This window comes from Ignavibacterium sp., from assembly GCA_032027145.1.
Classification (GTDB): Bacteria; Bacteroidota; Ignavibacteria; order Ignavibacteriales; family Ignavibacteriaceae; genus IGN3.
The window spans coordinates 2800843-3031528 of the sequence record JAVSMP010000001.1; the positions used below are offsets into that span (position 1 = coordinate 2800843).

Annotated in this window: 191 protein-coding genes, 5 tRNA genes and 3 CRISPR repeat arrays (2 of these 199 running past the window's edge); of the genes, 51 read left to right on the forward strand and 145 right to left on the reverse strand. The window is 32.9% G+C overall.

The features are described 5' to 3' along the window. The 6 genes from ROY99_11805 to wecB all read left to right on the forward strand — a co-directional run. Nucleotides 1-111, forward strand: partial view of a polysaccharide deacetylase family protein gene (locus tag ROY99_11805; protein ID MDT3697060.1) — the 3' end only. Its footprint begins 1101 nt before the window's first position; 111 of the gene's 1212 nt are visible here — the last part of the coding sequence; the start codon falls outside the window, past its left edge; the stop codon is at nt 109-111. After that, nucleotides 108-1181 carry a glycosyltransferase gene (locus ROY99_11810; GenBank protein ID MDT3697061.1) on the forward strand — a complete coding sequence of 358 codons (1074 nt, stop codon included), beginning with the start codon at nt 108-110 and terminating at the stop codon, nt 1179-1181. The genes ROY99_11805 and ROY99_11810 overlap by 4 nt, the downstream gene beginning before the upstream one ends. Further along, nucleotides 1165-2256 (forward strand): glycosyltransferase family 4 protein, encoded by a 1092-nt coding sequence (locus ROY99_11815; protein ID MDT3697062.1) that lies wholly within the window; start codon nt 1165-1167, stop codon nt 2254-2256. Before ROY99_11810 ends, ROY99_11815 begins: the two co-directional genes overlap by 17 nt. A gap of 8 nt (nt 2257-2264) precedes the next feature. After that, nucleotides 2265-4295, forward strand: coding sequence for a hypothetical protein (locus ROY99_11820; protein MDT3697063.1), 2031 nt, complete (start codon nt 2265-2267; stop codon nt 4293-4295). A 154-nt stretch (nt 4296-4449) separates the two neighbouring features. Further along, the gene (locus ROY99_11825) at nt 4450-4890 is read left to right on the forward strand and encodes a hypothetical protein (GenBank protein ID MDT3697064.1); all 441 of its coding nucleotides are present in this window, start codon (nt 4450-4452) and stop codon (nt 4888-4890) included. A gap of 28 nt (nt 4891-4918) precedes the next feature. Then, nucleotides 4919-6076, forward strand: a complete 1158-nt coding sequence (gene wecB / locus ROY99_11830; protein ID MDT3697065.1) for a UDP-N-acetylglucosamine 2-epimerase (non-hydrolyzing) — start codon at nt 4919-4921, stop codon at nt 6074-6076. A gap of 178 nt (nt 6077-6254) precedes the next feature. Here the strand turns inward: wecB and ROY99_11835 are convergent, their stop codons facing one another. Both ROY99_11835 and ROY99_11840 read right to left on the reverse strand, forming a co-directional pair. Next, on the reverse strand, nt 6255-7472 hold the full coding sequence (locus ROY99_11835) for an O-antigen ligase family protein (protein MDT3697066.1): 1218 nt from the start codon (nt 7470-7472) through the stop codon (nt 6255-6257). Nucleotides 7473-7652: 180 nt separating this feature from the next. Next, nucleotides 7653-8585, reverse strand: coding sequence for a UDP-glucuronic acid decarboxylase family protein (locus ROY99_11840; protein MDT3697067.1), 933 nt, complete (start codon nt 8583-8585; stop codon nt 7653-7655). Between the two features lie 1125 nt (nt 8586-9710). Between ROY99_11840 and ROY99_11845 the strand changes: the two genes are divergently transcribed. Then, complete coding sequence (locus ROY99_11845) at nt 9711-9914, forward strand: hypothetical protein (protein MDT3697068.1); 204 nt, start codon at nt 9711-9713, stop codon at nt 9912-9914. Then, nucleotides 9859-10323 (forward strand): nucleotidyltransferase, encoded by a 465-nt coding sequence (locus ROY99_11850; protein MDT3697069.1) that lies wholly within the window; start codon nt 9859-9861, stop codon nt 10321-10323. The genes ROY99_11845 and ROY99_11850 overlap by 56 nt, the downstream gene beginning before the upstream one ends. Nucleotides 10324-10718: 395 nt before the next feature. Here the strand turns inward: ROY99_11850 and ROY99_11855 are convergent, their stop codons facing one another. Together ROY99_11855 and ROY99_11860 are read right to left on the reverse strand one after the other, a co-directional pair. Beyond that, entirely contained in the window at nt 10719-13436 is a 2718-nt protein-coding gene (locus tag ROY99_11855; protein ID MDT3697070.1) for a C-terminal helicase domain-containing protein, read from the reverse strand. 8 nt (nt 13437-13444) lie between these two features. Continuing rightward, complete coding sequence (locus ROY99_11860; GenBank protein ID MDT3697071.1) at nt 13445-13978, reverse strand: hypothetical protein; 534 nt, start codon at nt 13976-13978, stop codon at nt 13445-13447. A 590-nt stretch (nt 13979-14568) separates the two neighbouring features. Here ROY99_11860 and ROY99_11865 point away from each other — a divergent pair. The 4 genes from ROY99_11865 (at nt 14569) to ROY99_11880 (ending at nt 18110) form a co-directional block, all read left to right on the forward strand. Next, nucleotides 14569-14790: a ferrous iron transport protein A gene (locus ROY99_11865; GenBank protein MDT3697072.1), complete on the forward strand. Its 222-nt coding sequence runs from the start codon at nt 14569-14571 to the stop codon at nt 14788-14790. Between the two features lie 7 nt (nt 14791-14797). Next, a complete protein-coding gene (gene feoB, locus ROY99_11870; protein ID MDT3697073.1) occupies nt 14798-16852 on the forward strand; it encodes a ferrous iron transport protein B in 2055 nt (684 codons plus the stop codon). Nucleotides 16853-16920: 68 nt separating this feature from the next. Then, nucleotides 16921-17370, forward strand: coding sequence for a transcriptional repressor (locus ROY99_11875; protein MDT3697074.1), 450 nt, complete (start codon nt 16921-16923; stop codon nt 17368-17370). 26 nt (nt 17371-17396) lie between these two features. Then, the gene (locus ROY99_11880; GenBank protein MDT3697075.1) at nt 17397-18110 is read left to right on the forward strand and encodes an MBL fold metallo-hydrolase; all 714 of its coding nucleotides are present in this window, start codon (nt 17397-17399) and stop codon (nt 18108-18110) included. Nucleotides 18111-18726: 616 nt separating this feature from the next. Here ROY99_11880 and ROY99_11885 read toward each other — a convergent pair. After that, nucleotides 18727-19362 carry a hypothetical protein gene (locus ROY99_11885; protein MDT3697076.1) on the reverse strand — a complete coding sequence of 212 codons (636 nt, stop codon included), beginning with the start codon at nt 19360-19362 and terminating at the stop codon, nt 18727-18729. A gap of 197 nt (nt 19363-19559) precedes the next feature. Here ROY99_11885 and ROY99_11890 point away from each other — a divergent pair, with 197 nt between their 5' ends. Both ROY99_11890 and ROY99_11895 read left to right on the forward strand, forming a co-directional pair. After that, entirely contained in the window at nt 19560-20051 is a 492-nt protein-coding gene (locus ROY99_11890) for a low molecular weight protein-tyrosine-phosphatase (GenBank protein MDT3697077.1), read from the forward strand. Next, a complete protein-coding gene (locus tag ROY99_11895) occupies nt 20029-20895 on the forward strand; it encodes a fructosamine kinase family protein (GenBank protein MDT3697078.1) in 867 nt (288 codons plus the stop codon). Before ROY99_11890 ends, ROY99_11895 begins: the two co-directional genes overlap by 23 nt. A gap of 226 nt (nt 20896-21121) precedes the next feature. Here ROY99_11895 and ROY99_11900 read toward each other — a convergent pair whose 3' ends face one another. Beyond that, nucleotides 21122-21964 carry an FKBP-type peptidyl-prolyl cis-trans isomerase gene (locus ROY99_11900; GenBank protein ID MDT3697079.1) on the reverse strand — a complete coding sequence of 281 codons (843 nt, stop codon included), beginning with the start codon at nt 21962-21964 and terminating at the stop codon, nt 21122-21124. 67 nt (nt 21965-22031) lie between these two features. Here ROY99_11900 and ROY99_11905 point away from each other — a divergent pair, with 67 nt between their 5' ends. After that, a complete protein-coding gene (locus tag ROY99_11905; GenBank protein MDT3697080.1) occupies nt 22032-22658 on the forward strand; it encodes a M15 family metallopeptidase in 627 nt (208 codons plus the stop codon). Here ROY99_11905 and ROY99_11910 read toward each other — a convergent pair. Then, the gene (locus ROY99_11910; GenBank protein MDT3697081.1) at nt 22655-23785 is read right to left on the reverse strand and encodes an alpha/beta hydrolase-fold protein; all 1131 of its coding nucleotides are present in this window, start codon (nt 23783-23785) and stop codon (nt 22655-22657) included. The two genes, ROY99_11905 and ROY99_11910, sit on opposite strands and share 4 nt — an antisense overlap. Before the next feature lie 61 nt (nt 23786-23846). Here ROY99_11910 and ROY99_11915 point away from each other — a divergent pair, with 61 nt between their 5' ends. Genes ROY99_11915 through ROY99_11930 form a run of 4 tightly spaced genes read left to right on the forward strand, consistent with a single transcriptional unit; the run spans nt 23847 to nt 27508 of the window. Beyond that, the gene (locus ROY99_11915; GenBank protein ID MDT3697082.1) at nt 23847-24803 is read left to right on the forward strand and encodes a hypothetical protein; all 957 of its coding nucleotides are present in this window, start codon (nt 23847-23849) and stop codon (nt 24801-24803) included. Continuing rightward, entirely contained in the window at nt 24803-25339 is a 537-nt protein-coding gene (locus ROY99_11920; GenBank protein MDT3697083.1) for a GNAT family protein, read from the forward strand. Before ROY99_11915 ends, ROY99_11920 begins: the two co-directional genes overlap by 1 nt. Continuing rightward, nucleotides 25329-26789: an RNase adapter RapZ gene (locus ROY99_11925; protein MDT3697084.1), complete on the forward strand. Its 1461-nt coding sequence runs from the start codon at nt 25329-25331 to the stop codon at nt 26787-26789. Before ROY99_11920 ends, ROY99_11925 begins: the two co-directional genes overlap by 11 nt. Continuing rightward, complete coding sequence (locus tag ROY99_11930) at nt 26789-27508, forward strand: nucleotidyltransferase family protein (GenBank protein ID MDT3697085.1); 720 nt, start codon at nt 26789-26791, stop codon at nt 27506-27508. The genes ROY99_11925 and ROY99_11930 overlap by 1 nt, the downstream gene beginning before the upstream one ends. A gap of 17 nt (nt 27509-27525) precedes the next feature. Here the strand turns inward: ROY99_11930 and lptB are convergent, their stop codons facing one another. Genes lptB through kdsA form a run of 5 tightly spaced genes read right to left on the reverse strand, consistent with a single transcriptional unit; the run spans nt 27526 to nt 31994 of the window. Continuing rightward, nucleotides 27526-28263 carry an LPS export ABC transporter ATP-binding protein gene (gene lptB, locus ROY99_11935; protein MDT3697086.1) on the reverse strand — a complete coding sequence of 246 codons (738 nt, stop codon included), beginning with the start codon at nt 28261-28263 and terminating at the stop codon, nt 27526-27528. Between the two features lie 5 nt (nt 28264-28268). Further along, nucleotides 28269-29654 carry an OstA-like protein gene (locus tag ROY99_11940; protein MDT3697087.1) on the reverse strand — a complete coding sequence of 462 codons (1386 nt, stop codon included), beginning with the start codon at nt 29652-29654 and terminating at the stop codon, nt 28269-28271. After that, nucleotides 29651-30190: an LPS export ABC transporter periplasmic protein LptC gene (gene lptC / locus ROY99_11945; GenBank protein ID MDT3697088.1), complete on the reverse strand. Its 540-nt coding sequence runs from the start codon at nt 30188-30190 to the stop codon at nt 29651-29653. The genes ROY99_11940 and lptC overlap by 4 nt, the downstream gene beginning before the upstream one ends. Next, entirely contained in the window at nt 30187-31158 is a 972-nt protein-coding gene (locus tag ROY99_11950) for a KpsF/GutQ family sugar-phosphate isomerase (protein MDT3697089.1), read from the reverse strand. Before ROY99_11950 ends, lptC begins: the two co-directional genes overlap by 4 nt. A 20-nt stretch (nt 31159-31178) precedes the next feature. After that, nucleotides 31179-31994, reverse strand: coding sequence for a 3-deoxy-8-phosphooctulonate synthase (kdsA, locus tag ROY99_11955; GenBank protein ID MDT3697090.1), 816 nt, complete (start codon nt 31992-31994; stop codon nt 31179-31181). Nucleotides 31995-32558: 564 nt separating this feature from the next. Between kdsA and ROY99_11960 the strand changes: the two genes are divergently transcribed. The 10 genes from ROY99_11960 to ROY99_12005 all read left to right on the forward strand — a co-directional run bounded on the left by ROY99_11960 (nt 32559) and on the right by ROY99_12005 (nt 50585). Further along, nucleotides 32559-35027 (forward strand): PIG-L family deacetylase, encoded by a 2469-nt coding sequence (locus ROY99_11960; GenBank protein MDT3697091.1) that lies wholly within the window; start codon nt 32559-32561, stop codon nt 35025-35027. Further along, the gene (locus ROY99_11965) at nt 35027-35161 is read left to right on the forward strand and encodes a hypothetical protein (GenBank protein MDT3697092.1); all 135 of its coding nucleotides are present in this window, start codon (nt 35027-35029) and stop codon (nt 35159-35161) included. Before ROY99_11960 ends, ROY99_11965 begins: the two co-directional genes overlap by 1 nt. Beyond that, nucleotides 35158-36852, forward strand: coding sequence for a sodium:solute symporter (locus ROY99_11970; GenBank protein ID MDT3697093.1), 1695 nt, complete (start codon nt 35158-35160; stop codon nt 36850-36852). Before ROY99_11965 ends, ROY99_11970 begins: the two co-directional genes overlap by 4 nt. A gap of 55 nt (nt 36853-36907) precedes the next feature. Further along, entirely contained in the window at nt 36908-37492 is a 585-nt protein-coding gene (locus tag ROY99_11975; GenBank protein MDT3697094.1) for a TetR/AcrR family transcriptional regulator, read from the forward strand. 69 nt (nt 37493-37561) lie between these two features. Then, complete coding sequence (locus tag ROY99_11980; protein MDT3697095.1) at nt 37562-37774, forward strand: hypothetical protein; 213 nt, start codon at nt 37562-37564, stop codon at nt 37772-37774. Nucleotides 37775-37893: 119 nt separating this feature from the next. Beyond that, a complete protein-coding gene (locus ROY99_11985; protein MDT3697096.1) occupies nt 37894-38106 on the forward strand; it encodes a hypothetical protein in 213 nt (70 codons plus the stop codon). Nucleotides 38107-38145: 39 nt separating this feature from the next. Further along, nucleotides 38146-40242 carry a sodium:solute symporter family protein gene (locus ROY99_11990; GenBank protein ID MDT3697097.1) on the forward strand — a complete coding sequence of 699 codons (2097 nt, stop codon included), beginning with the start codon at nt 38146-38148 and terminating at the stop codon, nt 40240-40242. Nucleotides 40243-40873: 631 nt separating this feature from the next. Next, nucleotides 40874-42163 carry a hemolysin family protein gene (locus tag ROY99_11995; protein ID MDT3697098.1) on the forward strand — a complete coding sequence of 430 codons (1290 nt, stop codon included), beginning with the start codon at nt 40874-40876 and terminating at the stop codon, nt 42161-42163. 272 nt (nt 42164-42435) lie between these two features. Further along, nucleotides 42436-48276 (forward strand): PAS domain S-box protein, encoded by a 5841-nt coding sequence (locus ROY99_12000; protein MDT3697099.1) that lies wholly within the window; start codon nt 42436-42438, stop codon nt 48274-48276. Nucleotides 48277-48482: 206 nt separating this feature from the next. Next, complete coding sequence (locus ROY99_12005) at nt 48483-50585, forward strand: glycoside hydrolase family 97 protein (protein MDT3697100.1); 2103 nt, start codon at nt 48483-48485, stop codon at nt 50583-50585. 155 nt (nt 50586-50740) lie between these two features. On the opposite strand, the gene ROY99_12010 is transcribed toward ROY99_12005, so the two are convergent. The 19 genes from ROY99_12010 to ROY99_12100 all read right to left on the reverse strand — a co-directional run bounded on the left by ROY99_12010 (nt 50741) and on the right by ROY99_12100 (nt 64893). Continuing rightward, complete coding sequence (locus ROY99_12010) at nt 50741-53557, reverse strand: S8 family serine peptidase (GenBank protein MDT3697101.1); 2817 nt, start codon at nt 53555-53557, stop codon at nt 50741-50743. A gap of 12 nt (nt 53558-53569) precedes the next feature. Next, entirely contained in the window at nt 53570-53944 is a 375-nt protein-coding gene (locus ROY99_12015) for a hypothetical protein (protein MDT3697102.1), read from the reverse strand. A 247-nt stretch (nt 53945-54191) separates the two neighbouring features. Then, nucleotides 54192-54560: a hypothetical protein gene (locus tag ROY99_12020; GenBank protein ID MDT3697103.1), complete on the reverse strand. Its 369-nt coding sequence runs from the start codon at nt 54558-54560 to the stop codon at nt 54192-54194. Nucleotides 54561-55002: 442 nt separating this feature from the next. Further along, nucleotides 55003-55131: a hypothetical protein gene (locus tag ROY99_12025; protein ID MDT3697104.1), complete on the reverse strand. Its 129-nt coding sequence runs from the start codon at nt 55129-55131 to the stop codon at nt 55003-55005. Between the two features lie 382 nt (nt 55132-55513). After that, a tRNA-Pro gene (locus tag ROY99_12030) sits at nt 55514-55587 on the reverse strand. Nucleotides 55588-55590: 3 nt separating this feature from the next. After that, on the reverse strand, nt 55591-55989 hold the full coding sequence (locus ROY99_12035) for a MerR family transcriptional regulator (protein MDT3697105.1): 399 nt from the start codon (nt 55987-55989) through the stop codon (nt 55591-55593). A 133-nt stretch (nt 55990-56122) separates the two neighbouring features. Then, the gene (locus ROY99_12040; protein ID MDT3697106.1) at nt 56123-56551 is read right to left on the reverse strand and encodes a type II 3-dehydroquinate dehydratase; all 429 of its coding nucleotides are present in this window, start codon (nt 56549-56551) and stop codon (nt 56123-56125) included. Then, nucleotides 56548-56820, reverse strand: a complete 273-nt coding sequence (locus ROY99_12045) for a hypothetical protein (protein ID MDT3697107.1) — start codon at nt 56818-56820, stop codon at nt 56548-56550. The genes ROY99_12040 and ROY99_12045 overlap by 4 nt, the downstream gene beginning before the upstream one ends. Nucleotides 56821-56838: 18 nt before the next feature. Further along, nucleotides 56839-57354 carry a hypothetical protein gene (locus ROY99_12050; GenBank protein ID MDT3697108.1) on the reverse strand — a complete coding sequence of 172 codons (516 nt, stop codon included), beginning with the start codon at nt 57352-57354 and terminating at the stop codon, nt 56839-56841. Nucleotides 57355-57433: 79 nt separating this feature from the next. Next, nucleotides 57434-58177 carry a hypothetical protein gene (locus ROY99_12055; protein ID MDT3697109.1) on the reverse strand — a complete coding sequence of 248 codons (744 nt, stop codon included), beginning with the start codon at nt 58175-58177 and terminating at the stop codon, nt 57434-57436. Further along, entirely contained in the window at nt 58158-58643 is a 486-nt protein-coding gene (locus ROY99_12060; protein MDT3697110.1) for a DUF5683 domain-containing protein, read from the reverse strand. The genes ROY99_12055 and ROY99_12060 overlap by 20 nt, the downstream gene beginning before the upstream one ends. Continuing rightward, entirely contained in the window at nt 58624-59562 is a 939-nt protein-coding gene (locus tag ROY99_12065) for a ParB/RepB/Spo0J family partition protein (protein ID MDT3697111.1), read from the reverse strand. The genes ROY99_12060 and ROY99_12065 overlap by 20 nt, the downstream gene beginning before the upstream one ends. A 12-nt stretch (nt 59563-59574) precedes the next feature. After that, nucleotides 59575-60348, reverse strand: coding sequence for an AAA family ATPase (locus ROY99_12070; GenBank protein ID MDT3697112.1), 774 nt, complete (start codon nt 60346-60348; stop codon nt 59575-59577). A gap of 60 nt (nt 60349-60408) precedes the next feature. Beyond that, entirely contained in the window at nt 60409-61086 is a 678-nt protein-coding gene (locus ROY99_12075) for a metal-dependent hydrolase (protein ID MDT3697113.1), read from the reverse strand. 17 nt (nt 61087-61103) lie between these two features. Then, nucleotides 61104-61784 carry a glycosyltransferase family 2 protein gene (locus ROY99_12080; GenBank protein MDT3697114.1) on the reverse strand — a complete coding sequence of 227 codons (681 nt, stop codon included), beginning with the start codon at nt 61782-61784 and terminating at the stop codon, nt 61104-61106. Further along, the gene (gene cdaA / locus ROY99_12085) at nt 61759-62577 is read right to left on the reverse strand and encodes a diadenylate cyclase CdaA (protein MDT3697115.1); all 819 of its coding nucleotides are present in this window, start codon (nt 62575-62577) and stop codon (nt 61759-61761) included. The genes ROY99_12080 and cdaA overlap by 26 nt, the downstream gene beginning before the upstream one ends. 6 nt (nt 62578-62583) lie before the next feature. After that, a complete protein-coding gene (gene folP / locus ROY99_12090) occupies nt 62584-63417 on the reverse strand; it encodes a dihydropteroate synthase (GenBank protein ID MDT3697116.1) in 834 nt (277 codons plus the stop codon). Nucleotides 63418-63471: 54 nt separating this feature from the next. Beyond that, nucleotides 63472-64125: a ribulose-phosphate 3-epimerase gene (gene rpe, locus ROY99_12095; protein ID MDT3697117.1), complete on the reverse strand. Its 654-nt coding sequence runs from the start codon at nt 64123-64125 to the stop codon at nt 63472-63474. After that, nucleotides 64126-64893 (reverse strand): PASTA domain-containing protein, encoded by a 768-nt coding sequence (locus tag ROY99_12100; GenBank protein ID MDT3697118.1) that lies wholly within the window; start codon nt 64891-64893, stop codon nt 64126-64128. 249 nt (nt 64894-65142) lie between these two features. Here ROY99_12100 and ROY99_12105 point away from each other — a divergent pair, with 249 nt between their 5' ends. Continuing rightward, nucleotides 65143-66753, forward strand: a complete 1611-nt coding sequence (locus tag ROY99_12105; GenBank protein ID MDT3697119.1) for an NFACT RNA binding domain-containing protein — start codon at nt 65143-65145, stop codon at nt 66751-66753. A 131-nt stretch (nt 66754-66884) separates the two neighbouring features. After that, nucleotides 66885-68456, forward strand: coding sequence for an OmpA family protein (locus tag ROY99_12110; protein MDT3697120.1), 1572 nt, complete (start codon nt 66885-66887; stop codon nt 68454-68456). A 404-nt stretch (nt 68457-68860) separates the two neighbouring features. On the opposite strand, the gene ROY99_12115 is transcribed toward ROY99_12110, so the two are convergent. The 3 genes from ROY99_12115 to ROY99_12125 form a co-directional block, all read right to left on the reverse strand. After that, a complete protein-coding gene (locus ROY99_12115) occupies nt 68861-70957 on the reverse strand; it encodes a heavy metal translocating P-type ATPase (GenBank protein MDT3697121.1) in 2097 nt (698 codons plus the stop codon). A 463-nt stretch (nt 70958-71420) separates the two neighbouring features. Beyond that, entirely contained in the window at nt 71421-72365 is a 945-nt protein-coding gene (locus tag ROY99_12120) for a hypothetical protein (protein ID MDT3697122.1), read from the reverse strand. Beyond that, nucleotides 72325-73278, reverse strand: a complete 954-nt coding sequence (locus ROY99_12125; protein ID MDT3697123.1) for a DUF6569 family protein — start codon at nt 73276-73278, stop codon at nt 72325-72327. The genes ROY99_12120 and ROY99_12125 overlap by 41 nt, the downstream gene beginning before the upstream one ends. A 142-nt stretch (nt 73279-73420) precedes the next feature. On the opposite strand from ROY99_12125, the gene ROY99_12130 reads away from it, so the two are divergent. Continuing rightward, nucleotides 73421-74278, forward strand: coding sequence for a WYL domain-containing protein (locus ROY99_12130; protein ID MDT3697124.1), 858 nt, complete (start codon nt 73421-73423; stop codon nt 74276-74278). 1084 nt (nt 74279-75362) lie between these two features. Here the strand turns inward: ROY99_12130 and ugpC are convergent. Genes ugpC through ROY99_12185 form a run of 11 tightly spaced genes read right to left on the reverse strand, consistent with a single transcriptional unit; the run spans nt 75363 to nt 88575 of the window. Continuing rightward, on the reverse strand, nt 75363-76463 hold the full coding sequence (ugpC, locus tag ROY99_12135; GenBank protein MDT3697125.1) for a sn-glycerol-3-phosphate ABC transporter ATP-binding protein UgpC: 1101 nt from the start codon (nt 76461-76463) through the stop codon (nt 75363-75365). Nucleotides 76464-76506: 43 nt separating this feature from the next. Then, nucleotides 76507-77490 (reverse strand): ADP-ribosylglycohydrolase family protein, encoded by a 984-nt coding sequence (locus ROY99_12140; GenBank protein MDT3697126.1) that lies wholly within the window; start codon nt 77488-77490, stop codon nt 76507-76509. Nucleotides 77491-77506: 16 nt separating this feature from the next. Next, nucleotides 77507-78841, reverse strand: a complete 1335-nt coding sequence (locus tag ROY99_12145) for an ADP-ribosylglycohydrolase family protein (GenBank protein MDT3697127.1) — start codon at nt 78839-78841, stop codon at nt 77507-77509. Nucleotide 78842: 1 nt separating this feature from the next. Continuing rightward, complete coding sequence (locus tag ROY99_12150; protein MDT3697128.1) at nt 78843-79889, reverse strand: ADP-ribosylglycohydrolase family protein; 1047 nt, start codon at nt 79887-79889, stop codon at nt 78843-78845. After that, a complete protein-coding gene (locus ROY99_12155) occupies nt 79882-80877 on the reverse strand; it encodes an ADP-ribosylglycohydrolase family protein (protein ID MDT3697129.1) in 996 nt (331 codons plus the stop codon). Before ROY99_12155 ends, ROY99_12150 begins: the two co-directional genes overlap by 8 nt. Next, nucleotides 80871-82190, reverse strand: a complete 1320-nt coding sequence (locus ROY99_12160; GenBank protein MDT3697130.1) for a sugar ABC transporter substrate-binding protein — start codon at nt 82188-82190, stop codon at nt 80871-80873. Before ROY99_12160 ends, ROY99_12155 begins: the two co-directional genes overlap by 7 nt. Further along, entirely contained in the window at nt 82190-83026 is an 837-nt protein-coding gene (locus tag ROY99_12165; GenBank protein ID MDT3697131.1) for a carbohydrate ABC transporter permease, read from the reverse strand. Before ROY99_12165 ends, ROY99_12160 begins: the two co-directional genes overlap by 1 nt. Continuing rightward, nucleotides 83023-83928, reverse strand: a complete 906-nt coding sequence (locus ROY99_12170) for a sugar ABC transporter permease (protein MDT3697132.1) — start codon at nt 83926-83928, stop codon at nt 83023-83025. Before ROY99_12170 ends, ROY99_12165 begins: the two co-directional genes overlap by 4 nt. A 17-nt stretch (nt 83929-83945) precedes the next feature. Continuing rightward, on the reverse strand, nt 83946-86369 hold the full coding sequence (locus tag ROY99_12175; protein MDT3697133.1) for a serine hydrolase domain-containing protein: 2424 nt from the start codon (nt 86367-86369) through the stop codon (nt 83946-83948). An 18-nt stretch (nt 86370-86387) separates the two neighbouring features. Further along, nucleotides 86388-88088, reverse strand: coding sequence for a hypothetical protein (locus ROY99_12180; GenBank protein ID MDT3697134.1), 1701 nt, complete (start codon nt 88086-88088; stop codon nt 86388-86390). 10 nt (nt 88089-88098) lie between these two features. Then, nucleotides 88099-88575: a T9SS type A sorting domain-containing protein gene (locus ROY99_12185; protein MDT3697135.1), complete on the reverse strand. Its 477-nt coding sequence runs from the start codon at nt 88573-88575 to the stop codon at nt 88099-88101. Nucleotides 88576-88811: 236 nt separating this feature from the next. Here ROY99_12185 and ROY99_12190 point away from each other — a divergent pair, with 236 nt between their 5' ends. After that, nucleotides 88812-89135 (forward strand): hypothetical protein, encoded by a 324-nt coding sequence (locus tag ROY99_12190; protein ID MDT3697136.1) that lies wholly within the window; start codon nt 88812-88814, stop codon nt 89133-89135. 38 nt (nt 89136-89173) lie between these two features. Beyond that, the gene (locus ROY99_12195) at nt 89174-89506 is read left to right on the forward strand and encodes a DUF1670 domain-containing protein (protein ID MDT3697137.1); all 333 of its coding nucleotides are present in this window, start codon (nt 89174-89176) and stop codon (nt 89504-89506) included. 56 nt (nt 89507-89562) lie between these two features. Here ROY99_12195 and ROY99_12200 read toward each other — a convergent pair whose 3' ends face one another. From ROY99_12200 to ROY99_12230, 7 genes are all read right to left on the reverse strand, one after another. Further along, nucleotides 89563-91302: a T9SS type A sorting domain-containing protein gene (locus ROY99_12200; protein MDT3697138.1), complete on the reverse strand. Its 1740-nt coding sequence runs from the start codon at nt 91300-91302 to the stop codon at nt 89563-89565. Nucleotides 91303-91453: 151 nt separating this feature from the next. Then, nucleotides 91454-93643 carry a T9SS type A sorting domain-containing protein gene (locus ROY99_12205; protein MDT3697139.1) on the reverse strand — a complete coding sequence of 730 codons (2190 nt, stop codon included), beginning with the start codon at nt 93641-93643 and terminating at the stop codon, nt 91454-91456. 35 nt (nt 93644-93678) lie between these two features. Next, nucleotides 93679-94626 carry a ribokinase gene (rbsK, locus tag ROY99_12210; GenBank protein ID MDT3697140.1) on the reverse strand — a complete coding sequence of 316 codons (948 nt, stop codon included), beginning with the start codon at nt 94624-94626 and terminating at the stop codon, nt 93679-93681. A gap of 68 nt (nt 94627-94694) precedes the next feature. Further along, nucleotides 94695-95708, reverse strand: coding sequence for a PorV/PorQ family protein (locus ROY99_12215; protein MDT3697141.1), 1014 nt, complete (start codon nt 95706-95708; stop codon nt 94695-94697). A 13-nt stretch (nt 95709-95721) separates the two neighbouring features. Next, nucleotides 95722-97635, reverse strand: coding sequence for a hypothetical protein (locus tag ROY99_12220; GenBank protein ID MDT3697142.1), 1914 nt, complete (start codon nt 97633-97635; stop codon nt 95722-95724). A gap of 19 nt (nt 97636-97654) precedes the next feature. After that, nucleotides 97655-100591 carry a TonB-dependent receptor gene (locus ROY99_12225; protein ID MDT3697143.1) on the reverse strand — a complete coding sequence of 979 codons (2937 nt, stop codon included), beginning with the start codon at nt 100589-100591 and terminating at the stop codon, nt 97655-97657. Nucleotides 100592-100606: 15 nt separating this feature from the next. Beyond that, nucleotides 100607-101671 (reverse strand): LacI family DNA-binding transcriptional regulator, encoded by a 1065-nt coding sequence (locus ROY99_12230; GenBank protein MDT3697144.1) that lies wholly within the window; start codon nt 101669-101671, stop codon nt 100607-100609. A 947-nt stretch (nt 101672-102618) separates the two neighbouring features. Between ROY99_12230 and ROY99_12235 the strand changes: the two genes are divergently transcribed. Further along, nucleotides 102619-102692 (forward strand) — tRNA-Arg (locus ROY99_12235). A 48-nt stretch (nt 102693-102740) separates the two neighbouring features. On the opposite strand, the gene ROY99_12240 is transcribed toward ROY99_12235, so the two are convergent. From ROY99_12240 to dnaK, 6 genes are all read right to left on the reverse strand, one after another. Next, nucleotides 102741-104090 carry a T9SS type A sorting domain-containing protein gene (locus tag ROY99_12240; GenBank protein ID MDT3697145.1) on the reverse strand — a complete coding sequence of 450 codons (1350 nt, stop codon included), beginning with the start codon at nt 104088-104090 and terminating at the stop codon, nt 102741-102743. Nucleotides 104091-104155: 65 nt separating this feature from the next. Beyond that, nucleotides 104156-105340, reverse strand: a complete 1185-nt coding sequence (locus ROY99_12245; protein MDT3697146.1) for a class I SAM-dependent RNA methyltransferase — start codon at nt 105338-105340, stop codon at nt 104156-104158. 228 nt (nt 105341-105568) lie between these two features. Then, entirely contained in the window at nt 105569-107446 is a 1878-nt protein-coding gene (locus tag ROY99_12250; protein ID MDT3697147.1) for a M1 family metallopeptidase, read from the reverse strand. Nucleotides 107447-107461: 15 nt separating this feature from the next. Continuing rightward, the gene (gene ruvB, locus ROY99_12255; GenBank protein MDT3697148.1) at nt 107462-108484 is read right to left on the reverse strand and encodes a Holliday junction branch migration DNA helicase RuvB; all 1023 of its coding nucleotides are present in this window, start codon (nt 108482-108484) and stop codon (nt 107462-107464) included. Nucleotide 108485: 1 nt separating this feature from the next. Next, nucleotides 108486-109583 (reverse strand): heparan-alpha-glucosaminide N-acetyltransferase domain-containing protein, encoded by a 1098-nt coding sequence (locus tag ROY99_12260; protein ID MDT3697149.1) that lies wholly within the window; start codon nt 109581-109583, stop codon nt 108486-108488. A gap of 106 nt (nt 109584-109689) precedes the next feature. Further along, entirely contained in the window at nt 109690-111603 is a 1914-nt protein-coding gene (gene dnaK / locus ROY99_12265) for a molecular chaperone DnaK (protein MDT3697150.1), read from the reverse strand. Nucleotides 111604-111854: 251 nt separating this feature from the next. Between dnaK and ROY99_12270 the strand changes: the two genes are divergently transcribed. After that, on the forward strand, nt 111855-112628 hold the full coding sequence (locus ROY99_12270; protein MDT3697151.1) for a biotin--[acetyl-CoA-carboxylase] ligase: 774 nt from the start codon (nt 111855-111857) through the stop codon (nt 112626-112628). A gap of 20 nt (nt 112629-112648) precedes the next feature. On the opposite strand, the gene accD is transcribed toward ROY99_12270, so the two are convergent. From accD to hpnC, 10 genes are all read right to left on the reverse strand, one after another. Beyond that, nucleotides 112649-113488 (reverse strand): acetyl-CoA carboxylase, carboxyltransferase subunit beta, encoded by an 840-nt coding sequence (gene accD, locus ROY99_12275; GenBank protein ID MDT3697152.1) that lies wholly within the window; start codon nt 113486-113488, stop codon nt 112649-112651. Between the two features lie 2 nt (nt 113489-113490). Continuing rightward, nucleotides 113491-114207 carry a DUF1573 domain-containing protein gene (locus ROY99_12280; GenBank protein ID MDT3697153.1) on the reverse strand — a complete coding sequence of 239 codons (717 nt, stop codon included), beginning with the start codon at nt 114205-114207 and terminating at the stop codon, nt 113491-113493. After that, nucleotides 114204-114875 (reverse strand): tRNA (adenosine(37)-N6)-threonylcarbamoyltransferase complex dimerization subunit type 1 TsaB, encoded by a 672-nt coding sequence (gene tsaB / locus ROY99_12285; protein MDT3697154.1) that lies wholly within the window; start codon nt 114873-114875, stop codon nt 114204-114206. The genes ROY99_12280 and tsaB overlap by 4 nt, the downstream gene beginning before the upstream one ends. Further along, nucleotides 114872-115297 carry a tRNA (adenosine(37)-N6)-threonylcarbamoyltransferase complex ATPase subunit type 1 TsaE gene (gene tsaE, locus ROY99_12290; GenBank protein MDT3697155.1) on the reverse strand — a complete coding sequence of 142 codons (426 nt, stop codon included), beginning with the start codon at nt 115295-115297 and terminating at the stop codon, nt 114872-114874. The genes tsaB and tsaE overlap by 4 nt, the downstream gene beginning before the upstream one ends. Next, complete coding sequence (locus tag ROY99_12295) at nt 115297-116868, reverse strand: bifunctional response regulator/alkaline phosphatase family protein (protein ID MDT3697156.1); 1572 nt, start codon at nt 116866-116868, stop codon at nt 115297-115299. The genes tsaE and ROY99_12295 overlap by 1 nt, the downstream gene beginning before the upstream one ends. Nucleotides 116869-116915: 47 nt before the next feature. After that, the gene (gene sprA / locus ROY99_12300) at nt 116916-123836 is read right to left on the reverse strand and encodes a cell surface protein SprA (GenBank protein ID MDT3697157.1); all 6921 of its coding nucleotides are present in this window, start codon (nt 123834-123836) and stop codon (nt 116916-116918) included. Nucleotides 123837-124081: 245 nt separating this feature from the next. Then, nucleotides 124082-124576: a cupin domain-containing protein gene (locus ROY99_12305; protein ID MDT3697158.1), complete on the reverse strand. Its 495-nt coding sequence runs from the start codon at nt 124574-124576 to the stop codon at nt 124082-124084. A gap of 5 nt (nt 124577-124581) precedes the next feature. Beyond that, nucleotides 124582-125868: a hydroxysqualene dehydroxylase HpnE gene (gene hpnE, locus ROY99_12310; GenBank protein ID MDT3697159.1), complete on the reverse strand. Its 1287-nt coding sequence runs from the start codon at nt 125866-125868 to the stop codon at nt 124582-124584. Then, nucleotides 125869-126711, reverse strand: a complete 843-nt coding sequence (gene hpnD / locus ROY99_12315) for a presqualene diphosphate synthase HpnD (GenBank protein ID MDT3697160.1) — start codon at nt 126709-126711, stop codon at nt 125869-125871. It abuts the gene before it with no gap. Then, nucleotides 126704-127552, reverse strand: a complete 849-nt coding sequence (gene hpnC / locus ROY99_12320) for a squalene synthase HpnC (GenBank protein ID MDT3697161.1) — start codon at nt 127550-127552, stop codon at nt 126704-126706. The genes hpnD and hpnC overlap by 8 nt, the downstream gene beginning before the upstream one ends. A gap of 226 nt (nt 127553-127778) precedes the next feature. Between hpnC and ROY99_12325 the strand changes: the two genes are divergently transcribed. After that, nucleotides 127779-128186 carry an STAS domain-containing protein gene (locus ROY99_12325; GenBank protein ID MDT3697162.1) on the forward strand — a complete coding sequence of 136 codons (408 nt, stop codon included), beginning with the start codon at nt 127779-127781 and terminating at the stop codon, nt 128184-128186. A 118-nt stretch (nt 128187-128304) separates the two neighbouring features. Here ROY99_12325 and ROY99_12330 read toward each other — a convergent pair whose 3' ends face one another. The 3 genes from ROY99_12330 to ROY99_12340 all read right to left on the reverse strand — a co-directional run bounded on the left by ROY99_12330 (nt 128305) and on the right by ROY99_12340 (nt 131325). Continuing rightward, on the reverse strand, nt 128305-129096 hold the full coding sequence (locus ROY99_12330; protein ID MDT3697163.1) for an SDR family oxidoreductase: 792 nt from the start codon (nt 129094-129096) through the stop codon (nt 128305-128307). Nucleotides 129097-129166: 70 nt separating this feature from the next. After that, on the reverse strand, nt 129167-130363 hold the full coding sequence (locus tag ROY99_12335; protein MDT3697164.1) for an acetate kinase: 1197 nt from the start codon (nt 130361-130363) through the stop codon (nt 129167-129169). A gap of 23 nt (nt 130364-130386) precedes the next feature. After that, a complete protein-coding gene (locus tag ROY99_12340) occupies nt 130387-131325 on the reverse strand; it encodes a 3-hydroxyacyl-CoA dehydrogenase NAD-binding domain-containing protein (protein MDT3697165.1) in 939 nt (312 codons plus the stop codon). A 576-nt stretch (nt 131326-131901) separates the two neighbouring features. Here ROY99_12340 and ROY99_12345 point away from each other — a divergent pair. Further along, the gene (locus ROY99_12345; GenBank protein ID MDT3697166.1) at nt 131902-134493 is read left to right on the forward strand and encodes a RecQ family ATP-dependent DNA helicase; all 2592 of its coding nucleotides are present in this window, start codon (nt 131902-131904) and stop codon (nt 134491-134493) included. On the opposite strand, the gene ROY99_12350 is transcribed toward ROY99_12345, so the two are convergent. The 10 genes from ROY99_12350 to ndhC form a co-directional block, all read right to left on the reverse strand. Beyond that, nucleotides 134429-134794 (reverse strand): DUF4296 domain-containing protein, encoded by a 366-nt coding sequence (locus ROY99_12350; GenBank protein ID MDT3697167.1) that lies wholly within the window; start codon nt 134792-134794, stop codon nt 134429-134431. The two genes, ROY99_12345 and ROY99_12350, sit on opposite strands and share 65 nt — an antisense overlap. Beyond that, nucleotides 134791-135609 carry a rhomboid family intramembrane serine protease gene (locus tag ROY99_12355; GenBank protein ID MDT3697168.1) on the reverse strand — a complete coding sequence of 273 codons (819 nt, stop codon included), beginning with the start codon at nt 135607-135609 and terminating at the stop codon, nt 134791-134793. The genes ROY99_12350 and ROY99_12355 overlap by 4 nt, the downstream gene beginning before the upstream one ends. A gap of 121 nt (nt 135610-135730) precedes the next feature. Next, nucleotides 135731-136930 (reverse strand): phosphoglycerate kinase, encoded by a 1200-nt coding sequence (locus ROY99_12360; GenBank protein ID MDT3697169.1) that lies wholly within the window; start codon nt 136928-136930, stop codon nt 135731-135733. Between the two features lie 64 nt (nt 136931-136994). After that, nucleotides 136995-137984, reverse strand: a complete 990-nt coding sequence (gene gap, locus ROY99_12365; protein MDT3697170.1) for a type I glyceraldehyde-3-phosphate dehydrogenase — start codon at nt 137982-137984, stop codon at nt 136995-136997. 683 nt (nt 137985-138667) lie between these two features. Further along, complete coding sequence (gene nuoF / locus ROY99_12370; GenBank protein ID MDT3697171.1) at nt 138668-139990, reverse strand: NADH-quinone oxidoreductase subunit NuoF; 1323 nt, start codon at nt 139988-139990, stop codon at nt 138668-138670. A 9-nt stretch (nt 139991-139999) separates the two neighbouring features. Then, nucleotides 140000-140473 carry an NAD(P)H-dependent oxidoreductase subunit E gene (locus ROY99_12375; GenBank protein MDT3697172.1) on the reverse strand — a complete coding sequence of 158 codons (474 nt, stop codon included), beginning with the start codon at nt 140471-140473 and terminating at the stop codon, nt 140000-140002. Between the two features lie 2 nt (nt 140474-140475). Further along, complete coding sequence (gene nuoD, locus ROY99_12380; protein MDT3697173.1) at nt 140476-141726, reverse strand: NADH dehydrogenase (quinone) subunit D; 1251 nt, start codon at nt 141724-141726, stop codon at nt 140476-140478. Nucleotides 141727-141731: 5 nt separating this feature from the next. After that, nucleotides 141732-142220: an NADH-quinone oxidoreductase subunit C gene (locus ROY99_12385; GenBank protein ID MDT3697174.1), complete on the reverse strand. Its 489-nt coding sequence runs from the start codon at nt 142218-142220 to the stop codon at nt 141732-141734. A 2-nt stretch (nt 142221-142222) separates the two neighbouring features. Then, the gene (gene nuoB / locus ROY99_12390; GenBank protein ID MDT3697175.1) at nt 142223-142744 is read right to left on the reverse strand and encodes an NADH-quinone oxidoreductase subunit NuoB; all 522 of its coding nucleotides are present in this window, start codon (nt 142742-142744) and stop codon (nt 142223-142225) included. Continuing rightward, nucleotides 142735-143103 carry an NADH-quinone oxidoreductase subunit A gene (gene ndhC, locus ROY99_12395; GenBank protein ID MDT3697176.1) on the reverse strand — a complete coding sequence of 123 codons (369 nt, stop codon included), beginning with the start codon at nt 143101-143103 and terminating at the stop codon, nt 142735-142737. Before ndhC ends, nuoB begins: the two co-directional genes overlap by 10 nt. Nucleotides 143104-143283: 180 nt before the next feature. Here ndhC and ROY99_12400 point away from each other — a divergent pair, with 180 nt between their 5' ends. From ROY99_12400 to mdh, 3 genes are all read left to right on the forward strand, one after another. Further along, nucleotides 143284-145221 carry a hypothetical protein gene (locus ROY99_12400; protein MDT3697177.1) on the forward strand — a complete coding sequence of 646 codons (1938 nt, stop codon included), beginning with the start codon at nt 143284-143286 and terminating at the stop codon, nt 145219-145221. A gap of 49 nt (nt 145222-145270) precedes the next feature. Then, entirely contained in the window at nt 145271-145681 is a 411-nt protein-coding gene (locus ROY99_12405) for an ATP-binding protein (GenBank protein MDT3697178.1), read from the forward strand. Between the two features lie 200 nt (nt 145682-145881). Further along, on the forward strand, nt 145882-146847 hold the full coding sequence (gene mdh, locus ROY99_12410; GenBank protein ID MDT3697179.1) for a malate dehydrogenase: 966 nt from the start codon (nt 145882-145884) through the stop codon (nt 146845-146847). Between the two features lie 109 nt (nt 146848-146956). Here the strand turns inward: mdh and ROY99_12415 are convergent. The 24 genes from ROY99_12415 to ROY99_12530 form a co-directional block, all read right to left on the reverse strand. Further along, a tRNA-Leu gene (locus ROY99_12415) sits at nt 146957-147040 on the reverse strand. 137 nt (nt 147041-147177) lie between these two features. After that, nucleotides 147178-147486, reverse strand: a complete 309-nt coding sequence (yajC, locus tag ROY99_12420; protein MDT3697180.1) for a preprotein translocase subunit YajC — start codon at nt 147484-147486, stop codon at nt 147178-147180. 18 nt (nt 147487-147504) lie between these two features. Beyond that, complete coding sequence (gene tgt, locus ROY99_12425; GenBank protein MDT3697181.1) at nt 147505-148638, reverse strand: tRNA guanosine(34) transglycosylase Tgt; 1134 nt, start codon at nt 148636-148638, stop codon at nt 147505-147507. 224 nt (nt 148639-148862) lie between these two features. Further along, complete coding sequence (locus ROY99_12430) at nt 148863-149267, reverse strand: thiol-disulfide oxidoreductase DCC family protein (protein MDT3697182.1); 405 nt, start codon at nt 149265-149267, stop codon at nt 148863-148865. A 9-nt stretch (nt 149268-149276) separates the two neighbouring features. Continuing rightward, the gene (locus ROY99_12435) at nt 149277-149729 is read right to left on the reverse strand and encodes a hypothetical protein (protein MDT3697183.1); all 453 of its coding nucleotides are present in this window, start codon (nt 149727-149729) and stop codon (nt 149277-149279) included. Nucleotides 149730-149732: 3 nt separating this feature from the next. Then, nucleotides 149733-150611: a decaprenyl-phosphate phosphoribosyltransferase gene (locus ROY99_12440; protein MDT3697184.1), complete on the reverse strand. Its 879-nt coding sequence runs from the start codon at nt 150609-150611 to the stop codon at nt 149733-149735. Then, on the reverse strand, nt 150611-152266 hold the full coding sequence (locus ROY99_12445; GenBank protein MDT3697185.1) for a methylmalonyl-CoA mutase family protein: 1656 nt from the start codon (nt 152264-152266) through the stop codon (nt 150611-150613). The genes ROY99_12440 and ROY99_12445 overlap by 1 nt, the downstream gene beginning before the upstream one ends. A 41-nt stretch (nt 152267-152307) precedes the next feature. Continuing rightward, nucleotides 152308-154158: a DNA mismatch repair endonuclease MutL gene (gene mutL / locus ROY99_12450; GenBank protein MDT3697186.1), complete on the reverse strand. Its 1851-nt coding sequence runs from the start codon at nt 154156-154158 to the stop codon at nt 152308-152310. Then, nucleotides 154158-154640, reverse strand: coding sequence for a dihydrofolate reductase (locus ROY99_12455; protein MDT3697187.1), 483 nt, complete (start codon nt 154638-154640; stop codon nt 154158-154160). Before ROY99_12455 ends, mutL begins: the two co-directional genes overlap by 1 nt. Beyond that, nucleotides 154637-155524 carry a thymidylate synthase gene (gene thyA / locus ROY99_12460; protein MDT3697188.1) on the reverse strand — a complete coding sequence of 296 codons (888 nt, stop codon included), beginning with the start codon at nt 155522-155524 and terminating at the stop codon, nt 154637-154639. Before thyA ends, ROY99_12455 begins: the two co-directional genes overlap by 4 nt. A 73-nt stretch (nt 155525-155597) precedes the next feature. Further along, on the reverse strand, nt 155598-156728 hold the full coding sequence (locus tag ROY99_12465) for a glycerate kinase (GenBank protein ID MDT3697189.1): 1131 nt from the start codon (nt 156726-156728) through the stop codon (nt 155598-155600). Then, nucleotides 156725-157750, reverse strand: coding sequence for a glycosyltransferase family 9 protein (locus ROY99_12470; GenBank protein MDT3697190.1), 1026 nt, complete (start codon nt 157748-157750; stop codon nt 156725-156727). Before ROY99_12470 ends, ROY99_12465 begins: the two co-directional genes overlap by 4 nt. Nucleotides 157751-157757: 7 nt before the next feature. Beyond that, the gene (locus ROY99_12475) at nt 157758-158510 is read right to left on the reverse strand and encodes a glycosyltransferase family 2 protein (protein ID MDT3697191.1); all 753 of its coding nucleotides are present in this window, start codon (nt 158508-158510) and stop codon (nt 157758-157760) included. Nucleotides 158511-158725: 215 nt separating this feature from the next. Further along, nucleotides 158726-159802 (reverse strand): glycosyltransferase, encoded by a 1077-nt coding sequence (locus tag ROY99_12480; protein ID MDT3697192.1) that lies wholly within the window; start codon nt 159800-159802, stop codon nt 158726-158728. A gap of 149 nt (nt 159803-159951) precedes the next feature. Then, nucleotides 159952-160923, reverse strand: coding sequence for a GNAT family N-acetyltransferase (locus ROY99_12485; GenBank protein MDT3697193.1), 972 nt, complete (start codon nt 160921-160923; stop codon nt 159952-159954). A gap of 119 nt (nt 160924-161042) precedes the next feature. Further along, nucleotides 161043-161939, reverse strand: a complete 897-nt coding sequence (locus ROY99_12490) for a PorV/PorQ family protein (GenBank protein MDT3697194.1) — start codon at nt 161937-161939, stop codon at nt 161043-161045. 144 nt (nt 161940-162083) lie between these two features. Further along, nucleotides 162084-163088 (reverse strand): hypothetical protein, encoded by a 1005-nt coding sequence (locus tag ROY99_12495; GenBank protein ID MDT3697195.1) that lies wholly within the window; start codon nt 163086-163088, stop codon nt 162084-162086. After that, the gene (locus tag ROY99_12500; GenBank protein MDT3697196.1) at nt 163085-164644 is read right to left on the reverse strand and encodes a hypothetical protein; all 1560 of its coding nucleotides are present in this window, start codon (nt 164642-164644) and stop codon (nt 163085-163087) included. The genes ROY99_12495 and ROY99_12500 overlap by 4 nt, the downstream gene beginning before the upstream one ends. Continuing rightward, nucleotides 164641-165447, reverse strand: a complete 807-nt coding sequence (locus ROY99_12505; GenBank protein MDT3697197.1) for a hypothetical protein — start codon at nt 165445-165447, stop codon at nt 164641-164643. Before ROY99_12505 ends, ROY99_12500 begins: the two co-directional genes overlap by 4 nt. A 56-nt stretch (nt 165448-165503) precedes the next feature. Further along, a complete protein-coding gene (locus ROY99_12510) occupies nt 165504-166484 on the reverse strand; it encodes a site-2 protease family protein (protein ID MDT3697198.1) in 981 nt (326 codons plus the stop codon). A gap of 32 nt (nt 166485-166516) precedes the next feature. Beyond that, nucleotides 166517-167350, reverse strand: coding sequence for a DUF1207 domain-containing protein (locus tag ROY99_12515; protein MDT3697199.1), 834 nt, complete (start codon nt 167348-167350; stop codon nt 166517-166519). Next, nucleotides 167347-168333, reverse strand: coding sequence for a radical SAM protein (locus tag ROY99_12520; protein MDT3697200.1), 987 nt, complete (start codon nt 168331-168333; stop codon nt 167347-167349). Before ROY99_12520 ends, ROY99_12515 begins: the two co-directional genes overlap by 4 nt. Further along, the gene (locus ROY99_12525) at nt 168333-169424 is read right to left on the reverse strand and encodes a glycosyltransferase (GenBank protein MDT3697201.1); all 1092 of its coding nucleotides are present in this window, start codon (nt 169422-169424) and stop codon (nt 168333-168335) included. The genes ROY99_12520 and ROY99_12525 overlap by 1 nt, the downstream gene beginning before the upstream one ends. After that, the gene (locus tag ROY99_12530) at nt 169412-170047 is read right to left on the reverse strand and encodes a polysaccharide deacetylase family protein (GenBank protein MDT3697202.1); all 636 of its coding nucleotides are present in this window, start codon (nt 170045-170047) and stop codon (nt 169412-169414) included. The genes ROY99_12525 and ROY99_12530 overlap by 13 nt, the downstream gene beginning before the upstream one ends. A gap of 85 nt (nt 170048-170132) precedes the next feature. On the opposite strand from ROY99_12530, the gene ROY99_12535 reads away from it, so the two are divergent. Next, nucleotides 170133-170993, forward strand: a complete 861-nt coding sequence (locus ROY99_12535; protein ID MDT3697203.1) for a DMT family transporter — start codon at nt 170133-170135, stop codon at nt 170991-170993. Between the two features lie 41 nt (nt 170994-171034). Here ROY99_12535 and pdxH read toward each other — a convergent pair whose 3' ends face one another. Continuing rightward, complete coding sequence (gene pdxH, locus ROY99_12540) at nt 171035-171679, reverse strand: pyridoxamine 5'-phosphate oxidase (GenBank protein MDT3697204.1); 645 nt, start codon at nt 171677-171679, stop codon at nt 171035-171037. Nucleotides 171680-171814: 135 nt separating this feature from the next. Here pdxH and ROY99_12545 point away from each other — a divergent pair, with 135 nt between their 5' ends. The 4 genes from ROY99_12545 (at nt 171815) to ROY99_12560 (ending at nt 176285) form a co-directional block, all read left to right on the forward strand. Further along, a complete protein-coding gene (locus ROY99_12545) occupies nt 171815-175438 on the forward strand; it encodes a multifunctional oxoglutarate decarboxylase/oxoglutarate dehydrogenase thiamine pyrophosphate-binding subunit/dihydrolipoyllysine-residue succinyltransferase subunit (protein ID MDT3697205.1) in 3624 nt (1207 codons plus the stop codon). Between the two features lie 160 nt (nt 175439-175598). Continuing rightward, a complete protein-coding gene (locus tag ROY99_12550) occupies nt 175599-176000 on the forward strand; it encodes an STAS domain-containing protein (GenBank protein ID MDT3697206.1) in 402 nt (133 codons plus the stop codon). Nucleotides 176001-176060: 60 nt separating this feature from the next. Next, nucleotides 176061-176133: transfer RNA gene (locus ROY99_12555), tRNA-Gly, on the forward strand. 77 nt (nt 176134-176210) lie between these two features. Continuing rightward, nucleotides 176211-176285: transfer RNA gene (locus ROY99_12560), tRNA-Val, on the forward strand. Between the two features lie 831 nt (nt 176286-177116). Here ROY99_12560 and ROY99_12565 read toward each other — a convergent pair. Then, nucleotides 177117-178238: a serine hydrolase domain-containing protein gene (locus ROY99_12565; protein MDT3697207.1), complete on the reverse strand. Its 1122-nt coding sequence runs from the start codon at nt 178236-178238 to the stop codon at nt 177117-177119. A gap of 594 nt (nt 178239-178832) precedes the next feature. Between ROY99_12565 and ROY99_12570 the strand changes: the two genes are divergently transcribed. After that, the gene (locus tag ROY99_12570; GenBank protein MDT3697208.1) at nt 178833-179336 is read left to right on the forward strand and encodes a hypothetical protein; all 504 of its coding nucleotides are present in this window, start codon (nt 178833-178835) and stop codon (nt 179334-179336) included. 50 nt (nt 179337-179386) lie between these two features. Here the strand turns inward: ROY99_12570 and aroE are convergent, their stop codons facing one another. From aroE to pruA, 4 genes are all read right to left on the reverse strand, one after another. Then, nucleotides 179387-180259, reverse strand: coding sequence for a shikimate dehydrogenase (gene aroE, locus ROY99_12575; protein ID MDT3697209.1), 873 nt, complete (start codon nt 180257-180259; stop codon nt 179387-179389). 21 nt (nt 180260-180280) lie between these two features. Continuing rightward, a complete protein-coding gene (locus tag ROY99_12580) occupies nt 180281-181696 on the reverse strand; it encodes a tetratricopeptide repeat protein (GenBank protein MDT3697210.1) in 1416 nt (471 codons plus the stop codon). Between the two features lie 168 nt (nt 181697-181864). Next, nucleotides 181865-183082, reverse strand: coding sequence for an ADP-forming succinate--CoA ligase subunit beta (gene sucC / locus ROY99_12585; GenBank protein MDT3697211.1), 1218 nt, complete (start codon nt 183080-183082; stop codon nt 181865-181867). 658 nt (nt 183083-183740) lie between these two features. Beyond that, complete coding sequence (pruA, locus tag ROY99_12590; protein MDT3697212.1) at nt 183741-185372, reverse strand: L-glutamate gamma-semialdehyde dehydrogenase; 1632 nt, start codon at nt 185370-185372, stop codon at nt 183741-183743. Between the two features lie 540 nt (nt 185373-185912). Between pruA and ROY99_12595 the strand changes: the two genes are divergently transcribed. Then, nucleotides 185913-187751, forward strand: coding sequence for a long-chain fatty acid--CoA ligase (locus ROY99_12595; GenBank protein MDT3697213.1), 1839 nt, complete (start codon nt 185913-185915; stop codon nt 187749-187751). Nucleotides 187752-187839: 88 nt separating this feature from the next. Here ROY99_12595 and ROY99_12600 read toward each other — a convergent pair whose 3' ends face one another. From ROY99_12600 to cas6, 22 genes are all read right to left on the reverse strand, one after another. After that, nucleotides 187840-188604, reverse strand: a complete 765-nt coding sequence (locus ROY99_12600) for an inositol monophosphatase family protein (protein MDT3697214.1) — start codon at nt 188602-188604, stop codon at nt 187840-187842. Nucleotides 188605-188608: 4 nt separating this feature from the next. Continuing rightward, nucleotides 188609-191869 (reverse strand): choice-of-anchor D domain-containing protein, encoded by a 3261-nt coding sequence (locus ROY99_12605; GenBank protein MDT3697215.1) that lies wholly within the window; start codon nt 191867-191869, stop codon nt 188609-188611. A 45-nt stretch (nt 191870-191914) separates the two neighbouring features. Next, the gene (locus tag ROY99_12610; GenBank protein MDT3697216.1) at nt 191915-192325 is read right to left on the reverse strand and encodes a cobalamin B12-binding domain-containing protein; all 411 of its coding nucleotides are present in this window, start codon (nt 192323-192325) and stop codon (nt 191915-191917) included. After that, the gene (locus tag ROY99_12615; GenBank protein ID MDT3697217.1) at nt 192318-192749 is read right to left on the reverse strand and encodes an HIT family protein; all 432 of its coding nucleotides are present in this window, start codon (nt 192747-192749) and stop codon (nt 192318-192320) included. The genes ROY99_12610 and ROY99_12615 overlap by 8 nt, the downstream gene beginning before the upstream one ends. A 101-nt stretch (nt 192750-192850) precedes the next feature. Then, nucleotides 192851-193819, reverse strand: coding sequence for a pyridoxal-phosphate dependent enzyme (locus ROY99_12620; GenBank protein ID MDT3697218.1), 969 nt, complete (start codon nt 193817-193819; stop codon nt 192851-192853). Next, nucleotides 193816-194619 carry a 3-deoxy-manno-octulosonate cytidylyltransferase gene (gene kdsB / locus ROY99_12625; protein ID MDT3697219.1) on the reverse strand — a complete coding sequence of 268 codons (804 nt, stop codon included), beginning with the start codon at nt 194617-194619 and terminating at the stop codon, nt 193816-193818. The genes ROY99_12620 and kdsB overlap by 4 nt, the downstream gene beginning before the upstream one ends. Next, nucleotides 194619-194912, reverse strand: coding sequence for an Asp-tRNA(Asn)/Glu-tRNA(Gln) amidotransferase subunit GatC (gene gatC / locus ROY99_12630; GenBank protein ID MDT3697220.1), 294 nt, complete (start codon nt 194910-194912; stop codon nt 194619-194621). Before gatC ends, kdsB begins: the two co-directional genes overlap by 1 nt. Further along, nucleotides 194912-195622 (reverse strand): lysophospholipid acyltransferase family protein, encoded by a 711-nt coding sequence (locus tag ROY99_12635; GenBank protein ID MDT3697221.1) that lies wholly within the window; start codon nt 195620-195622, stop codon nt 194912-194914. Before ROY99_12635 ends, gatC begins: the two co-directional genes overlap by 1 nt. Beyond that, nucleotides 195619-196761, reverse strand: coding sequence for a M48 family metallopeptidase (locus ROY99_12640; GenBank protein MDT3697222.1), 1143 nt, complete (start codon nt 196759-196761; stop codon nt 195619-195621). Before ROY99_12640 ends, ROY99_12635 begins: the two co-directional genes overlap by 4 nt. A 656-nt stretch (nt 196762-197417) precedes the next feature. Further along, nucleotides 197418-198258: direct repeats of the CRISPR family, unit length 16 nt; unit sequence GTCTCAATTCCATTAT. A gap of 250 nt (nt 198259-198508) precedes the next feature. Continuing rightward, nucleotides 198509-199177: direct repeats of the CRISPR family, unit length 16 nt; unit sequence GTCTCAATTCCATTAT. A 130-nt stretch (nt 199178-199307) separates the two neighbouring features. Continuing rightward, nucleotides 199308-199539: a CRISPR direct-repeat array (repeat unit 30 nt; unit sequence GTCTCAATTCCATTATGGTTCGATTAAAAG). A gap of 339 nt (nt 199540-199878) precedes the next feature. Then, nucleotides 199879-201573, reverse strand: a complete 1695-nt coding sequence (locus ROY99_12645; protein ID MDT3697223.1) for a hypothetical protein — start codon at nt 201571-201573, stop codon at nt 199879-199881. Nucleotides 201574-201590: 17 nt separating this feature from the next. Next, a complete protein-coding gene (cas2, locus tag ROY99_12650; GenBank protein ID MDT3697224.1) occupies nt 201591-201884 on the reverse strand; it encodes a CRISPR-associated endonuclease Cas2 in 294 nt (97 codons plus the stop codon). Next, nucleotides 201862-202938: a type I-B CRISPR-associated endonuclease Cas1b gene (gene cas1b, locus ROY99_12655; protein MDT3697225.1), complete on the reverse strand. Its 1077-nt coding sequence runs from the start codon at nt 202936-202938 to the stop codon at nt 201862-201864. The genes cas2 and cas1b overlap by 23 nt, the downstream gene beginning before the upstream one ends. A gap of 212 nt (nt 202939-203150) precedes the next feature. Beyond that, nucleotides 203151-203474 carry a hypothetical protein gene (locus ROY99_12660; GenBank protein ID MDT3697226.1) on the reverse strand — a complete coding sequence of 108 codons (324 nt, stop codon included), beginning with the start codon at nt 203472-203474 and terminating at the stop codon, nt 203151-203153. 165 nt (nt 203475-203639) lie between these two features. Beyond that, complete coding sequence (gene csm6, locus ROY99_12665; protein ID MDT3697227.1) at nt 203640-204725, reverse strand: CRISPR-associated ring nuclease Csm6; 1086 nt, start codon at nt 204723-204725, stop codon at nt 203640-203642. Beyond that, nucleotides 204722-205759, reverse strand: coding sequence for a DUF1887 family CARF protein (locus ROY99_12670; GenBank protein MDT3697228.1), 1038 nt, complete (start codon nt 205757-205759; stop codon nt 204722-204724). The genes csm6 and ROY99_12670 overlap by 4 nt, the downstream gene beginning before the upstream one ends. Continuing rightward, nucleotides 205756-206988 carry a TIGR02710 family CRISPR-associated CARF protein gene (locus ROY99_12675; GenBank protein MDT3697229.1) on the reverse strand — a complete coding sequence of 411 codons (1233 nt, stop codon included), beginning with the start codon at nt 206986-206988 and terminating at the stop codon, nt 205756-205758. Before ROY99_12675 ends, ROY99_12670 begins: the two co-directional genes overlap by 4 nt. Before the next feature lie 92 nt (nt 206989-207080). After that, entirely contained in the window at nt 207081-208607 is a 1527-nt protein-coding gene (gene csm5, locus ROY99_12680; GenBank protein MDT3697230.1) for a type III-A CRISPR-associated RAMP protein Csm5, read from the reverse strand. Then, a complete protein-coding gene (gene csm4 / locus ROY99_12685; GenBank protein MDT3697231.1) occupies nt 208604-209665 on the reverse strand; it encodes a type III-A CRISPR-associated RAMP protein Csm4 in 1062 nt (353 codons plus the stop codon). The genes csm5 and csm4 overlap by 4 nt, the downstream gene beginning before the upstream one ends. 1 nt (nt 209666) lies before the next feature. After that, the gene (gene csm3 / locus ROY99_12690; GenBank protein ID MDT3697232.1) at nt 209667-210446 is read right to left on the reverse strand and encodes a type III-A CRISPR-associated RAMP protein Csm3; all 780 of its coding nucleotides are present in this window, start codon (nt 210444-210446) and stop codon (nt 209667-209669) included. 11 nt (nt 210447-210457) lie between these two features. After that, on the reverse strand, nt 210458-210841 hold the full coding sequence (gene csm2, locus ROY99_12695; GenBank protein MDT3697233.1) for a type III-A CRISPR-associated protein Csm2: 384 nt from the start codon (nt 210839-210841) through the stop codon (nt 210458-210460). A gap of 2 nt (nt 210842-210843) precedes the next feature. Further along, nucleotides 210844-213186 (reverse strand): type III-A CRISPR-associated protein Cas10/Csm1, encoded by a 2343-nt coding sequence (gene cas10, locus ROY99_12700; GenBank protein ID MDT3697234.1) that lies wholly within the window; start codon nt 213184-213186, stop codon nt 210844-210846. 167 nt (nt 213187-213353) lie between these two features. Beyond that, complete coding sequence (cas6, locus tag ROY99_12705) at nt 213354-214145, reverse strand: CRISPR-associated endoribonuclease Cas6 (GenBank protein MDT3697235.1); 792 nt, start codon at nt 214143-214145, stop codon at nt 213354-213356. Nucleotides 214146-214663: 518 nt separating this feature from the next. On the opposite strand from cas6, the gene ROY99_12710 reads away from it, so the two are divergent. Continuing rightward, complete coding sequence (locus tag ROY99_12710) at nt 214664-215413, forward strand: outer membrane beta-barrel protein (GenBank protein MDT3697236.1); 750 nt, start codon at nt 214664-214666, stop codon at nt 215411-215413. Between the two features lie 73 nt (nt 215414-215486). On the opposite strand, the gene ROY99_12715 is transcribed toward ROY99_12710, so the two are convergent. From ROY99_12715 to ROY99_12765, 11 genes are all read right to left on the reverse strand, one after another. Further along, nucleotides 215487-216227 (reverse strand): TerC family protein, encoded by a 741-nt coding sequence (locus ROY99_12715; GenBank protein ID MDT3697237.1) that lies wholly within the window; start codon nt 216225-216227, stop codon nt 215487-215489. A 520-nt stretch (nt 216228-216747) separates the two neighbouring features. Continuing rightward, nucleotides 216748-217428 (reverse strand): tetratricopeptide repeat protein, encoded by a 681-nt coding sequence (locus tag ROY99_12720; protein ID MDT3697238.1) that lies wholly within the window; start codon nt 217426-217428, stop codon nt 216748-216750. A gap of 74 nt (nt 217429-217502) precedes the next feature. After that, a complete protein-coding gene (locus tag ROY99_12725) occupies nt 217503-219302 on the reverse strand; it encodes a BatD family protein (protein ID MDT3697239.1) in 1800 nt (599 codons plus the stop codon). After that, a complete protein-coding gene (locus tag ROY99_12730) occupies nt 219302-220060 on the reverse strand; it encodes a tetratricopeptide repeat protein (GenBank protein MDT3697240.1) in 759 nt (252 codons plus the stop codon). The genes ROY99_12725 and ROY99_12730 overlap by 1 nt, the downstream gene beginning before the upstream one ends. Continuing rightward, nucleotides 220060-221100: a VWA domain-containing protein gene (locus tag ROY99_12735; GenBank protein MDT3697241.1), complete on the reverse strand. Its 1041-nt coding sequence runs from the start codon at nt 221098-221100 to the stop codon at nt 220060-220062. The genes ROY99_12730 and ROY99_12735 overlap by 1 nt, the downstream gene beginning before the upstream one ends. After that, nucleotides 221100-222095, reverse strand: coding sequence for a VWA domain-containing protein (locus ROY99_12740; GenBank protein MDT3697242.1), 996 nt, complete (start codon nt 222093-222095; stop codon nt 221100-221102). Before ROY99_12740 ends, ROY99_12735 begins: the two co-directional genes overlap by 1 nt. Continuing rightward, nucleotides 222085-223032, reverse strand: coding sequence for a hypothetical protein (locus tag ROY99_12745; protein ID MDT3697243.1), 948 nt, complete (start codon nt 223030-223032; stop codon nt 222085-222087). Before ROY99_12745 ends, ROY99_12740 begins: the two co-directional genes overlap by 11 nt. Then, entirely contained in the window at nt 223026-223901 is an 876-nt protein-coding gene (locus ROY99_12750) for a DUF58 domain-containing protein (protein ID MDT3697244.1), read from the reverse strand. The genes ROY99_12745 and ROY99_12750 overlap by 7 nt, the downstream gene beginning before the upstream one ends. Nucleotides 223902-223986: 85 nt before the next feature. After that, complete coding sequence (locus tag ROY99_12755; protein MDT3697245.1) at nt 223987-224970, reverse strand: AAA family ATPase; 984 nt, start codon at nt 224968-224970, stop codon at nt 223987-223989. A 162-nt stretch (nt 224971-225132) separates the two neighbouring features. Next, complete coding sequence (locus ROY99_12760) at nt 225133-226962, reverse strand: T9SS type A sorting domain-containing protein (protein MDT3697246.1); 1830 nt, start codon at nt 226960-226962, stop codon at nt 225133-225135. Nucleotides 226963-227092: 130 nt separating this feature from the next. Further along, nucleotides 227093-227290, reverse strand: coding sequence for a hypothetical protein (locus ROY99_12765; protein MDT3697247.1), 198 nt, complete (start codon nt 227288-227290; stop codon nt 227093-227095). A gap of 144 nt (nt 227291-227434) precedes the next feature. Between ROY99_12765 and ROY99_12770 the strand changes: the two genes are divergently transcribed. After that, entirely contained in the window at nt 227435-229273 is a 1839-nt protein-coding gene (locus ROY99_12770) for a PQQ-binding-like beta-propeller repeat protein (GenBank protein ID MDT3697248.1), read from the forward strand. 1 nt (nt 229274) lies between these two features. Further along, nucleotides 229275-229919, forward strand: coding sequence for an HAD family hydrolase (locus ROY99_12775; protein ID MDT3697249.1), 645 nt, complete (start codon nt 229275-229277; stop codon nt 229917-229919). A gap of 37 nt (nt 229920-229956) precedes the next feature. Here ROY99_12775 and ROY99_12780 read toward each other — a convergent pair whose 3' ends face one another. After that, a protein-coding gene (locus ROY99_12780; protein ID MDT3697250.1) for a hypothetical protein crosses the window boundary here: on the reverse strand, nt 229957-230686 show its 3' portion. The gene runs 614 nt beyond the window's last position; the window shows 730 of its 1344 coding nt (coding positions 615-1344); its start codon lies beyond the right edge, outside the window; the stop codon is at nt 229957-229959.

A 230686-nucleotide genomic window follows, 5' to 3' on the forward strand; every position in this document is an offset into this window, starting at 1 on the left:
GGGATGAAAATTAAATCTTTTGAAAATAATTTCATTAAATCTTTTATGTGGAAATCACTTTTTTATCTATTTGCATTCATTTCAAAACTTAATAACAAACTAATTAAATGAATATTGCAGTAATTAGTAATACGCTTTTAAAAGGTGGTGCAGAAAAGCAAAGTCTATTATTAGTTAATAATCTAAAGGATAGATATAATATTTTTCTAATAGTGTTATACGGTGATCAAGTTGAGAAAGAATACTTAGATTTTATAAAATTTAATAATATTAACCTTATCCTTATCAAAGGAAATTTATTAAAAAAGATAATTGCATTATTTAGAATATTTAGAGACAATGAAATTGATATGGTTTTTTCTTATCTGCTTAAAGGTAATTTAATAAGTGGTATTTGCGGTCGGTTAGCAGGTATTGAATTCATTTATGGGGGTATAAGAAGCGCCAGATTGCCTTTAATAAAATTATTTGTCCAGAAAATATTGCACCTATTTCTTCATACTAAAACCATTACGAATAGTTATGCAGCGAAAAATTACTTAGTTAACAATGGTTTTAGTTATTCAAAAATTGTAGTTATTCCAAATAGCGTTGAACCTATACCAGAATCAATAAATCACACAGATGATAAAGCGATCAGAATATTGACTGTTGCGCGATTTGATAAATCAAAGGATTATTTTACTTCACTTTTAATTATTAAGTCAATTAGCGAAAAAATTCCTAGATCAATAAAATTAGAATATTATATAGTTGGATATGGTAAATTGAAAAAACAGATTCTGAAAAAAATTAAATTATTGTCATTGCAAGAAATAGTTAAGGTTATTGAAAATCCAACAAATGTTAGCTTATATTATCGTACAAGCAATGTATATCTTAGCACGTCATTATTTGAAGGTATGTCGAATTCTATACTCGAAGCGATGTCATATTCTCTTCCGATAATTGCAACAGATGTTGGAGATAATAACCAAATAGTTGTTGATGGTGAAAATGGATTTTTATTACCGATAAAAAACTTAAGTTCTATCGCTGAAAAACTATTATTACTTTGTTCTAACTCTGATATGCGTACATCAATGGGAAAGAAAAGTTATGAGTTTATCAGTAAGAATTTTTCATCTGAAATATTCAGAAAACGATATATCAATCTAATTGAAAATGAATTCAAAGCCTAAAATAGCCGTAATAGGTCTAAAAGGTTTACCTGCCTTTGGTGGTGCAGCCTCAGTCGGTGAAAACATTATTACGCAATTAAAAGATCAATTTGAATTTACAGTTCTTAGTACTCAACCATACACAGATCTTAAAACAGGTAATTATAATGGTATAAATCAAATTGTCTTCAAAGGGCGCAAGAAAAATGCTTTAACTACATTTGCTTATTATTTAAAATCATTGCTTTATTGTTTATTTGTAAATAAATTTGATTTAATTCACCTTCATCATTCAGAGAGTGGGTTTATTACTCCATTCTTAAGAATAAAAAATAAAGTTATTACCACATTTCACGGTGTCTTCTTTAATAAAACTGATCCAAAATTCAATCGCTTTATTAATTCATTCTTCCGGTTATCTGAGAAATTGAATATGAAATATTCTAATTTAATTATCTCTGTATCATCCATCGATGCTCAAGATCTTAAAAATAAATATCACAAAGATGTTATTTATATTCCAAATGGCATTACATTACTAGAAAATAAGGTGAAGCCTCAAGATGATTATTTATTTTTTGCGGCAGCAAGAATATATGAGATTAAGGGTTTGGATATTTTATTAGATGCAGTAAAATTGATTAATGTACCAATTAAAATAAAGATTGCAGGCGATCTAGATCAGATAAAATCTTACAGGTCAAAAATATTATTGAGCGCAAAAAATTTAGATATTGAATTTCTTGGTCTGATAAAAGACAAGAAAGAATTGTTAAAATATATAAATAATGCAAAATTATTTATTTTTCCATCTCTCTTTGAGGCAATGTCTATGATGCTTCTTGAAGCGGCATCGTGTAAAACCCCTATTATCGCAAGCGATATCGCTTCAAATAAAGCCATATTTAATGAGAGTGAAGTTTTATTTTTTAGAAATAAGGACCACCAAGATCTCGCAAATAAGATACACTGGGCTTTAGAAAATTATTCAACAATGGAAACAAAATCAGTGAAAGCATTTGAAAAGTTAAAAAATGAATATCGTTTGGATATCATAGCACATAGATATAAGAAATTGTACAATTCAATTAAATAGAAACTTATATGTGCGGAATATTTGGTTTAATAGCAAAAGAAGATAGTTACAATAAAAAGACTTTAGTAAAGATACTTGAAGATTTAGCTAAGCTATCACAAGTTAGAGGTAAAGATTCATCCGGATTAGCCTACAGATTTGAATCTACAAAAAGTATAGAAGTACTACGCGGTCCTGTATCAATTGATAACTTACTACAAACCAATGATTATAAAAACTTTAGACAAAAAATAATTTATGAGAATAACAATAACTCAAATAAGATATTTGCGGCACTAGGTCATGCAAGATTGGTAACAAACGGTACCCAATTAGAAGATGATAATAATCAACCGGTAGTTAAAAATAGAATTGTAGGGGTACATAATGGTATTATTGTTAATGAATCTGAATTGTGGAGTAAATATCCTGAATTAAAGAAGAAATATAATATTGATACTGAAGTTATTTATTCACTGTTCAGCTATCATTTAACTAACCTCAATAATAGTATTACGGCTATCAGACATACAAATAGTGAACTTTTCGGTACTGTTTCAACCGGGTTTATGATTGCTGATAGAAATGAATTTGTAGTATATACTAACAACGGCTCTTTATATGTTTTAACAAATCAGAAAGACATATTTATTTATGCATCTGAAAAAAATATATTAAACCGGCTTGTCAATAAAAATAATAAGCTTACTAACAACGATCTTACGATAGAACAGGTTTCTGCTAATAATGGATTTATAGTCAGCTATAATGAATTTAAAATCCATGGTTTTGATTTAGCGCAGGATACAGAACTTAAGCTTCCTGAAAATAGTAATGAAATATTTGATATAAAGATATCTAACTATCACCCTCATAAACATCAACTTCATGCAGTTTTAGATTCTGGAAAATTTACCAACAGTATTCAAGCAAACTCAGAGAAAAAACTCCTCGAATATAATATTAGCAGTATCTCAAAACTTAAACGATGCACAAAGTGTATCCTGCCGGAAACATTTCCTTTTATAGAGTTTGATAAAAACGGTGTATGTAATATTTGCAATAACTATGTAAAGAAAAATCAGCCAAAGCCGATTGAAGAACTAAAAGAACTGGTAGAACCATATAGAAATAAAAATGGAAAACCAGATTGTCTTGTCCCTTTCAGCGGAGGAAGAGACAGTACTTATACACTTCACATAGTCAAAAACATTTTAAAAATGAATCCCATTGCATTTACATACGATTGGGGAATGGTAACTGATTTGGCTAGAAGAAATATCGCACGTGTAACCGGTAAAATGGGCGTAGAAAATATCATTGTCTCAGCTGATATTAGATCGAAGCGAAAAAATATTAGAAAGAATATAGTAGCATGGTTAAAAAAACCAGAACTTGGTATGATACCACTATTTATGGCTGGAGATAAGTATTTTTTTTACTACACTGAAAAGATTAAGAAACAAAACAATGTTGACTTAAATTTTTGGGGTATTAATCCATTAGAGAATACAGACTTTAAAGTTGGTTTTTGCAATGTTCCACCCTGCTTTAATAAAAAAACCATCTACTCTTTATCAGTTAAAAATCAGATAAGATTATTTAGCTATGTCGGAAAAAATTTGCTTACAAATCCGTCTTATATTAATGGATCTATGATAGATACTTTTGGTTCGTTTTTATCAAGGTATTTGGTAAAAAAAGGACATTATTATCATATGTTTGATTATTACAGATGGGATGAAAATGAGGTTGAAGATCTTATAATTAATGAGTATAAATGGGAAAAGTCAATTGATACAAACACAACCTGGCGTATTGGTGATGGCACAGCAGCTTTTTATAATTACAATTATTATACTGTTGCCGGTTTCAGTGAATTTGATACTTTCAGGAGTAATCAAATAAGAGAAGGTATGCTTGACCGAGCTACTGCCCTTAACCTAGTTAATGAAGAAAATAAAACTAGATATGAGAGTATAAAATGGTATTTAGAAATTATTGGATTGGATTTTGAGAGTACAATAAAAAGAATTAATCAAATAGAAAAATTATACTAGTTTTTATCAGCATTACTAAAATAGAGTGTTAAGATTTTTTATTATAAATTTATTTTTTTTACTATCAGTTACTGAGCTTCATTCTCAGACTGAATTTGAATCTCTATCTGATTCCGCTAACAAATGGTTTATTAGTGCCAGTGTCGGTGCTCAGATGTCAGGTATAAAGGATGAAGATTTTGTTAGTTCCAATTATTCACCTTTAATTAATATCACCTTTGGGAGACGAATATCTCCGCTTCTTGCATTTCATATTGGTATCAAGGGGTTTTATTTTAATTATATAGCTGATGAGTCGAAACATAACTATAGTTTTGTCTATCTCGGCTCTTCAATTAATCTTATAAATCTAGCTGTTAATTCGAGGAATAATAAAGATTGGAATCTTCTGATACATACAAGCCTGGGCATCTTCAATAATATTTTACTGAATAAGTTACAAGGTTGTATAAACATTGGAATACAAAACAATTATTCTATTTCAGAATCCATTGAAGTATCTTTAGATATTGCGTCAATAATTGGCTGGAAGATTTATCAGGGTGATGAAGATATTTTGCCAGGTGTTTCTTTCGGTATTATTTATACTTTCTGACTAATTGATAATTTAACTTTAAACATATATGAAAATAATAAGTGTAGTAGGTGCACGACCAAATTTTATGAAAGTTGCACCGTTCATTTTTGAAATCAACCGGTATAATCTGGAATCGTTAAAAACTAACCGTGAACAGATTTTTCATCTGCTGGTTCATACAGGTCAGCATTATGATGATCTTATGTCTCAAAAATTTTTTAATGATTTGAACATTCCTGAAGCTGATATAAATCTTGGTATAGGATCAGGTTCACATGCTGAGCAGGTCGGCAATTCAATGATTGAATTAGAAAAAGTTTTTCAGAAGGAAAAACCGGATTGGGTAATTATTTATGGTGATGTTAACGCAACTTTAGCAGCCTCGATTACAGCTAAAAAATTACTTATTAAAGTTTGTCATATTGAAGCAGGTTTACGCAGCGGTGATCTGAAAATGCCCGAAGAGATTAACAGACTTGTAACCGACAGGCTTGCTGATTTACTATTAACTCCTGATTTATTATCAGTCGAGAATCTTAAGAAAGAAGGGATTCCTGATTCATCAATTCGCTTTGTTGGAAATATTATGATAGACACACTGGAGAATAACCGGGCAAAATCTGATGAACTTGATGTAAAGCAGATTGTTAAATCCAATATTATTTCCAACCTGAAAGAAGTATCTATTACTCAGGATAACTATGCAGTTATCACTTTGCACAGACCATCGAATGTTGATGATAAAGAAATATTAACTTCTTTAGTCGGTTTTATCTCAAAAGAGATTTCAGATGTTCTGCCTGTTATCTGGGCAATTCATCCAAGGACAGAAAAACAACTTAAATTATTTAATTTATGGAATAAGCTTATTCAGGTGCCGGATATATTTTTAGTAAATCCCTTAGGTTATCACGATATGCTTAAACTTAATAAGCACGCTAAAATAATGCTTACAGACAGCGGCGGTTTACAGGAAGAATGCACAGTTCTTGGTACACCCTGCTTAACATTAAGGTGGAACACTGAAAGACCTGTTACATTACGTGAGTACGGCGGAGCGAGTGTTTTAGTTGGTAACGATATAGATCGTATCAGAGAAGAGTTTTTCCGAACACTTAAAGAATCCAGAAGACCTGAGAGACCTGCATTATGGGATGGTCGAACCGCCGGCAGATGTTTAGAAGAAATATTAAAGTATTGTTAGTGAGAGGTAAGAGGCTAGAAGCTAGAACTCAGAACTAAGGAGTCAGAACTCAGAAGTAAGTAGTTTTACGATTGAATGACTATCAATAACCCAATGACTCAATGACTTTATCCTTTGCCCTGTCCTTTTTTTTGTAAGAGAGGTTAGGTGCGTTCAAATACTTTGCAATTAATCTTTGTCACAAAAAAATCAAAAACAGCCATAAAAAACTCTGAGTACTGATATCTTTCGAAAACATCGCCATAAAAAGTGAAAAGAGAAAAGTAATAACCAGGAATATTCTGATTGATAGACTTTGATTGAAAATTAAATATTTGTTGTTGAATAAATTTTTCAAAATTAAAAAGCACACAAACATAAATAGCAGCAAACCTACGGCACCTGTTTCTGATAGAAGTTCCAGAACAATATTATGCGGATATTTCTGCAATGTAGTCCAATGAAGATTATTAAATCCATTAAATGATCCAAGTCCCCATCCAAGGATTGGTTTATCTTTTATCATCTGCAAGCTTAAAGTATAAGTTTGAATTCTGCTTAAGATTGCGCCATCACCTCCAAATTCACCGTCATCAATCCTTAACAAATTCTGAAGACGCTGCCCTGTTTCAAACTGTTCAGGTGCAATATATACAAGTGCTATTAAAAATATTATCATCAGAATAACACTATATAAATGATTGATAGTAATCCTTTTCCTTAAAAGTTGCCATAAAAAACCAAAAGCTGAAAAGATAATTATTCCGATGATAGCAGATCGTAAACCAGTGAGATAAGTAATCGAAAATCCAATAATAAATATCAGGTAGTAGAATAATATTTTTTTTATTTCTTTTGCTGTCAGCAAAATCAGAAAAACTATCAATGTTAAAAATGAAATCGTTCTCGCAATAAAAACGTGGCTCCATCTTAACGGCGAAAACTGATATACAGTTGAATGATCAAATGGCTGAAGAATTATAATGCTTAAAAGTGTGAATAAAAATCCCGCTATAATTATGTGTAAAAAGTATGACAAATACTCCCTGCTTCTGCTTGTAATGAGATAATATGTTACCAGCATATTTGGGATAATACTTACAAGTATGTTAATCACTTTGTGTGTACCGTATTTTGGATTTAAAGAGTATAGTATTGTAACTATAAGATAAAATACAATAACCAAAAGAATTTTACTTAGACGCTTAATATTTTTTGATTTTAAAAAGACCAGTAACGATTCATTATTTTGTCTGATGTGAATAAAAAAGACCGCCAATAAAATTGAAGAGGATAATATTTTAAGTATCAAAGCAGATACTGTGGAATTTGATATCCCTGCAACAGAGAAATTAAGCAGCAATAGTGTCAGTAAAAGATAGGATGCAATATTTTTTGCAGTTAGTAATTTTTGCATTTACAAGATCGAATATAAGAATTAATAATTGTCAGGTGCAAAATGCAGGTAGATATACAAAATAAAAAATTAAAAGTGATCAATATTCTGTGGAAATTTCAGTTTGAGCAATTGATAAAGATTGATATAACTAATGCAGCTAATTTGAATGAGTAAATGAATTTAATACCTATCATCACTTCACTTGAAACTTTTAAAATACTCATAGGTTAGCTGAAGACCTTTTTGCAAAGAAATTACTGGCTGCCAATTCAATAAAGCTTTTGCGCGGGATATATCTGGTTGTCTAACACGCGGATCATCAACCGGTAGATCTTTGAAAACCAATTCACTTGATGAATTTGTAAGGTTGATAATCTCCTTTGCCATTTTTTTAACACTAATTTCTTCAGGGTTACCGATATTAACCGGCTCGGTTACATCAGACATTAACAACTTTATAATACCTTCCACCTGATCTTCAATATAAATAAAACTGCGGGTCTGGCTGCCGTCACCAAAGATTGTAACAGGCTGATTGTTAATTGCCTGTATAAAAAAAGCAGGAATTGCTCTTCCATCATTAACCCGCATTCGTGGACCGTAAGTATTAAATATTCGTGCAATACAAGTGCTTATGTTATGAGTGCGGTTATAAGCCATTGTAAGAGCTTCTGCAAATCGCTTTGCTTCGTCATATACTCCGCGTGGACCAATTGGATTTACATTTCCCCAGTAATCTTCTTTCTGTGGATGAGAAAGAGGGTCACCATAAACTTCAGAAGTAGAAGCGAGCAGAAAACGCGCACCTTTTTTCTTTGCAAGTCCAAGCGCATTTAGTGTACCCATTGAACCGACTTTAAGAGTTTCTATAGGAAGCTGCTGATAATCAAGCGGGCTTGCAGGAGAAGCGAAGTGAAGGATATAATCAACATCAACAGTTATGTGAATATAATTTGTTACATCGTGATTGATAAAAGTGAACTTAGAGCTACTATAAAGATGCTCTATGTTACCAATACTACCTGTAAGCAGATTATCAATACAGATAACTGAAAATCCTTCTTTAATTAATCTATCACATAAATGCGAGCCAAGAAATCCTGAACCGCCTGTTACTACTGCAGTAGGCATTGTTTTTATGATCCTGAAAATTGTGTGTGGCAATTTACGATTTAGAATTCAGAAATTACAATGTAATAGAAAAACAATTAGGGCAAGTAATTGATAAGCGAGAAGCTATAAGTAAAAACAATAAATGACCACCAATGACCTAATGACTTTTTCCTTTGCTCTGTCCTTTTTTTTTGTAAGAGAGGTTAGGTGAGTTCAAATGATTAGAAGCAATAAGTAAAAATAATAAATGACTACAAATGACCTAATGACTTTTCCTTTGCTCTGTCATTTTTTGTAAGAGAGGTTAGGTGAGTTCAAATGATTAGAAGCAAGAAATAAAAAACAATAAATGACCACTAATGACCTAATGACTTTTCTTTTTGTTCTATCCCTCTCTTTTCAAAAGAGGTTAGGTGAGTTCAAATGGTTAGAAGCAAGAAGTAAAAACAATAAATGACCACCAATGACCTAATGACTTTTTCCTTTGCTCTGTCCTTTTTTTTTGTAAGAGAGGTTAGGTGAGTTCAAATGATTAGAAGCAAGAAGAAAAACAATAAATGACCACCAATGACCTAATGACTTTTTCCTTTGCTCTGTCCTTTTTTTGTAAGAGAGGTTAGGTGAGTTCAAATGGTTAGAAGCAAGAAGTAAAACAATAAATGACCACCAATGACCTAATGACTTGTATTTGTCCTGTCCCTCTCTTTGCAAGAGAGGTTAGGTGAGTTCAAATGATTAGAAGCAAGAAGTAAAACAATAAATGACCACCAATGACCTAATGACTTTCTCCTTTGCTCTGTCCTTTTTTTGTAAGAGAGGTTAGGTGAGTTCAAATGATTAGAAGCAAGAAGTAAAACAATAAATGACCACCAATGACCTACCGACTTGTGTTTGCCCTATCCCTCTCTTTTCAAGAGAGGTTAGGTGAGTTTATAGGGCTTGAGGCGAGAGGCTTGAGGAAAGAAGTCAGAAGTAAGAAGTTTTACGATTAAATGACTACAAATGACCCAATAACCTTAACTCTATTCCAACGTATGACTTATTTCATATCTTAATTATTAAAATAGTCCGCTCTAGCCTGCAATAACTATTAGCTGTTAACTATTTAAATAAAAGTTTATTTTTGTATAAAAGAGCATTAAAATGGTTAAAGAAGCAAAAATAATATATAGAAGCGAAGCAGAAACAGAAGAAATAAAATTCTGGAATAACAAATCTTACGCTGAAAAATTATCGATTATTCAAATACTGAGAGAACAATATATTACATTATACAACAAAGAGGAAGAGTATGCTGAAAGCAGAAAAAGACTTCGAAGAGTTTATAGAATTATTAAACAAGTTTAATGTTGAATATATGATTATAGGTGCTTATGCTCTTGCATTATATGCCCGTCCAAGAAACACTGGTGATATTGATATATTTATAAATAATACCCTTAATAATGCAAAACTGCTTATAAAAGTTATCAGTGAATTTGGATTTGAAAGCACAGGTATTAAAGAAAATGATTTCACTACAAAAGGCAGGATGATTCAACTCGGTGTATCACCTGTTAGAATTGATATAATTAATGAAATTGATGGAGTTGATTTTTTGAGCGCATTTAAAAACAAAGAAACATTTCAATTTGGAAAAGTTTTTGCAAATTTTATTTCTAAATCTGATTTGATAAAGAACAAAAAGGCAAGTAATCGAAAAAAAGATATCGCCGATCTGGATGAATTAGAGAAATTCAGCAATAATTCTGACTAAAGAATAACAATTATTTACTGATCTGTTAAATCTGTTTTATCTATTTGCTGTGAGTTAAATATAGAGTAAAGACCGGAACAAGGATAATCAATGACTAAAAATGACCTAATGACTTTTTCCTTCTGCCCTATCCCTCTCTTTTCAAGAGAGGTTAGGTGAGTTCAAATAGTTAGAAGCAATAAGTAAAAAAACAATAAATGACCACCAATGACCTAATGACTTTTTCCTTCTGCGCTATACCTCTCTTTTCAAGAGAGGTTAGGTGAGTTTACAGGGCTTGAGGTGAGAGGAAAGAAGTCAGAAGTAAGAAGTTTTACGATTAAATGACCACAAATGACCCAATGACTTAATTACTTTAAAGCCATCTCCAATCTCCCCTATCCCCTTTTGATCAGCTACCCGGCTTTTTTTCTTGTAAGTTGTGCTTTAAGATCCAGAGTTATAATTAAATTTGCAAGCTCTCTGCCGTCAATATACATTGTGCCGTTAGTGATACGTTCGTTAAATTCTCCGTTAGTAATGATAAATTTCCTTTTAATCTCATTTGCTGCTGGTTTAAAATGGACTACTTCTTCATAGTCTTCTTTTCTAACATTGGTTGTAAGCAGACATTTACAATGCAGATTAACCGGTGTAGATCCTTTACGTGCTTTACCGATAATATAAAACATAGGTTCATCATCAATATCCATAATTGTAATATCGCGGTAGCCGAGGAAACTGAAAAAATACTTCATTATTGCTTTGTATCCGCTAAGATCAATTGATTGTAGTTTATTAAGCACTTTATTACGATCATTGTTAAGTGACTTTTTGTAACCATCATTCATACCGAAAATAGTAAGCCAGTCATCAGGCGTAATTAATTCTGATAATGTTTCACTTTTTATATTATCAAAAAGATATCTGTTTGAAAAACCTTTTTCTTCAAGTACATAAAGCAGATCTTCTTCAAATGTTTGACGGATGTTATAATTGTACATTACCACTGAAGATGCAGCTGGATCATTTATACCAATTTCATCATCATTTTGCCATACAGTAACAGGATTCCACCACAGATCAAAATTAAATATATATGATACTTTGGAAAGATTAAGTTTTAATCGAGATGGTTTCAGATTTGTCAGCAGAACGGTTACATCGCTTCTGTCGTAAAAATTATCGAGTGAGTTTTTAAGGTCCTCTGCAGACATACCATTACGTCCGACAACAAATCTTACATTATTCGCATCAAAAACCTTCTCTAATTTTTTCATTCCATTCTCATCGTACTGAGTAAACACAACAGCTTTTTTCTTGTTGCTATGAACAGCATTTAGTTGTTCAGTTAACAGATTGGCTTTTGGACTTATATTCCGGAATGAGGAGAAATTGAGTATCTGTTTTAGTTTGTGAATGATTGTAAATATATTACTCTGAAACCTGATTGGATTCGGGCTGTCAAACAGAGTATTAAGTTCTTCCTTCGCTTGAGTTATTGCTTCATTGTATTCAAATAACTGCATTTCATCTGGTGATAACCAAATATCTTTTATTAAAGCAGTATGTTTTCCTTTCCTTAGATCTTTAATCGTATTACCAAAAAAAGCTAATTCTATTTTTTGTGTGAAAGGTAATTCCTCAAGATGTTTTTTAAGCGCTTTCTGATTATTAATTGCAGATAAAAACCAAATATAAGTTGGTTCAATATGGGTAATAATCTGATCTATCTGCTGAGATGCATAACGATAATTGATTAGTTCATCAAATAAAACCAGATCAATTTTATCAAAATCCTTTAGCTCTGATCTACCAAGATCATCAATATCTGCAAACCAGATAACAGATGCCCCTTTAACTTTTCTTGTTGTACCGGGTTCATATTTTTTTATCTTTAATTCTCGTGTAAACTGTTTAAATGAATATGACCAGAATTCTTTAAATCTGTTCTTCTCACTTATAAGAAGAATAGATTTAATACTGCCCTTCTTGAATAAGTATGAAAGCGAAGCAGCAACAGAATTAAATTTTTCGCAGCCCAGTTCATCACACAATACTGCAAAGGGATTGGATGTTAGAAATTCACCCTGACTTATATCATAAGGATCAAGTTGATTAAGTGAAGATGAAAAATCTGTCCAGCTTAATTCCCGATAAGAAGATAGAAGACTGTTAATAATATTTTTTGTACCCTCTGTAATCCGCTCATCATTAAGGGCATCAATAATTACAGGATCAAAATTCTTTTGTTTGACTACAACTTTTTTGACTATTGTTCTGGGTAAATCTATTCGCACTTTAAATACCGGATGAGGTATATCGAAAGACGGCGAATAAAACTGCACATCTGCAGGAATCAGATAATCAAACGGAATAAAATGTGAAACTGCTGTACTGTTAATAATATCATCAATACCGGGCACTTTAATTTGTGCGACATCGGGCAACGATATATATGAATTATTCAGATCATCAGATATAGAAAGCGACTCTTCAAATTGTTCGACACTAAGCAGATCAATATTAAAAACTTCTGGAATCAGATCAGCCAGATAATCTTTAACCTCCGGTAGTGAAATCAAATATGGAACTTCCTTTATTGGTTTCTCTTCAATTTCGAAATCGGGATTTGAATGCGGGACAGACTGTAAAATAAATGTGTCTGACTTATCACTTGTCTCTGATTTACTTACAATAAACAAAGGTGATTGATCCAATACTTTTGTCTGCTCACCTATAAATAAAGAAGACTGATCAACTACCTTAGGAATCTGAGGAAGTTGAGAGTTGAGACTGTAAATCTTTACTTCATCAAGCAATCTTTCTTTAAGAGTAAACAATTGAGGTTTTGTAAGACCAAAAAATATCAGATAAGCTCTTGGATGTTCCAGTAGATATTTTTGTTTTAAAGCAGGTATATCAAGGATATCAAGCTTGAATTTTAATTTAAGTGAGTTAGGTAATTTAAGCTGTTCAACTTCAAAGCCATCCAGCACTTCAGAATAGTAAAGAGCTTTTACCTCATGGTTTTTAATACGCGGAGGTCTAAGCCATTTTGCAAAATGGAAATCATCTGTAAGATCTATCTTAGCAACTTTAGACGCTATTTTAGATCGTGCTGTCCGGATCATATTGATACTTAATCGTTAGTGCGCTGTAGCTGTACCTGTTCGCAAGCAGCTTTAAGCCTTTCGAATGGTTCAGATAAGTTGCGTGATTCTGATATTTTTTCCAGACTTGCTTTAATACCCTTTAGTTCTTCAGCAAACTTTTTTGAAGTTTCGATAAAACCTTTTGCTGCTCCGTTCATAGGAGTATTGAGTGCCTCAAGTGCAGTATTACTGATTGATTTCTGTTTTTCATCAGAAAGAAGACGAATAACTCTTATTCCCTGTTTCTGGTTAGCACCGAGAAATAGCGGATCTTTCACAATTATCAGATCTATTTGTTCATTAACAGCATTTAGCAAAGGTACAGATATTAATTCAACCAAAATATGTTCTAATAAAACATCACCGTATAATGTTTTCTGAAAGCTGGTAGGCTTTATTGGTGCTGTAACCCTGAATTCCAGCGGTTTTGTTTCTGCATCAGTTACAAGAATGGCTCCCATCACTCCGCCATTATCATTAAGTGTATAGGTTTCAAGAAAAGCTAATTTTGCAATTTCCATCATTATTCTCCGACTAACAAATTATTGATAAATTTTCTATCAAAGATTTTCAATATTAGTGCCATGATTTAGACAGAAATAAGCTTAGTTGATAATTTGAATTTAGAAGTAAAATATACAGGTGAAATAATTATAGGGTGTCAAAAGTGACGCATAAAACCTTGTTTAACAAATAAAAAAGAAGAAAACTTATTTTCAACAAAATTATTTTCTGTTAATATACTTTTTGCATGAATATTCTACCTGATACAATCAATGGTTAATTGGTATGTAAAAAATTATTTCAGGTAATTTATTTTACATAAGAAGAAATTTTTGTCTGAATGTGGAAAAATCAAATATTAAAAAAAGATATTTAAATTGAGATTTAACTTAAATATATGATTGCAATTGAGTAATCATTATATAATGTGTAGTTAGTCAAATGACAAATAATAACCATTTATAAATAATTAATGTTCATAAGCTGCTGATCAATCTCCAACCTGCATTAACCTAATTCCTAGATCAGCAACTTCACATCTACTTGACAGTGAGAAAAGTATTATCTATCTTTATATAGACTTAATCTAAATAATTTGCAAGAACTTATGAAAACAGCTTCAAAATTAAATTTCGGTGAAAAAGGGATTATATCTGATATAGATAATACACATCCGTCATTTAGAAGAATATTAGAAATCGGTTTTACTCCAGGTCAGGAAATACAATTAATAAACTCATCTGCATTTAATGATCCATTAGCCTTTTCTTTAAGAGGAACTTTAATTGCAATAAGGAAACAAGAAGCTGATTGTATAATTTTATCCTGAGAGTGTGATGAATAATGACTCAGCAGTTAAGCTGCAGTTAATAACATTAGTAGGTCCGCCAAACTCCGGTAAAACAACTCTTTTTAATTTACTAAGTGGAAAAAATTTAAAGACAGTAAACTATCCCGGCTCTACAGTTGAATATTCAATTGGTAAAATACAAAGTAGATTTGATATAAATGCAGATATACTTGATTCACCTGGCATAATTAGTTTAAATCCAAATTCTCCTGACGAAGAAATTTCTGTAAACTCTCTTTACCATCATCCAATTTATGGTTCACCGAATTTGGTAATAACTACTGTTGATGCAAGTCAGATATCACGGCATTTATTATTATCTATGCAGCTTATTTCATCTGGTTTTGATGTAATAGTTGTGCTAACAATGAACGACATTATGGAAAAAAGAGGGTTTAAGGTTGATGAGAAAAAACTTTCAGAAGAACTTGGATGCAATGTAATTAAAGTAAATGGTAGAACAGGTGCCGGAATAGATGAATTAGTGAATCAGTTGAAACATAAAACTGGTGATAATGGTTCTGCATCAAAATCGAATAATCAGACTATAGAAAAAGTACCGAAAAAGATTTTTGAAAATGCTGGAAAAGAGCAGTTGTTAAAGCTATATTCTGATATTGAGGAAATTGAAAAAAAGGTAATAACTCCCCTGCCGGCTTTATCAGAAAAGAATTTGCTGAATGCTAACAAAAGTCTTAAGATATTAAACCCAACATTAAGATCGGGGAATAATCAGCCTGATGAATTAACATTGAAGATAGATAAATATCTGCTTGATAAACGCTTGGGATTAATATTTTTCTTTCTAATTATGTCATTGATGTTTACATCTATTTTTTGGGCTGCTGATCCATTTATGAATTGGATAGATGGGTTTTTTGGATGGCTCTCTTCAATTACTGCAGAGTATTTTGGTGACACATGGTACGGTGATTTAATTGCTGATGGAATTATAAGCGGCACAGGTTCAGTGTTAGTATTTTTGCCGCAGATTTTAATATTATTCTTAATACTTGGTTTATTAGAGGATACAGGATATTTAGCTCGTGGTGCAATGTTAATTGATAAACCTTTATCAAAAATTGGATTGAATGGTAAATCATTTGTTCCAATGCTATCAGGATTCGCTTGTGCAATCCCAGCAATACTTTCTGCACGTACAATTTCTAACCGGAGAGAAAGGCTGCTTACTATTTTCATAATACCATTAATGAGCTGCAGCGCCCGTTTGCCTATATATGCATTATTAATTGCATTCTTAACACCGTCAGATAAATTATGGATAGGTGGTATCGTATTAGCAATTATATATATTGCCAGCACGATTGCTTCGTTGATAATTGCAGCAATTATAAATAAATTCAATAAAAGATTAATTAAAGCAGAAGATAATTCTTCCTTTATATTAGAGCTACCTGCTTATAGAATGCCAAAAGCAAGAGTCGTAATCAGAAATTCTTATGATAACGCAAAGCAGTATATCCTAAGAGCTGGCCCTGTAATAATGGTTTTATCAATGATGATTTGGTTTCTTACTTATTTCCCGAATCATAGCCCGGTTATAGACGAAGCAGGATTAAATAATGAAGAAATTGAACAGATGATAAAATCAGAAAGACTTGCAACATCCTACGCTGCAGATATGGGTAAATTTATCCAGCCGGTTATGACTCCTTTAGGAATGGACTGGAGAGTTGGTGTTGCATTGATTTCAGCATTTGCAGCTAGGGAAGTATTTGTTAGTTCCTTAGTATTAATCTTCAAAGTAACAGACAGTGGTGATATTCGGGCATCAATGATTTCAGCAATGAGAAATGCAAAAATTGAAGAGACAGGTGAGCAGTTATTTACTCCGGCTACTACTTTGGGGTTAATTGTTTTTTTTATGTTTGCATTGCAGTGTTTGTCAACGGTTGCTGTTTCAAGAAAAGAAACAGGCGGATGGAGAATTCCCATTTTACAGATTGTGATATTTACTTCAACCGCGTACATACTTACATTTTTTACTGTTAATGTATTAAGATATGCAGGTATTGCTTAGGTAAATAATATGTCTGATATTAAAGCAGCATTAAAGTATTCTTTTATGATAATAATTGAGTTAAAAAAGTGAGAAACGAAAAAGCAGCAGAGGTATTCAGGGAATTTTTAAAAAAAGGTAAAAACCGGATAACACCTGAAAGATTTGAAGTCCTTGATGAAGCACTTGAACATGAAGGACATTTTGGAGCTGATGATCTTTTTATTAAACTAAAGACATCAAAATCCAAGGTGTCTCGAGCAACAGTTTACAACACCTTGGAACTTTTAGCACATTGTGATCTTTTAAGTAAGCGTAATTTTGGTGACAATATTACAAGATATGAAAGCAATTACAAACGCCAAACCCACGATCATCTGATTTGTGTTGACTGCGGAAAGATAGTTGAGTTTTCGGATCCAAGATTAAACATAATGCCTAAAGAGATCAGCGAGAAACTGGGTTATGAATTGGATAGCTATTCCTTTAATATTTTTGCCAGATGTAAGAATAAAAAAGACTGCCGCACGAAGAAATAATCTTATAAACAAACACACCTTAGACTATGAAAAAAATTAAATATCCAATAAGCTGGAGCAAAGATAATTTTTCAATAAAGATTTTCTGTTCGATACCGAATATTGCAACAGGAATACTTGTTAAAGCATCTGAAACCTTTTTTATAGTTGATCCGGGTGATGGTATATTAAGAGACCTTAATAAAGAACTAAAGCCAAATCAGATATTACAAGTATCAGACATTTTTATTACACACGGACATCACGATCATGTTGGAGGTGTTTGGTCTTTATTGACATATCTGCGTGTTATGAATAAAACATCTCTGCTTACGATTCATTTTCCCAAAGGATGTATTGAGATTTTACATATACACAATGCATTTAAAAAAGTGTATGGAGATGATCTGCCTTACAAAATAAAACTAAATGAGATTGATAAAAGCAAGCCTTTTGTCACAAACAAAGTGAAAGTGACCCCATTCCCGGTAGTCCATAAAGAGTATTTATTTGATAAGAAAACAACAAGACAGGTACCTTCACTTGGTTTTAAATTTACTTTTGAAAAAAAGAATATCTGTTATGGTGGCGATACTGCATATTGTCTCGAACTTGTAAAACAAGCAAAAGGAGCAGACCTGGCAATTATTGAGGCAGGACACGATGAAGATACTCCTGATGGAATACACATGACATTGAATGAAGCAAAATCAATCGGCGAGACAGCAAAAGAGTATTTCTTAGTGCACGTACCTGAATAATTATATAAAACCTTTTAGAGATTTTTAAGCTAACAGTAAGAATTATATTTTGTTATTTTTTTTATGACAGTTGTGAATTCAAAAAGGAATAAATTTAAAACCTCATAAATGTGGATTCCATTTAATTGCAGATCAAACTCTTTTGTCTTACCGAAATAAAAAAATAAAGCCAGTCTTAATAATTTATAATTGGATATACATTTGCCTTGTTGTAAATAAACTAAACTGATGATTACGATACAAGAGTTAATGTGGATATTTTCATTTTTGAATTTGCAGCTAATAAAATAATTATACTAATAACTTGGTAGGAAGTAACCATATTCTTCACACTTCAAGACCTCAATTTTGAGAACTCAATAACAATTTCTATAACTAACAGAAGATTAAAACTTGTTGCCTGCTGTATATATATTTATCTGAGCACAGAGATTACAGCTGAAGTAGAAAGATCTGAAAAGCAATATCACAGAACGAAACAGTTTAGACAATCAGCCGAAAAAGGATTGAGACAGGTTTGAAAACAGAGGATAATTGTAATAAAACAAACCCACTGACTTTTAACTGAGTTATCTTTATAAATACCAAAAAGAATTGTTAAGACTGCTGAAGATTACTAATAAAAAAATCTTATACCAATTCTACTCATAAATCCACTCATATTATATGATCTTTCCAAAACAGTAGCTGGAAAATCAAATCTGTCATCTTTGTAAGTCCAACTTGGATGCGATCTATGATAAGTTATTTCACCAAACAACTCCGAGCGGGGACTAATGGCAACCGCTGCACCAATTGTTACACGCCAGTTAAAGTCAAACGCTGCTTCAAATTCATCATCCATTGGATCTTGAAAATTTCGATAATTAATAATTAACAATTCAGCACCCATAAAACCAGCGGCATAAAATTGTGAATGATTAGATGTTGGAAAGCGTGCTGTTAAACCGAACATTAAAGGAAAATCATGAATATTAGTTGAAGCCCTTAATTCATTAACCTCACCGAGTGCGCCGGGATAATAGTAATTTAATTCAGTCACAAGTTTTTTATCAACATAATTTCTGCTAAACCAATCAAGGCTCCAGTTCCAGCTAAAGAATTTGTCAACATGTTTGCCGCCTTCAATCCCTAATATAAAACCGCCATCTGATGCCGATGGATTGAAGTAACCGAGTTTTACCGCGCCTGTATTCCATTGCCCAAATACAGATAGATTAATAAATACAAGTAATAATGATAAGCGTTTCATAAATCACCATTTGATTTATTTTGAGCTAAACCAATCTTAGTGCCATAATATTCTTTGATGTTCTTAAAGAAATTTCATTGTTTATCAGGTGTATGTATTCAGAATCAAACAAATAGGTGTAGAAAAAATAGAACGATATTAAATGTTTTTTTAATTTGCGATATTGAAAAATCAATAAATAGAAAAGGAGGATTTAATTGATAAAAGTTTTATTTGTTTGCACTGGTAATATATGCCGTTCCCCTGCTGCAGAAGGAATTATGAAAAAGAAATTAATTGATTCAGGATTAGACAAATATGTTGAAGTTGATTCGGCAGGAACAATCGGATACCATACCAATGAACTACCAGACGAAAGGATGCAAATGCATGCTTTAAATAGAGGCTACACACTTGACCATCTTGCCAGAATATTCGATCCGAATATTGATGGAGATAAATTCAATTATATTCTAATAATGGATGATTATAATTACGATGCTTTGACCAGAATGGATACAAGTAATAAGTTCAAGAAAAAAATATTAAGAACAACAGACTTTTCTTCACACAAAGAAATTCGTGAAGTGCCTGATCCTTATTGTGGGACAAGCGAAGAATTCGAAAATGTGTTAGACATTCTTGAAGACAGTATAGATAATTTTATAAAATTTATCCGCAAAGAAATTGAAAAGAGAAGTATTAAATAAGATAGAAAATTTTCTTTCTGATAATATTAAAGATTGCAAATCCGTTGCAGGCGGCTGCATAAATGATTCACAGATACTAACTACAGAAAGGAGAAAAAAATACTTTTTAAAATTCAATTTGTTTTCTAACAAGGATATGTTTCAAAAAGAAGCTAATGGCTTAATTGAACTAAAGAAACCAAGTGTAATCAGAGTTCCAGATGTAATATCAATTGATAATGACTATCTATTATTGGAGATGATAGAACAAGGTAATAAAGGAAAAACCTTTTGGGAAGATTTTGGCAGAAACTTTGCAAAACTGCATAAATATTCTGGCGAGTCCTATGGTTTTTGGGAAGATAATTATATTGGCTCAACTCCACAATTGAATTTACCAGAAGAAAATGAAAAAACTGATTGGTGCGAATTTTATTTTAATAAAAGATTATTGTTTCAATTCAGGTTAGCCGAAAAAAACGGTTATGCTGATTCAATATTAAAATCAGCATTTGGAAAACTTGAAAAGAATATTTTTAAAATACTTGGGAATGAACTTTTCACTCCTTCCCTGCTACATGGTGACCTTTGGAGTGGAAATTTTATTATTGATATAAATGGTAATGTGTGTTTAATTGATCCGGCTGTTTATTATGGCAACCGCGAAGCTGATCTGGCTATGACAAAATTATTTGGTGGATTTGATCAGGTATTTTACGGTGCTTACAACGAAGTATTCCCTTTTGATGATGGTTATCTATACAGAGAAAACATTTATAAACTTTATCACGTTCTCAATCATCTGAATTTATTCGGAGGCGGATACTATGGACAAGCTCTTAACCTGATGAAATATTATTCTTAATTCTTTGATTTAACAAGAAGCAACTTCTTTGTTTAGATTATAACAGATTTGGATTAACTCTGATAATTAAGAATATGAATCTAAATTATTTAGTAGGGTAAATAAATTCAATCGAATATTAGCAGGATTAATTTATGTCACCCATAGCAAGCTTAGGGTGACATAAAAATAATTTTAATAAAATCGTAATTACACTTCTGATAATTTTATCATCTGCAAATAGACTTTATTGCTGATCTTGTGCAGGAACTATATCTACCATTTCAACATCAAAGATCAAAGTTGAATTTGGCGGTATCTTCCCCATATCACGCTGACCATAAGCTAGATTAGCAGGTATAACAAATCTTGCTTTACTGCCTTTTTTCAGAAGCAGCAAACCTTCGTCCCAGCCGGGAATTACCTGGCCAACCCCTGCAACAAAAGTTATTGGCTCATCGCGTTCAACACTGGAATCAAATTTAGTTCCATCAAGTAAAAATCCGCTGTAGTGAACAACAACAGTTTGAGCAGGCTTAACATTTTCACCGGTACCTTCCTGAAGTATAAAATATTTTAATCCGCTTGGAGTTGTCTTTAATGAAGTTGAATCAACATCCCACATATTAACAGCAGGAACTTCTTTTGCCAATAATAATTCTATAACAACTTTAATGTCTGTGTTGGGAGGAATCGGTCCCATTCCTTCTTTTCCATAAGCTAGATTTGATGGAATAATGATCGTTCTTTTACCGCCTGGTTTCATCCCTACCATTCCTTCTTCAGAACCTTTAATAAAGGAATCAGATCCGAGAACAAACTTTATCGGTTGATTCATCATATAAGAATTAGCAATCAAATCATTATTTTTTGTAGTATCAACTACCCAATCACCAAACAAATTTGCAGAATCTTTAATAATCCATCCCCTATAATTTATTTCGATAAGATCACCATTTTTTGCACTATAACCTTCGCCTTGTTTATCGTCAAAATATTTCAAACCGGATTTAAGTGTTATAAAATCAGGGTCGCCAGAACAGCCATAAATTAAAACAGCACTAAGAAGAACAATGAGAATACTTTTCATAAAATTTCCTTTAAATTGAGGTGTGAATATATCTATTTATGTAAATAAAACATAGATAATTAAAAGTATGAAAATCCTGTTTAGCATAATTAGCACCGTGCTGTTTGTATTATATAGTTTAAATACTGAAGCACAAACTTTTAATCATGATGAAGAAGTAATAGTTGACTGCAATTATTCACTTGAGGAAGCCTTATCAGGAATAGATATACCTAAAGCTATTAAAAAAAATCTTGTGCTGCTGAACGTCGAATATTATTCCTTTGATAATAAACTGCATAGAGGACAAATTGTATTGCACAAAAGGGCTGCAAAAGATATTATTGAAATTTTTGAGATTATAATAGTAGTCAAATTTCCTATAAGTAAAGTAATACCTATTGCTAAATATAAATGGTCAGATGAGGATTCAATGAATGATAATAATACCTCGGCATTTAATTATAGAAAAGTGAAAGGACAAAAAACATTATCTGCTCATTCATATGGCTTGGCAGTAGATATAAACCCAGTACAAAATCCACATATAAAGCGAAATATTGTACAGCCCGTAAACGGGAAGTATGATATTAACTCTGCAGGAACAATATTAAAAAATTCCAGAATTGTTCAGGAATTTAGAAAACGAGGCTGGCAATGGGGCGGAACCTGGAGAAGTTCACAAGATTATCAACACTTTGAAAAGAAAAATTAATCATCTGCAGGGAATAGAAATTTTAACATTTCAGGCACTCTTTTAGCCCAGGCTGATTCAGAATGATCCGCATTTTTATCTTCAACATATAAAATATCTTTACCGGTTACATATCCACGATTTAATAAAGCTTCAAGCATTTCATTAATACCAGGCTGTAATCTTTCATCAACTCCTTTTCCACCATTATAGAAATAGAGTTTAATATCTTTCCTTGCTCCCGAATAATTTTCAACTGAGGTAACATAATCAAATTGATCAATTTTAAAAGCCGGTGAAAAACAAGCAGCTTTTGAGAAAACATAATCATATTCCCAAACAAGTATAAAAGAAATTAGTCCGCCGAGAGAAGAGCCGCATATAGTTGTATTTTCTCTATTATCTAAAGTTCTATAAGTTACATCAATAAATGGTTTAAGCTGATTTACAATAAAATTCATATAAGCATTACCTAAAGGAGTATTACTATATTCTGAATTTCTTTTATCCGAGTTATAAATTCCAACAATAATCATTTCATTTATCGAATGGTTTTTAATTAAACTATCTGCTGCTTCATCAATCTGCCAATCAATACCAAATGCAGAAGTCAGCGGATCAACAATATTCTGTCCATCGTTCATATATAAAACCGGATATCTTTTATTTTTCAACGAATCATAAGATGGCGGGAGCCAGACTATAATATCTCGGGCGGGAATATTTATTCCGATAAAATTTTTATGATAACGTACACTCCCGGTTATTTTCCCTTTAAAGTCATTATGCTCTTTACCCCAATTATTAAATTTAAAAACCAGTGTAGTGTCATTTGTAATATTCATTTGAAAGTTAGGAAACTTTTTCCCAGCTGAATCTAAAGCTTCCATATCCCAACTGCCCAATGTAAATTTAAACTCAAGCTTTTGATGTTTTTCAAAAACAAATTCACGGCTCCAGGTAGAATCATTAATTTTAAGAAGCTGAACTAAAGATGGATTCCACTCGCCAAGTAGTTTATGATTCCCGGTTATACATATAACCGAGTTTTCATCTGACAATTTAGAATTAACAATAAACTTACATTTTACCTGAGGTTGAAGTTCAAAAAAGGAAAGAAGAAACAATGAAAGTAAAAACTTTTTCATATAAAATTGGTGTAAATTTGTTAAGCTAAATATAGTAAATTAGTAAAGCTTTTTACTGACTATGAAAAAAATATTATTAATTTTAGTTTTTTATTTACTAATTGCCATAGGTTGTTCTGATCGGGAACAATACACAGGTATTAACGATCCTGATATAACTGGTTTATTTACAGAAATCAAAGGTAGTATCTCGGGTGAATTGAATTTTTCCGATTCACCTTTTTTAGCAACCGAAGATCTCATTGTTGATTCAGGTAAAACGCTAATCGTTAATCCCGGAGTAGATATTTTTTTCGAGGAAGGAATAAGATTGATAATCAAAGGTGAACTTATAATTTCGGGAACAAGAACAAGAACTATATTATTTGCTTCGTATGATAAAAATAAAAAGTGGGCAGGTATTAAAATATTAAATGCTGATAAAAAAGCTGTCATTGATTTTCTATACATTAAAGATATCCATGAAGAATCAGATACTTTTAACTCAAGTATTTCAATATTTGATTCAGAAACCGATATTTTTCATAGTTTTATTTATCAAAATTCTGCATTAAGCGGAGGCGGTTTAGGTATTTCCAATTCAAATGTGCAGATTGTTAATAATGTTTTCAGAGATAATTTTGCAGATAATTATGGGGGAGCTGTTTATGCAGAACAATCTGATATAAAAGTAATCAATAATACTTTTTATAAAAACACAGGTTATAATAGCTGCGGCGGCATTTTGATATATCAACCGGTTAAAACAGAAATACAAAACAATATCTTTTTTAAGAATACGAATCGAATGGGTATAGATCATTACTTTTATTCATCACAAGACAGTTCAACTTTACTGGAACAATACAATTACTTTGCTTTTGGAAATATGGATCCATTATTTTTTGATAATGATTATCTGACACTTTATTATTTGTCGCCTTGTAAAGATGCTGGCAATCCTGATTCAGTATTTAATGATTACAACGGCAGCAGGAATGATCAGGGTGCTTATGGAGGACCTAAAGGAAACTGGTAATGATAGAATTACATTTTGACAATTATCTTATTAGATCATATAAGGAAACAGATGCTGAATCACTTTCTTACAATGCAAATCATCCCGATATTACTAAGTATCTCGGAGAAGGTTTTCCATTTCCATATACTATTGAAAACGCTAGGCAATGGATAAGGTTTGCTCTGGAAAAAGATACAAATTTATTTTTTGCTATCGTAAGTGAAGATAAGGTAATCGGTGGAATAAGTGCAACGCCTTATTCTGATGTTCATAGATTCACTGCTGAAGTAGGTTTTTGGCTCGGTAAAGAATTCTGGAACAAAGGAATTACATCCGGAGCACTTAAGACCTTTTGTAATTTTCTTTTTACAAAATTCAATTTTAACAGATTAACAGCCAAAGTATTTGAAGGAAATGATGCTTCAAAAAAAGTACTTTTAAAATGCGGATTTTCACTTGAGGGTATTCATCCTGAGAGCGTTTTCAAAAATGATAAATTTGAGGCCCATTATACTTATGGATTATTAAAGAAAGATTTTAAATATGATCGCTAATCATCTTAAACTCGATTTGATCAGAGAAACTTTTAAAACTTGGTACGGTAAAAAAGCTGATTTTATCCTCAAGCTTCCTCAAACTGCTTCTTACAGAGAATATTACAGAGTCTCTTATAACAACCACACAGTTATAGGAGTGATAAACGAAGACAGAAAAGAAAACGAAGCATTTTTATCATTTACAAAAGCATTTAATAAACTGAACCTTAATGTTCCCAAGGTATTATATGAAGACCTAAATAAAGATATTTATCTGTTAAATGATCTGGGAGATACTACTCTCTATTCTGTTATTCACGCAAATAAACACGATTATAATTCTGCTCCGCAGCTAATAGAACTTTATAAAAAAACATTAGAACAATTATTAAAATTCCAGATTACCGCTGATAAATCTATAGATTATAACTTTTGTTATCCGCGTGCAAAATTTGACCGGCAATCTATTGTGTGGGATTTAAATTATTTTAAGTATGATTTTTTAAAACTTGGTAGAATTCCATTTGACGAACAATTACTTGAAAATGATTTTAAGACATTTGCAGATTTTGTGTCTTCGATTAAAACTGACTATTTCCTTTACAGGGATTTTCAATCCAGAAACGTAATGATAAAGGATGAACAATTATTTTTTATTGACTATCAAGGCGGAAGAAAAGGGGCATTGCAATATGATGTTGCTTCTCTTCTGTATGATGCAAAAGCAGAAATACCACAATATCTTAGAGAAGAATTGTTAAATCATTATCTCGATAAACTCGAATCTGATTATGGTCTGAGCAGAGATGAATTTATGAAGTCATTTTATGCATTTGTTCTTTTAAGAATTATGCAGGCTATGGGGGCTTATGGTTTCAGAGGATTATTTGAGAAAAAAGTCCATCTTATAAAAAGTATTCTGCCTGCCAGAAAGAATCTCAAGTATCTGCTTGAAACCGGAAAACTTGATTTTGATATTCCCCATCTTCATCAAGTTTTTAGAAATATTATCTCATCTGATGAATTTAATATTTATGAAGAAAGATTCCTGCCTAATGAAAAACTATCAGTAACTATAACAAGTTTTTCTTATAAGCGGGAGATACCGATTGATCTGGCTGACAACGGCGGAGGATTTGTATTTGATTGCCGCGGATTGAATAATCCCGGAAGACATCTTGAATATAAACTATTAAATGGAAGAGACTCTGATGTGATCAGGTTTTTAGTAAATAATTCTAATGTTGCTGAGTTTATGGATAGTGTATATAAATTAGTTGATTCTACAATAGAGAAATATTTAGAACTTGGTTTTAAAAATTTAATGGTTAATTTTGGATGCACTGGCGGACAGCATAGATCTGTTTATTGTGCAGATAAACTTTATGAGTATCTTAAAAATAAGTATGATATTAATGTTTTTCTTTCACATATTGAACAAGGAATTAAAGAAGAGGTGGTAAGATAATGCAGGCAATGATCTTGGCAGCGGGATTAGGGACAAGGTTGAAACCTTTAACAGATGATACTCCAAAAGCACTTATCAAAGTTTACGGGAGAACATTACTTGAAACTGCGATAAGAAACCTGATTGAATATGGCTTTAATAAGATTGTTATTAATGTTCATCACCATGCGGACAAAATAAAACATTTTATTGAAGCAAATACTTTTGCCGCAGATATTTTTATTTCAGATGAAACTGATCTATTATTAGATACCGGCGGAGGAATTAAAAACGCATTACGTTTTTTTGATAATCTCCCTGTTCTGATTCATAATGTTGATATAATTTCAAACCTGAACTTGAGCGAGTTTTATAATTATCATCTCTCTGACGATTCACTCGCATCACTTGTTGTAAGTAAAAGACTGAGCAGCCGTTATTTACTGTTCAACAAAGATAATATCTTATGCGGGTGGGAAGATATTAGAAAAAATGAAAGAATAGTTGTAAGAGAAGAGCCGGATTATCAGCAATTAGCTTTTAACGGAATACATCTTATTAATCCAGAACTGATAAAAAAATTTCCTGAGGAGAAAGTATTTAATGTAATCAAAGCATATTTAACTGCAGCAAAAACTGAAGAAATCAATGCTTACGTCTGTAATGATATAAAATGGATTGATGTTGGTAAAATAGATTCATTGCAAAGAGCCGAAGAACTTGTAAAAAAGATTTTCTGATAGTGCCCTGCTTTTATTTACTCATATCTATCCAGTTTAAACTTCTCACCAAGATATAGTTTTCTTACTTCTTCGTCATTTGCTAACGCATCGGCACTTCCCTGCTTAAAAATAACTCCATTGATTAAAATGTAAGCCTTATCAACGATGCTTAATGTTTCATGCACATTATGATCAGTAACCAAAACTCCTATTCCCCTGTTTTTAAGATTAGAAACAATGTTCATAATATCTTCAACTGCAATCGGGTCAACACCGGCAAAAGGTTCATCCAGTAAAATAAAACTCGGATCAGTAGCAAGCGCTCGTGCAATTTCAGTTCTTCTTCTTTCACCGCCGCTAAGTTGAAATCCGATGCTTTTTCTAATATGAGTTATTGAGAGCTCTTCAAGAAGTTTTTCACATTTTTCCTTTCGTGCCTTGGCGTCCAGCTTAGTCATTTCAAGGACAGCCAGTAAATTATTTTCTACAGATAAGGTTCTGAAGATAGATGCTTCCTGGGGTAAATATCCGATACCCATTCTTGCTCTTTTATACATTGGTATTTTTGTAATATCTGTTTCATCCAGAAATACTTTGCCTGATTCTGGTTTTATCATTCCTGTAATCATATAAAAGGTTGTGGTTTTACCAGCGCCGTTAGGACCCAGCAAACCCACAATCTCCCCTTTTGATACTTTAACAGATGCTTTGTTTACAACTGCTCTTTTTTTATAAATCTTAACAAGGTCTTCGCTTCTTAAAGTAGTACTCATATTTTTTATTTAAATTTATTCAGAAGATTATACATTTCAGTTTTAACTGGCTTATTTTTATGAACAACAAATCTTGGCAGCAGATAGTCCTTTTCATTTCCCGCAACTTGTTTTTCTGGATAGAATTCGCTGGCAGGATCTTTATATAATTTAACTTCAGTTACTTCGTTATTCTCAAAAATAACAGTTGTGGAAGCAGAATTTGATTTAGTCAATCCATTAGCTGTTTCACCATCATACATATAATAGATAGAAAACACATTACCATAAAACTCTGCACGAAAGATTTTGCCTTGATTAAAAAAAAGTTTTATCTGTGCGCTTGAAGTTTGATCATATCGTTTAAGATAATTCTCATTTTGTGAGAGCATAAAAGAACTGCCGTCAACATCAAGTTGTTTTATCTTATTTTCTACAAGATAGATCGTGATTGAATCTCCTGTTAACTGAGAGTTTTCGTTCCATAAAACCGGTTGTGCTGATTCAGAATTTATTTTGCTTGTTACAATTCTTTCATCATTACGATAAAATATAGTCAGGTCATTAATTGAAGCAAAATTTTCTTTTAATATTTTTACTGAATCAATCGCAAAAAATCTTTCGGCTGAATCCCGGTATGCTTCCATTATCCTGGATTTAATAAATAAAGTATCAAGCTGAATCGTTTCTGTTCCGTCTTCATTTTGTGTAAATGTTGTATCAACCTGAATAAATAAAGGATCACGATCTACTAATGAATATCCTTTCTGCCTATAGTCTTCAAGATGTTGCCCAAAGATCTCTGAATTATTTTTCAGATTAACTAATCTTACATTACTAAAAGCAAAAGTAATTTTTGTATTTCTGAAATGTTCAAGAGTATCAGCATAAATCTGGTTTTCACCATCGAAGATAAGAACATCCCCCACTGCAATTGCTCTGTTCTGCTGCTGGTAATAAGTCAGTTGATTTGAGGTTAAGGTTGTTGTTGTATCATACAGCTTAACTTTGGATTGAAAAAATGCACGGTCTTCATTAAAATAATATTCTCCACTGTCAGCAGTAAGGATAACCTTTTTATCATCAAGATAAACACCGGAAGTGCTTTTTGTTTTTTCAAGATTACCAAAGTAATAGCCGTGCGGGGTTTTAATTGTTAATGTATCTTTAGTTGCAATAACATTTCCGATAAGTTCAGCTTCGTTACGCGAAATATATTGAATAGCTTTATTACAGGTAATCCTTACTTTACCCTGAGTTAAGACTACATTCCCGTAAACCTCCCTTGTAGATTCTCCGTTTACCATTCGCCCTACAAGTGAATCACCAATTACAGTAATAAGTTTACTATGCTGTGCAATGGATATAACTGACAGAAGAAAAACACAAATCAATGTTAGCTTTACTTTCATTGAACAGTATCCGCTCTTGTAACATAGGTTATATTATAGATAACATAATTTTTCAGATTCTGATCGGATTCAAATCCATAACCTTCAATTTTTTCCTGAGGAGAAATAACAGTAACAAATTTATCAGAAACAATTTTCCTGTCTTTGTTTCTCCACATCATCTCTTCAGTGCGTATTGTTACACTATCACTGTAAACAACAACACTGTCAATTGCAAATAAATTATTTGTGGTTTCATCAACTCTTCCATTTTTGGAAGTAAGTGTTGATGTTTTTAACTCATCATTATTATAAAAATCAACTTTGATGTTTTGATCCAAAAAAGTCTCTCGTTTATCATCAAATTTTTTCAGATGCCCTGCCCAAAGTATTGCTTTTGTTTTTCCGGAATCAGAAAAAGTAACAACAGAGTTCCAGCTTTCCTGTGACGGCAATTCCTGAGTGTTCAGATTAACATCAACTGCAGGTTTAACCCGTTTTGAAGAGCAACACTGGAAAAGAGCAAGAAATGAGATGAAGACTAAAATATACTTCATCTGTTTTGCAGCCCGAGATTTATAAGATCATGAAGATGAATAATGCCGATTGGGTGTTCGTGATCATCAACAATAACAAGACTCGTAATTTTAAAGTTTTCCATCTGCTGAAGTGCAAAAGAAGCCAGATATTCTTCCTTCAACACTTTTGGATTTTTTGTCATTACATCTTTTGCTAACAGTCCGCTGATATTAAGTGTCTTTTCCAAAAGTCTTCTTAAATCACCGTCAGTAATTATACCACTTAGTTTGCCGGATGAATCAACAACACAAGTTGTACCTAATCGTTTACTTGTAATTTCAAAAATCACATCTTTAATTGATGCGTCTTGTTTTACAATCGGAATATTAACTCCAGTTATCATAACTTCTTTAATCTTCAACGAAAGCCGTTTACCAAGACTGCCGCCGGGATGAAGGAAAGCAAAATCTTTTGGAGTAAAATTTCTTTTTTTAAGCAGTGATACTGCAAGTGCATCACCAAGGACAAGAGTTGCAGTTGTTGATGCCGTTGGTGCAAGGTCATAAGGGCAGGCTTCTTCTTTTACTGCTATGCTTAAAAATATATCACACTCACGCGCAAGTTTTGATTCTCTGTTACCGCTCATCGCAATAAGTTTAACATTTAATCTCTTAAGCATTGGGAGCAGATTAGCTATTTCTTCAGTGTTTCCGCTTTTTGAAATCAAAATAACAACATCTTCACTTCTTACCATTCCAAGATCACCGTGCAAAGCATCAGTCGGATGTAGAAAAATTGCGGCAGTTCCTGTTGAGTTAAGTGTTGCAACTATTTTCCTTGCAATCAGACCGGATTTACCCATACCGGTAAAAACAACTCTGCCTGTTGAATTAATTATTGTTTCAACGGCATCTACAAAATCTCCATTGATGCTATTTTCAAGATCAGTAATGGCTGAAGCTTCGATCCTGATTACTTCTTTTCCGTGTTTTATAATATCATTCAAGTCTATTTTCCTAAGTGTGATTAATAATTTTTAATTAACCGGTCAATCTTTAATAAATCAATCAGCAAAGGTTTTAATTCATTTAAAGGAAGCTGACTAGCGGCGTCACTAAGTGCATTTTGAGGATCAGGGTGAACCTCCAGAAAGATTGCATCAATACCAACTGCTGCTGCTGCACGGGCAAGCGGTTTAATAAATTTTGGCTGTCCGCCACTTACCAAATCTTTACTCGGCAATTGAACTGAATGAGTTGCATCCATTACAACCGGATAACCAAGCTCTCTCATTATAACCAGCGACCGCATATCAACAATAAGATTATGATATCCAAAAGTGGTTCCCCGTTCAGTGAGTAATATTTTATTATTTCCCGTTGATGCAACTTTTTCGGCTGCGTGTTTCATATCCTCGGGTGCAAGAAATTGTCCTTTTTTAATATTAACAACTTTACCGGATTTTCCAGCAGCTATTAACAAATCAGTCTGCCTTGAAAGAAAAGCGGGTATTTGAATTATGTCGGCTGCATCATCAAGCATCTCAATATCAGATTCTTTGTGAATATCTGTTACAATTGAAAGCCCGAGCTTTTGTTTTACTTTTTTCAGAATTTGGATTGACTCTTTATCGCCCAGCCCTGTAAAAGATTTTAGATTTGTTCTGTTTGCCTTTTTAAAACTCGATTTGAAAAGGAAAGGAATGTTAAGCTCATTAGTAATTTTACTAATAGCTTCAGCAGTTTCTAATATCATCTTTTCGTTTTCAACAACACAAGGTCCCGCAATTAATACAAAAGGATTGTTATCACCTATCTTTATCCGGTTGATATTTATTTTCATAAGATTTTTCTGTTATTCATTGGTGAAAATAAAAAAAATATCGCTCTTAATGAATAAGCAAAACTGAATTATAGGTGAAATAAAATGATAAGGTATTGTTGCATTGAGCGAAGTCCAAACGTGACGGAAACAAAGGTCAGTCTTCGACTCCGCTCAGACTGACAGGAACAAATAGTCATCCTTTAACTGGCTCAGGATGGCAGGCAGAAAGCTAAGGATGACGAAGGTTAAAATTGTCACACTGAATTTATAGAAGTGTGAGTCTATCTAAATGTGTGTTATAAAGAAAAAGTAAAACCATACGTCACTTTGAGCGAAGTCCAAACGTGACGGAAACAAAGGTCAGTCTTCGACTCCGCTCAGACTGACAGGAACAAATAGTCATCCTTCGACTAGCTCTGGATGACAGACAGAAAGCTAAGGATGACAAATGATGAATCCATGATGAAAGACTATGCTGCATTAAAATTTTATAAAAATACTTGTGATTTTTTATCTTGGATTATTCTATCAATTAAATTATAATCGGTTTAAAATTTTATCTATTTAATAACTTCTGAATTTATGAAATTAAAACTGACTGCTATTTTTTGTATGACTGCATTAATATCAATTTACTCGCAACCTTTTCCAAACTTAAATTCATCAGAAATAAAACTTGGTCTGAAAAAATTAAATATTCTTGGCAGTGTATTATATGTAGGAGCTCATCCTGATGACGAAAACACAGCTGTAATATCTTATCTGGCAAAGGGTAAATTATTAAGAACAGCTTATCTTTCAATTACCCGCGGCGATGGAGGACAAAATCTAATCGGGACAGAGCAATCCGAACAGCTTGGAGTTATAAGAACTCAGGAATTACTTGAAGCAAGAAAGATTGATGGTGGTAAACAGTTTTTTACCCGCGCACTTGACTTTGGTTATTCCAAATCTCCGGAAGAAACATTTAAAATCTGGGATAAGAACACAATACTAAGCGATGTTGTCTGGATAATCAGAAAATTTAAACCAGATGTGATTATTGCAAGGTTTCCTGAAACCGGCGAAGGCGGACACGGACATCATACTGCTTCTGCAATTCTTGCTTCTGAGGCTTTTGATCTAGCAAACGATCCGAACGCTTTTCCTGAACAACTTAAATATGTTACTACATGGCAGCCAAAAAGAATTTTCTGGAATGCCTGGGCTAAAACATTGGAAAATAAAAATATTGATACAGCAGATCTTCCCACAGTGAATGTTGGCGAGTATAATCCACTGCTCGGTAAATCCTATACAGAAATTTCTGCTCTAAGCAGATCAATGCACAAAAGTCAGGGTTTTGGTTCATCGGCTACAAGAAATAATCTGCTTAACTATTTTGTACTGCTTAAAGGTGAATCAGTTAAAAAAGATTTGTTTGAAGAAATTGATTTTTCCTGGAACAGAATTGAAGGCGGTGAAGAAATACAAAAATTAATTGATAAAGCCATCGCGGAATTTGATGATGAAAATCCTTCTGCAATAATTTCCTATTTAGTACCGATATATTCCAAGATAAAAAATCTTAAAGATGAATATTGGAAAGAAGTAAAGCTTACAGAGGTAAAAGAATTAATCCGCTCATGTGCCGGTATTTGGATTGAAGGGATTGGCAGTGATGAATATGCTGCTGTTGGCAATCAAATAAAAATCCAAACTTCGATTGTTAACAGAAGTTCTGAGAATTTTATTCTCAGAGATATCTCTGTAAATAATGAAACCCGGAAAATCGAAAATGGTATTTTGAAAAAAGGTGAAATGTTTACCAGCGATTTTGTTATTCCAATTGCTGATGATGCAACAATCACTAATCCTTATTGGTTAGTAAAAGAACAACGCATCGGAAGTTTTGTTGTGGATGATCAAAGAATGATTGGACTGCCTGAATCAGCTGCTCCATTTAACTGCATTTTTACAGTTGAGATGTACGGTGAAACGATAGATTTTTCAGTACCGTTATATAAACGAATAACTGATCCGGTTGATGGCGAACTATACACCCAAGTTAAGATTGCGCCGCCGGCAGTAATCAACATCGAAAAAGATCTTTATTTCTTTAACGGCTCATCATCAAAAGAAATAAAAGTAACCATACAATCCTTCAAGGATAATTTATCTGGAAAAGTAAGTTTTGATATTAATAACGGATGGAAAATAGAACCTGCAGTATTTGATTTTTCTGAAATGAAAATAAATCAAAAAAAAGATTTCTTTATAAAAGTTACTCCGGGTCAATCAACTGATAAATCTGAGATCACTGCAAAAATATTAATCGACGGCAGAGAATACACAAAAAAGATTATCCGCAAACAATACAAACATATAATGCCTCAGACAATTTTTCAGGATTCTAAAGCATTACTTCAATCGTACGATCTTACTAAAACTAAATTAAAGAAAATTGGATACATATCCGGTTCAGGTGATTTAATTCCAAATTTCTTAAGCGATCTCGGATTTGATGTTGTTATTTTCGATGATAAACAATTCAGTCAGAATCAATTAGATCAGTACGATGCAATAATAACAGGTATCAGAGCATACAATACCAGAAATGAACTTGCAGCATTCCAAAAAGAGCTATTCAAGTATGTTGAAAATGGAGGAACTCTGATTTCTCAATATAACACTACAGCCCAATTGATCTTGAATCCCGGGATATTTCCAATGAAAATATCACACGATAGAGTTACTGATGAAAACAGTACTGTTAAAATTTTGAACAAGGAACATAAAATATTTAACTATCCTTATAAAATATCAGAAAATAATTTCAAAGGATGGATACAGGAAAGAGGATTATATTTTCCAAACGAATGGGATGAAAAATATGAAACCCTTTTATCTATGAATGATAATGGCGAAAGTGAAAAACTCAGTTCAATACTATATGCTAAGTATGGCAAAGGAGTTTTTATTTACACAGGTTTATCTTTTTTCAGAGAAATTCCGGCAGGAGTTGAAGGTGCAATTAAATTATTTATAAACATTCTTCACTCGGGTATTTAATGCCTGATACGAAAAATAAAACAGAAGATGCACCTCCATTATTTGGTTCCTGGAAAATAATTTATTCGTTTGTAATAATTGAGTTAATAATTCTTATCACACTTTTCTTTATTCTTACTAAGGTATTTAGTTGAGCGCAATTGATTGGATTGTACTTTGCGGATTTACAGGTTTTATTGTTTTCTTTGGAATTTGGAAAACTCATAAAACAAAAGATACTAATGAATACTTACGAGCAGGCAAAACCAGTTCGTGGTGGGTTGTAGCATTATCAATAATGGCTACACAAGCTAGTGCAATTACATTCTTATCAACTCCCGGGCAAGCATATGTAGATGGAATGAGATTCGTTCAGTTCTATATCGGATTGCCAATAGCGATGATTATTTTATCTATAACTGCAGTTCCTGTTTACAGTAAACTTAATGTTTTTACTGCTTATGAATATCTTGAGATTAGATTTGATCTTAAGAATAGAATATTAGGAAGTGTTTTATTTTTAACACAAAGAGGGCTCGCAGCAGGTTTTACAATATATGCACCAGCTTTAATTCTATCAGTAATACTCGGATGGAATATTCATACAACAATTATTCTGATGGGTCTGCTTGTAATTCTTTACACAACGATTGGCGGAAGCAGTGCTGTTAACAGAACACATATACTTCAAATGGTAATTATAACTGCTGGTATGTTCACTGCTTTCTTTATGATTATTTCATTTCTATCGAAAGATATTTCATTTATTGATGCAGCACATATTGCTGGTAAAATGGGTAAACTAAATGTAATAGACTTTTCATTTAACCTGAGCGACCGCTATACTTTCTGGTCTGGTTTAATTGGCGGAACTTTTTTAATGCTAAGTTATTTCGGCACTGATCAATCGCAGGTTGCAAGATATCTTGCTGCAAGAAATATTACACAAAGCAGAATGGGTTTACTTGTAAATGGATTAGTAAAAGTACCGATGCAGTTTATTATCTTATTTATTGGTGCAATGGTTTTTGTGTTTTTTCAATTTGTTACTCCCCCGCTCTTTTTTAATCCTGTTGAAACTCAAAATGTTAAAAGCGGAAAATATTCTGAGCAATACACTAACCTCGAACAGGAATTTGGGATGGTTCATCTTGAAAAGAAAAGCATTATTTCGGAAATGGTAAACAAAAATTCTGGTTCAGGAATTAATTATCATAAAAAACTTTTAGAGCTTGAACAAAAAGGAAATCAAATCAGAGACGAAGCTAAATTATTGATCAAACAGAATAATCCTTCTGCTGACTTAAATGATACAAATTATATTTTTATAACATACATTGTCAATTATCTTCCTTTAGGTTTAATTGGTTTACTGTTAGCGGCTATACTTGCAGCATCAATGTCTTCAACATCAGCTGAGTTAAATTCACTTTCGTCAACAACGATGGTGGATATTTATAAGCGGCTGATTTATAAAAATGGAACTGATGAGCATTATCTTAAATTTTCCAAATTTGCTACTGTTGGCTGGGGCTTTTATGCTATAGTTTTTGCTTTGTTTGCAAACGAACTCGGTTCACTTATCGAGGCAGTAAATATTCTCGGCTCACTTGTATATGGAACAATACTGGGGATTTTTCTGACAGCTTTTTACACAAATAAAATTACCGGGCATTCAGTTTTTTTTGCTGCAATAATTTCGGAGCTGGTAGTTTTATATTCTTACTTTTTCACAGATATCCCATTTTTATGGTATAATGTTATCGGATGCTTACTTGTATTTTTAATCAGTAGTTTGATTAATCCGATCATTATAACAAGATCAAAAAACAAAACAATCGGTTAAAACCTTACTTGTTTGAGCGGGAATTATTATTTTTGCTTTGCACAAATACATAATTATGCCAAACGAAAGAAAATCACAGATAATAAAATCTGCTGCAAAAAGATTTGCCAGACATGGTTTAACCAAAACAACTCTCGATGAAATCGCACGGGATATTCGAATCGGTAAAGCTACTATTTACCATTATTTTGTTTCTAAAGATGAACTTTATTTTGCAACATTAAAATGGGAATGTGAAAATTTTATTGAAACAGTAAAATCTGTTTTAACTGCCGCTAACGAGCAGTTGATTTCTAAGCTGGATAATTATATATCACTTAAAATATCTGTCTCTGAGACAAATAAACTAATACATGAAAGTTTCTTAAATTTTCTAAATGACAAATCTTTTGAACAGGAAAAAGAAATTATCGGCTGGCTTTTAACAAAGGAAACCGAACTTTTAAAACAATTTTTAACAAATCATTATTCACAGAGAATTAAAAAGATAAGCTCTGCATTTCCAACTTTTATTGTACTTAATAGCTGGGGAATGTTTTTTTCCTCCAATCTCAGAACACTGATTGAAAAAGACAGAACAGCAGAAACGAAAAAAATATTTATTGAATCTTTAGAGATTCTTCTTAACCAGGAAATTTAGTTGAAATTTAATTATGTAATTTTTTTTTATGAAACTATATTTAACCGTTAAAATTCTAAAGGAATTGTGATGTCAACATTTTATGATATATGGCTGCCATACATCTATCTTTACGGAGTTGGAGGGGTGTTTTTTTTCAGCGGTATGTATTTAATTACTAAAACAAAAGCTCTTAATACGGAAAAAAAACAGCATAGATTCTGGTTAAGAGCCCTGTACGGCGGGTTTTTCTTTTTTATGATCATACACGGTTTCATGATCATTTCAGCTTTATATTTTTAACTGAATGCCCAAAAATCAACAAGGCAATCAATAAAACTTTTTTGATATTTATGAACAATTGTGTTGCACCGTATCTGATTTGCAATCTAAATTAACTATAAAATTATTCAGGATTTTGTATGCCTTCATTTGAAAATACTTGGCTGCCGTTTATTTATCTGTACGGTGTTGGCGGAATATTTTTTTTAAGTGGTTTAGTGATAATTAAAAAATCCAAAACCGTTAACTTTGAAAAAAAACGACACAGATACTGGTGGAAAATAACTCTTTTTGGATTCTTCTATTATATGGCAATTCATGCTTTGCTGATACTTGCCGCTTTATACCTATGATATTATTAAAAATTTCTCAAATAATCTCAAATATACAATATGAACGTACATCATAGTTTAGGAACTTCAACCGATTGGATTGTAATGATTGTTTATTTTATAGCAATCATGCTTTTTGGTTCATACTTCAGTAAATATAACAGAACAACAACAGATTTCTTTTTTGGAGGAAGACGATTTAAATGGTGGCTAATTGCAATGAGTATTGTTGCTACCGGTGTTGGAAGCCATAGCTTTATCAAATATTCTGCAAAAGGATTTGAAGCTGGCTTTTCATCTACAATGACATATATGAACGACTGGTTTTTCGTACCGTTTTTCATTTTTGGATGGCTGCCGATAATTGTTTATACAAAGATTCGTTCAATCCCCGAATATTTTGAAAAAAGATTTTCACCATCAACAAGATTCCTCTCAACTATTTTACTTTTGCTTTATATGATCGGATATGTTGGTATAGGATTTTTAACGATGGGTAAAGCAATTTTACCATTGCTGCCTCCCGAGTTTTCAATTTTTGGATTTCAAATTAATATTACGTTAATGGGTTTGGTAATTGTCATTGCACTGATCGTAGGTATTTACATTACCTATGGCGGACAAACTGCTGTTATTTTTACTGATCTCTTACAAGGCTTTATTTTAATCTTTGCAGGATTGCTGGTATTCTTTCTTGGCTTAGATTACATTGGCGGATTCGGTTTGTTCTGGAATGCACTGCCAACTAGCTGGAAATTACCCTTAGCTCATTTTAATAATCCACCCGGTTTTAATTTTGTGGGAATATTCTGGCAGGATGGCATTGCTGGTTCTGTTGGATTTTTATTTATGAACATGGGTTTAATCATGCGGTTTATGGCTACAAAGAGCGTTGATGAAGGACGTAAAGCCGCAACATTTAATATTCTTTTTATGCTGCCTATAAGTGCTATTGTAGTTGGAAATGCCGGATGGATAGGAAAAGCCATTTCGGTATTGCATCCAGATATTGTCCCACCTAATTCGGATCCTGATTCAATATTTGTTGTTGTAGCAAATATAATTTCTCTGCCCGGTGTTTTTGGTTTTGTAATGGCAGCTTTAACTGCGGCTTTAATGTCAACTGTAGATACACTGCTGAATGCAATTGCCGCAATTTATATTAATGATGTTCACAGACCTGCAAAAAAATGGCTGAGCAAAAAAGTTCAAAGCTGGAAAGAAAATGACAGACAGGAATTAAACGCAGCAAGAATTGCTACAGTAATCTTTACTATAATGGGAGTATTGGCGGTTATTCCATTTGAATCTTTCCCTACGGTTTACGAAGCACACGGTTATTTCCATTCAACATTAACTCCGCCGCTTGTTGTTGCTATTTTTCTTGGAGTATTCTGGAAAAAATTTACTAACGCTGCGGTAATTGCTACTTTTATTGTAGGTGTTGCATTGATGATACTTGGAATGTATTACCCAAGACCGTTAATAGAAGTATTTGCACACGGCACAGATTACGATCCAAAGCATCCTTACACTTATATCGGAGCTTTATATAATTTGTTTGTTTGTGTTTTTGTAGGTGTATTAACAACTGTAACAAGAAATCAACAAAAGAAAATTGTGGACTGGATTAAAACCACACCTAATCATAAATCAATGATGAGCGGAATTACTTTTGTATCAGGCGGTATTTTTGTAATAATACTTTTTAATCTTGCTTCGTTACCTGTTTTATTATTACTGACTGCAATTATGTTGGTGTTCGTTGTTATTTCATCCAACTATTATTCTAAATATTCTGAAAGAACTCATACTGAAGGATTAACTGTATGGAGTATAGCCAAAGCAAAAGAATTGTTTAAAGGCAGTAAGGTTAACGATCGCGAGGGTGAAATTATTAAAGTTAACTGGAAGATTAAAGAATCAACTGATGATTTGATGTATTTTTCTAAAAATGATATGGCAAAGATGGCTGCTGATCCGGGCGATCTTATTTATTTGTGTGATGCAAGAAGATATCTGGGAGGATTAAAATCCGTTCATAGCACTTATGGTGAACCGCACAATGAAGATGGAACTGTATATATAACACAGGATCATTTAGATCAGGGGCAGTTTGTAAAAGGCAAAATACTTACTGCTGAAAAAGAGATGTAATTATTTTATGTATAGTTGATTATGCAAGGCTGTGCATTTTATGTGCAGCCTTTTTTTTAATAACAAAATAAAATTTCCACAAAATCCAGATTGAGTAATAGCCCGATTGTTAATTCGTTTGCACAAAGTAACTGAGTAATCTTACACCTCAGAATTTTTAGCTTCTCATTATTACTTGCTAATCGTTACTTGAGCTTTAGTATTTTTTTGCCTTAGTTTGCAATAGATTATATACACAATAAAACTGAGACAGTTTTTGTTTGAAGATAGCCAGTAAATTAATTTTTAACATAATAACAAAATATATCAAACCGCTAAACCCATTACGTAATAAGTCAAGAGCTTTAATAAATGTAATTTAAAATACTAACTGCAAAATTATTCTGATTGATATTCTTGTTCGTTGTATTTGAGGTTTTAATTTTGATATCTGATACTTATTCTAACATAGGTACTGAGATAAATTCAAAATGAGCTTTGGTCAGTCTGGAATAACTACAAAAACCATTATTTAGAAATTCTACTTATAAATAGCAGCTAACACCTTAAAACTCCAAATCAACCCCACAGGTTATTAACAAATTTCTAACCTTTTCATTAAATTAAGCCAGCTAAAAACAATAAGCTTTGTATGGAATATTTAATAATTCTGGGTCTTTTTATCCTTAATGGATTGTTTGCAATGAGTGAAATTGCGCTTGTTTCATCCAAACGTGCACGACTTGAAGAAAAAGCAAAAAAAGGCAGCAATGGTGCTAAAATTGCTCTTGAGCTTTTAGATGAGCCTGAGAAATTTTTATCTACAGTGCAGATTGGTATAACTTTGATAGGAATTATTGCCGGTGCATTTGGCGGATTAGCTTTTGCAGATGATCTTGTTCCTGTTTTACAAAGTATCAGTTGGCTTGCACCGCATGCAGATAAGGCTGCAATAGCAATTGTAGTTACTATAATTACTTATCTTTCGCTGGTAATTGGTGAACTTGTACCTAAAACAATTGCATTCAATAACCCTGAGGGTATAACTGTTACACTTGCACCGGTTATGAAACTCCTTTCCTGGATTACAACTCCTGTTGTTTCTTTTCTTAGTTTTTCTACAAAAATCTTTTTAAAAATTCTGATGATCAAAAAGAAGGAAAGAACTCCGGTTACTGAAGAAGAATTAAAAATTCTTATAGAAAAAGGAACGCAGTTTGGAACGCTTGAGCATATTGAATCAGAACTCTTAAAAAGGATTTTCAGATTCGGCGACAGAAAAGCTTATGAAATAATGACAAACAGACAGGATGTAATAGTAATCAATATTAAAGATCCTCTTGATAAAATTAAACAACAGGTTTATGAAAATCCATTTTCGCGCTACCCTGTTTATGACGAAACTCCTGACAATATTTTCGGAATCTTTACAATAAAAGATTTTTTTCACAGCTTGAGCAATAAACCTGATTTTAGATTAAAAGATATTTTAACCCAACCGCTCTTTATTCCCGATAACTTAACCGGTATTAAAGTTTTTGAAAAGTTTCAACAGACAAAAACTTATGTTGCAATAGTTATTGATGAATACGGTTCTTTTGAAGGAATAATAACTTTACACGATCTTATTGAAAACATTTTTGGTGATCTGCCAGATAAGCACGAAGAGGAAGAAATTGCAATTGTAAAACGCGATGATGGTTCTTTATTAATTGATGGAAGTATTTTAATAGATGAACTTAAAGAACATCTTAATCTTATATTTGAAGATGAGGAAAACTATTCCACACTTGGCGGTTTTATGATGTATAAATTAAACCGGATTCCAAAAGCTGCTGATAGATTTGAATATAAATCCTGCATATTTGAAATAGTTGATATGGATGGAAAGAGAGTTGATAAAGTTTTGGTAACCAGAATTGAGAATAGTGAACCCGAATAAATTATTATTGGCGGCATTTAAGATGCGGTTAAGTTTAAATAAGCATTGATTTAATATTTAATCAATTGATTATTTTACCAATGTATTTTTTATTTCGAACCATTTTTACAGCTTATTTTTTGAAAGATTTTCCAAAAAAATCATCTTTAAGCCAAATCTTTCAATTAGGATTAATAAATATGACCTGATAATTAATTTGCATAATACTTGCTGTTAATTGTTATAAGAAATATCAAAAAAGAATTATTGGTTTTACTAACAGAATATATAATATGAGTAATAGATCAGGAAAAACTAATTCCAGAGGAAAGAATAAAAAAACACTGTTTAATTTAGAAGAAAACAATTTTTCAATTCTGTCAAATGAAGCACTTCTTAATCAGCTTAATGATGCAATTTTAATAGTTGATAAAAAATTAACTGTTACTTTAGTTAACAGCAAAGCTGAGAATATTTTCGGGAGGAAGAAATCATTTCTATTGAACAAAAATATAAGCAGTCTTATAGAAGTTACCGGGAATTCAAAAAATCAGAGTATAACAAATACTTTAAAAAATATTTTTGCATCAGAAAGAAAATCTAAAGACTTTAGGTTTAAAGATTGTAAAATCACATTACCAAAAAGCAAATTTCAATCTGTTAACTGTTCAATAACTGCCATCAACAATTATTCTGGTAAAGTAGAACATGCAGCGTTGATTCTATCCATAGAAGAAGAAACAGGTTTAGATAAGAATAAATCCTCAGACTTTAATTTCGAGATACCGGGATTTATTTATAGATGTGCTAATGATAAAAACTGGACAATGAAATTTATCACTGATGGCTGTACCAGTATAACAGGTTATAAACCAACAGAACTTATTGAAAATAAGAAAATTGCATTTAACAATATCATACATCCGGATTATCAAAAGATTGTAGCAGACAAATGGAAAAAAGCAATAAAAGAAAAAAAGCATTTTGAATTTGAGTACCCAATCATAACCAAAAAGAAGGAAACCAAATGGATTTGGGAACGTGGTAAAGGTATTTTTTCTGAAGAAGGTAAAGTACTATATCTTGAAGGATTTTTAACTGATATAACAGATAGAAAAAATAATGAAGCAAAACTCTTATTACAGAATATTGTTTTCGAATCGGCTATTTCTGCAAATTGTATTTTAGATACTAAAGAACAGATAACAAATGTAAACACATCTTTCCTTAAGCTCTGGGGTTATAACTCCAAATCTGAAATCACTAACAGACACTTATCAAACTTCTTTACTAATAAGAAAACTGCTAATGATATTCTTAAAAAATTAAATAAAGATGGACGGTGGGATGGTGAATTTAATGCGCTAAAAAAAGATGGTTCGTCTTTTCTGGCGTATGGAATGGCAACTATTATTCATGATTCTAACGGTAAAAAAATTGGGTTTCAATCATCCATGTTAGATATTTCTGAAAAGAAAGAAATTGAATACGAAGCTGAGAAGAATCGTGATAAAATGCAGCTTCTTGTAGAAGGCACTCCGCATCTGTTTTTTTATGTTCAGGATAAAAATGGATACATTGAATACATTTCACCTTCAGTAGAAAACATTACTGGCTATAAAGTATCTGAATGGCTAAATAAACGAAACTGGTTTGCAACTGAATCAGTTTTAAATATTACAGCAAAAGCAAGAACTCATAAACACCTATCGGGCAAAATTGATACTTCACCGGTTTATGTAGAAATCAAACATGCTAATAACGATATAGTTACATTAGAAGTTTACGAACGTCCGATAATTAGGAATGGAAAAGTTATCGGTTTGCGCGGTGTTGCTCACGATATAACTCAAAAAATAAAGTATGAAGAAAGATTAAGACTAAGCGAGTCAAGCTATCGAAGTATAATTGATAGTATTACCGAATCAATTTACATTCAGGATGAAAACGGTGTATTCCTTGATGTTAATGAGGGCGCCGTTGCGATGTATGGTTATGATAAACAAACACTGATTGGCAAAACACCAGAATTTGTCAGTGCACCAAATCGCAATAATTTTGATGTAATTAAAATTGCAGTTAATAAAGCATTTACTGGGCAGAAGCAGCAAGTTGAATTCTGGGGCAAGAGAAAGAATGGCGAGGAGTTTTTAAAAGATGTTCGATTATATCCCGGTACCTATTTTAATAAAAAAGTAGTAATAGCTGTTGCTTCTGATATAACCGAAAAGAAAAAATCTGAAAAACTATTGCAGGATAGCGAGGAGAAATACCGAACTCTTGTTGAAAACATCAATGATATATTGTATTTCATAAATAAAGATGGAATAATAGAATATATAAGTGGAACTATTCAGCGGGTTTTAGGTTATAAACCTGAGGAAGTAATAGGAACTGAATTTAAATCTTATATTCTTCAAGATGACTATCATAAACTGCAATATAAAATAAAAAAGATAGTTAGAGGAACTACAGAAGCTTTAGAATACAGAATGATTAACAAACGGGGTAATACATATTGGGTAAGAAGTTCAGGAAAAGCAATATATGATAACGAAAAAATTGCAGGTTTTTTGGGTGTAATGATTGATATAAATAAAGAAAAGATTTTTGAACAAAGGTTAAAACTTTCTGAAGAACGCTATAGAGCAATCTCAAATCTTACCAGTGATTATTTATTCTCAACCCAGGTAAATGAAGATGGAAATCATGAAATAGAATGGGTTGCCGGCTCTTTTGAAAAGATAACCGGTTATACAATGGATGAATACCGTAAAGCCGGAGGTTGGAGAGCAACCTTACTGCCAGACGAGCTTGAAAAAGATGATCTTGATATTGAACGGCTAAAACAAAGACTAAAAGTAGATCGTGAAGTTAAGACATATCATAAAGACGGCTCGGTTGTTTGGGTCAGAACTTATGCACAGCCTCTGTGGGATGAAAAAACAAATACTTTAAAAGGAGTTTATGGAGCAGTTCAGGATATTACTGAACAAAAGAAAAGTGAAGAATCTATCCGGATGATGGCACAAATGCTTGATATTGCTCCTAACGCAATAAGCGTATATAGCTTCGATGGTAAATGTCTTTATGCTAATCAGAATGCAGCTAAGATGCATGGATACACAGTAGAAGAATATAAACGGTTAAACTTCAGTGAAATTGATACTCCTGAAAATTCAACCATGTTAACTGCGCAAATAAATCAGATAAATACTATTGGTGAAGCGCGCTTTGAAGTTACTCATTATAGAAAAGATAAAACTGAAATTCCTCTGGAAATATATGCAAAGAAAGTAGAATGGGCTGGTATCCCCGCATTACTTAGTATTGGTACGGATATAACAGAAAGAATAAAAGCAATAAATGAATTAAAAGCAGAGAGAGATCTTTTCTCTTCAGGACCTGTAAGCACAATAATCTGGAGTCCTTCAGAAGATTGGCCGGTCAAATATGTATCGTCTAATATTGTTGAGATATTAGGATATACGAGTGAATTTCTGACCGATCCTAAATTTAATTATACTTCAATCCTGCATCCGGATGATTTGGAAAACTTCCAAAACGAGATTAACTATTACTTGGAAAATTCAATTGATACTTATGAACAATCGTACAGATTAAGACACAAAGACGGCTACTATTTATGGATATATGATTATACAAAATTTGTAAGGGATAGAAACGGAAATATATCAGAAATAAAGGGCTATCTCTTCGATCAAACCAATTTGAAAAATGCCCAGAATGAAATTGAAAATCAAAAGCAGAGACTATCAAATATTATTGCTGGAACAAATGTTGGTACTTGGGAATGGAATATTCAAACTGGTGAAGCAGTGTTTAATGAAAGATGGGCTGAGATAGGCGGTTATACACTGGAGGAGCTGAAACCGCTTTCTATTAAGACCTGGTTAAATCTTATTCACCCCGATGATCTGATCAAAAGTGAAGACTTGTTAAAAAAACACTTTAAAGGAAAATCCGAATATTTTGAGTGTGAAATAAGAATCAAACACAGAGAAGGACATTGGGTATGGACGTTAGACAAAGGTAAAGTAGTTTCAAGAACTGCTGATAACAAAGCCCTGATGATGTTTGGAACACAACAAGATATCACCGAAAGAAAAAGAGCAGAAGTTTTACAACATATTCAATATAGAGTTGCCGATGCAGCAGTGTCATCAATAAAGTTAACCGATCTGTTTGATTCAATCAGATTTGAACTTTCAACAATTATGAATGTAAATAATTTCTTTATTGCTCTTTATGACGAAAAGACCGGCATGCTTCAATCGGATGTTAATAAGGATGAAAAAGAAGAAATCCCTTATTGGGCTGCAAAGGGATCAATGACCGGCTACGTTATTGAACAAAAAAAATCAATACTGGTAAATAAAAAGCAAATAAATCAGTTGATTGAGAATGGCATTGCCGGAATGATTGGAACAATACCTGAAATATGGCTTGGGGTTCCTTTTAGAATTAGCGGTAAAGTAATTGGCGTTTTGGTAGTTCAAAGCTATGATAATCCAAATGCTTACGACCAAAACAGTGTGGAAATTTTGGAAATAGTTGCACACGAGTTAAGTATCTTCATTCAACACAAACGCGTTGAGGAAGAATCACAAAAACTGACAAAAGCTATTATTCAAAGTCCTGCTAGTATTCTGATAGCTGATCCGCACGGAATAATAGAATATGTAAATCCAAAGTTTACTGAGACATCAGGTTATTCACTCGAGGAAGTTAAAGGCAAAACCCCAAATATCTTGCAGTCAAATGAACACGGTAAAGAATTTTTTGATCACTTATGGAAAACAATTTCATCTGGAAATGACTGGCACGGAGAAATTAAAAATAGAAAAAAGAACGGTGATACTTATTGGGAAACTTCTATTATCTCACCCATTCTTAACGATGAAGGAAAAATAATCAATTATCTTGCAATCAATGAAGATATCACAGAAAAGAAAAAAATGATTGAAGAACTGATTATTGCAAAAGAAAAAGCTGAGGAAATGAACAGGGTTAAATCAAACTTCTTTGCAAATATGAGCCATGAACTTAGAACACCAATGGTAGGAATATTGGGATTTTCTGAGATGTTGATGAATGAATTAAAGGATAACCCCGATTATTTTGCAATGACCAAGTCAATCAATACATCGGGACATAGGCTGCTCGAAACACTGAATATGATCCTTAATATTTCAAAGCTTGAAGCTGCAAAAGTTGAACCTGTTTTTTCGAACACTAACATAATCCCGATTATACAGGAAAGTTTTCAATTTTTTGAAAGTGCTGCTTTAAAGAAAAATCTTACATACAAATTAAACTACTCGGAAGATGAAATAATATGTAGTATTGATTCATTCTTGTTTTTAAGCATAATGAATAACCTTATAAATAATGCAATAAAATTTACTTCCTCCGGATCAATAAATGTAACCGTTGCTATCTTAAATAAAGTTGTCTCTATCAGCGTAAGCGATAGCGGTGTTGGAATCTCGCGTGAAAAATTAAATCTGATCTGGGAAGAATTTAGACAAGCAAGCGAAGGCTATAATAGGAGTTTTGAAGGAACCGGACTTGGTTTAACGATTTCTAAACGATATACAGAACTAATGAACGGTAAAATTTATGTTGAAAGTATTATCGACAAAGGGACTACCTTTATTATTTCATTCCCTTTGATTGAGGGAATTGCTGATAAAACATCAACAGTTGTTGCTACTGATATAGTTCCCGATCTTCAGAAAGTGCCAGATGATCTTCCAAAGATACTTTATGTTGAGGACGATGAGGTATCAGTAAAGCTCGTTAGAACTTTTACAAAAGGACTTTATCAGGTTGATGTAGCAAAAGATTCTGATGAAGCCTTATCGTTAATTAATAAAGAATATAAATTAATTCTGATGGATATAAATCTTCATAAAGGAATAGATGGAATTGAGCTTACTCAGCTTTTAAGAAAAAATATAGATTACAAAGATGTTCCTATTGTAGCATTAACTGCTTTTGCAATGGGTCACGAAAGAAGTGAGTTCTTATCCAAAGGTATGTCGTATTATCTATCAAAACCTTTTAGCAGAATGCAGCTGATTGATATTATAAAAGAAGCTATCAAGTAAAAAGTATCTTAGATAACCGTTATAAATCGTCATTCTTCAACTTCGATAAGAATAACAAATCAGTTGTTACGTTGAAAGAAGTCGAAATGTAACTTTAAGATAAGAAAATTTAGCATCAGCTTTCGACTATACACTCAGCCTTACAAAAGAGTTCACACTGAATCTATCAAAGTGTTACTTAACCAAATTTTTTGAAATGTAGAACAATGAAATATTTTATTTTAATTTTATTAGCAATTAACATTCTTACATTAAATGCCCAGCAGATATCTTCTCCTGATAATAATCTTAAACTTGTATTTAAGCTTGTTGATGGAAGACCTGTTTATTGGCTGAACTTTAAGCAAAAACCTATAATCAAAGAAAGCACACTTGGGATTGTTTTGACAAATCAGCCTGATTTTATAGATGGATTTACTGTTGAAAATATTGATACTTTAACTTTTCTTGAAAACTGGGAGCCTGTTTGGGGTGAACAAAGTATTATAAAAAACAATTACAAAGAACTTAAGGTAACTTTAAGTCAAATGATTCCTGATAAAAGAATTTTGATAATTACATTTCGTTTATTCAATGACGGACTTGGATTTAGATACGAATTTCCTCAGCAAAACAATCTGAACTATTTTGTAATTAAAGAAGAATACACCACATTTGCTTTAACTGGTGATCATAAAGCTTTTTGGATACCTGGTGATTACGATAGTCAGGAATACACTTATACTACTTCCCTGCTCTCACAGATTGATGCTGGAAAAGGACTCGGTTTTGACGAAATAAATACAAAGAATATTCCCGGAACAGATTATATTCAAACACCTTTGATGCTTAAGAGCTCTGATGGAATTTACATCAACATCCACGAAGCGGCTTTATTAGGATATCCGGTAATGTATGTTAAAGTAGATAAAAAAAATTTCTCTTTACAATCACATCTTTGTCCTGATGCAGTTGGAAACAAAGCATACATCCAAACCCCATTTACAACTCCATGGAGAACAATTATTGTTAGTGATAAAGCAGAAAAAATTCTTGAATCAAAACTAATCCTTAACCTGAACGAGCCAACTAAGTTTAAAGATGTTAGCTGGATAAAACCCCAAAAATATATTGGTATCTGGTGGGGTATGCATGTTGGCACTATGAGCTGGAATTATGGAAACCTGGATAACGTACATCTAAATACTATTGATTGGGATAGTGTTAAATCAACTGGCAAACACGGTGCTACAACAGAAAACACTAAAGGCTATATTGACTTTGCTGCAAAATATGGTTTTGATGCCGTGCTTATTGAAGGATGGAATATTGGGTGGGAAGATTGGTTTGGTAAATGGAAGGAAGAAGTTTTTGATTTCGTAACTCCGTATCCTGATTTTGATATCAATTTTTTGTCAGATTATGCAAAACAAAAAGATGTAAAGTTGATTATGCACCACGAAACCTCTTCATCAGTAACTAACTATGAGCGAAGATTGGATGATGCTTTTTCTTTTATGAAGAAATATGGTTATGATGCGGTAAAAACTGGTTATGTAGGTCCAATCATACCACGCGGCGAACACCATGATGGACAGTGGATGGTTAATCATTTTAATCGAGTTGTTCAGAAAGCTCAAGCGTACAAGATAATGGTTGATTCTCATGAATCTATTCGCCCAACAGGAATGCATCGTACTTATCCAAACTGGCTGACTGCCGAAGCTTCAAGAGGAAATGAGTTCAATGCCTGGAGCAACGGTAATCCACCGGAACATGAGACTATTTTGCCTTTTACAAGAATTATAGGAGGTCCTTTGGATTATACTCCCGGAATTTTTCAAATTAAACTTAACTATTACAATCCCGATAGTAAATTTCAGGTACACACAACACTTGCAAAACAATTGGCATTATATGTTACCATTTACAGCCCGCTTCAGATGGCTGCTGACCTGCCGGAAAATTATGAAAAGTTTCCTGATGCATTTCAATTTATTGTTGATGTGCCGGTAGATTGGAGTGAGACTAAAGTTTTAAAAGCTGAACCGGGAGATTTTGTTATCATCGCACGAAAAGATAAAAAATCTGACAACTGGTTTATCGGTGCCATTACTGACGAAGAAGCTAGAGAATTTGCAATCCCATTGGATTTTTTAAGCGATGATAAATATAAAATGACAATATATAAAGACGCTGCTGACACTGATTGGGAAGCTAATCCTATGAAATATGAAATTGAAAATAAAATGGTTAGGCGGAATGAAATATTAAAACTAAAACTTGCTCCTGGCGGCGGATGTGCAATTATGCTTGAACCATTTAAATAGTTTTCACCTGCATCCATTTATAGATATAAGTTAAGGAAGTCTTTTTATCAAAGGGGTAATCATTTAATAAAATATGCTATCCTGCTGATAGATTTTGCAGGATAGCATTTGTTATAAACAATAATACCAATAATATTTTGAAATATTATTTTGCACTATTTCATTAGAATCATTTTTTTAGCACTTAAAAATTCCCCTGACTTAAGCTGATATATATAAATTCCTGAAGCCAGGTTATCAGCATTAAATTTAAAGTTGTAAACTCCTGCGGGCTTAAATTCATCCACAAGTGTTGCTACTTCCCTTCCGAGTAAATCGTAAACCTTTAGTGTTTGATGACCACTAACCGGAACCTGCCAGCTAATTATTGTAGTAGGATTAAAAGGATTAGGATAATTCTGGCTTAGCGAATAATCAGTAACAACTGTATTATTGTTATCATCAACACCAGTTGTTGTATATCCCATTAGCTTAACTCCATCTATTCCAGCTAAATCGCCATCAATACCAACATACTGCCAGGCAAGTTTAAGATTTTGTTTATTAGAATAAGAAGACAAATCAATCACCTTGTTTCTCCAAATCCAACCCTGACCGTCATTGTCAGCAGTCCATAACTGTGTCCAATTTGAACCCCCATCGGTTGATATATGAAGTTTTAACGTAGCACCTGTGAGCCAATTGGTACTATAACCAGCATAAAACTCAATTGATGCACTTCCGTTACCTAAATTAAATGCTGGTGTAATTAACCACTCGTTTTGATTTTGATTAGCATCCCAAGGTACTAAAGCTGAGTATTGACTGTTGGGATCAATTTGATTGAAGTTATTGTTTTGTGGATTAGATTGAATCCAGGTATTATTAGTATTCTGAGTTTGTTTAGTCCATCCTGATGGCAGAAAGGTACCATCAAAACCTTCTTGAATAATTACAGTTTGCGTGCCGCCGCCTCCACCAGAGGTATTTAAAAAAGCATTGTAAGCATCAAGTTTTCCATATCCATAAGTATTGTTTGGAGTTGTTCCGGTAAAACCATCTTTCTTGGTTGTGTTTTTAAGAATTGCAACTGTTTGATCATAATCTAAAGAAGGATTCTTTTCCAAAAGCAAAGCTACAACTCCTGTTACGTGCGGAGTTGCCATACTAGTTCCTTGCATCTTTTGATGTAACCCGCCTTGCAGAATGCTTGATGCTGGCGTTTGAGTTAGAAAAGAAGAATAAGCCGCAACAATAACTTCACCTGGTGCACAGATATCCGGTTTTGTTCTTCCATCTCTTGATGGACCGATACTGCTGAAACTGGAAATTTGACCCAATACAGGATTACCAGGCTGATTTTGAGTTACACCGTTAATATCTATCCATTGTGTTTTAGTTACATAAGATCCAACACAAATTAGTTTACTTGCTGTTGAAGGCATACCAATAGTTCGGAGATTGTCAGCAGGTTTTATATAACTTTGAGGAGCAAATGTTGAAAACTGTCCTCCTGTAAAAGCCCATGCATCAAAGGTACCTGAACCACACGTATAAACAGACCAAAAAACATTACCAATATTTACCTGCCCACTATGGCTATCAACAATTATTAGTACTTGATTAGCACCATTATTTGGATTATTAGTACCAGTAGCATCAATAGTTACATAACCATATGTAGTACTATTGACAGTGAAAGCTAAATCTTCAATTTTTTGACCAGGTGCTATCGGATTAGTATAGCCAATCAGATTTAAGCTATTATCATAAGCAGCAAGACCAACAGAAATATTCCCAGGACTATACCACATACTTGCACCAAATAATGTAGCGTTATTATTGAGTTCAACAAATGTTTCGTATGAATCATTGTATGAAGATCCCGCAGTAGTATAACTTAAATGAATTGTTCTACCACCTTCATTACCTGCTGCAGCAACGATAATTTTACCATTTCCTGTTAAATTACTTAACGCTTGTTCGTAAAGACTTGTTCCATCATGTGGACCAAAATGACCGCCGAGACTCAGATTAATTACTGCAGGTTTACTCAACTGTTGTGCTCTTTGAAAAATATAATTGCAGCCATTTACAACATCAACATCAGCAAAACCAGGTCCGGTTCTAAAGCCTTTAACAAAAATTATATCCGATTCAGGTGCCATACCCACATAATTTGAAAGTGCGCCTCCGTTACCTGCTGCAGTACCAGCAACGTGTGTTCCATGTCCACCACCATCATCACCGTCAATCTCCGCACATTGATTCGCATCAAGCTGAGCTTTAGTATATTCAGTTCCGTAGTTATATCCGGATGGTGCATTACCTGAACCGGACATATCCCATAAGTATTGAATCCTGTTACCAGAGGAATTTTTGAAATCCAGATGTTTCCAATCAATTCCGGAATCTAACACACCTACAACTACACCATTCCCTTTATAAGGTCTTGAAATCCCAGTGCCGTTGTGAAGCTGATCAACCTTCACTTCAATTCTGCTGACATTTATCTTCACTTCAGAAATGTTACTATGTTCAATGTAAATAATTTCAGGAGACAGAGAAAGTTCTTTTACAGATGAGATTGGCAGATCTGCAACTATAATATTACCAATTACAGATTGAGTCTTTCCACCAAATGAAGATATCCTGCTTTCAGAAACCGGAACAGATGATGTCTGCACAAAAACAGGCAGTAGAATTTCTTTCATTTCATTTTCCTGAAAGAATACTAAGTCTTTTAATCCACTCATTGATTCCGGAACACGAACATATACACCTTTGTTTGTTGAGACACTATCCAGAAACAGATTTAATAACGGACTGATTTTTCTGCTATATTGATCAGCATATTTAATCTCTGCATTAATAATCTTTCCCTTATTATCAACATTTCTTTTTTGCATGCTGATTTCAGGAATTTTTATCTGTGAAAAACTATTAGCGGATAATAGTATCGCAGCGAAGAAAAATAATAACGTTCTTTTCATATATGTACTTCCTTATTTTGATTTTAGATCCATTTGTTTTGCTGATTCAAGAAAAACAACAAATTCCAGAAGGGTTGTTTTCTTAATACTTTCTACACTGCCCGAAGCAGTGAAAATATCCCCGATAACACTTTCAATTGAAATTCCTGTTTCTAATAATTTTGATTTCATCTCTTCATTTATACTGCTGTTTGTTTTTCCCTTAAATTGTATTGCTGCTAAAGAATTATCTTTTTCAAATTTTCTGATTTCTTGTTGTAAAGCAGTCTCTAACTTTTCCGATATATACTTTGATGAAGAGCAGCTAAAATTCAATAAAAATGAAGTTGCTATTAGAACAAACGAATACACAGAAGAGATTAATAATGAGCTTGAAATATTTTTCATTTAATGAACTCCAGATTAGTTAATAGCTATTAGGCAATAGTTAATATAAAAACATTTTTGCTTTAAATAAAAATTTATTAGGACTTTACTTCATTTTTCTTTTTCATTCTTTTTATAATTCAGCTGAAAAAATAAAGTTCCTATTTGATTACGGACATCTTCTTAATGAAAGTTTTGTTGTCCGCCTGCACTTATAGAAATAAATTCCACTTGCAATACTTAGTGCATTAAATTTAACTTCATATATTCAAGCTTCTTTTCGTTCATCAACAGGAGTTGCAACTTTATTTCTCAGTATATCATAAATCATTAAACTTATATTACTGCTTTTCGGTAACTCATATCTAATTATTGTTGATGGATTAAAAGGATTTGGATAATTTTGAGCCAGCGCTAACTCTTTAGGTAAATTGAACTCATTCTTGGTTTCTATATCAGTAGGATTACCGCACACAATTCCGCTTCCCAAAAGTTGACCATTGCCTGTTAATGAGTCAGCACAGACATCTGCACCAGCACCAATCTCTAAAGTAGCACCGGTACCTATCGTAATGAGGCTTTGTGCATTAAGATATACTGCACTTAATATCATAAACAGAATTACATTTATTTTCATAAAATCCTCACCACTTATTCTTATTCTTATTCTTATTCTTATTTTTATTATTTAGTAATTTAGTTGGGTATATTGAATCTGAGTTCATCTAAAGATTACTTTTGCATAATCAACATAGTTTTGAAGCTCTATAACTACATTTTATATCTGCATTTTTGTAAACTTTTGGATACATTATATCACCTCCATAACTATTTGATCCGCAAAAAAAAGTAAAATGGCTTATCACGATTCTCTGCACATGTATAGGTAACAGAAATAGATAAATCAAATCAATCAAAGAAAAACTTATTTCTGACATTATTACAAGAGCAGGGACAAAGAAACAAATTATCTTCTCCATTCTATCACTTAAGTTGTATCTTGAACAATTCTTGATAAAATATATTGTGCTTCATAAATCTATTATTGTCGTAAAAACTAAATACTGGAGAAAATCTCCTTAAATATCCTGAGCTAAAATGAATATCAATGTGCTTATTATAATTATTGCCAAAACAACAAGCAGAAAAAGTATCCTGCTTGATGCTTTTTCTTTTCTCTTTAATTCTTCATAAGAATTCTTAGTCATTAAAAAAAATATCCATTTGTTGTCATATATGTTTATAATAATCAAATAAATGCCGCAGAGTAACTAAACTCTGCAGCATTGCACACAAGGAGATTATAACCGATGCTTCCCAATCTTTGTAAAATTTTATTTTACTAAGAATAAATTTCGATTACACACGCAAAAATAATTTATAAAAATAGATAAGAATGGCGATTTTGTTTCAACATTTAGCGATATTGTTGCAAATTTCACAAAAATTCAAATTATTAAATTTTACTATGCTAAGTATTGATTATATAGATAAATTTTAATCAAAGGTTATGAAGATATGATTTTTGAGAGGAGTTGGCTACTCTTTGATTACTAAAGGGTTGATTCTAATCAGAATTAGAATAACTTGTCGGAACGGCGGGATTTGAACCCGCGACCCCTTGAACCCCATTCAAGTACGCTACCGGACTGCGCCACGTTCCGAGTTTATAACTTTGATACTAATATTTCTAAAATGTTTTTTATTTCTTCAAGGTCCTTCTGTATAGTGTTTTTTTCTTTCTTTACTTCAATATTTTCTGAAGTTTCAGATTCTGTTACTGGTTTCACCAGTTCAGCTGGTTGCAGAATCTTTTCAGGAGAATAGTTCTCCATAATTTTTTTTGCACCTTCTATGGTGTATTTACGCTCCCTTAGCAATGTTTTTATATGAAGGATTAATTGAATGTCTTTATTCGTATATATTCTATTACCTGCTCTGTTTTTTTGCGGCTTTAATTGCACAAATTCAGTTTCCCAATACCTAAGAACATATTGTTCTATATTTGTAATTTTACTTACTTCACTAATAGAATAATAAAGTTTTTTAATAGACAAATCCTTCATAGGCTTCTTAAATTTGTTTAATCGAAAATAACTAATCTATTTAATATTATCAACTTTATAGGGTTAGTTAAATAAAAAATGAGGGAATATTTTCAACCAAAGTTTGATCAAACAAATATTTGGTTAAGATAAACTACTTTTTTAAAATCTTTTTTAAAAGATACATCGCTGCAAGATAACTGTTTTCTTTAAACCCTGAGATATAACCATCAGTTTTTCTGGCAGTTAATAATGTCTGCCTGTAATCCTCTCTTTTTGACAGATGAGATAAATGCACTTCAATTTTTGGAATCTTACACAATTCGAGTGCATCCATTATTGCAACTGAAGTATGTGCATAGCCACCTGGATTTATAATTATACCATCAAAGTTTTCGTCTGCTTTTTGTAATGCCTCAACAATTTCCCCTTCTATATTAGATTGAAAAGAAGTAATTGAGAATTCAGGAAATTCTTTTTGCATTAAATCTCTTATTTCTTCAATTGAAAGATTAGAATAAATATCTGAATTCCTTTTATCTAATACATTTAGATTAGCTCCATTTATCATAAGAATATTCATTTATGATCTCCCATCTCTTCAATCAATTCCCGAAGCTTGGGATTTATATAAATATCATCCACACCTAGTTCTTTTAATGCTGCGGATAATATCATTGCTTTCTTTTGGAGGTTGGCATTTTTATTAATAACAATTACTTTATCATCATTCAATAAACAATACCCTCCGCTAAAATCCCCTTTTTCAAATCTTACCGTTGCACCTAATTGTGAGGCAACTGACCTAAGTTCTTGTATAATCTCTTCAAATTCTTTTTCTTTAATCTTCATAGATAATTCAGTTTTATATTATTCTTTTTTTACAAGTGGCTTGAAAACAATAAAATAATAAAATGAAATAAATGTAAGAATGGCAACTATAGGGAAACTGCTCAAGTCCTTAATCCTATCTCTTAATAAAGCAATAACCTGATTTGTATCAAATGATCCGCTAACTAAAAGAACGATTACTTTATAATCAATCAACATTAAATATGCCTCAAATGGAATAACTATAATTGTTGCGATTAAGATAATAAACAACCATCCATTCAATCTTAATTTAAGCTTAGAAGTTATTATAAATAAAAAGAATGAGATGATGAAGATAATAAATACTGTAAAATGTACTACGATTGACGGAAGCAGTGCAGTTAATACTCCAGAAAGATTATTCTCATTCAAATAACTTCTGATAATTAAATCAGGACCTTCAAATATTTGATAAATAAGAAATTGCCTTGTTAAATAAGCACCAATCCATATAGATATTGAAGCTAAGGCAATAACTGCAAATACTTTGGATAATGTTGATAGTTCTTTCATAATTTTAAAGATGATTTGTGCTAAGATAATAAAAATGCATTGATATGTTTAGTGCAAAAATTGTTAAAAATTTTTAAGATTAAAGAGTAAAAATAACTTTTGAAGAAATGAACTGGACTAAAGACCACATTACGAAAACAATAAGTGCAGAAACAAAACAATATACTTTACTGATTCCGGCAAATTGAATGCTGAAATAATATAGTAAGAACGACCAGACAACCATTACTATTTCAAAAAATATCAATATGTATGTAATAACAGGTTTTATCTGAAAAGAAAATGGGTTATTTGAAAATAAATCACCTCCCAGAACTATCATTTCAACAGGGAAAATCAAAACCAGACTGAATATCAAAGGAATTTGTGAATAAGAATTTAATGCCATTACATCAATTGCTCTGAGCTTAATATTCAATTTTTGAAATATTTTTGACTGGATAAAAGAGATAATAAAGATAAAACTAATCGTTATTAAAACGGATAATAAAAACAAAAAAACTAAAGAAGTTGTTACACCTTCTTTACCAAGTTCAGGGATTGAAATGAATCTTGCAATAATCAAATTCTTAATAGAAATAAAAACCAATAAAAAGAAAATAAAGTTTTTATGTTCGGCATATACAATAGTTCTAAAAGCTTCAAAAGGGCTCTCTATCAACTTCTGAATCGTTACCCATAAATCGATATTAACAATTTTTTCTCTGAGATATGCTTTGCAGTTTTCGCAAATGCTTTGATAAGGTGTATTATCGTACTGACATTTACTACATTTTGTAAATTCAAATAAAGTTGATCTGGTCTTAAAAGTGGAATCTGACATTTAGCATTTTGGTATTAGTTAAATAATTTTCATCAACACTAAAATCAAATAAATGAGCATCAACATAAGCATCAACCAGGTTCAGGAAATATGTTAACACTATATAAATTGCAAATTGATCCCTTTGATCTCTATAAAAGTCCCTGTAATCATGATCTAATGTCTCATTAGTTTGTATGTATGAATTTCTATAATCAATGTACTTATTATTATTATCAATCCAGTTATAAACAAACCAGCCCATTATTCCCCAAACAACCGGTGCTTTCCAATATGATTCATTATATATTTGTCCCCAGCCGGGAATAATAGCACTTCTGACAACAGCACCCCAAGGTGATTTTTGCATCTCAAAGGTTTGATTTTCATTTGTTGTATCAGCAACAATAAGCGTATCCTGAAAACCATTTAATTTTGCATTCAGAATCAACAATACAGCAAAACACTTAACTATATTTTTGATCAATGATTTCAAATAGTTCAAACAATCTTTCTAATTCATCATTTGAATAAAATTCAATTATTATTTCTCCCCTGCCGTCCTTGTTTTGTTTGCACTGGACTTTTGTACCAAAAACCTTTCTTAATTTATCTTCAAGATCAATGAGGTTGGAATCTGTAGTTCTGGCGTGTTTGATAGTTATATTTTTTTTATCTGTAACACCAACTTTGATTAGCTTTTTAACCAGTGCTTCAACTTTTCTTACAGAAAGGTTTTCCTGCAATATCTTTTCCAGTGCAAAAAGCTGAAGTTCTTCAGAAGGCAGATTGATCAGTGTACGTGCGTGCCCAGCCGAAATTGATTCATCAATTATACAATTTTGGATCTTTTCAGGTAACTTTAATAACCTAATAGAGTTTGCAACTGTAGTACGATTCTTTCCAATTCGCTCAGCAATTTGTTCTTGTGTCAAATTACACTCATCCATTAATCTTTTGTAAGCTCTGCTAACTTCAATTGGATTTAAAGTTTCTCTTTGGATATTTTCGATTAATGCAAGTGCCAGCATTATCTCATCTGAATCAACCTGAATTATATATGCTGGAATCTCTTTATATCCGATGTCTGAATAAACACGTAAACGTCTTTCACCTGAGACTAACTGATAACGGTTTCCAGTTATTCTTCTAACTGTAATTGGCTGAATGAGTCCATTTGCAATGATAGATTTTTTTAATTCTTCCAGAGCTTCGGGAGCAAAATTGGTTCTTGGTTGAAAAGGATTTGGTGAAATTAAATCAACAGCAATTTTTACAAGAACATCTACCATTTTACCGTCATCATCTTTAATGTTTTTGTAATCAGAACCTTTTTGTTCTTCCGTTTCGGTAAATTTATTCGGATTGATCAGAGCGTCTAATCCTCTGCCTAAACTTGATTTCATTTTATTCATTTTTTAGTTCTTACTCAATTCTGAATTTTTTTCCAGTAATTCTGATGCAAGTGCCATATAATTCTGAGCACCACTGGAAATAGCATCGTATAAAATAATTGGTTTTCCATAACTCGGTGCTTCGGATATCCTAACATTTCTGTTGATTACAGTATTAAATACTTTGTCTCCAAAATATTTTCTAACTTCTTCAGCTACCTGATGAGATAGTCTTAATCTGGTATCAAACATAGTCAGTAAAACACCTTCAATTGCAAGATCTTTATTAAAATGTTTTTTGACAATATTAATTGTATTAAGTAATTGTCCAAGTCCTTCGAGAGCAAAATATTCACATTGAACCGGTATAAGAACGGAATCTGCTGCAGTTAATGCATTAAGAGTAAGCAATCCAAGTGAAGGCGGACAATCAATCAGAATATAATCATAATCGGAACTAATCTTGTTTAATGCACTCTTTAAAAGAGTTTCACGGTTTTCAATATCAACCATCTCTATTTCGGCACCAACTAGATTAATATTTGAAGGAAGCATATCTAAAAAAGGCATAAATGTATTTATTATAACTTCTTTAATATCTTTTGTTCCTACAAGAACTTCGTATACAGACGGGCTATGATTGGTAACACTTAATCCTGATGAGGAATTTGCCTGTGGATCAATATCAACTAATAATGTTCTCTTTTCTGCTGCAGCAAGTAATGCTGACAAATTAATAGTTGTAGTTGTTTTACCAACACCGCCTTTTTGGTTAGCGATAGAAATAATTTTAGCCATTTAATCTAGATCACAAAAAATTGAGTTTAAAGATAACTGATTATCAACTTTATATAAAATTTATAAAACAATCTCATCACCAAATTGCATAACAATACATTTCTTTGATTTTGCTTCAACAAGCTGTTTAAACTTTAGCGGATCAGAGGCAATAACCGGAAAAGTATTATAATGCATTGGTATTGCTGCTTTTGGATTTGTTAATTCAACAGCTTTTACAGCATCATCAATGCCCATCGTAAAATTATCACCTATTGGTAAAAGCATATAATCAACCGGAGTCATCTCTCCAATTAATTTCATATCATAAAACAAACCTGTATCACCTGTATGATAGATTGTTTTTCCACCTATTGTTAAGAGAACACCTGAAGCTTCACCGCCATATTGATTATCCGGTGTAAGTGAACCATGATGAGCTATAGTAAATTTTACTCTGCCAAATTCAAAATTATGTGATCCACCGATATGCATATTATGAGCCTTAAGTCCTTTTGATTTAACCCATTCAGCAAGTTCATTTACACAAATGAATAGTGAATTACATCGCTTGCCGATTTTTAATCCATCTCCAACATGATCACCATGCCCATGAGTTAAAACAATAAATTCTGCATCCACTTCCGAAGACTTCGTTTTGCTTACCGGATTATCATCCAGGTAAGGGTCTATTAGAATCCTTATATCAGAATCGGTAGTAATTTGAAATGCAGAATGACCAAAATATTTAAGTTTCATATTCTCATCTCCTTTTTTTAATTACTAAAATTCTTTAAATAAACTTTAATAAAACCACTGATAGCGTTAAGATTATTTATTTTACTAGTTTCATCACCATATATAGTTGGGATATCTACAAAACATATTGAAAACTTTTCTTTTGCTGCTAATAGTATCACTTCACTTTCAGCTTCATATCCACTAAAACTGGTTTTAATTTTTTTTAACACGTTTGTTTTATAAGCTCTATAACCGCATTGACTATCTAAAATAATTTTACCGGTTCTTAAAGAAAGTAAAAATGATGTAATTTTATTGCTGATAATCCTTTGAATTGGCATACTTCTCAGATTCTTAAGTCGATTGCCAATCACAATATCATATTTCTTTATGCCCTCTATAAAAGCAGGAATAAAATCAGGATCATGCTGATTATCACCATCAAGAGTTATAACAATCTTATATTCATATTTTACTGCTTCATTAAATCCTGCCTGCAATGCATAACCTTTGCCATAATTTCTATCTAACGAAATTATGTTGACATTTTCAATATCTGAAATATCAAAAGCAGAGCCATCGTTTGATCCATCATCAACAGCAAATATTTTATCAACATATTTTAATGTTTTGTTTATTACTGATTTTAAGTATTTTTTTTCATTAAAAAATGGAATAACAGCGCAACAATTATTTCCTTGATTTAAGCTGCTCAATAAAACCTTTCCAACCTTTTTTCTCTGGTCCTTTCAAAGCTAAATTTATTCTTCTCTTTAATGTCTCCTTTGATAAGCCTTTTGTCAATTCACCATTTTCTGCAATAGAAATACTACCGGTTTCCTCTGATACAATTACACTTAATACATCAGCCTGTTCGGAGATACCAAGACCAGCTCTGTGCCTCATACCAAGAGATTCTCCCTTAACAGATGTTTGCTGTGAAAGCGGTAGAGTACATCGGGCAGCTTCAACAAAATTTTTATTAATAATTACAGCACCATCGTGCAAAGGAGACCGCGGAAAGAAAATCGAAGTTAGTAATGGTACACTTATTCTTGCGTTTAATAATTCTCCTGTTTCAGCAAAACCTCTGATACCGGAAGATTTAATCAATACCATCAATGCACCGTGCTGATGCTGCGAAAGTTGAAATGCGGCATCCACAATAACATCAGCTATTTCATAAGATTCAGATTTGGCAAATACCTTAAAAAACGGATTTCTCGCCAGAAGTACCAGTAATCGCCGTATCTCCGGTTGAAATAAAATAACAAATGCTATTACCCAGATATCTGTTATTAATCTTAGAAGCCAGGTAACAGCTCTAAAATTAAGAACCTGAGCTACAAAAGAAACCAAAATAATAATTAGTAAACCAACAAATATCTGTGCGGCTACTGTTCCGCGTAGTGTAATATATAATCTAAAAAAAATGAATGATACTATTGCAATATCAATTACATCTGAAAGAGTAATTGTTAAGAAACCTATCTTAAATAAATCTAACATCAAACCTTAAATAATATTATTTGCTAATTTAACTAATTGACTGCAATATTCTACATTGTGTGTACGGATTATTCTTGCAGATTTCATAACAGCCAGACTCTCCATTATTACAGTAGCGACTTCAACATTATTGATATCCAGTTCTAATGTTTTTCTTAAAAAAAATTTTCTTGAAACTCCAATCATTATAGGAAATCCAAGCGACTCAAACTCTGGAAGTTGTTTAATAATTTGAAAATTATCTATAATTCGTTTGCCAAATCCAATACCGGGATCAATAATAATTTTAGACAAACCAGCTGATTCAGCTTTCTTTATCTGATTGCTTAAATACTCTTTTATCTCTTTAATAACATCTTCATAAAATGGATTATCCTGCATTGTTTTAGGATTACCTTTTATATGCATTATCACAATTGTTGGATCATAATCTTTTATGGCATTTAACATATTTTCATCAAAAGTAAAACCACTTATATCATTAACTATTTCGGCTCCATTATCTAATGCTATGGAAGCAACCTGAGATTTCGTAGTATCTATCGAAATAATAATTTCTTTCCTTATTTTTTTTAATTCTTTAATAACCGGAATAGTTCTTTTTATTTCATCCTGAACAGAAACAGGTTCTGAACCAGGTCTGGTTGATTCACCGCCAATATCAATAAACGTTGCTCCTTGATCAATTAGTTTAAGTGCGTGGTCAACAGCAGTTTTTGTAGAAAAGTATTTACCACCGTCAGAGAAAGAGTCAGGGGTAACATTAACAATACCCATTATGGAAGGTAAACTAAAATCTACTTCAGAAGAAGAAAATTTATATTTAGATGTGTTTAACATTTTTTTGTTAAGAGTTGAAAAAGAAAACAGAGTGTTTTATTCAATTACTAAATCTCAAGTAATCAATTTCTTTAGTTCTGCTGCTGCTACTGAAACATCTTTAGCTTTAAATATGGAAGACCCAGCGACAAAAACATCACAACCGGCATTTTTAATTTTTGTAATATTATGTTTATTAACACCACCATCAACTTCAATTAAGAAATCAGCTTTAAGATCTGCTCTTAATTTAACAGCTTCAGATATTCTACGCTCTGAATTTGAGATAAAACTCTGACCGCCAAAACCCGGATTAACTGTCATAATTAATAATAGGTCAATATATTCAGCAATATCTTTTACAATTGAAACCGGTGTTGATGGATTTATTACAACTCCTGCTTTAGCACCAAGTTCTTTTATTTTACTTATTGTTCTGTTAAGATGAATAACCTCTTCATAGTGAACAGAAATAATATCTGCACCGGCATTTTTAAAATCTTCAAGAAAATTATCCGGATTTTTTATCATTAAGTGAACATCAAGCGGTAAATCAGTTGATCTTCTTGCAGCTTCAACCAATACTGGTCCAAAAGTTATATTAGGAACAAAATGTCCATCCATTATATCACAATGAATCCAGTCAGCACCATTTTTTTCGACTAACTTAATCTGTTGAGATAGATTTGAAATATCAGCAGATAAAATTGATGGAGCAAGTAATTTCATTTAGTTTTCCTCCGGAACTTCTTTTCTCTCATCCACAGATCCTTCCTTTGTGATAAACAAATCCACACTGTTGCTGGAGTTCAATCTATTACCCGGAGCAGGATATTGATCTAACACTGTATTTGGGAGCAGTGTGCTGGAAATCTGAAAATTAATTTTACCCACACTTAAGGAACTATCACTTAAAATTCTTCTGGCTTCGGTTAAAGATTTACCAATTAAGTCAGGCACAACAATATCACCGCCACCCTTACCAATGCTGACAGTAACTCCAACACTCTGCCCTTTTCTTAATCTTGTTCCTTCTGCAAATTGCTGGTCAAAGATCATATCTTTAGGTTGAATAGATGCTGCTTCGTCAATCTTCCCGATTTTTAGCCCTACTCTTGCTAAAGCTAATCTGGCATCCGTAATATTTTTTCCTATCAACGATGGAACTGTAATAACCTGATCACCACCGCTAATAAACAAATATATTTTTCTGCCTTCCTTTACAATCTTATCTGCCTCTGGTTTTTGAAGAAATATTCTTCCCACTGGTAAGGAAACGCCGTAAGATGTATCTGAAATTACAGGTTCAAATCCTCCGTCTTCCAGTGTTTTAAACGCTTCAATTTCAGACATACCAATTACATTTGGAACGCTTACTTCAGGTTCATTAACATAAAGTGGAATCAGTACGAAATCCAGAATAAGAATTATAAGTATTAAAATCCCAAATACAATTAAAGATTTCTTTACAAAAGTGTTTTCAAGTAGTTTTTTCATTTATTTAATTTTATCTGTGTTGTAAATTATTAAAAAGTTACGCATTTAATCAACTAATCAGGCTTATGAAAAAATATTTAATAATAAAATAGTGGAGAATGCTTTCCTGAGCGGTGTCGAAGGATTTCAATTCAGAATCAAATTATTTTGAATCTGATATAAGTCCGGAATATATTAACAACAATTTTTCAGATATCTCTAATCATTAAAATGATAATTGTTAAATTTGTTTGACTTAAAAGATTATATATGTATAAAAACTATTTTTTCTTAAACAGAATTGCTCTGGAATTAAACAATAGACTATCCGGCTGTTTTATTAAGAGTATCTTTTCACAGGAAAAAGATAAGCTAATATTGCAATTTGAAAAACCTTTTGACAATGTTATTGAGTTTTCTGTAAATCATTCTGAGCCTTACCTTACCAGCAGAAAAAAGTACATAAGAGCCAAAAGAAACACAATAGATATCTTTCCCGAATTATTTAATAAAAAGCTTTTATCAGTTTCAATTGCTGAAGATGATAGAGTTCTAAAATTTGAAATAGAACATATCTATTTATTTTTTGCAATAAGAGGTAAATTCACAAATATATTTCTTATTAAGGATAATATAATTCAATCTTTCAAAGAAGAAAATGAAGAATCTTTATTACAAATCAAGAATGAATTTGCAGAAAAGAGATTTATAAAATCGTTTAATGATATTGATCCAATACTGATAACTGGTCTTTCAGTAAAAGCAATCAGGGAGAAATTTAAGTTTATCGGCAAAGAATTAGAACTTGAAGTTATTTTGAGAGTTGATGATGAAGAATATCATTCCAAAGAATTATTAGCAGTTTTGAACAATATTAAATCTGCTGACCTTGTATTATTTAGTAATACTCAAAACAATGAAGTAAAAATTGGATTTGATGGTTTAGCAATCTTTAACTCATTCAGCAAAGAATATATTGGTGATATATTTGATACTTTTAATGAATTTTTATCAAGAAAAAATTATTTAGCAAAAAAGAATATCAAATTAAAAAGGATTAAAGATACAATTGAAAAAGAGTTAAACAGAAATTTAAAAAGAATTGAGAAACTTGAGCCGATAGTAACAAACGAACCAAAAGTTGAATTGTTAAAAAAATATGCAAACTTAATTCTGATAAATCTAAATAAGATTAAGACCGGTGCAACAGAATTGATATGTGAGGATTCTTTTGAATCAGGAAATCAAATTGCTATTCCGCTTAACAATATCATTTCGCCGCAAAAAAACGCTGAAAGATATTTCGAAAAAGCCAGAAACAGTCTTGTAGAATTTAACAAATCCAAAGAATTATTTGACAAGACAAAATCAAATCTCAAGAAATTGCAAAGCATTAAAAGTGAGTTAGATTCTCAATTAACAGACGAAAGACTAAATACTATTATGAAAGAATTAAATATTAAAGATGATGATAGCCTGAATAAACAGGATGAATATGACTACAAATTCAAACACTATATAATTTCCGGGAAATACCATGTTTATGTGGGTAAAGATTCTAAGAATAATGACCTCTTAACAACAAAATTTGCAAAACAAAACGATATGTGGTTTCATGCACGAGCAGTTTCAGGTTCACATGTTGTTCTACGAGTTGAAAATAAAAAAGATATTATTCCTAAATCAATAATTAAGAAAGCAGCAAGTTTAGCTGCATATTATAGTAAAGCAAAAACGGCAGGTATTGTTCCTGTATCATTCACATTTAAAAAATATGTGACAAAAAGAAAAGGCATGCCTTTAGGTCAGGTTTCATTGTTAAAGGAAGAAATATTGCTGGTAAAACCTGAAATACCGGAAGAATGTGATATTTTTCAATAAAGAATAATTTATTCTTTTATAGCTTTGTCCTTAATTATTAAAATTTTATATTTTTATTGTTCTTATCAACAATTTATTCAAACTGGGTAATTACTATAATTAATTCTATTAAATAACAACATGAGGATACTATGAGAAAACTAATATACTTGCTTACTATATTCGGTTTAATCGCAATGATGCAACCGACTCAAGCACAATTTAAAGACTGGGGTACCAAATTTGGACTCAGAGGAAGCGTGTTATTTCCAGAAAACGAATTCGCAAACTTGGGTTTTGGCGGAAATGATAACTTCTCTTTTGATTGGTTTAAAGCTTCATTTCTTGGCGAAGCATTCTTTGCATTTGAACTAACAAAGGCATTAGAAATGCAGCTTGCCGGCGGTTATGGAAAATATGCTGGAGTTGCTATGTTCGACAAAGACGCTGGTCTTGGAGAATATGAAACAACAATAATACCTATTACACTTCGTTTCAGAATTAGCCCATTTGATGTAAAAGGTTGGAATCCATACTTCTACGTTGGCGGCGGAGTTATGAATTTTAGTAACGATAAAAAACCTAATGTAGTTTCAGGTAAATCAATTGAAGAAGATGGGTGGGTTGCTATAATTCCTGCTGGTATTGGTGCTGAGTTTGCACTTAGTGATAGAGTTCTTTTAGATTTCTCACTTGGCGGTGCAATGTCCACAACTTATGATCTGGACGCTTTCAGATCCGGTTCAGATGATATTTGGGATTCCTATTTTAATGCTAGCCTTGGTCTAACATTTACAGGTGAAAATTGCAGTGTTGATAAGGACAAGGACGGACTAGGTAAATGTGATGAGATTAAAATCGGAACAGACCCAAATAATCCAGATACAGACGGCGATGGATTACTCGATGGTGAAGAATATTTGACCTACAAGACTGATCCATTAAAAGCTGATACTGATGGTGATGGATTAACTGATTTTGAAGAGATCAAATCAACCAGTACCAATCCATTAGTAGCTGATACTGATGGTGATGGATTATCAGATGGTGATGAAGTTCATAAATATAAAACTGATCCATTAAAAGTTGATACTGATGGTGATGGATTATCAGATGGTGATGAAGTTCTAAAATACAAGACCGATCCATTAAAGAAAGATACTGATGGTGACGGTTTAACTGATGGTGATGAAGTTCTGAAATACAAGACTGATCCATTAAAGAAAGATACTGATGGTGACGGTTTAACTGATGGTGAAGAAGTTCTGAAATACAAGACCGATCCATTAAAGAAAGATACTGACGGCGGTTCAGTTGATGACGGTACTGAAGTAAAACGAGGAACTGATCCATTGGATCCTGAAGATGATGTTGTTAAGATCGGTGTTCCAATTATTCTGGAAGGAATTACCTTTGATGTTAACAAGTCCACAATTAAACCAGAATCTGAAGCGACTTTAATGAAAGCTCTCAAGACTTTAGAGACTTATACTGATATATCCGTTGAAATTGGCGGTCATACAGATAGCGATGGCAGCGCAAAGAGCAATCAGAAATTATCTGAAGCCAGAGCAGAATCAGTAAAAGCTTGGTTAGTAAATAAAGGTATTGATGCCAGCAGAATATCAGTTAAAGGTTATGGCGAAGATAAACCAGTTGCTGACAACAAAACCAAAGAAGGAAAACAGAAAAACAGAAGAATTGAGTTCACAAGAACTAAATAATTCTGAAGTCTAATTATAAAGAGGCTGTCTTAAAAGGCAGCCTTTTTTTTTCGTATCTCCTTGCGTTCATCTACTCTTTTTATTCAACTTATTTGATAAATAAACATCTATTGTTGTAAGACTTAGTTACTGCACAATTGGATTCTACCATATATTTTTGTGAAGATAATTTCAAAAGTAACAGTTGTAGATACTTTACTTAGACTGACAATTGAAATTTCTAATTTTATCAATGCTGAAAAATGAACAATTAATATCTAACCACATTTTTTGAGGAATTTAGTCACTAAAAAGATAATTTGATATAATTATTTATTACAAAGTATTCAGGATTATTCAACAGTGTAAATTAGATGGAAAGGAAAAAAACATTATTACTAACAGTAATGATATGAAATATTGAATTATTCTTTTGTAAAGCCAATATTCATAACACGCATTGCATTTAATATAGCAACTATTGCAACACCAACATCAGCAAATACAGCTTCCCACATTGTAGCGATACCAAATACACCAAGAATAATAAAAACAGATTTTACACCCAGTGCAAAAGAAATATTTTGCCATACAATCTTCCTGGTGCGTTCAGCAATATCAATTGCATGAACTACCTGCAATGGCGAGTCTGACATTAAAACAATATCGGCTGTTTCTACTGCCGCATCAGAACCAAGTGCACCCATTGCAATGCCAACATCTGCCCGAGCTAATACAGGTGCATCATTTATTCCATCACCAACAAATGCAACCTTGCCATCTGAAGTTTGAGAAATAATCTGTTCAATATGTTCAACTTTATTTTCAGGTAACAGTTCATAATAAAACTCATCAATTCCGATCTTTTTTGCGATGACTTCAGCCGCAGTTTTATTATCTCCGGTAAGCATAACAACATTTATGTTCTTTTTATTAAGAAGTTCAATTGATTTAATTGTTTCATTTTTTACTGTATCCGAGATCAAAATGTAACCAGCATATTTTTTGTCAATTGCCACGTGAACAACTGTTCCTTCCACATCGCATTTATCATGCTCAATATCTTCTAAATGTAATAATCTGTCATTACCAATCAGGATATTTTTACCAGAGACTTTTGCAGTGATACCATATCCGGATATCTCCTTTGTTTCAGTTGTTTCGGTTTGTTCAATTTCTCCGTTATAAGCTTCAAGTATGGATTTAGCTATAGGATGATTAGAGTTAACTTCTGCATACGCAGCATACTTCAGTACTTCACTTTCATCAAAACCATTATACGGAAAAACCTCAGCAACTTTAAATTCTCCTTTTGTTAAAGTACCGGTTTTATCAAAAACAACAGTTTTTACTTCTGTAAGTGCATCAAGGAAATTAGAGCCTTTGATTAATATACCTTTGCGTGAGGCACCACCAATTCCACCAAAATATCCAAGCGGAATACTAATAACCAATGCACAAGGACACGAAATAACTAAAACCACCAATGCTCTGTAAATCCATTGATTAAAACTCTGATCCGAAAAAAACAAAGGTGGTAATACAGCGATAAGTACAGCGGTTAAAACAACAATCGGAGTATAATATCTTGCAAATGTTGTGATAAATTTTTCTGTCTCTGCTTTTTTACTACCTGAGTTCTCAACCATCTCCAAAATTTTTGAAATAGAGGACTCACCAAACTCTTTTGTAACTTTTATTGTAAGTAAAGCGTTTTTATTTATCATTCCAGCTAAAACACTTTCATCCGTTCTAACAGATTTTGGTACAGATTCACCAGTTAATGCAGAAGTATCAACAAACGAACTGCCTTCAACTACAATTCCATCGAGAGGTATTTTTTCACCTGGCTTAACAATAATTATTTGACCAGGATGAACCTCAACTGGTGCAACTTTCCTGATTTCATCATTTATTTTCAGATTAGCATAATCGGGTCTTATCTCTAATAATGCTTTTACAGATCTTCTGGAGCGATTAACAGCAATATCCTGAAAGAATTCTCCGACTACATAAAACAACATCACTCCAACAGCTTCAGGCATCTGGTTAATTGCAAATGCACCAATTGTGGCTATTGTCATTAAAAATTGTTCATCAAAAACCCTTCCTCTGATAACATTTTTAACCGCACCTGTTATTACATTCCATCCGCTAATAAAATACGCAGAGATAAAAACAGCATATTGAAGATACTCTAAATTTGAATCATGAAATTTATCTGACAGCAAAACTCCAATAATAAGAAGTATAAAAGCTGAGACAGCTTTAAATATTGTTTTTCTGTTTTCAAACAATTCATTCTTAGAGATAATATTAGCTGCATCATCAATTATATCAGCTTCAGGTTCTATTTCTTTAATTTTAGATTTAATCTTTTGTATGTTATCAGTGTCAATGTGTAGCGTTGAGGCTGCAAAATTTATTGAAACAAATCTAACCTCGGGCATCTTTGATAAAGTTTTTTCGATGTTATTTGCACAAGACGCACAATCAATATTATTTAATTTATATTTCTTCATGTCATACTGTTTTTGTTAATAACACAACTCTTAGGTATTCATATTCAATAAAATTTCTGCAAAACTATGAATATTTTATAATAGTTCAATGCAGATAAAAAGCGAATACATTGAATACTAATTCTGTATTTCTATCTGTTTAAACTTAACTAATGAAATACAGCATTCACAGAAGTTTAGACTTTTTATTGCATTAAAGATGTGTTTTTAAGCATTAACTTTAGAAAAATGTTAAGACTAAAAAGAAGCAAGATCAATTACAACATTTAATGATTTAAAAAGCAGATTGATAATTTTAACTTAGTGTAATAAAATTTGATGAAACAGTAGCTTAACGAAGAGTATAAATAATTCATCGTTAATGCTTAAAGTAAAAGATTAGTTAAGTACTGTGCGGGGCAGCAGAACGAATTTGTAGAGACAGATACATTCTATTCTTTATCATTAATCATTTTTCAATTAGTTAGTTAAAGATTAAATCACCTGCAAGACTTTCAAGTAGTATCCTTCTCGAGAGATCATAATTTTTTGCTTTTAAGGTAACAAGGTTAAACAGATCATAAAGAGAAGAATTAGAATTAAAATTAGATATAAAATTTCGTCCTTCACTTTTCCCAAGATAAGATTCAATTCTTTTGTTTACACTTTCAACAAATTCTGATGCCGGTTTATTTGTTAAGCCAGAAATAGATTGGGCAACCTTCATCTGATTTGATAGAGCCATTGTAACCTGCGCCTGCAGGAATAATTGTAATTCATTTTCCTGATGCCCGTAATGGACTTTCTCTCCGCAAGTATTATTTACTTTTACAATTGCTCCATTTGAACAAATATATCTTAATACATAGTGGGAAATACTAAGTGTTCTGAATCCAGTCTCTGAATTAATAACATTGATACCAATTCCGCAATTATCTCCGGGTACAGCATCAAACTTGAATTTTTCTTCAGTAGTAATCCTGAGCATAAAATCATTTCTTGAGACCGTGCGAACCCCCAAATTCGCACAGCCCTTAATCACATCAAGATCAGTTATCTCATTATACTCAGGACTGGTTATGGTTAACGCCTCTCCTTTTTCAATTGTTATGTTTACAAAGCTCCTGTTTATGTTCATAAGGTAATCATTGCAGACTGAGGTAATTGTATCAATAGATAACCTGTTTAGCTGCCCTAATGGAAATGAATACCACTTAAGCAGTTTATGCAAAAAGGATTTTCTAATCAGGTAGTCCTTTACTCCATCCTCCATAACCGATAAAAACAGATATCTACCATCATTGTTTATTTTCAGATTGCACGGCGGCACCTGAATCTTTTTCCTGTCAATGCTTTCAAGGTATTCAATCACCTGATGAACTTTTGCATTATTGAATTCTATCCCATCTGTGATCATACCTGTCAACATCCTTGCTTCCTTCTATATTTAATGCTGTTAAATGAATTAAATGATCTCTGAATGAAAGTTCAAATCCAGTCATTTCTAAGGAATCAAATCTTTGTTCATCACCTGCCGCAACACCTTTGTGTTTAGTCTTTTCAATTGTATCAATTTTTTCAAACATCTCCTGCGTTTTATAGATTGCTTCAGTCTCGGTAAGATTATTTTCCTTTTTTGCAAGATGAATAACCTCCATAGCCGTGCTCTTTAAAATCTTGGGAAAGTACTCACTGTAAATATCTGTCCGGTTGAACACTTCAATGTTAAAGAGTTTTTGATCAACAAGAAGAGCTAAACCATTTGCATTTTTATTGAGATTGAAATTTTTAATAAACTCATCAAAACTTTTTTTCTCTTTTTCATAAACATCGGACAGGTTCATAGTTGGTGAATTAACATTGTACATAACCTGGTAATCCTCAACGTTTTTCCATACTTCACTTTGACTGGCATCAAATTTGGATCTTGAACGCAGATTCACACTAACATTCCGTGATTTATTAGCTCTTATTTTCTGTGGTGTTATATATTCAGAATCCATAAATTTTGCAGAAATGTGGCTCCATCTTCCTTGTTCCACACAGCTTACCGGTAATGTTGTTTTGGAATTAGGCGCTAACAGCACAGAAGTATTTAAGACCCTATTCTGTTTTGCACCTATCAGAATATCCCCATCCATAAAGAATGCATATTTATCTGATTGATTGAAAACTAAAAGACTATTAACATTTCCGGAAACGCTTACTTCCTTTATCTGGATCAGGTCATCCCGGATCGCCGAGGGTCCTGAAATGTACTCAAATGAGTTCTGCTGTGCTGTAAGGAACTGGACAACAGATAATCGTTTGTATTTCTGAAATTCTACTGCTCTTACCTGCATTATAAACCTCCTGTAAATATTTGTTTCAAACTTAACATCTTAAGTCAACGGAAGCGTATCATAGTATGATACTAATTTCTAAAATTGACTTAAGGGTAAACATTATTTAATTTGCATTATCAGTTTGTCAATGGGAGTTCTTGTGTTTGATTTCCAATCCAAATTCAAGCGACAGATAGAAATTCTGGGGTTGTGTCTTTCAGAACATACACACAAACCTCTTCTCACTTTTGATGTTGCAGATTATTTTCAGGTGGAAGAACTAACTATAAAAAGGGATTTACAAGATCTAAGGTCTTACGGTATAGATATACATTCTCGTAAAAAAAATGGAATATGCTTAGAGCGAGATCTGTCCAAAGAAAAATTGATAGAGATTATACTTCACTATGCTGGTATGAATCATAATGATTATGCACTCGATAAATCCACCTCACTACTCGTTGAGAAAAAAGGCAATGAAGCTTTAAGCAGCATTGTATTGCTTCAATTATGCATTGATAATTCTGAGATTGCAAAGATAGATTACAATAAAATGGGCTCTAAGATAGAAAAGGAAAAAATTATTGAGCCGCTTCTGATATTTCAGAATGAAGGAAGCTGGAGACTGCTTGCCGGTTCTGAAGGGATAATGAAGCAGTATTTGATAGATAAAATTGTAAAAGTTAAATCAACCGGGAAAAGATTTGACAAAGCAGGATATAAGTTTTCAGATTTGTTCAGGCATTCCTGGAAAAGCTGGCTTGGAAATGAAAAACATAAAATTAAGTTATGGCTCTCACCTTTCTGGGCAGATAGAGTTAATCCGAGAATGTTTGTTGCAGATCAGAAAATTACAAAAAATAAAGACGGATCGATTTTATTTGAATGCACAGTAAATTCATTAAGTGAAATTGCAGGTTGGGTCGTTAGTCGCGGCGAAGGTGTGAAAGTTATTGAACCGGAAGAGCTGAAAGAAGCTGTAATCAGTTTAGCAAAGGGAGTTTTATTAAATTATTAGTTTAATTGCTACAACAATCGAATATTTGAAATCATCAATCTGAAAAGTTACCAAAATAAAAAAAACAAAAAAGAGTAATGAATTATATTGGTTCAGCGGGAAAAGGAATTTGGTGTTAATTAAGTAGTCCACCCTTAAAACCCCAAGTTTCTTTTGGGGAATAAATAAACTAATTGAAAAATGAAATAATCGGTAAAATAATTCGTTAATAAAAAAAGTAATAAAAAGATGATTTCCATTTTCTCATCATCCTTTTGAAGTTATATGCTGCTGCTGATAACATTACATTTATTGAGGGAGTGTTATAAATTCTGTGTAAATGCTTGAAGTAAGATATTAGTTAAGTACTGTGAAGCCGCGATTATCATCGGGATAAACTGCGCGAAGCCGCACTTTGCTTGGCGAAAATCAATTAAGGGGTTTCAAATTGAAAAAAATAATTACTTTTTAACTATTATCCGAAAGGAGATTTGCACAATGGAATTAACTCCAGAAATGATCGCGCAATTAAAAGCCGATTTGAAAACCACAAATACTTAGCAGTACTTGATTAGAGGAAATAGAGCCTTAAAGAAGATCATCAAAACCTCCCTTGAAGAAATACTTAATGCAGAACTAACCGGACATCTTGGTATTGAAAAAAAATATTCACCTGCTGAAAGGACATAAGCTATAGCCACTCAATACCAACAAAAGAAGCAGCTCTTATTGCTCTGGCAGAATAGTAGAAAACTGTTGCAAGAAATATTCTTTATCAATCAGAAACTGGAGGCGGAACAGGGCTGTTGCATTATCACACCTATCTATTTCAATTATTTTTGAACAGTGTATAAAAAATGTTCTTTAACACAATAGCACATTTACAGATATTATTTTCCAAACTTTTCATTTACTAGTTTTCTTACAGTTCAGAAACTTCATCACCCAGAGATTACAAAATCAACTCTCAATCACCTCAAATAATTTCAATTAAATTAAGATGGGAAACCCGGATATTGCTTCACATTATGTCTAGATTAAATATTGATATGATATTGGATAGTAAATTTATTGTAACAAAATGTAATCTTTACTAAATAATATTTCATGCTAACTTAATTCCCGATTCAGAATGAAAATAGCTTATCTCTTTTGTCTCAAAGTACAAACTTGTAGTTTCGCCAACTTTCAGATTTTCAATTGGTCTTATTCTCGCCATGCATTCATTACCATCAATATCAAAATGTATGTATGTTTCATTACCCATAGGCTCAATAAGTTGTAGCGTCACTTTGATTTCCAATATAGTTACTGATTTTTTTTCCAAAAAGAAATTTTCTGGTCGAATTCCTATAACCACTTCTTCATTCTGATTATCTACACCAAGTCTTGCCGAAGTCTCCTGATCAACAGAAAAACTTAAATCCTTCTGCTTACTTATGAATTTTAGTTCCTCTTCTTTCAATAGCTTACCTTCAATAAAATTCATTGCTGGACTCCCAATAAATCCTGCAACAAATTTATTTATAGGATTTTTATACAAGTTCATAGGTGTATCAACCTGATTGATAACTCCGTCTTTCATCACTACTATTTTATCACCCATTGTCATAGCTTCAGTTTGATCGTGTGTAACATATATCATAGTTGCACCCAACTGCTTATGCAGTTTAGATATTTCAGTTCTCATCTGTACTCTTAATTTCGCATCAAGGTTACTTAGTGGTTCATCAAACAAAAATACTTTTGGCTTTCTTACTATCGCCCTTCCTACTGCCACTCTTTGTCTTTGCCCTCCAGAAAGAGCTTTTGGTTTTCTGTCAAGAAAATTTTCAAGGCTTAGAATTCGTGCTACTTCTTTTACTCTTTTATCTATTTCATTTTTATCAACTTTTTTCAACTTTAAACCAAATGCCATATTCTCATAAACACTCATATGCGGATATAAAGCATAATTCTGGAACACCATAGCAATATCACGATCTTTTGGAGGAAGTGAATTAACAACTTTTCCATCAATTAGTATTTCGCCTGAAGTAATTTCTTCAAGTCCAGCTACCATTCTTAATGTTGTGGTTTTACCACATCCTGAAGGACCCACAAGCACTACAAATTCTTTATCATTAACTGTAAAGTTGGCATCAGTTACAACCTTGTTACTGCTTTCATAAACTTTACAAACATTTTTTAATACTACTTCTGCCATTCTTTTTTTATTTAATTAGATTATTTGTTTTCAAGAGTATTTATCATTTTATCAAATCAGCAAGCTGAGATGCAACTTCAAATAGATCCATTCCTTTTGTGAATGGTAAACAAACACCTGTGGTTAATCTCACTTTATTTACCCAAGCCTGTGGAATGCTATCCATTCCATTCATAGCTCCGCTAATAGCACCCACAATCGCAGAGATTGTATCTGCATCACGACCAAAATTTCCACTGTAAATAATTCCTCTTTTAAAATCACCATCGGTTAATTTAAAAATTGCCAGGGCTGAAGGAACTGCCTCAGGTGAAACCGATTTATACTCAGTCCATAATGCATCATGCAAAGGTTTCCAGGCTTCTTCAAGAGTTTTATGTTCATCAACAATTTTAAAAGCCTTATTAAAAGCAAATCTAATCCAGGAATCTTCAGGAGTAACTTCGATTGCTGCCTTGCAAATTTCATCTACTGATGCCCGAGCCATAGCAACTGAAACCGCCACAGCAACAGACTGAGCGCTCCATAATCCATCACCTGAATGACTAATTCGGGCGTCAATCTCCGCTAACTTTGCAGCCCGTTCCGGATCTCCTGCACAGGCTATACCAATAGGAGTTACTCTCATGGCTGCACCATCGCTCATATAATGTGAATTATAAATACCCGATAATGGTGGCAAAACACCTCGACGAATATTAGCAGCAGCCTCTCTTTCACTCGCACCACCACGTTTTAATTCTGAGAGTGGCAACACATGAGTTTTCCAACTTTTTAATACATTTGAGTCAGTTAAATTTCCTTTATTATTGATGAGGGTCTTAGCTGTAAGCAAAGCAAACTCTGTATCATCTGTACCGGGTGCAGGTCTATCTGTAAAGTCCATTGTAATGCCATATTGTAAATGGTAATCAGGCGAACGAGCAATATCACCAAAAGAATCACCTATTGCGTGCCCGACTAAACAGGCTCTAGCTTTATCTTTAAGAAGTGATTTGTTTTTTAGAAGTTCATTTTTTGTAAACATATTTTTCTTTCAATCTTTATGATTTATATTTTGCGAGTGCTGATGTTCTTTTTGCTAATTCCGTTAGTGAAGAATTATCAAATCCTTTTAAACTACTTCTTATTCTGTTATTCAATGGATTTATCCATTTAGATGGCAATTTTTTTGCTCCAATCATTGTTCCTATTATCGAGCCAACTGTAGCACCGTTGCTGTCAGTATCCCAACCACCCATTACAACATTACATATTGCTATTTCAAAATCACTTTTTGATGAGAGTACTGCCGCAACGACAAGTGCAGCATTGTTAAGAGTATGAACCCAATGAAATTTACCAAATGCATCATAAAGCGAATCGACTGTTTCTTCCCAAGGCTGTTGTTCAATTTGGAGTGATAAAACAAAATTTATTGCTGCAGCAAATCTTGATTTTGGGGGGATTACATTAAGTGATTTGATAATTATTTCTCTAATATTCCTGTACTTAAACGCTAAGGCAATTACAGATGCAAAAAACATTTCACCATATATTCCATTTCTTATATGGCTGACTCGTGCATCCCGCCAAGCATACTCTGCCGCACGATAAGGTTGATCTGGAGAAATCCAGCCCCATAAGTCTGCTCTTATCTGAGCACCGATCCACTCACGGTACGGATTCCTGACCATTGCAGTTTCAGGTGGATTCAAACCATAAAGTGAATTTGCATATGCAACTCTTTCAGCGGTAAAAGTTGAGAATATCGGCAGATTCTCCATCCATGTCTGCATTATACTTTCTGAAAAAAAACCTTCACCAAATCTTTCAAAGGCTGACAAATTTATCATTGGATAATTCATATCGTCATCTTCAGTCATGCATTCAATGTTCTCTTTTAAACTCTCTTTACCGCTGTGTTTGTTCCATGGATATTTTAACATTAGTGATTCAGGTATTCCGATACCGGTTATATAATCGTTTATCGGCCAAGATTTATTGGAAGAAAGTAATTCTTTGATACCTGCACGAGGAGTTTTTTCAATTGGTTTTCCTAGTAAACAGCCTGCACTTCTTCCAAGCCATCCTCCAAGAATTCTGTCATCAATAATTTTAGCATCAAATGAAGGGATGTTATCAGTTTTAAAATTACATATTTGAATAATTTTATCCCAGTCGGAGGGTTCATTGTATTCATTTTCAACTGCAAATGGATAATCCTCTATTTTCTGATATAAGTTTTCAAGGGTGATTTTTTTTTCAGATTCATCTTTTTCTGAATCTTGTATCTGGTTCCACTCATTTCTAAGAACTGATACATCATTACCCTCTTCTTCGCGCTGCTGCAATTCATATTTAATTCTATCTGATAAATCCAACCATGAAATTTTCATTTTATTTTCTTTGTCCTGCTTGGTTTGAAAGATCTTCAACAATATTTAAATAATTCTTTTCTACAAAATGCGGGATACTGATTCCTTTCAATTTTTCAATTGAAGCTAGCCAGAAACCATTAGCAATATTGTGTGATTGTTTTGCTCCGACAAGAGCACCAACTAAAGCTGGAAGAGTTTCTCCACTTTTGGCAAAGCAAGCTGAAGTGCTAATTGCCTTTTCAAAATCATCTCCATGATATTTAGCTATCAATAAAGCAATTGCCAAGGTCTCCGGTGCTACATTTCCATAACTATATTCACGATTTATGATTCTATTCTGTAACTCTGGTAAAATAGAAAATACTGAATCACATTTCTCAGTGATAAACATAACTTGATCAACTATTCTTTTTATCCAGGATGATTCGGGTAAATATTGATATGCTGCATTTGTAGCATCGATAACACTTTCACCGGCACAAACTAGCGAGATCGTTACAGCAATTGACTGTGCAGCCCAAACACCATCTTCACTATTTGTAACTGAAGCATCGATCTCAGCCAAATGTGCTGCTTCTGCTGGTAGTCCGGCGCAGATTATTCCAATTGGAACTGCTCGAGACATTGCCCCATCATCAAAATAATGAGGATTCTGTTTTCCTGTTTGTGGAGGTTTTAATCCACTTCTCAAATTTGTTATTGCTGCTTGAGTACTTACATATCCACGAATTTGATCAGGACTATTAACAAGTTTTAACCATTCGCTATAAATATTTTGTTCGTAAGATTCATTATTACTTTTTAATAGAATTTCGGCAGAGAAAGCCGCCCATTCAGTCTTATCAGTTGGAGAAATATTGAAATATTCGGCCGGTTGATTTAAAGAAAATGGCATTGGCGTTAATAGAACATTTGTTGTCTCTGATGAAGTATCAATTTCTCTTCGGATTCTTCTAGTCCAATGTGGAAGCAATACACTTCTATGAAACATTGATGTCCAGCTGATCGCATCACCAATAGCTAAACCCAACATTGCATTTTTAGCTCGCTGTTTTACATCATTCATCTTTTTTGCTCCATGACTCTGCTAAAAGTGCAAGCTCATCCGCAACATATAAAATATTTACACCTTTTACTGCATTAATGCAGATTCCCTTAGATATTGAGATTCGATTTAACCATTGAAAAGGAATAGATTGAAAGCCATGATATGCACCACAAATTGCGCCATTAATTGCGGCAATAGTATCTGTATCTCTACCAATATTTACAGCACCAAGAACAGAATCCTTAAAATTTAGCTTGGCAGCCGTTAAAATCCCAAATGCAAGCCCAACTGCTTCTGGTGCAATATCAGTCCAGAAGTAATATGAACAAGATATAACCGAGTGCAATTTATTCAATGAACTCCAAACATCGTTTGATTCATAAGCAATTTGAACCGCACGTTTTATCGAATTATAAGTCCACGAATATTGCGGAATAACAAATAATGCAGCTTCAATAATCTCTTCAAGTGAAGCTCCCATCATAGCAATAGAAATTGCGGCTGCAACTGCCTGCCCACTATAAATCCCTTCTCCAGAGTGACTAACTTCACCATCAACTTTTGCTAAGTAAGCAGCAAATTCGGGATCACCAGCAGAAGCGATTCCAAATGGAACAACACGCATCGCAAGACCATCGCTCCAACTATGAAGATGTTTGCCAGTATCAGGGGTTTGCAAACCATTTAATAAATTATGTATAGTGATGATCTCACTAAAGCCAGCACCTTTATAAGCATTGTCAGCTTTAACAATATCTTTTCTCCATGCTGATGCAACATTTTCAGAAGTCAGTTCTCTTTTTTTCTTTAATAACAATTGTGCAGTGAATAAAGCATACTCAGTATCATCACTCCCACCTTGATCCTCTGTAAGAAAATCTGTAACTCTTCCCCACCGGGCAAATATTTCATCAGGGGTCTTTCCTTCTGTTGGACTTCCTAATGCATCACCAACAGCCAGACCAATAAATGCTCCTCTAGCTCTTTCTTGAAGAGTGATTACCAAACTTCACCTCTTTTCCTATAACGTGAAAGTACAATGTTACTTTCATTTTCAATACGCTCAGCGGCTTCATCAACCGAAATTCTACCTGCAAATAACTCCTGAAGAACAGGGTTTGCAACACGACTTTTCCATTCTACATAACCTGGTGCACCAAGCCAGGAGCCAACACCAAGTGTGTTTACTGCAGAACAGGTAATATCCCAATTTCCAATAGTATCCTGAAATTCAGACATTTGTAAACATGATTTTCTTGTCGGAATCATCCAATCATCTAAAGCTAATCGTGCCATATTTTTAGAGTTTAACATGAATTCTATAAACTCCATTGCTTCTGATACTCTTTTAGATTTTTTAGGAATGCTTAATGTTTGTGTACTTACACCATACATCTGTGTTTTTGCTTTTAAAGGCGGCATCACCCCCCACTGAAAATCTTTTGGTGCATTCTCAACCAATTGTTGTCTAGCCCATGATCCAATTCCAACAAGCATAGCATACTTTCCACTAAAAAAGCCGGGAATCATTCCGGCACCTGATTCACCTATGCTTGCAGGCGCAACAGATTTGTCTTGGTAGATCATATCCACAATTGTATGAAGTAATTTTTTTTCTTCTTCTTTTACATGAACTACAAAATGATTGTCTTCTTTACTAAAAAAGGAGCCACCAAAACTGATTGAAGTGTTCATGATTATGTTTGCGGAATTACGCAAACCAATTCCCGCACCGTATTGATCAATTATTTTATCACCGCTTGTGTCCTTTGTTAAAGAAATAGCAGCTTGCCTTAGATCATTCCACGACCATGGGTTTTCAATCGTTGGTGGGACAATTCCTGCTTTTTCAAATAAAGATTTATTATAAAGTACAACTAAAGACTCAATTAAAAATGGGATCCCATTTACTTCACCGTTTGGTCTAGTTACGGTTGACCATGCAACATCAAGAATATCATTTTTTATCTCAGGTTTAATATATGGCGAAAGGTCGGTTAAGTAACCTCTCATAGCGTAATCAATAATCACTGAAGATTCATAGTGGAAAATATCTGGAACGTCTCCAGTTTCAAATGCGGTTATTAGATAATCGTGTGCAGAGTTCCAAGTTCCCTGAATGTATTCAACCTGTTTTTCAGGATGTTGTTCATTCCACTCGTTTACAATTGATAAGTTTGTAGCAATGGATCTTTCCTGCCAGGCTAAACTTACAAAACGAAGAGCTTGTGCTTTTTGTTCACTTTTTCCTTGAGTAAAAAAATAAATCGCTGCTATAACAGCAATTAAGAAAAATAATATTATAAGATTTCTCTTCATTATCCTTTTAAAGCTCCTGATACTAAACCAGTAGTTAACCACTTTCGCATAAAGACAAATAAAATTATTGATGGAATAGTAGCAATAACACTTGCTGCTGCTAGAGGTCCTGTTCTTGCCTGCCCCTCCATTCCTGTATATCTTGCTAATTCTACTTGTAAAGTAGCCAAAGCTGGACTTTTCATTAACACGAATGCAAAGAAAAATTCATTCCAGGCAGATATAAAAGAAAATAATGCAGATGCCCCTATCGCTGGTAGCAAAAGTGGCATTATTACTTTGAATATTACTTCTGTTCGTGTAGCTCCATCAATCACAGCAGCTTCTTCCAATTCGATCGGAATACTTTTCACATAACCGTGCATCATCCATAAAACAAATGGGAGTGACCAAACAACATAAATTAGCGTAAGACCTACAAGCGAATCTGTTAACCCTATATACCTAAGTAAAACATAAAGCGGTATCATCACAAGAATGACCGGAAAGATCTGCGATACAAGTATCCATCCTAAAATACCGGTATTTATAATTGATTTATATCTTACCATTGCATAAGCGGATGGGACTGCAATTAATAAAACCAAAATTGTAGAAATAATTCCAACTATCAGGCTGTTCCACATTGTGAGAAAAACTTGTTGTCCTTCAATAACAGAAAGATAGTGCTCGAAAGTAATCTGCTGGGGTAGAATTGTTGGAGTACCTGAATATATTTCTGGTGTTGATTTTAATGAACTTGATACAACCCAAACAAGAGGAAATAATAAAAAGACAATGTATATAACGATCAGAAAATGAATTGATCCTTTGGTGAAAAATCTTTTTAGACTCATAATTCTTTTCTTTCTCGCAATTGAACATGTATATACATAAACAAAATAACAGAAAGTATTATTACCATTACATTACCTATAGCTGCTGCATAACCAATGTAACCATATCGGAATCCTTCTTCATAAGCTGCTAACATTGGTAATCTTGTCATACCGCCGGGTCCGCCTTGAGTAAGTACCCATATGATACCAAAAGTATTAAAGTTCCACATAAACGTTAATGAAATTATTGCTGCTAAAACAGGTTTTAAAACTGGTAAGGTAATATGCCAAAATTGATCCCACAATCCTGCGCCATCGATTTTACTTGCTTCATATAAGTCGTTTGATATGGTTTGTAAACCAGCTAAAATAAAAATTGCGGCTTTAGATATTTCACCCCATACTCCAGCAACTATTACTGCCGGAATTACATACTCGAAATTTGTTAACCAATTTATTGGTGTACTGATCAAACCAAAATCATTAAGTAATATGTTTACTGCGCCTGCATTTGGTTCATACATTTGTCTCCACAATATTCCTCTAATTATCGGAGGCGTTGCCCATGGAATTAAAATCAAAACAGTATAAAAAGCAACGAATTTTATTTTATTATTTAATAGAAGTGCTAAGCCTAATCCGAGAGAAACTTGAAGTGCAGTAACTACCAAGGTCCAAATCATTCCAATTTTAAATGAACTCCAAAAATATTCATCATTAAATAATTGGATATAATTATCTAAACCATTAAAAGTAATTGGATCACCAAGACGATAATCTGTAAATCCTAAATATATCCCGCGTAGTAATGGTAAAAGAGAAAACACACTCACAAGAAGAATTACAGGGAACAACAATTGAATTTGTCCAATTTCCTTCTTCGAATAGATTGTATGTCTTTTCTTTTTAAATAAATCCATTTTCAATATGGTTGTAACTAGTTTTTAACTAATTCGCAACAGAGTTTCACTAACGAATTTTCAAAATCACTGTGTGATTTTCCTGGTTTATTTCTTGCTGAGATTATAATTAGATCTTTTTGTGGATCAATAATAAAGACTGTTCCGGAAGCTGCACCGTGACCAAAGGCAGTTTCACTTAGTCCGTTGCCTGATATTCTTGATGTTCCAATTCCCCATTCTCTATCACTAACTTTAAATTTAATAGGTAACATATTTTCAAATGATCTTTGTGAAAAAAACTTATAGCCATTGTATGTGCCTTTGTTTAGCAGCATCTGTCCGAATTTGGCTAGATCTAATGCATTGCAATACAATCCACCATAAGTATTATCTGAATATGCACTATTCATTCCAAGTGGATAAAATATATTATCCTGGAATAAATAAGGAACAGCTTTACCTGTAATTCTTTCAATTACTTTTCCAGCTAATGCATAGCCTACTCTATGGTAAGAGAATGTTTTTCCAATATCTACAAATGGAAGAACTTGGGCAATTTGATTCTCAAGAGCGACATTCCAATCTGAAGCCCATTCACCGGCAAAGTCTAATCCGCTTGTATGATTTAATAAATGTCGGATTGATAGTTTACTATTGCCATCAATTTCATTTAAGTATTTACTAATTGGAACATCAAGATCTATTAAACCTTGTTCAACAAACTGCATCACCAAAACTCCGGTTAGAAGTTTTGTAATAGATGCCATCCATATCTTAGAATTTTTACTTATCGGTTTACCATTTTTTTCTAATCCAAATGCTTCATAAAAAACAATTTTACCTTTGTGAACAATTAACGTAACATTTGGTGTCTCGCCTATTTTAGCCCAATCAGCACAAAGATTTTTTATTTTATTCATTTGATCTGCATTGTAAGTGGACTCAACTTGCACAGTGTCTTTTAAAAATGGAAAAGATCTTTTATCATTTTTTTTAGGAGTAGACAACGGATTAATTAAATTATTTTTTCTGTCTAGTATTGATTTTAGAGAAATCCACCATTGCCTATCTTTAATTCTGGGTACATCATATTCTTTTGATTGAAGGTTTAGCTCATCCAAACCAGCTAAAAAGATTGCAGCATCTGGATTATTTTTAGGAAAATATTTTAAACTTCCAAAAGAATATCTTTCTAAATTTTTCGAATATTGTTCCCAGGCTTCATCAGAAATTCCATATTCAGTCAACTTGTTAATTGTAACAGGCACATTATTGCTGTAACCATCATACTCAACATCAGAGCAGAATAATGTTACATACCGTTTTATTTTAAATCCCGATGGAGTTATACCTTCAATTACTGCTCCGTAACGCCCAGGTTTGTTTGCAGTATTTACCTTTTTAAAATCTTTATCAAAGTATGTTAAGTTTAACGAAAATTTTCCAAGCTCATTTTCAACTCGTACTTCATTTTTCCAAAGAAACTTTGGAAATTCACCAACAGGAAAAACATAACGCTCACAAATTAATTCCTCATCCATAAAAGCAAACAAACGCTGTTTACTTATTTCATTCCAACAAATTGTATCAACTGAAGTATCATCAATTTTTATAATTGTAACTGAATCATTATTAGGTTGCAGATATCTTGGAATAAAAATATTTGATTTAGATATCAGCCCATCAGAGCTAAATCCGCCATCTGCAATTACAATACCCGAATTAAATAGCTGGATTTTAGATTTAGCATATTTACTTGAAGCACAGAGTTTTAACTCAGCATCGCCCATATTAATGAAATCAACACTAGAGTATAATTCTTTTTGTTCATTCAGTTTCATATATTCAAGAGCATCAGCATAAGCAAAGATTCGATACCAAATTTCTTTTTCTGCTGGTTGTGCCTTGATTTTTATTTTTAATGATTTTTTTTCTGATAAGAAGGATGATGGAACAGTTAAAACCATATAACCAAAATTCGCACCATTTGAATTTTGATAAACCGCAGTAAATGATAGTTGTATCGCATTATTGCCTAATGTACTCCAATCCATATCATTTTTGGTTAAGAAAGATATTATGTATTCATCATCAATAAATAAATCAAACCATTCAGTTCCAAGATTATTTCCAAAACCACAATTCCATAAAAAATTAATTGCTTCAGAATTAAGCGATGCAGGGATTTCTGCAGTAATCCATTCAACTAAATTTTCACTGCCTAAAGTTCTTACGACATAAGCAGAATCTCTGTGCGTTCCACTTCTGTGAGAATGATAAGGTGAATACGAACCTGATTTGATTGAGTTAAATCCTTCCAACCATTTCGTCGATTGAGATTGAATAGAGATATGAAGTTTAGCAACTGCCTCAATATTTACTTGAGCATATGTAGGATGAATAAATAAAAACAGGCACAAGCATAAAATGATACTTTGTTTTTCAATTATTGGAATCATATAGTCATAAAAACCTTTTCAGTCTAATCTATTTGTAAGCAGCCATTCAAAAACAGCTGGGTTATTGTACGTTCTTGTCCAAGCATCATGAAACAGATCAGAATAAATAGTAAACAGTGGATTTCCACCACAATTTATTAAAGTAGTTACAACACTCTGTGCTTTGTACAAAGGGATTATAGGATCATGCTGACCATGAAATCCCCAAAAAGGAATATCCTTTATTACGCACAAATCCCAACCATCCTCAATCCTGAATGCGATCGGCATTAAAGTAGCAAAGCGATCCGGATATCTAATAGCCAAATCAATTGTTCCAATTCCTCCCATACTAAACCCGGTTAAATAAATTCGGTTCGTATCAACTGGATATCGAACAATTGCACTATCAATAAGTTTATTTAGCTTAAGTTGGATTCCATCATTGTAATACCATTCTGTTGATAAAGGACATTGTGGTGATATTACTATAAAAGGAAAATCATTTTTACCATCTAAAATTTTTGGAAGTCCATCACCTTTAACACGCCACAAATCTTCACCACGCTCACCAATTCCGTGCAAAGATATTATCAATGGAAATTTTCCATTCTCAACTGCGGATGAATCACGCGGTATAAATAGTAAATAGTTTAATGTTGAAGGATCATAAATCTCTTGTTGTATAATAGGGTCGCTTCCAAAATCAGGCTGGCCAATTACATAATCAGCATAAGCACCATTTGGTTGTGAGGATGCGTGATCAAAAATAAGCACTCTGTGATTGGATTCATCTACAAGATAAATTCTTCCAGCCTTATCACCATAAACTCCACGTAAATTACCAACTCCATTTCTTGAGTAGTTTATTAAGTTTGTTGTAAAATCCGGCTGGCCCAGAACACCATCAGCTTCTGCACCATTTGATTTAAATGAAACAGAATCGAACCTCACTACCCTTCTATTATCATCCTCACAAACCCATAAATTATCATCTTTGTCTAAATAAACTCCCATTGGTTTGTTCATTTTGGTTGATGATAAGCCACTTGTTCCGGTATTGAAATCAGGTTGACCTAAAACAAAATCCGCATTTGCACCATTTGTTAATGTAGAGGCATTATCAAATCTCAGTACGCGATTATTCAATCGGTCTGTGATCCATAGTCTATCATCTCCATCAACAAAAATTCCAACCGGGCCTTTCATTTTATTTATACTTGTACCTGATGTATTTACTGTAAATCCAGCTTGACCCAACACTACATCAGCGGATGCACCACTGGATTTTGATGAAGCGTTTTCGAACTTTAATACTCTGTTGTTTAAATAATCACTTACCCAAAGATTGCCTGAGCTATCAACAAAAACCCTTATTGGATCATTGAATTTTGAAGCAGACAATCCGCTGGTAGAAGAATTAAAATCTAATTGTCCAAAAACTGCTTCTGCTGAAGAACCATTCATCATTTTATCTTCAGAACTCCATCTAAGTACACGGTTATTATATCGATCTGCAACAAATAATTTTCCTGTTGTTGGATCAATTGCTACGCCAGAAGGTGCATTTAATTTGTTCGATGTTGTTCCTGCAGTACCAGAAATAAAATCTAATTGTCCTATTACTCCGCTTGCAGGCATATTGTTTACAAGCGGTGATTGTGCTGAGGTGATTACTGTAAATAAAACAAAATAAATTGGAAGGTATATCTTTGTTTTGAGTTGATTAAAGAGTTTCATTCCATAATCCTTACTTTATCAAGCACATTTTTTTTGATTCAATTCCAGTTTTGGTGCGAAGGGAATAAATATAAATTCCACTCGAATAATTTTCTGCATTGAACCTAATTGAATAAATAGTATTTGCGGCTGCTATTTCATCGAATAGCACGGCAACTTTTTGACCCAACAAATTGTGGACTTCTAATTTTACAACACCAGTAATTCTTACTGAGAATGAAATATTTGTTATGGGATTAAACGGATTAGGATAATTTTGTCCTAGTGAAAAATCTAAAGGATAATTTATTGAGTGGATTTCATTTAATGCTGTCAGAGTTGAGACATCAAATCGCATCACTCGATTATTATCAAAATCAGTGATCCAAATATTACCATTGTAAGAATCAACAAATAATGATTGTGGATAGGTAAAATTACTTGCTGTAGGTGTGATAAAAATGTTTTCAGTTTGATTTGACTGAGCGATAATAAAAATTGTATTCATCCCGAAGATTATCAAAAGGATATATAGTGATTTGAAATATTGCATATACTATGTCTAAAAAGAATTTTAAAATGTTCTGCAACCTGAGTGCAGATTTACTTTAAAAAAGGTTGTTTCCAAAATAAATCTGAAACAGTCTTAAAAATAATCCTATCCTTAATCTATATATAGTTAGTCTCATATGATACCTAAACGAAGATTAAGTAATTTTAACTAATAATCTCCCGGAGTTATCTATGATAACTGTTAATTCATTTTCTGACAGACTTCAATCAAAGTCTGTTAAATATTCTATCATCAATAACATTGCAAGGGACTTTAACCTCACGCCCATCCTTGCCGAGGCTTGCTTCAACCAGATAAAAGATTATTTCACCGAGCACGTTCAGCTTAATCTTACCTCTGGTCAGGTTCACTACCTGGCTGTTGATGATCGTGAGTCTGCTGGTAAACCTGTTCAGCTCTACCTTAAAAAATCTGTTCATCTTGCTCTTCATAACACTGATGAGGATTTATCTGTTTACAAAAAGCAAAGTCTTGCTGCTCTGCGTCAGCACTGACTCATCCGCATCACCAAAGAGGTAATTGAACAGGTGCTTTGCTCACTCAACTAGATCTTGCTGTGCTGCTCTCGGTTAATGAATACACTGCTGATAATTATGTTAGAGAATATCAATCTCTTTATGGAAGATCCTTACCTACTCGTGGTAACATACAACAGATACGAAGTGGACAGACAAACAAAAAAGAAATTATCTCTTTTTATCAGAAGGGTTATCTTGTCCCTGCAATTTGTCAAAGAACTAATCACTCTAAGGATGCTGTTGAACGTTACATCCGTAATTTTGAAGCCGTCAGACTTCTATCGAAAAAGTTTGATGACTTAAATACTATTTCTCTTGTTACTATCTGTTGTCAGCCAGTATATTGACTTATTACCGGCTGACTTGAAACTTTATTTTACCCTTCCTTGGGTATCATTTGATACTATTTCATCAACAGCATTTTCTTTGTTTGGTTAAATTGAGCTGTTTGGATAGAATAGAAATAAATACCACTTGATAAATCAGATGCATGAAAATCGATTTCATGAAGTCCTTGATCTTGTATTTCATTAACCAAAACTGCAACTTCTTCACCAATTGAGTTCATAATTACAACCTTCACATTGCTTCTGTCTTTTAGAATATATCCAATTTTTGTAGTGGGGTTAAATGGATTTGGGTAATTCTGTAGTAAAGCATAATTATCAAGATTGGCAACATTAACTTCGATTGAATTCGAATATTCAAATTGACCATTATAATCGATCTGCTTTAATCTATAAATGTAAACGCCAGCCGATAAATTTTTATCCACATAAGTATAGTTTCGTGCATCAGTAGTTGTACCAAATCCTTTTATGAATCCAACTGTAATAAATTCAGGATTTGAATTACTTCTTTGAATTTCAAAACCATTGTTGTTAAGTTCAGTTGCGGTACTCCAATATAAAGCAACCTGCTGATTTTGAGAAACTGCAGTGAATGAAGTAAGTTCAACAGGTAATGGAGATACATCGTAACGTAATACACGATGACTGTAAGTATCTGGTATCCAAATATGACTATTTGCGTTATCAATAAAAACATATGATGGGTAATTCAGTCCAGTTTGCGAAGTAACTCCACCTGTTGTTACAAAATCGGGTTGACCCAGAACATAATCAGCATCACCACCATTTGGTCTTGAATCTGCATCATTAAATACTATAACTCTGCTATTACCTTCATCACCAACATATAATCTTCCCATTCCATCCATAAATGTACCACGTGGTCCATCAAATTTTGATTGAGATAATCCTGAAGACGAACTAACAAAATCAATCTGTCCTAAAACTCCATTTGCAGGTGAACCATTGGCTAAACCTGCTGCGTTATCAAATCGTAATACACGATTATTATACCGATCAGCTACCCATAACTTTCCTGTTACATCAACGTAAACTCCCCAAGGAGCATCAAATTTTAAAGCAGTTGTTCCCGAAGAACTGGAAGTAAAATCAGTTTGTCCTAAAACTCCATCTGCATTGCCGCCATTAGGTTTACCTGAAGCATTATCAAACCTTAAAACTCTATTATTGTCTTTATCGCAAACCCATAAACTACCACTACCATCTACAAAAACGCTTGTTGGGGCACTCAATAAACCAGCTGTTGTTCCAGCAGTATTTGATGTAAAGTTAGACTGACCTAAAACGCCATCAGCATTAGCACCAGTTAATTTTGTTGAAGCGTTATCGAATCTTAATATACGATGATTATCTCGATCAGCAACCCATAAAGTTCCATTTGCATCAACATAAACTCCGTTTGGATTATTCATTGTTGCAGCAGATATACCACCGGTATTTGCAGTTCTGGTTACAAAATCTGGTTGTCCAAACACAACCTCTGCTGGTGAGCCATTAATTAGCTTGTCAGCTGAACTCCATCGCAAAACTCTTCTATTGTCTCTATCAGCAACAAATAATTTTCCTGTAGTTGGATCAACCGCAACACAGAATGGTTCTGCTAAAGTTGTGGTTGTAGGAGAAGTATAATTGGTATTTGTTACAAAATCCATTGTACCCAACACACCATTTGCTGGCATATTGTTAAATAAAGGAACCTGAGAAAATATTGACACACTGAGTACTGTCAACAGTATTATTAGCATCCCCAAAAACATCTTAATATCTTTCATTTTACCTTCCTAAAAAAAGTTAATAATAAATTTTATTATTTAGCTCGTAGCGCTGTAGATAATTAAAGTTAACCTCCTTTCAAAATTGGAACTCACTAAATGTTAATGAGTTCCTAAATAATTTTGGATTAAAAAATATTACCACTTTTAACTATTTAATTAACATCATTTTTTTGCTAAGATTAATTCCATCTGCGGTTAATTGATAATAATATACACCAGTTGAAAACTTTGAAGCATCAAAAATAATATTAGTTGAACCTGCCGATAATTCTTTATTGATAAGCACAGCAACTTTTTGTCCGATAGAATTAAAGACTTCAAGAGTTACAAAAGTCTTTTCTTTAAGCTCAATGAAAATATTAGTTGAAGGATTAAAAGGATTTGGATAATTCTGTGATAAAGATATGCTTTCAGGCATATACAAATCTCTATAATCAACTGAGGTAACAAGATCATTAGAATATATTGTAAGCCCATCTGCTTTTTCTGATACATAAACATATTTACCATTTGCTGATAATCCTCTGGACTGAGGTACATCATCGTAGTAACCATCTTCAACAGGTACAGATGGATTTGAAACATTTATAGCTCTTACACCTGTTCCTTCTGATGCAACATAACAATAATCTCCCTCAACATAAGCCATATATCCATAACCACCTGTATATATTTTTGAAACAAGTGCAGGTGAGTTTAGATCAGAAATATTAAAAACTTTTAAACTATCTCCGTCTGGAACGTAAGCATAATTACTTTTAATTGTAAAGCCTTCATTACCAGTACTAAGCGAACCAGTTGATCCTTTTTTAATTGGACTGACAGGATTTGTTAAATCATAGAATGTGATTTGTCCATAATCAGTTATGCCGGCAACATTACCATTTACTGAAATATTTTCACCATAAACATCAGAACCTGTATAACCAACCATAACAGGATTCGAAGGATTTGAGATATCAATAATTCCCATTCCACTATCACTGGCTGCAACATAGACCATTGAACCATTTATTGCAATCCCGCGCGCTCTAGGAGTTTGCAAAGTTTTTATTTTAACTGGATTTGCTGGATCAGTTACATCAACAACATAAACACCTGAATCTCTTGCAGCAATGTAGGCATAGTTTCCGCTGACAACAACTTCTCTTGAATCACCTCCAAGAACTGCTGTACCAAGCAAAGAAATATTTGATGGATTTTGAACATCTAGTATTCTCAATCCTGCACTGCCGTATGCGACATAAACTTTTCCATTAGTATAGAATGGAATAAAAGCTGATCCAGTAGCAGCAGGAACTGCAGCTAAAAAGAAAGTGGTAACAGGCGAACTTGGATTAGATACATTTATCGCACTTATACCTGGCGCGGGATTTCTATTAGCAACAAAAATATGTCCAGTTGGTGTTCCTCCGATTGTTATAGCTCCGTAATATAGAGAAGCGGCTCTACCTGTTGTTTGTATAGTAGTTACATAAACAGGTGAAGCCGGATTAACAACATTATAAATTGCAACTCCTGCATCTCCTATAGCTACGTAGGCATAATTACCATCAAAGATAATTCTTGCAGTTCTATATCCTGATGGTATTTCTACAACATTTACCGGATTTGAAGGGTTCGTAACATTAACCACTGCAAAACCAGCATCATAATTACAAACATACGCATATCCGGATCTTACATTTAAATATTGATGATAGCCCCCATAACCATCTATTCTCCCAACATATGTTGGCGATGCTGGATTTGAAATATCAAGGATGTGACTTCGCGATCCAGCAGCTATATATGCATATTGCCCAGAAATAACAACACTTTCACAATACTCTAAACTATCTATTGAAGCAACTAGTGATGGGCTTGTAGGATTTGATATATTGTAAATTTTAAATCCAGCGCCGCCAGCAGCAACGTAAGCATAAGTTCCACTTGTGGCTATTCCTTCACAAGTTGTTCCCGGGGCAACCTCAACATCCGCAACGAGCGAAGGAACGGTTGGATTCTGAACATTTATTAACCACATTTTACTACCACCGCTCGCCACTATATGTTGAGTTCCATTAATTGAAGTACGCACTAAATCCTCAACAATGTCTGATAGTATCACACTACCAATTTTTACAGGAGACTGCGGATCAGAAAAAGTTGCGATTTGCATTTTATTTCCTAGACCATAAAAAACAAGTGAGCCAGCCGCAAAAACAGCTTTCGATTCTCCCTCACCTCTTCCGAAATTTCCAAGAAGAGTCATATTCTGAGATACCTGTGCAAATATGGCTTGACTACAAAGCACTATGGACAGAAGTAGTACGAAAAATAATTTAATTGTTTTCATATATAGCTCCTTTATTATTTAAAATAATTAAAAATTCAGTTTGAAATCTCGCTTTCAACAATATTGTGAGACATCATAAACTCTTCAACTTCAGCTTTTTTGGGAGCGGAATTTTGAGCACCAATGCGAGTAACGGAAATAGAAGCTGCTCCATTTGCCATTCTGGCCGCCATTTCGATAGGTATTCCTTCAGCTAAAAAAGCAGCAAGTGAACCACTAAAAACATCTCCTGCACCAGTTGTATCGACTGATGTAACTTTATAAGCAGGAACTATTACAGATGCATTTATTAATCCGGCAAAATATCCTTTGGAACCCATTGTAATAAAAACATTTTTTATTCCATACTCGAAAAATTTACTTACTATCTTCTTTAAGCTATCTGCATCAATAGCTTTGATCCCTGTAAGCATTTCTGCTTCAACAATATTTGGGGTTATAATATCAATATTAGTTAGGATATCAGTATCAAGTTTTTGTGCAGGGGCCGGATTTAGGATCACTGTAGCGCCATTTTGCTTTGCAATTTTTATCGCAGACTTTATTGTTTCTACCGGAGATTCTAATTGAACTAGCAGAATATCGGCTGATAATAATTCTACTTTGACATTCTCTATGTCTTCAACACTTAAAGCTGCATTCGCTCCGGAAGCAACAACAATGCTATTTTCAGCACTATCATCAACTACGATAAATGCAACTCCTGTGGGTAATTGCTTGTCCCGGAAAATAAATCTAGTATCAATATGTTCATCGTTAAGTTTTTTTATGGCTTCCTGACCTAGCAAATCACTACCTACACGTGCAATAAAACTTACATCAGCACCAAGTCTTGCGGCAGCAATAGCTTGATTTGCTCCTTTGCCCCCACCACCTGTGGAAAAGGACCCGCCAATCACAGTTTCTCCGGGGCTTGGAATTTTTTTTGTTTTGATAGTCATATCAACATTATAACTACCTATAACTACAACTTTATTTTTCATAGTATTACTAGTTGAGCAAACTTATTATTTTAAGTTATTTAACTTTTTTAACGAACGAACACCATTTATTAAAAAGAAAATCCCAGTGAAAAAGTGTGAACTTGTGTAAGTTCACCAAAATCAACATATGCATAATTAATTGTCCCTCTAGTTGAACCTATCAAATAATTAATACCTGCACCAAAAGTAAACCTTTGTACATCATAGTTCAGTTTATAGCCAGCTCTTAAAAAAAACATCTTGTCGAAAGCATAACTTAATCCAAAATGAAATTTCTCTTTTCCATCATTTGGATGATTACCTTCAAAAATTGTAGTCAATAAGTGGTGACTTCCCGGTTCATCAAAAAAATCCATTGCAATTCCAGCTCTAAAGTCTAAAGGCATTCTAACGTAATCAGATTCTATCTGGTATTCTTCGCTCCAACCTCCGAATCGTGAATCCGGTCCAAAATTTCTTGCAGTTATTGCAATACGTAAACTCCTAAAACCAGTATAGTATAAGGTACCAATATCCAAAGACCAATTACTCATTGAGAGCTCAGCAATATGCTGCTCCATATATCTAACACTGCCTCCGACAGATAAATTTTCGGTTATCTTTTTTGCATAAGTGAAACCAACAACAAAATCATTAGCAGAAAAAGTTTTACCAGTTATTAAAGTAGAGGTCCCGCCACTACTGGAGGGAGCATTAATGGTTTCAGGAATATCTCCGTAATCAAGCATTGCAAGACTAACGCCCACAACACCATAATCTCCTAGCCTGTACCCTGCAGCAAGAGATTGATAATTAATATCCGCAATCCACTCTAATACATTAACCTGAAAATCAAAATTTTCTATATCGGAAAGTGATGCTGGATTACCAAAAACAGAATTTGCGTCTCCATCAGATACGACAGTAAATGCTCCCCCTAGAGCTGCTTGTCTGGAATCACCATTTATCTTTAAAAACTGCCACCCTGATTGTCCTGCTCGTTCAATATCATTTTCGGCCATTCCTGATTGGGAAAATATTTTCACAGTGAGCAAACAAATGCACAAGAATACAAATACTGAACTTTTATTTGATAATTTCATTACAAACTCTCCATTACTTCACTATTGCAAATTTGCCGATAAATGATTCTCCTTCGTGTCCGGCAACTAAGGATTCTACTCTAAACAAATATATACCTGGAGCAACTCCTAAAGTCCATTTACTTAACTGATAATCAGCACGCTTGATACTTCCCCATGCTTCAGAACCACTACCGTCGTCGTGATAGATTTCTTGAACAAGATCTCCGGTGAGAGTATAGATTTTTATTTTGCAAATAGCCGGGATACCGATAAACTCTATACGATATTGTTCCCCTTCACCAAATAAATTACTATGCTGACGAAAAGGATTTGGAACAACGAAAACATTTTTGGGAAATTCATTATTGGGCGCCCTTAATGGATATATCGGAAATCTTGTATTATTTACTTTCCCACTTTCATTTCCATCTAGATCATAAGAAGTAACACAATAATAATTACCCACACCAAAGGGCAAATCTTTGTCAATGAATCTGACATAGCCATCAACAATATTTACAGAATCTTTATTAATATCCTTAGCAAGAACCCAGGGACCAATAGTAAAATAGTTGGATCGATAGACTCTATAACCAGCAAAATCATTTATCCCTAAAATTGGATCAGTATAAGTTGGTGAAATTGGAGGCCATTCAATAAATATTTGCCCAGGTTCAGTTGTTATTCTAAGACTGTTCTCACCGTCTGTTGGTGTTGGTGGTGGGTGGACTGTTGGCATATAGTTGTTAAGGAAAAGATTTCTTGCTCTCCGAACATTTGCAAGCATTGTATCCCTTGATGCTGTTGCCATAAAATCTATATTCGCAACTCCACCTTCTACAATTTTAGCTCTATCCATTTCCCCCATCACTTCTGCAAATACAAGTTTGACTGATGCAAATGGTGCAAGTGTTAAAGGGCCAATACTAACTAAAAACTCTGGACGCCGTTCAAATTTATTTCCTCCTTCTAAACCGAACACCCGTGCTGAATCCCAGGACATTCTTGGTTGTTGATGAGTCATTACTTCTTTTACTCTTGCATGAGAAGATGAACCTTGTATGAACATTTGATCAACAAAATCAGCTCCTTCAGTAAGTCCTTGGCCTGTATGTTCCAGAATATTCTGATAAATATTAGCTCCAGCAGAGTCCAAAACAACAACTGTAAAATATCCAGGGGCATCAAGTTCGTGTTCACGAACACCTTGCTGGTAAATATCCCTCGCATCACCGATATCACCACGTTCTGGTCCTACTCCAAAGTTGTAAACAACAGGTGTCTCATCCTGAAAATTAAACGATTGATGATCATAGAAATAAAATAACTTTTCTATTGGGTCCCATCCGTACTTCTCATCCCCTCTACTGCCAGATCGCTGAGTCATTCTTAAACCATAGCGCATTCCAAAATACATCGAATCGACTGATGTTAATTCATTGTTAGTAATGGTTACTTCATGTATAATAAAATCACTTAAGCCAGGATAACTCCAGACAAGACTTCTTCTACCAATATCAACATTCAATCCATTAACATGATGTGCACCCGAAACAATTTCCTCACCAGCTAATCCGATGTTTGTAAGATTGTAGTTTTTTGTAAGGGTAGCTTCTTCAATTGGAAATATATCCTGACCCGAAGGAAAAAATCTGGAGTTAATGGTATACGATGATGCAACATTCTGCCTGACACCATAAATAGCATATCCCACTGCTTCAGCATAGTTTAATGCATCACTTACATTTGTAGCTTTAGAGTAACCTGGAAAATCAATTGTATGAAATCCGTTTTGCGTCTCAGTTGGATCTCCATACTGAATCGAGTTCCAGACTGTAGCCCAAAGTCTACCGCGTTTTAACGTTTGCTTACCCCAGGTAACCTGTGCTTCTACAGAGCTGGCAATCAGAACAACTAATAAAACAGCTAATAATAAATTTTTCATATTTATTTCTTAATTCTTATTAAAACTTAAAAGCTAATTGGAAATATATTTTTCTTGGCGGAACTTCATAAGAATACCATTCCCAGATGTTTGGTTCGGAAAAATCATAAGTTTTTGGCAATCTTTCACTATCAGGAAGGTTCGGATTTTCAAGATAACGTTTCAGATCATCACCATAAAGCAGTCTTAAGAATTTTAAGTTAAAGAGATTTTTAATATCTACACTAACTTCTAACTCTGTCCCGAATACTTCAAATCCTTTCGAAAGATTTAAATCTATTTGATAATAATTAAACCACATCATATTATTTGGTTCTGTCGAGATATCTCCAGGGGCATGGTATGTATACGGATCACCGCTTCTCCACCAAAAGTTCATAAAAACATTTAAGTTGCTAAATGGTTTTATGCCAAAGATTTCCGGTCCTTCATTTTTATCAATAAATAAATTCAACCAACCTTTTATTCTATGATAATTGCCCCAAGCACCACTTTCCTGGCGAAGACCTTTCGGAACATTTATACTCTGTGAACCTGGCTCATATAATCTTCTATATCCCACTTCACCATTAAAAGACCAATAGACTTCATGACTTAATCCAAAATTAAAGATACCATCAAATCTCGAATCGATTTTAGTTTCAATTCCTCTGACATCAGAATAACCGGAGTTGCTGACCATTAAAGCCTTTGTTGCTGTATAAGTTGCAGCATACACTCCGGTAATGACATCAGCTTCACGAGAACCATCTTTGTAATATCCTGTTAAATCTAATTTAAGTACATCGCCAATATTATAATCCACTCCTAATTCGTACTGAATTGTTTTTTCATATCCTAATTTTGGATTCCCATAATAACCCTGCCATTCATCCATATAAGTAGTTTGTTTTGCATAGGGATTTAAGACACTATCCCGTGCAGTTGCATAATTAACAAATGGGAAACCAAACATTTTCGTCCACGAAGGTCGCTGATAAAAATGACCATATACAAAATGTAAGACTGCTCTATCACTAATTGGATGTGAGATGCCGAGACGTGGTGCGATTGCCATTTGTAACTTTGTCCGTTCTTTTTCCGGTGTGCCAGGAATTCCTAATGGTGCTCCAGGATCATGGCCTGGAGTGCCGATCTGAAATGCCAAAGGATCAAACATATTTATTGGTGCATTTCGGTTTTGATTAAAGAAATCCGCTCTTAGTCCAACGTTTACAACTAATCCAGGAAATTCAATTTTATCTTGGATATAAAAATTACCCTCATACGGATTACCGTCGAACACATTCATAAGGTTTACTCGATTGCTTTTAGATTCTGCCGCATAGTTCTCGTAATAAAAATCAAAAACTTTAAATGTGAAGCCTGTTTTCAAATTATGAATTTTAGTTATTTGATTTGTGTAATCGACTTTTAACTGAAATGATTCAGTATTGATTTTTGTCCAGGTGTGATAATATGCCTGCAAAGTATATCTAGGATGCATGGATACTACATCTGACAGCCAGAGAGAATCTGGAACTCGGTCATCCCTATCGGATCGATCTAAATTATCTTTTAAATAACTAAAGGTCAAATCATAAAATGACTGGTTATTGACTACGTGTGTCGCCTTTCCATAAAATTGATACCATCTCCTTAATTCAGGCCATTGTCTGAATGGAGCTCCAAATAAATTATATTTTGCTCGTGCATATTGTTCGTCGATTCTCATTGGTGCTAGCCAACCAGCTTCTTGCCCCATCTCCGAAGTATTTAAATTTGAAGATGTATAGTCTGCACTCTCATATCCTCCAACAAATCCACCAATACGGATTTTGAATTCTGGAGAAAACTTATAATTGAAATAACCCTGTATATTGAATTCTGGATTGTATGGTATTGCCTGAGGAAATATTCCAACACCTTGTTTGAATCTACCTGATGCAAGAAAACTAAAATCTTCAGTTAATGAACCATAGAGAGTACCTTCATATTCATATTCTGGTCGTTCAGCGTATTTACCCAAAGCATCATTAGGTGTAGTTTGTTCCCTCCATGCATTTAGCAGTGAATCTGGATTTTTTTGGTAAAAACGACTATTCACATCTTGTGATTGCTGAGTCCAGTAATCTATTCCAGTGCTTTTATAGTCATTATTCTCTGTGCTATACATATTTCTGCCAAAATGATATACGCCCGCCGGTCGCATTCTGGTAATTAAAGTTCCATGGATTCCTTTTGGTGCTTCCTTTGAGATGATATTCACAACAGCTGATCGGCCTTCACCATATTCAGCATTGTATCCACCTGTTAGTACAGAAATTTGTTCAATCGTTGATGTATTAAATCCTGTGTAATTATCAGAAACAAGCCCGCTATTAACTGAGAGATTATCAACCATTACTACAGCCTGCACATTTGAACTTCCTCGAATATATCCTTTTGTTGATCCACGCTGCCATGCAAGATTTGAATTATCTTCAATAATTCCAGGCAATCTGACTAGTGCATCATGAATTGATTTTGCACCAGATTTTTCCAAAATATTTCCGGTTACAATTTGCTCACTCGCTGTAAGGTCTTTATCAATTACGGGACGCTCTGCAACAATCAAAACGCCTTCGACTTCGATTAATGTAGTTTCAAGAATAAAATCAACCGTTGTAGTTCTATCGATAATTACTGAAACATTGCTCTTTGAAATCTTTGCATACCCAACCATTGATACAGTGATAGTATATGAACCGGGAGAGATATTTAAGATATAATATTCTCCATTCATATCAGTGGCAGCACCAGTATTCAATTCTTGTATATAAATATTTGCACCTACCAATGGTTCACCATTATTTTTATCTGTAACTCTACCAGCGATTTTACCTGTATTACCAGCGAAACATATAACCGGGTAAACCATTAAAAGAAATAAGAGGGACAAGGATTTAATTTTTTTGTTCTTTGGAGATATATTCACGCTAAATTCCTTCGATTAAACCATGGTTGATTTTAATATTCCGTGATTTGATACTTTTTTTATATCAGCAACAATATTTGCTACTGAATTACGAATATTTAATTTTGGCTCAAGCAAAATTCTTCTGCGGTCATCACCAGGATTTTTAATCCTGTTGTACAGCATAGCTACAGCCATTTCAGCAATCTTTAAAGTAGGTTGTTCGATTGCTGACAGTGCTGGAGACAAGTATGATGCAAAAACTGGATCATCAAATGTAATAAGAGAAAGATCTTGAGGAATCCTTATATTACTTTCTCGACACGCCTCAAGTGCACCCAAGGCAATTAAATCACCAGCAGCAAATATTGCAGTAGGAGGAACAGCAAGATCTAAGAGAGATTTTGTTTTTAAATAACCATTGAATGCTCTAAAATCATCACCGACAATTAATTGATCATCTATAGGAATGCCTGCATTTTGTAAAGCAATTTTGTATCCCTGTAAACGGGTCTCGTTTGCATAAGTTTCAGACAATCCTTGAATAAAAGCGATACGCGAATGACCTTCTTTAATGAGATAATTAACAGCTAGTAAAGACCCTTTGACATTATCAACACTTACTGAATCAACATCAAGCTCATCAAAACAACGATCAACAATTACTACAGGTATTTCCAAGTCTTTGATTGTATTAATATGATTATAATCTTGGCCAACTGAGGCAATGATAAATCCATCAACACGTTTTTCAAGAAGGCTTTTAATTCCAGAAATCTCAATATTTAAATCTTCATCAGAATCATATACAATAAAATTATATCCCCTTTTTCGTAATTCAGCAGCAAGATTTTTAACTACTTCAGAGAAGAAAGGATTAGAAATATCAGGTACAACTATGCCAATCTCACTAGTCTTCTGTTGGCGAAGTCCCCTGGCTAAAGCATTAACTCTATAACCTAATTCCTTTGCTACAAATTTTACTCTTGCAGTGGTTTCATCACTTATTTTGTATTTTTTCGAATCGTCGTGTAAGACACGTGAAACCGTTGAGATGGATACTCCGGTCTTTTTTGCAATATCTTTTAATGTATAGGACATATAAAATCTATTCCAATGCAAAGCATTGTTTGGGTATTTATTGAAATTATTAAATGTATTATTTAATTTTATGCAATCCTTTGCACAACATAGAAAAATTTTATACATATGTCAAGCATGCTTAAAAATTTAAATCTGAAAATTCAAAATTGGATAATTGTCAGATAGTTAATAAATATGTCGAGTTAATCCAAAACCTTGCACATTCTAAAATTAATTTTGTAGTATACACGGCGAAAAAATATAGTCCACCCTTAAAACCCCAAGTTTCTTTTGGGGAATAAATAAACTGATTGAAAAATGAAATAATCGGTAAAATAATTCGCTAATAAAAAAAGTAATAAAAAGATGATTTCCATTTTCACATTGTCCTTTGTTATATGCTGCTGCTGATAACATTACATTTATTGAGGGAGTGTTATAAATTCTGTGTAAATGCTTGAAGTAAGATATTAGTTAAGTACTGTGAAGCCGCGATTATCATCGGGATAAACTGCGCGAAGCCGCACTTTGCTTGGCGAAAATCAATTAAGGGGTTTCAAATTGAAAAAAATAATTACTTTTTAACTATTATCCGAAAGGAGATTTGCACAATGGAATTAACTCCAGAAATGATCGCGCAATTAAAAGCCGATTTGAAAACCACAAATACTTAGCAGTACTTGATTAGAGGAAATAGAGCCTTAAAGAAGATCATCAAAACCTCTCTTGAAGAAATACTTAATGCAGAACTAACCGGACAGCTTGGTATTGAAAAAAATATTCACCTGGTAGCAAAAACTTTTTCAATATTTTTTATTGATATTTTTAATTTAATTTTGCTGTGTTTGATGATTTGGCTGCGACTAATGATTTTGTAAAAACCATTAGAATATGGCCTAATTTTGTAGTCTTTCAGATTGATTAAACAGTTGATTTGTTGTAAGTTTGCATCACCAAATTTGAATGCACCCGTAGCTTAATTGGATAGAGCATCTGACTACGGATCAGAAGGTTCGGGGTTCGAATCCCTGCGGGTGTACAGTAAAAAGCCCAAATACTATATTGATTTGGGCTTCTTTTGTTTTAATTACTTCATCAGCAGCATTTTTTTAGTTTCAGCTCTGTCCCCTGCTGTTATTTTATATAAATAAACACCTGAGGCTAGTGAACTTCCATCAAAATTTATAATATAACTGCCAGCACTCATTTCTTCATCAAGTAATACTTTTATTTCATTACCCAGCATATCATATACTTTTAATGATACAAATTGCTGTGACGCAATCGAAAACATAATATTTGTTGATGGGTTAAAAGGATTTGGATAATTCTGATACAAACTAAAATCACTAACGGGCAGATTTGCATATTGATCATTAACTCCAACTGCAACACTATCAGGATGATAAAAAGTATATGCTACTCCGCCTTTATCAAACCAGGAATGTGAGAGATCGCTTTTATTATGGATAAATGAATAACCATTAGATTTAGCAGGATCGTGAACAATTGGTCTTCCATCTGAAGTAAAACCAGCTAACATTACTAAATGACCAGCATATAACGGCAAACCAATTGACATTGCAATTCTGCCGCCATTGGCAAGAACAGCCCGTGCATCACTCCAGGTTCTGTATCGTGTTACTGCTCCATCAAGTCCATGTTCAGCAGCATTTTGTACTGCTCTTGGCCATATACCAAACATATTAAAGTATGGATCGTAATTATCCTGTGCAAACTGATAAGGATCAACTATAATATTATAGCTTTTTAAGATCATTGCAACAGAGGTTGGTGAACAAATTGAGCCGCCGATTTGAGGGTCAACACCATATTGATAAATAAATCCTGTAGGAATAAAAATTGCAGGCGGTTTATCGTTCAATATTTGTGTGTAATTAATATTATCAGTTGTTCTTGAATCACTTACAAAAAAACTTAATTTGTTAATAGATGGTGACTCAATATTATTACCAGTTCTTGTAAAAATAACTTTATACTGCCACTTGCTGCGATAGGTAGTCATTACAACATTGTCATAATCTATATTGATATCACCATATCCGGTAGAACCATAACTATTCCAAATATATTCTTTCCAAAAACCAACTGTCAGCCAGGAAGACCAGCCGGAGCCATAAGGAAAACGCATTTGCACTTTAAACCCGGCATTATTATATGGTGATGATCCATTCCAGGACGGCAGTCCACGATTGAAAGGCTCTGCTGAAGTTTGTGGTTTGAGTATGAAGTATCCTTCATTTACGGAATCCTTAAGCATAATACTTTTACCATCGGAACTCAATTTAACGCCATCACTTGATTCGATATTAGCATAGATCGAATCAATCCTCTGAACATAAAACTGATCAGAATAAATCTGTGCTAATAAAACCGAAGACAATAACAGAAAAAGCAAAATAATATTTTTAATCATTAGTCAACGCTCTCAAAATTATAATTTAAATTAAACAAGTAATTAAATATTTCAAAATTTATACATTACATTTTATTTTCTTTAACCTGATGTTTTTTCTTTTTACTGCCGATGTAACTGTCTATCTGAAGCAGTACACCTTCCAGTTTTCCATTAACAAGTGGAATACGTCTGGTAGTTTTTAATCCAATGTATTTTCGTAATTCCGGATCCCCGACATAAATAAATGAAGAGGTTCCGTTACATTTGGTTTTCAAAAAGTCACCAAATTCTTTATACAAGGCTTCCACCTCTTTCTTTATACCAAGTCTTATACCATAGGGCGGATTTGTAATTATTGTACCATTTTCAAATTTTTTAATATGTTGAAATGGATAAGCTCCTAACTTTACTTTGTCTCCAAATGGTAAACGAGATAGATTATCTCTTGCAGTATTTATTGTTATTTGAGATTTATCACTGCCGGTAATTATTCCATCTTTTAATGGTCTGATATTTTTATTCATTTCAGATTTAATCTGAAGCCAGATTTTTTCATCATAATCGGGTAAATAAAAGAATCCAAAATTTTTTCTTAGATACTGTGCAGGGATTCTGCAATAATGCATCAAAGCCTCACACAGGATTGTACCTGATCCGCACATACAATCCAATAAAGGATTATCACCATTCCATTTACTTAAACGTATAATTGCAGCAGCAAGAGTTTCCTGCATTGGTGCTTCGCCTGCTAATAATCTGTATCCTCTCTTGTGCAAAGATTCACCGGAGGTATCCAGACTAAGAACAGCTTTATCCTTCTCAATGAATAAATTAAATCTTATATCCGGATTAACTGTATCTACATTTGGTCTCTTTCCATATTTAGCCCTGAAAAAATCAGCAATCCCGTCCTTAAGAACCTGTGAAGCATATAAAGAATTATTTATTGTACTTTTATTAACTGTAGAAGTAATTGCAAAAGTTTGATCAAACGAGAAAAATGAATCCCACTCAACAGACTTAGCTGCTTTCATTATTTCATTAGAAGATTTACAATGAAAGTTTTTTAAGGGTGCTAAAACTCTTGTAATAGTTTTTGATAAATAGTTGATTTTATAAAGTGCAGGTTTATCTGCATAAAAATAAACTCCTCTGTAAGATATTTTAGTTTCCTTTGCACCAAGCTCTTTTAACTCCTGTTCACTTACAGATTCCATCATTCCTGCGGCTTGCGCAAAATAAATATTATTTTTTTGATACTCGTACATAAAAAATCTTCAGCAACCAGTTTTTATAAAAATAATTATTTACTGCAAATATAAAGACAAACAATCTGTTAACAGTGGAAAAAGATGATATTAAAATAGAAGTGCAGCTTATTATTCAAAGTTTGAATTCTGCTTTCCAGTGAGTTAAACTAAACGAGAAAAGAACAGGTAATTAAATTGTGCTATCTCACAGATTTTAAATGCAAGACAGTACTTATAATCAATTACTTATTTGAAGTAAACATTGTTAATCTTATTGACATCTGGAATTGACTTATCACCAATAATTATTGCATCATAATCTTTTATTCCATCGATTGTTAATTGTACCGAATTCAGATCTTTTTTCCAGATATCGGCTTTAAACATAACTTCTTTAACTACAACTTCATTCAACATAACCTGAAGTTTAACCGGCAGAGGAAGTTTTCCTTTATTCACAATTACAACTTTCAGTTTATTACTTTTAACAGTTGCTTTTTCAATTGCCAGATCAGGGTAACTGAAATCATAAAACCAGGGTTTCCAGTACCAATTAAGGTCCATTTTAGTTACATCATTAAATGTGAAAAAGAAATCAGCAGGTATTGGATGTTTCCCATTCCATCTGAACATATACTCGTGTAAAGCTTTTAGAAATAATTCATCGCCAAGCATTTTCCGAAGATTATCATACGCAATAGCAGGTTTATTGTATGCAGCAATTCTGTATGTACGCCAACTAATTATCGGAGAAGGTGTGGTTAATGGAAGTTCAAATTCATTACCTGCAAAATTTTCATATCCTTCAATTGTCATCAAACGCGGCAGGTTTCCTTCAGACATTCTTTCCTGAAAGTCATAAGGAAGCATTACTGCCCATCCTTCATCCATAAAAGGATATTTACGCTCATTTGTTCCCATAAAAAAAGGCATATATTGATGAGCAAGTTCGTGCGAAGTAAGACCAACTGTGCCAGCTTTTGATGTAGTTGATCCGTTGTTTACAATCATTGGATATTCCATACCACCTGATCCATTAAAAACAGTTGCTGATGGAAATGGGAAAGGGATTCCAGGAATTTCAAATGAAAAGTATTTCAAAGTTTCTTTTGCATAATAGGCATTATCAACAAAATCCTTAGAAGATTCCTTATATGCGGCGGCACAATAAACTCTTCTTCCTGTTTTACTATCGGCAACAAAACTTGTAGCATCCCACAAATAATGATCACTTATTCCAAAAGCAAAATCGGGTACATTCTCAGCCACAAACCTGAAAGAATTATTCTTATCATGTTTATAAATAGTTTTGTTTTCCAGATCATCTTTACTAATGATCCGTATTATTTCATCAGATAGCCAGGCTTTTTTGTATAAGGAAAGATATTTTTCGTTCAGAATTTCATCAGGATTTTGCCATACACCGGTTGCCCATATTTGAAAGCCGCTTGGTACAGTTAAAATTACATCATAATTATTAAAATCATTATACATTTCTAAAGTGCCGGTATAGTCCAACATATCCCATCCATCAATATCATCATAGACAGAAATCTGAGGATACCAGTATGCAATAAACATTGTAGTAGAATCATAACTTCCATATCGGATAGAAGGAACCGGCGGAATTTTATCTTCCCAACTAATTTTTAAATCTATTTTAGAATTGGGACTGATTCTTTGATCTAGATTAATAATAATATTTGTACTTGTTTCAGTTACTGAAGCACGATTTGTTAAATCTATTTCAGTATTGTTAACTTTTAACTCTTTTAATAAAACTCCATCAGTTAATGCATTTTTGTTAAAAAGAAAATCTCTTCTGGCAGCAGGTTTAGAAACATTATGATATAAACGAATAACTATTTGTTTAAGCGTATCAGGACTATTATTGTAATATGTAATTACTTCAGATCCGGATATTAATTTGTTATAAGGATCAATTTCTGCTATTATTTTATAATCAGATTTGTTAATCCAGTAATTTACACCTGGTTTGCCATCGTAAGATCTGGTCTGCTTTTCAAAAGCAGCCTTTATATTATTTGGTATGCGAAGTTCATCTTGAGCAAAAACAGTTTGTATCAGTAAACTCAAAACAATAATACTAAAAATGTTTTTCACAATAGTTCCCTTATATTATTCAAATAATGATTTATTATTATCAAACTTGTTTCTGCCAAATCTTTTATAAGCTAAGGCAGTAGCTTCTCTGCCGCGTGGTGTTCTGTGGATAAAACCCTGTTGAATTAAAAACGGTTCATATACTTCTTCAATAGTTCCCGGATCTTCATTAACAGCTACAGCCAGAGTATTTAATCCAACCGGTCCTCCATTATACTTGTCAATTATTGCAAGAATAATATCTTTATCCATTTCATCTAATCCAAATTCATCTACTTCTAACGCTTCAAGAGCTTTCTTAGCAATCTCAACATTTATGTTAGTATTGTTTTCAAAATCAGCAAAATCTCTTGTACGCCTTAAAAGTCTGTTTGCAATTCTTGGAGTTCCTCTTGATCTCTTTGCAATTTCAAGCGCAGCGGTTTTATCAATTTTTAGATTTAGAATTCTTGCAGATCTGTTAACAATTGTATCGAGCATTTCTGTAGAATAGTAATCAAGACGAAATTTAATTCCGAACCTGTCTCTAAGCGGTGAAGTAAGCATGCCAGCACGTGTTGTTGCACCGACTAATGTATATTTTGGCAAACTAATCTGAACCGAGCGTGCATTTGGTCCGCTTTCAATCATAATATCAAGTTTATAATCTTCCATTGCAGAATAAAGATATTCTTCAACAACCGGACTTAAGCGGTGGATTTCATCAATAAAAAGTACTGAGTGTTCTTCAAGATTTGTAAGTAAACCAGCAAGATCTCCCGGTTTTTCTAATACAGGACCTGATGTTACTTTAATCTTTGTTCCAAGTTCATTTGCAATAATATGAGCTAAAGTTGTTTTACCTAATCCAGGAGGACCAGTTAGTAGAACATGATCAAGTGCTTCTTTTCTTTTTTTTGCTGCTGTTACAAAAATATTAAGATTGTCTGTTATTTTCTTTTGTCCGTAAAACTCTTTAATAAGTTTTGGACGTAGAGAAGATTCAATTTTAATATCTTCTTCTGTTACTGCAGCATTTGTAGTTGTAGATTTTCTCATTTTAAGTAACAAGTTGTTTATTTCTGAACTTCAGTTTATTAAAAATAAATACCATCAATATCATTACAGTTATCATTAAGACAGCAATTATAATAGTAGGAGTAACATCCAGATTTGAAGCAAAGATTGTTGATAATCCAGGATTCCAGGCGCTGCCATATAATATAATCAGATGCACAACATATATAATAAGAGTATTTCTACCTACAATAATAATTATTTTTGGTATAGACTCTATCTTCTGAGAAATAAATGATACAATGGAATTAAGTACTAATACTAAACCCAATCTAAAAAATATTGTATTGAGATTATAAGATGAATCTTCATAGTAATAATTAAATACCTTATTAGTTATTATTACCGAAACTTCTGAAATGATTATTAATACAGCACCAAACAATGCCAGATTAAAACTAAATTTATTTGTTTTAAACACTAATGGATTTTTTGCAAGATAACTGCCAAGTATCCCGCCAAAAACTACATAACCAGCCCACGGAAATAATGGGAACAATGAACCAGTACCGGTATAGAAATATCCTGCAACAGGTTGAGGAAAATAATCAATCCAGTTAATCCTTGTAACTATTGGTACGGCAAAAAAGAATAAAAGAGAAATGAAGAGAAATACAATTGTATCGCTTAATTTAGTTTTTTCTGCTACAAAAGCAGAAATCAACAAAAACAGCAATCCAAATCCTATTAATTGCAGAACATCCACTGAAAAAAATATATCAAGATTCTTTTGTGTAATGTTGGAAAAATCAAAGATAGTGTATGTAGGATAACGAAGTAAGTATCCGATAGCAACTAAAAGTAAGAATCTTCGGAATCCCTTTTTTACACGCGGGTTATTTTCAAACGGTTCATTAACAAGTCTTAATAAATATGTAAAAACTGTTCCCGCACTAAACATAAATATTGGTGCAGTTATTCCACGCATAAAATTCCAAATATAATATGCAGGATAATCTAATGATCGGTATTCCGGAGCTAATAATGCATCTATTGTATGTCCCTGAACCATTTGAATAACAGCCAGTGCACGTATAAGATCGATAAAAATGATTCGGTGTTTTTTTTCGCTTCTAACCATCTTGATAGATTATTATCAGTTACTTAAAAATAACCAAATGCTCTTTAAACAAAAAAAACTCCGGCGTTAAAACCGGAGTTTGTATTGAATAGATTACTTACATAAATTACTTTTTATCATCATCTACAACTTCATAAGATGCATCCTGAACATCGTCCTTTGCATCCTCAGCCTTTGTTTCCTGCTGTTGATTTGTTGCTTGCTGCCCTTGCTGCTGTCCTGTTTGTGCATATAATTGACCGGCAACTTCATTCCAGGTTTTACTTAAGCTTTCAGTTGCAGATTTGATCTGTTCAGTACTGTTAGCAGCCATTGCATCTTCAACTTTTTTAATCTCTGCTTCAAGTCTTGATTTTACATCAGCCGAAATTTTGTCTTTAAGTTCATCAATCTGTTTCTTGGTTTGAAAAACCAAACTATCTGCCTGATTTTTAACTTCAACTGCTTCCTTTTTCATTTTATCTTCAGCAGCATGCTCTTTAGCAGAGTTCTTCATTTTTTCGATTTCACTCTTATCTAAACCGCTCGAAGATGTAATTCTGATACTTTGTTCTTTACTAGTTGCTTTATCCTTTGCACTAACGTGAAGAATACCATTTGCATCAATATCAAAAGTTACTTCAATCTGTGGAACACCACGTGGAGCTGGCGGAATTCCATCAAGATGGAATCTGCCAAGAGTTCTGTTATCTGCTGCCATTGGTCTTTCACCCTGCAATATATGAATTTCGACAGAAGGTTGATTATCTCCTGCAGTAGAAAACACCTCACTCTTTTTAGTTGGTATTGTTGTGTTAGATTCAATTAATCTGGTCATCACACCGCCAAGTGTTTCAATACCTAAAGAAAGCGGAGTAACATCAAGTAATAAAACATCCTTAACATCACCAGCTAAAACACCGCCTTGTATTGCAGCACCAACCGTAACAACTTCATCAGGGTTAACTCCTTTATGAGGTTCCCGCTGAAATAAATCTTTAACAAGCTGCTGAACCATTGGAATTCTAGTTGAACCGCCGACTAATATAACTTCATTTATATCTTTTGGAGTAATTCCAGCATCTTTAATTGCTTGTTCACAGGGTACCTTAGTTCTTTGAACCAGGTCATCAATCAATTGCTCGAATTTTGCTCTGGTTAAATTGATTGTTAAATGTTTTGGTCCATCCTGAGTAGCAGTTATAAACGGCAAGTTAACTTCTGTTGATGAAGAAGAAGACAATTCAATCTTAGCTTTTTCAGCGGCTTCTTTTAACCTTTGTAATGCCATTGGATCTTTTCTTAAATCAATTCCTTCCTGTTTCTTAAATTCATCTGCAAGATAATTAATTAATCTCTGGTCAAAATCATCACCACCAAGATGTGTATCACCGTTCGTTGATTTCACTTCAAAAACTCCATCGCCTAACTGCAGAATCGAAATATCAAATGTTCCGCCGCCTAAATCGTAAACAGCAACTGTATGATCACTTGTCTTTTTATCCAGACCATAAGCTAATGCTGCTGCTGTTGGTTCGTTGATAATTCTTCTGACAGTTAAACCTGCAATTTCACCAGCATCCTTAGTTGCTTGTCTTTGTGCATCATTAAAATATGCCGGCACAGTAATTACAGCTTCAGTAACTTCCTGCCCCAGATAATCTTCAGCAGTCTTTTTCATCTTTTGTAATATCATTGCACTGATTTCCGGAGGTGAATAAACTCTATCACCAATTTTTACTCTTGCACTATTATTATCACCAGCTACAATTTCATAAGGAAGTTCATGCTTTTCATTTCCAACTTCATTGATAAATCTTCCCATAAGTCTTTTTATCGAAAAGATAGTTTGTTTTGGATTTGTGATTGCTTGTCTTTTTGCAGGTTGTCCTACTAACCTCTCACCAGTTTTGGTAAATGCAACAACCGAAGGAGTAGTTCTACCACCTTCAGAATTAGGAATTACCACCGGATCATTACCTTCCATAACTGAAACGCAGGAATTTGTAGTACCAAGATCAATTCCAATAATTTTTCCCATAATATTTCTCCTTTTCTAAAATTATACTATTATTTTCTAATTAAACCAGATAATTTATACAAGCAAGGTGCCAAATAATTTGATTTCTCTAAACTCTTTAATTATAGGGACTTAGATATTGTGTCAATTTAATGCCAGCTTAAACAAATTATTTAACAAGTCCATTTGTCATATTTGCCCGATATTTCGTCACACACAATGACAAATTGTTTAATTTAGCTTATTTTTGCAATGAACTTAAGGAGAACAAATTGTTTAACATTGAAAATTTTGATATTAAGCTGAACACTGAATTTATCGGAAGGAATTTTATTTATATTGAAGAAATCGACTCGACAAATACATATCTATTAGCTAAAGAAAACGGACATAATATAAATGGTACAGTTATCTTAGCTGAGAAACAAACTCAAGGAAAAGGCAGAAAAGGACGTTCCTGGTATAGTGCACCTGATGTAAATTTGTTGTTTTCAATTTTACTAACAAAAGATAAATCACTTTTTAATAATGCAAACCTGATAAACTTTGCTGCTTCACTTGCTGTATCTATCTCTGTTGAAAATCTGTATCAGTTAAAAACTGATCTCAAATGGCCAAATGATGTGCTTGTTAATGGAAAAAAAATCAGCGGAATACTAATTGAAGCTGTATCACAATCAGGTAAGATTGAAAGATTAGTACTTGGAATAGGGATCAATGTAAATCAAAATTCTTTTCAAGGCTCATTTAATTATTTACCAACTTCTTTAAAAAATGAACTGGGCAAAACAGTGGACCGCGAAAAACTGTTAGCTGATATATTAAATAATCTGGAACTGCTTCTTGAAAAACTTAAAAAAGATAAATCAGTTTTGATTGAAGAGTGGAAACAAAGATGCAGAATGCTTGGAAACAGAATAACAATTACAGATAACGAAACTGAAAAGTCCGGAATTTTTTATGATATTGATGAAAACGGATTCCTTTTACTTCAAACAAAAGATGAAATAGAAAAAATCCATTTTGGCGATGTTAGCCTGTATTAGTTTATTAACATAAAAAATATTTAAGAGAGTAAGTCGAGAACCTTAATTAAATTATCTCTTAGATCTTTTCTGTGAGAAATAAAATCAACAAACCCGTGTTCTACCAAAAATTCTGATCTCTGAAAACCTTCTGGTAAGTCCTTGCCTATTGTTTGCTTAATTACTCTGGGTCCTGCAAAACCAATAAGTGCCTTTGGTTCAGCAATATTTATATCACCAAGCATTGCATAACTGGCAGTTGTACCGCCCGTAGTAGGATCAGTAAGTATAGAGATATAAGGAATTTTTTCTTCTGCTAATCTGGCTAATCTTGCACTCGTCTTTGCCATCTGCATAAGTGAAAAAGCACCTTCCATCATTCTGGCACCGCCGCTTGATGAAACAATAATCATTGGCATTTTATTTTTATATGCTTTATCAACTGCCCGTGAAATTTTTTCGCCTACAACCGAACCCATAGATCCGCCAATAAATTGAAAATCCATACACGCAAAAGCAACTTCACGTCCGGCAATTTTTCCTGTACCTGTTCTTATTGCATCGTAAAGATCAAGTTTTTTAATTGTTGTAGATATTCTTTCAGTATATTTTTTTGTATCCACAAAATTAAGCGGATCAGCAGACCGCATTTTTTTATCAATCTCTTTAAAGGAACCTTTATCAAAGATGATTGCAATATATTCTAAACTGCTAATTCTAAAGTGATTATCACACTTTAAGCAAGTCCATAAATTCAGTTCAAGTTGTTTCTTATGAATTATTTCACCACAGGATGGACATTTTTCCCATAAGCCTGCAGGCAGTTCTTTGTGCTTAGTATCTTCAGCTATATTTTGTTTAGATCTTTTAAACCAAGGCATAATTAGTTTTTCTGAACTTCTGCATAAATCATTAACACTCTGTTTGGTTCCTTATTGTCGTTGGAAACAATAGTTATTGACTTGCTGTTTCTTCCGACTCTGTTTTTCGTATCAAAACCAACTTTTATTGAACCAACCTCTCCTGGTTTCAATGTATTGTTGCTTACCACTGCAGCAGTGCAGCCGCAGGATGTTTTTACATCTTTTACTACAAGTGATTCTGTTCCTTTATTTTCAAATTTAAAAGTGTATTCTACTTTTGATCCTTCCTGAACTTTACCAAAATCATGTTGAGTTTCTGGAAAAAATATTCGTGCACCGGTTTTTTCTTCCTTGACCACAGGAATAACAATATTGCATCTGATAGTTAACTGAATATCTTTTTTATCAGGATCATTTGTTGTTACTGTAACTGTCTTTACCTGAGGACCCTTACGCCCTTTTGAATTAAAAGTAACTTCCAGATTTGATGATTCACCAGGCTTTAGTTCTCGCTTTGTTGGATTTGCAGCAGTACAGCCACAAGATGCTCTAACATCTGTAATTTTAAGTAAATCACCGCCATTGTTCGATAAAACAAATGTATGATTTACAATATCACCCTGATTAATATTTCCAAAATCATACTCAACCTGCTGAACTGATATTTTTGGACCCATTAATTGAGCAAAGGCTGTAACTGATAGTAACAGCAAAACTATTAAAATGTTTCGGATCATAATTTCTTCTCCTTAACTAAAAAATCTTTTAAATAATCTGGTTCAACAAAGTCTATATTTTGTATTGATATTGCTTCACCGGATTTTTCTGCCCATTTAGCTACAAATTCTGCATAAGGGGCTGAAATAAATTTATGAATTATTTTTTTGTTAATCTTATCTGAATCAATATTTCCAAATACTAAATCATTATCATTAAACAGATAATCTGAATTAGCTGATACGATTTTTAACTGCTGGTTAAATATATAACTATTAGAATTAATTTGAAACTTAGCATAGTATAATTCATCTCTGCCAACTTTATTCGCAATTGTAAAAACTGAGCCGTCTTGTAAACCCTCTGATAACTGTAAAGCTAAAGCTTCAAAAGTCGGGACCTTAATTATTGGAATATTCAATGATTGAGCAAGACCTTTTGCCGCAGACATTCCAATTCTCAAGCCTGTAAATGACCCGGGACCTGCAGAAACAGCAATGCATTTTACTTGTGATACAGTTAACTCACCAATTTTTAACACGGATTCAATAACTTCGAATAGCTTTTCTGAATGTGAATGTTTTAAAACAACATTAGCAGCAAAATATTTTTCTTGGTTAAAATAAAGACAAGCACCGCAAATATTATCTGAGGTTTCAATTGCAAGTATTGGAAATAATTCACTCATAATTTCCTGAATTCAAATAAACGTTCATCTTCTGATATGAATTTAATTTCTATCTCGATTCTTTCCTTTGGCAGTATTTCAGTAAATAAATTTCCCCATTCAATTATGCAAACTGCATCTGAATCGGAAAAATAATCTTCAATACCAATATCAATTAACTCGTCTGGTTTATTAATTCTATAAAAATCAAAATGATAGAATTTTAATAATCCAATGTATTCATTAACAATTGCAAAGGTTGGGCTGTTGGCAGCTCTAATATTAAAATAATGAAGAAGCTTTTTGGTAAAAAAAGTTTTCCCTGCACCCAATTCTCCAATCAGAACTATCACCATACCTTTATTAACAAACGAAGAAAACTCTTTAGCCATATTTTCAGTCTCAGATTCAGATCTGCTTAATATTTGAGACGGAAACTGCATCAGGTTTTAGATTCCAATGTTATTATTGGTAAAATCATTTCTTCCATCGAGATTCCGCCGTGCTGAAAAGTGTCTTTGTAATGTGTAAGAAATCTATGATAATCAGTCGGATAAACGAAATAATAATCTTCTTTTGCAATAATATAATTTATTGTTACACCTCTTTTAGGAAGCTTATAATCTGAAGCATTTTTTATAAAAACAGCATGCTTCTCATCCACTTTCAGATTTCTGCCGTACTTAAACCTCAGATTAGTAGAAGCTTCCCTATCGCCAAGTACTTTAGCACCTCTCAGTGATCTTATACTGCCATGATCAGTAGTAATGATTATTTTCGCATTTTTCATTTTTGAAAGTGTACGGAAGATATTTAATAAAGACGAATGATTAAACCAGCTTTGAGTAAGTGATCTGTATGCTGCTTCATCTGGAGCAATTTCTTTAAGTAAATCCGAATCCGATCTGCCGTGTGCAATCATATCTAAAAAATTTACCACTACTGCAGTTAAATGTGTGTTCTGATATGAATGAATATTCTGTTCAAAATTCCTTCCAACTTCGGGATCAATTATCTTTATATACTTAAGATCATTCCGAAGTTTAATTCTCTTTCTTTCAATTAAAAGCTGAAGAAGTTCTTTCTCATATTTATTCATACTGTTTTCATCATCAGTAGTTGAGACCCATAACTCCGGATAATATTTCTCAATATCAGAGGGAAATAAGCCTGCAAACAAAGCATTACGGGCATAAGGTGTTGCAGTAGGAAGTATCGAGAAATAATAATCTTTTTCAATCTTAAATAGATCAGTAAGTTGTTTTTCCATAACCAGCCATTGATCAAGCCGAAGGCAATCTAATACAAAATAAAAAACTGATTTACCTTCTTCACGCAGATTAGTTAAAACATATTTTTCAGTGATTGCAGGGCTAAGATTTGGTGTATTGTGGCTAATGGGATCAGTTAACCACAATCTGTAATTTCTTTCAACAAATTTAGAAAATTCCTTATTAGCTTCTTTGTACTGATCATTTAATGATTGCTTAAGCCCAATTTCTCTATGATGGTCTAATTCGATTGACCAATTGACAAGCTTCAAATAAATGTTTATCCATTCCGAATAATCAAGGCTGGAGGCTAAAGCTGTGGTAATCTGATTAAAATCCTGCAGATAATCTTTTGCTGCATACTCTCCGGATATTTTTTTGCCTTCAAGAATTTTTTTACAGACTAAAAGCACCTGACTTGGATTAACTGGTTTTGTAAGATAATCGGCTATCTTACCACCAATGGCTTCGTCCATTAAAGATTCTTCTTCTGACTTAGTTATCATTACAACTGGAATTAAATTATTAATTGCTTTAATACGGGACAGAGTTTCAAGTCCACCCATTCCAGCCATCATTTCATCCAGAAAGATTATGTCATAAAGTTTCTCTTTAACTGAAGTCAGAGCATCTTCGCCATTAGTTACAGTATCAACTTCATAACCTTTTTCAGAAAGAAAAATTATGTGTGACCTCAACAATTCGATTTCATCATCAACCCATAAAATTTTTTTTCTGTCCATATTATAAACACCAGATTATTTTAATTTTCTTTTTTTCTAATCAATCATCAATTAATAGAAATAGTTACATCTAATCCCGCTTCATTTGTAGTTGTCGGCGGTATTCTTGATGCCCCTTCAGGTTCAGTAGTAGATCGTTTGTAAAAGATAGAAAGTGTAACCTTTGCACTGATTGTATATTTGATTCTCGGTTCTATCGTTACTCTTGTTGAACCATCCTGTGGTGTACCGTCTTCTTTAAAATCTTTCATATCATATCTGACTGACGCACTTCGTGTACTTGAATAAGCCAGACTAAATTCGATATCATTTTTTAGTGATACTCCAAACAATGGAAGCTCAAATCCTGATTTTGAAAACTGCAGTGTAAACCCAATATCCTTTGAAAAGTTTTCTGTAATATTATTTGTAGTTATACCAAGATCAAAAGATGTACGAGTTGAGTATTTAAGATTCCCGCTTAAATTACCTCCCCAAAGTTGTCCGAACGTAAGATTTAATCCAGCTAACGGTGAAAAACCATACTCTATTTTTTGTATTTGAATTTCTTCATTACCTTCCCTGCTAAGTTTCCATCCTTCGGTATAAGTAGATGAATATGAATGGTCTAATGAAATTCTTTGCGCAATAGATTTTAACAACGGCAATTTTTCAAGTCCATCCCAGGTTAATCGCCAGTTTGGTCTTGGAATATATTTGGCTATGTTGCTTAAGAATCCAAAATTTGAAAATATCGGTAAGCTTTCAAATCCTTTTACAAAGGCATTGGATAAACTTGAATTAGGATCATTGGGGTTATATAATTCTGCAACTTGTTTAATACCACTGTTGAAAACCGATAGAAATAATACAGGCGGAAATGTAAGAAATGATCTTGTTAATGTTCCGCTTGCAGTAACATTCGACACATAAATGTTACCGTCCTGATCTCTTGTTATAGTAGCATTTTTGTTCTGTGACCATCCGCTCTTCCAGTTAACATCTATTTTAGCTCCTTCCCATAATGGTCTTGAGGTTTTAAAATCAAAATTATTTCTAACTGAAAAAACATCATTCAGATTCATATTTTGCATAAGAGCCCTTGGTCCTACATCTCCGTTTATTCCAAGCATAAAACCTCTTGTAGGACCGGCATCAGCATTATAAAACAATCCCCAAAAATTACTAAATCCGGTACCTGTAGCTTGCAGCCCAGATTTTGATATTGAATTGTCATTTGAATAATTGAAAGAGATCATTTCATAGTCAACCAAAATATACTTGGCTGATGCTAAAAGAAAGTTTAACGCTTTAGATAATACAGATGGCTTTCCTTCTTCGATAAGAAGTGAATCCAATATTTTTGATGAATCAACAAAAGCAATTGTGTTGCCTAATGAATCAACCTGAATTTTTGGTTCCTGTTTTACTATTTGCTTATCTCTGGGGGGAAGATTCTTCTGCTGTTTTTTTTGATCTTCTTTTTTTTCAGCAAACAAAGGATCAAACAATGATTTCCATCTCATTGTTAATCCGATTGATGACTTATTTGAATTACCTGCACTTCTGCCAACTACTGGCTGTCTGAAATCATTTTGCCACTGATAAGTTGCATTATATGAGGCAGTCAAGGTAAAAAATTTATTTAAGTTAAATAATGAAGGCAGCCGTGGCGCAGTTCTCAAATCAAAATTTTGCTGATATCGGCTGTCTCTGCCAAAAAAGGCTCCATTAAATATATCACTCCATATTTCACTTTCAGATCTTGGTGTAGCTGCCGAGTCATTTAAAGTCTCTAAATACGCAAGTGATGAACTGATATTTAATGCATAACTAGTAGTCAGATTTAAAAATCCGCCTTCAGTTAATTTCCAGGAAAAATTAAATCCTCGTGTTGTTGTAAAATCTCTTGAAGAGATAGTATTTGCAGGAGTATTACCTCTTGGTCTGGTTATATTTGTTGATGAAGTTCTGTTAGCTGTTAATGTAAGATTAAAATTCTGAGGCGTATAATAAATTTTAGTATCACTGTAATCTTTAAACAAAGCAAAGAAAACTCCAATAACCGGGATATCAATTGGTTTTATAAAATACGTCGGACTAAGTGAAATTCCATAATTAATGTTGGTATTCCACACCCAGCTTCTGTTTGAAAGAACAGTTGGGCTTCTGCTAAAAGATTTGTTATAATTAAATCCAAAAGTTAATGCGTTAAATGTATCCCGTATTAACCAAAACTTTGATGGTATCTTGATTTTGATATTTGATGCAGACCACGAATCAGAGATTGATTCATTTTCAGTTTCTTCCCTTACTAACTCTGGTGATTTTACAAGTCCGGTAGTATCCTGATCAAATAATTCTTTTTGTTTTTGAACTGCCTGATCCACTTTAACATCGCTACCGGGTATGTATAATGGTTTTCCTTTTGTTTCAGTATGTGAATAATTCAATCTTAAATTGCTCTCAGGTAAGTTAAAAGGTATTAACTTTAATAAATTTACATCAGTAGAAACAGACCAGTTGGTTTGTTGTATTCTGCTTCCAAACCTTTCTGTCAGCCTGTGGAAATAAGGATTGTTTTCTTTTAAATTAAAAGAAACTGTTGCAAAATCTGCAAGCTTTAATGAAGAAGAAAAACTGTACGCCCAGCCGGGTGAGTCATCTGCCCCCACAACACGAAGTTCATTTACCCATACTTCACCCGATAGCGCTCCTGGATTAAATCCATTGTTAAGATTAAAAATACCAACAGATAAAAATTTAACACTTGTTAAAGTTGGATTTCCTTTAATCACATAAAAATGTCCCAAAGGTGCACCTTCAACTGGCAATCTGTATGGAACAGTAACAGAGTCTCCCCTTGCTTGTTTTAATGCAGTAAGCTGATCAAAATTAATTGTAATTTCATTCCAACCGGCAAAAACCGGCTGACGATATTCGTAATAGTTATTTGTATCACCGCCAAATCTAAAATAAACTTCCGATGAATATTGATATGAGCCGTTAAGAGTATCAACATAAGAGATAGAACCGGGAATATTATTTGCTTCTCCATGTATAAATAATTTCATTTGTCTGTAATTAAAAACATCTATAGGTCTGAAAAGATATTTAACAACTTCTCTTTTGTCGCCTTCCCCAAGTTCCTTTATTATCATTGAAAGGGACTGCTCATTTCGATAAACCACTTCATCAGGATTAGTACGGTCTCTTTCCTGAAAAACACCCGGAGGACTTGTGTAGTTTGGGTTTTCTTCAAGACTAACAACAGATATAGATAAAACAGTATCAGTTTTTGCAATTGAATCCGGTAGATTCTTGTGCCACTGATTACCGACCAGATTAAATTCGGTAATTCTGAAGTGAACCATACTTTCAACGCCTTGAACAAAAAGTCTGATATACTCTACATTTGAAAAACTGGCATCTTCTCCAATTTTATTCAGAAAATCTTTAAGTGGAATCCTATATAAAAACCATTTTTTACTAGGATTAGGATTGAAACCGCCGCCAGCTAAAAATGGATTTGTTTGTGAATTGGTATCGAGCGGGATTTCATATCTAAAATAACTATTAGCTAAATCAAGGTTTCCGCTTCTATTTAAGTCTTCAGTATCCGGGATTCTGCCAATGTCTGTAAGAATAGCATTGCCTTCAGTTCCATTAATATTATAATAATCAAAAAGATTAGGCGGATTACTCCTTTGAAAAAAGAAATTATCGCCGCTTGGATCATTCCCCCGATCGGGATATAAAGCACGTTCTTGCTCATCGGTCATACCATCTATTCCGGTATCTTCTTTACCATCAACATCAATCGCGTCATTCCCGTCTTTGTCTTCTGTATCAAGTCTATTATTAGGAATTACATCTTCACTTATTTTACCAAGATCAATATAAATTTTAGCATTTTCCTCTGCAGTCAATATCTGCGCCCAGAATTCTATATACTCTATATTTTCTTCAATAAGATTGCTTGCTGTTGAAGAAAGGACTTTCATTATTCCTCCCCATGATTTATTACGCTGTTGAAGCTGCGGAGAGTAATTATATGTACCAGGTGTATCAGGTAAAAACACAAAATCCATAACAGTTACTTGTTGATCCGAACGAGCTACTTGCTTCTTACCATAATAGATATCATCTACTGTAACGGTTGAAGGGGTTTCTGTAAACCAAAAAGATTTTCCTTTATAATCCATCAACTCTTGTTTGCTTAATCCTGAATTATTTATCAAAGAATCCGGCGGACTTAAATCCTTCCACGCAGTATATGAGACACCGATAGGAATCGTCTTTTTTGTTCCTTCAAAGTCATCAATATATGCTATACTTTTCCCTTTATCAGAAAGTATTGTACTTTTCTTTGTGTTAGGATCAGGATCAATATATGCATATTCACCAGTAAGATTGAAGGTTGACATTTCTCTTGTCGAAAAGACATTATCAAGTAACTTTGTAACAAATGGTAAATCCGCTGAAGTTGAAAAGTCTAATCCGTAAATAGTATTACTTAATGGTTCTTCGCCTATTCTTACTTTATCACTTAATGTCTGCTGATTTAAATTTAATATTGAAAAACCAAGCTTGGTCTTTTTAGAAAATTCATAAATTCCGCGTGCACCAAGTAATGTTTTTGATGCAAGCTGAAAAAGATCATTTTGTTCGTATGTAATTTTAAGGTCAGCTCCTGGTACCAATGCTGCATCATTTCTAATAGTTAACTGCCCCGTATTATAATCAACAGAGTAATCAGAACCTGGTGAAAGCTCTCTTCCATTTAGTAATACTTTTACTGAATTTTCCACAATATTAAACCCAAGCTGATAAATTGATGTAGAGGTGCCCTTACTTTTCCCGACGAGTATCCATTTATCTTTTAATGTCTTTCTAGATGCAGCATTCTTTGTAGTATCATAAACTTCAGTATAATTATAAGTCTCCTTCTCTAATCCATCTGGGAGATTGGCTCCAAATGGTTCAAGTGTTGGAAATATTACTTCACCTGTCTCTTGAAAGATTGTATAATCAGGTCGAAAATCAAATATATTATCTGGTTGAGGCTGAGAACTAGAATTCAGCAAATCAAGTCCAAAAGCTTGAAGGAATCTGATAGAACCGATTTCACTAGCAGGTTCCTGTCCTTCAACTTCTCTTCGAATGTCAAATTCAAAACCTTCTCTCTTAATGTTTCTGGGACCGAGGGCATAAATATTTTTTAACATTAATGACCATGCAATTTTAAACTGAGGCTGAAGGTTACGCGGTTTAACCATTTTTAACACAAGTCTTGTTGTATCAGTGCTGCCGGGTACTAAAAATTCGCCACATATTTTATCATCACTTGCACCAGAACCATTTTCACGACGAAAAGCAACTGCAATAATATCATTATCGTTGATTGTAGTTTTAAGAGTAATAAATCCTGTCTCAGGATGAAGTGTGTAATCAACACCCTCCGTAAGGAGAATAAACCGGCTTGCATCAGTTTTACCAGGTATTGTATTAGATAGATCATTACGATAGCTCTGAGGGTAAACCTCGCCAACTCCGATTTCCGGCAGATCAATATAAACATTAGCATTTCTTTCTTTAGATCTATCAGGTGATATTACATTAATAGATTTCCAGACCTCAATTTGAGTAACAAGTAAATTACTGTTGATTTCAGGAGTTGGTTTGCCGTAATAATTTTCAAAAATCTTATATGTCTGAGACGCATAAATAGTATCAAGAAAGAAATGATTAGTTGAATACTCATAAGCTCTTTTTTGAAATGGAGTTTCAGAAGTTCCTCCGGAAACCTGAACTTCTTTTGTTTCTCCTTTTTTCTGGCTTGCAATTGTAGTTAAAGAAAACGGTCCCATTTTAAAATGAGCTTTAATTCCAAACAAAGCTTCGCTTCCACCAACCAGCGGAGAAGTTTGCAATGAAACATTTCCTGCTTCTATGCTTTGAATAATCTCATCTTCATAACCTGTATATTTTATTTTAAGCTGATTCTCATATTCAAATGTTCTTTCTGTATTCCAATCAGCAACAATATTCAGTTTATCACCGATTGTTCCATTTACATTTATCTGAACTTGCTGCTTAAAATCAGGTTCATTTCGAGTATTGCCCAATCTGGATGCAGTAACACCTTCAGTTGTTTCATTTCGCCAGGCACCATGTATTTGAACTGAACCGCCTATTTTCAGACTTATCTTAGGCGTTCCAAAAATGCTCAGCACACCTACACTTGGCAATGGAATTTCAAAATCAGTAAAACTTTTAATTAACTCGCTTAACCCTACTTTTGATTCTTTAAGTTCATAAGCATAACCAAGCGATTCCCATTTTTTTCTTTCTTCAAGCTCCAAACGTGCTGCTATGTATTCCTCAATTGGAATGCGAAGAATTATTTTAGATGGTTTACCTGCAATAATATCTTGTACTTCAACATACTTGCCGGTTGAATCAATTGTAACTTTTCTTGTTTTATATGTTGGTGATGGTTCTACAAAATATTTAGATCTTTTTTTCTGAGCTAATGTTGTGTAAGGAAGGTCTTCACGCTGATATCTGAAATACTGCAAACGCGCTGTAGAATCAAGCGCCATTTTAACTAATCTTAATGAATCCTCATTAACTTTTTTATTCTTTATAAATGGGTCTGCTACCTTAGTTGTATCATTTAATCGAAGTGAATCAACTGAAATATTTAATGAGTCATCTTTTACAGTAAAGACAGAATCGTCAATTGCAACAACAGGAGAATCAGAATATGAAAAATCATTAAATAAAACAGTTAAATTATCTGACTGTTTATTTAAAACATCAGATTGATGTAAACGTTCTGATTGATTTGGCAGTTCAAATGAATTTTGAGATGATATAAAATCAAAACAAGCTGCCTGAAGCAGAGCTTCATTGACTTGATATTTATATCCGGAACCAAAACCGAGATTTATACCTGAATAAAACATCACAGCAGAAACCGCCAAAATCTTAACAGCTTCAGCAATGAAGTTTTTTATTTTTTGTTTAATACGAATTTCCTGCTAAAGTGAAACAAAATAATCGTAAATATATTCTCGATAAGATTCCTCTTTTTTATGTGGCAAAAATTAGAGAAAATGGACTATAAATTCAATATTCTGTTTATTCCAAATTTTCTGCTCGAACCAACTTATTTAATTTATTTAAATAAAATAAGGTAAATTTTTAGTATTTAAGCAGATATTAAATATCAAGTAAATTTTTTAATCAAACGGGAAAAAGAAGGATATTTTTCAACCAATCGATTACTATCAGCAAGTTCAAAATCCTTAAAATCAAAACCCGGGGCAACTGTGCAGCCGATTAATGCATAACTACGCTTGTTCATCAATTCAGCAGCAAACCAATTGTTTTTATTAATAACAATCTGAAAAGATTCCCCTTTTGTCAAATTACCGCCTAATAAGTATTCAGTTAGTTTTCCTTTCTGATCAATAACATAAATTTTAACAGTGGAGCCATCATAAAAGTGCCATTGCTCATCGGATTTTAATTTATGAAACTTTGATATCTGCTTGCCTTCCAATAAAAAGTAAATTGAGGTTGAGATGTTTCTCTTTAATGCTTTAGGAATTGACTCAACATAATGCATTTCTGCAGCGCGGTAGATTTCTCTGTAATATCCACCTTCGGGATGTTTTTTAAGTTGTAGTTTTTGAATATAATATTTTGCTTTTTCGTTCATAGTTTTTATTTAATTTTTTCTAAAACTTTTTCTGCTGCAACCCTGCCGCTTTTAACTGCACTCTCAATAGTTGCCGGTAATCCAGTATTAGTCCAGTCTCCTGCTAAAAACAGATTTCTTATATTAGTCTCAGCTTCCGGTCTTAACTTATTAGCTTTATTACTTGGGATAAAAGTAGCTTTTTTTTCTTTAATAATCTTGTATTTCTTTACAGCACCATTACCTAATGGGAAAAATCTTTTCAGTTCACTAATCACTAATTCCATAATTTCACTTTGATCTTTTTCAACAAGATAATCAGCATCACTGATAACAATATTGAAATGCTCGTCCTTTAGAAAAATCCAATGTAAAGGTGAATCAAGAAATCCGTAAAATTTTTCTTTAAGGTTTAGTCCTTCTATCCATAGATGTATATTAAGAATCGAAGAGTATTCAAATTGAGTATTTAAGTTCAGATTATTAAGATCAATAATTCTTGCTAGTGCATATAATGGTATTGCAGAAATTAAATAATCATAATTATTTAACTTCACATCTCCAATTATAACCGAAACAGCAGCGTCTTCTTCAATTACTATTCTATTGACTTTGTTTGACAAAAGGATTTCGCCTTCGTTTTTAACAATAAAACTATTCAGAGGATCAATTAAACTTTTACTTAATCCAAATTTTTGAAGAATGATTGTTGAAGCGAAATTTCCGCGAAAAAAAATCCGGGTAATAATTTCATAAAACAATAATGCTGAAGTTTTGTTAATGCTTGAATTCAAAGCACCTATACCAATTATTTCCCAAAAATGTTTTATAAGGTTCTCAGTCTGATCAGATTCAATAAGCCATTGTTTAACAGTTATGCTGCTAAGTTTATTTTTATTTTGAAAAGGTAGTGTCAGCAGGAATTTTATTAATTGACGTTTATCCTGATTATTAAATATTTTGAAATTCAATACAGCCGAAAGCAGACTGAACGGGTAAAACCACTTGTCAGCATTTAGATAAATATTACCAGATTCTTCATGTAAAAATCCTATTTTCAGATTTTTTTGAAAAATAAAATTATTTTCTGCTTCAATAAGATTAATCAAATCAATTGTATCATTAAAGCAACCCATCATTATATGCTGTCCATTATCAAGGGTTGTCTGAGTTTCCTGATCATAAAAAGAATAAGCTCTGCCGCCAAGTTTTGGTGATGATTCTAATAGTGTAACTTTAATTTTATTTGATGCAAGGTAAGAAGCAGCAGTAAGTCCGGAAATTCCGCCGCCGATGATAAGACACTTTTTCATTTAATACACTAAGTTATACTTTGCCCAGACTCCCAAGGCAATCCCGACTTTCTCAATTTTATTTACTTTAATTTCGTTATTATAAACATCAAAATCTTTATCTATAATTTTTCCTAGAATTTTATAATAAATATGCTGCATTGCGCGAGCAGCAAACATTGTTTTTTTGTCTTCAAGATTAAGATGAGATGTAGCCGAATCAAAGTACATTTTTGCTCTTGAAGATTCATAAATCATCAACTCGCGGAAGTTATTATTGTAATTGAGCGAAAACAAATCTGATTCCGGATAGTTAAACTTTATCAAATCTTCCTGTGGAAGATAAATTCTGCCATTCTCAGCATCTTTACCGATATCGCGCAGTATATTAGTTAATTGTAATGCGATCCCAAGGTCAATAGCAAACTGCTTTGTTGAAGAATGTTTATATCCAAATATTTCGATACAAATAAGCCCGACTGTTGAAGCAACACGATAGCAATAAAGCTGAAGATCATCAAATGATTTATACCGGTCTTTTTGAAGATCCATCTCCATACCTTTAATCAATTCAAAGAATGGATACAAAGGAATATTAAACTTTGAAATTGTTGTACCAAGTTTATTTAGTAAAGCATACTCTGAGTGCCCGGAAAAACTTTTTTCAAACTCAATTCTCCATTTTCTAAGTTTCTCATATTTTAAATCAGTTGGGTCAAGGTTTTCATCAACAATATCGTCAGTTTTTCTGCAAAATGCGTAAACAGTGTTCATAGCTTCGCGCTTTTCTTCGGGGAGAAGATTAAAAGCGTAATAAAAGCTACTTCTGCTCTTTTTAGATATTTCTTTAGCTGAATCAGCCATTAAACAAAGACTTAATTAGTAATTTAAAAAAATCAAGCTTATTCAAAACAGGACGATAATTGAGAACATTAAAATCTCTTTTTCTAATCTTTGATAAAATTTTTTCACCGCCTGATATAGTCCACTTTATTTCATATTTAAATCTGCCGGAAATATATTTAATTATATCACGACCTTCATCAAACAACTGTTGAGTTCTATCAATATTATATTTTACCAACGCTTTAATATTAGGATTATTTTCTTTCAACTCAAACATCTTTTCGGAAACAAAAAATAATTCCATTTCATCCTGTGGATAATATATCCGCCCTTTTTTATAATCAATCCCGGTATCCTGATAAAAATTAGTAAGCTGCAAAGCAGTGCAGATTTTATCCGAACATTTAACTGCATTATCATCGCGTATCTTAAATATTTCCAAAAGTACCCTGCCAACAGGATTTGCAGATCGTTTACAATAATCCGCAACTTCAGCAAAGTTTTTATATCGAAATTTTGTTACATCCTGCTTAAATGCAGATATCAGATCGATAAAATAATTAGATGATAAATTATTCTTTTTTATTATCGTAGAAAGCAAATTAAAATTAAAGTCATCAGATTCATTTTCTAAAGATTTAATAAATTCTTTTTCAAATTGTTCTAATTTTTCAAGTCTTTCGTTAGAGTTACACATCCCTTCATCAGCAATATCATCTGCAGTTCTTGCGAACCAATAAACAATTGCAATATCTTTACGATAATCTTTTGGGATCAGAAAAGATGCAACTGGAAAATTTTCATAATGGTCCTTTGTTGCTGTTAAAAAATCATTAGTATTATTAGATGATTTATACATTAAACCAAATGGTTAAAATTATTCAGCAAAAATATTTTCAAAATGAAATTGAGTAATTGGTTTCATATCAAAATGAGTCAATATTTAATATTTATATGCAAAATTTAATAAAAATTGAAATAACAAGTATGGAACAAATTTTGTCTATTTCGGCACAGTGCATGCTTAAACTATTTCAAATAACAGGGGATAAAAATCAAATTTTTTAGTAAGGAGAGCTAAAGTTATGAGGGCGATCTCAGAGGATTTTGAAAGACTTCATATTAACGATATCGTCATCCAGGTTGTTAATTTAAGTCGTGCTACCTATAAAGAAGCAAATGTATTAAAGAAAAATCTTGATGAATTAATTTCTGTTAATAAACAGCAAAAAATTATTGTTGACATAAGCAGATGTGAGTTCATTGATTCCACTTTTTTAGGCGTTTTAGTTTTAGCTTTGAAATCAAGCGCAAAAATTAATGGTGATATCCGGATTGTAAAACCAGATGAAGTAGCTAAAGCATTGATGGAAAAAGCCGGTACTATGAATGTATTTAATTTGTATAACACTTTAGATGAAGCAATAAAAAGTTTCGAGATAAGAGGCGATCAAAATTATTATCTCGCACAAGGATCTCCAATATTAGCTTAATATATTGGAATCAGTTTTTAGGGAAGCATAGGTTCATTGTTCATTGGTTAGTGGAAAAAGCCTCTCAATATTGAGAGGTTTTTTCTTTTTTATACTATTGTTACTCTATCAAAATTTATTAAAACAATGATTTAGTCAATCCCCCATCAATCGGGATTGTGGTGCCTGTAATATAACTTGCTTTCTGTGAAGCTAGAAATACTACCATTGCAGCAATTTCATCAGGACTGCCTAATCGATTCATTGGAACATCTTTAACCATATCAACCAATACTTCTTCGTGCGATTTGCCTGAAGCCTTTCCACGATTAACGGCTAATTCATAAATTCTGTTTGTCAGAGTGTAACCAGGTGCAATATTATTAACTGTAATGTTCATGCTGCCAACTTCATTACTTAGAGATTTTGCAAAACCTGTTACACCAGAACGAAATGAATTTGAAAGCATAAGATTGCTAACCGGTTGTTTAACAGAAATAGATGTGATATTTATAATTCTGCCCCATTCATGTTCTATCATTCTGGGTAAAACTAAGTTTGAAAACCTGATAACACTTAGTAATACCTGCTTATATGCATTCTCCCAGTCTTCTTCTGATAAATCTCTAAAAAATCCAGGGATTGGACCGCCGCAATTATTAACTAAGATATCAACAGTACCAAACTGATTTAGAACTGCACTAAAAAAATTATCAATATCTTTTTGCTGGCTTATGTCACATATACCCCAAAACGGTTCTATTCCATATTTAAGTTTAATTTCTCGGGTTGTTTCAATAAGTGTGGTTTTTGTACGTGAACAAATTGCAACATTACAGCCTTCCGCAGCAAGACCTTCGGCAATTGCTTTACCAATGCCTTTACTTGAAGCAGTGATCAGTGCAGTTTTACCTTTTATTCCTAATTCCAAAGTTAATCTTAATATTTATTTAAAAAGATTATCTAAAAACATTTTAATACAAAATCTTACATTGATCAATTCAATTCAATTCAGAAACAATTTTTGCAGTATCCATAGCAATAACCAATTCTTCATTAGTTGGAATTCTTAATACTGCAGTTTTAGAATCTGATTTTGAAATAAATTCTTCGCCATTACTATTTTTTGTCTCATCCAATTCAATTCCAAGAAATTCAAGGTCTCTGCAAATTTCTTCTCTAACTTCCTTTGCATTTTCACCAATTCCTCCAGTAAAAACCAAAGCATCTAAACCGCCCATAGCAGCAGCATACGAACCAATGTATTTTTTTATGCGATAGCAAAATATCTCAAAAGCCCATTTTGCTCTTTGCTGATTATCTTTAACCGCAGATAAAATTTCTCGCATATCGCTGCTTTCACCGCTGATACCAATAAGTCCGCTATGTTTGTTAAGCAGTGTATTTGCTTCTCCAATTGTCAAACCTTCTTTACCCATGATAAACAGTATTAAAGAAGGATCCAGATCACCACTGCGCGTTCCCATTAATAATCCTTCAAGTGGTGTAAACCCCATTGATGTATCAATTGATTTTCCATGTTTTACAGCAGCAATACTACAACCATTACCCAAATGAGCTGTAATTATTTTTAACTTACTAATATCTTTATTAAGAAGTTCTGCTGCTTTTTGTGAAACATATAAATGTGATGTTCCGTGAAATCCATATCTTCTAATCTTATATTTTTTATATAACTCATAAGGTATTCCATATAAATATGATTTTGGAGGCATATGTGCATGAAATGCAGTATCAAAAACGCCGCATTGAGGTGTTTCAGGTAATATCCTCTGACAAGCCTGAATACCTTTAATATTCGGTGGATTATGCAGTGGAGCAAGTTCGATGTTATCTTGCAAAACTTTAACAACTTCATCAGAAATAAAAACCGAACCGGTAAAGGATTCACCGCCATGAACTACACGATGTCCTACTGCTTCAATATCTTTCTTATCATCAATAACACCATGATTTTTACTAAGCATTACACCAAGCACATATTCAACTGCAATCTGATGATCTAAAATTTCTCCGGCAATTTTTATTTTATCGCCATCATATCTTTGATGAGAAAGAACCGCACCAGCCATTCCGATTCTATCAACCAGCCCTTTTGCAAGCGCAACTTTTTTTTCTGTATCAATAAACTGATATTTAATTGAAGAACTGCCGCTATTTAAAACTAAAACTTTCATGATTTTTTTTCCAGAGTTAAAGATTAATTGATTTTGTTACCATGTTCATCGTATTTAAAAATACCTTCGCCGGTTTTTTTGCCTAACCTTCTTTCACGTACAAGTTTGCGAATCATTGGATTTGGTCTATATCTCGGTTCACCTAATGTATTCCAGAGTGTTTCCATCCAGGTTAAAACCTCATCAAGGCCCATTGCATCAGCCATTTCTAAAGGACCATACTGAAAATTATATCCAAGCTTTAATGCAATATCAATATCTTTTGCTGTAGCAATCCCTTCCAATAGCATATGCATAGCTTCGTTAATCAGGGGAACAATTGCACGGGTAGTAATAAAGCCAGGATATTCATAAACTTCAACAGGGGTTTTACCAATTCTTGCAGCAAACTCCTTTGCAGTTGAAACAGTTTCATTTGAAGTGTGAAGGCTTTTAACAAGTTCAACCATTGGAATTTTAGGAACCGGGTTCAAAAAGTGCATACCGATCACTTTAGTTGATCTGGAAGTTGCTTCCGAAATTTTTGTTAGGCTTAAAGTAGAAGTATTTGAAACAAATATTGCTTCAGGGTTTACAATTTTATCAAGATCCTGAAAGACTTTAACTTTCAGGTCAAAATCTTCCTGCACAGCCTCAATAATAATTTCACAATCTTTAACTGTACTATTATCAGTCTCCCACTTGATTCTACTAAAGATAGATTTTTTATCTGATTTTGTCATAGCCCAGCGTTTGATTTCTCTGTCTATTGAATCAGTTAGTTGTGTTTTAGCTGTTTCAAGTCTTTCATTGCTTAATTCGACAACAGTTACTTCTAAACCCATACCGGCAACTGTTTGAGCAATACCCTGCCCCATTATTCCTGCTCCGATAATTGCAACATTATTAATTCTTCCGTCATCTGTATTTGAAGACATAGAAGACCCTAATAAATCTTCTAAACGTAATTTTCCTTCTGCCATAATATTCCCTGTTAAAATACTCTTTAAATAATTGTGATTGATTGAGATTAAATAATTAGCCTGAAGATATTCTATTTTATTCAGCAGAAAGATTCACAAATCATCATCAACTTTAAAAAGTATTGGCTCTTTTTTCATAAAATTCTAATGCTGAACTGATGAGTGGTTTGTGAATATTCTGGAAAAATATTTAACATCCTATTACTTAATTCAATCAATTTTTAATACACAAAATTAGCAATAAAAAAGGGGCTGTCAAAGAATATTGATAATGATTTAATAAAATCAGACGGTTAAAAGATTATTCTAAAAATTAAAAATAAGATAGTATCATTATGACTATTATAGTCGGATTATTATAGAATCTCGTTTTTGATTATATAATTAGTCAGCATCAACAATAAAGACAATCTTTAAGTAGTCAGAAGTAATATTTATAAATATAATTCATATTTCTGAAAATAATTGAGTTAAAGAATTTTAGTATCTTTCAATCAAGTCTGGTAAATATTTACAATCTGCAGAATAAGATTCCACTATTTTTGTTCGTAGATTTTGTTAAGATTATAATAAGAAATGACAGCACAACAGGCATTAAAAAAATATTTTAACTACGATAACTTCAAAGCCGCACAAGAAGAAATTATCAACGAGATAATCTCTGGCAATAATGTAATAGCTATTCTTCCAACCGGAGCTGGTAAATCTTTATGTTATCAGATTCCGGCTATTATCGGTGATGACTACGCAATTGTTATTTCACCATTGATTGCACTAATGAAAGATCAGGTTGATTCATTAAATAAGAGTTTTGAAATTGCAGCTTTTATTAATAGCACTCAAACAGATAAAGAAGTTGAACAGGTTTTACAAAATATAAAATACGGCAAAATCAAAATTGTTTATGTTGCACCTGAAAGGTTAGAAAATCCCGAATTTGCCAACAGACTTAAATCGCTTAATCCAAATTACTTATTTGTTGATGAAGCCCATTGTATCAGTCAATGGGGGCATAATTTCAGACCAAGTTATACTAAGATTAAAGACTTTGCAAAATTTACGGGCATAAAAAAAATCTCTGCTTTTACTGCTACTGCAACTCCTGAAGTTGTAAAAGACATTATCAAACAATTAGAGCTTAAAAATTTAAAATTAATCATTAAGGGATTTAAGAGAGATAATCTTTTTATTAATGCAGAGATAACTAAAAAGAAAAAAGAAAGATGTCTGCTGCTTTGCGGGCAATATAAAGGAACAGCAATTATATATACTTCATCCAGAAAAAAAGCTGAAGAACTAAGTGAATACCTCAAGCTGAATAAACTTAACTGTGAATATTATCATGCTGGTTTAGATCCAATAATAAGAAAAAAAATTCAGGAAGATTTTATTGAAGACCGTCTGCCTGTTATTATTGCAACAAATGCTTTTGGAATGGGTATTGATAAAAAAGATATCAGACTTGTAATTCATTATAACACTCCCGGTACAATCGAAAATTACTATCAGGAAATTGGCAGAGCCGGACGTGATGGAAAGTTTTCTCATACGTTTTTGTTGTTCGATGAAAGTGACCTTTTTATACAGGAATATTTTATAAATAATTCTTATCCCAATAAAGAAACAGTTCAGAAAATATATAATGCAATCGGGGATTATGCACAGGCTGCGGTTGGTTCATTACCATCGGATAATATTAAACTGGATTTATCGTATATAAAACTACATACAAAACAGGATTTAAATCCGGCACTTATTAATTCAGCTATAAATTATTTAACAGAATCTGGTTATTTAAAATCAAATTCAGCTTATAATTATTCAAACAAACTAAAAATAATATTTGATGAAAACAGATTAAGAAAATTCATTAAAAATACTTCAAATGTTTTGTTAAAGGATTTGATTATATCTCTTTTGAAGAATTTTGGACAGGATATTTTTACAAAACTTACTATGATTGATCTTAATCAGTTAAAATCAAGTTCTGGATTAACAGAAGAAGAAATTCATTCTTCACTTGAAACCCTTGAATACCTTGGAATTATTGAATTTTCAAAAAGCAGCACTAAAGAAACCATCTCATTTCTCAAACCAAGAGTTAGATCTTCTGATATTAAACTTAATTTTAAACACATTAATGAACTTTATATCAATGCAAAGCTAAAATTAGATGCGATGAAAAGTTTTGTGTATGATGATGGCTGCAGGTTCAGATTTATTCTTAACTACTTTGGTGAGCAAACTGAAAATTACTACTGCGGTAAATGTGATAATTGTTTACGAACAGGTCAGTTTCAAACTTATTCCGTGGATTATCTTAAAGACAAAATTTTAGAATTGCTCACAATATCAAAGTTACCTTTAAGTGATAAAAATATTTTTAATATACTGCTTGGCACTGCAAAAAAAGATGAATATCAAAAACTACCGCAGTTTGGTTTATTAAAGCCGTATAATAAAGATGATTTGAATTTTGCATTAAAATCACTGTTGAAAGAGAATAAAGCTTCAACTATAAATAAAGGTAAGAACCTGTTGTATTGCACTGTTAACAACTCCCCCGATACAACAAGTAAAATTGATTCAGACAGAAATGAGGAAATAATTGATAATAATATTGAGTTGTTCCATAAACTAAGAGAGGTGCGTGAAAAAACGGCAAAGAAATTCTTACAATCACCAGCAATAATCTGTCCAGACAATGTACTTGCAAAAGTATCACAGCTAAAACCAAAAAGTAAAATTGAATTGCTTACAATTGATGGGTTCAATGAGCGAATGTTCAATAAAATAGGTGAAGAACTGCTTGAAGTGATAAACAATCGGGTATCCATTAAAGAAAACTCAATAGTTTCTGAAGAAATAATTCCGAAAAACATAACAGAAACATTCAGGCTGTTAAAACAAAATTATACTCTTTCAGAAATAGCTCATCTTCGAAGACTTACTGAAGCAGTTATCTCGATGCAGATCGAAACGATAATTTCTTACATTCCTGAAACTGATATCAGTTCAATAATTGATTCAGATAGATTGGAAAAAATAAATGTACTTTATAAAAAAGGATTTAAAGATTTAAAAACCTTAAAAGAAAAACTACCTAAAGATTTTTCTTATCCGGAGATAAGAGTCGCTTTGGCAAAATTTTCTTATCAGGAGTTTTAGGAAGCGGTTCCAATCTTTGAAGATAAACAATCACACTATCGTAAAAATTCTGCCATCTTTCAGGATTCTTGCTGAGAAAATCAACCGACTTTTCATAATCAGATATTGAGATATCAAACTCACCTAAAACTTTCTTTTGAATATCGGCAGTGGAAAGTGTAGTTGAATCCTGCATAATCACCATCTCAGCATAAACTTTGACCAGTTTTTTTTCTTCAATGGGAATGGACTCAGTGCAATTTAGAAGAACAATAATAACAAGTAACGAAAAAAGAATTATTAAATACTTCTTATTTCTCATTTCATTTTCTTACTTGCCTGAAATAAAATTCTCTTTTCTTTTTCTGTAAGATTCTGATATCCGGACTGGCTGATTTTATCAAGAATTTTGTCTATTTCTTCCTGAGTTACTTTATCTTCTTCTTTCTGATCAATCTCATAATAATCAGCCTCTTCAACATCGTGATTAACTGAATTTCGTTTAGTGAAAGGATTATTAAATATATTATTGTTTGATTTTGTTTTGAAGTAATATGATTTTTTAAATACATCTTTAATCGAAACATGACTGTTTTTATCAAAAAGGATATAAAGAAAAGCAAATATAGCTCCGCCAAGATGTGCCAGATGAGCAACACCACTCGAAGCACTATCAACTGAAAGGAATTCAATTACAATCATAAACCCGATAAAATATTTTGCTTTAACAGGTATAAGGAAATATAAGAATATCAGAGTATCAGGGAAGAAAAGTGCAAAAGCGATCATAACCCCATAAATAGCACCTGAAGCACCAATAGTTACTGCTCCCTGACCGCCTAAAAGAGGAGTTACAAACAATTGAAATAATCCAGCGCTGATACCAGCAAGGAGATAAAAAGTGAGGAATTTCTTTGAGCCAAAGATATCCTCGATACTTGCACCAAACATCCAGAGAACAAACATATTAAAAAAGATATGCCAGAACCCGCCGTGCATAAATTGATATGTAATCAACTGCCAAATCTGAAAGTTAAACGGTTTATCAGCAGCATCGTAGCCAGAGATAGGATTTAGTGCAAACCATCTGTTTATAATATACCATCCGGGGACACCATTAAATGAAATATTATCCATAATCAACTGGATAAAAAATACAATACAATTAATGATTAATAAATTTTTAATCACCGGAGGAAAAGAAAAAAAACCTCCAAAACCTCTGGGACGATAATAACTATTCACACTAAACCTTTACTTAATTGACATCATTTAATGCAGCAACACCCGGCAATATTTTACCTTCTAAAAATTCTAACGAAGCTCCGCCGCCGGTTGAAACATGAGAAACTTTATCTTTTAATCCTGCTTTGGTAATTGCAGCTGCACTATCACCGCCGCCAATTATGGTAACTGCTCCTTTGGTTGTAGCTTCAGCTAATGCCTTAGCAATAGCGTTTGTACCTTTAGCAAAATTATCCATTTCAAAAACACCCATCGGTCCGTTCCAAACAATTGTTTTAGCTTTAGCAATTTCTGCTGAGAATAACTTAATGGTTTCAGGTCCAATATCCAATCCCATTTTATCAGCAGGAATTGAATCAACATTTACAACAGTTGATGGCGAATCATTATTAAATTCACTTGCAGCTACTACATCAACCGGTAAAAGAAATTTTACACCTGACTTCTTCACATTTTCTAAAACTTCTTTTGCAAGGTCTATTTTTTCTGCTTCAAGTAAAGATTTACCAATCTCCTTGCCTTCAGCTTTATAAAAAGTAAAAGCCATTCCACCGCCAACAATAAGTGTATCAACCTTACCAAGAAGATTATTAATGACATCAATCTTACCGGAAATTTTTGAACCGCCCAGAATAGCAGCATAAGGCTGTTTTGGATTTCTGATTGCAGTACCTAGGTAATCAAGTTCTTTCTGCATTAAATAACCGGCAGCACATATTTTGATATATTTAGTAACACCCTCTGTTGATGCGTGAGCACGATGCGCACTGCCGAATGCATCATTAATAAAAACATCGCCAAGTTCTGCTAACTGCTTTGCAAATTCAGGATCATTTTTTTCTTCTTCAGGATGAAAGCGGACATTTTCTAAAACCAATACATCACCATTTTGCATTGAATCAACCAAAGCCTTGGTTTCTTTTCCAATGCAATCAGGAGCAAGTTTAACCTCTTTACCTAATAATTCACTTAATCTTTTTGCGGTTGGTTTTAAACTATATTTAGGATTCGGTCCTCCTTTTGGCCGTCCCAAATGACTCATCAGAATTGCTTTACCGCTTTCAGAAATAATTTTTTTTATTGTAGGAAGTGATTCAGAGATTCTAATATCATCGGTGATTTTTAGGTTCTCATCAAGCGGAACATTGAAATCAACACGAACAAGAACCCGTTTTCCTGTAAGTTCAACCTGATCAATTGAAAGTTTTTTCATTTTTATATTTTCTTTATTAGAAAAGGCTATGACAGATTATTACTACTGTCATAGCCGGTATTTGTTAAGAAATCTTTTTAACTAAATCAACAACTCTGCAGGAATATCCGTATTCATTATCGTACCATCCGACAACTTTAACAAGATTTCCATTTGTCATAGTTGAAAGAGAATCAAAAATTACAGAAGCAGTTGTACCGACAATATCAGCAGAAACTATTGGGTCTTCAGTATATTCAAGGATACCTTTAAATGAAGGTACTTCCGAAGCTTTCTTAAAAGCATCATTAACTTGTTCAACAGTAACATTTTTTTTAAGTACAGCAACAAAATCAGTAATAGAACCATCAGGTGTAGGAACTCTTAACGAATTACCGTTTAGTTTGCCTTTTAGTTCGGGGATAATTTTATCTATTGCCTTAGCAGCACCGGTAGTTGTTGGTATAATAGAAACTGCGGCAGCACGAGCTCTTCTTAAATCACTATGAGGTAAATCAAGCAGTCTTTGATCGTTTGTATAAGAGTGAACAGTTGTCATAAAACCATGTTCAATACCAAATGAATCATTTAATACTTTAACCATCGGGGCAAGACAATTTGTTGTGCAGGAAGCATTTGATACGACTTGTTCTTTACCAGTTAAAATATGATCATTAACTCCAAGTACAACCATTGCATCAATTTCACCTTTTGCAGGTACTGTAAGAACAACTTTTTTTGCGCCGGCTTTAATATGATTAAGACAACTTTCTTTATCTCTGAAAACTCCGGTAGATTCGATCACAACATCAACATCTTTCCAGTTTAATTTTGATGGGTCTTTTTCAGCAGTAATTTTAATTCTATCTCCATTAACAATTAATTCATTTCCTTCGACTTTGATTTCTCCATTAAATCTCCGGTGAACAGAATCATATTTTAATAAATGAGCAAGTGTAGCAGCATTCGTCAAATCATTTATACCGACGAAATCAAAACCACCAAGTTCTAATGCTCTTCTAAAAACCAGTCTACCGATTCTGCCAAATCCGTTTATACCTATTTTAATTGACATTTTATAACTCCTTTAAATTAATTTTTTCTTTAAAATAAACTCAAACAAAATTACCTAAACGGCTTTTGATTAGCAATCAAAAACACTTTGATATGTGAGCGTTTTAACACAATTTTTTATGCAATGATTAAAAAATCCAACTTGAATTTTCTTATTAAGTTATAACACTTTTATAATTAAGAGACTTCTGAATAATTATTGTTATTGTCATTTCTAAATAGTGTCGTAATTAAGATAGTGTAATTCTGAAACACTCCACCAGTGATTGACATAAAGATATTATCCACTCTTTAACTCTAATATAATTTCTAAAATTTATCAGTCTTTCTCTACATCTTATTTTCATCAAATTATTTATTATCTAAGTAAATGGTGAAGAATGAAAAATACAACTCAGTTTTTCTATTTCTCTTTTTTCCATTTCAACATTTTTACAAATTACCTGAACAAAACAATTTATCTCACTGAAAATATCCATCAATTCCTGAGTCAATTCCTGAGTCAATTCCTTTATCGGTTCAGGTAACCTTTGTTGGTTGAAACATATTCTAAAAATAAATTATAGAAATTTGATAAACGCCGGAATTTTTTTTGAATCCCAAAAAATTAGGCTTCAAAAATAACTTGGGTTTAAAACAAAAAATCCTCTCAAACATTGAGAGGATTTTATTTAATTCAATATGTTAATGCTTTATATCCGCAAGCGGATAAGCAGTATGTCTCATTGAATGAACTTTGTTGGCAACTGCAAGATCAACTTCTTTATTTACTCTTGCTTCAAAATAATCTCTGAATCTTGTAATCATAAATCTTACTGGCCAGGCTGCAGCTTCACCCAAAGCACAAATCGTATTTCCTTCAATCTGACTTGCAACTGTAACAAGTAAATCAAGATCTGATATCGAACCTTTACCATCAACCATTCTTTGTTGAATTCTGTCAAGCCAGCCTGTTCCTTCGCGGCAAGGTGTACATTGTCCGCAGCTTTCGTGATGATAAAATTTAGAAATTCGTGAAAGTACTTTTACGAGATCTGTATCTTCATCCATTACCATTACTCCGCCAGTGCCGATAGCAGAGCCCGCAGCTTTAAGCGACTCAGCATCCATCTTTACGCCTTCAATTTGATCGCCTCTTAATGGCGGCATAGATGAACCACCGGGAATAACACAAAGAATTTTTTTATTTCCAGGAACTCCGCCGGCATAATTGTAAATTATATCAGTTAATAAAGTACCTGAAGGTAATTCATAAACACCAGGCTTATTAACGTGACCGCTAACTCCATAAAGAATTGTACCCGGATGTTTTGGTTCTCCAATTTTTGAAAACCACTCCCAGCCTTTATTGATAATTGGTGGAACATTTGTTATAGTCTCAACATTATTAATTGTTGTAGGGCAGCCCCATAAACCATTTTGTGCGGGAAACGGCGGTTTTACTCTGGGATATCCTCTCTTTCCTTCAATAGATTCCATTAATGCGGATTCCTCACCACAGATATAAGCGCCGGCACCTTTATGAATATAAATATTACATAAGAATTCAGTACTGAATTTTTCTTTCATTGCTTCACCCACAAAGCCTGCAGCATAAGCATCATCAAGAGCTTTTTGAAGCAGCTTAATCCATTTATGATATTCTCCACGGATATAAATGTAAGCCGTTTTTGCACCAATTGCGTAACAGGTAATTAAAATACCTTCTATCAACTGATGAGGATTATATTCAAAAATCTGTCTGTCTTTAAAAGAGCCTGGTTCAGATTCATCGCCATTAACACAAAGATATTTAGGCTTACTGGTTGTCTTGGGCATGAAGCTCCATTTTAATCCTGCAGAAAAAGCTGCACCGCCTCTGCCTCGCAAACCGGATTTTTTAACCTGTTCAATAATATCATCAGTAGATTGTGAAAAAGCTTTTTGGGCAGCAGTGTATCCGCCATTCTGAACGTAAACACTAAGCAAGTGGATATCTTTTATATCGGGTAAAACTATTTTTTCCATTTAATAAAACTACTTTAAGGAATTGATGAGTTCTTCTACTTTATCTTTAGTAAGATTTTCAAAATAATCTTCATTAACAGCAAGCATTGGCGCAGTACCGCAGCTTCCCATACATTCAACTTCTTCAAGGGAGAATTTCTGGTCAGCGGTTACACCCATATGACCGACACCTAATTTATCTTTAACCTGGTTCCAAATTTCATAACCGCCGCGCAGCATACAGGAAACATTTGTACAGACTTGAATATGATATTTGCCCATCGGTTTTTGATGATACATTGTGTAAAATGTAACAACTCCTAAAACATCGTGCGGATGCATCTCTAAAATTCCAGCAACTTCATTTATAACCTCATTAGAGATATATCCATTTTGTTCCTGAGCGAGATATAATGCGAACATAACTGCAGGTCTTTTTACGGGATATTTGTTTATTTCCTGTTCAATTTTTTGAAAATTTTCGGGTGTAAATTTAAATTCCATAATTATTTATCAGCCTCTCCCATTATTGGATCAATACTGCCAATTATTGCAACAACATCTGAAATCATACGACCTTTAACCAGGTGGGGTAAGGATTGAATATGTATAAACGAGGGAGAACGGATTTTGCACTTCCAAGGATTACCTTTACCATCACTGACAAGATAAAAACCCAACTCGCCTTTTGAAGCTTCGATTGCATGATATATTTCTCCTACAGGTGGATTTATTCCAAAATTGATAATCATAAAATCAAGAATCAATTCTTCCATTTTAGTATATACTTCATCTTTTTTAGGTAACACTCTTTTAGGAAGGTTTGCTTTTATTTCTCCTTCAGGCATTAGTTGCAAACACTGTCTTACAATTTTTGCACTTTCTCTAATCTCATCAGTTCGGACAAAATAACGAGCTAAACAATCACCTTCTGTAAAAGTCGGAATTTTAAAATCAATTTTATCATATTGCAGGTATGGAACAGCTCTTCTCAGGTCAAATTCAACGCCAGTAGCACGCAGGTTAGGACCAGTATAACCATAACTTAATGCATCTTCTTTTGATATAACCCCAACTCCATCCAGTCTTTCAATAAAAATTCTGTTTGTATTTAACAGTTTTTCACACTCAATTAAATTGTTATCAATTCCTTCAAGAAACTTTTTAATTAATACAATAGCTTCGGGTTGTACATCATTAGCAACACCGCCGATTCTTGTATAGCTATTTGTAAATCTGGCACCACAAACAATATCCCAGATATCCATTATCTTTTCACGCTCGCGAAAAGTCCACAGAAAAACAGTAAGTGCACCAACATCCATTGCAAACGAGCCGATAGCAACAAGATGCGAAGCTATTCTTGCCAGCTCAGCAATAATCATCCGGATATATTGTGCACGGAGCGGAACTTCAACGCCAGCTAATTTTTCAACTGCCATTACCCAGGCAACATTATTTGCAGTTGGAGATATATAATCAAGTCTATCAGTATGCGGAATAAATTCATGATAACTCATATTCTCAGCCATTTTTTCATAACCGCGATGCAGATAACCAACATCAGGGACACAACCAATTACTGTTTCGCCGTCAAGCTTTAACAATAATCTTAAAACCCCATGAGTTGCCGGGTGCTGAGGTCCCATATTAAGAACCATTTCGTTTTCTAGAGCATCATCTATTGTTATATCAGAGTCTTCCAGAAGTTTCTGAATAATCTTTGGTTGAATCTCGTCTTTAGTAAGTCTATCCATAAATTTTATTTTTTTGGTAGTGATAATGATCCGGGGATTCCCATCAAGGGAAATTCTTTTCTTAAGGGATAATATTCAAAATCCTCTGGCATATAAATTCTACGCATATCAGGGTGATTATTAAATTTAATGCCATACATATCATAGCATTCTCTTTCCTGCCAGTTTGAAGTTCTCCAGACTGATGAAACACTATCAATATTACAATCATTTTCTTCCACATCACATTTTAACACGAGCCTGAAATTGTGCTTAAGTGTAAAAATATGATAAACAACTGTAAATCTTTTTTTTCTTTTCGCCCAGTCAACCGCTGTTATATCTTCACATAATAGAAATTCAAGTTCAGAATCTTCTTTAAGAAGTTTACATACGGGATGAATAAATTTTTTATCCAGTTTGATGTTGAATTCATTTATATATTCTGAGAATTCAAAACCAGCATCAGGAAAATGCTCATTAAGTTTTTGAATAATTATTTCTTTTAATTCCATAATCAGTTATTCTGAATTACATTTAAGTCAAGTCGTTTAACATTCTGAAAATCTCTTGCTCTGGTATTGCCGATTTTATTTTGTATATGAATCAGAGCATTTAACAGATTATCTGGTCTTGGCGGGCATCCGGCTACATATACATCAACAGGTAAAAACTGATCAATGCCCTGAACAACCGAATACGAACGGTACATCCCACCAGTAGAAGTACAAGCACCCATTGCAATAACCCATTTCGGATCAGGCATTTGATCATAAATTTTCCTGACAACGTGAGACATTTTGTAAGTTACTGTTCCAGCTACAATCATAAGATCGCATTGTCTTGGTGAAAACCGCATAACTTCAGAACCAAATCTTGCAATATCATATCTGGGATCAGCTGCTGCCATCATTTCAATAGCACAGCAGGAAATACCCATTGGCATCGGATACACAGAATTTTTTCTTGCCCAATTAATTATTGCTTCAAGCTGAGTTACAAAAAATCCATCTCCACTTAATTTTGCTTCTAATCCCATTTAAAACCACCTTTTTTGTAAACATATAAATATCCAAGCTCAAGAACAATTAAAAAAACTATCATTGCATAGAAGACAGAAATGCCTAATGTTCCATATAATTTTTTGAATTGAACAGCCCAGGGATATACAAAGATCACTTCGAGATCAAAAATAATGAACAACATACCAACAAGGTAATATTTTATTGAAACCCTCTCTTTTGTTGTTCCAACAGGTTTCATTCCGCTTTCGTAAGTTGAACTTTTTTCTTTGTTAGGTCTTTGAGGTCCAAAAATTACTGAGGTCATTACTGTTACAATTGCAAATACTGCCCCGATTGCAAGCACTATAAATATAGGTATGTAATATTCAATCATAATTAACATCTAAAAATTGTTGCGAAATTTATTCAAAAAATGCAAGATTGTCAATTTAAACCGATGGATAATAATTTATTTTGAATCAATTATAAAATAAAGATGATTAGAGGCAAATGGTAAATGATTTTTTTTAATCATATAATTGCAAAAAGATTTTATAATTAACTAATTATTTTCTTGAAAAAAGTAAATCAGAAAAAAAACAAAATTCAGGCGGCTGTCATTAAGATATTTCTGATTTTATTTTTTTTATCATCCGAATTATTATCACAGACGCGTGTTGATAGTCTTGAATACCTTGGAAGATTTTTTAACCAGAATCTTCTAAACAGTATTTTTGATAAACAACTGAATACCTTTCACTTAGTTAATCAGCTGCAGCTCGTTAAAGATTATAATGATTTGATAATTAGATTGAATGAGAATTTCAACTCTACTTTTATCCGAAGCGATTCAAAAAATACACGTGATGAGCAAACGTTTAACTTAACTGCAAAATATAAAATTAATAAAAATATTTTTTTAGGGATTAACGCCAATAGCTCACTTCTTTCGGACAATCGTTCTCTTGGAATAAATGAGTCTGCTGTTAACAGTGCATCCTTTTTCAGCGACTGGGAAGTAATGCCATATCTTCGGTTAAATCCATTCGGCGGATACTCATCAAACAGACAAATTGGAATTACTGATAATGGATTTTTGTATGGACTAGAAGGATTGTTAAATAACCTTTCTTTCTCTGACCTGTTAATTAACTCTTATTTCAGATATAAAAATGAAGATGTGCTGCCTAGAAGAAATCTGATAAGATATTTTGCTCTATCGGTAAATAATTCTTTTGAAAAAGGTATTGCAAATAATATAAGGACTTATTATTCACAGACCCGAAAAGATTTTTATTTTAACGCTGATCCGATCACTTCATCAGAATTTAATATCAGCAAAAATATTCAAAGCCGTACAGAAACATCATATCAGCTTTTTGACCGTTTATCTTACGATGAATTTTTGGATCTCTTTTCACTTGATCTTGTCGGCGGTATCAATTGGAGAAGCATAGATCGTGATATAAAATATAAAACTGCAGAGCTTCAAACGAATTCTTTATATGACACAAAAATTGATGAAATAAAACTTGAGTTCGCCGCTATTGCCAGATATAATTCAAGAATTTTTAATGGTTCTATAAGATTGAATATAGATGAACGGGATGAGAAGCATTCAGTTAAAAGATTTGAAAGTATATCGGAACAATTATTTGAGCAGAAAACAGAATTAGAAGAGCAGAAAAACAATAACTCTAACAGAGTTACTATTGCTTTAAATGGTGACCTGAAAATATCACAGGAAGATTTTTTAACCTTTTCTCTTTATCAAAGTAAGCTTGTTTATGATACTAAAAGCATCTTAAATGATGATGACAGAGATGAGCTTCTTTCAATAATCAGGCTGCGATATCTGAGAAATCTTAACTCATATTTTAGTGTATTTATCAACACTGAATATACTTCATCTCATACAGTGTATATCTTCGCCAGTCGTAGTTCCAACAATAAAAAAAACCGGATTTTAAGATTACGAACGGGCGGAGATTATATCGGGAAAAATTTCAGTTCGTTTAACAGTTTTGAAGTCTCCGCAAATTATACAGTTTATGATTTTGAAGACATAACGTCTAATTATCAGAGTTATTCATTCAGACAGTTTACTGCTATTGATTCAACAACAATCGATCTAACTGAAAAGCTAAAACTTTTTACTTTTGCTTATCTTAAACTTTCGGAAGTCGGTGATTTTAGCTGGAATTCATTTTCAACCAAACCAACCAGAATATTAAAAGAAATTTATTTTGAACCGCGTTTTATCCTCAATTATTTACGCTCCAACTTTTCGATTGGATTAAGATTATTTATTTTGGACACATACTCATATAAGATTGCTGAAAAACAATTAGAATCTGAATATTTAAGTATTGGACCAATTGCAGCAATTGACATTTATGTCTGGAATAGAATTAATCTGATTATAAAAGGTTATTATGAGTTTATTACCAATACTAATGTACCTGATAAAGAACAGGCAAGTTTAATTATGCAGGTAAATTGGAAATTTTAGTGTAAACAAATATATTCACGATAAATAAATAAAATACTTTTTAATCAACTTGACTGAACCAAAATATTATTTAGAGATTGAAAGTACTCCAAACAACTTGATTACAGTTGAAGAGTTTGTTAACTACTTTTCTGTTGAATTAGGTTTAGATCAGGAGAAGATTAACGGTTTGCTCTTATCCGTTACAGAAGCCACTACAAATGCAATTATCCATGGTAATAAAAACAATAAACTAAAATTAGTCCGGATTTCGGTTTTTGTTGAGAACTCGACTTTAACAATAATAATTAAAGATGAAGGAAAGGGCTTTAATCCTTTAATAGTACCCGATCCCACTGATCCTGAAAATCTATTAAAAGATTCCGGACGAGGATTGTATCTGATGCGTGTTTATATGGATGGATTAACATACAATCAAACACCCACAGGCACAGAAACTATTCTTACTCTAAAGATTTGACTCTTCCACTTTTCTTCAAACATTGGATTAGAGAAACAATTTGAAAATTTCTAATTTCATTATTCCTTGATCCAAGTACTCTTTGTTACTTATTCAACAAACCTAATTACTCAACAATCATACAAAGCTCTTTGCATCTGCTTTCCTACTTTTCTATTTTTAATTAAACTTTAAATAAATTTTTACTAGGAGTAATTAAAATGGCACGTAAAAAAATCGCTTTAATCGGAGGCGGACAAATTGGTGGTGTTCTGGCACAGCTTATAGCACTGAGACAGCTTGGTGATGTTGTTATGTTTGATATAGTTGAAGACTTACCACAAGGGAAAACTCTTGATATAGCTGAAGCAGCACGTGTAGATGGTTTTGATGGAAAAGTTACGGGTACGAATGATTATAAAGATATTGAAGGATCTGATCTTGTTATAATTACTGCCGGTTTACCTCGCAAACCCGGGATGAGCCGTGATGATTTGCTTGTAACTAATGCAAAGATAATGCAAATAGTTGCAGAGAATGTAAAAAAGTTTGCTCCCAATTCTACTGTCATAATCATTTCAAATCCGCTTGATGCAATGGTAACTTTATTTAAGAAAATTACCGGCTTTCCTGAAAACAGGGTTATGGGTCAGGCTGGAGTTTTAGATTCATCACGTTTTTCTACTTTTATCGCATGGGAACTTGGAGTTTCTGTTAAAGATGTTAATGCAATGGTTCTTGGCGGTCATGGTGATACAATGGTTCCGATTATCAGATATGCAAATGTAAATGGTATTCCTGTTATGGAATTGTTAGAGAAGAAGTATAATGATAAAGCAAAAGCTGCCGAAGTTATGAAAGCAATGGTTGAAAGAACTAAAGCTGCCGGCGGTGAAGTTGTTAAATTATTAAAAACAGGTTCTGCTTTTTACTCACCAGCTTCATCTGCAATTGCAATGGCAGAAGCAATTATATATGATGAAAAACGTGTTCTTCCTGTTTGTGCATTATTAAAAGGTGAATTTGGTGTCAACGGCTATTATGTTGGCGTGCCAGCTGTACTTGGTGCAAATGGAGTTGAAAAAGTTGTTGAGTTTGAACTTAATGCAGAAGAGCAAGCTTTACTCGATAACTCAGTAAAAGCAGTTAAAGAACTTGTTGCAGATATGGAAAGATTGGGTTTTTAATTATTGCAACGCCGAAATCATTTTCTGCGAAATAAAACCAAAATAACTGATACACTTTCATTATAAGTTAATATCTTTTTATAGTACTTAATAATAAGTTAAGAATCAGTGCCCGGAACAGGACTTGAACCTGCACTGGCTTGCGTCAACTAGCTCCTGAAGCTAGCGTGTCTACCAATTCCACCATCCGGGCAGTTCCAATTTCGATGAACAATAAGAATTATTTTTTAATTCTGTTTCATTAAATATCAGAATTTTTAATCATTATTTAAAAGAGTATTATTGATTAATTTCACTGATTCAATATTTCCAATAATTACTTTTACTACTTTATTTCTGAATGCTTCCAATTGCAGAGCGCTCTATCTTAACTTTTACATTCGGTGCAATTTCTATTAAAACTGTTTTTTCTTCAATCCCAACTATTGTAGCATGAACACCGCCGCTTGTAATTATCTTATCGCCTTTTTCAATATTTGATAAAAGTTTATCTCTTTCCTTTGCTCTTTTCTGCTGCGGTCTGATAATCATAAAATAAAATATAGCGAAGATAGCACCAAACATAATTACAGTGCTGATTAAACTTCCGCCGCCTCCATCTCCACCTTGCGGCGGAGCCATTGCTAAAAATATATCCAATTTACTCTCCTTTAAATTTTAGTTTTTAATTGATATTTCTTTTACTGTTTTATTCTTCCATTCCATAAAATCACCTTCAATAATATGTCTTCTCGCATCAGTAACAAGCTGCAAATAAAAATACAAATTATGTATTGATGCTAACTCTAACGCAAGTATCTCTTCGGCAATAAATAAGTGTCTTAAATATGCACGGGTATAATTTCTGCAAGTATAACAATTACATTTATTATCCAGCGGATTAAAGTCATCTTTATATTTAGCATTCCGCATCGAAAGAGTTCCGCTCCAGGTAAACACATTTGCATTACGTGCATTTCTTGTAGGCATAACACAATCAAACATATCAATACCAAGTGCAATTGATTCAAGAATATTTTCAGGTCTGCCGACACCCATTAAATATCTTGGTCTTTCATCGGGCATAAAGTCAGTTGTAAAATCTATAAACTCATACATTTGCTCTGTTGGTTCGCCTACTGCTAATCCACCAATTGCATAACTATCAAAATCAAGTTTTAATAAATCACTTACAGATTTTTCTCTCAGGTCTTTATAGATACTTCCCTGAATAATACCAAACTGATATTGTTTATGACCATACATAGGTTTTGAATTAACAAATGCTTCTTTATTTAATACTGCCCAGTTACTTGTAAGTTCAACAGATTTTTTTGCATAATCATAATCGCAGGGATATGGTGCACATTCATCTAAAACCATCATGATATCAGAACCAATGCTGCGCTGAATCTGAATTACTTTTTCAGGTGTAAAAAAATGTTTTGATCCATCCAAATGCGATCTGAATTCAACACCGTCGGATTTTAATTTCCTTAATTCAGCAAGGCTGAAAACCTGATAACCGCCGCTATCAGTTAAGATTGGTTTATGCCAATTCATAAACTTATGAAGCCCTCCGGCAGATTCAAGTATTTCGGTACCTGGTCTTAAATAAAGATGATAAGTATTTGAAAGAACAATTTGTGCTTTTATTTCTTCAGCTAAATAATTTTGATTAACTGCCTTTACAGTTCCCTGCGTGCCAACCGGCATAAAGATAGGAGTTTCAACTTTTCCATGATCAGTTTCAAACCATCCAGCACGCGCATCAGATTCTTTGTCTTTTGAATCAATATTAAGCTTTAACAATAGTAATTTCAAAAAAATTGTGCAGCAAATTTAACTTATTAATACTTTCTATCCCAATAGATTTTAATAAGTTATTTTTCACATTTACCGGATTTTTCTTGTCTTTGGATCTTTGCCGTAGAAGAAAAATACGGGATTATACTGCTTGGGTACTAATTTTCGCAGTGGGTCTTTCGCTCAAACTCAAACTATAATAAGGTGAGAAGTAATAATAATAATATAAACTAAAGAAATTTAGCTTTTTCTTCTTCAGATGGAATCCTACAAACATCTTTTTTACCAAATATTCTGTACCGATTATTAGCTATTAAACTATAAATCCAATCAGTAAAAGATTCAGGAAGATATTTGAATAACAAAATTATTTTTAGCCATCCACTTATATCTTTTGCAATTTCAAAAACAGCTGAAGATTTTTTATAAGTTTTATCGTTCCTGATTAAAATGAATGAATCAAAATCATTTGCTGGCAGATTTAGTTTTTTAAGCAGTTCAATTCCCTTTTCCGATTGAAGTGCTGTAAACTTGAATTGATTCTTTTTATCACGATCAATTATAAAGTTAACCCAATAATTACAGAAGTTACAAACCCCATCGAAAAGAATTATTGAATTATTTTCCTGGTTCATTTATAATAATTAATAGACTCTTAAAAGTGGTATCACACCAAAATCTTTTCTGATCAGCAAACCATTAACACTAAAGATAAGTTTAACTTCAATGGTATCTTTTTTAATTAAGACAGGATCAATTTTTGTTTGATAATAATTTGAAAAAGTAAATTCCTTTATACCCATTTCAGAATTATAAAATAATTGCAGTTCGGCAGTTAATGAATAAATTTCTTTATCCTTTTCCATAATAATTATTTTATCAAGAAAAATTTCTTTTTCATTTAGATTTTCAGGTAATTCATATTTACCAGTAATATGAAATGACCCAGGACCGCCAGGCATTAAATTGAGCCAGCTTTGAATATTAGAAATTTTAATATTCAAGTCCTCAAATTCTTTTTGAGATAAACCTGTTGAACAAGAAATTAACAAAGAAAAAAGATACAATACGCTTATGTACAAACCGACTTTTTTCATTGGTTAAAATATCTTATAAATAATTAAAACTGTGGTTAATGAATAAAGTAAAACTGTAACTATCATCGGCAAATCCGTTAGCATTATCTGAGTTGTGTTTTCACCCTTTTGATTAAGATATTCTAAATACATATATCTGAAAATTCCAAATACCACAAACGGAGTAGTATAAATCAGATTTTCTGTTTCGAACACTGATACTGTTCTGGGAGAAACAGTATAAAGTGCATAACAAATTACAACTCCCGCTGCAGCTACTGTAGCCATCTGATTTGTAAAGGTAGCCGAATAATCCATAAGGACTTTTCTTGTAGAAGCTGTATTTGATTCTGACACTTGTTCAAGCTCTGAATGCCTCTTCATCACTCCAAGAAAAAGTGATATAAACATCGTGGTCAAAATCAACCAGTCAGAAATCGGAACTTTGATGATAGCAGCACCCGCAAGAACACGAATTGAAAATCCAGCAGCAATGCTGAATACATCAAGTATAACTATGTGCTTAAAATAAAATGAATAAAGTACATTAAGTATTACAAACGCAATTAAAAAATATTTGAATTCAATATCAGTATTAAAAGCTAATCCAAAAAAAATGAATAGAATTATGACTGACAGAATAACAGCATTTTTTTTACTTACTCTTCCGGAAGGCAATGGTCTGTTTTTCTTAATCGGATGATTTGCATCAGCTTCAATATCCACAATATCATTAATTATGTAGATAAAACTTGATGCTAAACAAAAGATAAAAAAAGCTTTTAATGAAATAATAAAATAATCTTCTTCAAACAGATGCATTGAAAACAACAAGGGAACAAAAACAAATAAGTTTTTAATCCATTGCGGAACTCTGATTAAATCAAAATAATTTTTAAACATCAGAATACTGCCGTTTCTTCATAAATTCCGAAAACTTCTTTCAACTCACTAACCATCTCACCAAGAGTAACATATTTTTTTGCTGCCTCAAGAAATACCGGCATAAGATTTTTTCCATCAACTGCGGCTTGTTTAATATTTTTCAGACTTTCATCAACATCCTTTTGATTACGGCTTTGTTTTAGCTCAGATAATCTTTTTATCTGCTGTTTCTGTACTTCGGGTGAAATTGTAAGAATCGGGATTTCAATCTTCTCATTTTCTTCTACAAATTCATTAATACCAACAATAAACTTTTCTTTCCTTTCAACCTCTTTCTGATATCTATAAGCTGCGTCTGAAATTTCTTTTTGAAAATAGCCGGCTTCAATTGCAGGGATAACTCCACCATAAGCATCAATCTCAGCAAAGATTTCGTTAGCTTCCTTTTCCATTTTATCAGTTAATGCCTCAACAAAATAACTTCCACCCAATGGATCAACAGTATTTATCACACCTGTTTCATAAGCAATCAATTGCTGAGTTCTTAATGCAATCTTAACAGCTTTTTCACTTGGCAATGCAAGAGTTTCATCCATAGAGTTTGTATGTAATGATTGTGTTCCGCCAAGAACTCCGGCTAATGCCTGAAAAGCTGTTCTTACAATATTGTTTTCCGGTTGTTGTGCAGTTAGAGTGCATCCAGCAGTTTGAGTATGAAACCGCAGCCACCAGGATCGAGGATTTTTAGCTCTGTATTTTTCCCTCAATCTTTTAGCATAAATTTTTCTCGCTGCACGAAACTTCGCAATCTCTTCAAAAAAATCTAAATGAGAATTAAAGAAGAAAGATATTCTTGGTGCAAACTCATCAACATCCATTCCCCTTTCCATACAAGCTTCGATATACGCAAATCCATCGGCAAGAGTATAAGCAAGCTCTTGAACAGAAGTTGAACCTGCTTCACGAATATGATAACCGCTTACCGAAACCGGATTCCATTGCGGAACTTCGTTTTTACAATATTCAATCATATCTACAATAATTCTCATAGAAGGAGTTGGAGGATAAATAAATTCCTTTTGAGCGATGTATTCTTTCAGAATATCATTCTGCAATGTTCCGCGCAAATCTTTGAAATTAACTCCCTGTTTTTGAGCAACTGCTAAATAAAATGCAAAGATCATTGCAGCCGGGGAATTGATTGTCATAGAAGTTGAAACTTTATCAAGCGGAATTTTATCGAAAAGAGTTTCCATATCCTGCAGTGAAGAAATCGCAACACCGCAGATCCCAACTTCACCATCACTTAATGGAGCATCCGCATCCCATCCCATCAACGTGGGGAGATCAAATGCAACTGATAAACCTGTTTGTCCATGATCAAGCAAATAATGAAATCTTTGATTGGTATCTTCCGGTGAACCGAATCCGGCAAACTGCCGCATCGTCCATATCTTTCCACGATAACCATTAGAGTGAATCCCGCGGGTATAAGGATAATCACCGGGGAAACCGATTTCACTAAGGTAGTTAATATTTTCAATATCATCAGGTCCATAAAAAACATTAATATCTTTTCCGCTTACAGTAGTAAATTTTAATCCATTGGTCTTAGCAGACTTAGCTTTTTCATCGTAGCTTTTTCTTTGTTTAAGATATTCTAAATCAGACATTTATTTACCTTTTATATTAGTTAGAATAATTTTCCCAATATTTAAGATGTTCTTCCAAATCTTCTGTCAAATTCTTCAAGTGATATTTTAATAACAACTGGTCTTCCGTGCGGACAGACATAAGGCATTGATGTTGCGAATAATTGATCTATCAGCAAACGCATTTCTTTTTCTGATAATCTGTCACCTGCTTTAATAGCAGCTTTACATGAAAAGGATTTTGCAATATTATCTTTTTCCTCAAGATGTTTTTCAGATTGATTGGTTAAATATTCAGATATAAATTCTTTTAATATCTTCTCCTCAGACCCGCTTTTAATATCATCAGGAACGCCTTCAATTAAAATATAATTCTTTGGTAGATATTTTAATCTGAATCCGAGCTTAGAAATCATTGGATCAAGTTCCTTTATTATCTCATAACTGGCAAGATCAAACTGCAGTTTAATCGGGAATAATAACTGCTGTGAAAACGGCAGGTTTGTATCTAATCTTGATAGAGCTTTTTCATATAAAATTCTTTCGTGTGCAACGTGCTGATCAATTATCATCAATCCGCTTTTGATCTGAGAAAGAATATATTTGTTATGCAATTGAATCAGAAAAGTGGTATCCGGATCCGAAGATGCACTTTTTTCAACTTTACTCTCAATGTTATTTCCTAAAATATCAGTTTCTGATCTAATACTTAAATCTAAAGCTGCATCTGGTAAAATATTTTTTTTAAGATCTCCAAAGACAAGATCAATCTCTTCATCAGTTACAGTAGTTCTTTCTCTTCTATCTCTGGAAACAAATGAAGGTCTGTCTGAAAAATCGTTTTGTTTAAGAGATTGAAAAGGATTGAAGGCAAGTTTTTCATTTCCCTCTTCAGTATCTGAAAATGACATTGTTGGTACAAGATCGTAAGTACCGATACTTTTACGAACGACCGAAAGAACAAAATTGTAAATATCTTTTTCATCATCAAATTTAACTTCAAGTTTTGAAGGATGAATGTTTACATCAACCTTTGCAGGATTTAATGAAATAAATAAAATAAAAAACGGATAGTCACCTTTTTCCAGTATGTTTTCAAAGGCTGTAAACACAGCATGGTTGATGCTTTTATTAAAGACAAATCTTTTGTTCAAAAACAAAAATTGTTCGCCTTTGCTTTTCTTAAAAATCGATGGTTTGCCAATATAACCTTTTACACTAAGATATTCAGTTTCTTCTTTAACTGGAATCAATGCTTCAAGCATATTATCAGCAAAAACCTGTTGAATTCTTTCGTTAAGACTTCCTTCTTTATAATCATATACCAGGTTATCAGCGTTGTAAAATCTGAAACTAATTTCGGGATATGCCAATGCAATCCTGTTAAAGGTATCAATGATATGCTTTAATTCAGTTGTATCAGACTTTAAAAATTTCCTTCTGGCAGGTATGTTGTAAAAAATATTCTTTACAGATATACAAGTTCCTTTAGCAGTTGATATTCTTTCTGTAACAACCTCGCTATCATTTTCAATTTTTATCAAAGTACCTGTTTCTTCATCAGCGGTTTCGGTTTTAATTTCAAGCTGACAAACTGCTGCAATTGAACTTAATGCTTCACCGCGAAAACCTAAAGTACTAATTGATTCGAGATCCTCGATAGATGAAATTTTACTTGTAGCATGTTTTCTGATACTTAATAGAGCTTCCTCTTCAGTCATACCGCTGCCATCATCACAAACCTGAATAAGAGATTTTCCTGCCTGTTTAACAATAAGCTCAATGTTGGAAGCTTTTGCATCAATCGCATTTTCCAATAATTCTTTTACAACAGACTCAGGTCTTTGCACTACTTCGCCGGCAGCAATTTTATTGGCAATGTTTTCTGGTAATATTTTTATCCGTGAAGCCACTATTTTTTTCTTTCGTATCTGAATATCTCAAACAAATCGTGATCCTCTGTTTTTTCAATTTGCCATTTTTCTTTATCAAACTCAGGAAATTTTATTTCGCCTTCAGCTTCAAATTTCATAAAAGTTATTATCATTTCATCTACCAAGGGAATAGCCTGTTTGTAAATTTCACCGCCGCCGATGATAAATATTTTTTCCGGTTTCAGTCCTCTGCAATAATCGATTGCATTTTGTAATGATAGCATAATTATTACTTCTTCAAAATCAGTTTTATAGTTTACATTTCTGCTTACTACAATATTTAATCTTCCTTTAAGCGGTTTACCGAGAGTCTCAAAAGTTTTTCTGCCCATTATAATAGGAAAACCAAGCGTAGTATTTTTAAAATGTTTAAACTCTTCTTTTACGTGCCAGGACATCTGCCCGTTTGATTTACCAATTACACCATTTTTTGCAATTGCAACAATCAGACTGATTTTCAAACTGCAACCTCAAATCTGATTTTTTCATGGTATTTATAATCACTTAACTCAAAGTCCTCAAACTTTAATTTATCAATAGATTTTTTTGCAATTTTTAATTTTGGTAAAGGTAGTGGTTCTCTTTGTAACTGTAATTTCAATCCTTCAAGATGATCATATTTTTCCATTGGACTTCCCTTTTGAGCATGATAAATATGCGCATCAACAATTGTATGAGCAAACTCACCAAGTTCTAGACCTGCTTCCTGAGCAATAATCTGAGTAAGCAGTGAATAAGCGCCTAAATTAAACGGAATTCCTAAAGCAATGTCTCCGGAACGCTGAGTTAAATGACAATTAAGTTTTCCGGAGTTTACATTAAACACAAATGAGTAGTGGCAAGGTGGAAGCTTGCTTACAGTTGCATTAGCCGGATGCCAGGCAGAAACCACAAATCTTCTTGAGTTTGGATTAATTTTTATCTCATTAATTACCCACCCTACCTGATCAAAAGTTAATGCTCCGTTTTCTTCCTTTCTAACAAATGGATTATTCACATCAACATAAACTTCACCATCCAATATTGCATCTGAAGCTGGAACCGGAAACCTTCTCCAAAATCTGCCGTAAGCAGTTTGCAATCTGCCGGACTCATCAGCCCAGGCATCCCAAATTTTAGTGTGTTGTCTCAAATTCTTGATATGATGCTCACCGGACAGATACCACAATACTTCATTAAGTAATGACTTCCACTCAATTTTTTTTGTAGTTAAAAGCGGGAAACCCTTTTGCAAATCAACTTTGTAGAAGGCTCCAAAATAAGATATTGTATCAATACCTGTTCTGGATTTTTTATATGTTCCCTTATCAATAACCAGTTTTACAAGATCTAAATATTCTTTCATTTAATTCAATTTTAGATTATGAATTTGTTAAAAATTTTAAGCAATTTACAAAAAAAAGATATGGGGTAAAATTTTATTTAATGATTTGTTTAATAACTATTTCAGCCGCTCTTTGTATCCCTTCTTCATAGTTTTGTATTGCTTCCAGCTTTGTACCGTAAAAATCTGATAAGTTTATAAAGTGTATATAAGCTGGCAGTTTTATTTTCTCAGTAAGCTCTGTACTGCCATTAATAAAGTAAAGCGGTATTGAGTTTTCCTGACAAATTTTTACTAAAACTCCAGTTGCCTTTCCCTCTAATGACTGCAGATCAAATTTACCTTCGCCGCTTACTACCAAATCAATTTTTGAAAAATCAATGTCTTTCAATATTTCATTTGAAATAAATTTCTCTGCAGATATTATTTCAGCACCAAGAAATATATTTAATCCTGCAGCCAAACCTCCACCAGCGCCATTCAATTTATCTGGTACGGGTAATCTAAAATCAGATTTAATTAAAGAAAGAATATTACTAATCCCGCTTTTTATTTTTTCAATATCCTCAGATGAGGCACCTTTCTGGGGTCCATAAATCTCAACTGCACCGGGATTACCAAGTAATTCAGTTTCAACATCAACTATGCAATAAACCCTGAACGGTAATTTTTGAAAATCAAATTTTAATTTTACTGCTCTGTTAAAGCTTATAGGTAATGGTTCAATAAATACAGAATTTTCATCAAACAGTTTTAGACCAAACTCGGAGCAAGCACCAACTCCAAAATCAATAGTTGCGGTACCACCCACACCAATCCAAATAGAATTAATTTCAAGTTCATGATTATCAACTAAAGAAACCAAATTTTGCAGTACTACTCCAAGAGCAGAACTATTTATTGCTAATGGGCTTCTATTGTGCTCTGAAAATCTTTTTAATCCGAAAATCTGTGCAGTTTCAATAAAAACCCGTTTATCTTTTTCTGAATATAATACTTGGCATTCATTTAGATTATCTCCATAAGTTATTATATCTATGGCAGATATATTTTTCAGATTATAGATATTCTCACAGACTTTTATGAATCCATCTCCCCCATCCGTTAATGGTCTGCATATAAGATTAAGTTCTGATTTAACAGAGAATTCTTGTTTAAGAATTTCAGCAATCCTTGTCGAGTCTGCACATTCTTTATAGCTATTTGGACAAATAAGAACATTCATGATTGAAATAGACTATCAACAAACTTATTAAGCTCTTTATAGACTTGCTCCGCCTGAAGTCCGCCAGGTTTTGAATAATCACATTTCTTGGGGTCTATTGGACACTGAGTTTCACAATACTTTCTTTCAGGCAGCAATATATAAGATTTATTTCCCAAAGGTCCCCATAACTCTTTTGAACAAGCAGTTAGTGGGCAGAAAACTGAAAAAGTTGGTACTTTTAATGCAGCACAAATATGCATTGGTCCAGTGCTATTAGAAATCAGAACGTCCAAAATTGAAAACTTAATAATATTTGATCTTAAACTTTTGCCGTCAAAAAAATATCTTGCACCCGGGATATCTTTTACTTCAGATGGCGGGTTAAAATCTGTTATTAGAATTTCATAATTAGATTTCTGTATCAATAACTCAATTAATTCTCTATAGGTACTCAATGACAAATTCGGTGAAGAATTACCGCTAGTTGTATGAACTCCAATAATTATTTTTCCATCCTCCCTTAATTGCTTTTTTATTGCCATTGCTTGATTGGATTCTTCTTTTGTTAGAAATATTTCGGGGTAAATATCTTTAACAGGAAAATTTAACTTTCTCAACATATCAAGACAATAATCTGCTTCGTGCCGCAGGGGAATATATTTTTTTCGATCAACAAATTTGGTAAAAGTTAAAAACTGATAAAGTTTGTGACCGACTCCGATTCGATTTTTAATTCCAGCAAATAATAAAACATAATTCAGTCTCTCATCAGGTAATAACATAAAACCGTGTGTAAATTTCTCTGTTCTGATTTCTTTTACTAATTCCCAAAACGGTTTATTAGTCCGGTCAGGATTATCATAAATAATTATTTTATCAACCCAGGGATTATTTAAATAAACATCCTTTGTCTGACATTTTACCAGGACAGCAACAAAACAATTTGGATCCCTTTTTTTTATTTCTCTTGGAAGAGGTGTTGATAGCACAACATCTCCTATTCTATCAATCCTTGTAATTAAATATCTGTCCTGCTTCATTACAAAATTAATTTTGTTTTATTTCCCAAATTTTCATCTGAACCTGCAATTTGGTTATGGCATGCATTAACGAAACCATTAAACCGTGTTTACCATCCTTAATCCCTTTGCGAAACAGATAATGCTGCAAAAATGCCACCACCGGAAAAAATATAATTCTAAATGTCGAAACTTTTTTCTTTCTGTGTTTTTCTTCAGCTTCTAATGAGGAATATGTATTTATTTTATCGAATCCTTCTTTAAGATTATTATATGAATAATGAAGAATTACATTTTTTAATTCTGCAACCTCTCCCTCTACGATAAATTTTTCGTGAACAAGCCTCTCGCTAAGTTTGGTTTTGGATTTTCTGAATAATCTAAGTTGATAATCATTTCCCCAGCCGCAGCCACTTATCTTTTTACCAATAAAATAATTTTCTCTTTTCATTTTGAAGGCAGAGTACTTTGTATTATCAAGATCATAGTTGAGTATTTCATCGGCAAGCGGTTTTGTTACTCTTTCATCTGCATCAAGACTAACTACCCATTCATTTTTTGCAAGTGAAATTGCATAAGATTTTTGTTTTGAATATCCAAGCCATTTCTGAACAAAGACTTTATCTGTAAATTCCTTTGCAATTTCAACTGTGTTATCAGTACTTTCTGAATCAACAACAATTATTTCATCTGCCCAGACTGCGCTTTGCAGACAATCTCTGATATTATTTTCCTCATTACCAGTAATAATCACAACTGAAATTTTATTTTGTGCTTGCATTGTTTTCAATTTTCCATTGTTGTTTCAAATTTAATAAAATATGTTAAAAGATATTTTATTAAAGTCAGTGGTTTAGCATAGAATAAAGATATTCCGGATATTTAGAGAAACATGGATTTATGAGGTTTATCAGCTTGAAATTTTAAGTTAAACAGAAATGAGCAATTAAAGAGAATCTGAATACTACATTCACTATTTTCTAAAAAGTTTTGAAATTATGTAATTCCATACTTGGCGTACAATTGTTTAAGTTTTTTGTTTACTTCATCAAAACTGTGATATTTTCTTATCCAGTCTATTCCTCTTTTGCCGATATCAATTCTTTCTTTTTCATTATCCACCAGCTCAATAAGACGATTATATAATTCATCAAAACTGTTTGCAACAACAAAAGGATTTTCTTTAAGCCAACTTATGTATTCTTTGGTCATATTTGTAATTGTTGGAATACCCATTGCCAAAGTTTCTAAACCAGCTTTTCCATAACCGGTTCCACCCATTGTTCCGCCAACCTGATCAATTGAAATATCACATTGACTCTTAATCTCAAGCAGTTTGCTTCTTTCAATATTTTCTAAAAGCAGGAACTCGATATTTCTCTCTTTCTTAATTTTTTCAATTACTGAGATAATTAACTCAGTCCCTTTATACTTTCTATTTGTCGGCGAATGAATAATCTTAACTACTTCGCTTATTCTTTCTTTTTTCTGTGGCAGCTCAGATATATCGTAAGGATAGAATAAATATTCCAGATCTTTCTTCAATGCTAAATGATCAAATTCACTTGTAATATTTAGATCAGAGATTTCATCAAGTTCTTTTATCAAGCCGCGGATTCTCAAATCACTTCCATAATAACAGCAGACAATTTTCTTCCCTTGTTTCTTCCATTTTAATGCTTGCCTGGCATTTCGGTAAAAATCCAGCCCACCATCATAATGAATAATATCAAAATCATTAAGACTGTAATCGGAAATAGCTTTTTCAATCTTTGGTTTAGCAAAGATATCATATAATCTATAATATACTTTTTCAAAAGAATTTTTTGGAGTAAAGTAATGTGCTTGATTCCTCAGCTTTGCTTCTATTCCTTCTACTTTTTTCCTTTTCATTTTATTAACAAGTGAGAAGTTTGGAAGGGGCAGCTTCAAACAAACATCTTCAGGAAAAACACGTTCGTTTTGATGAATAGTAATTATACGGGAGTAATCACCGCAGGCATTATGCATTTGAAAGAAATCATAAGGTACTCCGGCAAAGTTAATAGGAGCTATGTGAAGTATTTTTAGCAAATGGCTTTAATTTGATAATAAAAATGTAAATGCAATGTTACTCTAAATTAGTCTGAGTTTAGTATTTCTGATTCATTTCAACTCAATTTTCAACATGCCTAATCTGACTGTTGTTATTGGATGATAACCAAGATAACGATACTTCAATTCTACAATTCTTTAAAAAAAGTATCTCTGAATATTCCGCGGGCTCCAAAGTTTTCTTTAAATCTCCCGAGTCCCCAGTTTGGTTCCATTGCAACTGTAAAAATTCCAAAGTCCAAAAATCTAAATCCTTCAGTTTGATATCTTTTCATTATTTCATAAAAGAGTAAATTAACCGGTCGGTATTCCTGATAAGCTTCATCGTGACTGATATAGAATGCAAGGACAACATTTTTGTTAACTGAAAAATTACAAACACCTGCAAGCATCTTATCATTAAGAAAAGCTCCCCACAATCTTATTTTAGAAGGAAAAAGAGATTTAACTTTCTTTAATTCATCTAATGTATGTGCGGGATTTACTCCATGGCGCAATTTCAAATTCTTCTTTAAGATTTCGTAATACTCATCAAATCTTTCAGTCTCAACTATTTCAACTCCTTTTTTAAGAGCTTTTTTTGTTGCAGTTCTTGCTTCAGCACGATATGAATTAAGTAATTGATCTGGTTCAAAATCCAGTTGAACCACACTTGATACTTCCCTTTTAAGATATTGAAAACCACCTCTTACCAAAGCAAAATCAAGATAATTAGAATATTTTGTTTGATAGATCATTGGTGCAAGTGTTAACTGAATTAGATCTGCCTTTAATGATTTTGCGTGTTCAACCATCATATCAACTAAATCGTGTGCTTCACGGAAGTTCAGATCACTATTATGTACAAATCCGCCGAAAGATGCACCCGGATGTGATGATAATATTTTCTTTCCTTCTCTTTCAATTAGAGCTGCAGTAAAGATTGAATACAGTTTGCCATCTTTTGTTATATAAAATGATTTGTCTTTGAATTTATCTTTTGAGTGATAAGATAGAAATCTTCTTTTACTGAACATTGTTCCATTATCGGAGTTATCAACAAAATTATCCCATTCCTCCGGAGATAATATTTTTTCATCAAATTGGAAATACTCTAACATTTTGTTTTGGGTAAAATGAATAATAATCTTTTATAAAAACACTCATTTGAATTTTGCTAACCTTGCAACACAGATTTTTTCAGAGAACCGGATTCGCAAAAATATTGCTATAAATAATTCTAAAATTTAAACTGCAGAGAGAATAAATTTGCACTTCCCATTTCTAATGAGAATGGAAGAAATGCATAATCAAATTTCAAGCTGCCCCACATCAATCCAATACCAGTGGTAAGACCGCGGCTCTCAAAACCGCTTTGATATCCTGCTCTTATAGCAATTAGTTTATTATATAAAACTTCACCGCCAAAATTAAAATGATTGTCTTCTGTATCTAGATATTTCTGAAACTCGATACCGCCGGTAAAATCAATTTTTAAATCTTCTAATGAATGAGTGTATGCAAGTCCGGTTCTAATTTCTGTAGGTAGCTTTGTAGATTCATTTCTAAGTTTACTCATTGAACCGATATTTTTTACAACTATTGACGGAGTTAAACCCTTAATCGGCAGAAGATAATTGATACCGAAATCGAAACCGAAACCTGTTGCTTCATCATTCAGCATTCCTTCATAAAGATATTTAAGAGTAACACCCATCGTAATTTCATCTGTAACAAAAAAACCTGTAGATAAACTGCCGTAAAAATAATTTGCATCAAAAGTTGTAATCGGCTCGCCAGGGACTTCTCTGTACTCAATCCCATCAACCGAAGTAACATTAAAGCCTAATGCAAAGGGCAAACCAAAGATTGTAGTTTTTGCTCCTATTACTTCGCTTTTAACATCCTGTATCCATTCATTATGCATAAACAGAACTTCTGATTCATTTGTGAAAGCAAGTTTTGCGGGATTGTAAAACAGACTGGTAATATCGTTTGATAATGCTGTACCTGCATCACCCATTGCAATGTTGCGTGCACCAAATCCGTATTTAAGAAATGAAAGTCCCGTACTTCCAGCAGATTGAGGGATTATAAATGCCGCCGAAAATAAAAATATTAAAAGAATTTTTTTCATGGTATTACTTTGTTACATTGATTCATTGTTTCATTATATAATTGTTTCATAGTTTCATTGTCGAATTGCTCATTAGGTCTTATGATTAATTTACCTTATTTAAATAACAATTAAGCAATCAAACAATTGAACAATGATTTTATATTAAAAACTAAAATTAACTCCAATAATATGCCTATCGGATGGCGAATATTGTTCGATCATAAAAGCATAATCCACACCTATAATTATTCTATCAAACATCTTAGAATATGAAAAGCCAAATGCAGGTTTAACACCAAAATCAAGATTTCTTAAATTTAGCTGGTCAAGTCCGCATCTTATAAAAAGATTTTCATAAATATTATATTCTGCACCGGCACGAATAATACTAGATCTCGCATTACTGCTTTCAAATTCAACTGCCGCTAATAATTTTATTTCAGGATTATAATAACTAATTCCAATTTTTTTTAATAACGGAAAATTATCAGTTAGTTGTAAACCCTGCTGCTCATAAATTGGTTTTGTATCCCACTGATACTTGCTGTTAATATCAGTGAGCATAAATGATATATTCCAGTTATCATTTATTTTGAATAAAGCTCCTAAATCAAGCCCAACTCCGCTGGATGTAATTTCTTCGTATAATTTGTAATAAAAAAATTTTACTGCTAAACCAAGTGAAAGTACTTTTGAAAATCTATTTGATACACTTAAAAAGAACTGATTTTCTGATGTAGATAAATCCTTGGTGTGTAAACCATTATTATCTCTTCCGTCAATAGATCCGACACCGGCATTAATAATTCCGGCACTTATTCCGGCAGAGCTTACAGGTTTTCTGTTTTCAGTTGAATCTTTAGAAGAATAAAAATCAAACTTGCGTGTAAAGCTCAAAAAGTTTAACGATCTATCGAGTGATAAAAAGGTATAGCCTGTCTGAAAAGAATTATTCTCTTGAAATGGAGAAAGTGCTGGATTGTAATATGATACTAAAATGCCGTTTGTAACAGAAGACATTGCATTGCCCATCCCAATTCCGCGTGCACCAAATCCCATCCGGCTAAAAGAACCAACTTTAGAACTCAAATCTGTATATTGAGGCTGGGCAATTAAGCTGCCTGAAATAAATAATAGTACTGTAAAAAACAAAAATATCTTTTTCATTGAATTACCAAAATCTTCCCGTAAACAGAATCATCACCAGTTTTTATACGATAGAAGTAAACACCGTTGGGTATGTAATTGCCATTATCATCTCTGCCATCCCAAAACTCCGGCTGTCCTTCAATATCATTTTTTCGCGGTGCATTTTGTATAATTGTACGGATGTAATTAAAACCAAAATCAAATATCTGAATTGTTACATCTTTCTGCTGTCCGCCAGTACTGTATTTTATCTTTAGTTCTTCTTGTCGTGGATTAAACGGATTCGGGAAACAATATGTTTCATTATCTGCTGTAAGTGGCTGTGAAGCAAAATAAATTTTCCAGTTTCCCTGCCACATTTGTCCGGGTGTTTCAACAAGTTTAACAAGTCCATCACCAGAGGCGAGCCATATATTATCTGCATAAGAATCAGCATCATAAAATATTTTTGTTTTTAATGATGTTTCTGACTCCTGGTCCACGATTGAATTAGGGAGTATCCAGTTTAACCCGTTATCAGACGATCTGAAAACGCCGTTATCAGTTGCAGCCATTACATCAAAATTTTTAAAACCAAAATTATGTGTGCGTTCATCAGTTAAAAAAGTTTTCCAACTTTGTCCACCGTTAGATGAAGAACTGACTCCATAAAATTCATTCTGATCTTCTGCTTTCCAGGTTGAAGCCCAGAGAATATTATTATATTTATTATAGCCAAGTGCTGTAATAAAATTTCCACTGATCGGTTCATTTTGATTCTGGGCATTAAATTTTGTCCAGCTGATTCCTCCATCAGTAGATTTGTTAATACCATTTGCAGTGCCGACATACAGTGTAGTATCATCAATTGCAATTACAGAAAACACACGATGATTTAAATTACCTGCTCCGCAGAAACTACCAGCAACCGGTGAAAGGCAAAAATTAAGAGTGTCATTCGGTGATATAGAATTTAAATTATCAGGTGGAAGAACAACTCTTTTCCAGTTTTGTCCGTTATCGGTGCTTTTTCTTAACCCGCCTGCAAATGTTGCTATCCAGATTGTGCCGGGAGTAAAAGCAATATCATAAGCAAGATTTTGTATTGCAACAGTAACCGGCAGAGCTTGCAAGGTATTAATTCCATATCGTTCGGTTGTACTATCCGGATGATCTAATGGTTGAGGAACACTTGTCCAGGTTACGCCAAAATTCGTAGTGTATTTTAGTCCTGTACCTTCAGGCAACCTACCGCCTCCGGTAACTTCAGTTGATCTTGCTGTAGCACACCAGAAAGCTCCGTTATAATAACCTATTGCAGAAACATTGTCAGTTCCAAAATCAGATTGCCCATAAAAGTTAGTCCAGTTTAATCCATTATCTGTAGAAAGACTTACCGCTCGGCTGCTTCCTAACCAGATTGTATCACCCATAGTAATTATATCAATTACGCTATTGCTTAAAGGATTTTTTGTTTGCTCTTTTGATAATTTTATTTCGTCTTCAGATAAAGAGTAAGATAATGGTACAGATTGGCTGAGACCATTAAAGTTTATTAAAAGTAAAAACAGTAAAACGAAATAAATATTTTTCATTGAATAAGTACAGAATGATTAATAATGTTGCTTAGTTTTCCGCCGCGATCTTTAGCTTGAAACTCGAACCTGTATGTTCCTTTAAGGTTTGTAGATGAAATTTGTATCAATAAAGAGTAAATCCCATCCCCTGCTGTCTGATCACCATGGTCAGAAAGATTTCCATCATCAAAAAGAATGTTCTGGTTACCGTTTGTAGTACCATCTGGTCTGTAAACTACAAAATAAACTTTTTCAATATCACTAAGTCCATTCTGATCATTAACTTGAACAGACGTTAAAATTAAGGTTGTAGTTGTAACAACTACTGTATCGGGATCAACAATTGTATTAGAGATAACAGGAGCTATATTAGCTTTGCCATTATTATAATCATAATATGATACTGCCACCTGATTAGTTCTATTTAATCTATCGTTAACAAAAAATTTTACTTCGTAATTACCATTAATTTGATTTGAATCAAGCGGAAAAATGCCTGAATAAATATCATCATTTCTTGTTAAATCACCGTTTGCCGGATTACCATTATCCAGTAAAAAAAATGGAACTGAATTTATTTTAATCTTAGCAGGTGAATAAATATCATAAAAGAGAGAATTAATATCCTGAGCAGAATTTAACTCAACTCTAAAAATTGCCATAGTATCAATTGGATATTGAAATGAACTTTTTAGACTAACTCTTACTACCTGATAAGAAGTATTTTCTACTTCAATAACATCTGAATAATCCTTCTCACATCCCTCTAAAAGAAGCACACAGAGAATAATAATAAGTAAAGTTAAAAATTTAATTTTCATATAAATAAATATTTGGTATTAGTCTAACTTCAGCAAGGTAAAAATAACACCATAAACTAGATTATTTTCAATATTAAAGGTGTTGGTGAAAACGATATCACAAAGATAATAAAACTAATGTAACCCAATAAAATTCTTTTTCTGTCAAGTGTTGTTACATCAGGTAATGGTGGATGTTTTAACTTAACAATAAAATAGAGAATAAATGCCCACAACAACCATCCGCTCCAGCCAATGTCAAGATTAAATTCAAGTAAAGAATCAACCACACCGGCAAAGCCAATTACTGCAAGTATAATTGTCGAGATAGATGAAATTTTAAGATGGTTTTTTTGACCAAACATTGTGTAAGCTATGTGTCCGCCATCGAGTTGACCAACAGGAATCATATTCATTGAAGTTACAAGTAAACCAAACCAGCCGGCACATAAATATGGATAACGATAAATTTCACTCATTGGCGGAAAAAAATTGTTGTGATCAACTAGCAGGTATCTTAAAGATGAAAATAAAATTGAATCTCCAAAAACTAATTTGTAACCATCATTCCCAAATTCTGATGAAAAATAATCAGGATGTATCTGAAGTAAATATTCAATAGATGGAACATGTGTGAAACCGTAAATTAAAATTCCTAAACAAACTATAAAACCAGAAATCGGTCCAGCAATTCCTATATCAAACATTGCCTTCTTTGTGTAAATCGGAGATTTGGTTCTGATAACTGCACCCATTGTTCCAAAGTTAATAAAATACGGAATTGTAGGATATGGAATATAAAATGGTAAAGTTGCCTTAACACGATGATACCTTGCTGCAAAGTAATGTCCAAACTCGTGAAAAGTTATAATCAGCATAATACTTACAGAATAAGGTAATCCCTTTATTAGTAAACTAAATTCATATGGAGGCAGTTGCCCGGTAGTCCATTCAACCCCTGCTAATGTAGTTGTAATAAATGTAACTATAAATAGTCCAATGTGGATCAAAAAGGAATTAATTTTCTTACGCTTTTCGATTGATGTTAGGGTATCCAATAATTCTTACTCGTTATTTAATTTTTCTGAAATTACAACTCAAAATTAAAACCAATATTTGAATAACTTTCTCTTAAATCGTATAACTGCCCATGAATACTTGTTCCTGAAATGTATGAGTAATAAAAACTCAATCCACTTGAATGCCAGTTGCCAAATTTAATACCGAGTGAAATAATGTTGTTACCGATAAACTTTTCAATTCCATTTAGTTTAAAATCGTACGCAATAAAAGGAGTAAAAAGGTCTGTTCCGATTTCCGCCGCAAAATAATCAAATCCTAACTGCAAATTTATTTTTTTTAATTCATCGGGAATAACATGAAAGATATAAGTAAATCCTAAATAAGCTCTTATTGTCTTGCAGCGATAATAAGGAAATAACTCAACAAACTCCTTACTATAAACAAACGGCTCTCTTCCTTCTCTCCATTTTTGAGTTTGAGCATCATATTGCCCATCAACTAAATGTGTGCTTATATGACTTAACCTAAACCTAAAACCGACTTCATTTTCTGTATCAAGTTGCTTTTTATATCCGGTATTTAATCCAAAAAGATAATCAATTGTCTCTACCGGAAATTTGAAATCATCATTGCTTCTTAATCTTGTAAACGTAAAGACATCGGCACCGATTGAAATTGAATAATTATTATCCACCCAATGAACAATATCACGCGAAGCAGAAATATCTAATCTTAATTTATTGTTGTCGGTTGAAATCAGAAACCCTGATTTAGCTTCAAGCATATTTGCTGTAAAGGGCTGAATGTTAATATCAGAAGGAAACCAATTATAACTTTGTGCAATCAGAGCTTGAGACAAGAATAGAGCTATGATAAAAAGTCTTCTGTATTTAATTATCATTTAGAAATCTGTTTGATTTTTTTAATTTTTTGTTTGATAAGTTTATTATAGCTGTACTTAAACTTAGAGGTTAAACTTGATATTGCATAAAGATTTGTCGGGAAAGCAAATGAAGGTTCAAAATAACAATTGACTGTACAGCCCTGACAAAAATCAAATCTCCCTTCATTTTCTAGAAAGAACTTAAATTTTTCTGTTTGACGAATTTCTTTAATTGGTCTGTCAATCGGTATTTTATCATTTGCAAAATGATAGCAAGGTAAAATAATTTCGTTGTCGGGTGAAATTACAATTACCCTTGAAACAGCTTTACAACTTGGATTATTTATATCATTACCACCATCCCGTCTCAGCTTCATAAAGCCCTTATTAAGATAGACATCAATTTTACCATCACAAAAATTATCAATATAATCCACTGCTTCTTCGTTTAATCCTGGATTACCAAAGTAGGAAAAAACTGGATTTACAAGCAGCACTAAATCATAACGTTGTGCAATCTCGTGCATCCTTGGAAGTTTTTTATAAGTTTCATTAGTAGCAGTAAACAAAATATCAGGATACTCGCCAAGTGACTTTGCAATTGTCAGACTTTTTAAAACACTTTTATAGCAATCAACATTTCTGATTTTATTATGTTCATCTTCATCCGGAGAATCAAGAGAAAAATGCAATAGATTTACATTACCTGCTAACTTTTCAGCAAACTTATGATACAAGAGACCATTACTCGTAATACTTGTCTGCATATTAAGCCCGCGCGCAAACTTTGCCATTTCTGCAATATCCTTATTTAGCAAAGGCTCGCCGCCGGTAAGATCAATAAACTTAACACCAAGATCAGCTAACTGAGAAACATTATTTTTAAAATCTTCCAAAGAGGCATTTTTTGTATGTTTAAAAGCTTCGTGATCTGAAAAATGACAAAACTCACAGAATGCATTGCATTTATATGTTACATAATAATTACAAAGCAAAAGCATTAATACTCTCTTCCTTTCCAGACTAATTTTTGATCAGGCAATACAATAAATGGTAAAAGGATAACATAGATAATGTAATATAATTCAAAGTGAAAGAAATATTTCAGATTTTTTTCTATCCCAAGTTTAATATGAACAGGATAGAGTAAAAAGAAATCCAATGCAATCTTAAAGGCAGCTAAGATTAGCCATATTGGTGAATAGAAAAGCGGAGTTAATAAAACAAACAGATTAGCTGTAAATCCCCAGAACATAATCACAAAGCCTCTGAAAGGTACACCAAGCCCGCCAACACCCCATCTTTTTTTCTGACTGAATAAACTTTTGAATGTCTTACATGGAACTGAAGTAACAAGTGTATCAGGCTCAACCGGAAATATTACTTTATATTTTTTGAGATTATAAACTGCATTCATTAAAGTAAAATCTTCAGTAACACTATAAGGCAGTTTTTCATATCCGCCAACTTCATCATATACTGATTTGCGGTAAGACATATTATTCCCAATACAAGAGACAGGCATTTTAAGATTTGTTGTTCCGGCACCAGCAGTTAGAAGATAAACAAAATCAATTGCCTGCATTCCATCAAACCATTTATCAGCAGTCTGAGTTGTTATTCCTGTTACTATTGCAACATTATCTTCATAAAATGAACAAACAGTTTTAGCCCACTGAGGTTTTACTTCACAATCGGCATCTGTAGTCAGAATTATTTCACCGGTTGCTTCTTTAATTGCATAAGCTAATGCACGCATTTTTCCGATAAGTTTTGTATGATGTTCTTCCGTTGTTATTTTTTTAAAGTGCATTTTATCTTTAATAAAATCATCAATAATCTTTCCAGTAGAATCAGTAGATTGATCATCAACAATCAGTATTTGAAGTTTACCTTCAGGATATTCAAGTTTATCGAGTGATATTAGGGTTCTTAAAATATTTTCTTCTTCGTCTCGTGCTGCTACTATTATTGTTGCAGTAGGCAGCTTATCTTCAGATATCTTTGGAAATTTTTTCTTTGCTCCAATTACAAACAATGCCGATTGAGCAAAATATCCGATCATTATAAACAAAAAAATCAACTCAAACATTCGTCAGCTTCTCCAAATTGAAAATTTCGATTATTCACCTCATCAATAACTATGCTTATTGAATCTTGGATTATTCTTTTTGTCTTTATACTGTCGTGCAAAACGATTATTGAGTTGTTTCTTAAATATTTCTTTACTGCAAAATTAACGACTTCAAGATCATTTTTATAATCATAAGTAAGCAATGACCACATAACGTTTTTCAGATTATATTCATTTAACAATGATGCAGTTGAGAGTTGAAATCTCCCGTGAGCAGGTCGGAAATATTTAATTTTATATCCAAGCTCTTTCTCTGCAATTCTGTTTGTATTTTCTATCTGAAATAATTTTTCATCAGCTGATATTTTACTTAATACTTTATGGTTATAAGTATGATTGCCGATTAAATGCCCCTCTGCTAATATCTGCTTAGCAAGTGAATGATATTTCTGAACATTTTCTCCAACACAAAAAAACAATGCTTTAATATTTTCTTCATCTAATCGTTTTAAGATTATTTCAGTTGTATCCGGATTAGGTCCATCATCAAAAGTAATCAGAACTTTATTGTTTGTAGTATTCCAATAATACTTTCTGAAAATGGTTTTCAGAATTCCCGGCGGATCATACAAATATTTCATCTAAATAAGAATCTGATTATTCAATTAAATCTTTTTATGTAATTTAGTCATAGTAAAATAAATTATTGTAATCTCAGATAAACAAATGTCAACTCAATCGGAACACAATAAAGGAATTCTTGCGGTCTTTCTAACTGCTATTTTATGGAGTTCGGGAGGACTATTAATAAAATTAGTTACTCTAAGTTCTATGCAAATATCTTTCTTCAGGTGTGCAATAGCTGCTATTGTATTTGCTCTAATGTTCAGAAAAAGAGTTTTAATAATTAACAAGTTAAGTTTATTTAACTCATTAGCATATTCTGCAGTACTGATTTTATTTGTGATTGCAACAAAAACCACTACAGCGGCAAATGCAATATTTTTACAATCAACAGCACCGATATATGTTTTGATCTTTGAACCAATTTTAACAAAGACAAGATGGGAGAAAATAAATATTATAACGATAGTTGTTTGTTTTTTAGGGATGATTTTATTTTTTACAGGCGATCTTACTCCCGGAGATGTTCAAGGAAATATTGCAGCACTTCTTGCCGGAGTTGCATTTGCTGCTTTCTTTTTAGGAATGAAAAAGAATGATCCGCAATATGGTGAATCTTCAATTTTTTATGGAAATATTCTTGTTGCTCTGTTTTGCATTCCGTTTATAACTGATATGAATTCAATTTCATTAGAAAATTTTACATTAGTTACTTTACTGGGTGTTTTTCAGATTGCATTTGCTTATGCACTTTTCAGCTTTGGGATAAAGCGTATAATTGCGGTTGAGGCTTCAATTATTTCTATGTTTGAACCAGTGTTAAATCCTATTTGGGTTTTTATCGGATATGGTGAAGTGCCTTCATTCTATGCAATAATCGGAGGAATAATTATTATCACTGCAATTACAGCAAGGACAATTATTTATAATTCCAATTTTTTAAAAACTAAGTTTAATTTTTAATCAATCACTTTCATTAATATTTATACTTGTAATTAATTAAACTAAGGCTGCAATCTGAAGATTTTCCAATTATCACTCTCTTTATGATAACAAATCCTGTCGTGTAATCTGTTTGTTCTTCCCTGCCAAAATTCAAATTTATTCGGAATAAGTTTGTATCCGCCCCAGTTTTCAGGAGTGGGTGGATTTTCGCCATATTTTTTTTCTAATTCAGCAAATCTTTTATCCAATACTTCCCTGCTTTCAATTGTTTCACTTTGATTAGATGCCAAAGCACCATATCTGCTTTTTAATGGTCGCTGATTAAAATATTCTTCAGACTCTTTTCGGTTTATCTTTACAACCTTTCCTTCAATTCTAACCTGCCGTTCAAATTCACGCCACCAAAATAAAATTGATGCAAAGGGATTGTCATTTAATTCCTTACCTTTTCTGCTTTCATAATTCGTAAAGAATACAAATCCTGTTTCATCCAATTCTTTTAACAGAACAATTCTTGCAGAAGGAAAGCCTTCTTTACTTGCAGTTGCAATAGTCATTGCGTTAGGTTCAATTATCTGCGCAGACACTGCTTGATTAAACCATTTTCTGAATTGCTCAAATGGATTCAACTCAATATTTGATTCAAGCAATTGACCTTGCTCATAGTTAAGACGCATATTCTTAAGATTGTTAGCTTTCTGCATAAATTTTTACTAATATAGCCCTATATTTTCACTACTAATCACGATTTTATTAAAGATATAAAAATATTTTTAATAATTATTTTACTAAAAAATAAACTAAGAAATATTCTAAACAAAAATTAGTCATTAAAAGAAATGAAATCGCAAAAATTAACCAAGAGAGAAAAAGAAGAACTAGAAAGATTTGGTGCAAACACCTGGTTTGTTGAATCTCTTTATAAACAATACGAACAAAGACCTGATCAAGTACCTGAGCAATGGAAAAACTTTTTCGGAAATGTTGAAGGGAAAAATAAGAGTAATGGAGAAATCTATAAGGAAACAACTGGGTATATAACTTTGCCAAAAAATATTGAAATGCCTCAGCCCTCAGCTAATGACGAATTAAAAGTAATTGCCGGAAGTGCACAGCGAATCCTTGATAATATGACTGCAAGTTTAACTATTCCAGTTGCAACCTCACAGAGAACCATCGCTGTAAAACTGCTTGAAGAAAACAGAATTATAATAAACCAGCATCTGCATAGAAAAAATGAAGGAAAAATTTCTTTTACACATTTGATAAGCTGGGCAATTTTAAAAGCAGTAAAAAATAATCCGGCTATGAACAACGGGTTTACAATTATTAATGGCAAGCCTCATTTGATAATCAGAAAGGATATTAACTTAGGTTTGGCAATTGATATTGAAAAAAAGGATGGAACAAGATCTTTATTAGTACCTAATATTAAAGCAGCAAACAAATTAAGTTTTATTGAATACTGGAAAGCATTTGATAATATTGTTGACAGATCGAGAAAAGGTACAATTGACCCATCAGAATTTATGGGAACAACAATTACCCTAACCAATCCGGGTACAATCGGAACTGTTTCTTCTGTCCCCCGTTTAATGATCGGACAGGGCACAATCATTGCAACCGGTGCAATTCAATACAATGCTGAATACCAGGCAATGTCTCCTGCAACTATTTCTTCTCTTGGCATAAGCAAAGTAATGAATATATCCAGCACTTATGACCACAGAATAATTCAAGGTGCAGAATCAGGAATGTTTCTTAAAGACATAAATGAATTACTGTTAGGGAATAACGGCTTTTATGAAGAAATTTTTGACTCATTAAAAGTTCCTTCACGACCGTTACGATGGGAAACTGATTATCAGCCAGGGGGATTTGATAATTCTGTTAATACTGATGAAATAGTTAAACAAGCCAGAGTTCTGCAGCTAATTAATATGTATCGGGTACGCGGGCATCTACTGGCTGATCTTGATCCGTTAGGAACCAGAGCAGTTTATCATCCAGAACTTGATCCAGCATCATTTAATCTGACTGTTTGGGATCTGGACAGATATTTTATCACTGGTGGATTTGGTGCGCTTAAAACAGCAACCTTACGTGAGATAATGAATATACTTCATAAAACCTATTGTGAAAAAATTGGTGTTGAGTATATGCATATTCAAAATCCTGCAGAAAAAGTGTGGCTGCAAAGTAAAATGGAACCGAACAAAAATATTCCTTCTTATGATAATGAAACTAAAAAGAAAATATTAGAGAAGTTAATAGAAGCAGAATATTTTGAACATTTCGTTCATACAAAGTTTATTGGTCATAAACGCTTTTCTCTTGAAGGTTCTGAAACTTTAATTCCTTTACTCGATAAAATTATAAATGATTCTGCTATGCATGGAATTTCTGAGATTGTTCTTGGTATGGCACACCGCGGCAGGTTAAATGTTCTTACAAATATTATTGGCAAATCTTATGAATCCATCTTTAATGAATTTGAAGACAATAAGGATAAAAATTCTATTCAAGGTTCAGGTGATGTAAAATATCATCTCGGTGCTACAGGAAAATATTCAACTAAAATCGGAAAGCCAGTTACAATTTCAGTTGCGTCTAATCCAAGTCATTTAGAATGGGTTAATCCGGTTGTAGAAGGAATAGTCAGAGCAAAACAACAAAGATTAGGTGACAGCGTAGCTCACCAGAAAGTTATGCCTGTATTAATTCATGGTGATGCAGCTTTTGCCGGACAAGGAATAGTTGCTGAAACCTTAAATCTTTCTCAATTAAGCGGATATAGAACCGGTGGAACAATTCATATCATTGTTAATAATCAGATAGGATTTACAACTACGCCACAGGATTCAAGATCTACTACTTATGCTACCGATGTGGCAAAAACAATTCAAGCTCCCATTTTTCATGTTAACGGCGATGACCCTGAATCAGCATTGTTAGTAGCTCAAATTGCATTCGAATATAGACTGATCTTCAAGAAAGATGTTGTGATTGACTTGTTTGGTTACCGAAGACATGGACATAATGAAGGTGATGAACCTGGTTTTACTCAACCTTTGCTATATGAAAAAATCAAGTCACATTCTTCTGTAAGAGAAATATATGAAAACAAGCTTATCAGTGAAGGCATTATAACTAAAGTGGAAGTTGAACAATTTCACAATTCATTTAATCAGGTTTTAAGCAGATCTTTTGATAATCTTAAAAAGAAAAAAGTTACTTTCACAAATGAACCGCCTCTTGCTGTAACCAAACAAGAATTAAAATCAATTCATACAGACAAAAACACTTCAGTTACAGAAGATGTTCTTGATAAGATTATTCTTGCTTTAACAACTTTACCAGAAGGATTTGATGGGCACCCTAAACTTCAAAAGTTTTTAGAAAAAAGAAAAAAACTTATTGACCGGACTGAAATGGCTGATTGGGCTATGGCTGAGTCTCTTGCATTTGGTAGTTTGCTGCTTGAAAACACTCCAGTACGATTAAGCGGACAGGATAGTGTGCGAGGTACCTTCAGTCAAAGACATACTGCCTTTACAGATATCAAAACCGGAAAAGAGTTTTACCCGTTAAATCATATTTCTCCCGAGCAGGCAAAACTGGAAGCTCTTGATAGTCCGTTATCGGAAGCAGCTATCTTAGGATATGAATATGGTTACAGCACTGCAGATCCTCTTGCACTTGTTATTTGGGAAGCACAGTTCGGTGATTTTGCAAACAGTGCCCAGGTTATAATAGATAATTTTATTGTAGCATCTTATGAAAAATGGGGATTGTCAAACGGTGTTGTTTTACTTTTGCCACATGGATATGAAGGACAAGGACCCGAACACTCGAGTGCCAGGTTGGAAAGATTTTTAATACTCTGTGCAGAGAATAATATTCAAGTTTGCAACATATCAACTCCAGCAAACTATTTTCATGTTTTAAGAAGACAAAAAAGATTAACCCTGCAAAAACCATTGGTTATTATGACACCCAAAAGTCTCTTGAGGCTGCCTGAGGCAAGATCTACAAAAGATGAGTTTATCAATGGAAGATTTGAGGAGTTCTTTGATGATCATACCATTTCAGACAAGACAAAAATAAAAAGACTTCTGATTACCAGCGGCAAGGTGTATTATGATCTATTAAAATATAGGGAAAAGAATAAAATGTTTGATACTGCAATAATTAGAATTGAGCAGTTTTATCCATTTAAAAAAGAAATCTTGAAACAGATTATTGATAGTTATATGAATGCCATTACTGTAGTTTGGGTACAAGAGGAACCAAAAAATATGGGTGCATGGAATTTCTTAAATCAAAAGATCTCTGAACTTCTTTCAGATAAACAGTCATTTCACTGTACAAGCAGACCCGAAGCAGCAAGCTCTGCAGTTGGATCAGCAAGAATTTCAAACCAGCTTCAGGTAGAATTAGTTGCAGAAGCATTCAAGTTATAATTTTTTTACTAACAATCCTTCATCTAATTAAACATCCTCAAATTGAGGATGTTTAAGCTAATTGTAATAAACTGAAACAGTTACTTACTGGGTTTTCGTTCATATTAAAATAAAACGCTGGCATATTTATTGGGAAAAACTTCTAAAAATTTTAATAAGAATGAATGGATTCCAAAGACAGATCGCAAATGGTTTCGTAATTGAAACTGTAAATCTTGATCATGCTACAATTAATGAGGCAATGCAATTCAAGAAGCATCTTGAACATGATTTAGAATTGGGTTATAAAAATATAATAATTGACTTAAGTATTTGTAACTCACTTGACTCTGCTTTCATAGGAGTCCTGGTAGTAACCTTGAAGCAGCAATTGCGTTTAGGAGGTGCTATAAAAATTGTTAAACCCGGACTCTTCTCAAAATCTATTTTGAATCTAACAGGAACCATTGAAATCTTTGAATTATATGAATCCTTAGAAGCTGCTATTTATAGTATTGATATTACAGAAGAAAGCAGCCGTTTAACTGACGATGGTTTAAATCAGCTTGCAATTGCTCAATAATTTGAAAAACATTTCTATATAATTAAATTTATACATCAGCTTTTAGATTTTTAAAATTTTGCGAGCGTAACTCAGATGGTAGAGTGTCAGCTTCCCAAGCTGAATGTCGCGGGTTCGAACCCCGTCGCTCGCTCAATAATATTCTTAAAAATTGTTTTGTTTTATTCTATAAAAATCTGATATTTGTCCACCAAATTTTGATTGATTTTTGGGCGCTTAGCTCAGTTGGTTCAGAGCATCTGCCTTACAAGCAGAGGGTCCGCGGTTCAAATCCGTGAGCGCCCACAATTTTTTTTCCCCAGATTGATTTGTTAAGAACTTTAAGTTTGCAATTGATTATTTGAATAATTTGGTTCAGAGCACTCCGATATAATCGGAGGGGTCCGCGGTTCAAATCCGTGAGCGCCCACAATTTTTTTTCCCCAGATTGATTTGTTAAGAACTTTAAGTTTGCAATTGATTATTTGAATAATTTGGTTCAGAGCACTCCGATATAATCGGAGGGGTCCGCGGTTCAAATCCGTGAGCGCCCACAATTTTTTTTCCCCAGATTGATTTGTTAAGAACTTTAAGTTTGCAATTGATTATTTGAATAATTTGGTTCAGAGCACTCCGATATAATCGGAGGGGTCCGCGGTTCAAATCCGTGAGCGCCCACAATTTTTTTTCCCCAGATTGATTTGTTAAGAACTTTAAGTTTGCAATTGATTATTTGAATAATTTGGTTCAGAGCACTCCGATATAATCGGAGGGGTCCGCGGTTCAAATCCGTGAGCGCCCACAAACTTTTATTCCTGATAGATTTTTTTATCAGGATTTCTTTTATGAGCTATTCCGTTTACATAATCTACTCTGAAAAAAATAAGATGTATTACATTGGGCATACCAATAACCTAGAAGATAGATTAATTAGACATAATTCCAACTCACTCAATCTCATTTTTTCAAAAGCTCAAATGATATTGAAAAATGAATTACACTTTTAATATCTAAATATAAATTACCCAATACCGTTATAGTCCGATACATATCGGAGTGCAGTTGACTTTCTTTCAGTCTGTATTAAAATTTTCCAATATTTTAAGTCTAAAAAATTACTGAGTTCAGAAATGCTTTCTAAAAATCTCTACCATAAAGAATATTAACTATTTTAAAAAACAAACTATCAGCTGGCTCGGGAAGAAGCCCATTGAAATAAATAATAATGGTTGCATTTCTAAAATTACTATGGTACATAGACGACGAAAAACCAACTAGTGCCCCATTATGTCCGTAAAAACTTCCTCTTTTCAATATACCAAGACCATAATATGTATTCTCGGAAATAAATTTTATATCGTTTAATCTTCTTTGCTGAATTGACGAAGAAACTAATCCGCCCCCTACCAGAGCCTCAACATATTTTTGTAACTCACGTGGATTAGAATATGCTGAACCTGCAGCCCACGCCCAAGAAATATCATTATATTCTGTCATATCAACTCCGGGCTCATATTCTCCATCATAATATCCTCTTGAATGAGGATTTGGAAAATCTACTCCGGAGGTCAGAAATCCAGTATTTTTTAGCTGTAAGGGTTGAATAATTCTGTTTTTTATTTCTTCCTCTAAACTATTACCTGTTATGGTTTCAATTATTCTTCCGATAATAATCGTATTGGTGTTTGAATACTCCCATTTTGAACCTGGTGAGAAATTTAAGTCAAAACTAAAGCCCCAATCTGTTAATTCCTTTGGAGTCCATACTTTTTTAGGATCATTTCCTACTGTGATCCAAAAATTCTCATCATTAGTATAGTTATAAATTCCTGATGTCATATTAGCAAGCATCGCAATGGTTAATACATCAGACATTGGATATTCAGGGAAATATTTTGATAGTTTATCATCAAGAGATATTTTTTTTTCATCTACAAGCTGCAATAAAACTGTAATTACAAAAGTCTTTGTATTGCTTCCAATCCGAAAAATATACTCCCGATTCATCGGTAATTTTTCAGGAATATTACTTACTCCTGCTTCATAAATCCAGTCAATTCCTTTATTATGATCTACAACTAAAGCAACTAAACCTGGTACGTGCGTATTTTCAATTATGGAATCAGCAGCTGCCTTCATCTTCTCAATTAGTATTTGATTTTCCGAGATATTTGGTTCAACAGGTTGGTTATTTTCACACGAGACTAAAGTCAGCAACACAATAGAAATAGTAAAACTATTTAATAGATATTTTTTCATTTTATCTCTCATATTTTTTATTACATCAGTTGATTTTTTTACAAGTTTTAAGAGTACTTATAAAGGCAAACAAGATTCTCCGGTTGAAATTCCCGGATCTACTTTATAACAAGTCAATAACTTTCTAAAATTCAAAGTAAAGTCTATTTTGAAGTTCAATCGGGATAAATATCTTTACAATCAGCATGAAGACTATAACTCCAAAAATATACTCAGTTTTCTCAGAAATTACCTTAAGTAGTTCAATTCAGCTATTCCACTATTTAACATTTATTAAAACGATATAGAATTATCGGACAGTATAGATAAATCTTTAGTGGTAGTTCAATAATAATTGAAGTCCAGCAGCATATGTTAGGCTTGGGTAGTTTTGAAATTATAAAAATCCGGATTCTATTAACTCCGATTTGTTATTAGTAATTAACTATGAATTCAATAAATGCCCAGAAAAAAAGATTTGTATTTGACCAAACTCCCTAAAAACAGACTGGTTGTTTCACAACTAATAATAATTTTAAGAGAAATACCTTTCAATTGTTAATTTAATTAAGAAGGATTAGCTTTAATCAGTTTTAATAAAAATTTTTCTACGTGATGACAAGGAAATCAATAACACTACTTTTACCATTCCTAATCTTTATCTCTTGTGCAAGTAAAGATGAGAAACTTCAGAATTATAAAACTTATGTTCAGAAGATATCAAACATAATTAAGTGGGAAGATGGCTTTAATACTATTAAAGTTATCAAAGAAAAAAGATCATTCTTCAGATCATATTTTCTTGAAGATGAACTGGTTTATATTAACGAAGAACTTAATATTGGTAATTGGGGTACTTCAGCAAATAGTTATTTTTATAAAAATAATGAACTAATCTATTATACTGAAAACGCAATTTTCAGAATAATCGACTCAACCAACAAAATGAACAAGTACCAAATAAAAGGTTTAATTTATTTTGATGGAAATGAAATTCTTGAAGCAGAAAGGACGAAAAGTAACGGAACAATCCAATACACTCCGGAAGATGTTAAAGGAATTATTGAACATAGTATTTTATTGAGGGAGTTGGCTAAAAAAAACAGACCAAGAAAATAAACGAAACTTTTAGTAAATGGCTTTTTAAACTTCAGTATAATTACACTTAACTATTTACTAACATATAACAATAACGACTTGTAAACCTTATCAATCGGAAATTCTACCCCCGTCCAGTGATTGAATGATTTTGCAGCCTGAAGAACAAACATTTTCAATCCATTAATTGTAGTAGCTCCCGAAGACTCAGCAAGCTGCAGGAATTTTGTTCTGACAGGATTATAAACTATATCAAAGACAATCTGATTTTTAACAAAAAGCAGAGGATTATTAAAAACAGAATCATCTACATCCGGAAACATACCAACTGTTGTACAATTAACCACAAGTGAACAATTATTCATAACATTTAACAAATCAGGTTGCTGCAATTCGTGAGTAACTATTGAATCATAACGCATTTTGGATTTGAAATGCTGTTTCAATGATTCTGAGTGTTCTTCTGTCCGATTAACAATATGAATTGTCTTGGGTTTAAAATTTCGTATTAATGTATAAACAACTGACCTTGCAGCTCCACCGGCACCAATTACACATACATTATTAGAAGTAATCTGGGACTTATAAAGTTGCAAGGATTCGTTTATTCCATATACATCTGTATTATAACCAATAAGTTTTCCAAGTTCATTAACAGCTGTATTTACTGAACCTGTTATCGAAGCCTCTTCAGAAAGCTTGTTCATAAAGTCAGTAACAGCAACTTTATGCGGTACGGTAACATTAAAACCTCTAATGCCCAATGCAGTAATCCCCTTAACCGCATTCCTTAAATTGCTTGAATGAACTTCGAATGGAAGATAGATCAATTTAGTACCTGTTAACTCAGCAGCAATATTATGTATAAACGGAGAGAAACTCTGCTTAATTGGAAAACCAAGTAAACCGATTAACTCAACATTAGAATAAAATGAATTTTGCATATCCAAAAATAATATCTCTGATTATATTTCGCCAAGAAGTCGTTTAAAAAGTTTTGATGATTTAATTTCAGGATACTCCTGCTCAAACTCTGTTCTGATAGATGGATCATACATAAACGCAGTCTTTAAGCATTCAATCGCTTCTTTTGTTCTGCTCAAAACAAAATTTGCTTTAGCTTTATTATAATAAGAAGCAGCATCTTCTGGTTTAATTTTAATACATTCATCAAAAGCTTTCAAAGCTTCAAGCCATTCGCCAAGTTCAAAATAAGTTTCAGCAAGATTAAACCACAGCTCATAATTATTCGGTTCAAGCCTTGCTGCTTCTCTATAACTGTAAATACTTTCTCTAACTTGTCCGAGTGAATATTCAAGGTCTGCCTTTGCAAACCAGGCTTCGGCGCTGTCTTTTGAAAGGGATATTGCTTTATTAAAATCTCTCAAGGCTAACTGATACTTACCCATAGAATCATAACAGAACCCCCGCGAAAGATAAGCATCATAATACTCATCGTTAATTTTTATTGATTCTGAATAATACTTAACAGCAGATGGTAGGTCATTAAGTTCTTCGAAGATGTTAGCAATGTTGTAAACAGCAGTTTCATCATTCTCATCTATTTCATAAGCTTTCTTAAAACAATCTACGGCTTCATATAATCGTCCAAGGTCAGCTAATGCATTTCCCTTATTATACCAAGCGCTTGCAAAGTTATCTCTTATTGAAATTGCAAGATCATAACTATTAATCCCCTGCTCAATTTTATTTAACTTGACTAAAACGATACCTCGATTATACCAGCCATTTGCATTGTAAGGGTCCAAATCTAAAAATTTATCATACGCATCAAGTGCTTTTTCTAATTGAGCTGTATTTTCATAACAAAATCCTAATTCATAATATACCTCAGCATAATTAGGATCACGATCAACAACTTTTTTAAAATATAAAATTGCTTCTTCAAGTTTAGATCTTCTTTGAAACAACAATCCAATTGTAAACAGTGCATCTTCATTTTCAGGATCGAGTTCTAAAACTCTTTCTAAAGATTCCTGAGCCTGATTTAACATTCCTAAATTCTCTTCGGCAGCAGCTTTATCAATTAAAGTTTCGATATCATTTGGATTTAACGAAAGAGATTGTTCATAAGCAAGCAAGGCTTCACTAAACCTGAACAGTCCATTAAATACTATTCCCTTCTTTAACCAATACTCTGAATTATATGGGAATATTTCAATTAATTTTTCAAGAAGGTAAAGTGCATCTTCCAAACGATCAAGATCAATACAATTTTGAACAAGTTCATCAATCCGTTCAATAGAATTATAAACATAACCACTTTCCAAAATGGATTTACAATGCTTTAATTCTTCATCCAAATCCTGGTCTGGTAATTCAAATTCATCATCTGAATGATCAGAATCAAAAACAGACATTAAGCTCTCCTATTTGAACATTATTCCTGAAAAAAAATCTAATACTAAAAACAAACATCAAAAAAGATTTTTATAACTAATTAAATTACTGTCGATAAAAAAACTCAGATGTTCCTACAAGATTATTATACTTTATTTAAAAGAATATCTGAGTTAAAGATAAAACAATTATTTAGTTCTAAGAACTGCTGTAACCTTTTCGGCAGCATCTTGTAAACTTTTAGCTACTTCAAAATGCAGTGATGATTGATCAAGCAGATCAGCAGCTTCTTCTGCATTTGTTCCTTCCAACCTTACAACTATTGGAACCTTCACATCCATTTCTGTTGCTGCATCAATTACACCTTGTGCAACACGGTCACATCGAACAATTCCGCCAAAAATATTAATCAATATTGCCTTCACATTAGGATCAGAAAGAATAATCTTAAATCCGTTTGCCACAGTTTCTTTATTTGCACCGCCGCCTACATCCAGAAAATTTGCCGGCTCGCCTCCTGCAAGTTTTATAATATCCATTGTTGCCATTGCAAGCCCAGCACCGTTAACCATACATCCAACATTGCCATCAAGTTTAATGTAATTAAGATTAAACTTTGATGCTTCAATTTCTAACGGATCCTCTTCATCAAGATCTCTGTATTCAAATATTTCAGGATGACGATAAAGAGCATTGTCATCAAAATTCATTTTAGCATCAAGTGCAACTACTTTATCATCATTGGTGATAACCAATGGATTTATTTCCAGCAATGATGCATCAGTTGCTTCATAAGCTTTGTAAAGAGATCTGATAAATGGTATAAAGCTTTTGAAAGCATTTCCCTGCAAGCCTAAAGCAAAAGCTAATTTACGTGCCTGATATGGCTGCAGACCAACACCCGGTTCAATCCATTCTTTAATAATTTTTTCAGGAGTTTCTTCAGCTACTTTCTCAATTTCAACTCCGCCTTCAGTTGAAACCATAATTACATTTTTTGAAACTGAGCGATCTAAAAGAATTCCTAAATACAATTCCTTTTTATAATCTAATCCTTCGGTAATGTATAGAGTTTTAACAACCTTACCTTCCGGACCTGATTGATGAGTAACAAGAATATTGCCAAGAATTTTTTCTGCATATTCTGCTGCTTTTTCTGGTGAGGTTGTAAACTTTACTCCGCCTTCCAGAACTAAATTATCTCTGTCATTAATATCATATACTTTTCCTTTACCTCTGCCGCCTGCATGTATTTGAGATTTTACAACAAACTGATTAATACCACGCTGCTGCAAAGTTGCAATCGCATTATCAAACTCCAGCATACTTTTAATAGCTATCCCATCCTGAACAGGAACACCAAATTTCTTAAGTGTTTCTTTTGCCTGAAATTCGTGTATTTTCATAAAAAATTTACTCCGTTCCTTCACATTAAAGTAAAGGTTATTTTATTGTTATTTATTTTCTCAATCGAATTTGTTTTTGATTTCTCCGTGAATGAAACACAGCAAAAATATTAATACTATTATCAACAATTTAATACAATATTATAAAAGGAAATCTCTTCACTACTTTTTTTCTAAAGTTCTCAAATTCTATTGGATAAAGCTCTGGTTACCTTTTAACTTTTTGTATTGCATCATCAATACATCTTACGAATCTAAATCCAAACCAACTTGTTGAATTCCGTACCGCCAAACAGCTTCTATAAATTCTTCTTCTGCTTTTAGATGGAATACAACTCTATACTTCATTTATATATTGCCTAAAAATTCGTCCCTAATTTCTTCCCAGGATCTGTCAAGTTCTGGATTTATTTTAAAAGAACTACGTCTTTCCTTTACAATGTTTTTTTTGCAAATCAGTCAGATCAAATGATTTTTCCTCGTTAGCGATGTTATCCCAAATTTTCTTAAATCAAAAGAATCTTTTCTGAAACACTTAGATTATTTATTTGGGATCTTAGATTATCATTTATTTCAATAATTCTGTTTTACTTTTTATAATAAAAAAGATACTCCAATTTCAATTCAGATTTTTCCCTTCTCTTAGGGAAGGGCTTTTTTATTTATCACTCATAAACGGATAACGCCAATCCTTTGGGGGATCGAAAGTTTCTTTTATTGTTCTTGCAGTCATCCATCTTAAAATGTTCATTGCACTTCCTGCTTTATCATTTGTACCGGAAGCTCTGCCGCCTCCAAATGGCTGCTGACCGACAACCGCCCCAGTTGGTTTATCGTTAATATAAAAATTACCCGCGGAATTTCTTAATCTATCTGACATCTTAACAATAGCATTTCTATCCTGGGCAAAGATCGCTCCGGTTAATGCATAAGGAGAAGTTTCATCACACAAAGTAAGTGTTTCATCAAGCTTTTCATCTTCATAAACATAGATAGTAAGAACCGGACCAAATATCTCTTCTTCCATCGTTTTGAACTTTGGATTTGTTGTTACAATGGTTGTAGGCTCTATAAAATAACCTTTTGAGTCATCGAAATTTCCTCCGGTTATGATCTCTGCTTCTTTTGATTCCTTTGCAAATTTAATATAATCAGTAATTGATTTGAAAGCTCCTTTATCAATAACAGCAGACATAAAGTTTGTAAAATCTTCAACATCTCCCATTTTAATCTTACCGACTTCAGCAACATACTTTTCTTTAAACTCTTTCCATAAAGATTTTGGAATATACATTCTTGAAGCTGCAGAACATTTTTGTCCCTGGAATTCAAATGCGCCTCTCAAAGCTGCAACAACTAATGCATCAACATCAGCAGATTTGTGAACGAATATAAAATCCTTGCCACCGGTTTCTCCAACAATGCGCGGATAGTATTTCATATTCTTAAGATTATCAGAAATTGTTTTCCACATATTCTGAAACACTTCTGTTGAGCCTGTAAAATGTACGCCGGCAAGATTTGGATTTGTAAATGCCGGTGTTCCAACCTGTCCGCCTGAACCGGGAACAAAATTAATTACACCTTTTGGTAAACCAGCTTCTTCAAATAATTTCATCAGCCAGTAAGCAGAATAAACAGAGCTTGATGCCGGTTTCCATAAACTTACATTGCCAACAAGTGCCGGAGCAGTTGGCAGATTGCCTGCAATTGAAGTAAAGTTAAATGGTGTTACTGCAAAGATGAATCCCTCTAATGGGCGATACTCTGAACGATTCCACATTCCACTACCAGAATATGGTTGTTCCTGCATTAGTTGAGCCATATAGAAGCTGTTAAATCTAAAGAAATCGATTAACTCTGCAGCCGAATCAATCTCAGCTTGATAAACAGTTTTAGATTGCCCAAGCATAGTAGCAGCATTTATTGTTGCCCGCCAGGGTCCGGCAAGAAGATCAGCAATCTTTAAGAACACCGCAACTCTATGTTCCCATGGCATTTCTGCCCAGGTTTTACGAGCTTCAAGAGCTGCTTCAACAGCCATATCAACTTCTTTTTTACCAGCTTTATGATAAACGCCCAACACATGACTATGATTGTGCGGAATCACCATTTTTTCTGTGTTGCCGGTTTTTACTTCTTCACCGCCGATAATAAGCGGCACTTCTATTTGTTTAGACTTGAGTTCGATTAATTTTTTCTTTAATTCTTCTCTTTCTGGTGAACCAGGTTTATAAGCCTTAACTGGTTCATTGATTGGCTGTGGAACTTTGAAATATGCATTTGACATGATGTAATCCTAAAATTTTAAAAATTATTGATGAAAATTTAACGCTTTTAGGTGGGATTTTCAATTAATGTGTTTAAGTGAATTAAACGAAGGAAATGCTCTTGGTTGTTACTTATCATAGCAAGATTTTTTTCAATTTTAGTTTAATACAAAAGCGCAGACTGTTGAAAATAATTTATTCTCTTGTCCAATCTTCTAACTTTATATCAGTAATTCTTTTAAATTCTTTTGTATTATTTGTCCGAGCTATCACGAACCACTATTTACTTCTAACTGATTACAGTTAAATAACATCATAAAAAAGTTATTAAGTTGTAGTTCGGAAATTTTCCAAATACCAAATTCGCACTCATATCAATTCTTAAGTAAATATAGTTAGGCGATCAATCTGAATGTTGTACCAAAGGCTGTTAACTTTCCACTTTGCAATCTAGATTTTTGATATTATTTTGCTCACAAGTAAACTTTTTCCTAAGCTTATCTTAAACTAATAACTGGTTTTCAGTGGGCGAAATCCAGTATAAAAAAGGAAGGTAACAAATGGCAGCAATCGATTATTTAACTACCGTACCCCGTCTTTATCAATATCTTACTGAAGAGTACAGTAAGGAAACCAATAATTATGTAATTAAACATAAAGTTGATGGCAAGTACGTTGGTATAACTTACGACCAGTTAAAAGAAGAAACAGATGCGTTTGCATTTGGATTAGCTTCGTTAGGTATTAAGAAAGATGATAAGGTTGCAATAATTTCAGAAAACCGGCCTGAATGGGTTTACAGTGATATGGCTATCCTGAGCCTCGGTGCAGTTGATGTTCCGTTATATCCATCGCTGACTGCTGAATCAGTTGAGTTTATTCTGAATAACTCTGAGTCCAAAATAATAATTGTTTCCACAAAGTTTCAGCTTAATAAAGTGATGAAGGTAAGGAATAAATGTAAAACACTTAAGTTTATTATCCTTCTTAATGAAAAGGACTATGATCCAAAAATCAAAGACCTTATAAATTTTAGTAAAGTTCAGGAGTATGGCAAAGCTTTTCAGAAACAACACCCTTCTTTGCTTAAAGATAATGTTACTTCAATAAAACCATCGGATATTTGTACAATTATTTACACCTCTGGAACAACCGGTGAACCGAAAGGTGTTGTACTAACACATCATAACATTCTTTCAAATGTTGAAGCTGCACTTCAGTCATTTCCTATCTCAAACAAAGATGTATTCTTATCATTCCTACCATTATGCCACATCTTTGAAAGAATGGCTGGTTATTACACTGCTTTTTCTGCTAAGTGTACAGTTTGTTATGCAGAAAGTATCGAAACAGTTGCACAAAACCTGATTGAAGTTAAACCAACAATTATGACCACAGTACCAAGATTGTTTGAGAGAATCCATTCGAAGATTATTAAAAATGTAGAATCTCAGTCAGAGAAAAAACAAAAAATCTTTTTTTGGGCAATGGAAGCCGGTAAAAAATATAGAGATGCAGAAAAAGCTAAAAAGATACCACTGACATTATTATTACAATTTAAATTAGCTGATAAACTTGTTTATAAAACTTTGCAGGAGAAAACAGGAGGCAATTTAAGATTTTTTATTTCTGGTGGAGCAGCTTTGCCGCGGGCACTTGGTGAATTTTTTGAAGCAATTGGGATAAAAATCCTTGAGGGATACGGATTAACTGAATCTTCACCGGTTATTGCTGCAAACAGATATGACGATTATAAATTTGGCTCAGTTGGAAAGCCTTTCCCGGGAGTAGAAGTAAAAATTGCACCTGATGGTGAGATACTTGCAAGAGGTCCAAACATTATGCAAGGTTACTATAAAAACAAAAAAGATACTGAAGCAACGGTTAAAGACGGCTGGCTTTATACCGGTGATATCGGAGTATTTGATGCTGATGGGTTTTTAATCATCACTGACAGAAAAAAACACTTGTTTAAAACATCTTCTGGAAAATATATTGCACCTACTCCGATAGAAAGCCTGTTCCTTGCAAGTAAATATATTGACCAATTTGTTTTGATTGGAGATAGAAGAATGTTCCTGACTGCACTTATTGTTCCTGATTTTGAGGCAGTAAAGGAATATGCTGATACTCATAAAATTGCTTATGAAAAAGTTGAAGACCTCGTTAGAGATGAAGAGATTTATAAAATGCTTGACAAGGAAATGGATCAGTTCCAGAAAAAACTTGCAAACTATGAGCGAGTAAGAAAATTTATATTACTTGATAAACCATTTACAATTGAATCGGGCGAAATTACACCCAGCCTGAAGATCAAACGTCAGTTTGTGGAAGAAAGATACCAGGATTTAATTGAACAAATGTATCAAAGCCTGGATAAATCAGTTCCGATAAGATAATAATCTTATAAACTGTGATAATTAGTTTATACAACCTTTCATATAATAGAATTGTATTTATTGTAAGCTTTCTATCAATTACAAATAATTAAACTTTCAATCCATCAATCATCTGTTGATGGATTTTTTTATTGCTTGCGAGTATTTGTTTAGTAAAAATATCTATTCTATTTCCGGTAAAGTCAGTTACAATTCCGCCGGCTTCTTCTACGATTAGTTTTCCGGCACAAATATCCCAGGGATGCAGTGATACTTCCCAGAAGCCGTCAAACACACCGCTTGCAACATAACAGAAATCAATTGCTGCTGAACCTAATCTTCTTACTGCACGGGCTTTTTTTGTAAGTGATTCAAATCTTTCAAATGCTTTATAAGGATTATCTTCTACATTATAAGGAAATCCGGTAGCTAATACACCAAAACTAATATTATTATTTTCACTTACATTAATTTTAGAACCATTTGCAAAAGAACCGCTGCCTATTTCTGAGGAGTAATAGATATTTGACATAACATCGTAAACTACTCCCGCAACAATTTCTCCTTTTTTAATCACCCCGATTGAAACAGCAAAGACCGGTAAGCCGTGTGTAAAGTTAGTAGTGCCGTCAAGCGGATCAATCACCCAAAGGTAATCTGAATCTTTATTATGTTCTCCTGACTCTTCGGTTAGAATATTATGCGTCGGATATTTTTTTGTGATAAAATCTAATATCGTCTCTTCAGATTTTTTATCTATTTCTGTTACAAGATTTTTTTCACTTGATTTATATTCAATCTGAAAATTTTTACCAAACCCATGGCGAATAATATCGCCGGCTATACCGGCGATCTCTAAAATGTCTTTAATCATAAATTTATTTTATCAGCATCATCTTTTTAACTGAATTATAAACTCCTGCTTCAATTCTGTAATAATAAACTCCTGAAGAATACTTATCAGCTTTCCACTCAATCTGATGATATCCAGCATCATAATATTGATTTGCTAATGTTACAACCTTTTCTCCAATCGAGTTATAGATTGACAAATTAACATTACCCGAAACCGGCAGAGCAAATTTAATTGTTGTAACCGGATTAAACGGATTAGGATAATTCTGATCAAGACCAAATTCAAGAGGCAAGCCGACCTCAATTTCAATCTCATTAGAATATTTAAACTGACCGTCAAAATCAATTTGTTTTAGTCTGTAAATGTATTTTCCAACTGCAACATTCGCATCTGTATATGAATATGACCTCAACTCAGTAGTAGAACCTGAACCCGGAACAAACCCAATTCTTTCCCAGTTATCAAACAACTTCCTTTCAATTTCAAAACCCTGATTATTAACTTCGGTTGCAGTTGTCCAGTTAAGCACAACATTTCCGTTAACAGCATTAGCTGCAAACGTTGTCAATTCAACCGGCACAGCAACTGTTCCACCGGAAAAACAAACAACTTTACCGTTCTTTGTTCCGGAAATCAATTCATTACTCGGGTTACCATCAATTGATGACATTGAGTTTACAGTATAAACCCAATCACCCGGGAAAGAGTGCACAAATAATAATGAATCTCCTTTACCGCTGATACAATATAGATTACCATCGCGCGAACCGGCAATAACATCTTGAAATCCATCATTATTTAAATCCGGAACAGAAGCAACACCAAATTGATAATCCATTGACCACGACCATAACAGCGAGCCATTTGCACCGCTAAGACAATTAAGTCCGTTGTTTGCAAAAGATGCAACAAGCACTTCCGGAATCTGATCGTTATTAATATCCTGAATTAGTGATATCTGAATCATACCAGCAGCGGAACCCAGCATTGAAGTCCAAACAATATTTCCATTTGTACCATTGAGTCTATGAATTCTGTTAAAATACTCCGCTGCAATAACATCTGTACCGCCGCCTGGCAAAGGAAGTGCAAGCAATTCTTTTGGTTCATAGGCAATCATGTTACGGGTCCATAATGTTTGACCATTAGCTCCATTCAAAGCTCTGACAGAAAGATTTGAACCACCGTTATTTCCATATCCAATAATTACTTCTGGAATATTGTCCCCAGTAAAATCATCTACAGATATTATAGCTTTACCAAATGAAGGATTTGGTCCGGGATAATAATGTTCCCAAATTATATTTCCATTGGTACCATTGAACAGGAATGCTCTTTTATAACCGGTTCCTTCCTGGTTTCCATCTGCAATTGCCAGAACATCAACAACACCATCATTATTAAAATCTCTCTGAACATCAACAGCTCCAAAATCTCCGAGACTCCAATTAATTTCATCACCGAATTGCCAAATGATCTGACCATTAGTGCCATCCAAAGCATAAACATGCTCATTTCCACCGCCGGTTGCAATTACAACATCATTATAACCATCTCCATTCAGATCCTGTGCAATCTGTATTGCCTCCTGAACTCCATATTCAAAATTCTGACCAATAGAACCTGCATTACTATTTGAAATAAATGTTGTAAAAACCCAAAGAGGATAAGAATTTCCTGAAGCTGCTCCATCAAGACACATTGTCCAATAATTTTCTGTAGAAACTATAACTTCCGGAATCCCATCACCGGTTATATCGTTAATTGGTTTTAATCCTTCTACTCTTGGTTCAGCGCTTGCTGATCCCGGATGTAAAGGTATCTGATATTGCCAGAAAGGAAAACCATAACTGTATTGATTAAAATATCCGCTACCCTGCATAAAAATTTTAGCAACCGGAGTTGTCAGATCGTTGCTTGAAATTTTAAGTGTATCGAAATATGATCCGGCTTGTTTCGGATAGAAAAATACGGTCAGTTGAACTGTATCGGCTGTATAAATCTGAAATGGAATAGCTGGTGAATTGTAAGTGAATTCAGGCAGATTAAAATGAAGGTCTGAAATCTCTAATGTCTGTTCCCCCATATTAAATAATTCAAAATTCCAGTAAACAATTCCTTCGCTTCCAACCCAAACATTTCCAAAATTAAATGAAGTAGAAGACAGCCCTATTCTTGCCCCATCTAAAACACCCTGTCCAATAAGATTAACATTTAAAACCGGGGTAATCGGATCATTATTATAAATTTTAATACTTCCCTGATAGAAAGCATAATTTGAAGGATTAAAATTAACAGTAACCGTTTGAGAATTACCTGGGGCTATATTGATAGGAAAACTAAGAGCGTTATAAGAAAAACCGCTGCCCGAAATTATAATTGAATCAATAGTTAATACAGCACTGCCGTTACTAAACAGGTTTAAACCGTAATTAGATGTATTACTGACTGAGGTATTTGGGAATCCAATGGTTGTAGTGGGAACAAATATACCCGGTGTTCCCCCGCCACCAATATCATACTTAAATAACTTTCTTCCAGAACCAGCACCAACCGGTTCGGCAAGCAGCCAAAAATAAGTGCCATCCCATGCAAGTCCGCGTGGATTTTGTCTTATTCCAGGAGTTTCAGGAACATGAAATGAAAACAGTTCATTTTTTGTGTTCAAATCAATTGCATAGATTTTTTCATCATCTCCCTGAAATCCATCCATTACATAAAAAAGTGTATCACCCTTAACAGTGATTCCTTGCGGTTGTAATCCAACTACCTGAATTGTATCTACAATTGCTCTTGTAGTTACATTAATTTTATATAATGCGGCAAGGGCATCCGGATAATAAATAGAAATCCAAAGACCAGTTCCATCCCAGGCTGCACCGCCAACATAAGCACCGCTGCTGCCGAAAAACTCTTTGGTCGATATTGAATCAATAACAACACCGCCTGTTGATAATTTTTGTAAATCACAGTAAGCAGTTTTTCTTTCAACATACCAAAAATTAGTTCCGTCGAAAGCAAGTCCCTGAGATTCTTTAATCCAGCTAGGAGTAAAGTTTAAAAAATCAACCTGCACTCCGCTGCTGTTTACGGCATTAATTAAATGTTTGCCTGCAGTAGATGAATTAGAACTAATCCAATACTTTCCGGAATTATATACTAATCCGTAACCATAATCATAGAAAGTACCGGCTGGCAGATTAATTGTTTCTAAGAGAGTCTGTGGATAATTAAGAAATGAAATGGACACAAGAAGGAAAATAAAAAGTATAGGCTTTCTCATAGCAAACCTCGTAAATATTATTTGTTGAATAGTTTTTTTTAAAAACTAATTTTTCTTCGGATTAAGTTTCCTCCACTCTTTAATATATTCGGCTATGTCCACAGTCGAAGCACCCGGTGTAAATAATTGACCAACACCCATTTCCTTAAGTTTGGCAATATCTTCTTCAGGAATAATCCCGCCACCGGTTAATAATATATCATCCAATCCTTTTTCTTTCAGCAGATTCAAAATTTTTGGAAATATAGTCATGTGAGCGCCAGATAATATACTTATTCCAATAACATCAGCATCTTCCTGCAATGCTGCTTCAACAATCATCTCAGGTGTCTGTCTTAATCCGGTATAAATAACTTCCATCCCTGCATCACGTAAAGCAGCAGCGATAACTTTTGCACCGCGATCGTGACCATCTAAACCGGATTTTGCAACTATAACCCTGATTTTATTATTCATTCAGTAAGTCCTTATATTTTTGTACCGATTCCCGTATCATATCTCCATATTTTCCAATTTCATCATCTTTATACTGCACTGTTCTATACCTCATATGACCATCATTTTCAAAACGAGGAATTATATGATAATGAAAATGGAAAACTGACTGACCGGCGCTTACTCCATTATTGGATATAATATTAAAACCATCTGCTTTAACAGCACGTTTTACCACACCGGCAAGATATTGTGTAAGCTTGGTCAATCCGTAAAGCTCTTCTGTTTTTATCGTTAAAAAATTATCAAAATGATTTTTCGGCATTACTAAAGTATGACCAAAGTTTACGGGATTAATATCAAGAAAGGCAATAAATTTTTCATTCTCAAAGATTATTTCTGCATCAGCTTCCTTTGATATAATATCACAGAAAATACAATCCATATTATTCTTTCAAAGATTACTTACAAAGATTACTAATTTCATTTTTCAAAAATAAATTATAAATAACTTAAGAATAATTCACTTAAAGTTCATTAATAAATTTATAAATTCACACTATTAAGATACTCTTTTGTTCTTGCAAAAACTGCAAACAGCCCGCCTGTATGAACAAAAATATTTTTCTTCCCTTTACCAGATTTAATATATTTTTCATAGTAAGCTGTAAATGCTTTACCTGTATATGCCGGATCGAGTAATATCCCAGATTCAAGTGCAAATTTTCTTAGTAGTTTTAATTTTGTCTCAGAAATCCTTTTATACCCTTCCTTTGAATAACCGCTTACTACTACAAGATTATCCGGATTTATTTTACAATCAAGTTTATAATCAAGGATACAGCCTTCTGCAAGCTGCAGAATATGCTTTTCCATTTCCTTCTTTGACATCAAAACATGCACAGCAACAATTTTTATATTAAGTTTATTTAATGCAGCACCGACCAGCATACCTGCGGCTGTTCCACCTGAACCGCAAGCAGCAACAATTGAATCAATTTTTTTAAGATCCACTTGCTCTTTAAGTTCATTAATAAAATTGATGTAGCCCCAGATTCCAAGTGTAGTAGAACCGCCTCCGGGAAATACATAAGCATTCTTTCCTTTTTTAAGCAGCTCCATTCTTTGCTTAAACATTATATCATTAACATTTTCATATTCTTTTTCAGAAAAGAATTCAACATCAGCGCCAAATATTTTATCAAGAAAAAAATTTCCATTTGGTGATTTGGAGTCTTTTCCCCAAAGAAATAATTTTGTCTTAAGTCCGATTTTCCGGGCGGCTATTACTGTCGCTCTTGCGTGATTAGACTGATCACCGCCTGAGGTGAATATGATATCAGCTTTTTGATGCTTTGCGTCAGCAAGTAAGTATTCCAGTTTTCTTATCTTGTTTCCGGATAATTCACAGCCTGTAAGATCATCGCGTTTAAGCAGTAAAGATTTTCCGGCAAATTTAATTTCTTCTAACGGAGTAGGAATATTTGCGAGTTGTATTTTTTTGGGTGTTATCATTTTGCTAACTCAATCTTTTTAAGTTTAGAATAAATTTTTCTTGCTTTTTCAAGGTCTTCAGGTGTATCTACAGAAAAGCTGTCAAATTCTGTTTCAACAATTTTTATTTTAAAACCGTTTTCCAGCATTCTTAACTGCTCAAGTTTTTCCAATTGTTCAAGGTCTGTCGGCTCAAGCTTAGTAAACTTAATCAAGAATTCTTTTCTGTAAACATATAAACCAATGTGTTTATAAATATCAGCACTCTCAAGAATCTCTTTCGGATTTTCCGCATCACGTACAAAAGGTATTGGTGAGCGGGAGAAATACAGAGCAAAGTTTTTATAATCAAATACAACTTTAACAACAGATGGTGATTCAAGTTCTTCAACCTTATCAATCAATCTTACTAAAGTTGAAACATTAACTTCAGGATCAAATAAAAGCGGTTCAATTGCCTGATCTATCATCATACCGCTGATAAAAGGCTCATCGCCCTGAATGTTAACAATTATATCGGCTCTTGGAAACTCCTTTGCAGCAATTGCAATTCTGTCCGAACCGGTAGGACAATCCTTTGGAGTCATTATCACCGATGCGCCAAATTTTTTGGCTGTTTTAGCTACTTGCTCATCATCAACTGCTATAACTATTTTATTAACCAGTTTGGATTTGCATGCACCTTCATAAGTATGCTGTAAAAGTGATTTGCCGCCTATATCTGCAAGCGGTTTTCCCAACAATCTTGTTGATGCAAATCTTGCAGGTATTACTCCAAGAACAAACGGACTGTTTTTTTTTGGTTTCCCCTTCTTTGCCATTATTTATCACCAATAACTTTTGGAACTTTAAAATGCTGATCAGTTTTATCAGGAGAATTTTTTAATGCTTCTTCAACCGAAACGGATTCTTTTAATTTATCTTCCCGAAATATATTTACTTGTTCAACCGGATGCGAAAGCGGCTTGATATTTTCTGTATCAAGCTCATTAAGTTTATCCATATAAGCTAAAATCTCATTCATTTGAATTGTAAAACTTTGCATTTCTTCGTCTGTAAATTTCAGTTTAGCAAGTGATGCAATTTCTTCAACATCTTTTTTTGTAACAGACATTAGTTTATTTCTTTCTGATTACTGATAATTATTTTTCTTACTTTTTCCATCAATTCAATTTCATCTGGTTTGGATTTTATGTTATCAGTTGAAATCGGTTTATCAAAGTGCATATAGATAGTTCCGCTTTTTAGTTTAAATGTTCCTTTAGGCATAATTTTATCCGTACCATTTATTGTAATCGGAACAATAGGATATCCGCTGTGTGCGGCAAGATAAAACGCACCACGCTTAAAACTTTGCACTTCACCGGTTTTACTTCTTGTACCCTCAGGAAAAACTAAAATGGAAATCTTTTTTTTATCCATAATCCATTTTGCACGCTGCAGACTTTTCATTGCAGCCTGAGGATCTTTTCTATCAACAACTACATAAGGTCCTAGATACAATTGCCATCCAAAAAAAGGAATGCGGGCAAGTTCTTTCTTAAATATCATACTCATTCTGTTAGGTACACCCCATTGTAAAGCAGTAATATCAAGCTGACTTGAATGATTGGAAGCGAAAACATATACTGCTTTGCGGTCAATGTTTTCAAGTCCGGTCATCTTTACTTTAACACCAGAAATCAATAATACACCAAAGGGAAAATATTTTGCAAGGTAGTGATATAGAGTAAATGTACGGTCAACTGCAATAAAAATCAGAGCTAAAATTGAACAGATAAAAGTATGAATAATTATAAAAAATATTTTAATATAAGTTATCAATCTTCCACCTCTGCAGGCTGTTCTTTTTTTAACTCAATAATTCCTTTTGCTTCAGCAAATTTTTCCAAAGCATTAATTCTGTTTTTAACAGAAGGATGGGAATAAAAAAACCATTCAACAAACGGATGAGGCTGACGATCACCAAGATTTTGATCTGTAAGTTTATTTAATGTACTTATAAAACTATCCGGCTTCAAAGTTGATTCAACTGCATATCTGTCAGCTTCAAACTCATATTTTCTTGAAAGGATATTTGAGATTGGTGTTTGAATCAAACCTACAAGCATCGCCCATAAACTTAAAACCGGCAATGCAGCAATTTGTAATATGCTGTTAAAATCAAACCAGCTAAGCGAATGCTTGTATAAAAGTGAAATAATAAAAAATGTTAAAAAACTTGCAGCGGTACCGAATAAAATATTCTTTTGAATATGCTTATGTTTATAATGACCTAGTTCGTGTGCAATAACCGTTTCTATTTCATCTTTAGAATAATCGTTAAGTAAAGTATCGCCAAGAATAATCCGTTTTGTTTTTCCTAATCCTGTAAAAGCGGCATTAGCTTTTTTTGTATTCTTGCTCATATTAAAAGAAAAAACATTCTGAACAGTTATACCCGCTCCTTTAGCAAGTTTTGTAATTCTAGTTTTTAATTCATCATCATTCAAAGGAATGATTTTATAAAATATCGGCATGATAAGTATCGGGAAAATCTGTGCCAGCACAACTGAAATTAAAAACATAGCAGAAGCAAAAACCAGCCACCATAAATCTTCAAACTGATTTAAGACAAAAAAGAAAAGCAATAATACGGGAACACCAATCACCAATCCAACAATCATTGATTTCAGATTCTCCACAACATATTTCTTAAATGTCTGGTTGGATAAATTGTATTTATGCTCAAGATAAAAACCTGTGTAAAAGTTTACAGGTGCAAAAAGAACGGAAGAAATAACTCCGATTGCAAACACATAAAGAATAAAGACAAAGTAATTATCTTGTGTATAACTGCGAATAAATTCTTCTAATCTGAAACTATACCCGAGTAGTACAAACATAAATAACAGAATAAAACTAACAATACCTTTGGTAATTCCGATAAAGAGCTTAGTATTATTGTATTTTTTTGAATCCATACAGATAAAATACAAACTCGTGTTATCTCAATCAATTTATACAAAATGATTGTACTAATAAACTTATCACTTCGTAGTCACTTAGAATTAACCATCTAAAAAAATACGTCAGTCTAAGCCTGTCGAAGACGAACATAACACAAATCTTTATCACACTTCAATAGATTCAGTGTAATAAAGTATTATTAACTTTTAAAACAATTAGAAGATTCAGATAAGCACAGCCGAGGCGGGACAAGTGGTTCGATTAAAAGAGTAGCCCTCATCCTAACCTTCTCCCTAAGGGAGAAGGTCTCAATCCCATTATCCCGCCAGGGCGGGACAAGTCGGTTCGATTAAAAGCAAAGAAAAATAAACACAATATCAAACTATATCAAAAGGTCTTCGAAGTGGCTTTAGCCACGAAGATCCCGATAGGCGCCAGCCGTATCGGGACAATTCCATTATCCCGCCAGGGCGGGACAAGTCGGTTCGATTAAAAGCAAAGAAAAATAAACACAATATCAAACTATATCAAAAGGTCTTCGAAGTGGCTTTAGCCACGAAGATCCCGATAGGCGCCAGCCGTATCGGGACAATTCCATTATCCCGCCAGGGCGGGACAAGTGGTTCGATTAAAAGTATAGGAAGCACAAGGACTTACCTGCAACGCTATAGTCTCAATTCCATTATCCCGCCGGGGCGGGACAAGTGGTTCGATTAAAAGGGAAATGATAAAAAATTCATATGAAAACGCTGGGTAGTCTCAATTCCATTATGGTTCGATTAAAAGACAAAACACATTATACAGTTCACACGGCAGACCTCTCAGTCTCAATTCCATTATGGTTCGATTAAAAGTATAAAATTGGTGAAAGGGGTTTTAAATTAGATTTTGAGTCTCAATTCCATTATGGTTCGATTAAAAGATATGTGTTACATATCAGCAGAGAAACCAGAAATATGTCTCAATTCCATTATCCCGCCAGGGCGGGACAAGTGGTTCGATTAAAAGGAAGTGAGGAAACTGGTGAAGAAATCAGACCCAGCGGTCTCAATTCCATTATCCCGCCAGGGCGGGACAAGTCGGTTCGATTAAAAGCAAAGAGGTTTATATGTGTTTCATATCAGAAAGAGGTCTCAATTCCATTATGGTTCGATTAAAAGCAGTATGCAAAAAACAGAATGGAAGCTATTGAACGGTCTCAATTCCATTATCCCGCCAGGGCGGGACAAGTCGGTTCGATTAAAAGAATGAACCAGATAAATTTACAACTGCTTTTAATTCTGTCTCAATTCCATTATGGTTCGATTAAAAGTACTTCTTCGGGGGTTCCCCGAAAGCAGACTGTTCCGTCTCAATTCCATTATGGTTCGATTAAAAGTAACGGTAATACTGAGCAAAAACACATTCGGGGTGAAGTCTCAATTCCATTATGGTTCGATTAAAAGAATGATGATTGATGCACTCAACGGATTGTTTGATTAGTCTCAATTCCATTATCCCGCCAAGGCGGGACAAGTCGGTTCGATTAAAAGCAAAGAAAAATAAACACAATATCAAACTATATCAAAAGGTCTTCGAAGTGGCTTTAGCCACGAAGATCCCGATAGGCGCCAGCCGTATCGGGACAATTCCATTATCCCGCCAAGGCGGGACAAGTCGGTTCGATTAAAAGCAAAGAAAAATAAACACAATATCAAACTATATCAAAAGGTCTTCGAAGTGGCTTTAGCCACGAAGATCCCGATAGGCGCCAGCCGTATCGGGACAATTCCATTATGGTTCGATTAAAAGAATAGCCCGCCTCACTTTCCTACCACCTCACATTCCTGTCTCAATTCCATTATGGTTCGATTAAAAGTAATGCAGTAGAACTTATTGATGATTACTGCAAAAAGTCTCAATTCCATTATGGTTCGATTAAAAGCTGATAGAATCGTTCAGGAAGCAACGACCAAAGGCTGTCTCAATTCCATTATGGTTCGATTAAAAGGATAGCCTTTTTTTTTATACTACTATGAAAACAAAAGTCTCAATTCCATTATCCCGCCAGGGCGGGACAAGTGGTTCGATTAAAAGAAAGAAAGGAGTTCACTATGCGTTACGAATATCATTGTCTCAATTCCATTATGGTTCGATTAAAAGATTTTTATCAACAAACAAAAGGAGTAAAAAATGAAATGTCTCAATTCCATTATGGTTCGATTAAAAGAGAGCAAAAAAAGACCATAAAAACAACAAATGGATTAGTCTCAATTCCATTATGGTTCGATTAAAAGGGTGCAGATACAGCTTTTGAACAAGGCTGTAATGCGGTCTCAATTCCATTATCCCGCCAGGGCGGGACAAGTGGTTCGATTAAAAGAGTAGCCCTCATCCTAACCTTCTCCCTAAGGGAGAAGGTCTCAATCCCATTATCCCGCCAGGGCGGGACAAGTCGGTTCGATTAAAAGCAAAGAAAAATAAACACAATATCAAACTATATCAAAAGGTCTTCGAAGTGGCTTTAGCCACGAAGATCCCGATAGGCGCCAGCCGTATCGGGACAATTCCATTATCCCGCCAGGGCGGGACAAGTCGGTTCGATTAAAAGAATAAAAAAATGAATACTATCATAAATAAAACCCCTGTCTCAATTCCATTATGGTTCGATTAAAAGTACCTGCCGTCACGACAAATATTTGGTCCTTCAAAAGCGTCTCAATTCCATTATGGTTCGATTAAAAGTCCCTTCCTTGTTCTTAATCTTGCTTAAGATAAGCTTGGTCTCAATTCCATTATGGTTCGATTAAAAGCCTTGGTTCTCATCTCAAAAATATTTGTTTTTCTTATAAAATCATACTTCTGCTTAAATCATTTTTCCTGAACCTAATTTTATCCGAAAACATCCGGTAGTTCAAGTTGTGTTTTGAGCATAATTTTGAAGAATATCACTATCTAATTTATGTGTGTATATTTTATTAAACGGAGGTTCAAGTTTTTTGTTTTGATATTCGTCTGTTTTACCACTTTTGGTTTTTAATTTTTTTTACTGTTTGGTTAAAGTTAAGTGTTTTTATTTTTTCTGTTTAACTAATTTTTTAGTTTTTTTACGGAAACAAAACTGTTTAATTGTTTTTACATAATACCAGTTATTATTGTTTTACTGTAGATTTTGCAGAGGTGTATTTTTTTAAATAGAATTTTTTCAATTGTAAAAATTTTTTCTTAAAAACTTTATCATTAAAGTTTATGTATTTATCAATTATTTCTTCAGCATTTACTATTGAGTTATTTAACAGATATGCTATTGCCAATGTATGTGCTGCATACGCTGGTAAAGTTTTTTTGCTTTTGTAAAGCGGTTCTAATGTTTTTATAGCTGCTTCGTATTTTTTTTCAGAAATATTTAGCAATGCAGTTTTTTCTAATACAAAAATTTTGTTTTGATTTTGTAATTCTTTAGGAAAGCTGGTTTCCAAAGCTTTTTGAAAATATTCTTTTGCTGTATCGGCATATTTATTTTTCTTTACAGTTATAAAAGTAAAAAGGTTTATTGATGCTTTTCTATAAGATTTGTAAACGCCTGCAATAAAATTATCAACATCAGATTTATCAATTAAGTAGTTTTCGTTCTTGTTACGGTTGTAATCTTTAATTATACATTTATCAATATAGCTTTCTGCTTTTATTAAAAGATTGAATCTTTCTTCATTACTTGTTTTACTATTGCCAAAAGGATCACAATCATATAAAAGATTTTTTGCATTAAAATCAAACTTGCTTAACTGCAGATAATTTTGTGCAAGATGATAAAGAGATTTTATGTAATACTTTTTATATCGTTTTACATCAAACTCATTGTCAATTAAATTTTCGAAGCAATAAACTGCTTTTTCAAAAGCTTCTATACCCGTTATTAAAAACTTCCGGGCTTCTTCGGATTTTGTCTGCAGTCCGTTTTCATCAGTATTTTTGAAAAGAATATCATTAAATAAAAATTCTGATAATATAAATCCCTTTCTGTAAAGATCAGCAACTCTGTTTGGTTCTAAATCAAAAACTTTTTCAAGATATTCTAATGCAGCTTCTGATTCTGTCAGGATATTTCCGTCCCTTCTTCCACCGGGCATGCTTAACTCAGTAGCAGATTGATATAGGCTGTAAGCAAAGTTGGAGTAATATGCGGCATTTTTAGGTTCAAGTTCTATGCAGCGTTTACGCAGTTTAAAAGTCAGTTTTCTAAGTTTTCTTTTTTCAGCCAAATAATCATCTCTTTTACTTTTATCAGAAAATTTTCTTTTAAGATTTTCAGTGCATTCAGCCATTTTTGCAGCAGCAAACGAAAATTTTGAAAGCAGTTCGGCATCATTCCAAATAATACTTTTTTCTAAAGGCTCAAACTGTTTTAGGATTTTAAATATTGCTTCCCAATCATTTTTGTTTTCCAGGCTTGATAACTGTGTAATTATTTTGTTATTAGCCAGCATTTCAAAAAAGTTTGTTTCATCCACAGCACAGCAAAATGGAAGCTCGAGTATGCTTTTAATTTTAAAATATTTTTTAAGTGCATCTTTTATCTGAAAGGATGGGTAGTCAGTTTGTTTTTCAATTTCGCAATTTATTTTAAGATAGTTCTTGCTTATCAGTGATGATTTAACATTTAACTGAACTGCATTTTTTTCTTTTTGATTAGATTTATTAAAGTAAATCAAAGCAGATTTGATACTAATTACTTCGGTAACATTTTGTGGTATGCAGTTTTTAATCTTGATAAAATAATCACTGCCCCAAAAAAATGTTTCAGCGTTATTGATAAACTCTTTTGATGTAGAAATAATAAAGATCATCAGTTTAAATTGATTGATTAAAAAAACTGTGTAATTTCATTTTTTTCAGTTCCTAATATTTTTTTACCTATATGTTTTTGTTCTTCGGCATAGTAAAAGATAATAGAATCTTTTTCTTTGTTAATAATACTTATCAATCTATCTTTTAATGCTTTAAATTGCTTTGCAGTTAAAACACCTTCAAAAGCAGAGTTTTGAACCCAATTCATATACTTTCTGAAAGTCTTTAACACTTTCGGTAGTCTTTTAGGGTTAGATATGTCATAAACAGCTATATAAAACACTTTACTAATTGGCTCTGTATGGATCATAGGATTTAAGTTTACCGTTTAAATAATTAATTAAGTTATAACATTCCATTCTAATTAAGGACCTGAATGAAAGCCTTCTGTTAATTCTTTTATGCAGTATTACAGTGCTGAGTCTTTTTTCAAATTCTTCAACAAATTTTTTTCTAGCATTATCCTTCAGATATAATCCTTTTTCAGTTGGTTTAAAATCATCTGGTTGAATAATATTAAGGTTTATCACTCTGAAAATAACTTTATCAACAATTACAGGTTTAAATATTTCAGAAAGATCATAAGTCAATGGATGTTTGTTATCGCCAACCTCGTGTATAAAGCCAATAAAAGGGCTTAATCTTGTTCTATATATTTCGGAAAAGCATACAGCATACAGCAATGAGTTACCGAATGAAATTAGTGAGTTTACAGTACCAACAGGTGGATTTTTCATTCTTCTATAAAAATCATTTTGTTGTTTTAATATTTTCTGCCAGCTTTCGTAATAAATATTTCTAACCTGTCCTTCAAAGCCCATTAGTTCTTGTATAGTTTCAGCAAATCTAACTTGTTCAATATAGGCTGAGATAGTGTTAATCTGCTCATCAAGATCAAGCCCTGTATATGTATATGCTTTTAAGCTGGTCAATATATTTTTCAGTGAAGATTCAATAATCTTTTTTGCGATATAAATTCTTCTGTTTTGGTTAAGATAAGCACTGTATTGCAGTAACTGAATATCACCTGATCCATTATGATTTACTGGCATAAAACTGCCGATATAGTTTCCGTAATAATTAAATATGTGCACAGGTATTGAATAATTATTAAGACATTTAAACAACTGAGTATTAAATCTTACTTCACCAAAAGTATAAATAGATTCTACAGATTCAGCAGGTATATGTTTTGAGCTGCCATTTGTTTCAGATTTAGCAGGCGGCAGAATAATATGCTCTTCTTTGTCTTCAAAAATATCTATTTTGTTAAGAGGTTCAGTATCCGCTAAAGTATTAAGAATTAATGAATCATTCTTTCTGGACAGAACAGAATTCGAGAATATGTAAATGTTGTTTTTCACAGCAAACCTTTTTTATTGTTTTATTAAACTCTTTTTGGATTATCAGCATTTGCGATTATTATTTCAATTATTTTACCTGCAACACCCCCGATCTTTCATCATTTGAAGTAGTCTCAGCTTCTGAAAGTTCTCAAATACTAAAATGCTCTCTCAACTTATATTTGAAATTAGTCCGGCATACTAACCGGTTTAATCTTTTATTTTATTCAAAGTTAATTAATTGAGTAGTACATTTTAATAGTTTTGCAGTCCTCCTTTTCAATATGATTATGAAATCCAGTAGCGTTAAAGAAAAAATTCCTAATTTCACTGTCTTTAGTAACTACACATAAATGATGTATTATAGCATCAGAAAAAATTATTGTTTTCCCTTCAATAAATTCCACATTATTTGGTTCATAGTAGTTTATTATAAATTCATACTCTGCCCAGATACCTGAATAGAAAGTTTTCGCTCCAACTATTTCAATTGCATCTGATATGCTGTTGCCATTACCGCCTTCAAATTTTATAATTTCTGCAGTTGAATCCTTCATATTTAATCTCCGTAAAATTTTACAGGGGCAAAATAGAATCTATATGAAAGGGAGTAAATAAAAACAACATTGTGGAAATGTTGTGTAAGAATTGTATTATTAAACTGATAACTTATCTGTGCCGGATTTACAGTTTTGATTTACAAAGATTGATAATCTGTTCTATTAGTACGATAATTTAATTTTGTCTGTTTCGGATTTTATAAAATATTTTGTGTTTCCGTATTCTCTTTCACTGCTGATTATAAATTGGTCAGCAGTAACTTCATCATCAAAAAGCGGCGCTAAACATTTGTTAATTTTGGAACGCTTTGTACGGATTGCTTCATGTCCAAAACCTTTTAGCCACCATGTGTTTTTCTTCTTTCCATCGAAATAATAGTATGGATATTTTTCACGCATAAAACTATAAACAGCATTTGCAAATTCTATGTCTGCTAAATAACCTATTGTAAGTTTTTCTTTCCCTTCTTGTTTTATCTCTAACAATTTAAAATAAATTGCAAATTCTTGTGGCTCTAGCTTTATAGAATTTAGTCCAAATTTTACTTCTCTTGTATCAGTCTTCAGAATAATTTTTGTTTTATTAGTTAGCGCTTTTAATTGATTCTGAGTTTTTTCAACAAAATCCGAGTAATTTTTAAGATCTTTTATCTCGCTTCCTAAAATGGATCTTAGACGAATAAATGGTATTTCAGAAAGTTCTAACTCCTTTGCATCTTGTTTATTTTTTGGATAAAAGCCTTTGAATTCATTTTTTTCAGAAGTAAGCACATGAAGCAACTTATCATTTTCGCGCCCAAATAAAGTTAGTGCAAAGGCAAGATGGACACTCATAGTTTTTCTTCCGCCAGAAATTGAACAATATAAGTTCGTATTATCTCGAGTTGAAATGCTTTTGATAAACTCGCACATTCTGTTAGGAAAAAGTATATTATGTTTATCTGTACGAATATCAGAAAGCTCTAATGATTCTTCCTTAGCCGTAATAATATGCTCACTGTTATTCTCAAACTTTGGCAGATTTACTTTGTACTGTTGACACAAATTTTCAATTTCGGATTTAAGAGCAGATTTAGGAGTATTAGGTGCTTTGTCAGTTCCTTGTATCACATTTTTCCCCCTTTGTGTAGTAAGCACATAAATTTCGTGTATCGGAATTTTATTTTTTACCGAAAGACAAAAAAGGGTTTCGGTTATAATTTGAGGTGTAAGACCAGAAACACAAATGAGAATATTCTTAGTTTTCATAATTCGATAATATCTCCCTTAGAAATATTAGTTACTTTTATCTGAAGTTCAGCCGCTCTTTTTAAAAACGACTCAGAACTTTCGTTTACACTTACAAACAAACCTTTACCAAATGTTCCTGAAGAAATATTCCTGATAGTTTCTAATTGAAACAAGTCGAATTGATTATCCTTTTTACCTGATTTACACGATATCAGATAAAGTTTGAAATCTTTTAAAACAATGGTATCAATTTCACTTGAAACTTGTCTATCAGATTGAATTTTTACTCCGGACATCAGTTCGATACCTTGCAGTTCATTTAACTTGTAATAGACATAATACTCAAGCCAATCACCGGATTTATACTCAGATTCATTAACAGAAAAATTTTCGCGGTGTTTATTGCCAAATTCAATTCTGAAGGAACCGAAGTTTTTCTGAAAAAGAAAATTCTTATCAAAACTTGTAACTGAAAATTTTGATGATGATTGAGCTAATCTTTTCTTTATTTCCTCGTTAAACTCCAGAAAAGATTTCATCAGCTTATATGTTTCAATAAATTTAAACAATGAGTAGTATTTCTCAATCTCCGAAATCTCTTTTTGTTCAATAATTTTATAACCATAAGAAAGCAGATAATCTTTAATTGTAAGTTTAACAGTAAAAGGTTCTGTTTTAGTTTTAGGAAATAAATGCAACAGTTCCAGATTTTCTGTGTTACAATAAAAAACAGGAATTTCATTTACTCTGGCAAAATCATAGGCGGCAATAGACATAGGTTTTGTTCCGCCTGTAATGTTTATAAACAAAGAATCAGGTTTATCGTTTGCAATAATTTCTGAGAGCGCATTTTTAACTGAGTCAATTTGATAAGCTTTAATATTTTCCTTTGTGATAACCTCCATATTTTTCGATTCAAACAATTCCTTAAGATGAATTCCGCACTCCCTTTCTTCTTGAGTCATTAAAAGATATACTTTACTTGGATTATACATTAAAACAGGAATTACATTCGGCATTGCCTGGCGCGAGACGAGACAAACTATATTCATTTAATCTCCGGAAATTCTTTTACATAATGTGGCTTTTCAATCTCACTAAAAAATAAATTTACCAACTCAGATGCTTCAGAATACAATTTTCCATCTAATGATTTCATTCCGTGCGCAAGAATTGAATTATTCCTAAGTTGAAGCACCTTTTTAATATTTTCTATATTTTCAAAGAATTTAATCCCTAATGGATTATTGTGCTTATTTAACAAATCAAAAGTTGCAAAAAGCGGAAGTTTGATTTTATTATCCTTACTATCTAAATACTTCGCATTGATTTCATCAGCAAACTCTGTGGGAATATTTTCAATCCTAACATCTGAAGTGGAACAATTGAAAACTTTTTCAAATTCTATTTGTCCAATCATTTCTAATGTGCGGTACAATCTGGCAACTGCATCATCAAATTTACCTTCCTTTGCCCGTCTATCTGAATTTTGTATTAATTCAAATATCTTCTCATAAGAAAGATTCTTTTCCTTTAATTCCCTTAAAAATGGTTTATAGTATTTTTCAAATCTGTTCTTCAAATCAAATTCTTTAAGATTTTCTACAAGAATATTGTTTGAAATTTCCCAAGCATAAGAAAAATTAAATTTATCCCAGGCATCAAACATTTTAGAAAGCTTTATAAGTAATTCAGATTTTCCCTGATATTCCGGATGGAACTCGTGCTTCTCCAAAAGTTCTATACAACTGTTAAAGCGGTAAATGTTAAATAGTTCAACAGCTTTATCAAATATATTTTTAGAATAAAATTTATTCGGAGAAAATGAGTTTCGTCTTTCAGTACCTGATTTTACTCTTCCTCCATCACCTCGATCTCCGTAAACATAAGATAAAGAACCAACTTTGTTTTCTATTGCGGCACTTACTAATGCAGCTGACATAGCCTTTGTTCCGCTTGTATAATCAACACAAATTTTATTTAATGAATAACCTTGTTTTAATAATTTTTTAATTATATCAGAGTATTGAAAATGAAGATTTTCAAGATCATTTACCTCTTCAATTAAATTTTCAACTATTTCTAAATTAATATTTTCAGCATTAATCATATTTTTCAAGTGTGGCAGAGTAGTCTCAAAGCTCTTTGATGAGCCAATAAGAATGAGAATGGCAGGGTTAGAATCTTTGATAGAAAAAAATAAACCGTGTGCGACATCCGAACCGCTAGCACCGGTGCCGACAGTCATAATTAAAACTTTTTTGGAATTGTTTTCAATCATTATTTATCCCACTTCCCAATGCAGCAAAGATTATTGATCTTTGCTATGTGTTATAATTAAATTTCAAAATAGATGGCAAACCAAATTGAATATTATTCTTCAGCTTTGCCCCTATAATCAGCTTTTTGCAAAGCTTTCTTTTGAAAAACCAACTCTACAAATACTTTTGACCCGTTTTTAAGCCCAAGACCTTCTAATCGGACACCTGGTAATGTTGTTTCTTTACCTTGGTGTTCGCCATCGAGAATCTTTACTTTGGGAGGTTTGGATTTATCGTCAATGATTTCGGCTGTTACTGAATTTGGTGGTCGTTGCTTAATCTTTTTTTCTTCTGAAATATTAATTTCAGTAATTGCAAAATCGTTATTATAAAATTTTACCCACCCAAAGCCACCATAAATATTCTGATTATTGGAATATTTTCTTGTGAAGGGAAATTCATCTATGTTTAATTTTGTCGGATTGTTTCTATTGGAAGTATGGCTGCCAATGTTAACGGCTTTATAGAACTCAAACACTTTTTGCTTTAACGATGTGTCCTTTAGAAGTAATGGGAAAATAGTCATCCCGCTAAATCCAGTTCCAAAACCGACTTTAAACTTGTTTTCAGTATTATAAAGATTATCTAATGACCTAATATTAGCATTCCCTATATTATTTATTGAATTTATCCATTCTCTCTCAAGATTTGAAACTGCGGTTCCAAATTCATTCCAAGATTTAATCAAAGAATCAACAATTTTTTTTTCTGTAAACTCAGATTCATTTTTAATATCTATATCAAATAGATTTTTCAACTTATTTTCAATTCCAATGAAAAACTTTTTCCCAAATTCTGAATTAGGCTTATTAAGTTCTTCCTTAGCTTTTTTTAGAAATTCAATGTCCACAGAAATATCAAATTCTAATTCAACGTTTTCTTTGATTGATTCAGTATATGTTATAAAAGGTTTGTGAGCTGGTACCTTTTGGAGAGCATAAACCTGAAGTTTCGAGATTTCACCATTATCATTTGTGGAAACTGAGAATGAGTCGGATATCTTAACGAGTTTAAGCAAATCGAATTTTTGATCATCATAGGTGGTTGTAACTCTTCCGTTTTTTTCTTTTTCAACTCCGCAAATGAAAGTTTCTTCATTTAGCTTGTCGTCAGCCGTTTTTAAGAAGCGTTTAATGTTTTTCTTATCTATCCTATTTGTCTCATTAATTAAATCATTTAATACTTTTAATAAAAAATTTTTGTTTGAGCTATTGAGTAGAACTTTATACATCAATGCAGTTCTTAAGCTTCCCTTTAACGAGCTTCCCGGTATAAAAAATTTGTTAGAAGAATCTTTAATTCCTTCATTCAAATCTCTAGGCAAAGTACTGGTAAAGGAATACAATCCACATTTATTAACAATTTCTTGAGGTTTAATATTAAACTTTCGCTGGATTTCACTTACTGTTAATTGAGGGTTTTGATCGAGCCAACTAAAAAATTCATTTTGCTTCTCTTCAGCTACTAATTCAAATAATTTATCATAGTTAATTCTATAATTATTCAAAAATTCAAGTGTTCCTAATTTTTTTCCCGTTCCGATATGAATCGGTGTTAAACTTTTTATTTTAACTTTCATTGCATCCTCAGATTAGCTTTCATTCCAAAGAATAAATAATTGCTATAAATATTTTGTTCATCGTTAAATTTTGCGGTTGGCACAAGTCTTCCATAAAGTGATTGAGAAACAAAAAAGGAAGATCCTTCAGTAAAGCAAATTACTGGATTTTTCTCATTAAACTCTAAATTAAAATCCTTTCCTACTTTTCCAATTCGTGTTGTTAAGTCATAGAATAAATGCACTGAATTATTTTTGATTAGGTCAATCTCCACTTGAGAAGGTTGAAATAGCGATAGCGATACCAAAGCATTAGGATTTGCTGGCACTGAAAAACTAAAATCCTCGATGACAAAATCAAAGCTGCCTTTACCAATCGATTTGTTACCTCCGATACCAATATGTGAAAGTAATCTAAGTGGACCTTCAATTAATGAAACATCCGATCCGTCCGCCAAGAAATATATACCTTCAACTACATTTTGTTTTGAAGATAATTTATTCCCGAAACCGTTAAACTCTTCTTCCCAATAAAGCTGTCCCTTCCCATCTATTTGCAGAGTAGATCCACTCATTCTATCAATAGAATTGTGTAAAATGAAAGAAGGGCTTAAACTTTTCTTATAATCAAACCTGTTATCTTTTATTACGTCTATGTTTCTTTCACTTTCTTTTTTGATTTCTTCTTTTTGCCATCTTAAAAATCTCTCTAATAAAATGTTATCGTCAATTTCGCCGTTCAAGTAGCCCTCAAATAATTTTTTATTTATATATCGAATCCTCTTAAAATCCTTCAGATAGGTCATTTCTTCCGGGTCTTTTGCATTTCTGATATTTACACCAGTAATTGGCTTTGGCAAATAGTAAGTGATTTTCTCTTTTTCACCATTTTCAATCGTGAATGGGAAAATAGATGAAACTTTAAATGGGATTTCAGTCGAAAAATACTTTTTGAGAAGCTCTGATGTTTTATCTACACCATAAAGCATTCTATATGCATAAACTAAATTTCCCCAAAGAGTATCTGAATTTAGAAATGTGTGGAAATTAGTTTTAGGATATATTCTTATTATTTTCATCTTAATTTCCGTCTTCTAATTTTATTCCTTTCTGAGTATCAAACATAAGGTCCTTCGTTGAAATATTTGGATTTTCCTTTTCTTCAAATACTTTTTTGAAATTACCATTACCGTTTTGATAATCATTAACGCTTACAAAGTATGGTTCAAAAAAGTCAAATTCAACTTTACCACTGCCGCGGCTTCCGCCGCCGCCAAGTGTTGAGTCTTCAAGAAGTCGAATTGCTTTGACTAATTTTTCAAAATTACTTTTACCATTGTCCTTATCCATCGAAAAAACCTGCAAAACAAATTCCACATCAAATTTAGAATCTTTGTGTATCCGCTCCATAAAACGAGGATTTGCAGCAGAGGTCATTCTGTCAATAGTATTCTCAGCTTTGTATTCGGTGTAAAGAGTTTCTGAGTTTGCGTTTTCCCACATTGAAATTGTTTTTGTATCGGGATATGCATCACGAACAATTAATCTTGTGGGACCGTTTGAACTGTTATCTGCACTATCGCCAAAAAGCGAGGTAATTTCTGAATCAGAGCTCGGCGGATAATTACCTTTATCGTTTGCCTGCACTTTGCCTTCTGCAAATTCCAAGAGCATACGAAGCTTTCCTTTTAAAGATGAACCCGGTATATACGGATAGTTTGTAATTGGATCTTTAATAACTGGATTATCAACACCTCCGATTTCAAACTTGTCTTTAGAGCCGCCAATATGAAGTGGGGTTAGAGTTTTTAGTTTCCCTTTAAGAATGATATTACCTAAAAAAGAATTAGTATTATTCATTTTTTTCTCCTTTATAAATTTTTGCCTTCTTCATAGAATTTATGGTAGGCAACAAAACCCTCCATAATATCAAAGAATAATTCTAGTTTGTTATTAAAATCACCAGATGTGCTTAACACAGAATCTGTCAAGACAAATACATCTTTTCTAAAATCCTTCAGATCTGATCTACCTGTCTGTTTGCCTTCTGCATACAATAACATTGCTTTTAATTTTCTCAACCTTAATTCAATCTTATTTTTTTCACTTGGATTGGCTCTGTAAAATGTTCTTAATGATACTATCTCAGAGAAAAAATTTCTAAGTTGGTTTGTAGTAAAATTTTTGTAGTAGTCTTTTCCTTTTCCAGCATAATAATCCTCTATTTGCTGTGGTGTTGTATTTGAAAGATCCATATTTACCTCCTTGTTTTATATAATGCTAAAGTTAATGGAAATTTAATTTTTTTGAATTCTTTTTCTTTGTCTTCGCCGAGTAAAAGTCTAACAGCAAGTTTATAGAGTAGATTATTAACTTTTGTTTTGCTATCATTTTTTTGTTCGATGATGTTACTGTTAACTTTTCTTCTCGCAAATAAATAATGAAGTGTACTTTTTGCTTTACTTAACTTTTTTAGGTTTGCCATACCCTTTGAATCAAAGACATTACCTGTCAAGCTGTATAAATTGTACAAAAAACTTCTTGGAATAATTTTTTTGCCCTCATCTGATTCAAGGAATTCAATTAATTCATCTGCATATTTAATAAATTCATCAAACTCTTCCCAAGTCAATTGAATATTTAAAACACCAACTTTGTTCTTTTCAAGTTTATTAGGACAAGTATCTTTGGCAATTTTTTCTTGTACTTCTGCTAATAAAGCAGATTGAGAAATTGGAAAATTTGGTTTAGTAAAAATTATTCCCGCTGAAGCTGAGAGATGTTCATTTTCACATACAAAAGCTCTTAGTTTTTTTCTAAGTTCATTTGCAAACTTTATAATTTGATACCAATTACCAACGACAAACAAATCATCTCCACCTGAATAAGCAATATAAATATTATATGCCTTGGCAATTTCATTTATATAGCCAGTAAAAAACCAGTTAAGCTCTCTGGATAAATTGGCAACTCTTGAAGGTGTGTATTTTTTCTCTTCTTCTCGTAATTCTTTCAATCCAAAAGAAAAAACTGCACCGAGATTATCTACATCCATTCTCATTATGCCCAATAATGGATAACTCTTTGAATGTTCTTCAGCCAAATCTTCAAATGATTTTGGTTGTTGAGACCCGTCTAAGGGTAAACTTCTGCCAATAAATCTGAACCCCTTAGCTGTATTATAGAAGATTGTTCGATTAAGCTTGCTTACAAAATCAGTATCATTTATAGTGGTAATCTTTACATTATTCTTCTTTACAATATTTGATAAAATATCTTCAATTTCTGTTAGTTCTTTGCACAAATAAACATAGGTATTTAATCCTTTGAAAGATACACTGACAAACTTGTTTTCAACTATTTTTTCAATTTTATCTTTTGTTGTTACCAAATATTTTATTTTGGGTATAATTTCCCCAACTTGTTTTTCTTCATTTTCAATTTCTTTTTCTTTCTTGTGATAATTGCTGGCTTCAAGTGAGTTTGAGAAAAGATTTGATAACTGATTTCGATTTTTTTTCTTTTTTCTTTCGTTTAGCTTATTATCAAGCTGTAAGTAAATATTCCTGAAATCACCAATAAATTCTTTACCGCTGCATTCAACCTTTTCAAGAATAAGTGAAACTCTGCCGATATATTCAGTTGATAGGAATTCATTGATGTTGTTTTCTACTTTTACTAATTCCTCTTTAATGTTAGTGTTGTTCGGAGCTAACATAAGGAAATGTCCTCCACCATCATAAATTAAATTAGCTTCAAATAAATTCAATTGTTCTAGAAAAAAATTTGATATTACTCCGGTTAAAAGCTGAATAGTAAAAGATCTTCCACGCAGTCTTTTGGCAATATCTGTCATCTCCCGTATGCCATTATAAATGTAATTTTGAATTCCAGAAATATCACCTTTAATAAGTAAACATTCCTTGTTTTCTTCTCCCTTTTCAAAACAAGTGCTTAAAGCAGCAGTAATTCTGGAATGATCAAAAAGCGAAATATCCGGATGAGATAAATATCCTGCTGATAAAACTTTAGTAGTGTATTTTTCTAATAAGTAATAGAATGTTAATATGAAAGATCCAAATTCAGTTTCATTATAAAGCAGTTTTAATTCTTCTATAAATCCTTTCAGAAGATTTTTATGATGTTCAATATATTCACCATCGTTGTGTTCATAATCTTCGAGAATTTTATTATTATTTTCTGGAAAATTATCCCTTTCTAACAGAGATAAGACTCTAGGAATATAATACCAATAATTTTCAGTTTTATTTTTTTTGAATGGCTTGTCAAATTCGACCCTATTTGTAATTGCTTCTAAATATCTTCGCGGTGCTTTATCGAGACTATCTTCTCTTTCTTGTGCTGCAATTACATCAGCTTTCCAAATCTTACCGCTTTGGCGATTAGCTGCTTTAATAATCTTTTCAATATCTGTTTTCAGACATTCAACTTTTCCTAAATACTCTCTGATAAATTGTGAACCCAAAGATTCATGATCATCTCCAGCTTTAATTTCTTGTGCACGCCAAATAAGTTTTCCAAAATCGTGCAACAATGCACCTAAGTAATTTATCTGATATTCGCTTAGACTATTATTCATTTTGTGCACCTCTGCTCAAACTTCCCAATATCATGGAATAGCGCTCCAAGTATTAAGGTTTTTTCTTCTTGTGTCATTTTATTCTCTTTTTATTTAATTCAAAACTATTTTATTCAAAATGTGTTTTCAACAATCACAATGTTTCGGAAATGTTTTTGATTCTACTTTTAATTTTTAATTACTTCAGCCATTCCAAATCCCATACTATTTTTCTCACCAAATCCACATTCATATCCGGTTTTAATTAATTCCGGATCACCTTCAATTAAAAATGGTGCTTGTATCCCGATTACATCAATAGGAAATTTACCGTGTTCGTTTATTGTAATCTTTTTAGTTATTCTCTTATTTTTAATCAGATAATCTTGGTCCCACTGAATTTTACAGTATTCATCCATCACTTGATTCCGACTCAATAATCCCTTTTTATTTAAGAGATTTTTGGTTAACACTCTATTAATCTCATCTATATCCTCAGGTCTTAAATAATATGTTTTTATTTTCCCATCAAACTGTCTTACTGTTGATAGTACCATAGGAGAAAGTAAAATAAATTTCATTTTATTTGTAAAAACAGGTTCAGGTATTACTTCTGCGGTTAGAATTCTGAAATCAATTATTCTCTGTTTATCAGTAATTTGAATTACTTTATTTTCAAACGTACCAACAACAAAGTTCTTAATAAAAGGATCAATCAATGGTGACGAAATGTAAAGTGTACTCTTGTTAGAATTTGAGATAAGGTAATTCTCTTTAACCTGTGCTTTCTCAAAACGGAGGGCAAAAGAAAATAGCTTAAACTTTTTCCCATCAATACTATATCCTGTATTATGCAGGAATTGAGAAAATTCAGGCGAACCAAGCTGAAGTAAATTATAAATAGCTGAACTTAACTGATAGTTGTAGTTTAATGGTATTGCACTGTTTAAACTAACATCTAAATGCAACACTAATCTCACAGAACCTCCGAAAAAAGTGTTTATTCATTAGATTATTCATCTACTCATCACCCCGGATGCAGCTATGAATTTACGAAGGGGGTATAATTTCTAACAATCAACAAAGTATATTTAACAATGCACAATCAATTCAAAAATTACAATAGAAAATAAAAAAATGATTAACAATAACCTAAGTTTACTTTAAATAATTTTACCTTCTGAAAAAATGAAGTACTGACCCATTACTTTTGCAAAATATTTGGATTGCAATAATTAAACTTTATAGGCTCAGTGAAAGCAAAATACGTCCGTCTAAGCCTGTCGAAGTCGAACATAGCATAAATCTTTATCACACTTCAATACATTCAGTGTAATAAAGTATTATTAACTTTTAAAACAATTAGAAGATTCAGATAAGCACAGCCAGGGCGGGACAAGTCGGTTCGATTAAAAGACTTATCAATTTTATTAACGCTGTTAAAAATGAAGAATATTTTTCTTATGTTTAAGCGTAATAATTTAGAGAGAGTTGTAAAATGAAAAATTTATTTATTCCCTTATTACTGACTGTCCTGTTTGTTTCTCTGATTACAAGTCAAACAAATGCTCAGATTACTTTTCAAATTGGGGCTGGTGCTGGTTATTCGCTCCCTTCAGGTGATTATGGAGGAACTGCAATTGATTTTTATAACGGCACAAAATACGGAATGAGTTCCGGATACAATTTTCACGGTAAAGTTCGCTTAGGTTTATTATTCATCAATGCATTCGGAGAAATCAATTATTCAACTTTTTCCGGTGATGGCGAGATTATAACAGGAAATAATAATAGTACTGTTGATGTTACTAATAAAATTCTTTCTCTCAGACTTGGACCGGAATTTAAATTTGACATACCGCTTTCACCAATAACACCATACTTTGATGCATTTTTATCATTAAATACATTAAGTGGAACGGTACAATTTAAGAGTGCACCAAATGGGTTACCAAGTAATGAAAAAAATATTGAATCTGCAAGCAGAATCGGAATCGGCGGAGGCGGAGGCGTTTTGTTTAGTCTTGGCGGATTAAAACTTGATTTAAACATTCAGTATCATTTAATGAATCTTGCAGGAAAAAAGTTCGATGGTGATGCAACAAAGAATGAAAGGCTTGAATCTTATACTTTTATAAATGATGATAAAGATCCTGCTGCTTTGCTCGGCAGTACTGCACATATTATTTCTGATTCGCGTTCAATTAATGCAATTGAGTTTAAGTTAACAGTGCTTTTTGGTTTATAAAGATTTTTTAACCTGATTAACCCAGCTTATTATTTAAGCTGGGTTATTTTTTTTAAATAATAAAATGGGTTTACTATTCAGACATTTGCTTTCTCAATTTAATTGGATTTCTTTTCGCCTTCCGCATCTTAAGGTTTAACATCTCAACAAAAACACTGAATGCCATTGCAAAGTAAATATATCCTTTTGGAATGTGCTGATGTAATCCTTCTACAATGAGTGAAAATCCAATTAACAATAAAAAGCTTAGAGCAAGAATTTTAATTGTCGGATGCTTCTCAACAAAATCACTAATCGAACCTGAAAAGAACATCATAAAAATTACTGCAATAATTACCGCAATGACCATAACAGCAAGTTCATTTGCCATACCGATTGCTGTTATTACTGAATCCAGTGAAAATACTATATCAAGTAAAAGGATTTGGATTATAACACTTACAAAAGAAACTTTAGCTTTCACCTGGTGGTGTTCTTCCTGTCCTTCTAACTTGGAATGAATTTCCATTGTACTTTTGGCTAGAAGAAACAATCCACCAAGAATTAGAATCAAATCCCTGCCGGATATGCCTAATTCAAAAACTGTAAATAATGGTTCTGTAAGTTTTACAATCAGCGAGATAGAGAACAGTAACAAAATTCTTGTGATCATCGCAAGTGATAGACCAACTAACCTTGCTTTCTTTTGCTCATCGTGCGGGAGTTTACCGGATAAAATGGAGATAAAAATTATATTATCTATTCCAAGAACAATTTCAAGCAATGTTAAAGTAAGCAGAGCTATTAACGATTGAGGATCAGTAATCCATTCCATTAAATTTTTTCTTTCTTCAAAAAAAGTGAATTAAAATTAAGTTTAAAAATAGAATGATTCTAAACTAATGTGCAAAAAAATAATCCCGCATTAGCAGGAATTACAAACTTCTAAAATTCAGTTTTACTGAACCTCTTTATTCTTTAGCTCCGTCTCCTTTTGTTTCATATACTTTATCCTCTTTCCAACACTGCACCAAAGGTCTTAAGTTCAATTTCATTTTCTACTTCGGATGTAACAATTTCTTTTTCAGATTTAACAGTATGATCAATTAATATAGCAGAAGTTGTTTTTAATCCATTTTCTGTCTTAACTGTTTCATACAGATCATAGCTCTTTAAAATAGATGCTTTTATTTCTTTACTCGATCACCGTTTGATTAAACATTAATTGCGAAAGAAAGTAGGAGTGTAAAGGCAAGCAGCATTAAAATGTTTTCATATTAACATTTCAGATTCAGTTGAAACTGCACGATTGCATAAGAAACATAATAATTAACAAAAATAAATCTCCCCCTCTGTTAAATGATACCGACTGATTGTTTGCTTACCCACCCAATTTTTCCATCTTCAAGTCTTATCTTCAGCCAGTCATCAACATTATCTTCTACTTTAACTTTTAATCCTTCGTGCACTTGAAATTCATCATTTGATGTTTGATCGGGAGCAGATTTAACCAGAACAGACTTATTTACAACTATTCCGTATTTTATATTAAACTCTTTATTCATTTTAACAGCAAGTAAAAGAATAGTTAAGAATAAGACAATAAATATTCCAATAGCAGAAAAGACAGCAGCTCTTTGCTGACTAATACTTTTAGAGAAAAAGTATAATACAATTGTTATTAGAAACAGAATGAAAAAAATATAAACTAAAAATGTCCATCCTGTTACTGAGAAAAATGCAAGTAAACCTTCCCATAAATTAAAAATAAAGAAAGGCGGAAGCGTATCTACTTTATCTTTAAGATGCTGTTTTACAAGCTCAAGGTTATGAAGCACATCTTCATCGTTGGGTGAAATTGTTAAAGCTTTTTCATAATAAAGAATTGCATATCCAACCTGTCCCAGCCTATAGTAAGAATTGCCCAGATTATAGAAAAGTGAAACTCCTGTGTAACCATCATCAATTAATTTATTATACTCATCAACTGCAAGCTGATAGCGATTGTTTTTGTAATACTCATTAGCATTCCTCATTATAGATTCTGGATTTGGGAATATATTACAATTAAAAACTATAAGTATAAATAATATTTTCATCATGGTATTTTTCATTTTGAAATATACCTTTCAATATCAATAACAACATCAGAAAACGAATTGAACATTTCATTCATTGCTTGTATCGGGTTGGTATTTGGTGCAAATCTAATATATTCACATTTCTCTGCATTGACTTTCATCTTTCGCACAAGTTCGGGATTAATATTTCTTTTCAGCAACTCATCAACTGCTCTATCAAGTGTAAATTCAGATTTTGAAATTTGGAATTTATCTTCAAGGTAACCAAACAGTGCCTGAGATATTTCTGAATAAAAAGCTTCAACATTTTTCTGCTCTAACAGTCTCTTTGCATTCTTAAATCTTTTTCTTGCAACTTTTTCTGCCTTTGAGTACTGCAGCAGTTTGGTATTACCGTAAAGTTTATCTTGTTTGCGTTTCCAGATTATCAATCCGCCGGCAATAAACAATGGAACAATACCAGCAATCCAAAACCCTGGCTGCATCAATAATAATTCAGATTTTATATTAATATCATTAAAATCAGTTTTAATAAATCTTATATCACTATCCAGTTGTTTTACAGATTGTTGATCAGTATAAACATCAGCAGTGCTGCTGCCTTGTTCAATTTCCAGAGTAAATTTTTGAGACTTAACTGTTTTATAGGATTTAGTTTCAGGATTAAAATATGAAAACTCTATCTCAGGTATCTCTCTAGAACCGGCTACTCTTGGAATTAAAAGATACTCTGCAGTTTTACTGCCGCTTATTGATCCTGTTCTTCTTAATTGTTCATTAATCTTAGGATCATATTTTTCAACTCCATTAGGCAATTCAAATGGCGGAAGTTCAAGCAGTTTAATATTTCCGGAGCCAGCAATTTCAAGTTTTAAAGTTACCGGTTCGTTGGTTTTAGTTTTTTGTTTATCAATAGAGGCTGAAAAGTTATAATTCCCTACTGCACCTTTGAACGAATCAGGTTTATTGTTTTGCGGTAAAGGTATAACATCAATTTTTAGGGTATTTGATTTAACAGGATACTGCACAATTTCTGATCTTCCGAAAGGATCGCCAAAAAAATCATCCCAAATATTTTGTGGATTTTTTTTCTTCTGAATCTGAATTGGTATGGTCAATTCAAGCGGAGTTACTTCAAGTTTACCTGTTTGAGTTGCAAATAAAGCTACTCTTTTAAGCAGCCCGACTTTATACTGTTTGCCATTTATAACCTCTGTATTAAATGTAATATTACGTGCAGTTTCCAGTTCTTCGGCCCAAAATCCCTGGTATTGCGGAAGTTTATCAACAGACATCTGTGCTGCAATTGTTAATCTTGTATATAACTTATAAGTAACTGTTATCTGCTCGCCCTGATATGCTTTGTTTTTATCTATCGAGGCTTTTATAAATAAGTTTTCAGCTATCTCTTGATCTGATACATCGGATTGTTTTTCATCTTTGGGTTTAACTGTGCCTTTGATAACAGTTATTTTTATTGGACTTGTTGTAAATGTTTGTCCATCAGACTGGATTGAAGCACTGCCAATAGTAAATGTACCTATAGTGTTTGAAAGCAGAATATAAGAAAGTGTAAGTGATGAAGACGAAACACCATTTATTATCTGCATACTTGAAGATTGATTCGGACCCGAAAGCACCTTAAAATTATTAAAAGAAGGGGGATTAAAATTCTTAAGTCTATTTAAATCTTTCCCTTCAAATACAAAACTAAGTTGAAATCGTTCATTCTCGGCTACGGTATTATTATCTACAGTTGCTGTAAATGTTTGTGCAAAACTGAATTGAACAAAAAAAATAAATACCGTTAGTAATAATCTGATAAACATTACCAGTCTTTATCTGTTTTTTTAATTGGTCCGGATTTTTTTCTTAATTGCTTTTGCAGATCTTTTTCATTGTTCTTTAACGCATCAAGAATTCTTTGAGCTTCTTCTTTAGAGATCTTTTCTTCTCTCGGCTGCTGCTGTTGTTGTTTAGTATTATCCTGCTTGCTCTCCTGATCTTTTGGCTGCTGCTGTTCCTGCTTGTTCTGATCTTTGTCCTTTTGATCCTGATTTTGATTTTGCTGCTGCTGATCTTGTTTGTTCTTGTCTTTATTATCCTTATTGTCTTTATCGTTTTTGTTTTGCTGATCTTTATTTTGATTTTTTAATAATTCCAGTGCATAAGACAAATTATACTTTGTATCATCATCAGCAGGATTAAATTTTAGAGCATTCTTGTAGGCTTCAATACTTTGTTCAATCTTATTAGTTTTTAACAATGAGTTGCCGATATTGTGATAGATTTTTGCTTTTTTGTCGTTATCTTTTGCACCTTCCAAAGCACTATTAAACGACTTTATTGCATCTTCATATTTTTCTTGTTTGTAATAAGTATCACCAAGATTAAAATTCGCTTCAAAACTTCCGGGTGAATTTTCAACAACTTTTCTGAAATCTATTTCTGCATCACTAAACTTTTTTTCTTCATATTTATCTACACCCTTGTTAAGTGTACTTCTGTTTGACTGCGTAAATCCATAAAAGTTTAATAATAATAACAGAACTAAAATTGTTTTAATGTTAATAATATTCATACTCATTAAGTTTCAATTCCAAGTTTCTTATTTAGTCTGGTAAAGAACGGTGATCTAATATCAGTTATAAATAATTCAATTATCAAAAGCAAAACAGCCGGTATTAAAAAGTAATAAAATCTATCCTCGTAATCAGTAACTTTTTTTACTCCAAACTCAGCTTGTTCAAGAGCAGAGAGGTCACTATAAATCTTATCAAGATAGTCTTCATAATTATTACCTCGATAATATTTACCATTACCTTTATCAGCAATTTCCTTCAATATGCTTTCATTTAGCTTGGTAAGAACAGTTTCTCCTGAATTATCTTTTTTAAAACCTACCTGATTTCCCCGATTATCATAAATCGGGATTGGGAGACCATCGGGTGAACCTAAACCGATTGTATAAATCTTTATTTCTCTCTTTGTTGCCTTTTCTATTGCATCATCAATATCGCCTTCGTGATCTTCACCATCAGTAATAATAATTATCGCTTTATCAGTTGCTGCAGAATCAAACGCCTGAACTGCAAGCGTTATGGCTGAAGCAATTGCAGTGCCTGGCTGCGGTACTGAATTAAAGTCAACCGCAGATAAAAAAAGATTCGCAGCCGAATAATCAGTTGTTAAAGGAAATTGTATGTAAGCCTCACCCGAGAAAACAATCAATCCAATTCTGTCGCCTCTTAGCTTCTGAATCAAGTTTGAAATCTGATATTTTGCCTTTTCCAATCTGTTTGGTTTTATATCTTCAGCAGCCATACTTCTTGAAACATCAAGCAGAATATAAACATCTATTCCGGTTTGCTTTACTTCAGTCATTTTTGTTCCAACCTGCGGTTTTGCAAATGCAATTATCAGCAAAGAAAATACTACTAACAGCATTGCAAATTTTAGTTTTGATTTTGTACTGCTGTATGAATAAAAAATAACTTTATGAATTTCCTTATCAGCAAATTTTTCCAATAGTCTTTTTCTGTTCCTGTTAAAAAGTACATAAAGCAATATCAAAGCTGGAATCAGCCACAAGGCAATTAAATACTCAGGGTTAGCAAATCTAAACACTATGGCAGTTTCCTTAAAATTGTTTTTGATGTAAGCAGTTCAAATAAAAGTAACCCGAAACCTATTAACAACCAGGGAGCAAAAAGCTCCTGAGCATTTTTAAAAGATGTAATTTCAATTTTTGTCTTTTCCATCTTATCTATTCTTTGATAAATCTCCTGTAAAGCTTTATTATTTGTTGCTCTGAAATACTCACCGCCTGTAATTTCAGCAATTTTTTTTAAGATAACTTCATCAATTTCAACCGGTACCATTTGATACCTTGTACCGAATGGAGTTTGAACAGGATATGGAGCTTCACCTCGAGTACCAACTCCGATAGTATATATCCTAATACCAAATGAAGCTGCTATTTCGGCTGCTGAGACAGGATCAACCTCTCCGGCATTGTTTACACCATCAGTTAGCAATATTAAAACCTTGCTTTTGGCATCACTGTCTGTAAGTCTATTAATACCATTTGCAATTCCATTGCCTATTGCGGTACCATCTTCAATCATTCCGGTTTTGATATCATTTAAAAGATTCCTGAGTACTGAGTAATCAATTGTTAAGGGACATTGTGTAAAAGCTTCTCTGGAAAAAATTACCAATCCGATTCTGTCGTTTGTTCTTCCCTGAATAAAAGTATCAATTACTTTTTTAGCTGCATCCAATCTGTTTGGTTTGAAATCCTCAGCAAGCATGCTGCTTGAAATATCCAGTACAATTGAGATATCAATTCCTTCAGTGTTAACATTCTGACCGGAAGAAAAGTTCTGTGGTCTTGCAAGGGCGATAATTAAAACTGCCAGTGCTGCCATTCTTACAATAAATGGCAGATGTCTTAATTTAACCCTTAAAGTTGAAGGTACTTTATTAAATATTTTAGTTGAAGAATAAGATATAGCAGATTTCTTTTTTCTCCCTTTCCAGAAATACCAGAAGATAAGTAAAGGTATAATCAGCAAAGAGTATAAAACCCAGGAGTAAGCAAATGTTATATCAGTAAACATTTTCTTTCTCCATATTTTCAGTTTGCTCTGTTACTGCTGTTTTGTTTATAATAGTTTTAGCCTGTTCCATCATTTCAATATTAACTTTTTCCATCGGAATATATTTAGCAAACTTTACAAGATCTGCATTATTCAAGAACTGCTCTGTAATATCAGACACCTTTGTCCCTTTGCGATGGCGTTTAAGCAGAGCTAATGATTCCGTTGTGGTTTTTTCAAGTGCCGGTAAACCGAATTGTTTTTCAAAATACCAGCGAATAATTTCAGTAATTCTTGAATGATAATCTTTTATAAATCCATTCTGCCACAGTTGTTCCTTTTCAAGCTGTTCTAATTTTTGCAATGCTAATTGATGAGCAGGAATTTTTTCTATGCCATTATCAACTTTTATCTCTTCTTTTTTCCGAAAATATTTATGCCAGATAAAGTAATAAACTAATAATGATAATATTATCAATCCGATAAATATGTAAAGAAGAAAATAATAATTAAATAATCTGATAGGCGGTTTAATATCTTTAATATCTTCTTCAACAGAAACATTTAATCTGTGCACATTAAAACTGACAGGATTTGATTCAATAAATTTTAATGTTGTATCATTTTCAGTTCGGTATTCAATTTTAATCGGCGGAATAGTTACTACTGCAGAATCATACATCGAAAGGACGGAAAAATAGTTGACTGTTCTCTTAGTCTCAGATTCTTCAACAATAGGTCCATCAATAGATAATACATTAATATTTTTTAGTGTATCACGAAAAAAAGGATTTATAATATGAACATTTTTATTCATTGTAATTACAAGTGAATATTTAATATAATCGCCAATAAGATAATCACTTGAATCAGTTGATGCTGCTGCTGTAATCTCTTGAGCAAATGAAGACTGTGTAAGAATAATAATTAAAAAGATGAATAAAATCTTATTTACCATTTTCTCGCCCGCCTTCTGAAAAACTGAACCAACGGCTGGATGTAATTTGAATCTGTTGTTACTTCAATTTTATCTAACCCGCTTTTAACAAAAACAGAATTTCTGATTTTTTCATTTTCTTTACGCACAGTTGAAATTGTTTCTCTAACTTTTCTTGAGCTTGTATCAATCCATCTTTCATTACCGGTTTCCGAATCAGTAAGTTTGATCAAACCAATATTCGGAATTTCCTTTTCTCTTTTATCGTCAAGCACAACACCTATAAGATCATGTTTCCGTCCAACAATTCTGAGAATTTTTTCATATCCTTCATCAATAAAATCTGATATAAGAAATGCAATTGATTTTTTCTTTATTGCATTGTGCATAAATTCTAATGCGCCGCGAAGATTAGTTGATTTACCTTCCGGTTCAAATGATAATACTTCACGAATAATTCTTAATACGTGTTTTCTACCTTTTCTTGGAGGAACAAATTTTTCGATCTTATCGGTAAATAAAATCAAACCGACTTTATCATTGTTCTTTAAAGCAGAAAAGGCAAGAATAGCACTAAGTTCTGCGGCGATCCGCTGTTTAGTTTTACTAACAGAGCCAAACATCAAAGAACCGCTAAGATCAACCATAAGAATAACAGTAAGTTCACGCTCTTCTTCAAATATTTTAATGTATGGATGCCCAAACCGTGCAGTTACATTCCAATCAATATTTCTTATATCATCACCAAACTGATATTCGCGGACTTCAGAAAATTCCATTCCACGCCCTTTGAAAACAGAATGGTATTCACCTGAAAAAACCTGATTGACCAGCCCTTTGGTTCTTATTTCGATTTGTCTGACTTGTTTTACTAAATCTTTAGTAAGCATTACTGATCTTTATAAACTCATTAAAAAATATTTCGGTTAAATAATCAATTGCCGTCAATTAAAAGAGACGAAGTTTAATGATTATTTAAGGGACAACAACCTTATTCAGGATATCCTGAATAACATTTTCACTTGTAATTTCCTCAGCTTCTGCTTCATAAGTAACAGCAATACGATGTCTGAGAACATCAAAACAAATTGCTCTGACATCTTCAGGAATAACATAACCTCTTCGTCTGATAAATGCCATTGCTTTAGCACCAACTGCAAGATTAATTGTAGCACGCGGTGATGCTCCGTAGCTAATAAGATCTGAAAGATTATTTAACCCGAATTGTTTGGGATTACGTGTAGCAAATACAATATCAAGGATATATTTTTCAATTTTTTCATCAAGATAAACTTCATTAAGTAAATGTCTTGCTCTCAGAATTACATCCGGAGAGATAACCGGATTAATTACTGTTTCAACCATTGCCATATTCTGACGCATAATTGAGAGTTCTTCCGCTCTTTCAGGATAAGTAATTTTTATTTTGAGCATAAACCTGTCAACCTGTGCTTCGGGCAAAGGATATGTTCCTTCCTGCTCAATTGGATTTTGTGTTGCAAGAACTAAAAATGGTTCATCTAATTTAAAAGTAGTTTCACCAATCGTAACTTGTCTTTCCTGCATCGCTTCAAGAAGAGCACTCTGAACTTTTGCCGGTGCTCGGTTAATTTCATCAGCAAGAATAAAATTAGAAAAGATAGGACCTTTACGAATTAGAAAATTTCCGTCACGTTGATTATAAATCTGAGTCCCGATTAAATCGGCAGGCAGTAGATCAGGTGTAAACTGAATTCTCTGAAACTTAGCTTTCATTACCTGTGCAAGAGTTTTTATCGCTAAAGTTTTAGCAAGACCAGGAACTCCTTCCAGCAAAACATGTCCGTTACCCAGAAGTCCAATAACAAGTCTTTCAACCATAGCTTTTTGTCCAACTATTACCTTACTGATTTCACTCATTAGTATATCAATAAAAGCGCTTTCCTGCTTTATCTTTTCATTTAATGCAACAATATCCAAAAGGTTACCTCATTATTTGTTAATTATTTTAAACTTGAATTTATTTACGATTAGACGCTGGCAAACTTATAAATGTTGCGTTTTTTTTACAAGAATTTACCTTGCTTTAAAATAAAAAAGGACGGCTTTAAACCGTCCCTTTTAATAATCCTGATTGAAAAATTATTTGATAAGTATCATCTTTTTTGTAGATGTGAAAGCAGGTGTCTCAATTCTGTAAAAATAAACTCCGCTTGATAACTTACTTGCGTTAAAATCAACCTCATGATTACCTGCAGTCATTTCTCCATTTATCAGAGTAGCGACTTCCTGTCCGATGCTGTTGAACACTTTTAAGCTTACATTTGTTTGCTCAGGAATACTGAATCTGACAGCAGTACTCGGGTTAAATGGATTTGGATAGTTTTGTTCTAAAGAATATTCTGTTGCTACACCAGGTAATTCTGAAACACTGCTAACCAGATGTTCGCCATCAAAATAAACATTACTCGAATAATTTGATACTAAACCAGTATAAAGTAAAGCTGAAGATTTTGTACCTGATGGATTATAAACTGCAACAACAGGTGCATTGTAAATTGAAGAAGTAAACTCATTTACTTTATAATTCCTAACACCTAAACTACCTGGTCGACCTCTTCTAACTACAATCGTATCTCCTGAACCTAATTGGTAAGCACCAACAATAAAATCATTTGATGTTGAATTACTATCTGATGAAATTGCAACGAATTTTACATTACTCTCACTTAATAAACTTAAATAGTTATAAGTTGACCAGCTACTTCCTCCATTATCACTATATATGTATCTAGCAACATTATTTTCGATAACGGCAATAACTGCCAGTTTAGGTAGTGAACCAGCGTTCTGAACAATTGTAATACTTGGTTTTAAATATTCATTGTCAGTTCCTGTTGTAAGTGTGTAGCGGTGAAAACCTGTTGATAAAGTCCAAGGAGTTGCTATAACTCTTAATTGTGACTTTATACCACCAGAAAATCTTCTCTCAACAGCAATATATAAAGAATCTATTGAACCTTTTTTAAAATCAGCTACAGGAAAAAAATCACTCCATGTCGGATAATTGTCATTAATATTTACTTTTGTAAAGTCTGAACCCCAATTAACAGTTTTACCTATTACCAGTGATTGACTTTTTGAATCACTATTAGAATACTCACCACAAACAACTCCGAAGTATGTTGCTGACGTCCAGTATTGCCCATCACTAACCGCAGAAGGATAAAGTAATTTATTACCTGCATCAGGGCTAAGAATAGTTGATCCACCAGTCCAATTAGCACCGTCACTACGTACAGAAACAAATCCTATGCTAGCATCATTAAAATTAGAATTTTCTGATCTTGAATAGAACACCAAAATTGTTGATGAATCCGGATTACTAATTCTATTTTCGACTAATATTGAAACCTGTCCAAAGTATCGTGTTGAACTGCTAATACTAGAAACAGTACTCCAACTTGATCCACCATCTGTTGATTTGACAATTTGAATGTATCCATTAATTCCTGTTACTGGTCTTCGGATAAAAGCAGCGTAAAGCCTGCCATCTTCACCAGTTTTCATATCTATTCTTCTGTGGTCGGTACCGGTAGAACCAATATCGCCGTTATATAACAGCACATCATTTGCAAACCACTTTGGTTGATAAAATGCACCTTTGGATTCTTCTAATGGAAAATCACGATCATCAGAATTTGGTTTAGATATCTGATCTTTATAGAGCTCATTTAATTTAGTTCTTAAAAGATTTTCTTTGTTTTGATTGCCTGTTTCAATTGCTTCTTTCAGTTCATTTTCAAGCCGGGCATTTTCAGAAACATCAACTATATTTGAAGAAGGATACTGTTTTTCAATTTCCGTCCCCGAATATTTTTGAAATTTCATCTGTCCATCTTGTGCAAAGCTGGTAATCGAAATAAAGGTAAAAACAAAAAAAAGTGAAAGTAAAGTTAAGTATTTGTTCATAATACAATCCTTAATTAATGAATTAATAAATTAGTTAGTTAGTTTGTTGCTATTAGTCTATATCAGAATTATTTGTATTCCGGAAAAGATTTGCAATTTCCGGTTTAACCTCATTCCAAGCAGTTTTCAATTAAGATTTTAAAGAATAATATAAATCCCAATCTTTATTCTGTTCAGATTGTTTAATCTTTTGTTGTAAAGATTGAATAAGTTCAGGAACTTCAAATTGAAAATTTTGACTTAAAAGTTGATCACCCTGTACGAAAATAATTTGGGGTAAAAATACTATAAAGCAGAAAACAAAAAGAGAAAAAGTATTTTTTTTCACTATGCACCCTTTGATTTATGAAACAGATATATTTGCTTGATAGGTTATTAATTTTTCGAATTAGTTATACAATTAATAGCCATTTTATTTTAAAAAATCAAAAATAATTGCCAACTTTTTTATAAATTAAATGATGTATGCAAAATGATTACTATCGTGAAAAATCATCTGATATTAATTGATATAATGCATCTCATAGTTATTCTATTGCTCTTCAGTGCATTATGTTCGCCAATATTATGCCAAAATAAAAAGTATGCTATAGTTTCAAACAATGGATTAAATGGAAAATCTGACCGAAACAAAATTGAATTTCTTACAACTTTACTTAAAAAAGAAAGCAGTACTAATGGTATTATTATCTTGGGAGATGTAGTCTCAACGCATTCTTTGGATGATCTTGGAGAGTTCCAGTCCTTTATTTCTGAAAATAATTTTAATATAAAAATAATTCCCGGTTACAATGATTACTCAAGTAATATTCTTAGTCCTTATCTGATCAAACAGGAATTAAATGAACAATTCTTTTTAGTTAAAGATCAGAACAGCATTTTATTAGGTTATAGTTCAGTTATTCCATTTATTAAAAGTGCCGGATATATTGATATTGAGACGCTTAATTATTTAAATGAAGAGTGCAAATCAATTAAAGATAAATTGATATACTCTTTTTCAAATCTACCTTTAAGTAAAGTAATCAATAAAGCTTCACTAATTAAAGAAATCGGGAACAATAAAATTATCCACTTCTATCCGGAGGAAAATAAATTTGTTGTTAAGAATGATTTTGTACTTGAAATAGGATTTCCCGGAGCAGATAAAAACAATAAACCGATCTATCATCTTGTTGAAAACAAAAATGATTCAATCTTTGTAATAAAAAAGTATTTTGAAAATGAAAACACAGAACTTCAGTTTTCAGAATCATTAAATAAGTTAAAGATTTTACCCAAGCAAATTACAGAAACCAAGAATATTAACCCTTTCATTAAAGTGATTACCAAGGTTGATTATAGTTCAACTTCTACAACTAAAGTTAACATTGCTGAAAACAGGATTTATGTAACAATTGATAACGGGTTAGTTTATCTTATAGACTTTAATGGAAAGGAGAAATTTGTTTCTGAAATATTTGGTGATATTAAAACAAACCCAGTTCTCTATAGAGATTTGTTTCTTGCTGCAACAGTTGGCGGAGATCTTTATTCACTAAATTCAAACAACGGCGAGGTTATTCAGGTTGCAGGTATTGGTGAAAATATAACATCTGATTTATCGATAATTGATTTAGATAAAACAGTTAAAAGTGTTGTATTCGGCACAGCAAAAGGAAATATACTTTCTTATGATGCTTTCACATTTGAAATTTTATGGAATAAAAAATTGTCTGATAAAGCAATTATATCAAAAGCAGTATATGAAAATGATAAAATAATTTTTATTGATGCTTCATATTCTGTTTATTGTGTTAATTCAAAATCGGGAGTATTAATCTGGAAGTATGTGCAAAAATCATCTGATAATATTGCTTATGATTTTCCGTTAATTATTTCATCTAAGGTTTTCGTTTTGTCGCCTGAAGGAAATGTTATTGCGCTTGATTTGCTGCAAGGTAAAATAGTATGGTCTGCTGATATAAAAACTGATATTAAAAAATTATATATAAATAAAACCAAATCACATATTTTTGCTCTTAACAGTTCGGGGAAGATTTTTGCAGTTTCAACAAATGATGGAAAAGTTGATTACAGCATTGAGTTAAACAAATCCGGTATATTTTCGTTTGAGATTATTGAATCAGATTATGATGTTATTATCGGTTTGTCTGATGGATCAATTTTCAGAATTTCTGGCAATAAAAATATTAAACAAATTATTGAACCGGCATTTACACCAATAACAGGTTTGGCACATCTTAACCAGAATCAGATAGTTGTTAAAACCCTCGACGGTAAACTTAGTATCATAAAAATAATTGAATAATATGAAGTCGCGTTTTAAAGGAATTATTTTTGATGTTGATGGAACACTAACATATACAAATCAACTTATTTTTAATTCATTCAATCATATTACAAAGAAGTATCTCGGCAAAACTTTTTCAGATGAAGAAATAATTGCTCTGTTTGGACCAACTGAAGATGTTATACTTAAAGAAATGTGCAAAGATGAATACGAATCAGCCCGTAGAGATTATTACAAATATTACAAAGACAATCATGCCATTGCAAAATTATATGAAGGGATAGAGCCGTTAATTATCGAAATAAAAAATGCAGGGATACTTCTATCAGTCTATACAGGTAAAGGAAGAACATCTGCTTTGATTACACTTGATGAACTTGGTTTAACAAAATACTTCGATATGATAGTAAGCGGAGATGACGTTAATGATCATAAACCATCACCGGAGGGAATAATTAATTTTTTACAGGAGTTCAAACTTAATCCGAGCGAAGTACTTATGATTGGAGATGCTCCTTCTGACATTATTGCTGCTAAAGAAGCCAAGGTCGAAATAGCATCTGTCCTTTGGGATAGTTATGCAGAAGATGAAGTGAGAAAGTTGAATTCAAAAAATCTTTTCCACTCCGTTGATGAGTTAAGAAATTTTATTTTCAAAAAGTAGGGAACGGTCTTCCGACCGTTCCGATGATTTTAACAGGTTAAAACTTAAACGGATAAATAAATGATACTCTTGGCTCAATTCGCTTCTGTGGTTCAAATCCAATAATTTTATCATCTCCGCCTCTGATTGGAGTATAAGTCCAGCTATAAACAATGGATATCAGTAAATACTCAACCGGTTTGTATCCCACTTCGGTAAACAAATAAGAACGATCATCAAGAGTAAAAAGATCTTTTTCATTTTGAATATTTATTTTATCGTAACCTGCCCGTAATACAAAAGGAACTCCTTCCGGTTCAATTGCACTTCTCAGATTCATAATACCGCTTTTAGGTTCTTTATCCAGGCGCTGATAGCCGCCATAAATATCAAACAAGCCTAAAATTCTTATCAGCAAGTTTCCGTAAAATCCATTTTGATTTTCAGTTATACTGTTTAGTGCTAGTGCTTTGCTTGTAAATGTTCCTTTTGCAGAATCAACTTTAAATCTTTCTATTTCGTGTAGAGAATTAAAATATGCAGGTATATACTTACCATTATTAAATCTTCTTTCTAATTTTGCATTAACATTAACAAGAGTACTAAGATTAAAATCAAACATAACACCTGCTGCAACACCGCTGCCAAATCCAGATATTTTTGAATAATCTGCATATAAAGTAATTTCAGTAACGCTTGAGTTAAGCAGTGGAAGCCCAATATCAAATCCAAGCACACTTACAGCCCCCTTATCTTCGGTAATGTCAAACTTCTTCAACGAATTATTG

Coding starts and splice junctions, on each gene's coding strand:
- ROY99_12040 (MDT3697106.1), bottom strand. CDS start 56,551: ATGAATATTCTTATGATAAATGGAGCTAATCTAAATGTATTAGATAAA.
- ROY99_12475 (MDT3697191.1), bottom strand. CDS start 158,510: ATGCAAGCACAAAATAAAATTTCAGTTGTGATTATTACTGGTAATGAG.
- thyA (MDT3697188.1), bottom strand. CDS start 155,524: ATGAAAGAATATTTAGATCTTGTAAAACTGGTTATTGATAAGGGAACA.
- ROY99_12020 (MDT3697103.1), bottom strand. CDS start 54,560: ATGAAAATAAATGTAATTCTGTTTATGATATTAAGTGCAGTATATCTT.
- ROY99_12260 (MDT3697149.1), bottom strand. CDS start 109,583: ATGGTTAGAAGCGAAAAAAAACACCGAATCATTTTTATCGATCTTATA.
- ROY99_12385 (MDT3697174.1), bottom strand. CDS start 142,220: ATGGAATTAAAAGAAATAATTATTCAAAAACTTAATGAGCATTTTCCT.
- ROY99_11840 (MDT3697067.1), bottom strand. CDS start 8,585: ATGCCTACTGCAGTAGTAACAGGCGGTTCAGGATTTCTTGGCTCGCAT.
- ndhC (MDT3697176.1), bottom strand. CDS start 143,103: ATGATTGAATATTACATACCTATATTTATAGTGCTTGCAATCGGGGCA.
- ROY99_12230 (MDT3697144.1), bottom strand. CDS start 101,671: ATGTCCTATACATTAAAAGATATTGCAAAAAAGACCGGAGTATCCATC.
- ROY99_12525 (MDT3697201.1), bottom strand. CDS start 169,424: ATGTTTGAGTTGATTTTTTTGTTTATAATGATCGGATATTTTGCTCAA.
- ROY99_11815 (MDT3697062.1), top strand. CDS start 1,165: ATGAATTCAAAGCCTAAAATAGCCGTAATAGGTCTAAAAGGTTTACCT.
- ROY99_12190 (MDT3697136.1), top strand. CDS start 88,812: ATGATAACTGTTAATTCATTTTCTGACAGACTTCAATCAAAGTCTGTT.
- ROY99_12675 (MDT3697229.1), bottom strand. CDS start 206,988: ATGATTGAAAACAATTCCAAAAAAGTTTTAATTATGACTGTCGGCACC.
- ROY99_12350 (MDT3697167.1), bottom strand. CDS start 134,794: ATGAGAAATAAGAAGTATTTAATAATTCTTTTTTCGTTACTTGTTATT.
- ROY99_11965 (MDT3697092.1), top strand. CDS start 35,027: ATGCCTGATACGAAAAATAAAACAGAAGATGCACCTCCATTATTTGGT.
- cdaA (MDT3697115.1), bottom strand. CDS start 62,577: ATGTTAGATTTATTTAAGATAGGTTTCTTAACAATTACTCTTTCAGAT.
- kdsA (MDT3697090.1), bottom strand. CDS start 31,994: ATGAAAATAAATATCAACCGGATAAAGATAGGTGATAACAATCCTTTT.
- ROY99_12335 (MDT3697164.1), bottom strand. CDS start 130,363: ATGAAAGTTTTAGTTTTAAATAGCGGCAGTTCTTCAATTAAATATCAG.
- ROY99_11920 (MDT3697083.1), top strand. CDS start 24,803: ATGATAGAATTACATTTTGACAATTATCTTATTAGATCATATAAGGAA.
- ROY99_12565 (MDT3697207.1), bottom strand. CDS start 178,238: ATGAAAAAATATCTATTAAATAGTTTTACTATTTCTATTGTGTTGCTG.
- ROY99_12660 (MDT3697226.1), bottom strand. CDS start 203,474: ATGAAGGATTCAACTGCAGAAATTATAAAATTTGAAGGCGGTAATGGC.
- ROY99_12115 (MDT3697121.1), bottom strand. CDS start 70,957: ATGAAGAAATATAAATTAAATAATATTGATTGTGCGTCTTGTGCAAAT.
- csm5 (MDT3697230.1), bottom strand. CDS start 208,607: ATGAAAGTTAAAATAAAAAGTTTAACACCGATTCATATCGGAACGGGA.
- ROY99_12580 (MDT3697210.1), bottom strand. CDS start 181,696: ATGTCTGTTTTTGATTCTGATCATTCAGATGATGAATTTGAATTACCA.
- ROY99_12725 (MDT3697239.1), bottom strand. CDS start 219,302: ATGTTTATCAGATTATTACTAACGGTATTTATTTTTTTTGTTCAATTC.
- ROY99_11880 (MDT3697075.1), top strand. CDS start 17,397: ATGAAAAAAATTAAATATCCAATAAGCTGGAGCAAAGATAATTTTTCA.
- ROY99_12470 (MDT3697190.1), bottom strand. CDS start 157,750: ATGAAGCAGGACAGATATTTAATTACAAGGATTGATAGAATAGGAGAT.
- pruA (MDT3697212.1), bottom strand. CDS start 185,372: ATGTCAAATGCATATTTCAAAGTTCCACAGCCAATCAATGAACCAGTT.
- ROY99_12605 (MDT3697215.1), bottom strand. CDS start 191,869: ATGAGAAAGCCTATACTTTTTATTTTCCTTCTTGTGTCCATTTCATTT.
- tsaB (MDT3697154.1), bottom strand. CDS start 114,875: ATGAGTGAATTATTTCCAATACTTGCAATTGAAACCTCAGATAATATT.
- ROY99_12180 (MDT3697134.1), bottom strand. CDS start 88,088: ATGAAACTCTTTAATCAACTCAAAACAAAGATATACCTTCCAATTTAT.
- ROY99_12240 (MDT3697145.1), bottom strand. CDS start 104,090: ATGATTAAAAATATTATTTTGCTTTTTCTGTTATTGTCTTCGGTTTTA.
- ROY99_12500 (MDT3697196.1), bottom strand. CDS start 164,644: ATGAAAAATATTTATTTCGTTTTACTGTTTTTACTTTTAATAAACTTT.
- ROY99_12640 (MDT3697222.1), bottom strand. CDS start 196,761: ATGGATTCAAAAAAATACAATAATACTAAGCTCTTTATCGGAATTACC.
- ROY99_11980 (MDT3697095.1), top strand. CDS start 37,562: ATGTCAACATTTTATGATATATGGCTGCCATACATCTATCTTTACGGA.
- ROY99_12770 (MDT3697248.1), top strand. CDS start 227,435: ATGATTACTATCGTGAAAAATCATCTGATATTAATTGATATAATGCAT.
- ROY99_11885 (MDT3697076.1), bottom strand. CDS start 19,362: ATGAAACGCTTATCATTATTACTTGTATTTATTAATCTATCTGTATTT.
- ROY99_12145 (MDT3697127.1), bottom strand. CDS start 78,841: ATGAAAATTTCATGGTTGGATTTATCAGATAGAATTAAATATGAATTG.
- ROY99_12750 (MDT3697244.1), bottom strand. CDS start 223,901: ATGCTTACTAAAGATTTAGTAAAACAAGTCAGACAAATCGAAATAAGA.
- ROY99_12160 (MDT3697130.1), bottom strand. CDS start 82,190: ATGAAGAGAAATCTTATAATATTATTTTTCTTAATTGCTGTTATAGCA.
- ROY99_12530 (MDT3697202.1), bottom strand. CDS start 170,047: ATGAAATATTTGTATGATCCGCCGGGAATTCTGAAAACCATTTTCAGA.
- ROY99_11925 (MDT3697084.1), top strand. CDS start 25,329: ATGATCGCTAATCATCTTAAACTCGATTTGATCAGAGAAACTTTTAAA.
- lptB (MDT3697086.1), bottom strand. CDS start 28,263: ATGAGTACTACTTTAAGAAGCGAAGACCTTGTTAAGATTTATAAAAAA.
- ROY99_12620 (MDT3697218.1), bottom strand. CDS start 193,819: ATGATAACACCCAAAAAAATACAACTCGCAAATATTCCTACTCCGTTA.
- ROY99_12280 (MDT3697153.1), bottom strand. CDS start 114,207: ATGATCCGAAACATTTTAATAGTTTTGCTGTTACTATCAGTTACAGCC.
- ROY99_12165 (MDT3697131.1), bottom strand. CDS start 83,026: ATGAGTCTAAAAAGATTTTTCACCAAAGGATCAATTCATTTTCTGATC.
- ROY99_12215 (MDT3697141.1), bottom strand. CDS start 95,708: ATGAAATTATCAAATAAAAGTTCAGTATTTGTATTCTTGTGCATTTGT.
- nuoD (MDT3697173.1), bottom strand. CDS start 141,726: ATGGATAGACTTACTAAAGACGAGATTCAACCAAAGATTATTCAGAAA.
- ROY99_11905 (MDT3697080.1), top strand. CDS start 22,032: ATGAAAATCCTGTTTAGCATAATTAGCACCGTGCTGTTTGTATTATAT.
- ROY99_11915 (MDT3697082.1), top strand. CDS start 23,847: ATGAAAAAAATATTATTAATTTTAGTTTTTTATTTACTAATTGCCATA.
- ROY99_12615 (MDT3697217.1), bottom strand. CDS start 192,749: ATGGATTGTATTTTCTGTGATATTATATCAAAGGAAGCTGATGCAGAA.
- csm4 (MDT3697231.1), bottom strand. CDS start 209,665: ATGAAAATAATAAGAATATATCCTAAAACTAATTTCCACACATTTCTA.
- ROY99_12035 (MDT3697105.1), bottom strand. CDS start 55,989: ATGAAGGATTTGTCTATTAAAAAACTTTATTATTCTATTAGTGAAGTA.
- ROY99_12025 (MDT3697104.1), bottom strand. CDS start 55,131: ATGACTAAGAATTCTTATGAAGAATTAAAGAGAAAAGAAAAAGCATCA.
- ROY99_12170 (MDT3697132.1), bottom strand. CDS start 83,928: ATGGATTTATTTAAAAAGAAAAGACATACAATCTATTCGAAGAAGGAA.
- ROY99_12070 (MDT3697112.1), bottom strand. CDS start 60,348: ATGGCTAAAATTATTTCTATCGCTAACCAAAAAGGCGGTGTTGGTAAA.
- ROY99_12050 (MDT3697108.1), bottom strand. CDS start 57,354: ATGAAAGAACTATCAACATTATCCAAAGTATTTGCAGTTATTGCCTTA.
- ROY99_11845 (MDT3697068.1), top strand. CDS start 9,711: ATGGTTAAAGAAGCAAAAATAATATATAGAAGCGAAGCAGAAACAGAA.
- ROY99_12645 (MDT3697223.1), bottom strand. CDS start 201,573: ATGATCTTTATTATTTCTACATCAAAAGAGTTTATCAATAACGCTGAA.
- ROY99_12075 (MDT3697113.1), bottom strand. CDS start 61,086: ATGAAACTTAAATATTTTGGTCATTCTGCATTTCAAATTACTACCGAT.
- folP (MDT3697116.1), bottom strand. CDS start 63,417: ATGTTAAACACATCTAAATATAAATTTTCTTCTTCTGAAGTAGATTTT.
- ROY99_11975 (MDT3697094.1), top strand. CDS start 36,908: ATGCCAAACGAAAGAAAATCACAGATAATAAAATCTGCTGCAAAAAGA.
- cas10 (MDT3697234.1), bottom strand. CDS start 213,186: ATGAATAATAGTCTAAGCGAATATCAGATAAATTACTTAGGTGCATTG.
- ROY99_12105 (MDT3697119.1), top strand. CDS start 65,143: ATGTATAAAAACTATTTTTTCTTAAACAGAATTGCTCTGGAATTAAAC.
- ROY99_12100 (MDT3697118.1), bottom strand. CDS start 64,893: ATGAAAAAACTACTTGAAAACACTTTTGTAAAGAAATCTTTAATTGTA.
- ROY99_12305 (MDT3697158.1), bottom strand. CDS start 124,576: ATGAACGAAAAAGCAAAATATTATATTCAAAAACTACAACTTAAAAAA.
- ROY99_11825 (MDT3697064.1), top strand. CDS start 4,450: ATGTCAGGTATAAAGGATGAAGATTTTGTTAGTTCCAATTATTCACCT.
- ROY99_12445 (MDT3697185.1), bottom strand. CDS start 152,266: ATGTCTGATTTAGAATATCTTAAACAAAGAAAAAGCTACGATGAAAAA.
- ROY99_11850 (MDT3697069.1), top strand. CDS start 9,859: ATGCTGAAAGCAGAAAAAGACTTCGAAGAGTTTATAGAATTATTAAAC.
- ROY99_11835 (MDT3697066.1), bottom strand. CDS start 7,472: ATGCAAAAATTACTAACTGCAAAAAATATTGCATCCTATCTTTTACTG.
- ROY99_11855 (MDT3697070.1), bottom strand. CDS start 13,436: ATGATCCGGACAGCACGATCTAAAATAGCGTCTAAAGTTGCTAAGATA.
- gatC (MDT3697220.1), bottom strand. CDS start 194,912: ATGTCTGTTACAAAAAAAGATGTTGAAGAAATTGCATCACTTGCTAAA.
- ROY99_12185 (MDT3697135.1), bottom strand. CDS start 88,575: ATGAATACAATTTTTATTATCGCTCAGTCAAATCAAACTGAAAACATT.
- cas2 (MDT3697224.1), bottom strand. CDS start 201,884: ATGATCCATACAGAGCCAATTAGTAAAGTGTTTTATATAGCTGTTTAT.
- ROY99_11990 (MDT3697097.1), top strand. CDS start 38,146: ATGAACGTACATCATAGTTTAGGAACTTCAACCGATTGGATTGTAATG.
- ROY99_12600 (MDT3697214.1), bottom strand. CDS start 188,604: ATGATTAAAGACATTTTAGAGATCGCCGGTATAGCCGGCGATATTATT.
- ROY99_11930 (MDT3697085.1), top strand. CDS start 26,789: ATGCAGGCAATGATCTTGGCAGCGGGATTAGGGACAAGGTTGAAACCT.
- nuoF (MDT3697171.1), bottom strand. CDS start 139,990: ATGGAAAAAATAGTTTTACCCGATATAAAAGATATCCACTTGCTTAGT.
- ROY99_11910 (MDT3697081.1), bottom strand. CDS start 23,785: ATGAAAAAGTTTTTACTTTCATTGTTTCTTCTTTCCTTTTTTGAACTT.
- ROY99_12490 (MDT3697194.1), bottom strand. CDS start 161,939: ATGAAAAAAATTCTTTTAATATTTTTATTTTCGGCGGCATTTATAATC.
- ROY99_12245 (MDT3697146.1), bottom strand. CDS start 105,340: ATGTACGAGTATCAAAAAAATAATATTTATTTTGCGCAAGCCGCAGGA.
- ugpC (MDT3697125.1), bottom strand. CDS start 76,463: ATGGCAGAAGTAGTATTAAAAAATGTTTGTAAAGTTTATGAAAGCAGT.
- ROY99_12610 (MDT3697216.1), bottom strand. CDS start 192,325: ATGAATAATAAAATCAGGGTTATAGTTGCAAAATCCGGTTTAGATGGT.
- accD (MDT3697152.1), bottom strand. CDS start 113,488: ATGCCTTGGTTTAAAAGATCTAAACAAAATATAGCTGAAGATACTAAG.
- pdxH (MDT3697204.1), bottom strand. CDS start 171,679: ATGCAGAAAGCTAACAATCTTAAGAATATGCGTCTTAACTATGAGCAA.
- ROY99_12295 (MDT3697156.1), bottom strand. CDS start 116,868: ATGGACAGAAAAAAAATTTTATGGGTTGATGATGAAATCGAATTGTTG.
- ROY99_12710 (MDT3697236.1), top strand. CDS start 214,664: ATGAAAAATTTATTTATTCCCTTATTACTGACTGTCCTGTTTGTTTCT.
- ROY99_11985 (MDT3697096.1), top strand. CDS start 37,894: ATGCCTTCATTTGAAAATACTTGGCTGCCGTTTATTTATCTGTACGGT.
- aroE (MDT3697209.1), bottom strand. CDS start 180,259: ATGCAAAATTCATTTTATTCTAATGTTGAGTTAATCGGTTTACTTGGT.
- ROY99_12715 (MDT3697237.1), bottom strand. CDS start 216,227: ATGGAATGGATTACTGATCCTCAATCGTTAATAGCTCTGCTTACTTTA.
- ROY99_12000 (MDT3697099.1), top strand. CDS start 42,436: ATGAGTAATAGATCAGGAAAAACTAATTCCAGAGGAAAGAATAAAAAA.
- ROY99_11860 (MDT3697071.1), bottom strand. CDS start 13,978: ATGGAAATTGCAAAATTAGCTTTTCTTGAAACCTATACACTTAATGAT.
- ROY99_12745 (MDT3697243.1), bottom strand. CDS start 223,032: ATGGTAAATAAGATTTTATTCATCTTTTTAATTATTATTCTTACACAG.
- rpe (MDT3697117.1), bottom strand. CDS start 64,125: ATGAAATTACTTGCTCCATCAATTTTATCTGCTGATATTTCAAATCTA.
- ROY99_12720 (MDT3697238.1), bottom strand. CDS start 217,428: ATGAGGAATGCTAATGAGTATTACAAAAACAATCGCTATCAGCTTGCA.
- ROY99_11940 (MDT3697087.1), bottom strand. CDS start 29,654: ATGAAAGTAAAGCTAACATTGATTTGTGTTTTTCTTCTGTCAGTTATA.
- ROY99_12045 (MDT3697107.1), bottom strand. CDS start 56,820: ATGAAGATTAAAGAAAAAGAATTTGAAGAGATTATACAAGAACTTAGG.
- ROY99_12345 (MDT3697166.1), top strand. CDS start 131,902: ATGACAGCACAACAGGCATTAAAAAAATATTTTAACTACGATAACTTC.
- ROY99_12535 (MDT3697203.1), top strand. CDS start 170,133: ATGTCAACTCAATCGGAACACAATAAAGGAATTCTTGCGGTCTTTCTA.
- ROY99_12515 (MDT3697199.1), bottom strand. CDS start 167,350: ATGATAATTAAATACAGAAGACTTTTTATCATAGCTCTATTCTTGTCT.
- ROY99_12200 (MDT3697138.1), bottom strand. CDS start 91,302: ATGAAAGATATTAAGATGTTTTTGGGGATGCTAATAATACTGTTGACA.
- tsaE (MDT3697155.1), bottom strand. CDS start 115,297: ATGCAGTTTCCGTCTCAAATATTAAGCAGATCTGAATCTGAGACTGAA.
- ROY99_12375 (MDT3697172.1), bottom strand. CDS start 140,473: ATGGAATTTAAATTTACACCCGAAAATTTTCAAAAAATTGAACAGGAA.
- hpnE (MDT3697159.1), bottom strand. CDS start 125,868: ATGAAAAAGTGTCTTATCATCGGCGGCGGAATTTCCGGACTTACTGCT.
- rbsK (MDT3697140.1), bottom strand. CDS start 94,626: ATGAAAAATAAAGTTGTAGTTATAGGTAGTTATAATGTTGATATGACT.
- ROY99_12140 (MDT3697126.1), bottom strand. CDS start 77,490: ATGTTTACAAAAAATGAACTTCTAAAAAACAAATCACTTCTTAAAGAT.
- ROY99_12505 (MDT3697197.1), bottom strand. CDS start 165,447: ATGAAAATTAAATTTTTAACTTTACTTATTATTATTCTCTGTGTGCTT.
- hpnD (MDT3697160.1), bottom strand. CDS start 126,711: ATGGCTGATTCAGCTAAAGAAATATCTAAAAAGAGCAGAAGTAGCTTT.
- ROY99_12055 (MDT3697109.1), bottom strand. CDS start 58,177: ATGTCAGATTCCACTTTTAAGACCAGATCAACTTTATTTGAATTTACA.
- ROY99_12465 (MDT3697189.1), bottom strand. CDS start 156,728: ATGAATGTTCTTATTTGTCCAAATAGCTATAAAGAATGTGCAGACTCG.
- ROY99_12760 (MDT3697246.1), bottom strand. CDS start 226,962: ATGAACAAATACTTAACTTTACTTTCACTTTTTTTTGTTTTTACCTTT.
- ROY99_12015 (MDT3697102.1), bottom strand. CDS start 53,944: ATGAAAAATATTTCAAGCTCATTATTAATCTCTTCTGTGTATTCGTTT.
- ROY99_12730 (MDT3697240.1), bottom strand. CDS start 220,060: ATGAGTATGAATATTATTAACATTAAAACAATTTTAGTTCTGTTATTA.
- ROY99_11810 (MDT3697061.1), top strand. CDS start 108: ATGAATATTGCAGTAATTAGTAATACGCTTTTAAAAGGTGGTGCAGAA.
- ROY99_12175 (MDT3697133.1), bottom strand. CDS start 86,369: ATGATTCCAATAATTGAAAAACAAAGTATCATTTTATGCTTGTGCCTG.
- csm3 (MDT3697232.1), bottom strand. CDS start 210,446: ATGAATAATACTAATTCTTTTTTAGGTAATATCATTCTTAAAGGGAAA.
- ROY99_12545 (MDT3697205.1), top strand. CDS start 171,815: ATGAAATCGCAAAAATTAACCAAGAGAGAAAAAGAAGAACTAGAAAGA.
- ROY99_11995 (MDT3697098.1), top strand. CDS start 40,874: ATGGAATATTTAATAATTCTGGGTCTTTTTATCCTTAATGGATTGTTT.
- csm6 (MDT3697227.1), bottom strand. CDS start 204,725: ATGAAAACTAAGAATATTCTCATTTGTGTTTCTGGTCTTACACCTCAA.
- sucC (MDT3697211.1), bottom strand. CDS start 183,082: ATGAAAATACACGAATTTCAGGCAAAAGAAACACTTAAGAAATTTGGT.
- ROY99_12325 (MDT3697162.1), top strand. CDS start 127,779: ATGAGGGCGATCTCAGAGGATTTTGAAAGACTTCATATTAACGATATC.
- hpnC (MDT3697161.1), bottom strand. CDS start 127,552: ATGTATAAATCATCTAATAATACTAATGATTTTTTAACAGCAACAAAG.
- ROY99_12340 (MDT3697165.1), bottom strand. CDS start 131,325: ATGGCAGAAGGAAAATTACGTTTAGAAGATTTATTAGGGTCTTCTATG.
- mdh (MDT3697179.1), top strand. CDS start 145,882: ATGGCACGTAAAAAAATCGCTTTAATCGGAGGCGGACAAATTGGTGGT.
- ROY99_12220 (MDT3697142.1), bottom strand. CDS start 97,635: ATGAAAAATTTATTATTAGCTGTTTTATTAGTTGTTCTGATTGCCAGC.
- ROY99_12125 (MDT3697123.1), bottom strand. CDS start 73,278: ATGCAGGTAAGAGCAGTAGAATTTCAGAAATACAAACGATTATCTGTT.
- ROY99_12110 (MDT3697120.1), top strand. CDS start 66,885: ATGAGAAAACTAATATACTTGCTTACTATATTCGGTTTAATCGCAATG.
- ROY99_12495 (MDT3697195.1), bottom strand. CDS start 163,088: ATGAAAAAGATATTTTTGTTTTTTACAGTACTATTATTTATTTCAGGC.
- ROY99_12005 (MDT3697100.1), top strand. CDS start 48,483: ATGAAATATTTTATTTTAATTTTATTAGCAATTAACATTCTTACATTA.
- ROY99_12120 (MDT3697122.1), bottom strand. CDS start 72,365: ATGTTGACAGGTATGATCACAGATGGGATAGAATTCAATAATGCAAAA.
- ruvB (MDT3697148.1), bottom strand. CDS start 108,484: ATGAGAAAATCTACAACTACAAATGCTGCAGTAACAGAAGAAGATATT.
- feoB (MDT3697073.1), top strand. CDS start 14,798: ATGAATAATGACTCAGCAGTTAAGCTGCAGTTAATAACATTAGTAGGT.
- ROY99_12360 (MDT3697169.1), bottom strand. CDS start 136,930: ATGAAAAAACTTTCAATTGATCAGGTTGAACTTACAGGAAAACGGGTT.
- lptC (MDT3697088.1), bottom strand. CDS start 30,190: ATGAAGTATATTTTAGTCTTCATCTCATTTCTTGCTCTTTTCCAGTGT.
- ROY99_12355 (MDT3697168.1), bottom strand. CDS start 135,609: ATGGATAATATTTCATTTAATGGTGTCCCCGGATGGTATATTATAAAC.
- ROY99_12520 (MDT3697200.1), bottom strand. CDS start 168,333: ATGCTTTTGCTTTGTAATTATTATGTAACATATAAATGCAATGCATTC.
- csm2 (MDT3697233.1), bottom strand. CDS start 210,841: ATGGATCTTTCAAATACAACACCACAGCAAATAGAGGATTATTATGCT.
- ROY99_12440 (MDT3697184.1), bottom strand. CDS start 150,611: ATGTTTAAAAATTATTTTGATTTAATCAGAGTTCCGCAATGGATTAAA.
- ROY99_11820 (MDT3697063.1), top strand. CDS start 2,265: ATGTGCGGAATATTTGGTTTAATAGCAAAAGAAGATAGTTACAATAAA.
- ROY99_12205 (MDT3697139.1), bottom strand. CDS start 93,643: ATGAAAACAATTAAATTATTTTTCGTACTACTTCTGTCCATAGTGCTT.
- ROY99_12740 (MDT3697242.1), bottom strand. CDS start 222,095: ATGTTTACTGATATAACATTTGCTTACTCCTGGGTTTTATACTCTTTG.
- ROY99_12065 (MDT3697111.1), bottom strand. CDS start 59,562: ATGAAATCAAGTTTAGGCAGAGGATTAGACGCTCTGATCAATCCGAAT.
- wecB (MDT3697065.1), top strand. CDS start 4,919: ATGAAAATAATAAGTGTAGTAGGTGCACGACCAAATTTTATGAAAGTT.
- gap (MDT3697170.1), bottom strand. CDS start 137,984: ATGTCAATTAAAATAGGTATAAACGGATTTGGCAGAATCGGTAGACTG.
- ROY99_11900 (MDT3697079.1), bottom strand. CDS start 21,964: ATGAAAAGTATTCTCATTGTTCTTCTTAGTGCTGTTTTAATTTATGGC.
- ROY99_12010 (MDT3697101.1), bottom strand. CDS start 53,557: ATGAAAAGAACGTTATTATTTTTCTTCGCTGCGATACTATTATCCGCT.
- ROY99_11960 (MDT3697091.1), top strand. CDS start 32,559: ATGAAATTAAAACTGACTGCTATTTTTTGTATGACTGCATTAATATCA.
- ROY99_12775 (MDT3697249.1), top strand. CDS start 229,275: ATGAAGTCGCGTTTTAAAGGAATTATTTTTGATGTTGATGGAACACTA.
- ROY99_12595 (MDT3697213.1), top strand. CDS start 185,913: ATGGCAGCAATCGATTATTTAACTACCGTACCCCGTCTTTATCAATAT.
- dnaK (MDT3697150.1), bottom strand. CDS start 111,603: ATGGGAAAAATTATTGGAATTGATCTTGGTACTACAAATTCCTGCGTT.
- ROY99_12435 (MDT3697183.1), bottom strand. CDS start 149,729: ATGAAAAAAGTCGGTTTGTACATAAGCGTATTGTATCTTTTTTCTTTG.
- ROY99_12570 (MDT3697208.1), top strand. CDS start 178,833: ATGACAAGGAAATCAATAACACTACTTTTACCATTCCTAATCTTTATC.
- ROY99_12670 (MDT3697228.1), bottom strand. CDS start 205,759: ATGAATATAGTTTGTCTCGTCTCGCGCCAGGCAATGCCGAATGTAATT.
- ROY99_12485 (MDT3697193.1), bottom strand. CDS start 160,923: ATGTTAGAGTATTTCCAATTTGATGAAAAAATATTATCTCCGGAGGAA.
- ROY99_12430 (MDT3697182.1), bottom strand. CDS start 149,267: ATGAACCAGGAAAATAATTCAATAATTCTTTTCGATGGGGTTTGTAAC.
- ROY99_12150 (MDT3697128.1), bottom strand. CDS start 79,889: ATGAATGATGTAAAACAGCGAGCTAAAAATGCAATGTTGGGTTTAGCT.
- nuoB (MDT3697175.1), bottom strand. CDS start 142,744: ATGGGATTAGAAGCAAAATTAAGTGGAGATGGATTTTTTGTAACTCAG.
- ROY99_12550 (MDT3697206.1), top strand. CDS start 175,599: ATGAATGGATTCCAAAGACAGATCGCAAATGGTTTCGTAATTGAAACT.
- ROY99_11865 (MDT3697072.1), top strand. CDS start 14,569: ATGAAAACAGCTTCAAAATTAAATTTCGGTGAAAAAGGGATTATATCT.
- kdsB (MDT3697219.1), bottom strand. CDS start 194,619: ATGGCAAAGAAGGGGAAACCAAAAAAAAACAGTCCGTTTGTTCTTGGA.